General features: G+C 71.7%; 188 protein-coding genes, 3 tRNA genes and 1 pseudogene (2 of these 192 only partly in view). 94 read left to right on the top strand and 98 right to left on the bottom strand.

What is annotated here, in order from left to right:
* The 4 genes from ACZ7L0_RS13570 to proB all read right to left on the bottom strand — a co-directional run.
* On the bottom strand, window positions 1–453 hold the 5' portion of the coding sequence (locus ACZ7L0_RS13570) for an SCO2584 family spore wall biosynthesis protein (protein ID WP_471242607.1). The gene continues 129 nt to the left of window position 1, outside the view; the window shows 453 of its 582 coding nt (coding positions 1–453); its start codon is at window positions 451–453; its stop codon lies beyond the left edge, outside the window.
* Window positions 454–559: 106 nt separating this feature from the next.
* Window positions 560–1,846 carry a glutamate-5-semialdehyde dehydrogenase gene (locus ACZ7L0_RS13565; RefSeq protein WP_471242606.1) on the bottom strand — a complete coding sequence of 429 codons (1,287 nt, stop codon included), beginning with the start codon at window positions 1,844–1,846 and terminating at the stop codon, window positions 560–562.
* 61 nt (window positions 1,847–1,907) lie between these two features.
* On the bottom strand, window positions 1,908–2,336 hold the full coding sequence (locus tag ACZ7L0_RS13560) for a hypothetical protein (RefSeq protein ID WP_471242605.1): 429 nt from the start codon (window positions 2,334–2,336) through the stop codon (window positions 1,908–1,910).
* Window positions 2,337–2,473: 137 nt separating this feature from the next.
* The gene (gene proB / locus ACZ7L0_RS13555) at window positions 2,474–3,580 is read right to left on the bottom strand and encodes a glutamate 5-kinase (protein ID WP_471242604.1); all 1,107 of its coding nucleotides are present in this window, start codon (window positions 3,578–3,580) and stop codon (window positions 2,474–2,476) included.
* Between the two features lie 246 nt (window positions 3,581–3,826).
* Between proB and ACZ7L0_RS13550 the strand changes: the two genes are divergently transcribed.
* Window positions 3,827–5,248 (top strand): polysaccharide pyruvyl transferase family protein, encoded by a 1,422-nt coding sequence (locus ACZ7L0_RS13550; protein WP_471242603.1) that lies wholly within the window; start codon window positions 3,827–3,829, stop codon window positions 5,246–5,248.
* Window positions 5,249–5,280: 32 nt separating this feature from the next.
* On the opposite strand, the gene ACZ7L0_RS13545 is transcribed toward ACZ7L0_RS13550, so the two are convergent.
* From ACZ7L0_RS13545 to ACZ7L0_RS13415, 27 genes are all read right to left on the bottom strand, one after another.
* Window positions 5,281–6,492, bottom strand: a complete 1,212-nt coding sequence (locus ACZ7L0_RS13545) for a glycosyltransferase family 2 protein (RefSeq protein WP_471242602.1) — start codon at window positions 6,490–6,492, stop codon at window positions 5,281–5,283.
* A gap of 276 nt (window positions 6,493–6,768) precedes the next feature.
* The gene (locus ACZ7L0_RS13540) at window positions 6,769–8,859 is read right to left on the bottom strand and encodes a hypothetical protein (RefSeq protein ID WP_471242753.1); all 2,091 of its coding nucleotides are present in this window, start codon (window positions 8,857–8,859) and stop codon (window positions 6,769–6,771) included.
* 188 nt (window positions 8,860–9,047) lie between these two features.
* Window positions 9,048–10,544: a D-ribitol-5-phosphate cytidylyltransferase gene (locus ACZ7L0_RS13535; protein WP_471242601.1), complete on the bottom strand. Its 1,497-nt coding sequence runs from the start codon at window positions 10,542–10,544 to the stop codon at window positions 9,048–9,050.
* Window positions 10,545–10,740: 196 nt separating this feature from the next.
* The gene (locus tag ACZ7L0_RS13530; protein ID WP_471242600.1) at window positions 10,741–11,910 is read right to left on the bottom strand and encodes a hypothetical protein; all 1,170 of its coding nucleotides are present in this window, start codon (window positions 11,908–11,910) and stop codon (window positions 10,741–10,743) included.
* 105 nt (window positions 11,911–12,015) lie between these two features.
* Window positions 12,016–13,563 (bottom strand): alkaline phosphatase D family protein, encoded by a 1,548-nt coding sequence (locus tag ACZ7L0_RS13525; RefSeq protein ID WP_471242599.1) that lies wholly within the window; start codon window positions 13,561–13,563, stop codon window positions 12,016–12,018.
* A 204-nt stretch (window positions 13,564–13,767) separates the two neighbouring features.
* A complete protein-coding gene (locus ACZ7L0_RS13520) occupies window positions 13,768–15,246 on the bottom strand; it encodes an FG-GAP-like repeat-containing protein (RefSeq protein ID WP_471242598.1) in 1,479 nt (492 codons plus the stop codon).
* Between the two features lie 89 nt (window positions 15,247–15,335).
* Window positions 15,336–16,814 carry a VCBS repeat-containing protein gene (locus tag ACZ7L0_RS13515; RefSeq protein ID WP_471242597.1) on the bottom strand — a complete coding sequence of 493 codons (1,479 nt, stop codon included), beginning with the start codon at window positions 16,812–16,814 and terminating at the stop codon, window positions 15,336–15,338.
* A 146-nt stretch (window positions 16,815–16,960) separates the two neighbouring features.
* Window positions 16,961–18,397 carry a GTPase ObgE gene (obgE, locus tag ACZ7L0_RS13510; RefSeq protein WP_471242596.1) on the bottom strand — a complete coding sequence of 479 codons (1,437 nt, stop codon included), beginning with the start codon at window positions 18,395–18,397 and terminating at the stop codon, window positions 16,961–16,963.
* 128 nt (window positions 18,398–18,525) lie between these two features.
* Window positions 18,526–18,780 (bottom strand): 50S ribosomal protein L27, encoded by a 255-nt coding sequence (rpmA, locus tag ACZ7L0_RS13505; protein WP_365884299.1) that lies wholly within the window; start codon window positions 18,778–18,780, stop codon window positions 18,526–18,528.
* A 14-nt stretch (window positions 18,781–18,794) separates the two neighbouring features.
* Entirely contained in the window at window positions 18,795–19,115 is a 321-nt protein-coding gene (rplU, locus tag ACZ7L0_RS13500; protein WP_099928855.1) for a 50S ribosomal protein L21, read from the bottom strand.
* Between the two features lie 243 nt (window positions 19,116–19,358).
* Window positions 19,359–23,507: an Rne/Rng family ribonuclease gene (locus tag ACZ7L0_RS13495; protein ID WP_471242595.1), complete on the bottom strand. Its 4,149-nt coding sequence runs from the start codon at window positions 23,505–23,507 to the stop codon at window positions 19,359–19,361.
* Window positions 23,508–23,762: 255 nt separating this feature from the next.
* Window positions 23,763–24,560 (bottom strand): TIGR03936 family radical SAM-associated protein, encoded by a 798-nt coding sequence (locus ACZ7L0_RS13490; RefSeq protein WP_471242594.1) that lies wholly within the window; start codon window positions 24,558–24,560, stop codon window positions 23,763–23,765.
* A gap of 46 nt (window positions 24,561–24,606) precedes the next feature.
* The gene (locus tag ACZ7L0_RS13485; RefSeq protein ID WP_471242593.1) at window positions 24,607–25,470 is read right to left on the bottom strand and encodes a hypothetical protein; all 864 of its coding nucleotides are present in this window, start codon (window positions 25,468–25,470) and stop codon (window positions 24,607–24,609) included.
* A gap of 11 nt (window positions 25,471–25,481) precedes the next feature.
* Complete coding sequence (locus ACZ7L0_RS13480; protein ID WP_471242592.1) at window positions 25,482–26,030, bottom strand: hypothetical protein; 549 nt, start codon at window positions 26,028–26,030, stop codon at window positions 25,482–25,484.
* Window positions 26,031–26,093: 63 nt separating this feature from the next.
* Window positions 26,094–28,658 carry an amino acid permease gene (locus ACZ7L0_RS13475; RefSeq protein WP_471242591.1) on the bottom strand — a complete coding sequence of 855 codons (2,565 nt, stop codon included), beginning with the start codon at window positions 28,656–28,658 and terminating at the stop codon, window positions 26,094–26,096.
* A 151-nt stretch (window positions 28,659–28,809) separates the two neighbouring features.
* Entirely contained in the window at window positions 28,810–30,429 is a 1,620-nt protein-coding gene (locus ACZ7L0_RS13470) for an alpha/beta hydrolase (RefSeq protein ID WP_471242590.1), read from the bottom strand.
* Window positions 30,430–30,549: 120 nt separating this feature from the next.
* Window positions 30,550–32,511, bottom strand: coding sequence for a TIGR03960 family B12-binding radical SAM protein (locus ACZ7L0_RS13465; protein WP_471242589.1), 1,962 nt, complete (start codon window positions 32,509–32,511; stop codon window positions 30,550–30,552).
* 65 nt (window positions 32,512–32,576) lie between these two features.
* The gene (locus ACZ7L0_RS13460) at window positions 32,577–34,076 is read right to left on the bottom strand and encodes a CYTH and CHAD domain-containing protein (RefSeq protein WP_471242588.1); all 1,500 of its coding nucleotides are present in this window, start codon (window positions 34,074–34,076) and stop codon (window positions 32,577–32,579) included.
* Window positions 34,077–34,114: 38 nt separating this feature from the next.
* Window positions 34,115–35,314 (bottom strand): rod shape-determining protein RodA, encoded by a 1,200-nt coding sequence (rodA, locus tag ACZ7L0_RS13455; RefSeq protein ID WP_471242587.1) that lies wholly within the window; start codon window positions 35,312–35,314, stop codon window positions 34,115–34,117.
* On the bottom strand, window positions 35,311–37,560 hold the full coding sequence (mrdA, locus tag ACZ7L0_RS13450) for a penicillin-binding protein 2 (protein ID WP_471242586.1): 2,250 nt from the start codon (window positions 37,558–37,560) through the stop codon (window positions 35,311–35,313). Before mrdA ends, rodA begins: the two co-directional genes overlap by 4 nt.
* 95 nt (window positions 37,561–37,655) lie before the next feature.
* On the bottom strand, window positions 37,656–38,333 hold the full coding sequence (gene mreD, locus ACZ7L0_RS13445; RefSeq protein ID WP_471242585.1) for a rod shape-determining protein MreD: 678 nt from the start codon (window positions 38,331–38,333) through the stop codon (window positions 37,656–37,658).
* A 12-nt stretch (window positions 38,334–38,345) separates the two neighbouring features.
* On the bottom strand, window positions 38,346–39,287 hold the full coding sequence (mreC, locus tag ACZ7L0_RS13440) for a rod shape-determining protein MreC (RefSeq protein WP_471242584.1): 942 nt from the start codon (window positions 39,285–39,287) through the stop codon (window positions 38,346–38,348).
* A 110-nt stretch (window positions 39,288–39,397) separates the two neighbouring features.
* Window positions 39,398–40,417 (bottom strand): rod shape-determining protein, encoded by a 1,020-nt coding sequence (locus ACZ7L0_RS13435; RefSeq protein WP_471242583.1) that lies wholly within the window; start codon window positions 40,415–40,417, stop codon window positions 39,398–39,400.
* 315 nt (window positions 40,418–40,732) lie between these two features.
* On the bottom strand, window positions 40,733–41,146 hold the full coding sequence (gene ndk, locus ACZ7L0_RS13430) for a nucleoside-diphosphate kinase (protein ID WP_030943193.1): 414 nt from the start codon (window positions 41,144–41,146) through the stop codon (window positions 40,733–40,735).
* 64 nt (window positions 41,147–41,210) lie between these two features.
* Window positions 41,211–41,570 carry a DUF4233 domain-containing protein gene (locus tag ACZ7L0_RS13425; RefSeq protein WP_471242582.1) on the bottom strand — a complete coding sequence of 120 codons (360 nt, stop codon included), beginning with the start codon at window positions 41,568–41,570 and terminating at the stop codon, window positions 41,211–41,213.
* A gap of 8 nt (window positions 41,571–41,578) precedes the next feature.
* Complete coding sequence (folC, locus tag ACZ7L0_RS13420) at window positions 41,579–43,093, bottom strand: bifunctional tetrahydrofolate synthase/dihydrofolate synthase (protein ID WP_471242581.1); 1,515 nt, start codon at window positions 43,091–43,093, stop codon at window positions 41,579–41,581.
* Window positions 43,094–43,181: 88 nt separating this feature from the next.
* Window positions 43,182–45,806, bottom strand: a complete 2,625-nt coding sequence (locus ACZ7L0_RS13415) for a valine--tRNA ligase (RefSeq protein ID WP_471242580.1) — start codon at window positions 45,804–45,806, stop codon at window positions 43,182–43,184.
* Window positions 45,807–45,942: 136 nt separating this feature from the next.
* Between ACZ7L0_RS13415 and ACZ7L0_RS13410 the strand changes: the two genes are divergently transcribed.
* Window positions 45,943–46,836 carry a hypothetical protein gene (locus tag ACZ7L0_RS13410; protein ID WP_471242579.1) on the top strand — a complete coding sequence of 298 codons (894 nt, stop codon included), beginning with the start codon at window positions 45,943–45,945 and terminating at the stop codon, window positions 46,834–46,836.
* Between the two features lie 84 nt (window positions 46,837–46,920).
* On the opposite strand, the gene clpX is transcribed toward ACZ7L0_RS13410, so the two are convergent.
* From clpX to ACZ7L0_RS13385, 5 genes are all read right to left on the bottom strand, one after another.
* Window positions 46,921–48,207, bottom strand: a complete 1,287-nt coding sequence (clpX, locus tag ACZ7L0_RS13405; RefSeq protein WP_471242578.1) for an ATP-dependent Clp protease ATP-binding subunit ClpX — start codon at window positions 48,205–48,207, stop codon at window positions 46,921–46,923.
* 183 nt (window positions 48,208–48,390) lie between these two features.
* Window positions 48,391–49,056 (bottom strand): ATP-dependent Clp protease proteolytic subunit, encoded by a 666-nt coding sequence (locus ACZ7L0_RS13400; protein WP_471242577.1) that lies wholly within the window; start codon window positions 49,054–49,056, stop codon window positions 48,391–48,393.
* A gap of 70 nt (window positions 49,057–49,126) precedes the next feature.
* Window positions 49,127–49,732: an ATP-dependent Clp protease proteolytic subunit gene (locus tag ACZ7L0_RS13395; RefSeq protein ID WP_471242752.1), complete on the bottom strand. Its 606-nt coding sequence runs from the start codon at window positions 49,730–49,732 to the stop codon at window positions 49,127–49,129.
* A gap of 263 nt (window positions 49,733–49,995) precedes the next feature.
* The gene (gene tig, locus ACZ7L0_RS13390; RefSeq protein ID WP_471242576.1) at window positions 49,996–51,390 is read right to left on the bottom strand and encodes a trigger factor; all 1,395 of its coding nucleotides are present in this window, start codon (window positions 51,388–51,390) and stop codon (window positions 49,996–49,998) included.
* A 179-nt stretch (window positions 51,391–51,569) separates the two neighbouring features.
* Window positions 51,570–51,646: transfer RNA gene (locus ACZ7L0_RS13385), tRNA-Pro, on the bottom strand.
* A 163-nt stretch (window positions 51,647–51,809) separates the two neighbouring features.
* On the opposite strand from ACZ7L0_RS13385, the gene ACZ7L0_RS13380 reads away from it, so the two are divergent.
* A tRNA-Gly gene (locus ACZ7L0_RS13380) sits at window positions 51,810–51,880 on the top strand.
* 68 nt (window positions 51,881–51,948) lie between these two features.
* On the opposite strand, the gene ACZ7L0_RS13375 is transcribed toward ACZ7L0_RS13380, so the two are convergent.
* Together ACZ7L0_RS13375 and ACZ7L0_RS13370 are read right to left on the bottom strand one after the other, a co-directional pair.
* The gene (locus ACZ7L0_RS13375) at window positions 51,949–52,668 is read right to left on the bottom strand and encodes a tyrosine-type recombinase/integrase (protein WP_471242575.1); all 720 of its coding nucleotides are present in this window, start codon (window positions 52,666–52,668) and stop codon (window positions 51,949–51,951) included.
* A 244-nt stretch (window positions 52,669–52,912) separates the two neighbouring features.
* Window positions 52,913–53,380, bottom strand: a complete 468-nt coding sequence (locus tag ACZ7L0_RS13370) for a hypothetical protein (protein ID WP_471242574.1) — start codon at window positions 53,378–53,380, stop codon at window positions 52,913–52,915.
* A 570-nt stretch (window positions 53,381–53,950) separates the two neighbouring features.
* Between ACZ7L0_RS13370 and ACZ7L0_RS13365 the strand changes: the two genes are divergently transcribed.
* Entirely contained in the window at window positions 53,951–54,436 is a 486-nt protein-coding gene (locus tag ACZ7L0_RS13365) for a hypothetical protein (protein WP_471242573.1), read from the top strand.
* Between the two features lie 92 nt (window positions 54,437–54,528).
* On the opposite strand, the gene ACZ7L0_RS13360 is transcribed toward ACZ7L0_RS13365, so the two are convergent.
* Complete coding sequence (locus ACZ7L0_RS13360) at window positions 54,529–56,688, bottom strand: protein kinase domain-containing protein (RefSeq protein WP_471242572.1); 2,160 nt, start codon at window positions 56,686–56,688, stop codon at window positions 54,529–54,531.
* Window positions 56,689–56,751: 63 nt separating this feature from the next.
* On the bottom strand, window positions 56,752–56,946 hold the full coding sequence (locus ACZ7L0_RS13355; RefSeq protein ID WP_471242571.1) for a hypothetical protein: 195 nt from the start codon (window positions 56,944–56,946) through the stop codon (window positions 56,752–56,754).
* 526 nt (window positions 56,947–57,472) lie between these two features.
* On the opposite strand from ACZ7L0_RS13355, the gene ACZ7L0_RS13350 reads away from it, so the two are divergent.
* Window positions 57,473–58,579, top strand: coding sequence for an acyltransferase family protein (locus ACZ7L0_RS13350; RefSeq protein WP_471242570.1), 1,107 nt, complete (start codon window positions 57,473–57,475; stop codon window positions 58,577–58,579).
* On the opposite strand, the gene ACZ7L0_RS13345 is transcribed toward ACZ7L0_RS13350, so the two are convergent.
* Both ACZ7L0_RS13345 and ACZ7L0_RS13340 read right to left on the bottom strand, forming a co-directional pair.
* On the bottom strand, window positions 58,576–59,034 hold the full coding sequence (locus tag ACZ7L0_RS13345) for an HD domain-containing protein (protein ID WP_471242751.1): 459 nt from the start codon (window positions 59,032–59,034) through the stop codon (window positions 58,576–58,578). The two genes, ACZ7L0_RS13350 and ACZ7L0_RS13345, sit on opposite strands and share 4 nt — an antisense overlap.
* Before the next feature lie 40 nt (window positions 59,035–59,074).
* On the bottom strand, window positions 59,075–60,247 hold the full coding sequence (locus tag ACZ7L0_RS13340; RefSeq protein ID WP_471242569.1) for a SpoIIE family protein phosphatase: 1,173 nt from the start codon (window positions 60,245–60,247) through the stop codon (window positions 59,075–59,077).
* Window positions 60,248–60,409: 162 nt separating this feature from the next.
* Here ACZ7L0_RS13340 and ACZ7L0_RS13335 point away from each other — a divergent pair, with 162 nt between their 5' ends.
* Entirely contained in the window at window positions 60,410–61,666 is a 1,257-nt protein-coding gene (locus ACZ7L0_RS13335; protein WP_471242568.1) for a GNAT family N-acetyltransferase, read from the top strand.
* A gap of 28 nt (window positions 61,667–61,694) precedes the next feature.
* On the opposite strand, the gene ACZ7L0_RS13330 is transcribed toward ACZ7L0_RS13335, so the two are convergent.
* On the bottom strand, window positions 61,695–62,510 hold the full coding sequence (locus tag ACZ7L0_RS13330; protein ID WP_471242567.1) for an Fpg/Nei family DNA glycosylase: 816 nt from the start codon (window positions 62,508–62,510) through the stop codon (window positions 61,695–61,697).
* A gap of 362 nt (window positions 62,511–62,872) precedes the next feature.
* The gene (locus ACZ7L0_RS13325) at window positions 62,873–63,361 is read right to left on the bottom strand and encodes a ribose-5-phosphate isomerase (protein ID WP_471242566.1); all 489 of its coding nucleotides are present in this window, start codon (window positions 63,359–63,361) and stop codon (window positions 62,873–62,875) included.
* 226 nt (window positions 63,362–63,587) lie between these two features.
* On the opposite strand from ACZ7L0_RS13325, the gene ACZ7L0_RS13320 reads away from it, so the two are divergent.
* On the top strand, window positions 63,588–65,012 hold the full coding sequence (locus ACZ7L0_RS13320; protein ID WP_471242565.1) for an amino acid permease: 1,425 nt from the start codon (window positions 63,588–63,590) through the stop codon (window positions 65,010–65,012).
* Window positions 65,013–65,067: 55 nt separating this feature from the next.
* On the opposite strand, the gene ACZ7L0_RS13315 is transcribed toward ACZ7L0_RS13320, so the two are convergent.
* Window positions 65,068–66,618, bottom strand: a complete 1,551-nt coding sequence (locus ACZ7L0_RS13315; protein WP_471242564.1) for a serine/threonine-protein kinase — start codon at window positions 66,616–66,618, stop codon at window positions 65,068–65,070.
* A 215-nt stretch (window positions 66,619–66,833) separates the two neighbouring features.
* Here ACZ7L0_RS13315 and ACZ7L0_RS13310 point away from each other — a divergent pair, with 215 nt between their 5' ends.
* A complete protein-coding gene (locus ACZ7L0_RS13310) occupies window positions 66,834–67,550 on the top strand; it encodes an LPXTG cell wall anchor domain-containing protein (RefSeq protein WP_471242750.1) in 717 nt (238 codons plus the stop codon).
* 79 nt (window positions 67,551–67,629) lie between these two features.
* Window positions 67,630–68,958, top strand: a complete 1,329-nt coding sequence (locus ACZ7L0_RS13305) for an FAD-binding oxidoreductase (RefSeq protein WP_471242563.1) — start codon at window positions 67,630–67,632, stop codon at window positions 68,956–68,958.
* On the opposite strand, the gene ACZ7L0_RS13300 is transcribed toward ACZ7L0_RS13305, so the two are convergent.
* Window positions 68,945–69,523: a biotin transporter BioY gene (locus tag ACZ7L0_RS13300; RefSeq protein ID WP_471242562.1), complete on the bottom strand. Its 579-nt coding sequence runs from the start codon at window positions 69,521–69,523 to the stop codon at window positions 68,945–68,947. The two genes, ACZ7L0_RS13305 and ACZ7L0_RS13300, sit on opposite strands and share 14 nt — an antisense overlap.
* Window positions 69,524–69,954: 431 nt before the next feature.
* On the opposite strand from ACZ7L0_RS13300, the gene ACZ7L0_RS13295 reads away from it, so the two are divergent.
* From ACZ7L0_RS13295 to ACZ7L0_RS13250, 10 genes are all read left to right on the top strand, one after another.
* Window positions 69,955–71,154 carry an ROK family protein gene (locus tag ACZ7L0_RS13295; protein WP_471242561.1) on the top strand — a complete coding sequence of 400 codons (1,200 nt, stop codon included), beginning with the start codon at window positions 69,955–69,957 and terminating at the stop codon, window positions 71,152–71,154.
* 204 nt (window positions 71,155–71,358) lie between these two features.
* Window positions 71,359–72,426: an ABC transporter substrate-binding protein gene (locus tag ACZ7L0_RS13290; protein ID WP_471242560.1), complete on the top strand. Its 1,068-nt coding sequence runs from the start codon at window positions 71,359–71,361 to the stop codon at window positions 72,424–72,426.
* Window positions 72,423–73,274 (top strand): ABC transporter permease, encoded by an 852-nt coding sequence (locus tag ACZ7L0_RS13285; protein ID WP_471242559.1) that lies wholly within the window; start codon window positions 72,423–72,425, stop codon window positions 73,272–73,274. The genes ACZ7L0_RS13290 and ACZ7L0_RS13285 overlap by 4 nt, the downstream gene beginning before the upstream one ends.
* Window positions 73,250–73,984: an ABC transporter ATP-binding protein gene (locus ACZ7L0_RS13280; RefSeq protein ID WP_471242558.1), complete on the top strand. Its 735-nt coding sequence runs from the start codon at window positions 73,250–73,252 to the stop codon at window positions 73,982–73,984. Before ACZ7L0_RS13285 ends, ACZ7L0_RS13280 begins: the two co-directional genes overlap by 25 nt.
* Before the next feature lie 130 nt (window positions 73,985–74,114).
* Window positions 74,115–75,479: an LLM class flavin-dependent oxidoreductase gene (locus ACZ7L0_RS13275; RefSeq protein ID WP_471242557.1), complete on the top strand. Its 1,365-nt coding sequence runs from the start codon at window positions 74,115–74,117 to the stop codon at window positions 75,477–75,479.
* A gap of 12 nt (window positions 75,480–75,491) precedes the next feature.
* Window positions 75,492–76,409 (top strand): TauD/TfdA dioxygenase family protein, encoded by a 918-nt coding sequence (locus ACZ7L0_RS13270; protein ID WP_471242556.1) that lies wholly within the window; start codon window positions 75,492–75,494, stop codon window positions 76,407–76,409.
* 121 nt (window positions 76,410–76,530) lie between these two features.
* Window positions 76,531–77,907, top strand: coding sequence for an amino acid permease (locus ACZ7L0_RS13265; RefSeq protein ID WP_471242555.1), 1,377 nt, complete (start codon window positions 76,531–76,533; stop codon window positions 77,905–77,907).
* Window positions 77,908–78,003: 96 nt separating this feature from the next.
* Entirely contained in the window at window positions 78,004–80,187 is a 2,184-nt protein-coding gene (locus ACZ7L0_RS13260) for an MMPL family transporter (RefSeq protein WP_471242554.1), read from the top strand.
* Window positions 80,188–80,192: 5 nt separating this feature from the next.
* Window positions 80,193–81,383 (top strand): sensor histidine kinase, encoded by a 1,191-nt coding sequence (locus tag ACZ7L0_RS13255; RefSeq protein WP_471242553.1) that lies wholly within the window; start codon window positions 80,193–80,195, stop codon window positions 81,381–81,383.
* Window positions 81,380–82,018, top strand: a complete 639-nt coding sequence (locus tag ACZ7L0_RS13250) for a response regulator (RefSeq protein WP_471242552.1) — start codon at window positions 81,380–81,382, stop codon at window positions 82,016–82,018. The genes ACZ7L0_RS13255 and ACZ7L0_RS13250 overlap by 4 nt, the downstream gene beginning before the upstream one ends.
* A 1-nt stretch (window position 82,019) precedes the next feature.
* Here the strand turns inward: ACZ7L0_RS13250 and ACZ7L0_RS13245 are convergent, their stop codons facing one another.
* Both ACZ7L0_RS13245 and ACZ7L0_RS13240 read right to left on the bottom strand, forming a co-directional pair.
* Window positions 82,020–82,631 (bottom strand): histidine phosphatase family protein, encoded by a 612-nt coding sequence (locus tag ACZ7L0_RS13245; protein WP_471242551.1) that lies wholly within the window; start codon window positions 82,629–82,631, stop codon window positions 82,020–82,022.
* The gene (locus ACZ7L0_RS13240) at window positions 82,628–84,076 is read right to left on the bottom strand and encodes an FGGY-family carbohydrate kinase (RefSeq protein ID WP_471242550.1); all 1,449 of its coding nucleotides are present in this window, start codon (window positions 84,074–84,076) and stop codon (window positions 82,628–82,630) included. The genes ACZ7L0_RS13245 and ACZ7L0_RS13240 overlap by 4 nt, the downstream gene beginning before the upstream one ends.
* Before the next feature lie 164 nt (window positions 84,077–84,240).
* On the opposite strand from ACZ7L0_RS13240, the gene ACZ7L0_RS13235 reads away from it, so the two are divergent.
* The 9 genes from ACZ7L0_RS13235 to ACZ7L0_RS13195 are packed head-to-tail and all read left to right on the top strand — an operon-like array spanning window position 84,241 to window position 93,082.
* Window positions 84,241–85,665, top strand: coding sequence for an ABC transporter substrate-binding protein (locus ACZ7L0_RS13235; RefSeq protein WP_471242549.1), 1,425 nt, complete (start codon window positions 84,241–84,243; stop codon window positions 85,663–85,665).
* A gap of 6 nt (window positions 85,666–85,671) precedes the next feature.
* Entirely contained in the window at window positions 85,672–86,559 is an 888-nt protein-coding gene (locus tag ACZ7L0_RS13230; protein WP_471242548.1) for a carbohydrate ABC transporter permease, read from the top strand.
* Window positions 86,556–87,386 (top strand): carbohydrate ABC transporter permease, encoded by an 831-nt coding sequence (locus ACZ7L0_RS13225; protein ID WP_471242547.1) that lies wholly within the window; start codon window positions 86,556–86,558, stop codon window positions 87,384–87,386. Before ACZ7L0_RS13230 ends, ACZ7L0_RS13225 begins: the two co-directional genes overlap by 4 nt.
* Window positions 87,383–88,480, top strand: coding sequence for an ABC transporter ATP-binding protein (locus tag ACZ7L0_RS13220; protein WP_471242546.1), 1,098 nt, complete (start codon window positions 87,383–87,385; stop codon window positions 88,478–88,480). Before ACZ7L0_RS13225 ends, ACZ7L0_RS13220 begins: the two co-directional genes overlap by 4 nt.
* Window positions 88,480–89,307, top strand: coding sequence for a DeoR/GlpR family DNA-binding transcription regulator (locus tag ACZ7L0_RS13215; protein ID WP_471242545.1), 828 nt, complete (start codon window positions 88,480–88,482; stop codon window positions 89,305–89,307). The genes ACZ7L0_RS13220 and ACZ7L0_RS13215 overlap by 1 nt, the downstream gene beginning before the upstream one ends.
* Window positions 89,285–90,355, top strand: coding sequence for an ABC transporter ATP-binding protein (locus tag ACZ7L0_RS13210; RefSeq protein ID WP_471242544.1), 1,071 nt, complete (start codon window positions 89,285–89,287; stop codon window positions 90,353–90,355). The genes ACZ7L0_RS13215 and ACZ7L0_RS13210 overlap by 23 nt, the downstream gene beginning before the upstream one ends.
* Complete coding sequence (locus ACZ7L0_RS13205) at window positions 90,352–91,383, top strand: 2-hydroxyacid dehydrogenase (RefSeq protein ID WP_471242543.1); 1,032 nt, start codon at window positions 90,352–90,354, stop codon at window positions 91,381–91,383. The genes ACZ7L0_RS13210 and ACZ7L0_RS13205 overlap by 4 nt, the downstream gene beginning before the upstream one ends.
* A gap of 29 nt (window positions 91,384–91,412) precedes the next feature.
* Window positions 91,413–92,840 (top strand): FGGY family carbohydrate kinase, encoded by a 1,428-nt coding sequence (locus ACZ7L0_RS13200; RefSeq protein WP_471242542.1) that lies wholly within the window; start codon window positions 91,413–91,415, stop codon window positions 92,838–92,840.
* Between the two features lie 35 nt (window positions 92,841–92,875).
* Complete coding sequence (locus tag ACZ7L0_RS13195; protein WP_471242541.1) at window positions 92,876–93,082, top strand: hypothetical protein; 207 nt, start codon at window positions 92,876–92,878, stop codon at window positions 93,080–93,082.
* Between the two features lie 3 nt (window positions 93,083–93,085).
* Here ACZ7L0_RS13195 and ACZ7L0_RS13190 read toward each other — a convergent pair whose 3' ends face one another.
* Window positions 93,086–93,748, bottom strand: a complete 663-nt coding sequence (locus tag ACZ7L0_RS13190; RefSeq protein WP_471242540.1) for a mycothiol-dependent nitroreductase Rv2466c family protein — start codon at window positions 93,746–93,748, stop codon at window positions 93,086–93,088.
* A gap of 137 nt (window positions 93,749–93,885) precedes the next feature.
* Here ACZ7L0_RS13190 and pepN (ACZ7L0_RS13185) point away from each other — a divergent pair, with 137 nt between their 5' ends.
* Complete coding sequence (gene pepN, locus ACZ7L0_RS13185; RefSeq protein ID WP_471242539.1) at window positions 93,886–96,465, top strand: aminopeptidase N; 2,580 nt, start codon at window positions 93,886–93,888, stop codon at window positions 96,463–96,465.
* A 231-nt stretch (window positions 96,466–96,696) separates the two neighbouring features.
* The gene (locus tag ACZ7L0_RS13180) at window positions 96,697–97,737 is read left to right on the top strand and encodes a hypothetical protein (RefSeq protein WP_471242538.1); all 1,041 of its coding nucleotides are present in this window, start codon (window positions 96,697–96,699) and stop codon (window positions 97,735–97,737) included.
* Between the two features lie 99 nt (window positions 97,738–97,836).
* Here the strand turns inward: ACZ7L0_RS13180 and ACZ7L0_RS13175 are convergent, their stop codons facing one another.
* Together ACZ7L0_RS13175 and ACZ7L0_RS13170 are read right to left on the bottom strand one after the other, a co-directional pair.
* Window positions 97,837–99,048: a glycosyltransferase gene (locus tag ACZ7L0_RS13175; protein ID WP_471242749.1), complete on the bottom strand. Its 1,212-nt coding sequence runs from the start codon at window positions 99,046–99,048 to the stop codon at window positions 97,837–97,839.
* Window positions 99,049–99,251: 203 nt separating this feature from the next.
* Window positions 99,252–100,073 carry an SDR family oxidoreductase gene (locus ACZ7L0_RS13170; RefSeq protein WP_471242537.1) on the bottom strand — a complete coding sequence of 274 codons (822 nt, stop codon included), beginning with the start codon at window positions 100,071–100,073 and terminating at the stop codon, window positions 99,252–99,254.
* Window positions 100,074–100,159: 86 nt separating this feature from the next.
* On the opposite strand from ACZ7L0_RS13170, the gene ACZ7L0_RS13165 reads away from it, so the two are divergent.
* Window positions 100,160–100,762 carry a TetR/AcrR family transcriptional regulator gene (locus tag ACZ7L0_RS13165; protein WP_471242536.1) on the top strand — a complete coding sequence of 201 codons (603 nt, stop codon included), beginning with the start codon at window positions 100,160–100,162 and terminating at the stop codon, window positions 100,760–100,762.
* Window positions 100,763–100,766: 4 nt separating this feature from the next.
* Here ACZ7L0_RS13165 and ACZ7L0_RS13160 read toward each other — a convergent pair whose 3' ends face one another.
* The 3 genes from ACZ7L0_RS13160 to ACZ7L0_RS13150 form a co-directional block, all read right to left on the bottom strand.
* A complete protein-coding gene (locus ACZ7L0_RS13160) occupies window positions 100,767–101,921 on the bottom strand; it encodes a serine hydrolase domain-containing protein (RefSeq protein ID WP_471242535.1) in 1,155 nt (384 codons plus the stop codon).
* Window positions 101,922–102,014: 93 nt separating this feature from the next.
* Entirely contained in the window at window positions 102,015–103,811 is a 1,797-nt protein-coding gene (locus tag ACZ7L0_RS13155; RefSeq protein ID WP_471242534.1) for a TIGR03767 family metallophosphoesterase, read from the bottom strand.
* Window positions 103,812–104,058: 247 nt separating this feature from the next.
* Window positions 104,059–104,523 carry an NUDIX hydrolase gene (locus tag ACZ7L0_RS13150; protein WP_471242533.1) on the bottom strand — a complete coding sequence of 155 codons (465 nt, stop codon included), beginning with the start codon at window positions 104,521–104,523 and terminating at the stop codon, window positions 104,059–104,061.
* Between the two features lie 308 nt (window positions 104,524–104,831).
* Here ACZ7L0_RS13150 and ACZ7L0_RS13145 point away from each other — a divergent pair, with 308 nt between their 5' ends.
* On the top strand, window positions 104,832–108,155 hold the full coding sequence (locus tag ACZ7L0_RS13145) for a S8 family serine peptidase (RefSeq protein ID WP_471242532.1): 3,324 nt from the start codon (window positions 104,832–104,834) through the stop codon (window positions 108,153–108,155).
* A 64-nt stretch (window positions 108,156–108,219) separates the two neighbouring features.
* Here the strand turns inward: ACZ7L0_RS13145 and ACZ7L0_RS13140 are convergent, their stop codons facing one another.
* Both ACZ7L0_RS13140 and ACZ7L0_RS13135 read right to left on the bottom strand, forming a co-directional pair.
* Complete coding sequence (locus ACZ7L0_RS13140) at window positions 108,220–108,963, bottom strand: hypothetical protein (protein ID WP_471242531.1); 744 nt, start codon at window positions 108,961–108,963, stop codon at window positions 108,220–108,222.
* A 1-nt stretch (window position 108,964) separates the two neighbouring features.
* On the bottom strand, window positions 108,965–109,498 hold the full coding sequence (locus ACZ7L0_RS13135) for an RNA polymerase sigma factor (protein ID WP_471242530.1): 534 nt from the start codon (window positions 109,496–109,498) through the stop codon (window positions 108,965–108,967).
* Between the two features lie 355 nt (window positions 109,499–109,853).
* On the opposite strand from ACZ7L0_RS13135, the gene ACZ7L0_RS13130 reads away from it, so the two are divergent.
* On the top strand, window positions 109,854–110,870 hold the full coding sequence (locus tag ACZ7L0_RS13130) for an aspartate-semialdehyde dehydrogenase (protein WP_471242529.1): 1,017 nt from the start codon (window positions 109,854–109,856) through the stop codon (window positions 110,868–110,870).
* 165 nt (window positions 110,871–111,035) lie between these two features.
* Complete coding sequence (gene pepN, locus ACZ7L0_RS13125; RefSeq protein ID WP_471242528.1) at window positions 111,036–113,612, top strand: aminopeptidase N; 2,577 nt, start codon at window positions 111,036–111,038, stop codon at window positions 113,610–113,612.
* On the opposite strand, the gene ACZ7L0_RS13120 is transcribed toward pepN (ACZ7L0_RS13125), so the two are convergent.
* A complete protein-coding gene (locus ACZ7L0_RS13120) occupies window positions 113,609–114,550 on the bottom strand; it encodes an EamA family transporter (RefSeq protein WP_471242527.1) in 942 nt (313 codons plus the stop codon). The genes pepN (ACZ7L0_RS13125) and ACZ7L0_RS13120 overlap by 4 nt on opposite strands.
* 130 nt (window positions 114,551–114,680) lie before the next feature.
* Here ACZ7L0_RS13120 and ACZ7L0_RS13115 point away from each other — a divergent pair, with 130 nt between their 5' ends.
* Window positions 114,681–115,190 carry a MarR family winged helix-turn-helix transcriptional regulator gene (locus ACZ7L0_RS13115; RefSeq protein WP_471242526.1) on the top strand — a complete coding sequence of 170 codons (510 nt, stop codon included), beginning with the start codon at window positions 114,681–114,683 and terminating at the stop codon, window positions 115,188–115,190.
* Window positions 115,191–115,246: 56 nt separating this feature from the next.
* On the top strand, window positions 115,247–115,816 hold the full coding sequence (locus ACZ7L0_RS13110; RefSeq protein WP_471242525.1) for a TetR/AcrR family transcriptional regulator: 570 nt from the start codon (window positions 115,247–115,249) through the stop codon (window positions 115,814–115,816).
* A 65-nt stretch (window positions 115,817–115,881) separates the two neighbouring features.
* Here the strand turns inward: ACZ7L0_RS13110 and ACZ7L0_RS13105 are convergent, their stop codons facing one another.
* From ACZ7L0_RS13105 to ACZ7L0_RS13095, 3 genes are read right to left on the bottom strand one after another with little or no spacing between them, the layout of a single operon-like run.
* On the bottom strand, window positions 115,882–116,157 hold the full coding sequence (locus tag ACZ7L0_RS13105; RefSeq protein WP_471242524.1) for a hypothetical protein: 276 nt from the start codon (window positions 116,155–116,157) through the stop codon (window positions 115,882–115,884).
* Between the two features lie 59 nt (window positions 116,158–116,216).
* Window positions 116,217–118,289, bottom strand: a complete 2,073-nt coding sequence (gene malQ / locus ACZ7L0_RS13100; protein ID WP_471242523.1) for a 4-alpha-glucanotransferase — start codon at window positions 118,287–118,289, stop codon at window positions 116,217–116,219.
* The gene (locus ACZ7L0_RS13095; protein WP_471242522.1) at window positions 118,290–118,535 is read right to left on the bottom strand and encodes a hypothetical protein; all 246 of its coding nucleotides are present in this window, start codon (window positions 118,533–118,535) and stop codon (window positions 118,290–118,292) included.
* Window positions 118,536–118,733: 198 nt separating this feature from the next.
* Between ACZ7L0_RS13095 and ACZ7L0_RS13090 the strand changes: the two genes are divergently transcribed.
* From ACZ7L0_RS13090 to ACZ7L0_RS13080, 3 genes are read left to right on the top strand one after another with little or no spacing between them, the layout of a single operon-like run.
* A complete protein-coding gene (locus ACZ7L0_RS13090) occupies window positions 118,734–119,267 on the top strand; it encodes a PadR family transcriptional regulator (protein ID WP_471242521.1) in 534 nt (177 codons plus the stop codon).
* On the top strand, window positions 119,264–119,962 hold the full coding sequence (locus tag ACZ7L0_RS13085) for an ABC transporter ATP-binding protein (protein ID WP_471242520.1): 699 nt from the start codon (window positions 119,264–119,266) through the stop codon (window positions 119,960–119,962). Before ACZ7L0_RS13090 ends, ACZ7L0_RS13085 begins: the two co-directional genes overlap by 4 nt.
* Window positions 119,959–121,350: an FtsX-like permease family protein gene (locus tag ACZ7L0_RS13080; protein ID WP_471242519.1), complete on the top strand. Its 1,392-nt coding sequence runs from the start codon at window positions 119,959–119,961 to the stop codon at window positions 121,348–121,350. Before ACZ7L0_RS13085 ends, ACZ7L0_RS13080 begins: the two co-directional genes overlap by 4 nt.
* 86 nt (window positions 121,351–121,436) lie before the next feature.
* Here ACZ7L0_RS13080 and ACZ7L0_RS13075 read toward each other — a convergent pair whose 3' ends face one another.
* Window positions 121,437–121,973 (bottom strand): HNH endonuclease, encoded by a 537-nt coding sequence (locus ACZ7L0_RS13075; protein WP_471242518.1) that lies wholly within the window; start codon window positions 121,971–121,973, stop codon window positions 121,437–121,439.
* 306 nt (window positions 121,974–122,279) lie between these two features.
* On the opposite strand from ACZ7L0_RS13075, the gene ACZ7L0_RS13070 reads away from it, so the two are divergent.
* Window positions 122,280–123,374 (top strand): mechanosensitive ion channel family protein, encoded by a 1,095-nt coding sequence (locus ACZ7L0_RS13070; protein ID WP_471242517.1) that lies wholly within the window; start codon window positions 122,280–122,282, stop codon window positions 123,372–123,374.
* Here the strand turns inward: ACZ7L0_RS13070 and ACZ7L0_RS13065 are convergent.
* Window positions 123,367–123,987 (bottom strand): hypothetical protein, encoded by a 621-nt coding sequence (locus ACZ7L0_RS13065; protein WP_471242516.1) that lies wholly within the window; start codon window positions 123,985–123,987, stop codon window positions 123,367–123,369. The two genes, ACZ7L0_RS13070 and ACZ7L0_RS13065, sit on opposite strands and share 8 nt — an antisense overlap.
* Before the next feature lie 367 nt (window positions 123,988–124,354).
* Between ACZ7L0_RS13065 and ACZ7L0_RS13060 the strand changes: the two genes are divergently transcribed.
* The 9 genes from ACZ7L0_RS13060 to ACZ7L0_RS13020 all read left to right on the top strand — a co-directional run bounded on the left by ACZ7L0_RS13060 (window position 124,355) and on the right by ACZ7L0_RS13020 (window position 135,131).
* On the top strand, window positions 124,355–125,566 hold the full coding sequence (locus ACZ7L0_RS13060) for an ROK family transcriptional regulator (RefSeq protein WP_471242515.1): 1,212 nt from the start codon (window positions 124,355–124,357) through the stop codon (window positions 125,564–125,566).
* A 91-nt stretch (window positions 125,567–125,657) separates the two neighbouring features.
* On the top strand, window positions 125,658–127,001 hold the full coding sequence (locus ACZ7L0_RS13055) for an ABC transporter substrate-binding protein (protein WP_471242514.1): 1,344 nt from the start codon (window positions 125,658–125,660) through the stop codon (window positions 126,999–127,001).
* A 2-nt stretch (window positions 127,002–127,003) separates the two neighbouring features.
* Window positions 127,004–127,945 carry a carbohydrate ABC transporter permease gene (locus tag ACZ7L0_RS13050; protein WP_471242513.1) on the top strand — a complete coding sequence of 314 codons (942 nt, stop codon included), beginning with the start codon at window positions 127,004–127,006 and terminating at the stop codon, window positions 127,943–127,945.
* 2 nt (window positions 127,946–127,947) lie between these two features.
* Window positions 127,948–128,841, top strand: coding sequence for a carbohydrate ABC transporter permease (locus ACZ7L0_RS13045; protein WP_471242512.1), 894 nt, complete (start codon window positions 127,948–127,950; stop codon window positions 128,839–128,841).
* Window positions 128,842–128,931: 90 nt separating this feature from the next.
* Window positions 128,932–130,197: a 6-phospho-beta-glucosidase gene (locus tag ACZ7L0_RS13040; RefSeq protein WP_471242511.1), complete on the top strand. Its 1,266-nt coding sequence runs from the start codon at window positions 128,932–128,934 to the stop codon at window positions 130,195–130,197.
* Window positions 130,188–131,165 (top strand): N-acetylglucosamine kinase, encoded by a 978-nt coding sequence (locus ACZ7L0_RS13035; protein WP_471242510.1) that lies wholly within the window; start codon window positions 130,188–130,190, stop codon window positions 131,163–131,165. The genes ACZ7L0_RS13040 and ACZ7L0_RS13035 overlap by 10 nt, the downstream gene beginning before the upstream one ends.
* A 129-nt stretch (window positions 131,166–131,294) precedes the next feature.
* On the top strand, window positions 131,295–132,707 hold the full coding sequence (locus ACZ7L0_RS13030) for a hypothetical protein (protein WP_471242509.1): 1,413 nt from the start codon (window positions 131,295–131,297) through the stop codon (window positions 132,705–132,707).
* Window positions 132,708–132,721: 14 nt separating this feature from the next.
* Window positions 132,722–133,750: a glutamate ABC transporter substrate-binding protein gene (locus tag ACZ7L0_RS13025; protein WP_471242508.1), complete on the top strand. Its 1,029-nt coding sequence runs from the start codon at window positions 132,722–132,724 to the stop codon at window positions 133,748–133,750.
* A gap of 73 nt (window positions 133,751–133,823) precedes the next feature.
* Complete coding sequence (locus tag ACZ7L0_RS13020; RefSeq protein ID WP_471242507.1) at window positions 133,824–135,131, top strand: hypothetical protein; 1,308 nt, start codon at window positions 133,824–133,826, stop codon at window positions 135,129–135,131.
* A gap of 43 nt (window positions 135,132–135,174) precedes the next feature.
* On the opposite strand, the gene ACZ7L0_RS13015 is transcribed toward ACZ7L0_RS13020, so the two are convergent.
* Window positions 135,175–135,492 carry a hypothetical protein gene (locus tag ACZ7L0_RS13015; protein WP_471242506.1) on the bottom strand — a complete coding sequence of 106 codons (318 nt, stop codon included), beginning with the start codon at window positions 135,490–135,492 and terminating at the stop codon, window positions 135,175–135,177.
* Between the two features lie 10 nt (window positions 135,493–135,502).
* Here ACZ7L0_RS13015 and ACZ7L0_RS13010 point away from each other — a divergent pair, with 10 nt between their 5' ends.
* The 4 genes from ACZ7L0_RS13010 (at window position 135,503) to ACZ7L0_RS12995 (ending at window position 142,004) form a co-directional block, all read left to right on the top strand.
* Window positions 135,503–137,629, top strand: coding sequence for a serine/threonine-protein kinase (locus ACZ7L0_RS13010; RefSeq protein WP_471242505.1), 2,127 nt, complete (start codon window positions 135,503–135,505; stop codon window positions 137,627–137,629).
* Window positions 137,630–137,632: 3 nt separating this feature from the next.
* On the top strand, window positions 137,633–138,994 hold the full coding sequence (locus tag ACZ7L0_RS13005; RefSeq protein WP_471242504.1) for a PP2C family serine/threonine-protein phosphatase: 1,362 nt from the start codon (window positions 137,633–137,635) through the stop codon (window positions 138,992–138,994).
* Between the two features lie 112 nt (window positions 138,995–139,106).
* Window positions 139,107–140,453, top strand: a complete 1,347-nt coding sequence (locus ACZ7L0_RS13000; RefSeq protein WP_471242503.1) for a vWA domain-containing protein — start codon at window positions 139,107–139,109, stop codon at window positions 140,451–140,453.
* Between the two features lie 69 nt (window positions 140,454–140,522).
* Window positions 140,523–142,004: an FHA domain-containing protein gene (locus ACZ7L0_RS12995; protein WP_471242502.1), complete on the top strand. Its 1,482-nt coding sequence runs from the start codon at window positions 140,523–140,525 to the stop codon at window positions 142,002–142,004.
* 10 nt (window positions 142,005–142,014) lie between these two features.
* Here the strand turns inward: ACZ7L0_RS12995 and ACZ7L0_RS12990 are convergent, their stop codons facing one another.
* On the bottom strand, window positions 142,015–143,004 hold the full coding sequence (locus ACZ7L0_RS12990; protein WP_471242501.1) for a methyltransferase domain-containing protein: 990 nt from the start codon (window positions 143,002–143,004) through the stop codon (window positions 142,015–142,017).
* Window positions 143,005–143,081: 77 nt separating this feature from the next.
* Here ACZ7L0_RS12990 and ACZ7L0_RS12985 point away from each other — a divergent pair, with 77 nt between their 5' ends.
* The 4 genes from ACZ7L0_RS12985 (at window position 143,082) to ACZ7L0_RS12970 (ending at window position 150,591) form a co-directional block, all read left to right on the top strand.
* Window positions 143,082–143,495, top strand: coding sequence for a globin (locus ACZ7L0_RS12985; RefSeq protein ID WP_471242500.1), 414 nt, complete (start codon window positions 143,082–143,084; stop codon window positions 143,493–143,495).
* A gap of 130 nt (window positions 143,496–143,625) precedes the next feature.
* Complete coding sequence (locus ACZ7L0_RS12980) at window positions 143,626–146,874, top strand: FtsX-like permease family protein (RefSeq protein ID WP_471242499.1); 3,249 nt, start codon at window positions 143,626–143,628, stop codon at window positions 146,872–146,874.
* Window positions 146,867–149,605: an FtsX-like permease family protein gene (locus tag ACZ7L0_RS12975; RefSeq protein ID WP_471242498.1), complete on the top strand. Its 2,739-nt coding sequence runs from the start codon at window positions 146,867–146,869 to the stop codon at window positions 149,603–149,605. Before ACZ7L0_RS12980 ends, ACZ7L0_RS12975 begins: the two co-directional genes overlap by 8 nt.
* Before the next feature lie 23 nt (window positions 149,606–149,628).
* Window positions 149,629–150,591: an ABC transporter ATP-binding protein gene (locus ACZ7L0_RS12970; RefSeq protein WP_471242497.1), complete on the top strand. Its 963-nt coding sequence runs from the start codon at window positions 149,629–149,631 to the stop codon at window positions 150,589–150,591.
* 13 nt (window positions 150,592–150,604) lie between these two features.
* On the opposite strand, the gene ACZ7L0_RS12965 is transcribed toward ACZ7L0_RS12970, so the two are convergent.
* The 3 genes from ACZ7L0_RS12965 to ettA are packed head-to-tail and all read right to left on the bottom strand — an operon-like array spanning window position 150,605 to window position 153,357.
* Complete coding sequence (locus ACZ7L0_RS12965; protein WP_471242496.1) at window positions 150,605–151,279, bottom strand: DUF8185 domain-containing protein; 675 nt, start codon at window positions 151,277–151,279, stop codon at window positions 150,605–150,607.
* Window positions 151,276–151,686 carry an acyl-CoA thioesterase gene (locus tag ACZ7L0_RS12960; protein WP_471242495.1) on the bottom strand — a complete coding sequence of 137 codons (411 nt, stop codon included), beginning with the start codon at window positions 151,684–151,686 and terminating at the stop codon, window positions 151,276–151,278. The genes ACZ7L0_RS12965 and ACZ7L0_RS12960 overlap by 4 nt, the downstream gene beginning before the upstream one ends.
* Window positions 151,687–151,692: 6 nt before the next feature.
* Window positions 151,693–153,357, bottom strand: a complete 1,665-nt coding sequence (ettA, locus tag ACZ7L0_RS12955) for an energy-dependent translational throttle protein EttA (RefSeq protein WP_471242494.1) — start codon at window positions 153,355–153,357, stop codon at window positions 151,693–151,695.
* Window positions 153,358–153,600: 243 nt separating this feature from the next.
* Here ettA and ACZ7L0_RS12950 point away from each other — a divergent pair, with 243 nt between their 5' ends.
* Window positions 153,601–154,041, top strand: a complete 441-nt coding sequence (locus tag ACZ7L0_RS12950; RefSeq protein WP_471242493.1) for a DUF6086 family protein — start codon at window positions 153,601–153,603, stop codon at window positions 154,039–154,041.
* Between the two features lie 31 nt (window positions 154,042–154,072).
* On the opposite strand, the gene ACZ7L0_RS12945 is transcribed toward ACZ7L0_RS12950, so the two are convergent.
* The 4 genes from ACZ7L0_RS12945 to ACZ7L0_RS12930 all read right to left on the bottom strand — a co-directional run bounded on the left by ACZ7L0_RS12945 (window position 154,073) and on the right by ACZ7L0_RS12930 (window position 160,140).
* Window positions 154,073–155,506: a Cys-Gln thioester bond-forming surface protein gene (locus tag ACZ7L0_RS12945; RefSeq protein ID WP_471242492.1), complete on the bottom strand. Its 1,434-nt coding sequence runs from the start codon at window positions 155,504–155,506 to the stop codon at window positions 154,073–154,075.
* Window positions 155,507–155,677: 171 nt separating this feature from the next.
* A complete protein-coding gene (locus tag ACZ7L0_RS12940) occupies window positions 155,678–156,142 on the bottom strand; it encodes a single-stranded DNA-binding protein (RefSeq protein WP_471242491.1) in 465 nt (154 codons plus the stop codon).
* 185 nt (window positions 156,143–156,327) lie between these two features.
* Entirely contained in the window at window positions 156,328–158,319 is a 1,992-nt protein-coding gene (locus tag ACZ7L0_RS12935; RefSeq protein WP_471242490.1) for a YfjP family GTPase, read from the bottom strand.
* A 213-nt stretch (window positions 158,320–158,532) separates the two neighbouring features.
* Window positions 158,533–160,140 carry a dynamin family protein gene (locus ACZ7L0_RS12930; RefSeq protein ID WP_471242489.1) on the bottom strand — a complete coding sequence of 536 codons (1,608 nt, stop codon included), beginning with the start codon at window positions 160,138–160,140 and terminating at the stop codon, window positions 158,533–158,535.
* 267 nt (window positions 160,141–160,407) lie between these two features.
* On the opposite strand from ACZ7L0_RS12930, the gene ACZ7L0_RS12925 reads away from it, so the two are divergent.
* From ACZ7L0_RS12925 to ACZ7L0_RS12900, 6 genes and pseudogenes are all read left to right on the top strand, one after another.
* Window positions 160,408–160,480: transfer RNA gene (locus tag ACZ7L0_RS12925), tRNA-Arg, on the top strand.
* 300 nt (window positions 160,481–160,780) lie between these two features.
* Window positions 160,781–160,855 (top strand): annotated as a pseudogene (locus ACZ7L0_RS12920) (GntR family transcriptional regulator); the annotation flags it as partial.
* Between the two features lie 21 nt (window positions 160,856–160,876).
* The gene (locus ACZ7L0_RS12915; protein WP_471242488.1) at window positions 160,877–161,023 is read left to right on the top strand and encodes a DUF7660 family protein; all 147 of its coding nucleotides are present in this window, start codon (window positions 160,877–160,879) and stop codon (window positions 161,021–161,023) included.
* Between the two features lie 132 nt (window positions 161,024–161,155).
* Complete coding sequence (locus ACZ7L0_RS12910) at window positions 161,156–161,473, top strand: hypothetical protein (RefSeq protein ID WP_471242487.1); 318 nt, start codon at window positions 161,156–161,158, stop codon at window positions 161,471–161,473.
* Window positions 161,452–161,796 (top strand): hypothetical protein, encoded by a 345-nt coding sequence (locus ACZ7L0_RS12905; RefSeq protein WP_471242486.1) that lies wholly within the window; start codon window positions 161,452–161,454, stop codon window positions 161,794–161,796. Before ACZ7L0_RS12910 ends, ACZ7L0_RS12905 begins: the two co-directional genes overlap by 22 nt.
* 198 nt (window positions 161,797–161,994) lie before the next feature.
* Entirely contained in the window at window positions 161,995–162,954 is a 960-nt protein-coding gene (locus ACZ7L0_RS12900) for a D-2-hydroxyacid dehydrogenase family protein (RefSeq protein ID WP_471242485.1), read from the top strand.
* A gap of 28 nt (window positions 162,955–162,982) precedes the next feature.
* On the opposite strand, the gene ACZ7L0_RS12895 is transcribed toward ACZ7L0_RS12900, so the two are convergent.
* The 4 genes from ACZ7L0_RS12895 to ACZ7L0_RS12880 all read right to left on the bottom strand — a co-directional run bounded on the left by ACZ7L0_RS12895 (window position 162,983) and on the right by ACZ7L0_RS12880 (window position 164,853).
* The gene (locus ACZ7L0_RS12895) at window positions 162,983–163,849 is read right to left on the bottom strand and encodes a tyrosinase family protein (RefSeq protein ID WP_471242484.1); all 867 of its coding nucleotides are present in this window, start codon (window positions 163,847–163,849) and stop codon (window positions 162,983–162,985) included.
* Complete coding sequence (locus tag ACZ7L0_RS12890; protein ID WP_471242483.1) at window positions 163,833–164,234, bottom strand: tyrosinase family oxidase copper chaperone; 402 nt, start codon at window positions 164,232–164,234, stop codon at window positions 163,833–163,835. The genes ACZ7L0_RS12895 and ACZ7L0_RS12890 overlap by 17 nt, the downstream gene beginning before the upstream one ends.
* Window positions 164,231–164,458 carry a hypothetical protein gene (locus ACZ7L0_RS12885; RefSeq protein ID WP_471242482.1) on the bottom strand — a complete coding sequence of 76 codons (228 nt, stop codon included), beginning with the start codon at window positions 164,456–164,458 and terminating at the stop codon, window positions 164,231–164,233. The genes ACZ7L0_RS12890 and ACZ7L0_RS12885 overlap by 4 nt, the downstream gene beginning before the upstream one ends.
* A gap of 116 nt (window positions 164,459–164,574) precedes the next feature.
* Window positions 164,575–164,853, bottom strand: a complete 279-nt coding sequence (locus tag ACZ7L0_RS12880) for a hypothetical protein (RefSeq protein ID WP_471242481.1) — start codon at window positions 164,851–164,853, stop codon at window positions 164,575–164,577.
* Window positions 164,854–165,200: 347 nt separating this feature from the next.
* Here ACZ7L0_RS12880 and ACZ7L0_RS12875 point away from each other — a divergent pair, with 347 nt between their 5' ends.
* From ACZ7L0_RS12875 to ACZ7L0_RS12835, 9 genes are read left to right on the top strand one after another with little or no spacing between them, the layout of a single operon-like run.
* Window positions 165,201–166,313 carry a DUF3344 domain-containing protein gene (locus tag ACZ7L0_RS12875; protein ID WP_471242480.1) on the top strand — a complete coding sequence of 371 codons (1,113 nt, stop codon included), beginning with the start codon at window positions 165,201–165,203 and terminating at the stop codon, window positions 166,311–166,313.
* Window positions 166,314–166,362: 49 nt separating this feature from the next.
* Window positions 166,363–167,544, top strand: coding sequence for a glycosyltransferase (locus ACZ7L0_RS12870; protein WP_471242479.1), 1,182 nt, complete (start codon window positions 166,363–166,365; stop codon window positions 167,542–167,544).
* Window positions 167,541–168,968, top strand: a complete 1,428-nt coding sequence (locus ACZ7L0_RS12865) for an exopolysaccharide biosynthesis polyprenyl glycosylphosphotransferase (protein ID WP_471242478.1) — start codon at window positions 167,541–167,543, stop codon at window positions 168,966–168,968. The genes ACZ7L0_RS12870 and ACZ7L0_RS12865 overlap by 4 nt, the downstream gene beginning before the upstream one ends.
* 5 nt (window positions 168,969–168,973) lie before the next feature.
* Window positions 168,974–170,329, top strand: coding sequence for an O-antigen ligase family protein (locus ACZ7L0_RS12860; protein ID WP_471242477.1), 1,356 nt, complete (start codon window positions 168,974–168,976; stop codon window positions 170,327–170,329).
* A complete protein-coding gene (murJ, locus tag ACZ7L0_RS12855; RefSeq protein ID WP_471242476.1) occupies window positions 170,326–172,017 on the top strand; it encodes a murein biosynthesis integral membrane protein MurJ in 1,692 nt (563 codons plus the stop codon). Before ACZ7L0_RS12860 ends, murJ begins: the two co-directional genes overlap by 4 nt.
* Window positions 172,001–172,765 (top strand): polysaccharide deacetylase family protein, encoded by a 765-nt coding sequence (locus ACZ7L0_RS12850; RefSeq protein WP_471242475.1) that lies wholly within the window; start codon window positions 172,001–172,003, stop codon window positions 172,763–172,765. Before murJ ends, ACZ7L0_RS12850 begins: the two co-directional genes overlap by 17 nt.
* 1 nt (window position 172,766) lies before the next feature.
* Window positions 172,767–173,915: a glycosyltransferase gene (locus tag ACZ7L0_RS12845; protein ID WP_471242474.1), complete on the top strand. Its 1,149-nt coding sequence runs from the start codon at window positions 172,767–172,769 to the stop codon at window positions 173,913–173,915.
* Window positions 173,912–174,571, top strand: a complete 660-nt coding sequence (locus ACZ7L0_RS12840) for a YveK family protein (protein WP_471242473.1) — start codon at window positions 173,912–173,914, stop codon at window positions 174,569–174,571. The genes ACZ7L0_RS12845 and ACZ7L0_RS12840 overlap by 4 nt, the downstream gene beginning before the upstream one ends.
* Window positions 174,568–175,680 (top strand): GNAT family N-acetyltransferase, encoded by a 1,113-nt coding sequence (locus ACZ7L0_RS12835; RefSeq protein WP_471242472.1) that lies wholly within the window; start codon window positions 174,568–174,570, stop codon window positions 175,678–175,680. The genes ACZ7L0_RS12840 and ACZ7L0_RS12835 overlap by 4 nt, the downstream gene beginning before the upstream one ends.
* 17 nt (window positions 175,681–175,697) lie before the next feature.
* Here the strand turns inward: ACZ7L0_RS12835 and ACZ7L0_RS12830 are convergent, their stop codons facing one another.
* Window positions 175,698–177,017 carry a glycoside hydrolase family 26 protein gene (locus ACZ7L0_RS12830; protein ID WP_471242471.1) on the bottom strand — a complete coding sequence of 440 codons (1,320 nt, stop codon included), beginning with the start codon at window positions 177,015–177,017 and terminating at the stop codon, window positions 175,698–175,700.
* A gap of 138 nt (window positions 177,018–177,155) precedes the next feature.
* On the opposite strand from ACZ7L0_RS12830, the gene ACZ7L0_RS12825 reads away from it, so the two are divergent.
* Both ACZ7L0_RS12825 and ACZ7L0_RS12820 read left to right on the top strand, forming a co-directional pair.
* Window positions 177,156–178,415 (top strand): carboxylate--amine ligase, encoded by a 1,260-nt coding sequence (locus tag ACZ7L0_RS12825; RefSeq protein ID WP_471242470.1) that lies wholly within the window; start codon window positions 177,156–177,158, stop codon window positions 178,413–178,415.
* Window positions 178,415–179,680, top strand: coding sequence for an FAD-dependent oxidoreductase (locus ACZ7L0_RS12820; protein WP_471242469.1), 1,266 nt, complete (start codon window positions 178,415–178,417; stop codon window positions 179,678–179,680). The genes ACZ7L0_RS12825 and ACZ7L0_RS12820 overlap by 1 nt, the downstream gene beginning before the upstream one ends.
* Before the next feature lie 57 nt (window positions 179,681–179,737).
* Here the strand turns inward: ACZ7L0_RS12820 and ACZ7L0_RS12815 are convergent, their stop codons facing one another.
* The 8 genes from ACZ7L0_RS12815 to ACZ7L0_RS12780 form a co-directional block, all read right to left on the bottom strand.
* Window positions 179,738–180,430, bottom strand: a complete 693-nt coding sequence (locus ACZ7L0_RS12815) for an LPXTG cell wall anchor domain-containing protein (RefSeq protein WP_471242468.1) — start codon at window positions 180,428–180,430, stop codon at window positions 179,738–179,740.
* A gap of 561 nt (window positions 180,431–180,991) precedes the next feature.
* Window positions 180,992–181,243, bottom strand: coding sequence for a hypothetical protein (locus ACZ7L0_RS12810; RefSeq protein ID WP_471242467.1), 252 nt, complete (start codon window positions 181,241–181,243; stop codon window positions 180,992–180,994).
* Between the two features lie 228 nt (window positions 181,244–181,471).
* Window positions 181,472–181,723, bottom strand: a complete 252-nt coding sequence (locus tag ACZ7L0_RS12805; RefSeq protein ID WP_471242466.1) for a hypothetical protein — start codon at window positions 181,721–181,723, stop codon at window positions 181,472–181,474.
* Between the two features lie 446 nt (window positions 181,724–182,169).
* A complete protein-coding gene (locus tag ACZ7L0_RS12800) occupies window positions 182,170–182,424 on the bottom strand; it encodes a hypothetical protein (protein WP_471242465.1) in 255 nt (84 codons plus the stop codon).
* A 126-nt stretch (window positions 182,425–182,550) separates the two neighbouring features.
* Complete coding sequence (locus ACZ7L0_RS12795; RefSeq protein ID WP_471242464.1) at window positions 182,551–182,916, bottom strand: hypothetical protein; 366 nt, start codon at window positions 182,914–182,916, stop codon at window positions 182,551–182,553.
* Window positions 182,917–183,166: 250 nt separating this feature from the next.
* The gene (locus ACZ7L0_RS12790; protein ID WP_471242463.1) at window positions 183,167–184,039 is read right to left on the bottom strand and encodes an ABC transporter permease; all 873 of its coding nucleotides are present in this window, start codon (window positions 184,037–184,039) and stop codon (window positions 183,167–183,169) included.
* Window positions 184,036–186,687 carry an alpha/beta fold hydrolase gene (locus ACZ7L0_RS12785; RefSeq protein WP_471242462.1) on the bottom strand — a complete coding sequence of 884 codons (2,652 nt, stop codon included), beginning with the start codon at window positions 186,685–186,687 and terminating at the stop codon, window positions 184,036–184,038. Before ACZ7L0_RS12785 ends, ACZ7L0_RS12790 begins: the two co-directional genes overlap by 4 nt.
* A gap of 117 nt (window positions 186,688–186,804) precedes the next feature.
* Window positions 186,805–188,202: an APC family permease gene (locus ACZ7L0_RS12780; RefSeq protein ID WP_471242461.1), complete on the bottom strand. Its 1,398-nt coding sequence runs from the start codon at window positions 188,200–188,202 to the stop codon at window positions 186,805–186,807.
* A 284-nt stretch (window positions 188,203–188,486) separates the two neighbouring features.
* On the opposite strand from ACZ7L0_RS12780, the gene ACZ7L0_RS12775 reads away from it, so the two are divergent.
* Entirely contained in the window at window positions 188,487–189,320 is an 834-nt protein-coding gene (locus ACZ7L0_RS12775) for an SCO4651 family lipoprotein (protein ID WP_471242460.1), read from the top strand.
* Window positions 189,321–189,372: 52 nt separating this feature from the next.
* On the opposite strand, the gene mmsA is transcribed toward ACZ7L0_RS12775, so the two are convergent.
* From mmsA to iolC, 5 genes are read right to left on the bottom strand one after another with little or no spacing between them, the layout of a single operon-like run.
* The gene (gene mmsA / locus ACZ7L0_RS12770; protein WP_471242459.1) at window positions 189,373–190,875 is read right to left on the bottom strand and encodes a CoA-acylating methylmalonate-semialdehyde dehydrogenase; all 1,503 of its coding nucleotides are present in this window, start codon (window positions 190,873–190,875) and stop codon (window positions 189,373–189,375) included.
* Between the two features lie 14 nt (window positions 190,876–190,889).
* A complete protein-coding gene (gene iolD, locus ACZ7L0_RS12765; protein WP_471242458.1) occupies window positions 190,890–192,782 on the bottom strand; it encodes a 3D-(3,5/4)-trihydroxycyclohexane-1,2-dione acylhydrolase (decyclizing) in 1,893 nt (630 codons plus the stop codon).
* Window positions 192,779–193,603 (bottom strand): 5-deoxy-glucuronate isomerase, encoded by an 825-nt coding sequence (gene iolB, locus ACZ7L0_RS12760; protein WP_471242457.1) that lies wholly within the window; start codon window positions 193,601–193,603, stop codon window positions 192,779–192,781. The genes iolD and iolB overlap by 4 nt, the downstream gene beginning before the upstream one ends.
* A 7-nt stretch (window positions 193,604–193,610) precedes the next feature.
* Window positions 193,611–194,510 carry a Cgl0159 family (beta/alpha)8-fold protein gene (locus ACZ7L0_RS12755; RefSeq protein WP_471242456.1) on the bottom strand — a complete coding sequence of 300 codons (900 nt, stop codon included), beginning with the start codon at window positions 194,508–194,510 and terminating at the stop codon, window positions 193,611–193,613.
* The gene (gene iolC, locus ACZ7L0_RS12750) at window positions 194,507–195,457 is read right to left on the bottom strand and encodes a 5-dehydro-2-deoxygluconokinase (RefSeq protein WP_471242748.1); all 951 of its coding nucleotides are present in this window, start codon (window positions 195,455–195,457) and stop codon (window positions 194,507–194,509) included. Before iolC ends, ACZ7L0_RS12755 begins: the two co-directional genes overlap by 4 nt.
* Before the next feature lie 126 nt (window positions 195,458–195,583).
* Between iolC and ACZ7L0_RS12745 the strand changes: the two genes are divergently transcribed.
* Together ACZ7L0_RS12745 and ACZ7L0_RS12740 are read left to right on the top strand one after the other, a co-directional pair.
* Entirely contained in the window at window positions 195,584–196,501 is a 918-nt protein-coding gene (locus tag ACZ7L0_RS12745; RefSeq protein WP_471242455.1) for a sugar phosphate isomerase/epimerase family protein, read from the top strand.
* Between the two features lie 588 nt (window positions 196,502–197,089).
* Window positions 197,090–197,290, top strand: a complete 201-nt coding sequence (locus tag ACZ7L0_RS12740) for a helix-turn-helix transcriptional regulator (RefSeq protein WP_471242454.1) — start codon at window positions 197,090–197,092, stop codon at window positions 197,288–197,290.
* Window positions 197,291–197,294: 4 nt separating this feature from the next.
* On the opposite strand, the gene ACZ7L0_RS12735 is transcribed toward ACZ7L0_RS12740, so the two are convergent.
* Window positions 197,295–198,338, bottom strand: coding sequence for a zinc-dependent alcohol dehydrogenase family protein (locus ACZ7L0_RS12735; protein ID WP_471242453.1), 1,044 nt, complete (start codon window positions 198,336–198,338; stop codon window positions 197,295–197,297).
* Window positions 198,339–198,551: 213 nt separating this feature from the next.
* On the opposite strand from ACZ7L0_RS12735, the gene ACZ7L0_RS12730 reads away from it, so the two are divergent.
* From ACZ7L0_RS12730 to ACZ7L0_RS12720, 3 genes are all read left to right on the top strand, one after another.
* The gene (locus ACZ7L0_RS12730) at window positions 198,552–199,502 is read left to right on the top strand and encodes a PrsW family glutamic-type intramembrane protease (protein ID WP_471242452.1); all 951 of its coding nucleotides are present in this window, start codon (window positions 198,552–198,554) and stop codon (window positions 199,500–199,502) included.
* Window positions 199,503–199,575: 73 nt separating this feature from the next.
* A complete protein-coding gene (locus ACZ7L0_RS12725; protein ID WP_471242451.1) occupies window positions 199,576–199,815 on the top strand; it encodes a heavy-metal-associated domain-containing protein in 240 nt (79 codons plus the stop codon).
* A gap of 82 nt (window positions 199,816–199,897) precedes the next feature.
* On the top strand, window positions 199,898–202,171 hold the full coding sequence (locus tag ACZ7L0_RS12720; RefSeq protein ID WP_471242450.1) for a heavy metal translocating P-type ATPase: 2,274 nt from the start codon (window positions 199,898–199,900) through the stop codon (window positions 202,169–202,171).
* Window positions 202,172–202,802: 631 nt separating this feature from the next.
* Here the strand turns inward: ACZ7L0_RS12720 and ACZ7L0_RS12715 are convergent.
* Window positions 202,803–204,092 carry a citrate synthase gene (locus ACZ7L0_RS12715; RefSeq protein ID WP_471242449.1) on the bottom strand — a complete coding sequence of 430 codons (1,290 nt, stop codon included), beginning with the start codon at window positions 204,090–204,092 and terminating at the stop codon, window positions 202,803–202,805.
* A gap of 223 nt (window positions 204,093–204,315) precedes the next feature.
* On the bottom strand, window positions 204,316–206,568 hold the full coding sequence (recD2, locus tag ACZ7L0_RS12710; RefSeq protein WP_471242448.1) for an SF1B family DNA helicase RecD2: 2,253 nt from the start codon (window positions 206,566–206,568) through the stop codon (window positions 204,316–204,318).
* A gap of 318 nt (window positions 206,569–206,886) precedes the next feature.
* Between recD2 and ACZ7L0_RS12705 the strand changes: the two genes are divergently transcribed.
* The 5 genes from ACZ7L0_RS12705 to rbsD all read left to right on the top strand — a co-directional run bounded on the left by ACZ7L0_RS12705 (window position 206,887) and on the right by rbsD (window position 212,745).
* Entirely contained in the window at window positions 206,887–207,906 is a 1,020-nt protein-coding gene (locus tag ACZ7L0_RS12705; protein WP_471242447.1) for a LacI family DNA-binding transcriptional regulator, read from the top strand.
* A complete protein-coding gene (locus ACZ7L0_RS12700; protein ID WP_471242446.1) occupies window positions 207,903–209,438 on the top strand; it encodes a sugar ABC transporter ATP-binding protein in 1,536 nt (511 codons plus the stop codon). Before ACZ7L0_RS12705 ends, ACZ7L0_RS12700 begins: the two co-directional genes overlap by 4 nt.
* Window positions 209,428–211,377 (top strand): ABC transporter permease/substrate-binding protein, encoded by a 1,950-nt coding sequence (locus ACZ7L0_RS12695; RefSeq protein ID WP_471242445.1) that lies wholly within the window; start codon window positions 209,428–209,430, stop codon window positions 211,375–211,377. Before ACZ7L0_RS12700 ends, ACZ7L0_RS12695 begins: the two co-directional genes overlap by 11 nt.
* Before the next feature lie 79 nt (window positions 211,378–211,456).
* Entirely contained in the window at window positions 211,457–212,359 is a 903-nt protein-coding gene (locus ACZ7L0_RS12690) for a ribokinase (protein ID WP_471242444.1), read from the top strand.
* Window positions 212,356–212,745 (top strand): D-ribose pyranase, encoded by a 390-nt coding sequence (gene rbsD / locus ACZ7L0_RS12685; RefSeq protein ID WP_471242443.1) that lies wholly within the window; start codon window positions 212,356–212,358, stop codon window positions 212,743–212,745. Before ACZ7L0_RS12690 ends, rbsD begins: the two co-directional genes overlap by 4 nt.
* A gap of 168 nt (window positions 212,746–212,913) precedes the next feature.
* Here rbsD and ACZ7L0_RS12680 read toward each other — a convergent pair whose 3' ends face one another.
* Window positions 212,914–213,993, bottom strand: coding sequence for a toll/interleukin-1 receptor domain-containing protein (locus tag ACZ7L0_RS12680; RefSeq protein WP_471242442.1), 1,080 nt, complete (start codon window positions 213,991–213,993; stop codon window positions 212,914–212,916).
* A gap of 229 nt (window positions 213,994–214,222) precedes the next feature.
* Here ACZ7L0_RS12680 and ACZ7L0_RS12675 point away from each other — a divergent pair, with 229 nt between their 5' ends.
* From ACZ7L0_RS12675 to ACZ7L0_RS12660, 4 genes are all read left to right on the top strand, one after another.
* Window positions 214,223–215,455, top strand: coding sequence for an FxsB family cyclophane-forming radical SAM/SPASM peptide maturase (locus ACZ7L0_RS12675; protein WP_471242441.1), 1,233 nt, complete (start codon window positions 214,223–214,225; stop codon window positions 215,453–215,455).
* Between the two features lie 267 nt (window positions 215,456–215,722).
* Entirely contained in the window at window positions 215,723–217,030 is a 1,308-nt protein-coding gene (gene fsxC, locus ACZ7L0_RS12670) for an FxsC protein (RefSeq protein WP_471242440.1), read from the top strand.
* A gap of 16 nt (window positions 217,031–217,046) precedes the next feature.
* A complete protein-coding gene (gene fxsT, locus ACZ7L0_RS12665) occupies window positions 217,047–220,970 on the top strand; it encodes an FxSxx-COOH system tetratricopeptide repeat protein (RefSeq protein WP_471242439.1) in 3,924 nt (1,307 codons plus the stop codon).
* 250 nt (window positions 220,971–221,220) lie between these two features.
* Entirely contained in the window at window positions 221,221–221,964 is a 744-nt protein-coding gene (locus ACZ7L0_RS12660) for a hypothetical protein (protein ID WP_471242438.1), read from the top strand.
* 42 nt (window positions 221,965–222,006) lie between these two features.
* Here ACZ7L0_RS12660 and ACZ7L0_RS12655 read toward each other — a convergent pair whose 3' ends face one another.
* From ACZ7L0_RS12655 to ACZ7L0_RS12645, 3 genes are read right to left on the bottom strand one after another with little or no spacing between them, the layout of a single operon-like run.
* On the bottom strand, window positions 222,007–222,807 hold the full coding sequence (locus ACZ7L0_RS12655) for a sugar phosphate isomerase/epimerase family protein (protein WP_471242747.1): 801 nt from the start codon (window positions 222,805–222,807) through the stop codon (window positions 222,007–222,009).
* Between the two features lie 35 nt (window positions 222,808–222,842).
* Window positions 222,843–223,997 carry a dihydrodipicolinate synthase family protein gene (locus tag ACZ7L0_RS12650; protein WP_471242437.1) on the bottom strand — a complete coding sequence of 385 codons (1,155 nt, stop codon included), beginning with the start codon at window positions 223,995–223,997 and terminating at the stop codon, window positions 222,843–222,845.
* A complete protein-coding gene (locus ACZ7L0_RS12645; RefSeq protein ID WP_471242436.1) occupies window positions 223,994–225,145 on the bottom strand; it encodes a Gfo/Idh/MocA family protein in 1,152 nt (383 codons plus the stop codon). Before ACZ7L0_RS12645 ends, ACZ7L0_RS12650 begins: the two co-directional genes overlap by 4 nt.
* A 244-nt stretch (window positions 225,146–225,389) precedes the next feature.
* On the opposite strand from ACZ7L0_RS12645, the gene ACZ7L0_RS12640 reads away from it, so the two are divergent.
* The 4 genes from ACZ7L0_RS12640 to ACZ7L0_RS12625 all read left to right on the top strand — a co-directional run bounded on the left by ACZ7L0_RS12640 (window position 225,390) and on the right by ACZ7L0_RS12625 (window position 229,838).
* Window positions 225,390–226,436, top strand: a complete 1,047-nt coding sequence (locus ACZ7L0_RS12640; protein ID WP_471242435.1) for a LacI family DNA-binding transcriptional regulator — start codon at window positions 225,390–225,392, stop codon at window positions 226,434–226,436.
* Between the two features lie 589 nt (window positions 226,437–227,025).
* Window positions 227,026–227,619 (top strand): dihydrofolate reductase family protein, encoded by a 594-nt coding sequence (locus ACZ7L0_RS12635; protein ID WP_471242434.1) that lies wholly within the window; start codon window positions 227,026–227,028, stop codon window positions 227,617–227,619.
* Window positions 227,620–227,688: 69 nt separating this feature from the next.
* Window positions 227,689–228,489: a sugar phosphate isomerase/epimerase family protein gene (locus tag ACZ7L0_RS12630; RefSeq protein WP_471242433.1), complete on the top strand. Its 801-nt coding sequence runs from the start codon at window positions 227,689–227,691 to the stop codon at window positions 228,487–228,489.
* A 110-nt stretch (window positions 228,490–228,599) separates the two neighbouring features.
* The gene (locus tag ACZ7L0_RS12625) at window positions 228,600–229,838 is read left to right on the top strand and encodes an MFS transporter (protein WP_471242432.1); all 1,239 of its coding nucleotides are present in this window, start codon (window positions 228,600–228,602) and stop codon (window positions 229,836–229,838) included.
* Here the strand turns inward: ACZ7L0_RS12625 and ACZ7L0_RS12620 are convergent.
* Window positions 229,744–230,463, bottom strand: coding sequence for a GNAT family N-acetyltransferase (locus ACZ7L0_RS12620; RefSeq protein WP_471242431.1), 720 nt, complete (start codon window positions 230,461–230,463; stop codon window positions 229,744–229,746). The two genes, ACZ7L0_RS12625 and ACZ7L0_RS12620, sit on opposite strands and share 95 nt — an antisense overlap.
* A gap of 116 nt (window positions 230,464–230,579) precedes the next feature.
* Window positions 230,580–230,686, bottom strand: partial view of a helix-turn-helix transcriptional regulator gene (locus ACZ7L0_RS12615; protein WP_471242430.1) — the 3' end only. 892 nt of this gene lie beyond the right edge of the window; only the last 107 of its 999 coding nucleotides appear in the window; its start codon lies beyond the right edge, outside the window; its stop codon occupies window positions 230,580–230,582.

The following is a 230,686-nucleotide window of genomic DNA, read 5'->3' as shown; positions in this document are numbered from 1 at the left end:
GCCGCCGCGGTAGACCGCGGCGAAGGCCAGCGCGACCATGCCGACGCCCATCACCAGGGCGAGCAGCCAGGCGACCGGGCGGTGCCAGCGGACCGGTTTGCCGTAGCTGTCGGGGGCGCCGTACCGGTGGGCCAGGACGTCGGGGTCGTCCAGGTCCTCCAGGTCGTCCAGGTCCGGATCATGGCTGAGATCGGTGCCCTCGGGGCTGTACCGCTCGTCGTACCGCTCGCCTCTGGCGCGGGCGCGGCGGGCTTCGGCCTCGGAGGCCTCGGCTCTGGCCTGCGCGGCTGCCAGGAGGCGTTCCACGGCGGTCGGCTCGTGCACCACGGCCGCCCGTATGAAGGCCTCGTCGAAGACCACGGAGGCGAACTCATCGTCCGACACCCCGTGGTCGTGGTCGTCGTCGGGCTCCCAGCCGTCAGGGAACGGCGTGCCCCCCACGTCCTCCGGCACGGATCCAGAGTAGACCTGGGGGGTCAATTTGGGCAGACGGTACGGAAATTCATCCGCCTGGTGAGACGCCTCTCACGCCCCCGTCCCACGCCCCGTCCCGCGCCCGTCAGCGCCGTACGTGCCCGTCTCCGGTCACGATGTACTTGGTGCTGGTCAGCTCGGGCAGACCCATCGGGCCGCGGGCGTGCAGCTTCTGCGTGGAGATGCCGATCTCGGCGCCGAAGCCGAACTGGCCGCCGTCGGTGAAGCGGGTGGAGGCGTTCACCGCGACCGTGGTCGAGTCGACCAGCTGGGTGAAGCGGCGGGCGGCCTGCTGGGAGGTGGTGACGATCGCCTCGGTGTGACCGGAGCTCCACAGCCGGATGTGCGACACGGCCCTGTCGAGGGAGTCGACGACGGCGGCGGCGATGTCGTACGAGAGGTACTCGGTGTCCCAGTCGTCCGGCGTGGCCTCCACCACGGTGGCCCGGGAGTCCTTGGCGTACGCCATCACGCGTTCGTCGGCGTGCACGGTGACCCCGGCCTCGGCGAGGGCGTCCAGGGCGCGGGGCAGGAACTCGGCGGCGATGTCCTGGTGGACCAGCAGGGTCTCGGCGGCGTTGCAGACGCTGACCCGATGCGCCTTGGAGTTGATCAGGATCTCGACCGCCATGTCGATGTCGGCCTGAGCGTCGACGTAGACGTGGCAGTTGCCGGTGCCGGTCTCGATGACGGGGACGGTGGACTCGGCGACCACGGTCTGGATCAGCGAGGCGCCGCCGCGCGGGATCAGCACGTCGACGAGGCCCCGGGCGCGCATCAGCTCGCGCACGCTCTCCCGGCTCTCCCCCGGCACGAGCTGCACGGCGTCCGCGGGCAGCCCGGCGCCGCCGACGGCGTCCCGGATCACCCGGACGAGGGCGGTGTTCGACTCGTAGGCGGAGGCGGAGCCGCGCAGCAGCACGGCGTTGCCGGACTTCAGGCAGAGGGCTGCGGCGTCGACGGTGACGTTCGGCCGGGCCTCGTAGATGATGCCGACCACGCCGAGCGGGACGCGGACCTGGCGCAGGTCGATGCCGTTGGGGAGGGTGGAGCCGCGGACGACCTCGCCCACGGGGTCGGGCAGCTTGGCCACGTCGCGCACGTCCGAGGCGATGGCGCGGATCCGCTCGGGGGTGAGGGTGAGCCGGTCGACGATGGCCTCGCTGGTGCCGTTCTCCCGGGCCTTGGCCACGTCCTTGGCGTTGGCCTCGACGATCTCGCTCGTCCGGACCTCCAGGGCGTCCGCGATGGCGAGCAGCGCGTCGTCCTTCACGGCACGCGGCAGCGGCGCGAGGTCGGCGGCGGCGGACTTGGCGCGGTAGGCGGCCTGGGTGACCGGGGACATCGAGTCGTACGGCGAGAGCGTGGTCATAGGGGAAGCGTAGTGCGCCCCGGAGGGCCGTTCACGGTGTGTTCCACACCCCGAGATGGGATCAAAAGGGGTGGACCCCTACGGGTGTGGCGGGCGGCGGGCCGTAGCCCTCGGCGACGCGCTGGTGGTAGGTCTCGCGGTCGATGACCTCCAGGCCGACGATCTCCCAGGGCGGGAGGCCGGCCGTCTGCCGGTGCTCGCCCCACAGGCGCAGGGCGACGGCGGCGGCGTCGTGCAGGTCGCGGGCCTCCTCCCAGTAGCGGATCTCGGCGTGGTCGCCCGCGTATCTGCTGGTCAGGAGGAAGGGGTGGTCGTGGGCGAGCTGTTCCAGGGCGCGCCGCAGGTCCGCCAGGGGGACTTCCTTCCCGGAGACGCTGAGGGTGACGTGCCACAGGCGGGGCAGGTCCTTGGGCTCCTCGTAGGTGTCCCCGGCCGCGACGCTCGTCAGAGCACCACGGGACGCCGCCGCCCCAGGGCGCACTCGTCTCACGACGGCCTCCTTCACGCAGTGCCCGTGGCGGGGCGTGCGCCTGAAACACGCCCCTGAGCAAAGTTGAGCAGGCCGCACGGCTTCGCGTGGCGGTTTTACGGAACGTCGCCCACCGGGGGCGGCCGTCACGACCCGTTTTACGAGTGCAGGATGACGAGGTCGTCCCTGTGTACGACCTCGCGTTCGTACTCCGGGCCGAGCTCGCGCGCCAGCTCCCGGGTCGAACGTCCGATCAGCCGGGGGATCTCCTTGGCGTCGAAGTTGACGAGCCCGCGGGCCACCGCGCGGCCGGTGCCGTCCCGCAGCTCGACCGGGTCGCCGGCGTTGAACTCGCCCTCGACGGCGGCGATTCCGGCGGGCAGCAGCGACGTACGGCGCTCCACGACCGCGCGCACGGCCCCGTCGTCCAGGGTCAGCGACCCCTGCGGCGTGGAGGCGTGCTGGAGCCACAGCAGCCGGTCGGCGGAGCGCCGGCCGGTGGGGTGGAAGTAGGTGCCCGTGTCACCGCCGCCCAGCGCGTCGGCCGCGTGGACGGCGCTGGTGAGCACCACGGGGATGCCCGCGGCGGCCGCGATCCGGGCGGCCTCGACCTTGGTGACCATGCCGCCGGTGCCGACGCCGGCCTTGCCCGCGCTGCCGATCTCGATGCCCGTGAGGTCGGCGGGCCCCCGCACCTCGGCTATCCGCGAGGTGCCGGGCCTGGTCGGGTCGCCGTCGTACACGCCGTCCACGTCGGACAGCAGCACCAGCAGGTCGGCGTGGACGAGGTGGGCGACGAGGGCGGCGAGGCGGTCGTTGTCGCCGAAGCGGATCTCGTCGGTGGCGACGGTGTCGTTCTCGTTCACGACCGGGAACGCGCCCATGGCCAGCAGCTTGTCGAGGGTGCGGGAGGCGTTGCGGTGGTGGGCGCGGCGGCTCATGTCGTCGGAGGTGAGCAGCACCTGGCCGACGCGGACGCCGTAGCGGGCGAAGGAGGCGGTGTAGCGGGCCACGAGCAGGCCCTGTCCGACGCTGGCGGCGGCCTGCTGGCGGGCGAGGTCCTTGGGGCGGCGGCGCAGCCCCAGCGGCGCGAGTCCGGCGGCGATGGCGCCGGAGGAGACGAGGACGATCTCCTTCTCCCCGCCGCTGCGGATCTTGGCGAGTACGTCGACGAGTGCGTCGACGCGGTCGGCGTCCAGGCCGCCCGAGGCGGTGGTCAGTGACGAGGAGCCCACCTTGACGACGATCCTGCGGGCCTCGCTCACAGCCTGCCTTGCCCTTGCCACCTTGGCCCCTGTCCCCTCGCGTCGGTGCGGGTCCCTGTCCGGGCAATCTACGCGAAGGAGATCGTCCGTCGCGCGTCGGTCCAGCCCCCGGACAGGCCCGTGGACAGGCGCGCCGTAACCGCGCGCTCACGTACCGCGTACGGCAAAAAGGTTGCACTGGTTGCTTATAGAAATTAAAGCTCGCACAAATTTAGTTTGAAGGTTGTGTCACCTAAAGTTCACCGCGTGAAGCGCATACTCCTCCGCTCGGGGAAGAGCCCCTACGACGTCGTCCCCGTCGAGGAGGCCCTCCACAGAGACGTCATCGCCACCAACTCGGGCAATCTGATCTTCAGTGATGCCGCGCACAAGATCCTTGAGACGCCGGGCACCGAGGTGGTCTCCAACGGGATCGGCACGGATGTGTCCGCGGCGGCCCGGATCAACGAGGAGTACGACGCCTTCGTCGTCCCGCTGGCCAACGCCTTCCGCCCGTCCTTCGAGGGCCGGCTGAGACGGATGACCAGGCTCATCGCCAAGCTGAAGATCCCCGTGGTGGTGCTCGGCGTCGGCGCGCAGACCGGGGTGGGCTACAACCCGGCCCGGCTGAAGCCGATGGAGCCGGCCGTGCGCGAGTTCTGTGCGGCGGTGCTCGACCGCAGCGCGTCGATCGGCGTGCGGGGCGAGTTCACCGAGCAGTACCTGAAGGACATGGGCTTCAGGGACGTCGAGGTCATCGGCTGTCCGTCGCTGTTCATGTACGGCCGTCAGCTCGATGTGCGCAAGCGGGCCCCGGAGCTGACGCCCGGCTCGCGGATCGCGATCAACGGCTCGCACAGCGCGGTGCAGAAGCAGGGCCTGGACCGGGTCATCGCCCGCGCCCACGAGCGCTATCCGCACCTGCGCTTCGTCGGCCAGAACCTCAGCGACGCGCAGCAGTTGCACTGGCGGGACCTGTCGGACCCGAACTCCCAGGTGACCGCGATGCCGACGCACCCGGACCACCCGATGTACCGGGAGGACAAGGTCCGCGTCTACATCGATCCCCTCACCTGGATCGACGATCTGCGCGACTTCGACTTCTCCTTCGGCTCCCGCATCCACGGCAACATCGCGGCGCTGCTCGCCGGTACGCCCGCGACCGTGCTGTGCGGGGACTCGCGGACGCTGGAGCTGTGCCGCTACTTCGACATCCCGCACCAGCGGCTCGACAAGGTGGCCAAGGACCCCGCGGCGGCGGACCCGGCGCGGCTGTACGAGCAGGCCGACTTCGGCGGGCTGGTCGGCGGTCACCCGGAGCGCTTCGAACGGTTCACCGCGTTCCTGGACAAGAACGGGCTGGAGAACACCTTCACCCACGGCGACGGCGGCGCGGCCTACGAGGAGCGGATGCGGTCGCTGTCGTTCCCGCCGGGCATCCGCCCCTGGAACGACACCGACATCACCTCGCTGACCACGCGGTTCGGCTGGCTGCAGAGCCGTATCACCGAACTGTCGCTGGACAACGCCCAACTCCGGCGGGACCTGGCACGCGCGGGAGCCAAGTCGGCCAGGACCCAGCCCAAGGCCAACGGCACCGCGGCCACCCCCGCCACCAGCGTCTACCGCCGCGCCCGCCGCGTGGTGGGCCGCCCCATCAAGCGGGCCCTGCAGGCGGGGCGGCAGTAGGCAGTGGGCACCGGACCGTAGGCACCGGTGTGTCAGGCCGCCGCCGCGAAGCCCCCCATGGGGAGGGAGCGGCGTACCTTGCGGAGGGCTCGGCGCAGGAAGGAGTTGGCGGCGGCCTCGCGGTAGCCCTCGAAGGCTCGGGCCTCGCGTGGTTCGGCGAGGTAGACCCAGTCGGGGATGCCGGCTTCCTGGGCGCGGAAGTGCGGGTAGACGAGGTAGACCCGGGTGGCCCGCTTCTCCAGGACGGCGGCGGCCTGCTTCTTGGACTTGACGAACTCCACGACGTCCGCCAGGAGTTCGGGGCGCTGCATGGCCACCAGGTGCAGCCGGAGCCGCTCGTGGACCTTCAGGCGGCGGGCGACACCGGGGGTCCAGTGGGCGTCCATCAGCGGCTTGGCCAGCTCCAGCTTGTGCCGCCGTACCTCTTCGGAATCCTTGAGGTACTTGGGCCCGAACTGCGGCAGCAGGGTGACGACGAGGGGCCGCACCATGAGCGCGTCGCGCTTGGGGCCCGCGGGGACCATCCGCGCGATCAGGTCCATCAGGGCCCGCGCGGAGTCGAAGCGCAGGGTGTAGCCGCCGGACTTGGTGACGTGCTTGCCGTCGTCCCGGCCCACCAGGTAGTAGCAGGTGTAGTCGGCGATCACCGAGACGCCGTCGGCCCGCAGATAGGCCTCCATCGTGAACAGCGCGTCCTCGCCGGTCCACAGGGACTCGTCGAACCGCATGCCGTGCTTCTCCAGCAGCTCGCGGCGGAACAGCTTCTGCGCGCTGAGCGTGAACTTGATGTTGGAGGAGAAGACGTCCGTACGGCCGAGGGTCTTGCCCCACATCGACTTGGGCGGTGTGCGGTTGATCCCCTCGACGCGGCCCAGGACCACGTCGGTGCCGTTCTCGTCGGCCATGGCGACCATGCGCTCCAGGGCCTCGGGGCCGAGCCGGTCGTCGGCGTCCAGGAAGAACACGTACCGCCCGGCCGCCTTGCCGAGACCGACGTTGCGCGGGCCGCTGGGCCCGCCGGAGTTCCGCTGCCGGATCACCGTGACCCCCATGGGCGCGCGGTCCGCGAACTCCTCCAGGTACTCCCCCGTCCCGTCCGTCGAGCCGTCGTCCACCGCGATGACCTCGATGCGTCTCGGGTCGATGGTCTGCGCCTCCACGGACGCCAGGCACTCGACCAGGTACGGCATCGCTTCGTACGCCCCGATGATCACAGTCACATCAGGCTGCGTCACGACGGTCACATTTCCCCCTTGTCATGTGTCCCCATAGTGAATGGAGCATTTCCCCCGAATCGGCTCATTCGCAATTTGTTAGACGGGTAGCCAGGTGAAGCGGTTGCCTCAACGCCGGGATTCAGTGGGATACGTCACACAGCTGCGCGACAGACACGGTTCGCGGCGGGCGGCACCGGACAGTACGCGGCACCGGTAGGGCCTGCTCAGCGGGCACGGTAAGAGCCGCACAAGAGAAACGGCCCCCGAGGAATGCTCCTCGGGGGCCGTAAAGGGCGCAGGGGCTCAGCCGGCGGTGACACCGTCCGCGTCACCCGTGGACGCCACCCGCTGACCCGGAACCGCGTTCGCCAGTTCGTCCGCCTCGGCGGGGTCGGCCGCGGTGCCGGTCACCCGGGACTCCTGGCCGGCGTTGCGGGCCTCGGCCTTGAGGGCGAGCCCGGCCACCGCGGTGTTGAACTGGTCGATGGACTTCGGCTCGTCCGGGCCCAGCAGGTACCGCTTGAGCTCGACCCGGTCGGCGGCCAGCGGGTCGGCGGCCGGATCGCGCACGGCGTCCAGCAGCCCGCCCAGCTCGGCCGCGTCGTTGGAGAGGATCACCGCGGCGCGCACCGCCGTGTTCTGCCGCTTGAACTCCTCCGCGCCCAGCTCGCCGGAGTCCGTCACCGCGTAGGGCTTGCCGCTGGCGATGAAGTCGGAGACCACGCTGGAGATGTCGGAGACCATCGCGTCGGAGACGTTGAAGCAGTCGTACAGGCGCGGCTCGGCACCCGTGATGACCCGGTGCTCCCACGCCGGGAAGGAACGCCAGTAGGCGTCGTTCCACTCGGCGCGCAGCCGGGCGATCTCCTCGTGCTTCTTGACGTCGACCAGGCCGTCGCGGGTGGCCTCGGCCTCGTCGCCCTTCTGGCCGCCCGAGAGGGACAGCTCGGCGAGACGGGCCTCGATCCGGGCCAGCTCGGCCTTGGCGCGGTCCTGGGCGGCGGAGTCGGCGGTGAAGCGCGGGTCGGCGGCACGCTGGGCGGCGGCCTTCTCGACCAGGGCGGTGATCCGCTGGTGCGCGGCCTTGGCCTCGGCGCTGACGGTGCCGGTGAAGGGGTGCGGCTTGTACAGGACGCGGACCGACGGGTCGGCCTCGACCAGCTTCTTCACGATGTTCTCGCCGGCCAGGACGATCGAGGTGTTGCCGGGGTTGCCGTCCCAGCCCTCCCAGGTGGGCGCGTACAGGACGGTGGGGATACGGCCCTCGGGCACGCCCTGCCAGGTCCGGATCGGAGCGAGCTGCGGGCGGCCCACCTCGACGATGTCGTCGTCGCGGACGCCGACGTCGGCGATGGCGTAGCGGTCGCGGCCGGCCCGGCCGGCGGTCCACACCTCGTCGTACACCTTGCTGTACGGGTTGACGCTGGCCAGCTTGTCGCTGTCGCCGTGGCCGATGAAGACGTGCTTCATGGTGGGCACGCGCAGCAGGTGGATGTTCTTGCCGACGTTCGCCGCGTAGAGCGCGACGCGCACCGTGGACAGGTCCATGTTCATCAGGTGCACCCCTCCGGGCACGCAGATGACGGGGACAGTGGTGGGCGCCATGTTGTTCAGGATGGCCCGCTCACGCAGGATGATCAGCGGCCGGGTGTCCAGCTGCTCCATCGTCTCCAGCCACATGTTGACCTGGTACGCGGAGTCCTTGGAGCCCGAGAAGTACAGCACCGTCTCCGGCTTGTAGACGGCCAGCCAGTCGTCGACGGCGGCCAGCACCCTCTCGGCGTTCGGCGGGGTCTTGCGGCCGCGCACGTACGGCATGAGCGCGAGCACGTACAGGACGCCCAGGCCGACGGTGAGCCCGATCCCGACGAACCCCGCCGCGGCCTTGTCCATGACGCCGGAGACCAGCAGACCGGCGACGGCCGCGAGATCGAGGTGGAGCATCTTCTCGGCGGAGCGGCGCAGCAGGCGGCGCGAGGGGGCGTCCGGGATGCGGATGCGGGACTTCAGGTCGACGTTGCGGGTGGCGACCGGCATCCGGCGGCGGTTGCGGATCAGGGTGACCAGCGCGCCGTGCGGGGCCTGCAGGCCGTAGAAGGCGATGAAGCAGGCGATCGCCCCGTAGAAGATCAGGTTGTCCGTCAGGGACAGCCGGGCCAGCAGCAGGACCAGCAGCAGCTGCCGGATCAGGAAGCGGATCGACAGGCCGGCCCGCACCTTGCTGAGGCGGTTGATCAGGTAGCTGCCCTTGCGGTGCAGATAGTGGTCCGCCAGGTACGTCACGGCGGCCGCGGCCGCGAAGGCGGGAACGCTCGGGACGAGCGCGGCCAGCATGAGCGCCGGGAAGCCCAGGATCATGAGGGCCGCCGCGGCCAGCTCGGCCGCGCTGCCCACCCGGGCGACGCGAATAGCGGTGGATATCACGGAGAAACCTGCTCTGAGAGGAAAAGTGCCGGTTTTGTAATGGAATGCCGCGGGTCTGCGGGTGATTCGCCAGGTGTACGGATTCAGGCCTCTGCGAACGTCCGGTGAACCGGCGACCGCAGAGGCCTGAATTCCGAAAAGCTAATTGCCGCTGATTATTACACGCCGTCCTGGCGGTCCAGAACCGAGGCCAGCGCCTGCTCGAAGCCGGAGGCCTTGGCGGCGCCCGCCGTCGGGTCCTGCTGGCGGACGTCGATGACGTGCCCGGTCAGCTCCGACAGCAGCACGTCGAGCGAGGTGCGGGCCACGGCCTCGGAGGAGAGCAGGCTGCCCGCGGGCTCCTGGCCGAAGGCCTTGGTGCGCATCGGGGTGGCGGTGCGCTCGGGGTTGATGCAGTTGACGCGGATGCCGTCGCCGGCCCACTCGTCGGACAGCGCCTGGGTGAGGTTCACCATGGCGGCCTTGGTGGAGGAGTACAGGCTGTACTCGGCACGGCCGCGGGTGTAGCTGCTGGAGGTGTACAGCAGCAGCTGGCCCTTGGTCTCCGACAGGTATTTGTAGGAGGACCGGGCGATCTGCACCGGGGCCAGGTAGTTGACCTTCAGCGCCTCCTCGATGGTGGCGTTGTCGGTCTCGGCGAGCTTGCCGATGCGCAGCACGCCCGCGGTGTTGACGACGTAGTCGATCCGGCCGGTCTCGGCGTACGCCTTGGACAGCGCGTCGTCGACCTCCTCCGGGTTCTCCACGTGGGTGCCGGTGGTGGAGCGGCCCAGCGCGTACACCTTGGCGCCGTAGGACTCGGCGAGTTCGGCGATGTCCTTGCCGATGCCGTACGAGCCACCGAAGATCACGATCGTCTTGTCGGTGAGCAGCCGGCGGTAGTCCTCCTCGCCGTTCTGCTCGGGCGCGGCGGTGGAGGCGAGCTGGAAGAGCTTGTCGGCGATGAAGACGTCGACCGGCTGCGTGACCTTCATGTTGTACTCGTCGCCCGCGACGACGTGGATCGGCACGTCCGGCAGGTACTTGAGCACGACGGAGCAGTCGTCGGTGGCCTGGAAGTTGGGGTCGCCGGCCGCGACCTCGTAGGCCCGGCGGATCGTGGACAGCTTGAAGGCCTGCGGGGTCTGGCCGCGGCGCAGCCGGGAGCGGTCCGGGATCTCGGTGATGAACTCGCCGTCCTGGCCGTGGGTGCGTGTGACGATGATGGTGTCCGCGGACGGGATGGCGACGTCCACGGCCTCGTAACGCTCCAGCGCGGCCACGCAGTCGTCGATGACGCGCTGCGACAGCAGGGGGCGGACGGCGTCGTGGAAGAGGACCTTGCGGTCCTCGCCCTCGGCCAGGCCCTCGCCCAGGGCGGAGATGGCGCGCTCGGTGGTCTCGTTCCGCGTCGAGCCACCCTCGATGATCTTCTTGACCTTGGTGAAACCGGCCTTGGCGACGATCTTCTCGATGTCGGGCACGTAGCCCGGCGCCATCAGCACGATGACGTCGTCGATCGAGTCGGCGTTCTCGAAGGTGGTCAGGGTGTGCTCGATGACTGCCTTGCCGGCGATCTTCAGCAGCTGCTTGGGGATCGACAGACCCACCCGCTGACCGGTGCCACCGGCCAGGATCACTGCGGTGGTACGGGGCTTGGCTATGTGCTGGGACACAGGTGACCTACCTTGGGGCGACAGGGAACGCGGAAATGGTCCCACTTCGGGTTACCGCAGTGCAAGGTGAGCGACCGTCGCCGCATATGTGCGCGCAACCTCTCATTCACCTTGCACCACTGGTGACGGGCGATGCCCTGTTTGTCAGTTCCGCGAAATTGCTGTGAGTAACTCCACAGGCTCCACGGGGATCGGTTCAGCGCCGGCGCAGCCGCTTCAGGCAGCGGTGTCCGAGCACGCGGACGAGTTCCTTCGACGGCGTCTGGTGAACGCTGCGCGCCTGCACGGGCCGTGCGGGCACCGAGGCGGCCGCCGCGAGGGCACCGTACAACGCCTGAGCGGCCACCTCGGGAGCGATACGGGCCGCCCCGGGCGCCGTTTCGGCCTGCTCCGGCACGGCGGAGAGCAGTGCCGGATCGCCGAGGACGCGGACGCCCATCGCCCCGATCCGCTCCGTGATTTCGGCACCGATCGCGGCGGCGGCCTCGACGGCCCAGCGGGGCGTGGCGATCCTCACGTCCCGCGGGGTGGGGATGCACGCGTTCTTCATATGCATGACCGCGCCGTTGCGGACGAGCTTGGAATACAGCTCGTCCGGCAGTCCATTGCCCCGGAATTCGACATTAAGATTGCGCAGCATTTCGGTCTCGGCGAGGGTAAGGGAGCGATTCGCCGTGTCCGGAACCGGCCGCAGGAGATCCGCGGGCAGGCCCAGCAGCGCCTCGAAGGTGCGCAGCAGACCGCCCCGGTCCCGGTCGTCGACCACCACGACGGTGACCCGCCCGGGCCCGGCCGTCCGGATCCAGCGCTCGACGAGCCGGTCGTGCCGGTGGCGGTGCCAGAAGCTGGGGTTGGGCTTCTCGTAGGGGGCCTTGCGGAGCATGTGCTCCAGCCAGTCCTCGTAGCCCATGCGCAGCCCGTTCTGCACGTACTGCTGCCACTGCGAGGGCATGATCTTCGCGAGCGGGCGCAGGGTGACCAGGATCCGCACCCGGTCGCCGCCGAGCTGCCCGACGATCCGCCCGATGGTCTCGTCGTCGGCGGCGTCGGCGAAGAACTCGCTGCTCACCACCGAGGTCCGCGCGCCGGTGGCGTGCACGTGCTCCAGCAGCCGGGTCCAGTGCCTGTCGGTGGGCACGGTGTCGCCCATCATCGCGGGCCGGGCGCAGGCGGCGAGCGCGGCCTCCATGGGGTGCCGGCTGTGCGCCGGGAACTCGACGCCGTACCGGGGCAGCGTCTCCTTCGCGGCGAACAGGGCGCCCTGGATGGCGGTGGTCCCGGTCTTGTGCGGGCCGATGTGCAGCAGGCGGGTGCCGGCCGGCAGGGCCGTGGCCGGTCCGGGCTCTCTCGTACAGTCCGTCTCCATGGTCAACGGAAGGTAAGAGGGTTGGCTGAGGTGGGGCTGAGAGGAACCTGGGACACAGATGAGTCCCAGGCCCCCGTCACACAGACTTCATACGCGGGACGCGGCTCACACCACCTGGACGCCCGGTTCGTCCGACTCCACCCGCAGCCTGGCCAGCGTGCTCGCGGTCGCATGCTGCTTGAGCACGGTGTCCACCACCCGGACCTGGGCGTCGATGCCGTGGCGGCGGATGTCGAAGAGGTGGTAGCCGCGGTGGGCGTCGATGACCTTCCAGTGCGGGTTGTCCGCCTTCAGCGGGTCCCACTGGGCGTGGAAGGCGGCCTGGTCCTGGTCGCCGTTGCTGGAGATGGAGGTGCCGACGAACTCGGCGCCGACCACGTCGGAGTCCGGGTCGGCGAAGTCCTCCTTGAGGTCGCTGATCATCGTCAGGTGCCGGTCGCCGCTGAACACGACCGGGTTGCGGACCTCCGTGAACTCCTCCAGCAGCGCGTTGCGTTCGGCCTGGTAGCCGTCCCAGGCGTCGTAGTACCAGAGCTTGCCCTCGCCGAGCAGCAGGTCGGTCTCGGCGAGCATGATCTGGGAGGCGACGAGGTTCCAGCGGGCCGGGGAGTCCCGCATCCCGTCGAGCAGCCACTCCTTCTGGTCCGCGCCGAGCATGGTCAGCGACGGGTCCTGGGCGCCCGCCTGGCTGGTGGCCTGGTCGCTGCGGAACTGCCGGGTGTCGAGCACGTTGAGCCGGGCGAGGCGGCCGAACTCCAGGCGGCGGTACATCTGGATGTGCGGGCCGTCGGGTACGGCGGTGGCGCGGACCGGCATGTGCTCGTAGTACGCCTGGTAGGCCGCGGCCAGCCGGGCCACGAACGCGTCGTGCGTCTGCTTGTCGGGGTCCTGCGGGATCTCCCCGGCGAAGTCGTTGTCCACCTCGTGGTCGTCGAAGGTGACCACCCAGGGCGCGTTGGCGTGCATCGCCGCGAGGTCGGGGTCGGTGCGGTACTGGGCGTAGCGGTTGCGGTACTGGACCAGGGTGTACGGCTCCCCCTTGCCCTCGTGCCTGCGCACGGCCGTCGCCGAGGGCGACGACTCGTAGATGTAGTCGCCGACGAAGAGCACGATGTCGGGGTCCTGGGCGAGCATGTCGGCGTACGGGGTGAAGTAGCCGTGCTGGTAGTTCTGGCAGGAGGCCAGCGCGACGCGCAGCGAGCCGCCCTTGCGGTGCCGGTGGGGTGCGGTGCGGGTGCGGCCGGTGCGCGAGATCTGGCCGCCGGCGCGGAAGCGGTACCAGTACGTGCGTTCCGGGCGCAGGCCTCGTACGTCCACGTGAACGCTGTGCCCGTACTCGGGCCGGGCCTGGGCGACGCCCCGGCGCACGGTCTTTCTGAACCGTTCGTCCTCGGCGAGTTCCCACTCCACCGGGACCGCCTCGTCCGGCATACCTCCGCCGTTGAGCGGGTCGGGGGCGAGCCGGGTCCACAGCACGATGCCGTCCGGCAGCGGGTCGCCGGAGGCGACGCCGAGGCTGAACACCCCGTCGGGCAGCGGGGTTTCGGCCGCTCGCGCGGCGGTCGGCAGCCAGAGCTGGGCGGAGGCCGCGGCGCCGAGGACGGCGGCACCGGCGGTCAGAAAGCGGCGTCGGTCGGGCGATGCTCCGGTCATTCGCTAACTCCCTTGCCACAGTGGCCTCTTGAACACTCGGAAGCTCCCACGGCCGGACGGTCCGCCCGATGGACAGGAGCCTTCGCGTGCATGACAAATAGGCAGACAACAGAAGACCCGTTGCGGCACGGAAACGACGCGAATGACGTGATCTTGCCGCAACGGGTCCTATGGAACGTCAGATGACATCCTGGTGCAGGGTGTTCAGTAGGAGAAGCCCGATCCCAGCCGTGCTCCGGGGGCCACCGTGCCCAGAGTGCCGCTGCCGAAGGTGAACGAACCGGTGGCGGTGATCCCGGATCCGGTGGACCTCAGGACCCACACCGACCCGGCGCCGGCGTTCTCCCCCGGCGCGCCGACGGCGAGGTCGGCCCGGCCGTCGTGATCGGCGTCCACCAGGTGCAGCGCCCCGCCGAAGCGGTCGCCCTTCTCCGCGGTGCCGGGCACACCGGCGGTGTTCTGGCTGAACACCATGGCGCCGCCGCCCGTCGGGCCGCCCGCGGTGCCGCGCAGGGTGACGACGCCGCCGGCGTCGGTCACCCCGCCGAGGTCCTCACCGGGCACGCCCGTGGCGATGTCGGCGTAGCCGTCGCCGTCGATGTCGGCGACCGAGACGTCGGTGCCGAAGGAGTCCCAGGACTCCGCGGTCCCCGGCACACCGGCGCTGTCCTGGTTGATGAACACCGCCTTCACCCCGTCGGGCCCGTCCGCGGTGCCCGGGATCCAGGAGATCCGGCCGCCCTTGGCCAGCGGGGTGTCCAGATCGCTGTCGTAGCCGTCCACGGCCCGGCCCACCACGATGTCGTCGTAGCCGTCGGCGTTGACGTCCCCGGTGTCCAGGTTCTCGCCGCCCTGGAGCCCGGCGCCGTCGATGTCGTACACCAGCGTGAACGGGGTGAGCCCGTCGTGGGTGCCCGTCCAGTACACGACCCGGCGGGCGTCCCACTCGTCGCCGTCGTTCTCGGTGGCGGCCACGTCGGTGAGGCCGTCGCCGTTGAAGTCGCCCGTGGCCAGGTCCAGGACGCGGCTGTCGTACCGGTCCTTGACCACCTGTCCGCCGTGCACGGTGGAGCCGTCCCGGGCGAAGGGCCCGCTCAGCACCCGCAGATCGTGGGCGTTCTCGACGGTGATCACGTCCGGTGCCCCGTCGTCGGCCACGTCACCGGTCGCCAGGTGTCCCTGGGCGCCCAGCCCGTCGTACGCCTTCCCCCCGGCCAGCGAGGCGGCGCCGGACAGCCCCCTGGACCCGCCCCAGATCACCTCGACCAGCCCGGCGTCGGTCCCGGCGGCCGTGTCCTCGCCGCCCGCCCCGACGACCAGGTCCGCGTACCCGTCCCCGTCCAGGTCGGCGGTGGTCAGCGCGCTGCCGAACCTGTCACCCGGCTCGGCGCTGCCCGGCACGCCCGCGCTGTTCTGGCTGAACACCTGCTTGGTCGAGGTCCTCAGCCCGCTCGCCGAGCCGTACACCACGGCGACATAGCCCGCGGTCTTCTTGCCGCCGACGGTCGCGGAGGGCGCCGCCACGGCGAGGTCGGAGTAGCCGTCCCCGTTGAAGTCGTCCTGGTGCCTCACGGTGCCGCTCCGCTGGTCCCCCGCCGCGTCCGCGGCGGGCAGGGCGACCGCCCCGGACACGGCGATCACGACCGCGAGCCCGGTGCGCCAGGCCGCTGTGCGCCTGTTCATGATGGTGCCTCCCCTGGTGGTGGGTGGTCGGTGCTGCCGCGGGCCGCCGAACCGGCGCCGGTCGCGGGCGGAGAAGTGACTGGTGGGGGTCAGCGCGTGAACTCGGCGCCGAGACGGGCCCATTCCGGGTCGGTGCCGAGGGCCTTGGCGCCGAAGGAGAGGGACCCGGTGGCGGTGACTCCCGAGGAGGTGGAGCGGAACGCCCACACCGAACCGGCGCTCGCGTTCTCACCGGGAGCACCGGCGACCAGGTCGGCGCGGCCGTCGTGGTCGGCGTCGAGGAGGGTGACCTCCTGCGCGAAGTGGTCCCCGCGCTCGGCGGTGCCGGGGACACCCGCCGTGTTCTGGCTGAACACCTTCGAGCCGGCGCCGGTCGGTCCAGACGGTCCGCCGGGGATCACGGCGACCGTGCCCGCGTCCGTCACACCGGAGAAGTCCTCCAGGGGGTTGCCGGCCGCGATGTCGGCGTAGCCGTCGCCGTTCACGTCACCGACCGCGACGTCCGTACCGAAGAGGTCGCCCGGCTCACCGACGCCCGGCACACCGGGAGTGTCCTGGTCGATCATGCGCGGATCCCCGGTCCGCGGGCCCTGCGCGGTGCCGAGGACGACGCCCACCCGTGAGCCGTACTCGCTCGGGTCGGCCGGGTCCTCACCCGAGTCGGCGGGCCGGGGGCGGCCGAAGACGATGTCGTCGCGGCCGTCGCCGTCGACGTCGCCGAGCGCGATGCTCTCGCCGCCCTCGATGGCCCGGCCCCGGCTGTCCCGCAGCGTGGTCAGTGGGGCGAGACCGTCCCGGGTGCCGCGCAGATAGTGCAGGTCGTGGCCGGCGTTGGCGTCCTCCGGGTCGTCCCAGTCGGACGGGCCGGTCAGCACGACGACATCGGAGATGCCGTCGCCGTCGACGTCCCCGGCCGCCACGTCCAGGATCATCAGGTCCGCGCCGGTGAAGGTGATGTCCTGACCGCGGGCGGGCACGCCGGCGCGGGTGAACGGGCCGGACTCCAGCGCCGAGGGCCCGGCCAGGTCGGCCTGGCCGTCACCGTCGAAGTCGCCCACGGCGGCACGCGCGAAGCCGTCCGCGACGACGTCCGGCAGGATCGTTCCGCCCGAAAGGCCTCCGGCACCGCCCCACAGCACGGTCGCACTGCCCCTGCGGTCCACCCCGCCCTGCTGCCAACGCTCCCCGGCCGCGGGGACCACCAGGTCGGTGTAACCGTCGCCGTCCAGATCCCCGGCGTCCAGGTGGGCACCGAAGTAGTCGTCCGCCTCGGGGGTACCGGGGACACCCGCGGTCGCCTGCGTGAAGACCTTCTTGGTCGCGAGGTCCAGCCCATGGGCCGAGCCGTACACGACGGCGACGTAACCGGCCGCCTTCTTCGCGCCGACGGTCGCGAACGGCGCGCCGGTGGCCAGATCCTCGTACCCGTCACCGTTGAAGTCCTGCCGCACGCTCTGCGCCGCCGCCGGCCGCGCGTGGGCGACCGGCGACACGGAGGCGGTCGCGGCCAGCACGGCGATCGCGACCGCCACGGCACGGCGGGTTCTGGCTACTACGGACTCGGGCACGTCGACTCCGGGAATCGGAAGGGCGGTTGACCGCGGAAAGGACCAAGACCCTCATCCGCGCTGCCCAGTACGACCAGCCGCGACGGCACTTGGTTGCCCTGCCGTGCGCCGCGGCATTCCCTGCCGTCAACCCGTCGTGCGCGGGATCAGAACGGCTCGAAGTCGTCGAACTCCCGCAGGGACTCGTCCCGCTCGGCCTGCCGGTCCCGGCGCCGCTGCACGGCCGGCCGCTGCTCCTCGAACCGGTGGTCCTCGCCACGCCGGCCGAGCATCTCCGCACCGGCCATGACCGTCGGCTCCCAGTCGAAGACGACCGCGTTGTCCTCGGGCCCGATGGCCACGCCGTCCCCGGAGCGGGCGCCCGCCTTCACCAACTCCTCCTCGACCCCGAGGCGGTTGAGCCGGTCGGCGAGGTAGCCGACGGCCTCGTCGTTGTTGAAGTCGGTCTGGCGCACCCAGCGTTCGGGCTTCTCGCCGCGCACCCGGAACAGCCCGTCGTCCTCGCGGGTCACCGTGAAGCCCGTGTCGTCGACGGCCTTCGGCCGGATCACGATCCGCGTCGCCTCCTCCTTCGGCTTCGCGGCCCGCGCCCGGCCCACCAGCTCGCCGAGCCCGTACGACAGCTCCTTCAGGCCGATGTGCGCCACCGCCGAGATCTCGAAGACGCGGTAACCGCGCGCCTCGAGCTCGGGCCGCACCATCTCGGCGAGGTCCTTGCCGTCGGGCACGTCGATCTTGTTCAGGACGACGATCCGGGGGCGGTTGTCCAGCCCGCCGTACTCCCGCAGCTCCGCCTCGATGACATCGAGGTCGGACAGCGGGTCGCGGTCGGACTCCAGCGTCGCCGTGTCCAGGACGTGCACCAGCACGCTGCACCGCTCCACGTGCCGCAGGAACTCCAGGCCCAGGCCCTTGCCCTGGCTGGCGCCCGGGATCAGTCCCGGCACGTCGGCGATGGTGTACACGGTGGAACCCGCCGTCACCACGCCCAGGTTGGGGACCAGGGTGGTGAACGGGTAGTCGGCGATCTTCGGCTTCGCCGCGCTCAGCACGGAGATCAGCGAGGACTTGCCCGCGCTCGGGTAGCCGACCAGCGCCACGTCGGCGACGGTCTTCAGCTCCAGGACGATGTCCTGGAGGTCCCCCGGCACGCCGAGCAGCGCGAAACCGGGCGCCTTGCGCCGGGCCGAGGCCAGCGCCGCGTTGCCGAGGCCGCCCCGGCCGCCCTGCGCGGCGATGTACGACGTACCGTGCCCGACCAGGTCGGCGAGGACGTTGCCCGCCTTGTCGAGGACGACCGTGCCGTCCGGCACCGGCAGGACCAGGTCCTGGCCGTCCTTGCCGGAGCGGTTGCCGCCCTCGCCGGGCTTGCCGTTGGTGGCCTTGCGGTGCGGGGAGTGGTGGTAGTCGAGCAGCGTGGTCACCGACTGGTCGACGGTGAGGATCACATCGCCGCCCCGGCCGCCGTTGCCGCCGTCCGGGCCGCCCAGCGGCTTGAACTTCTCACGGTGAACGGAGGCACAGCCGTGGCCTCCGTTACCCGCGGCGACGTGCAACTCGACGCGGTCCACGAAGGTGGTCATGGTGGGGTGCCTCCAGCACTTCGATTACGTACGGTCTTGTCTACTGCTGTAACACGCGAAAGGCGGACCCGCCTTCCCGAACGGGAAGTGAGGTCCGCCTCGCGAAAGCGTTCGGTCTGGGCCTGGACTCAGGCGACCGGAACGATGTTCACGACCTTGCGGCCACGGTGGCTGCCGAACTCCACCGCACCGGCCTGCAGCGCGAACAGCGTGTCGTCGCCGCCACGGCCGACGCCGGCGCCCGGGTGGAAGTGGGTGCCGCGCTGGCGGACCAGGATCTCACCCGCGCTGACGACCTGACCGCCGAAGCGCTTCACGCCGAGCCGCTGGGCATTGGAGTCGCGACCGTTCCGGGTGGACGATGCGCCCTTCTTGTGTGCCATCTGTTCTCAGTCCCTTACTTCGCAGCCGTGGGGATCTCAGTGACCTTGATCGCCGTGTACTGCTGGCGGTGGCCCTGACGACGGCGGTAGCCGGTCTTGTTCTTGTAGCGAAGGATGTCGATCTTGACGCCCTTGTGGTGGTCCACGACCTCGGCCTGGACCTTGATGCCGGCCAGCACCCACGGGTCGCTGGTCACAGCGTCGCCGTCGACAACGAGCAGGGTCGAGAGCTCGACCGTGTCGCCAACCTTGGCAGTGGAAATCTTGTCAACCTCAACGATGTCGCCGACAGCAACCTTGTGCTGGCGACCACCGCTGCGCACGATGGCGTACACGCGGATCTCACTCTCTCGCTCGGGGAACGGCACCCCCGCAGTCCAGCCGCCCGGCAGAGCGGACGGCCTCTCCCGGCCAGCTGGTGCCCGGGAGGAAAAGGTTTACGGGGATGTGGCGTGTCAGTGGACACGCCGACGGTCAAGGTTACGGGGCCACAGCCGAAGGGGTCAAACCGGGGCGGGCCCCACCGCTGTGCGGCCGGTCACGTGGACCGGCCGCACAGCGGGAGCGACCCTCGCGGATCAGCCCTCGTCGGTGGCGGCGGAGACCGAGGTCTTCTTCGCCACCGACTTGGCGGCGGCCGTCTTGGTGGTCTTCGCCGCCTTCTTGGCCGTCGTCTTCTTGGCGGCGGTCTTCTTGGCCGCCGTCTTCTTCGCCGTGGTCGCCTTGGTGGCGGCCTTCTTCGCCGTGGCCTTCTTGGCGGCCTTGCGGGCCGTCTTCTTGGCCGGGGCGGCCTCCTCGACCGCTTCCGGGGCCTCGGCGGGCGCCTCGGCCGACGGGACGACCACGACGGCCGCCTCCTCGGACGCGGTGGGCGCGGTGGCCTTGCGCACGGCACGGCGGCGCGGGCGGGCCGGGGCGGCGGCGCTCTCGGCGGGCGCCTCCTCGGCCGGCGTCACGGCCGCGGCCTCGGGCTCAGCCTCGGGCTGGACCGCCGGGGCCTCGGCGGCGGGCGCCGCCGACTCGGTGACCGTCACCACGGCCGCCTCCGCACCGGCGGGGGAACCGGCCGGCGCCGACACCTTGCGGGTCGCCCGACGGCGCGTACGGCCCTTGGGCGCGGCCTCCTCCGGTGCCTCGGCAGGCGCCTCGGCCGGGGCCTGCGCCTCGGCCGGGGCCGCGTGCAGGACCGGGTCCTCGACGGCCACGGGCTCGGTCCGCAGCTCGGCGGCCGTCTCGGCCAGCACCGGACGCTCGACCTCCGCCGCGACGGAGACGTCCTGAGCGGTCGGAGCGGCAGCGGCCTCGGGGGCCTCGGGGGCCTGCGCCTTCCGGCCCTCCGCCCGGGGCGCGCCCGCCGGAGCCGACGCCCGCCGGCTCGCCCGGCGCCGCGTACGGCCACGGGTGGCCGCGGCCTCCGCCTCGGCGACGCTGCTGTACAGCTCCTCGTCGGCGGCGAACGTGTCCGTCAGCGACTCCGCCGCGGGGGGTGCGGCCAGCGCCACCGGCTCCGCGACCTCGGCCAGGACCTCGGCCTCGGCCTCGTTCTCCGCCTCCTCCTCGGCGGTCACGGCGGCACCCGCGGCCACGGCCACGGTCTCCTGCTCGGTCACCTGACCGTCGCCACCGCGCCCGCGCTTCTTGCGCTTGCCGCCGCCCCCGGGAGAGGTCGGCTGCTCCATGTGCACGATGACACCGCGGCCGTTGCAGTGGACGCAGGTCTCGGAGAAGGACTCCAGCAGGCCCTGGCCGACCCGCTTGCGGGTCATCTGCACGAGTCCCAGCGAGGTCACCTCGGCCACCTGGTGCTTCGTACGGTCGCGGCCCAGGCACTCCAGCAGGCGGCGCAGCACCAGGTCCCGGTTGGACTCCAGCACCATGTCGATGAAGTCGATCACGATGATGCCGCCGAGGTCGCGCAGCCGGAGCTGGCGCACGATCTCCTCGGCCGCCTCCAGGTTGTTCCTGGTGACCGTCTCCTCCAGGTTGCCGCCCTGGCCGGTGAACTTGCCGGTGTTGACGTCGACCACGACCATCGCCTCGGTCCGGTCGATCACCAGCGAACCGCCGCTGGGCAGCCAGACCTTGCGGTCCAGCGCCTTGGCGAGCTGCTCGTCGATCCGGTAGGTGGCGAAGACGTCGACCTCGGAGGTCCACTTGGACAGCCGGTCGGCCAGGTCCGGGGCGACGTGCGAGACGTACCCGTGGATGGTCTCCCACGCGTCGTCGCCGCTGACGACGACCTTGGTGAAGTCCTCGTTGAAGATGTCGCGCACGACCCGGACGGTCATGTCCGGCTCGCCGTACAGCAGCGTCGGCGCGTTGCCGTTCTTGGCCTTCTTCCGGATGTCCTCCCACTGCGCCTGCAGCCGCTCGACGTCCCGGCGCAGCTCGTCCTCGCTCGCGCCCTCGGCGGCGGTGCGCACGATGACGCCCGCGTCGTCGGGGACGATCTTCTTGAGGATGCTCTTCAGCCGGGCCCGCTCGGTGTCGGGCAGCTTGCGGCTGATGCCGGTCATCGATCCCTCGGGGACGTACACGAGGTAGCGGCCCGGGAGGGAGACCTGGCTGGTCAGACGCGCGCCCTTGTGCCCGATCGGGTCCTTCGTCACCTGGACGAGGACCGACTGGCCGGACTTCAGGGCGGACTCGATACGACGCGGGCCGTTGGCCATGCCCAGCGCCTCGAAGTTGACCTCACCGGCGTACAGCACGGCGTTGCGGCCCTTGCCGACGTCGATGAAGGCGGCCTCCATCGACGGCAGCACGTTCTGGACCTTGCCCAGGTAGACGTTGCCGACGTACGAGGTCGACTGCTCCTTGTTGACGTAGTGCTCGACGAGCACGCCGTCCTCCAGGACGCCGATCTGGGTGCGCTCACCGCTCTGCCGGACCACCATCACGCGCTCGACGGCCTCGCGGCGGGCCAGGAACTCGGCCTCGGTGATGATCGGGACGCGGCGGCGCCCCTGCTCGCGGCCTTCCCGGCGGCGCTGCTTCTTGGCCTCCAGGCGGGTCGAGCCCTTGATGGACTGCACCTCGTCGGACGGCTCGGCGGGCTTGCGGGGCTCGCGGACCTTGACGACCGTGCGCTCCGGGTCGCCGTCACCGGGCTCGGTGTCGCCGGAGGTGTCACCGGCGCGACGACGGCGACGGCGGCGGCGACGGCTGCTGGAGCTGGAGCCGCCGGCCTCGTCGCGGGCGTCGTCGGCGTCCTCTTCCTCCTGCTCGGCGGTGTCCTCGGCGTCCTGCTCGGCCTGCTCGGCGGCGAGCTCGTCGGACTCGTCCGCGCCCTCACCGGCCTCGCCGTCGGCGGCGTCACCGCGACGGCGGCGCCGGCCACCGCGCCGGCGGCGGCGACGCGAACCGGTCTCCTCGGTCTCATCGGCCTCGTCGCCCTCGGCGGCGTCCTCGACGGACTCCTCCGGCTCCTCGGCCTCGTCGGCCTCCTCCGCCTCGTCGTCGACGGTGGTCTCGGCGGTCTGGGCCTCGGCCTCCTCGCCGTACCCGGCGCCCCGGCGGCGACGGCGGCGGCGCGAGCCGGTCTGCTCCTCGGGGAGCTCCTCGACCGTCTCGACCTCCTCGGCCTCGGCCGCCTCGGCGGCGGCTTCGGCGGCGGCCCGCTGCGGGGTCTGGAACTTCGGCTCGGTGAACACGGGCGCCTGGAACACGGCCACGGCGGGCCGGGCCGGCCGGCGCGGCGCCTCGGACTCCGAGGCCTGCGGCTGCGCGGGCGCGGCGAAGCCGCCCGCGGCCTGCCGCACCGCCCGGCGGCGGCCACGACGGGGGGCGGCCTCCTCGGCGGCGGGGGCCTCGGTCGCCTCGGCTGCGGGAGCGGCCGGGGGTGCCTCGACGGCCTGGGCGGACTCGGCGGCCACGGCTGCCTCTTCGGTCACGTCGGCCTCTTCGGTCACGGCGGTCACGGCGGCGTCGGCCGGGGCCGTCACGCGGCGCGTGGCACGGCGGCGGGTACGGCGCGGGGCCGTCTCCTCGGCGGCGGGGGCCTCGGCGGCAACCGGGACCTCGGGGGTCTCCGCGGGAGCCTCGGCGGCGGCCGGAGCGGCCTCGGGGGTCTCCTCGGCCGCGCTCGGCGCACCGGTGGGCGCGGACGCCCGGCGGGTGGCACGACGGCGCGAACGGCCGGGTGCGGGCTCCTCCACGGCGGCAGCGGCCTCGGCGGCGGGCGCCTCGGCGACCTCCGCCTCGACGGCGGGCGCGGCGGCCTCGGTCCCGGCCTCGGCGGCCTCCGCCGCGGGAGCGGCGGTCGGCGTGGCCACGCGGCGCGTGGCACGACGGCGGGTACGGCGCGGAGCGGCCTCCTCCGTGGAGCGGCCCTCCTCGGCCGGCTCGACGGCGGCGGGCGTCTCCTCGGCGGCGGCCGGGGCGACGGCCGGTACGACCGTCTCGGCGGCCTCCGCCGTCGCCGGCGCACCGACGGGCGCGGACGCCCGGCGGGTGGCACGGCGGCGCGTACGGCCGGGTGCGGGCTCCTCCACGGCGGCAGCGGCCTCGGCGGCGGGCGCCTCGGCGGCATCCGCCTCGACGGCCGGCTCCTCGATCTCGTCGACCTCGGCGGCCGGCACGACCGGCGCGGTGACCTCGGCGGGGGCCTCGGCCCCGGCGGGCGGTCCCGCGGGGCGGGAAGCGGCACGGCGCCGACGACGCGGCGGCAGGGTGTCGCTGGGAGTGTTCAGTTCGGAACCCTCAGTGGGTTCGGTCGGTTCGAGCATGCGGGCGTTTCTCCCGTCAGGCTCCCGGGCGCCGCGCCTGGTCCGGCGTCGATCTCGTCGACCGCCGTTGACGTCCGCGGCTCGCGCGATGCGCGGTGCCGCCGTCCGGGGCGCGGTCGCCGCACGGGAGCTCTCTGTGTCCTGTCTCGCCGGTTCCGTACGCCGAATGCGTACGGCCTGGCGAAAGTCTTCTGGTCGGTGCGCTGCCCGACCCAGGTGGCTCCCGAGTACGAGGGCGGCGCTACGACGTCCGTCCTACGCGGAACCTTCCGTCGCCGACGCCGTCGCGGCGGCAGCGGGAGCGGCCGTTGTGAGGGCCGCCGCTGCCTCGCGGTCGGGCGCGAGCGGGTCGGTCACCGTGCCGGTCTCTTCATCGAACAGCCCCTGCGCCAGCCTGGTCACCGCAGCGGGGACCGGCGGCGCCAGGTCGGCCACGGCGCGGAGTCCGGACAGGACGTCGTCGGGTCGTACGGCAGGCGTCACGTGCCGAACAACCAGCCGCAGTATCGCACAGGGCTGGTCCGTCGGCCTATCAGCCTGCGAATTCTGTGTTTCCGTGCTCGAGGAGCACTCCAGGCTCACAACGGCCGAACGGGCGTCGAAGGTGCGGACGCCGTTCTTGGTCATGCGCTGGACCTCGACGGTGTCGGCCTCGTTGAAGGCCGCCACCGCGCGCCGCACGTCGGCCGGGTCGACGCCGTCCAGCCGCAGCTCCCACACGGAAGCCGTGAGCCGGTCGGCGAGTCCCGACGTCCGCGCCTCGACCGCGTCGACGATGTCGAGCCCGGTGGGCAGCGACTCGTCGAGGAGGACGCGCAGCGTCTCCGGATCGCGGGTCGCGGCGAGCGCGATCTCCAGGTACTCCGCCTCACTGCCCGTGCCGGTGGGTGCGGCATTGGCGTACGACACCTTCGGGTGCGGTGTGAACCCCGCCGAGTACGCCATCGGCACCTCGGCGCGGCGCAGCGCACGCTCGAAGGCGCGCTGGAAGTCACGGTGGCTGGTGAACCGGAGGCGGCCGCGCTTGGTGTAGCGCAGTCGGATGCGCTGCACCGCGGGTGCGGGCGGCGGGCCTTCGGGCTGTCGCTTGCCCAGTGTCCTAGTCCTTCGTGAGAGCGGTCGTACTGCTACCAAGAGTACGTGTCTCGCGGCCCGTGGGTTCCCGGCGGTCCTCCGGCTCCGGCCGCCGGGGCTCGCCGAAGAGCATCCGCCGGACGTCGGCGCGCGTCTGCCGTACCGTCTCGCGGGCCGACGCCAGCGCCTGCCGGGTGGCCCGTCCCACCGCCCGTGCGACCTCGGCGACGGGCGTGACCAGCACGTCCCGTACGACGTGCCCGACCGGGGTGAGGACGGTGCGGTACACCCAGCGTGCGGGCTCCACGAGGATCCACCGGAAGAGGGTCCCGAGGAACCGCCCCACGGCGCGCGAGATGTGCCCGGCGATCCGCCAGGCGTGCCCGAGCGCCGCCCCGATCTCCCGTCCGACGACGGCGAGGACCCGGCCCACCGGAGCGAGCACCCACCGCCACAGGGCGAGCGCGGGCAGCACCAGCAGGACGCGGGCGATCCAGTACAGGGCGGTGCCGATGCCGGTGCCGAGCATCCGCAGCACCAGGGCCACGGCCTGCCCGACCGGTCTGAGCACCCACATGACCGCATGCCCGATCGGTGTCAGCACGCGCGCGTACACCCAGACCAGCGCGTGACCGAGGGGCGTAAGGAGGTACCGGTACAGCCACTTCAGGGGCACCACGAAGAGCGCGTACAGCAGCCAGGCGACCGCCCGGCCGACCGGCGCGAGCGCGTACCGCCACAGGAACCGCCCCACGGCCGCCAGCCCGTCCCACACCATCCGCACCGGCACGACCAGCACGAGCACGACGATCCGAACGGGAATCCGGAGGGCGACGACGAGACACCCCTCGGCGCGCTCGGGCGGGGGCGGCGGCTTCCGCGCCTCCATGCCGGCGGCCACTAGCCGACGACCCGCACGGTCGTTCCCTTGGTGGCGAAGTCCCACATCGCCTTACCGTCCGCCGCGCGTTCGCGTATGGCGCCGGTACGCAGGCTGGGGTTCGGCGACGGGGACGACCCGTCCACGGCGTTCGAGAAAGCGGAAGAAGTCCCGAAATAAACGGCGTTCTCTATCTGCACACCGTCACTACCGACGCCCGTCTCACGCCGGAACGTCACGGAGTACGGCCCCTTGGCCGGCGTGATCGTCCCCGGCCAGACGGCGAACGTACGCAGGGACTTGCCGTCGGCACCGACCAGCCACACCCGTTTCTGCCCCACGGAATACACCACCCGGCGCCCCGTACCGGAGTCGGTGGGCACCTTGTACTGCGGCGGCTTGGGCGCGGCCGGGTGGGAGGTCTTCGCGCTCGGCGTCGGAGACGCTCCGGCGGCCAGCTCGTCCGGAAGACCCTTCCGGGCCTGCAAGGACAGCACGAGCACAATGGCCAGCGCCCCCACCAACAGCCCGGTTATCCAGGCACCCGCGGGCACCTTACGCCTCGACACTGGACCAGTCTCCCCAAACGCCCCATATGGACCTCCCCGACGTCGGCCCTCCGTATCAGTAGATTATCCGTGCAGGTGCTGACCGGCGTCGATGTCCGTCGGCGTCAGGTCCTGCTCGGCCCAGATCGTCTTGCCGGTGGAGGTGTAGCGGGTGCCCCAGTGGTGGGTCATCTGGGCGATGATGAACAGGCCCCGGCCTCCCTCGTCGTCGCTCGCGGCGTACCGCAGATTGGGCGCGGTGTGGCCGGTGTCGGAGACTTCGCAGATCAGGGTGCGGTCGCGGATCAGGCGTACCTGGATCGGGCCGCCGACGTAGCGGATGCCGTTGGTGACCAGTTCGCTGACGATGAGCTCGCTGGTGAACGTCAGGTCGTCGAGCCCCCAGTCGCGCAGCTGCTTGCTGACGGCGGTGCGGATGGTGGCCACCGCCGCCGGGTCCGGGGGCAGTTCCCACTGGACGAACTGGTTCCGGTCGAGCAGGCGTGTGCGGGCCATGAGCAGCGTCGCGTCCTCGTCCACCGGACCGGGCAGCAGGGTGGCCACCGCCCGGGAGCACAGCTCCTCCAGGGACGTCCGGTCGTCGGCGAGGACCTGGGACAGTTGCGCGAGCCCGGCGTCACGGCCGTCGGCCGACTGGAGGAGGCCGCCCGTGAAGAGGGCGAGGAGACTGCCCGGCGGGAGCTCCAGTTCCGTGCTCTGGTAGGGCGGTCCGCCGATTCCCAGCGGCGGTCCGGGCGGCAGTTGGGGATAGTCGACGACACCCGTGTGCGGCTCGACGACCGCCAGCGCCGCCTCCCCGGCCCGCGCCAGGCTGCACTTGCCCGTGACGGGGTCGTACACCGCGTACAGACAGGTCACGCCCATGGCCTCGTCGGCCCGCGGCCTCCGGCGGCCCGGCCCGTGGTCGACCGCGCGCTCGTGCGCGGTCTGCTCGACCAGGTCGTCGAGGCGGGACAGGAGCTCGTCCGGGCTCAGGTCCAGCCGGGCCAGGACGCGGACGCCCGTGCGCAGGCGCCCCATGGTGGCCGCGGCGCGCAGGCCGTGACCGAGCACGTCCCCGACGACCAGGCCGGCCCGGGTGCCCGACAGGGGGATGACGTCGTACCAGTCGCCGCCCACCCCGGACCCGCTGTCGGCGGGCAGGTAGCGGCTCGCCGAGTCGAGGGCGGTGTGCGGCGGCAGATGGCACGGGAGCAGGCTCCGCTGGAGTTTGAGGGCCACGGAGTGGCCGCGGGTGACCACCGGCATCAGCAACAGCCCGAGCAGCAGGGCGCCCAGGCCCACGACGGTGACCCCTCCGGTCGGTCCGATCAGCGGCAGGTCGATGCTGGTCGCGCCGTACCCGGGGGCCGCGTAGACGAAGGTGGCGTAGAGGAACAGGCAGATCATGATCAGCCCGCCCAGCCCGGGCAACACCCCTTTGAAGAGCAGGTCCTTGGTGCTGCGGGTGAGGATCTCGCGGTGGTACCAGAGGCAGGCGAAGCCGGTCAGCCCGTACTGGAACGTGATCGCGAGGCCGACCGAATCGATCGAGTCGGCCAGCACGTTCCCGCTGAAGGAGGCGAGCAGGACGAGCAAGGCGATCGAGATCGCGCCCATGCCGACGGTCGACCAGGTCGGGGTGAGGAACCTGCGGTGGACCCGGGCGAACCGGGCGGGGACCGCCTTGTGCACCGCCATGGAGAAGACGGTCCGGGCCAGGGGAAGGATGGTGGTCTGGGTGGAGGCCAGCGCCGAGGTCAGCACCATCAGGATCAGCAGTGTCGACAGCAGAAGCCCTGCGGCATGGCTGCCGAAGACGGCCTCGCCCAGTCCGGAGAAAACGTCGTCCGAGTTGCCGGTGTTGCCCAGCCCGACGCCCGAGGAGCCGACTCCGGCGAAGGCCTGCGCCGAGGTGGACACCAGCGCGTACATGATCAGGAGCAGCACGGTGGACATGACCGCGGCGCGTCCGGGGATGCGTGTGCTGTCGACCGTTTCCTCGTTGATCGAGACCGCGGTGTCCCAGCCCCAGTAGATGAAGACTCCCGCCAGGAGGCCCGAGGTGAGGCCTTTCGCCGAGGACACCTCGAAGGGGTTGAACCAGGAGGCGGAGACATGGATCGCCGTCGGGGGAGGGTCGGTGTAGGCCCTGACCAGCGCGGCGACGGCGAAAAGGAGCAGCATCCCCACTTCCAGGCACAGCAGCCAGCGCTGGACGGCGGCCGAGAACTCGATGCCGACGTAGCAGACCGTGGTCATCACGGCGATCCAGACGACGCCCGCCACGGTGGTCCACAGCCGGTCCTCCGCCAGTCCGTCCAGGCCCACCAGCCGAAAGCTGTAGGTACCGGCGATCTCGGCGAGGCTCGCCATGACGATGACGTTGGCGACGATGATGACCCAGCCGCCCATCCAGCCGGTGCGTGGGCCGAAGGCGCGGGTCGCCCAGGTGAAGGTGGTTCCGCAGTCGGCGTTGCTCGCGTTGAGCTCCCGGAAGGCGTACGCGATCAGCAGCATCGGGACGAACGACAGCATGATGACGATCGGGGCCTGCGGGCCGACCGCCGCGACGATGAGGCCCAGCGTTGCGGCGAGGCTGTAGGCCGGAGCGGTGGAGGCCAGCCCGATGACCACCGAGGAGAACATGCCCAGGGCGTCGCTCCTGAGCCCTTTCCGGCCGGCCCCCGTCCCGGGAGCGGGGCGGCCTGGGGACACGGTGTCGCCGAAGTGCCTCACACTTGATTCCAACGCGGGGCCACCCCCTCCGCAACAGCGCGGGGGGTGGCCGGAGCCGGACTCAGGAGGCGAGGCCGGCCAGCGCTCCGCCGCCGGTGGCGACGCCGCCGCTCGGCTTGGGCGCGCGGAAGGGGGGCGTGTCCGGTCGGCACGTGGTTCCGGCCGGCGGGAGGGTGCCGTCGACGAAGTAGCGGCTCTCGTGCTCCTCGACGCAGCCGCTGGGGTTGAGCAGTGCGGTGTGCCCGTACCCGTTGTGGGTGAGCAGGCGGGCGTTGCCCAGTTCCCTGGCCATGGCCTGCGCGCCCGCGTAGGGAGTGGCGGGGTCGTAGGTGGTGCCGACCACCAGGACGGGGTGTGCCGTCGGCTTGTTCCACGGGCCGCGGTAACGGTTCACGGCCACGGCCGGCCAGGTGGCACACGGCTCCGCGGCCCAGGTCCAGAAGCGTCCGGCGTCGCCCGCTTCGAGGGCGGCGGCCTCCTCCAGAGCGTGGTAGACACCGGGGTCACGTGGATTGGGGCTGTCGGAACAGAGCACGGCACTGCCCTGTTCATCGCCCGTGTACGGATTGGGGACGGGCGGCCGGCGCGGGGGTGCGGGCGGCTTCGGGACGCGGCCCTGCCACAGGTCCTGCAGCCTGTCGGCGAGGTTCGTCCAGCCGGGGTGGACGATGTCGAGGGCGGTCACCGTTTCACCGAGCGTCAGGCCGTAGGTCCACGCGCCCACCGGATGCGTGCGAAGGCGCCGCATCAGCTCGTCGAACTTGTCCCGGGTCGCTTTCGGGTCGCCGGCCGAGAAGGCGCAGCCGGCGGTGGTGGTGGACCCGCACAGGCGGAGGAACTGGTCCAGGGTCGCCGCCGCGCCGCGGTCCCCGCCCATGCGGAGGAACACCGGCAGCCGGGGTTCCGTGCTGGAGGCGTGGTCCGTCCAGGCCTGCGGATCGATGTTGCTGTCGAGGGTCATGGCGCGGACCTTGCCGGGGAAGAGGTTGGCATAGGTGGCGCCGAGGAACGTGCCGTAGGAGATCCCGAGGTAGGTGAGCTGCGGGTCGCCCACCGCCTTGCGGAGCTGGTCGAGGTCGCGAGCGGTGTCGGCGGTCGACACATGGCGCAGGAGCTCGGGGTCACGCCGCTCACAGCGCCGGGCCAGCTCCCTGAACGCGGTGATCCAGGCCGTCCGCTGCCGCTCGCCCACCGGGAGGCCCGCCGGTTTGCCCGCGTTCCAGGCGTCGGCTTCCCCGGGACTCGCGAAACAGCTCACCGCGGTGCTGTTGCCGACTCCGCGTGGGTCCCAGCTGACGATGTCGAACCGCTCCCGTACCTCCCGGGGGAACGACTCGTAGTTCTGCGGCATCTGCACCGTTCCGGGCCCGCCGGGTCCGCCCGGGTTGAAGAACAGGGTTCCGATGCGCGGTCCGGGCCCGGTCGCCTTGCGCTTGACGACGGCCAGCTCGATGGTGCGACGGCCGGGGTCGCGGTAGTCCAGCGGTACCCGCGCGGTCGCGCAGTCGAACTCGGGGCCCTGGACGCAGGGTTTCCAGTCCAGCCGGGGGGCGGGCACCGAAGGCGACGGCTCACCGACCGCGGCGAGGCCCTGTCCGGTGAGCACCGTCGAACAGATCACAGCGGCGGCGACGGTCGCGACACGGCGCGGGTGGCCCGCTACGAATCCGGATATCGGCATGCGCCCACGACACCGCGATCCGGCGAGGCGCGCCAGCCCACCGCGGCCGAACGGGCCGAGGCGACCGGAGACCACTGAGCCCCTCCCGGTCACGGAAGGGGCTCAGCCGGGCACTTGGTGTCAGTGCGCGTGACCGGTCGCGGCGGGCGCCGGCGCGGCGTTCTTCACCGTCAGCGGCAGCAGCTTCTTGCCGGTCGGGCCGATCTGGATGGAGGTGTCCATCTGGGGGCAGACGCCGCAGTCGAAGCACGGCGTCCAGCGGCAGTCCTCCACCTCGGTCTCGTCGAGGGCGTCCTGCCAGTCCTCCCAGAGCCAGTCCTTGTCGAGACCGGAGTCGAGGTGGTCCCAGGGGAGCACCTCCTCGTAGGTGCGCTCGCGGGTGGTGTACCAGTCGACGTCGACGCCGTAGGGGGCCAGGGCCTTGCCGGCGCAGGCCATCCAGCGGTCGTAGGAGAAGTGCTCGCGCCAGCCGTCGAAGCGGCCGCCGTCGTCGTAGACGGCGCGGATGACGGCGCCGATGCGGCGGTCGCCGCGGGAGAGGAGGCCCTCGACGATGCCCGGCTTGCCGTCGTGGTAGCGGAAGCCGATCGAGCGGCCGTACTTCTTGTCGCCGCGGATCTTGTCGCGGAGCTTCTCCAGACGGGCGTCCGTCTCCTCGGCGGAGAGCTGCGGGGCCCACTGGAAGGGGGTGTGGGGCTTGGGGACGAAACCGCCGATGGAGACCGTGCAGCGGATGTCGTTGGAGCCGGAGACCTCGCGGCCCTTCTGGATGACGCGGGTGGCCATGTCGGCGATCTGGAGGACGTCGTCGTCGGTCTCCGTGGGCAGGCCGCACATGAAGTACAGCTTCACCTGGCGCCAGCCGTTGCCGTAGGCGGTGGCGACCGTACGGATCAGGTCCTCTTCGGAGACCATCTTGTTGATGACCTTGCGCATGCGCTCGGAGCCGCCCTCGGGGGCGAAGGTCAGGCCCGAGCGGCGGCCGTTGCGCGTGAGTTCGTTCGCCAGGTCCACGTTGAAGGCGTCGACGCGGGTGGAGGGGAGCGAGAGGCCGATCTTGTCGTCCTCGTAGCGGTCCGCCAGGCCCTTGGCGATGTCGCCGATCTCCGAGTGGTCCGCGGAGGACAGGGAGAGGAGGCCGACCTCCTCGAAGCCCGTCGCCTTCAGGCCCTTGTCGACCATCTCGCCGATGCCCGTGATGGAGCGCTCGCGGACCGGGCGGGTGATCATGCCCGCCTGGCAGAAGCGGCAGCCCCGCGTGCAGCCGCGGAAGATCTCGACCGACATGCGCTCGTGGACCGTCTCGGCCAGCGGGACCAGCGGCTGCTTGGGGTACGGCCACTCGTCGAGGTCCATGACCGTGTGCTTGGACACGCGCCACGGGACGCCCGACTTGTTGGGGACGACGCGGGCGATACGGCCGTCCGCGAGGTACTCGACGTCGTAGAAGGCCGGGATGTACACCCCGCCGGTCTTCGCCAGGCGGAAGAGGACCTCGTCGCGACCGCCGGGGCGGCCTTGAGCCTTCCACTCCTTGATGATCCGGGTCATGTCGAGCACGGCCTGCTCGCCGTCGCCGATGATCGCCGCGTCGATGAAGTCGGCGATCGGCTCGGGGTTGAAGGCCGCGTGGCCGCCCGCGAGGACGATCGGGTCGTCGATCGTGCGGTCCTTGGACTCCAGCGGGATACCCGCCAGGTCCAGCGCCGTGAGCATGTTCGTGTAGCCCAGCTCCGTGGAGAAGGACAGGCCGAACACGTCGAAGGCCTTCACCGGCCGGTGGCTGTCCACCGTGAACTGCGGGACGCCGTGCTCCCGCATCAGCGCCTCCAGGTCCGGCCACACGCTGTAGGTGCGCTCGGCGAGGACGCCCTCCTGCTCGTTGAGGACCTCGTAGAGGATCATGACGCCCTGGTTGGGCAGGCCGACCTCGTACGCGTCCGGGTACATGAGCGCCCAGCGGACGTCACTGCTGTCCCACGGCTTGACGGTGGAATTGAGCTCGCCGCCTACGTACTGGATCGGCTTCTGCACATGCGGGAGCAGGGCCTCTAGCTGTGGGAAGACCGACTCGACAGACATCGCGGGGGTTACCTTCGTGAGCTGACAGGGGTGACCATCAAGCCTAACCCGACCGGAGGCCCCCCTCAGACGGCCACTCGCGACCCGGCCTTCTTCCAGACCCCCGGCAGCTCCGCCTCCACCGCCGCCGCCTGCTGCTCCTCCCGGCCGTAGAGCAGTCCGTACGTGAACGTGTCCTCCCCCGCCGCGTGCGCCACGGCGGACAGCTCGCGCAGGGTCTGGCGGGCCATGACGCTGTCCTGGTGGTCGCCGAGCGGACGGGTCAGGGACTTCATGGCCTTGGCCAGGGCATCGGCGGGGTGGCCCAGGGCGGGGGCGGCGGCCTCGGCCGTGTAGCGGGTGCGCTTGGCCTTCTTGCGGGCCTCGTGCAGGGCGAGGTCGCGGTCGTGTCCCGGCGGGGTGTCGATCGCCTGTTCGATAAGACCGGAGACCCGGCGGAACTGCTTGCGTACGGCCTTGCCGATCACCTTGGACGGTTTCTTCGCGGCCGCCTTCCGCAGCGGCGGTCCGGCGAGCAGGGCGTCCAGGGTGTCGAGCAGCGCCAGGTACCGCTTGGAGTCGAGGACGCCGACGAGTTTGGCTCGCGCTCCGCCGTGCCGACCCTCCGACCAGGTGTGCAGCCGGTCGCCGACCGGCCCGCAGACCAGCGTGTCCGGGATCTCGTCGAAGGCCGTCGTCAGGCGCTCGGCCAGCACCTCCCGGTCGCGGTCCAGGCCCAGTTCGGCCGCCAGCCACTTCAGCTCCACGCCGATCGGGTCGGTGACGGCCCGGTCGAACAGCGCGCGGTACGCGCGCAGCGCGCTGCGGGCCCGGCGGGTGGCCACCCGCATCTGGTGGACGGAGTCCTCGACGTCCCTGCGGACGGCGGGGTCGAGCTCGACGATCACATCGCGCTGGGCGCGGAGGTAGGCGAGGACGTGGTCGCCGGCGGTGCCGGGCTCGGCGGGCTTCTGCCGCGCCTTCTTCTCCGGGGCGGTCGCCGCCAGCGCCCTGGCCAGCTTCGAGGGCGACTCGGACGGTCGTACGCCCGCCTTGCGCAACCGCTTCTCGACCTGGTCGAGGAAGGCCGGGTCCCCGTCGTCGGCGAGTTCCACCTCGATCTCGGTCCACTGGGCCAGACCGCCGTCCCCGGTGAGCCGCTGGGCCGTCACCGCGTCCACGCTGGCCTCGGCGAGCAACCGGCCGTCCGCGTCGACGAGATGGCGTACGTCGCGGGCGGAGCGCAGCCGGACCACCGGGAGCAGCTCGGCGTCGCGGACCCGGGAGCGGACCAGGGCGGCGAGTTCGTCCGGGACCGAGTCCGAGAGGGGCGCCCGGATCTCGTCGCGTACGCCCGGGCCGACCGGGAACTTCAGGTGCCAGCCCGCGTCGGAGCCGCCGGTGCGGCGGCGCAGGGTGACCCGGGAGGCGGCGAGGCGTTCGTCGGGGGTGTCGTAGTAGGTGGCGTCCAGCTCCACGACACCCTTGTCGAGGACGCCCGCCACCCCGCCGACGCCGGTCAGGTCCGGCAGGCCGCTCTCGTCGGACTCGTACTTGCGCTCGATCTCACGCTTCGTATCCGCCATGAACCGAATCTAGCCGCGTTTCGCCCGAGTAAGCACCTCTATGCGGACATCGGCCTTTGCACCCGGATCGACTGCAACAGCCCCACCGCCACCCACACCGCGAACATCGACGTACCGCCGTACGACACGAAGGGCAGCGGCAGGCCGGTGACCGGCATGATGCCCAGGGTCATGCCGATGTTCTCGAAGGCCTGGAAGGCGAACCAGGCCACGATCCCGGCGGCGACGATCGTGCCGTACAGCTCGGTCGTCTCGCGGGCGATACGGCAGGCGCGCCAGAGCACGACGCCCAGGAGGAGGATTATCAGGCCCGCGCCGACGAAGCCCAGCTCCTCCCCCGCGACCGTGAAGACGAAGTCCGTCTGCTGCTCGGGGACGAACTGGCCGGTGGTCTGCGAGCCGTGGAACAGCCCGGCGCCGGTCAGGCCGCCGGAGCCGATCGCGATGCGGGCCTGGTTGGTGTTGTAGCCGACACCGGCCGGGTCGAGGTCGGGGTTGGCGAAGGCCGCGAAGCGGTTGATCTGGTAGTCGTCCAGGATGTGCAGCTGCCACACGGCGATCGCGCCGATGGCGCCCGTGGCGATGAGGCCGAAGACCCAGCGGTTGGAGGCGCCGGAGGCGAGCAGCACGCCCAGGATGATGATCACCATGACCATGACCGACCCGAGGTCGGGCATGAGCAGCACGATCAGGATCGGTACGGCGGCCAGGCCCAGGGACTGCACGACCGTGCGGTGATCGGGGTACTTCCGGTCGCCCGCGTCGACCCGGGTCGCGAGCAGCATCGCCATGCCCAGGATGATCGTGATCTTCACGAACTCCGAGGGCTGGAGCGAGAAGCCGCCGCCGAGCACGATCCAGGAGTGCGCGCCGTTGACGGTCGAGCCGAGCGGGGTGAGCACCAGCAGGATGCCGAGGACCGAGAGGCCGTACAGGATGGGCACGACGTTGCGCAGGGTCCGGTGGCCGAGCCAGATCGTGGCGATCATCAGGGCGAGCCCGATGCCGGTGTTCATCACGTGCCGGATCAGGAAGTAGTACGGGTCGCCCTGGTTGATCTCGGTGCGGTTGCGGGTCGCGGAGTAGACCAGCAGCGAGCCGATCATCGACAGGGCGAGGGCCGCCAGCAGTATCGGCCAGTCCAGCCGGCGGGCCATCGAGTCCCGGGCGAAGAGCCGGGTCCAGCCGGCCCGCTCGGGGCCGTACCCGGAGACGGAGAAGCTGTTCGCGCCCGTCATGTGAGCATCCTCCGGCTTCCCCTCTTCCGGGCCCGCCGGCGGGTGTCGCGGTTTCCGGTCTCGGGCGAGGCGGTGGTCGCCGCGGGCTGCGTGCCGTCCGGGGAGGGCGAGCCCGAGGGGGTGGCCTCGATGTCCTTGACCGGGTCGCGGGAGACCTTGGGGGACTTGATCGTGCCGTCCGTACGGACCTTCGGCAGGTCCTTCTGCGGGGAGGGCAGCAGCGCCTTCTTCTTGTCGATCGCGCCGTCCGCCTGGACGCCGTACATCGCGCTGTAGATGTTGCGCACGGCCTCACCGGAGGCGCCGGAACCCGTACCGGCCTGGGCGATGGTCATGATGACCGTGTAGTCCTTGCTGTAGGTGGCCAGCCAGGACGTGGTCTGCTTGCCGTAGACCTCGGCGGTGCCGGTCTTGGCGTGCAGCGCGATCTTGTCCTGCGGCCAGCCGCCGAACTTCCAGGCGGCGGTACCGCGGGTGATGACGCCGGCGAAGGCGGCGTTCATGCCCTTGATGGTGGCCTTGTCGACCGGCAGCCTGCCGGTCTTCTTCGGCTTGATCTCCTGCACGGACTTGCCGTCGGGGCTGATGACCGCCTTGCCGATGGTCGGCTGGTACATGGTGCCGCCGTTGGCGACGGCTCCGTAGATCACGGCCTCCTGGATCGGCGTGACGAGCGTGTCGCCCTGGCCGATGGAGTAGTTGATCTCGTCACCCTCGCGCATCTTGTTGCCTTCGAGGCAGTTCTCGTACGCGATCTTCTCGACGTAGGAGCCGTCCTTCTTGCCGGTCTTGCACCAGGCGTCCTTGTTGGCCTTCCAGTAGTTCAGCTTCCACTGGCGGTCGGGGACGCGGCCGGTGACCTCGTTGGGCAGGTCGATGCCGGTCTCCTTGCCGAGGCCGAACTGGTGGGCGGTCTTGAAGAAGTAGTCCTTCGGCTGCCCCTTCTTGGGGTTGATGCCGCCGTCCTTCTTCCACTCCCGGTCGGCGAGGCCGTAGAAGACGGTGTCGCAGGAGACCTCCAGCGCCCGGCCGAGCGAGATCGGGCCGAAGCTCTCCCCCTCGAAGTTCTTGAAGACCTGGCCGCCGACGGAGTACGAACTGGTGCAAGGGTAGCCGCCGTCCCAGGCGTACCCGGCCTGGACCGCGGCGGCCGTGGAGACCACCTTGAAGGTCGAACCGGGCGCGGCCTGACCCTGTATGGCCCGGTTGAGCAGCGGGTAGTCGGAGTTCTTCCCGGTGAGCTTCTTGTAGTCCTTGGCGGAGATGCCGCCGACCCAGGCGTTCGGGTCGTAGGTCGGGGCGGACGCCATGGCGACGATCCGGCCGGTCTTGGCCTCCATCACGACGACCGCGCCGGAGTCCGCCTTGTAGTTCTCGCCGGTGATCTTGTCGAACTGCTGGCGGGCCTTCTTCATCGCCACGTTCAGCTCGTACTCGGCGACCCGCTGGACCCGGGAGTCGATGCTGGTGACGAGGTTGGCGCCGGGCTCGGCGGCGTCCGCCTCGGCCTTGCCGATGACCCGGCCGAGGTTGTCGACCTCGTACCGGGTGACCCCGGCCTTGCCGCGCAGCTCCTTGTCGTACTGGCGCTCCAGGCCGTTGCGGCCGACCATGTCGGAGCGCAGATAGGGCGAGTCGGTGTCCTTGGCCTGCTGGATCTCGTTGTCGGTGACCGGCGAGAGGTAACCGAGGACCTGGGCGGTGTTGGCCTTGCCGGGGGCCGGGTAGCGGCGCACGGCCTCCGGCTCGGCGGTGATGCCGGGGAAGTCCTCGGCGCGCTCGCGGATCTGCAGGGCCTGCTTGGCGGTGGCCTCGTCGGTGATCGGGATCGGCTGGTACGGGGAGCCGTTCCAGCAGGGCTGCGGGGTCTTGGCGTCGCACAGCCGGACCTTCTGCATGACCTCCTCGGGGTCCATGCCGAGGACCCCGGCCAGCTTGGTGAGGACCGCCTTGCCGTCGTCCTTCTGCTTCAGCAGGTCGGTGCGGGAGGCGGAGACCACCAGCCGGGTCTCGTTGTCGGCGAGCGCCACGCCTCGCGCGTCCAGGATCGAGCCGCGTACGGCGGGCTCGACGACCTGCTGCACATGGTTGCCGGAGGCTTCCTTCTGGTACTCGGCGCCCTCGCGGATCTGCAGGTACCACAGCCGGCCGCCGAGGGTGCCGAGCAGGGAGAGGACGAGGATCTGGATCACTACGAGCCGGGTCTGGACCCGTGGGGTCCGTCCGGTCTCGGGAATGTTGGTCACTGCGGCTGCCTCCCCCTCTCAGTGTGTGTGCGCGTCATATGTGGATGTGTCATATACGACGAAGCTGTGAGCGCCCGCGTCGAACTCCCGTGCGCTCACAGCCGCTTGACCCCCTTGATGCGGCCGACGCGCGCGGTGCGGGTGCGGGTCTTGGCCTTCAGGCCGCCGAGGCCGCCGCGCTGGCCGCCGATCCGCAGACCGGTGCCGGAGGAGAGCCAGCCGGAGGAGATGTCGGTGGCCTTGGTCGCGGAGGTGGTCTCCGCGAGCGGGTCGTTCTCCGCGCGGCGGGCCAGGGCGATGACGCCGGGTACGACGAACGGCGCGAGCAGCAGGTCGTACACGGCGGCCGTGGACAGCAGGCTGACCAGGCCCACATGGCGGGCGGCGGTGTCGCCGACCAGGGCGCCGACCCCGGCGTACAGCAGCGTCGAGCCGATCGCGGCGGCGACCACGACGGCCATCGGGCCGGTGGCCGACTTCAGGCGGCCGTTCTCCGGCTTGATGAGTCCGGCGAGGTAGCCGATGACGCACAGCACCAGCGCGTAGCGGCCGGCGGCGTGGTCGGCGGGCGGGGCGAGGTCGGCGAGGAACCCCGCGCCGAACCCGACCAGGGCGCCACCGACATGGCCGTAGACCATCGCCAGGCCCAGCACGGTGAGCAGCAGCAGGTCGGGCACGGCACCCGGGAGATGGAGCCGGGCGAGGACGCTGACCTGGATCACCAGGGCGACGACGACCAGCGTGATGGAGAGCAGGATCCGGTTGAGGCGCATGAAACTTCGCTCCTACTGCTGCTGCTGGTCGTCGGCGTTCGCGCCGGCGGACGGGGTCACCGTGACGGTCACCGTCGGGGTGGGGGTCGGCTTGGGCTTGGCCGGGAGCACGGTGTCGCGCGGGTCCTTCTTCGGGGCCTCGACGACGACGCCGACGATGTCGAGTTGGGTGAAGCCGACGAACGGCGTGACGTAGAGGGTGCGGGTCAGGCCGCCGCCGGAGGGGTCGATGCGGGAGACGACGCCCACGGGCACGCCGGGCACGAACGGCTTGTCGGCCTGGGAGCCGAAGGTGACCAGCCGGTCGCCCTTCTTCACCTCCGCCTTGCCGTTGAGGAGTTCGACGCGCAGCGGGCGGTCGCCCTGCCCGGAGGCGAAGCCGAGTTCGTCGGTGCCCTCCATCCGGGTGCCGACGGTGAAGTCGGGGTCGTTGGCGAGCAGCACGGTGGCGGTGTTCGGGCCGACGGTGGTGACACGCCCGACCAGGCCGTCACCGTTGAGCACGGTCATGTCCCGCTTGATGCCGTCGTCGGCGCCGACGTCGATGGTGACGGTCCAGGAGAAGCCCTGGGCCGAACCTATGCCGATGACCTCGGCGCCCTTGATGCCGTACTGCCCCTCGCCCGCGATCTTCAGCATCTTGTCGAGCTGCTTCAGACGGCTGCGGTTGCGGTCGGCGCTGCCGAGCCTCGCCTTGAGGGCCGCGTTCTCCTTCTCCAGCCGGGCCAGCCGGTCGTGCCGCTCACCGGAGTCACGGACCGCGGAGACGGCGTTGCCGACCGGATCGACCGCCGACGACACCCCGTTCTCGATCGGGCCGAAGACCGTGGCCGCGGCCTGCCGGGCGCCGTCGACCGGGGAGTTCTCGCCACCGCGGATGTCCACCGTGATCAGCGCGAACGCGATGGCGATCAGCAGCACCAGGAGCAGCCGGCTCTCTTTCGTGTCCCTCACGTGCGGCGGCCGTGCCTTTCCTCATAGGAATTGTGCGAGCTTATGCCTCTATATCAACGATCCGCCGTACGAGAGAAGATCATCTCGTACGGCGGAATCGAAGAGTTACGTCATCTGCGCGGCTGCGCGTCCAGCACCTGCTGGAGCGCCTCGAACTCCTCGACGCACTTGCCGGAACCGAGCGCGACGCTGTCCAGCGGGTCCTCGGCGATGTGGATCGGCATACCGGTCTCCCGGCGCAGCCGCTCGTCGAGGCCGCGCAGCAGCGCACCGCCGCCGGTCAGCACGATGCCCCGGTCCATGATGTCGCCGGACAGCTCCGGCGGGCACTTGTCCAGGGTCGTCTTGACGGCGTCCACGATCGCGTTGACGGGCTCCTCGATCGCCTTGCGGACTTCGGCGGCGGAGATGACGACGGTCTTCGGCAGTCCGGAGACGAGGTCCCGGCCGCGGATCTCGGTGTGCTCGTCGGTCTCGAGTTCGTACGCGGAACCGATCGTGATCTTGATCTGTTCGGCGGTCCGCTCACCGAGAAGGAGGCTGTACTCCTTCTTGATGTGCTGGATGATCGCGTTGTCCAGCTCGTCGCCCGCGACCCGGATGGACTGGGCGGTGACGATGCCGCCGAGCGAGATGACCGCGACCTCCGTGGTGCCGCCGCCGATGTCCACCACCATGTTGCCGGTGGCCTCGTGGACCGGCAGACCGGAGCCGATGGCGGCGGCCATGGGCTCCTCGATGATGTGCACCTGGCGGGCACCGGCCTGGGACGAGGCCTCGATGACGGCGCGGCGCTCGACTCCCGTGATGCCGGAGGGCACGCAGACGACGACGCGCGGCCTCGCGAGGTACCTCCGCTTGTGGATCTTCAGGATGAAGTAGCGAAGCATCCGTTCGGTGATCTCGAAGTCGGCGATGACCCCGTCCTTCAGCGGACGCACCGCGACGATGTTGCCCGGGGTCCGGCCGATCATCTTCTTCGCTTCGGACCCGACCGCGAGGATGCCACCGGTGTTCGTGTTGATCGCGACGACGGACGGCTCGTTGAGTACGATCCCGCGACCCCTGACGTACACCAGCGTGTTGGCGGTCCCGAGGTCGACAGCCATGTCACGGCCGATGAACGACATTGAGTTCCCCATCAGGATTCGTCTGGCCTTCCCATGAGCTTTTGAGGGCTTTTCAGGTCGGCGAGGTGGGTGCTGTGACGTGCAGGCTTACATCGTAAACGCGCCTGCGCGAACACTGCGCGAGGGTCTTCGCCATTGTCAGCAGATGGCCGACCCCCTCGCTCCTGGAGACGGCCCAACGGGGGCACTCGTTCCCCCGATCGGCACGCATATGCCAAGCGGCGGCCGAAAAGGTACGGCCGCCGCAGCTCAGGGGGCGCACAAAGGTGATGCTCCCTCAGAAAAAACCTCGAAAAATCCCCGGGGGGTGGCGGGTCAGGCGCGACCCGGGAAGAAGATCTTCACCTCGCGCTCCGCCGACTCCTCGGAGTCGGAGGCGTGGATCAGGTTCTCGCGGACGATGACGCCGTAGTCGCCGCGGATGGAGCCGGGGGCCGCCGCGATCGGGTCGGTGGGACCGGCCAGGGCGCGCAGACCCTCGATGACACGCTCACCCTCGACGATCAGCGCGACCACCGGACCGGAGGCCATGAACTCCACGAGCGGCTCGTAGAAGGGCTTGCCCTTGTGCTCGCCGTAGTGCTGCTCCAGCGTCTCCTGGTCCAGCGTGCGCAGCTCCAGCGCGGTGATCTGCCAGCCGGCCTTGCGCTCGATCCGGCTGATGATCTCGCCGGTCAGGCCGCGACGGACGGCGTCGGGCTTGAGCAGGACGAGGGTGCGCTGAGTCACGTGAGGGCTCCTTCTGGCAGACGTGTGCGGTGGGACGAGGTTACAAGGTCGGGCTCAGCCCTCGTTACGCAGCGTCAGGTGTAGTGGGTGACTCCGCCTGCGCCGCGAACCGCGCCTTCGCCTCGTCCACCTTCCGCCCGAAATGCACCGACGCCCACCACAGGGCCCCGAAGATCACTCCCAGGAAGAACATCATCGGGACGAAGAACCCGGACGCGACGAGCGCGATCTGCAGGGCCCAGCCGAGGGCCACGCCGCCCGGCCGGGTCACCATGCCGCACAGCACCACGCTCAGGAACATGGCGACACCGCAGACCGTCCACACCGTCGACGTCGACAGGTCCTGGTCCTTCATCGCCACCAGCCCCGCGAAGCCGATGACGAAGAACTCGCCGATCAGGGTCGAAGAACAGAGCGTACGCATGGGAATCCTCAGCCCTTCCCCAGAAGCAGCCGGGCCTCGCCGACCGTGATGACGGAACCGGTGACGAGTACGCCGCCGCCGGCGAACTCGCCCTCCTCCTCGGCCAGCGTGATGGCCGCCTCCAGCGCGTCCGGCAGCCGCGGCTCCACCTGCACCCGGTCCTCGCCGAACACCTCGACCGCGATCGCGGCCAGCTCGTCGGCGTCCATGGCGCGGTGACTGGAGTTCTGGGTGACGACCACCTCGGCGAAGATCGGCTCGAAGGCCTCCAGGAGCCCGCGGACGTTCTTGTCGCCGCTGGCCCCGACCACCCCGATCAGCCGGCTGAAGTCGAAGGCCTCCCCCACCGCCTCCGCCGTCGCCCGCGCCCCCGCGGGGTTGTGCGCGGCGTCCAGCACGACGGTGGGAGAGCGCCGTACGACCTCCAGCCGGCCCGGCGAGGAGACGGCCGCGAAGGCCTTGCGGACGGTGTCGATGTCCAGCGGCTGCGCCCGCTGCGCGCCCACGCCGAAGAACGCCTCGACGGCGGCCAGCGCCACGGCCGCGTTGTGCGCCTGGTAGGGACCGTGCAGGGGGAGGTAGACCTCCTCGTACTCGCCGCCCAGCCCACGAAGGGTCATCAGCTGCCCGCCGACCGCGACCTGCCGCGCGACGACCCCGAACTCCAGGCCCTCCCGTGCCACGGTCGCGTCCACCTCGACCGCCTTCTTCAGCAGCACCTGCGCCGCGTCCACCGGCTGCTGCGCCAGGATGACCGTCGCGTCCTGCTTGATGATGCCGGCTTTCTCCGTGGCGATCTCGGCGGCGGTCTCGCCCAGCCGGTCGGTGTGGTCGAGGTCGATGGGGGTGACCACGGCCACGTCCCCGTCGATGACGTTGGTGGCGTCCCAGGAGCCGCCCATGCCCACTTCCACGACGGCCACGTCCACGGGCGCGTCCGCGAAGGCCGCGTACGCCATGCCGGTGAGCACCTCGAAGAAGGAGAGCCGGAACTCCTGCTGGGCGTCGACCATCTCCACGTACGGCTTGATGTCCCGGTACGTCTCGATGAACCGCTCGGCGGAGATCGGGGCGCCGTCCAGGCTGATCCGCTCGGTGACCGACTGCACGTGCGGGCTGGTGTACCGCCCGGTGCGCAGCTCGAAGGCGCCGAGCAGCGCCTCGATCATGCGGGCCGTGGAGGTCTTGCCGTTCGTCCCCGTGATGTGGATCGAGGGGTACGACCGCTGCGGCTCGCCCAGGACGTCCATCAGCGCGGAGATACGGCTGACGGAGGGCTCCAGCTTGGTCTCGCCCCAGCGCGTGGCCAGGTCCGCCTCGACCTCGCGCAGCGCCTTGTCGACCTCGGGGTCCTCGGGCCGGGTAGGGACGTCCGCCTCGGGCGGCCCGCCCTGTGTGCGCAGGGTGCGGCTGCCGGCCTCGATCACCGCGAGGTCGGGGTCGCGGTCCGTCTCCGCCGCGATGATCTCCTCGAAGGAGTCGAGGGGCTCGGGCTGGTCGCTGTTGCCGGGGAGGTCACTCACGGGGCCAGTCTACGGAGCGCCGCCGACACACGTGGGCGAAGGCCCCCGGAGCACGGAGTTCCGGGGGCCTTCGCCTGTGTACGTATGCCTACGCCTGCGGCAGCCGGTCCAGCTGCGCGGCGATCCGGGCGATGTCCTCCTCGGCCTTCGCCAGTCGCGTGCGGATCTTCTCCACCACCTGATCCGGCGCCTTGGCGAGGAACGCCTCGTTGCCGAGCTTGGCCGTGGCCTGGGCCTTCTCCTTCTCGGCGGCGGCGAGATCCTTGGCCAGGCGCTTGCGCTCCGCCGCCACGTCGATCGTGCCGGAGAGGTCCAGCGCGACCTCCGTGCCCGCCACCGGCAGGGTCGCCGTGGCCGTGAAGGCCTCGCCCTCCGGCTGCAGGCGCAGCAGCTGGCGGATGGCGGCCTCGTGCGGGGCGAGCGCCGTGCCGTCCAGGGTGAGGCGGGCCGGGACCCGCTGGCCCGGCTGGAGGCCCTGGTCGGCGCGGAAGCGGCGGACCTCGGTGATCACGGACTGGAGGGTCTCGATCTCCCGCTCGGCGGCGGCGTCGCGGAAGCCGCTGTCCGTGGGCCACTCGGCGATGACGAGCGACTCGCCGCCCGTGAGGGTGGTCCACAGCGTCTCCGTGACGAACGGGACGACCGGGTGCAGCAGCTTCAGCGTGACGTCGAGGACCTCGCCGAGGACCCGCTTCGAGACCTCGGCCGGCTCGCCGCCCGCCTGGAAGGTGGTCTTGGACAGCTCGACGTACCAGTCGAAGACCTCGTCCCACGCGAAGTGGAACAGCGCGTCGGAGAGCTTCGCGAACTGGTAGTCCTCGTAGAACGCGTCGACCTCGGCGACCACGGAGTTGAGGCGGGAGAGGATCCAGCGGTCCGTGGCCGACATCGCCGACGGCTCCGGCAGCGGGCCGTCCACCGTCGCGCCGTTCATCAGCGCGAAGCGGGTGGCGTTCCAGATCTTGTTGGCGAAGTTGCGGGACCCCTGGACCCAGTCCTCGCCGATCGGGACGTCGACACCGGGGTTGGCGCCGCGGGCGAGCGTGAACCGCAGGGCGTCGGAGCCGTACTTGTCCATCCAGTCCAGCGGGTTGACCGCGTTGCCGAAGGACTTCGACATCTTCTTGCCGAACTGGTCGCGGACCATGCCGTGCAGGGCGATGGTGTGGAACGGCGGGGTGCCGTCCATCGCGTAGAGGCCGAACATCATCATCCGGGCGACCCAGAAGAAGAGGATGTCGTAGCCGGTGACGAGGACGGAGTTCGGGTAGAACTTCGCGAGGCTCTCGGTCTGTTCGGGCCAGCCGAGGGTGGAGAACGGCCACAGGCCGGAGGAGAACCAGGTGTCGAGGACGTCGGTGTCCTGACGCCAGCCCTCGCCGCTCGGCGGCTCCTCGTCGGGGCCCACGCAGACGACCTCGCCGTCCGGGCCGTACCAGACGGGGATCCGGTGGCCCCACCACAACTGCCGTGAGATGCACCAGTCGTGGAGGTTGTCGACCCAGTCGAAGTACCGCTTCTCCATCTCCTGCGGATGGATCTTGACGCGTCCGTCGCGGACGGCGTCACCGGCCGCCTTCGCCAGCGGGCCGACCTTGACCCACCACTGCATGGACAGCCGCGGCTCGATGGTGGTCTTGCAGCGCGAGCAGTGGCCGACGGAGTGGACGTACGGCCGCTTCTCGGCGACGATCCGGCCCTCGGCGCGCAGCGCGGCGACGATGGCGGAGCGGGCTTCCAGGCGGTCCAGGCCCTGGAAGGGGCCGTGGGCGGTGATGACGGCGTGCTCGTCCATGATCGTGATGGACGGCAGGTCGTGCCGCTGGCCGATCTCGAAGTCGTTCGGGTCGTGGGCCGGGGTGACCTTGACGGCGCCCGTGCCGAACTCGGGGTCGACGTGCTCGTCGGCGACGACCGGGATGGAACGGTCGGTCAGCGGCAGCTTGATGAGCTTGCCGACCAGGTGCCTGTACCGCTCGTCCTCGGGGTGAACGGCGACGGCCGTGTCACCGAGCATGGTCTCGGCGCGCGTGGTGGCGACGACGATGGTCTCGTCCCCCTCGCCGTACTTCATGGAGACGAGCTCGCCGTCGTCGTCCTGGTACTCCACCTCGATGTCCGAGATGGCGGTCAGGCAGCGCGGACACCAGTTGATGATGCGCTCGGCGCGGTAGATCAGCTCGTCGTCGTAGAGCCGCTTGAAGATGGTCTGGACGGCCTGGGACAGCCCCTCGTCCATGGTGAAGCGCTCACGCGACCACGCGACGCCGTCACCCAGCCGCCGCATCTGCCCGCTGATCTGCCCGCCGGACTCGGCCTTCCACTGCCAGACACGCTCGACGAAGGCCTCACGGCCCAGGTCGTGCCGGGACTTGCCCTCCTTGCCCAGCTCCCGCTCGACGACGTTCTGCGTGGCGATGCCGGCGTGGTCCATGCCCGGCTGCCACAGCGTCTCGAAGCCCTGCATCCGCTTCCGTCGCGTGAGGGCGTCGATGAGGGTGTGCTCGAAGGCGTGCCCGAGGTGCAGGCTGCCGGTGACGTTCGGCGGCGGGATGACGACGGTGTACGGAGGCTTGTCGCTCTTCGCGTCGGCCTCGAAGTAACCCCGCTCTACCCAGCGCTCGTACAGCGGCCCCTCTACATCGGCCGGCGCGTACTGGGTCGGCAGTTCGGTGTCGGGCGCTGGTGGCTGCTGCTGAGCGTTCTCGGTCACGGGCTCAGTTTAGGGGTGTTACGGGGCAGTCCCGAAACGCCTTTGTTCTGTAACGGTGCGGCCCCCGGTGCGGTGCGCCCCTCACGCCTGGGTGAGGATGTCAGGGACACATAAGCATCTGAGGGGGAACCCAGTCATGAGCAGCAACCAGCCGGGCCCGTACGGCGGGCAGCCCCAGCAGCCCGGACCGTACGGCCAGCCGGGCCCCTACGGCCAGCAGCCGCAGGCCCCCCAGCCCGGCTACGGCTACCCCCAGCAAACGCCGCCCCAGCCGCAGCCCGCGTACGGCTACCCCCAGCAGGGCGTCCCCCCGCAGCCGAACCCGTACGGCCAGCAGCCCTACGGCGCCGTCCCCCCGCCGCCCGCGCCGGAGGGCGGCAAGAAGAAGACGGGCCTGATCATCGGAGCGGTGGCGGTCGTGGCCGCCGTCGCCGTGGGCGCGTACTTCGTGATCGGCGGGGGCAGCGGCGGTTCGGACATCGCCGACGACGGCGCGCACAAGCTGACCGCTCCGGCGACGGTGGTCGACGGGACCTACAAGAAGTCCGCCGACGAGTCTCCCGACGGCTTCAGCGACGACGACCTCAAGGACGCCGAGTCCTGGGGCATCAAGGACCCCAAGGACCTCAGCGCGGGGTACTCCTCGGGGTCGAGCGCCTCGCAGAAGTTCCTCGGGTTCTCCGGGGTGTACGGCACCATCGACGACCCGGAGAAGGTCGTCGACGCGATGTTCGCGAAGATGAAGACGGAGTCGGAGAAGGAAAAGGACTCGGAGGCCAAGCTCGTCGGCAGCCCCGAGAAGGTCACGCCCTCGGGCTTCTCCAACGGCGTCATGAAGTGCCAGTACGTCGAGAGCGCCGACTCCGGCAAGACCACGAAGATGCCCGTCTGCATCTGGGGTGACCACAGCACGGTGGTCTACGTGCTGTCGTACGACGTCGCCGCGCTGATGACCGGCAAGAGCAGCACGATCGCCGATGCGGCCGAGCTGACCGCCAAGCTGCGCAACGACGTGCGGGTCAAGGCCTGACGCCGTACGGCCGGCTCAACGGCGAAGGGGCCCCGGTCGGTTGACCGGGGCCCCTTCGGTGTCCTCGTTTCTCGCCGCGGGCGGCTACGCCGTCTTCTGCTCGCCCGAGCCCCGCCCGCGGGCGTCTCGCGGGATCAGGGTCGGGTTGACGTTGGAGTGGACGACGTCGGCGGTGATGACGACTCGGGCCACGTCCTTGCGGGACGGGACCTCGTACATCACGGACATCAGGACTTCCTCCATGATGGCGCGCAGGCCGCGGGCACCGGTCTGGCGGAGGATGGCCTGGTCGGCGATGGCTTCGAGGGCCTCGCGCTCGAAGTCGAGTTCCACGCCGTCGAGTTCGAAGAGGCGCTGGTACTGCTTGACCAGGGCGTTACGGGGCTCGACCAGGATCTGCAGCAGGGCCTCGCGGTCGAGGTTGTGGACCGAGGTGATGACCGGGAGGCGGCCGATGAACTCGGGGATCATGCCGAACTTGACCAGGTCCTCCGGCATGACGTCCTCGAAGACGTCCTTGGCCTCCAGCTCGCGCTTGGAGAGGATCGTCGCGCCGAAGCCGATGCCCTTCGCGCCGGCCCGGGCCTCGATGATCTTCTCCAGGCCGGAGAAGGCACCGCCCACGATGAACAGGACGTTCGTCGTGTCGATCTGGATGAACTCCTGGTGGGGGTGCTTGCGGCCGCCCTGCGGCGGGACCGAGGCCGTGGTGCCCTCGAGGATCTTGAGCAGGGCCTGCTGTACACCCTCGCCCGAGACATCACGGGTGATCGACGGGTTTTCGCTCTTTCGGGCCACCTTGTCGATCTCGTCGATGTAGATGATCCCGGTCTCGGCCTTCTTGACGTCGTAGTCCGCCGCCTGGATCAGCTTCAGCAGGATGTTCTCGACGTCCTCGCCGACATAGCCCGCCTCCGTGAGCGCCGTCGCGTCGGCGATGGCGAACGGGACGTTCAGCATGCGGGCCAGGGTCTGGGCGAGGAGCGTCTTGCCCGAGCCCGTGGGGCCCAGCAGGAGGATGTTGGACTTGGCCAGCTCGATGGCGTCGTCACGGCCCTGCGCGCCGCCGTTCTCGCCGGCCTGGACCCGCTTGTAGTGGTTGTACACCGCGACGGAGAGCGCCTTCTTGGCGGCCTCCTGCCCGACCACATAGCCCTCGAGGAACTCGTAGATCTCGCGGGGCTTCGGGAGCTCCTCCCAGCGCACCTCGCTGGTCTCCGCGAGCTCTTCCTCGATGATCTCGTTGCAGAGATCGATGCACTCGTCGCAGATGTACACACCGGGCCCTGCGATGAGCTTCTTGACCTGCTTCTGGCTCTTGCCGCAGAACGAGCACTTGAGCAGATCGCCGCCGTCACCGATGCGTGCCACGGTGTGCTTCCCCTTCGCCTGGGAGACGCCTAGATCCAGCGGCTCCTGGTGCTGCCTTATTCCGACGGTACCTTGCCGGGCCCCCCGTTCGGGCCCCCCTTGGCACGGTTCACTTTGACGTGCACCTTTCCGTGCACCGGGTCAAACCATGCCAAGGGTGGCAGACGACAACATCACCCCGCTTCAGCGGACGCTTTCGTTGTTCATCTTCCGGGTCGAGATGATCTGGTCGACGAGGCCGTACTGCAGCGCCTCCTCGGCCGTGAGGATCTTGTCGCGCTCGATGTCCTCGCGGACCTGCTCGATCGGCCGGTTGGAGTGCTTGGACAGCATCTCCTCCAGCTGCGTCCGCATCCGGGCGAACTCGTTGGCGATGATCTCCAGGTCGGAGAGCTGCCCGCGGCCGGTGGAGCCGGCCGGCTGGTGGATGAGCACCCGGGAGTTCGGCAGCGCCATGCGCTTGCCCGGCGTACCGGCGGCGAGCAGGATGGCCGCGGCGGAGGCCGCCTGGCCCATGCACACCGTCTGGATGTCCGGCTTCACGAACTGCATGGTGTCGTAGATCGCCGTGAGGGCGGTCATGTCACCACCGGGGCTGTTGATGTAGATCGAGATGTCCCGGTCGGGGTCCATCGACTCCAGGCACAGCAGCTGCGCCATGACGTCGTTGGCGGAGGCGTCGTCGATCTGGACGCCGAGGAAGATCACGCGCTCCTCGAAGAGCTTCGCGTACGGGTCGTACTCGCGGATGCCCTGGGAGGTGCGCTCGACAAAGCGCGGGATGACATAGCGGCTCTCGGGCCGGGGCCCTTCGTACTGGCCGCTGGCGGCGCCGGGGTAGTTGCTCATGTGCGTGTTCACCGTCCTGGTGGCGTTCTGGGGAGTGGAGTCTCGGCGGTACGTGGCGAAGCCGGGCCGGTCAGGCACCGGTGCCGCCGCCTCCCGGAACACCGGAGGCATGCGTGATGATCTCGTCGATGAGACCGTACTCCTTGGCCTCTTCCGGCGTGAACCAGCGGTCGCGGTCACCGTCGCGGATGATCGCCTCCACCGTCTGGCCGGAGTGCAACGCGGTCAGCTCGGACATGCGCTTCTTGGTGCGCAGCAGGTACTCGGCCTGGATCTTGATGTCCGAGACCGTACCGCCGAGGCCCGCGGAGCCCTGGTGCATCATGATGTCGGCGTGGGGCAGCGCGAAGCGCTTGCCCGCGGTGCCGCCCGTGAGCAGGAACTGGCCCATCGAGGCGGCCATGCCCATGGCGATGGTGACCACGTCGTTCGGGATGTACTGCATGGTGTCGTAGATCGCCATGCCGGCCGTCACCGAGCCGCCGGGGCTGTTGATGTAGAGGTAGATGTCCTTGTCCGGGTCGGCGGCAAGGAGCAGCAGCTGTGCAGTGATCTTGTTGGCGATGTCATCGTCCACCTGCTGGCCGAGGAAGATGATCCGCTCGCCGAGCAGCCGGTTGTAGACCTGGTCGCCGAGGCCACCACCGATGGAAGGCTCGCCGGCGGCTGAGGGCATCAGATTCGTCACGTATCCACCTGCTCGTCTTACGACGGCGCCGGGCCGTCTCACGTTTCCCTGCGGGGTCCTGCCGGGGGGCTTCAGGAGACTCCCTTGCCCCCGTATTCATGGACCCTAACGCGCGGGTCCCTTCGGGGAATCCCGTGGAAGGGGGTGTTCGCCGGGGGCGTAGCGGCGTTGTGCTTCCGGTCACGGCAACGGGCCCCGGGCCGCAATGGCGCCCGGGGCCCGTCATACGCGCGTCAGAGGGACGCGAGGGGTCAGCCCTCGGTCTTCTCCTCGGAGGCCTCGGCGTCGGCCTGGACGGTCTCCTCGGCGGAGCCCTCCGCGGCCTCGGTCTCCTCCTCGTCGTCGAGGTCGACGACCTCGCCGTTGGTGTCCTTCACCGTGGCGGCCTCGACCACGACGGCCAGAGCCTTGCCGCGGGCGACCTCGCCGACGAGGAGGGGCACCTGGCCGCCCTCGACGACGGCCTGGGCGAACTGGTCGGGGGACATGCCGGAGGAAGCGGCACGCCGCATGAGGTGCTCGGTGAGCTCCTCCTGGTTGACGTTGAGCTTCTCCTGCTTGACCAGCTCGTCGAGCACGAACTGGGTCTTGATGCCCTTGACCGCGGCCTCGCGGGTCTCGGTCTCGAACTCCTCGGCGGTCTTGCCCTGGAGCTCCAGGTACTTGTCGAGGGTGAGGCCCATCTGGCCGAGCTGGTGGTGCTCGAGGTTGTGCTTACGGGTGTTGATCTCGTCCTCGAGCAGCTTCTCGGGGACGGGCACCTCGACGAGCTCCAGCAGCTTGTCCAGGACGCGCTCCTGGGCCTGCGTGGCCTGGTCGTACTGCTTCATGTCGGCCAGACGCTTGCGGCTGTCGGCCCTGAGCTCCTCGAGCGTGTCGAACTCGGAGGCGAGCTGCGCGAACTCGTCGTCCAGCTCGGGCAGTTCGCGGGCGGCGACCTGGCTGACCTTGACGGTGACCTCGGCCTCCTTGCCCGCGGCGGAGCCGCCCTTCAGCTCGGAGGTGAAGGTGGCCTCCTCGCCGGCGGACAGGCCCTTCACGGCGTCGTCGATGCCGTCGAGCAGCTCGCCGGAGCCGATGGTGTAGGAGACGCCCTCGGCGACGCCGTCCTCGAGGACCTCGCCGTCGACCTTGGCCTGCAGGTCCACGGTCACGACGTCGCCGTCCTCGGCGGCACGCTCGACCGGGGAGGTGGAGGCGAAGCGCTCGCGCAGCTGCTCGACCGACTTGTCGACGTCCTCGTCGCTGACCTCGACGGCGTCGACCTCGACCTCGATGCCGGAGTAGTCCGGGATCTCGAGGACCGGGCGGATGTCGACCTCGGCGGTGAAGTTCAGCGTCTCGCCGTCCTTCAGCTCCGTGATGTCGACCTCGGGCTGGCCCAGCGGGCTGAGCTCGGCCTCGTTGACCGCCTCGGTGTAGAACTTCGGCAGCGCGTCGTTGACGGCCTCCTCCAGCACCGCACCGCGGCCGAACCGCTGGTCGATGACGCGGGCCGGGATCTTGCCCTTGCGGAAGCCCTTCACCGTGACCTGCTGGTTGATCTTCTTGTACGCCGCGTCGAGGCTGTCCTTGAGCTCCTCGAAGGGCACCTCGACAGTGAGCCGAACCCGGGTCGGGTTCAGGGTCTCCACGGCGCTCTTCACGGTTCGGTCTCCTTGTGGCTGACTTCTTGGGTTCTGCCGGAGCCAGACAGCCCCGGCGGATTTCGCCGCCCGGAGGAGTTCGTAGGCCGAGTGGGCCGGGACACACGGGCGCGCAGCTTGCATAGTAACCGCAGCCGCTCAGCGCCCCAAAAGGCGATCACGACGGTGACGTGAGTCGGTGGTCGGGGTGGCGGGATTTGAACCCACGGCCTTCCGCTCCCAAAGCGGACGCGCTACCAAGCTGCGCCACACCCCGTGCTGGTGCGACACGTAGGGTACATGCCCGGACCCGATGCGTCGGCCGCTTACCGCACGGCCCTCTCCGAGGCATCCCGGCAGACCAACTCGTTGGCCTACGCGGCGTGCGACCCGCTACGATGCCTTCTGTGCCGCGGTCCGCCGACCTGCGGCGCGCGTGTGCGGGCGTAGCTCAATGGTAGAGCACTAGTCTTCCAAACTAGCTACGCGGGTTCGATTCCCGTCGCCCGCTCTGGACGCCGAAGGCCCAGGTGAGAGGTTGTTTCCTCTCCCTGGGCCTTCAGCCGTTCCCGGGGCGGTTCAGTCCGCCGTGCCCCTCCCGTGCCCCTTCGAGCGCGGGTGCCGCTTCAGAGCATCCACGATCACGGCGTCCACCCCGTCCGCGATCTCCCGCTCACGCCGCTCCGAAGTGTGCTGGTAGATCAGAGCGGCACGGGTCGAACTCTGGCCGAGTCGCGTCATCAGCTCGCGCGTGCTGGCGTTGGTCTGGGACGCCAGGGTGTTCCCCGTGTGCCGTAGATCATGGAACCGGAGCCCCTTGATCCCGACTTCCGCGCAGGCCTTGTGCCACAGCCCGTTGAAGTGGTTCCGGCGGGGCGTGGCACCCTTCGCACCGACGAAGACCCGGCCGTCAGCTCCCGGCTCAGCGAACTGCTCCATGTGGGTGACGACCATCGGCATGACCGACGGCGGGATGGCCACGGACCGCTTGCCCGCCTCACTCTTGGGCGCCTTATAGATCCGCTTCCCGCTGTTCAGCTCCGAGACCGAGCCACGCACGCGGATCATGCCCGCGTCCAGGTCGACATCCCGGCGCCGCAAAGCGACCAGTTCGCCCCACCGCAACGCGCAGAACGCACCGAGCAGCACCAAGACGCGGTAGCGCGGTTGCGAGGCCTTCACGATCTCGAAGACGTCCAGGACGGATGCGGTGGGCCGCTCCGGGGTGTTCACCGTGCCGCCGTTCTCGATCTGGCACGGGTTGCGGCGAATCAGCCCGTCCTCAACGGCCGTGCCCATGATCGTGCGGAGCAGGGAGTAAGCCTTCGCGACCGTGGTCGGGCCGACGCCCGCACGGCGGAAGTTTGGCGACCGAGGCCGCTCCGGGGGCCTGACGCGGCCCATGGCGTCCAGGTCGTTCGTACAGTGGCGCGCTCCACCTGGACGCCATGAACCACGCCTGCTCCACGGTGTGTGGGTCGACGGCGGACGGGATGGGAGCTGGGGGAAGCGGTGGGTTAAGGGGGTGCGCATCGAGACCGTGTTATCCGAGGACCGACGCGAGGCCGCCGACAAGGAAGCATGCGAGGGATGTGACGGGCCCCAGCCACTCCGGGAGCCCGAGCGTGCTGCGCCTTTCGAAGCCATGTCCGGCTCTTGGGACGGCGGCGGCGCGGCGGCGCAGCAGCTCCTGCGCGACGGTGTCCCGCTTGGCCTTGCCCGTCAGAGGAGCGGCGTCGAGTGCAGCCACCGGCAGGCGGCCGTATCCAGACACGACAAGGGTGAGGGCGGTCCGCCCCTCCAGTGCCGTGATCAGGTGGTAGGGAACAAGGTAGTACGTGAAAATGTTGTTCACCCGAAGGCGGTCCTGCCCGAACGATACGTAAGGGTTCAGGAACAGCCGCCAGACCATGTACATGCCGATCAGCATGGGGGCCAGCGGGATCAGGCGCGTCAGCCACGAGCCGGTCACGGCCGCGTCCTCCTGGAGCACCACCTGCAAGGCCGCCATCGCTGCCTGTCCTGCGACGGCCAGCACTACCTTGGGGGTTCTTCTGATCCTCGCCACTGAGCCGGTTCCTTCGTCGTGTCCATTCGGAAAGCCCCCTCGGATCGGGCGGACGGAAACCTACTAGATCCGTCAGGCGGGTCATCCTCGCAGCCTCCGCGCGGGGCCCCTCTGACCCCGCCCGTAGCCTCACGTGCCCCCTGCGTGCCCGATTCGGTAGTACCAGCCGGGGAACAGCGGGGAGTCAAGGTGACTGGTCCAGGAACACCCAGGTCAGCTTCCTGACAGGTCAGCCGTGATCCGCATACGCGATCTTCCAAACTAGCTACGCGGGTTCAATTCCCGTCGCCCGCTCCATATGGACGAAGACCCAGGTGAGACAGCGAATGTCCCACTTGGGTCTTTGTCGTTCACCGGGCACGTTCACCGGGCGATTGTCGGACCATCCCACTGGTCCGATTTGCTGATATTGGAGCGTGTTGCAGCCGAGATGCCGAGTGATGCGAGGCGTGCGGGTCAAGCTCGCATGCGGATGCAGGAGTCATCCGAAACGCTCGGATCAAGGAGCACTACATGAGTCCTGAGTGCAGGACAGCGTCACCCCTCGGACCGCAGGCACGAAGCAGGTTCAAGAAGATCGCCGGGGTCGCCTCGGCCGCGCTGGTAATGGCGATCGGACTGGTCACTCCTGCCGCAGCCGGTGCACACGGCGGCGAGAAGCCCAAGCCGCCGACGCCGCCGACGCCGCCACGCGGATGCTTCGACATCGACTCGACGGTCCAGGATCCGGACAAGTTCATCTCGGTGGTGTGCAACGGGCAGGTGTACGTCCTGACGGTCAGGGAGACACCGCCCTCCGGCCCCCCGACGCCCATCGTCCCCCCCGGCTGGCAGCCTGTGGGAGGCCCGGCCAACGTTGTCGACGCCACACTGTCGTCACGCGCCGACGTGGTCTACATCAGCGTGCTGACGACGAGCGGCGCGGTGTACCAGGGCATCTGCGGCGCGGCAGAGCCGCTCGGGCCGTGCACCTTCTACCAGTTGCCCACGCCTCCGTGATGGGGCAGTGATCGCAGAGGCTGCCGAAGGCCCAGGTGAGAGGTTGTTTTCCTCTTCCTGGGCCTTCTGTCGTCCCGGTCCCTCTCCCGGTCTCACAGGTCATGGACGTCGACCGTGTAGACGGCGCGGACGCCGTACGGGATGTAGAGGGCGTCGCCGACGAGGACCAGGGGGGCGCTGGCCGGGCCGCCCGTCGAGCCCGTGGTGCCGCCGTCGTCGCGGCCGGGGAGGGTGGACCCGACCTTGCCGGTGCGCGGGTCGAGGGCGGCCAGCCGGCCGGTCGGAGAGGCCAGGTAGACGCGGGTCGACGTGGCGGTCGGCGGGCCGGGCTGCTCGACGGTGGAGTTGCTCCGCCAGAGCAGGCGGCCGGTGCGCGGCGAGAACGCGTGGACGCTGCCGCTGGTGAAGGTGCAGTAGACGGTGCCGCGCTCCAGGTAGACGCCGCTCATCGCGGTCTCGGGGCGGGACAGCCGCACGGCCGTGACCACGTGCGAGGAGATGTCGATCAGGGTGAGGGTGCGGAGCGTGCCCGTGGAGTCGGCCAGCACGAGACGGTCCCCGTCCTGGCCGAGGACGCTCAGCGCGCCCTTGGCCGAAACCGTCCACCGGGGCCGGCCGGTGGCCGGGTCGAGCTGAGTGATGCTCGTACGGCTGATGCTGTAGTCCTTGCCGAAGGCCCCGCACAGCATGTACACGCGCCCCTTGACCCCGCTGAGCTGGCAGGCGCCCTTCTCGTCCGCGTTCGAGTACCGCAGGGGGCGCTTCCAGCGGACCTTGCCGTCGGCCGCGCCGAGCAGGGCGTACGACTCGCCCTTGTCGCCGTAGACGGCGATCACGCCCCCGGCCGTGGGGGCGGCGTAGCCCTCGTCGCCGCCGTAGGCCATGTCGCCGTCACCGGTGACCCGCCGCCACACCGGCTTGCCGGTGTCGGCCCGTACGGCCTGGATCGAGTAGCTGGTCCGGGACGTGTCCGGGTGCTTCTCGTCCGTCCGGTCGTCGGCACCCCAGACGTACACGCTGCCGTCGTGGGTGCCGATGACCGTGCCGGCGCTGACGTTCCTCTCCTCGCCGGGCGTCGGGTCCATGGGGAGGGCCCAGGTGTTGCGGCCGTCGGCCAGGGCGAACCGGGTCGCCATGACGCCGTCGCCGGCGCACACCAGCGACGCGCGGACGGCGGCGCAGCGGCTGAAGGCGTTGGTGGCGACCGCGGTGTCCGGGTCGCCGGCGGTCGGATCCTTCGACTGCCGGTGCCAGGGCTGCCAGTCGGCCGGAAGGCGGTGCCGGGGGCCGTCGCCGCCGAGCGTGACGGCGACCGTCGTACCGGCGACGGCGGCCAGGGCGGCGGCGACCGCCCCGGCGACCAGCCACCACCGGCGGCCGCGCCCGCGCCGCCGGGCCGGGTCGGCCGCCCGCTCCCGGGGTTCCGGCGCGGGCTCGGGCAGCCGGCCGTCGCGCAGCAGGCGCAGGAGTTCGTCCGGGGTGGGGCGGGACTTGGGGTGCTTTTCCAGACAGAGGCGGATGAAGGGGAGCAACTCCTCGGGCACGCCGTCGAGTTCCGGGGCGCCCTCGACCACCCGGGTCGCCGTCTCCCAGGGGCTCGGACTGTCGAACGGGCCGCGCCGGGTGGCGGCGTACACCAGGACCGCGCCGAGGGAGAAGATGTCCGCGGCCGGGCCGACGTCGTGCGGGGCGGAGAACTGCTCGGGGGACATGAAGGGCGGGGTCCCCATGACGCGGCCGGTCTGGGTGAGGACGTCGGCGGCGGCGAACTCGGCGGCGCGGGAGATGCCGAAGTCGATGACGCGGGGGCCGTCCTCGGCGAGCATCACGTTGGCCGGTTTCAGATCGCGGTGGACCACGCCCGCGCGGTGGATGTCGCGCAGCGCCTCGGCGAGGCCGGCGGCGAGTTCGCGCAGCCGGGGCAGCGGCAGCGGGCCGTGGCGGCGCACATGGGTGCCGAGGTCCTCGCCGGGGATGTAGAGCGTGGCCATCCAGGGGCGCGAGGCGTCCGCGTCGGCGTCCACCACGGGGGCCGTGAAGGCGCCGCTGACCTGGCGGGCGGCTGCCACCTCGCGGCTGAACCGGGTACGGAACTCCTCGTCGTCGGCGTACTGGCCGTGGACGACCTTGACGGCGAGGCGGCGGCCGGAGGCGGAGCGGGCGAGGTAGACCACGCCCATGCCGCCGCTGCCGAGGCGGTCCTCGATCCGGTAGCCGCCCACCTCTGCCGGGTCCGAGTCGCGCAGCGCCATCCCCGTACGTTCCCCCGTTGTTCCGTTGTCCGTCGCGTACCGCCCTGTACCGCCGGCCGCAGGTCAGAAGCTGATGGAGTTGATCGTGTCCGCCAGCTCGTTCAGGAACCGGTTGATGGACGGAGCCATCCCGGTCGAGGCCAGGAAGAAGCCGAAGAGCACCGCGACGATGGCGGGCCCGGCCTTGAGGTTCCCCCCTCGGATCAGCACCACAAGGATGATCGCCAACAGCAGCACCACAGACAGTGAAATGGCCACAACTGATCACACCCTCGTTCGGTCCACTCTCCCGAACCCATCGTGCCACCAACCGGGCCGCCCTATGCGGCGCGTGACGTAACGTCGACCGGACACCCGGCCAAGTCCGTCCGGGCGCAAGGAAATTCGAGGGTGCACCCGCATCGGGATCCACTGGCGATCCACAGGAAATTCCATGGCATCGTTTCCCTGTCCACACATCCCGTGCGCAGGTAATTCGAATTGTTGGCGCAGAGACAGCCTTATGCACCAATTAGTCGGGATGAATCGGGACATCAAGGGTACGTAGCGGCCCTTCGCCGCCCCTTGATGTGCTCACCATCACGGGGACGGGCACGTCAACTTCCGTGAATCCGGGGTATCCGCAGCCCGGTAACCAGGAATGACGCTGGGAGTTTTACGAAATCCCACAGCCGACGCTAGGGTGCCTGAGATGTTCGACGCCGCCTCGTCCCCCGGCCAGCACCGAAGGCCACTCCCCCCGGCACAGTCGCCGGTGGACGGAGTGCCCAGTCCGCGTACCCCGATGAGTGCGGGGCAGACGAAGCAGCAGCCGACATCGGCGGACAGACCGGGCAAACAGCGCGACTCGTTCTTCGACAACGCCAAGTATCTGGCCATCGTGCTGGTCGCCATGGGCCACGCGTGGGAGCCGCTCAAGGGCGACAGCCGCATCCTGGAGGGCCTGTACACGGTCGTGTACACCTTCCACATGCCGGCGTTCATCATCATCTCCGGCTTCTTCTCGCGCAGTTTCGACATGCGCCCCGACCGGCTGAAGCGGCTGATCACCGGCGTCGCCGTGCCGTACATCGTGTTCGAGACCGCCTACCCGCTCTTCGAGCGGCTCGTCGACCACGCCTCCGACCAGGAGATCAGCCTCCTCGACCCCTGGTACCTGACCTGGTTCCTGTGCGCCCTGTTCATCTGGCGGCTGACCACCCCGATCTGGAAGCTGGTCCGCCGGCCGCTCCCGGTCGCCCTCGGCATCGCCATGCTGGCCTCCGCCGCCCCGAGCATCGGCGACGACCTGGACCTGCAGCGCGTGCTGCAGTTCCTGCCGTACTTCGTGCTGGGCCTGTGCATGAAGCCCGAGCACTTCCAGCTGGTGCGCCGCCGCTGGGTGCGGATCGCCGCGGTGCCGGTGTTCGCCGCCGCGCTGGTGGTCGGCTGGTGGGCCGTGCCCCGGATGAACACCGCCTGGTTCTACCACCGGGACTCGGCGCAGGAGCTGGGCGGACCCTGGTGGTCCGGCCCGGTCATGGTGATCGCCATGTTCGGCTGCTCACTGCTGCTGACCGCCTGCTTCTTCGCCTGGGTGCCGCGCCGCAAGATGTGGTTCACCGCCCTGGGCGCCGGCACGCTGTACGGCTACCTGCTGCACGGCTTCCTGGTCAAGCTCGGTGACTACGAGGGCTGGTTCGACCACGCCGCCCTGCGCCACCCGCTCGGCGAGATCCTGGTGACCGTCCTCGCCGCCGCCGTCGTCACGCTGCTGTGCACCGGCCCCGTACAGCGGGTGTTCCGCTTCGCCATGGAGCCGAAGATGGCGTGGGCGTTCAAGCAGGACGCCGCGGAACTCGCCCGCGAACGCCAGCAGAAGGAACGCGAGCGCGAGAAGGCCGGCGTCTAACCGCCGTCGCTGCCCAGACCGAGAAGTGCGCGCATCCGCGTGTACTTCTCGGTCAGTCGTTTCCGGGTAGCGTCGTCCAGCACGGCCAGCCGGTCCGGGTCCGCGTTGTGGGCGAGGTCGGCCTCCTTCACCAGCAGCGCGCCGGGCGTGGCGAGGACGCGCCGCGCGTACGCCTCGGGGCCCTCCCCCGCCCGCTTGGTGACCGCGAGCACGATGTCCTTCGTACGACGGCTCAGCGCGGCCCCCGCCAGCCACTCGGCCGGGAGGGCGTCGTCCTCCACCGCGTCGTGCAGCCAGCCCGCCGCGATCTGCGCCTCGTCGCCGCCACGGGCGCGCACGCCCTCCGCGACGGCCCGCAGATGTTCCGCGTACGGCCGGCCCGCCTTGTCCGTCTGCCCCTCGTGGGCGGCACGCGCGACGGCCTCGACCTCGGCCAGGGTGAGCAGGGGCTGGATCTCGGTCACCCGTCCAGTGTGCCCCGGCGCCGATGCCCTGTCAGTGCGCCGTCGGCGCCGCCTGCCGGCAGATCAGCAGCAGCGCCCGGTCGTCGTTGACGTCCTTCGCCACCGCCTCGATGAGATGCCAGGCGGCACCGTGGAAGCCGCCGGCGACATAGCGGTCGGCCTCACCGGTGAGGCGGTCGATGCCCTCGACGATGTCGCGGTCGGAGGTCTCCACCAGACCGTCCGTGAACAGCATCAGCACGTCCCCCGGCCGCAGCGAGCCCTTCACGGGGTCGAACTGGGCGCCGTCGTACACACCGAGGAGCGGCCCCTCGGCCGCCTTCTCCTCCCAGCGCCCGCTGCCCGCGCTGAGCTGCAGCCCCGGCGGATGGCCCGCCGAGTACAGCTCGTAGTCCCCCGAGTCGAGGTCGAGCACCAGGTGGATCGAGGTCGCGAACCCCTCGTCCCAGTCCTGGCGGAGGAGATAGCCGTTCGCCGCCGGGAGGAAGGCGTGCGGCGGCAGCGAACCCAACAGCCCCCCGAACGCCCCCGACAGCAGCAGCGCGCGCGACCCCGCGTCCATGCCCTTGCCCGACACGTCCGTGAGCACGGCCTCCAGCGTGCGCCCGCCGTTCGTACGGGCCGCCACCACGAAGTCACCCGAGAAGGACTGCCCGCCCGCGGGCCGCAGCGCCATCTCCCGGTGCCAGCCCTGCGGCAGCTTCGGCAGCTTGCTCTGCACCCGGATCCGCTCACGCAGGTCGAACAGCATCGTGCCGCCGCGCCGCCACGGCACGCCCACCCGGCTGCGGAACTGCGCGGTGAGCAGCCCGAAGAACCCACAGGCGGCGACGACGAGGACGATCCCCGGGGTGACCCGCGAGGGCCCCTCCGTGTACGGCCCCAGCCGCACCGACTCCACGATCAGCGCCGTGGCCGCCACCGCGTACAGCCCGAGCAGACTCGCCGGACGCAGCAGCAGACCGCCCGCCACGATCGGCAGCACCAGCGTGGCCGGTGAGAACCACACCGAGTTGGCGAGCGTCATCGCCGCGAGCACCGGGACGGTCAGCAGCAGTCCGGCCAGCGCGATCCAGTCCGAGCCGTCGCCGCGGAAGTAGTCCACCGCGCTTCTGCGCATGCCGACGCGGACCCGGTGCCACTGCATCTTCCACCGCGCCGTGAACGTCTCGGCCTTCGCGCGCCGCTCTCGTCCTGCTGCCATTAGTTCGGGACCCTATCCATCGGACCAGGTGCTTGGCACGGGAGGTCCCACTTGTCCCCCGTCCGAGGCTCAACTTCACAGTCAACTTCACCGAACGCCGTCGTGCCGCGGCCCGGCCGAAATTCGTTCGCTCGCCCCGCAATGCCCTGGTACGCATGGTTCATGGCGACAGACCTTGCGAGTGGTGGCCGCGCGACCGAGCTGCGGGTGCTGCGGCCCGACGAGTGGGAGCGGTGGTACGACAGTCTGCTCCGGGCCTTCGGCGGGGTCGCGGAGGCGGCGGAGGAGCGGGAGCTGTGGCGCGCGCTGACCGAGACCGAGCGGTCCATCGGGGCCTGGGACGGTGACGCGGTCGTCGGTACGGCGGGGGCCTTCAGCTTCCGGCTGACGGTGCCCGGTGGCGCGGCGGTGCCGGCGGCGGGCGTCACGATGGTGAGCGTGGCGGCCACGCACCGGCGGCGCGGGGTGCTGACCTCGATGATGCGGCGGCAACTGGACGACGTACGGTCCTGGGGCTGGCCGCTGGCGGTGCTGACGGCGTCCGAACCGGCCATCTACGGGCGGTTCGGGTACGGCGCGGCGACGTACAACGTGAACGCGGAGATCGACACGACCCGGGTACGGCTGACCGTGCCGCCCGGCACCGATGACGTACGGCTGCGGTACGCGGCGCCGGCCGACGTACTCGACGCGTGCGAGGAGGTGTACACCCGGCAGGTGCCGCTGCGGCCCGGGATGCTGGAGCGGCTGCCCGGCTGGGAGCGGCTCGGGCTGCTCGACCCGGAGGGTGAGCGGGACGGTGCGTCGCCGCTGCAGTGCGTGGTGGGGGAACGGGACGGGCGGGTCGTCGGGTTCGCCCGGTTCCGGGTGAAGCCGAGCTGGGAGCCCGCCGGTCCCCGGGGGACGGTCGTGCTGGACGACATGGCGGCGCTGGACGCGGTCGCGCACGCGGCGGTGTGGCGGTTCCTGTTCGGCATCGACCTGACCTCGACGATCGATGTGCGGCGGCGGCCGGTGGACGAGCCGTGGCAGTACATGGTGTCCGACATCCGGCGGTGCGGGCTGCTGGTGCGGGACTCGCTGCACGTGCGGCTGGTGGACGTGGGCGCGGCGCTTCAGGCGCGGACGTATCTGGCACCGGTGGACGTCGTGTTCGAGGTCGAGGATTCCTTCTGCCCGTGGAACGCCGGGCGTTGGCGGCTGACCGGGGACGCGAAGGGGGCGTCGTGCGGGCGGACCGAGGACGCGGCCGATCTCGCCCTGTCCGTACGGGAGTTGGGGGCCGCCTATCTGGGCGGCGTCTCGTTGGTGTCGCTGGCGGCGGCCGGGCGGGTGCGGGAGCTGCGGCAGGGGGCGCTGGCGGAGGCGTCGGTGGGGCTGGGGTCGACGGTGGCGCCGTGGCTGCCGCACGGCTTCTAGGGCGGCGGCTCCGGTCTTTCGGGGCCGGTCAGTTCTGGTCGCTCTGGCAGGTCGGGCACCAGAAGAGGTTGCGGGCGGCGAGGTCGGCGGTGCGGATGCCGTCGCCGCAGATGTGGCAGGGCAGGGTGGCCCGGCGGTAGACGTACACCTCGCCGCCGTGGTCGTCGACGCGGGGCGGGCGGCCCATCGCCTCCGGGGTGTGCTCGGGGCGGACGGTGTCGATGCGGTTGTTGCGGACGCCCTCGTGCATGAGCTCTACGAGGTCGGTCCAGATCGCGTCCCACTCGGTGGGGGTGATGTCCCGGCCCGGGCGGTACGGGTCGATGTTGTGCCGGAAGAGGACCTCGGCGCGGTAGACGTTGCCTACGCCCGCGACGACCTTCTGGTCCATGAGGAGGGCGGCGATCGTCGTACGGCTGCGGGCGATTCTCCTGTACGCGGATTTCGGGTCGGCGTCCGGGCGGAGGGGGTCGGGGCCGAGGCGCTCGTGTATCGCCTGCTTCTCGGTGTCCGTGATCAGGGCGCAGGTGGTGGGGCCGCGGAGGTCGACGTACGAGGTGGCGCCCGCGAGGCGGAGGCGGACGGTGTCGGTGGGCGGGGGTGCGGGGGTGTCGCCGAAGGTGACCTTGCCGAAGAGGCCGAGGTGGATGTGGATCCAGTCGGCGTCCCGGAAGCGGAGGAAGAGGTGTTTGCCGTGGGCCTCCGTGCGGGTGAGCTCCGCTCCGGTGAGGAGGTCGGCGGCGGCGGTGAACTTGCCCTGGGGGCTGGTGATGTGGGGGGTCGTGCCGGAGAAGTGGGCGGCGTAGTCGTGCGCCAGCCGGTGGATCGTGTGCCCTTCTGGCACGGTGACCGTCCCTTTCCCTGGGGGGTTGCCCCAGACCCCGCCAAGGGCTGCGCCCCTGGGCCCGCCTTGCCCACCCACCCGCCCGACTCGGTCGGCCGAGAGGTTGCCCCGCCCTGGGGCTCCGCCCCAGACCCCGCCAGGGGCTCCGCCCCTGGGCCCCGCTTGCCCACCCACCCACCCGACTCGGTAGGCCAAGAGGTGACCCCGACCTGGGGCTCCGCCCCAGACCCCGGCGGGGACTGCGTCCCCTGCACCCCTCGCGGGGCTCCGCCCCTGCACCCCGACGGGATCGGTCCCACACCGCCTCTCAGCCCCGGCCGGCACCATCCAGCCCGTCCGGCGCTCGAGGGCGCGGCGGTGGGTCAGTCCTGGTGGGGGTGGTGGGGCGGGATGGGGGGCAGCGTGCCCTGCGTCTCGTACTCGGAGAGCATGTCGATGCGGCGGATGTGGCGCTCGTCGCCGGAGAAGGGGGTGGCGAGGAAGGTCTCGACGAACTTGGTCGCCTCGTCCTGGGTGTGCATGCGCGCGCCGACGGCGACGACGTTGGCGTTGTTGTGCTGGCGGCCGAGGGAGGCCGTCTCCTCGCTCCAGGCGAGGGCCGCGCGGACGCCCTTGACCTTGTTGGCGGCGATCTGCTCGCCGTTGCCGGAGCCGCCGATCACGATGCCGAGGGAGTCGGGGTCGGCGGCCGTGCGCTCGGCGGCGCGGAGGCAGAAGGGGGGGTAGTCGTCCTGGGCGTCGTAGATGTGGGGGCCGCAGTCGACGGGGTCGTGGCCCGCCTCCTTGAGCCATTCGACGAGGTGGTTCTTGAGTTCGAAGCCCGCATGGTCGGAGCCGAGATAGACGCGCATGGGACGAGTGTGACACGGCTGTTTCGGGGCAGCAGCCTCGGGTGGCTCGAAGGAAAGATGTGAGTAAAACCATAGAAGCTCAAGGAAACCTCAAGTAACAATCCGGAATCAGAGGTTCCCCAATTCCTTCGCCTCGGATTCACTGGACCGACTCGTACAAGGCCGCACAACGGCGCGTCCCCCCGCGTACGGGAAACCGCTCAACAGGCGCAAAGGAATTCCGTCCATGACCCCTGGTTCCGGACTTCAGGCAGGACTCAAGAACCGGCATCTGTCGATGATCGCCATCGGCGGTGTGATCGGTGCGGGACTGTTCGTCGGCTCCAGCACCGGTATCGCCACCGCAGGACCCGGCATTCTCCTCTCGTACGCCCTCGTCGGCACGCTCGTGGTGCTGGTGATGCGGATGCTGGGCGAGATGTCGGCCGCCAACCCCACCTCCGGCTCGTTCTCCGCGCACGCCGACCGCGCGCTCGGCCGCTGGGCCGGGTTCTCCATCGGCTGGCTGTACTGGTTCTTCTGGGTGGTGGTGCTGGCCGTGGAGGCCACCGCCGGTGCCAAGATCCTGGAGGGATGGGTTCCCGCCGTCCCGCAGTGGGGCTGGGCCCTGATCGTGATGATCGTGCTCACCGCCACCAACCTGGTCTCCGTCGGCTCCTACGGCGAGTTCGAGTTCTGGTTCGCCGGGATCAAGGTCGTGGCGATCGCCGCCTTCATCGTCGTCGGCGGGCTGGCCGTCTTCGGCGTGCTGCCGGGCGCGCACAGCGACAAGGCCGGCCTCGGCAACCTCACCGCCCACGGCGGCTTCCTGCCCCACGGGCCGGGCGCCATCCTCACCGGCGTACTGCTCGTCGTCTTCTCCTTCATGGGCAGCGAGATCGCCACGCTGGCGGCCGGTGAGTCGGAGAACCCGCAGCAGGCGGTCACCAAGTCCACCAACAGCATCATCTGGCGGATCGGCGTCTTCTACCTCGGCTCGATCCTCGTGGTCGTCTCCCTGCTGCCGTGGAACGACCCGTCCATCAAGAAGGACGGCTCGTACGTCGCCGCCCTGGACTCCCTCGGTATCGCGCACGCCGGTCAGATCATGAACGTCATCGTGCTGACCTCGGTGCTGTCCTGCCTCAACTCCGGCCTCTACACCGCCTCCCGGATGGCCTTCTCGCTCGGCGAGCGCGGTGACGCGCCGAAGGCGTTCGCCCGCACCACCTCGCGCGGTGTGCCGCTGGCGGCGATCGTCGCCTCCGTGGTGTTCGGCTTCGTCGCCGTCTTCTTCAACTACAAGTACCCGGACACGATCTTCAACTTCCTGGTCAACTCCAGTGGTGCGGTCGCCCTGTTCGTCTGGCTGGTCATCTGCTTCTCGCAGCTGCGCATGCGCAGGATCATCCAGGCCGAGGCGCCGGAGAAGCTGGTCGTGAAGATGTGGCTGTACCCGTACCTGACCTGGGCGACGGCCGGGCTGATCGTGTTCGTCCTCGGCTACATGCTGACCGACACCGCGGGCCCGAACAGCGGGCGGACCACCGTGCTGCTCTCGCTGCTGGTCGCGGCGCTCGTGGTCGTGGTCGCCGTGGTGAAGGAGAAGGTGCTCGCGGGCCGTCGGGCTCAGGGGGCCGTCGACGCCCCGGCGGACAAGGTGTCCGTCTGATCCGTTCGGTTGCATGAGGGGAGGGAGCCTGCCGGGCTCCCTCCCCTTCGCTTGTTCACAGGACGGTGAAGCTGTCCTTGACCCTGTCGTACGTCTTCAGCGCCTGGGGCTCGATCTCCGGCTGGTACCAGGTGTTGACCTGGTACGACTTCCCGTTCGCGTCGAAGCCGAGCAGCAGGGCGTGCCAGGCGACGCCCTTGAGCGTGAAGGTGTACTCCCAGACCACCGCGGGGTGGCCGCGGAAGGTCGTCTCCTCCAGGCGGATCTTCGCGTAGTCCCGGCCCTGCCGGGCGTTGCGCTCCGAGCCGCGCCAGGTGTCCAGCAGGCCGCCGCGGGCCAGGGAGGACTTGGCGACCAGTTCCTGGCGGCCGTCGGGAGAGGTGTAGTGCACCTCCGCGCCGGTCTTCACGTCCCGCCGCCAGCCGTCCGGCGTCCGCCAGGCGAACCCGCCCGCCTCCCGGTGCGCGCCCGGCGGAAGGCTCTGCGGGCGGGAGGTGCCCTGGACGGTGGGTGAAGGGCTGGTGGGCCCGGCGGAGGTGGTGGTCGAGGGTCCCCCCTGTGTGTCGTCCCCCGGCCGGCCGGCCGACGTGGCGAGCAGGATCGCGGCCACGGCGGCGGCCAGGACTCCGAAGGCGGCGAGCAGCGCGGTGCGGCGGTGGCCGTGACCGGGGGCGGCGGGAGCGGGAGCCACCCTGATCCCTGCCTCGACCTCGGCCTCGGGGGGCGTGGCGGGGCCGGGGGTAGCTGCCGTCTCGGCGATGGGATCCGGCTCCGTCTCGCGATCCGGCACCCGGAGGGCCGGTGCGGGCGGCACGGATGCCAGTGGGCGCAGGGCCGCCTCCACCTCCGTCAGGTCCGGGCGGGTCGACGGGTCCTTTTCCAGGAGAGCGGCCAGGAGGTGGCGCAACGGGCCTGTGGTGGGCGGAAGTTGCGGTTCCTCGTAGAGGACGGCGTGGAGGGTGGCGAGGGTGGTGTCGCGGGAGAAGGGGGAGCGTCCGGCCAGGGCCGCGCAGAGGGTGGCGCCGAGGGACCAGAGGTCGGAGGGCGGGCCCTGGGGGCGGCCGGAGATGCGTTCGGGTGCCATGTAGTCGGGGGAGCCGACCAGCATGCCTGCCATGGTGAGCGCCTTGGTGTCCTGGATGGCGGCGATGCCGAAGTCGGTGAGGACGACCCGGTCGCCGGCCGGCTCGACCAGGACGTTGCCCGGTTTGATGTCCCGGTGCAGCACGCCCCCGGCGTGCACCTGGCGCAGGGCCGCCACCAGCCCCAGCCCGATCCGCGCCGCCTCGCGCGGGGCCAGCGGCCCCTGCGTCGCCATGATCTGGTCCAGGGAGCGTCCGGCGACCAGCTCCATGACGATCCACAGGCGTTCGCCCTCGTCGACGACGTCGTAGACGCGTACGACGTTGGGGTGGTCGATCCGGGCCGTGGCCCGTGCCTCGCGCAGCGTGCGTTCGCGCCGGGTGCGCGCGTCCTCCGCGTCGAGTCCGTCTATGCGCATCTCCTTGACCGCGACCTGACGGCCCAGCATGTCGTCGACCGCACGCCACACCCGCCCCATTCCCCCCTGGCCGATACTCTCGGCCAGCCGGTAGCGCCCGGCCACCAGTAACCCTGGAAAACCGCCGCTCCTCGTGTTTCCCGTGTATCCCGCACTTCCCGAATTCCCCGACAATCCGCCGCACCCCCCTCAACGACCGCCCCAGCCGAAACACAATGGTCACACTTCATGCCGTACCAGCATAGTGCGGAGAAATCTTGTGGTACCTCTTCAAGTACTGCGAATTCAGGCGCAGTCCAGGGGGTTCAAGGGGGACGAACATGAGTTCTCGTCGGATGGCGGCCATCACGGGATCGCTGCTCACGGCATCTTTCGCGGCCTTGATGATCTTGCCGTGCACGGCCGTCGCGGACGACCAAGGACCGGCAAGTGGTAAGGGGGGAAAGGCAGTTGACGAGGCGCCGGCGGGTGTGAAACTGAGCACCACGCTGCCGTCGAGCATCTCGGTCGACAACAGCTCACAAAAGACGGCGATTACCGCCACGGTGAAGAACGACGGAAGCAAGGACAGTGGGGATGTCAGGCTTTTGGTGGTCGGTTTCGACGGTCTGAAGGTCAACGACGTCAAGGGCTGCTCGGCGCTCGCGAAAAAGGACCTGCCGGAGGGTTCGAACAGCGGTTTCAACTGCCCGGTCGGCTCGCTCGCCGCGGGCAAGTCCAAGTCGTACGCGGTCGACGCCACGTACGACCTGGGCAAGGCCGGGAAGATCTGCCTGCCAGTTCAGACCACCGACGGGAAGAAGACCTTCTGGCAGCAGGGACCGGTGCCGTTCGGGACGACCAACCCGTCGCCGAACGCCCCGGCCACCCCGCTGCTGCTCGGCACCGACAACAAGCCGGTGGGGCCGGGCGGCGACCAGCTGCCCAGGACCGGCGCGGGCCGTGACGTACTGCCGCTGGGCGCGGCCGGGGCCGCGCTGATCACGGCCGGCGCGGCCGGACTGTGGTGGTCGCGGCGGCGGTTGCGGCAGGACTGAGTCGACCGCGTCACCCGGGCGCGCCGACCGGCCGCATTACCTGACGGCAGGTGTCAGGTAATGCGGCCATCCTCGTGTCATGAGCTTCGTGGACAACACCGCAGACCCGCGCACCCTCCGCCCCGGCGACTCCGGCTACGACGAGGAGGTCGCCGGCTTCCAGACCGGCTTCGTCCAGCGTCCCGCCGTGGTCTTCGCCGCCGCCTCGGCGGACGACGTGATCGCCGCCGTGCGGTACGCCGCCGCCGAGGGCCTGCCGATCGGTGTCCAGGCCACCGGGCACGGGCTGCCCGGCGCGTCGGAGGGCGGGGTGCTCGTCACGACCCGGCGCATGGACCGGGTGACCGTCGATCCCGAGGCCCGGACCGTCCGGGTTCAGGCGGGCGTGCGCTGGGGGCAGGTGGTCGCGGCGGCCGAGCCGTACGGGCTGGCGCCGTTGAACGGCTCCGCGCCGGGTGTGGGCGCCGTGTCGTACACACTGAGCGGCGGACTGGGCATCCTGGCACGGGAGTTCGGGTACGCGGCCGACCATGTGCGTTCGCTGGACGTGGTCACGGCGGACGGGGAGCCGCGCCATGTGACCCGGGAGTCCGACCCCGACCTGTACTGGGCGCTGCTGGGCGGCGGGCACAACCTCGGCGTCGTCACGGAGCTGGAGATCGACCTCGTACCGGTGCGCACCCTGTACGGCGGTTCGCTCGCCTTCGACGGGCGGGAGATCGACCCGGCGGTGGTGCTGCGGGCGTACGAGGAGTGGACGCGGACCGTGCCGGACGGGCTGACCTCGTCCTTCGCCGCCGTACCGTACCCGGACGTCCCCGCGCTGCCGCCGCATCTGCGGGGGCGGTACGTCGTCTCGGTGCGGGTCGCGTACACGGGAACCGATGGGGACGAACTCGTCGCCCCGCTGCGGGAGCTCGGGCCGGTGCTCGGCGACTCGCTGCGGGAGATGCCGTACGCCGAGAGCCACACCATCCACAGCGATCCGGACTTCCCGCACGCCTACTACGGCGACAGCGCGGTGCTGCGCGAGCTGGACGTCGCGGCGGTCGGTGAGCTGCTGGAGCGCACCGGGCCGGGCGCCGCGGCCATGTGCGTGGTGCAGATCAACCATCTGGGCGGGGCGCTCGCCGTGCCCGCGCCGAACTCGGTGCCGTACCGCGAGGGGCGGTTCCTGGTGCGGCTGCTGGCCGGGGGTGAACGGGAGAAGGCGCGGGCGGTGCTGGACCCGGCGTTCGCGCTGCTGGCGGACGCGCGCCTGGGCCGGGCGCTCAACTTCGCCTTCGGGGCCGGGGACCGGGCCGAGGGACTGTACGACGACGGGACGCGCAAGAGGCTCGCCGGGCTGAAGGAGCGGTACGACCCGGCGAACCTCTTCCGCAGGAACTACGGGATCAGCGCTCGGTGAGCTTCCAGGCGGTGGGCAGCAGACCCATCGCCAGGGCGGCCTTCAGGGCGTCGCCGATCAGGAACGGGGTGAGTCCGGCCGCGATCGCGGCGGACGCGGAGATGTCGGCGGCGTAGGCCAGGTAGGGGACACCGACGGCGTAGATGATCGCCTCGCCCAGGATCATCGTGCCCGCCATGCGCCAGACGCCCCGGTCGGCGCCGCGGCGGGCCAGCGCGCCGACGACGGCGGAGGCGAGCAGCATGCCGAGGATGTAACCGAAGGACACGGCGCCGGAGCCGGAGGTGCCACCCGCGAACCACGGCACCCCGGCGACGCCCGCGAGCGCGTACAGGGCGAGGGAGAGGAAGCCGCGGCGCGCGCCGAGGGTCGTACCGACCAGCAGCGCGGCGAAGGTCTGGCCGGTCACCGGCACCGGGGAGCCCGGCACCGGGACGGAGAGCTGGGCCGCGAGACCGGTGAGCGCGGCGCCGCCCAGCACGAGCGCGACGTCGCGGACGCGCGACGCGGGCAGGAGGTCGGCGAGGACTTCACCGGGGCGAGCGGTGGCGGTGGCGGTGCTCATGGGGACTCCGCGAGAGATGTGGGCAGGTGGGAACACGGTGACGCTATACCGGCGGCCTCGAGCCGATCACCGTCAGCGCTCGACAAAGGCTGGAACGCGTGCTTGGTGGGCTCCGGACAAAGGATGGGGGTTACACCGGGTACGGCGTGACAACGGTCACTGAGGCAGGGATGTTCGGCTCACCTCGCGGGCCGTTGACGGACTGTGGGATCCCACCAAATGAACCCTAGTGGTCTGGTCGGATTCACCCTTCCTGCCCTACCCTTCCAGCCATGGTTGCCCAGGCCCGGAACTTCACGTCGCGTCGCTATGTCGACCTGCGACGCCAGGGCACGGCCACCTGTCGCCGCCCGGTCTGAGGCGCGCGGAGCGGTTTCGGCACGCCTCGACCTTCCGAGACATGTCGGCCCCGTTCCCGAGGACGGTCTCCCATGCCCCGTACCGCGGCCCCCCTGCTCACCTCTCCCGTCCCCCGCGCCGCCGACGGCGACCGGCGCCGGACCAGCGCCAGCGTCGTGCTGCGGTCCGTGCTGGAGCACGGGCCGGTGGCCCGCAGCACCATCGCCCGGCTGACCGGGCTGTCCCCGGCGTCGGTGACCGACTACTGCGCCCGCTTCACCGAACTCGGGCTGATCCGCGAGTCCGCCGCGCCCCGGCGGTCGAACGGGGTGGGGCGGCCCCATGTGCCCGTCGACCTGGACGACTCCCGGTTCGTGGTGGGCGGGGTGCATGTCGCCGTGCCGTACACGACGGTCGCGCTCCTTGACCTGCGCGGGCGGGTGCTGGCCCGGCGGGAGCTGAAGCACGAGCGCACCGACCCGGGATGGGTGCTGGCGCGGGCCGCCGACGGGCTGGCGGCGCTGCTCGCCGAGGCCGGGAGCGTCAGACCGCTGGGTGTCGGGGTGGCGGCCGGGGGCTGGGTGGACCGGGACTCCGGGACCATCGTCGAGCACGCGCTGCTGGGCTGGCGGGACGTGCCGGTGCGCGAGGTGCTCGGCGTGCGCACCGGGCTGCCCGTCCATGTCGACGGGCACGCGCGGGCGTTGGTCAACGGCGAGCGGCTGTTCGGGCGGGTGCGGGGCAGCGGGAGCGTGCTGCACCTGTTCGTCGGCAACGTGGTCGACGCGGCCTTCGCCACCCATGACGCGGTGCACTACGGGCCGCGTTCCCAGGCGGGCGCCATCGCCCATCTGCCGGTGCCGGGCGGCACCGAGCCCTGCGACTGCGGGCGCACCGGCTGCCTCCAGGCCGAGTTGAGCGAGCGGACCCTGTGCCGGCGGGCCCGGGAGGCCGGGATCGTCGACGGGGTGAACCCGATACACGTGGTCGGCGCGGCGGCGGCCGGGGACGCGGTGGCGGTACGGCTGCTGGTGGAGCGGGCCACGATGATCGGGCGGGCGGCGCGGCTGCTGCTGGACGTGCTCAACCCGGAGACGCTGGTGGTGACCGAGGTGGGGATCATTCATCGCGAGGACTGCCTGAGCGCGTTGCGGGAGGCGGTCGGCGAGGACCGTTCCGGGGATGTTCTCCCGACGAGTTTTCCGGACTCCGTGCTGGCGGTGGCGGGTGGTTCGGTGGTGCTGGACGTGCTCTACCGGGATCCGCTGGCCACCTCACCTGATGCTATTTAATTCAGAAACTCTGAATGTTGACAGGGCCTGCTCATGGCCGGGAACATCCTGGTCATGACCTGTCGCACCCTTTGTTGCTGACGTGTTGACGCGCCGCGAAGCGCGTATCTCCCCTGCGTGAATTCCCCTTCCCCGGCCTTCTGCTGCCCGGAATTCCGCACGCATTCCCACCTGCCTGCACATAACAACTCAGGGAGCACTCCCATGTCTTCTCCGCCTGTTTCCGGCTTTGACCGCCGCCTGTTTCTCACCTCACTGCTGGGCGCCACCGCGGCGGCGGCCGGCCTGAGCGGCTGCGCGGGCGGCAGTGCCGCCGCGGACACCGAGAGCGTCTCCACCGAGCCGCTCGCCGACAAGGTCCCCGCGGGCACCAGCCTGAAGATCGCCTCCTATCTGAACCAGCAGCAGCTGCAGTTCAGGCTGGCGAAGCTGCCCAAGCTGCCGTTCACGGTGTCGAGCTGGGTGAACATCGGGGCCGGTCCGGACGTCATCAACGCCTTCCGCGCGAAGTCCCTGGACCTCTCCAACAACGCGGGCATCCCGCCGATCCAGGCGCACTACCAGGGCTTCGACGCGAAGATCGTGGCGATCGACATCACCCGCAAGCCCAACTACCTGTTCGCCACCAAGCCCGGCAGCGACATCCGCACGGTCGAGGACTTCAAGGGCAGGAAGCTCGCCTTCTCGCAGGGGCAGGCCCAGGGTGTGGTGCTGCTGCGGGCGCTGAAGCAGGCGGGCCTGAAGTACGACGACGTGAAGCTGGTCCCGCTCACCAGCAACCAGTTCCTCACCGCCCTGCAGTCCGGGCAGGTGGACATCGCCCCGCTCGCCATCAGCCAGGCCCCGGCGTACCTGAAGCAGTACGAGTCGAAGGGCGCACGCCTCATCAAGACCGACGTCGTCGACCTGCTCAACCTGCTGTGGGCGCCGCAGTCCGTGCTGAACGACTCCGCGAAGGCCGCCGCGGTCGCCGCGTACATCCCGCAGTGGGCCAAGGGCCAGGTGTGGCAGTACGAGCACCCGGACGTCTGGAACGAGGAGTTCTACGTCAAGACCCAGAACCTGACCCTCGCCCAGGCCAAGTCGATCAGCGACCTCGCCAACAAGCCCTTGTTCCCGCCCAGTTGGGACGAGGCGATCAAGTGGGAGCAGGAGACCGCCGATCTGCTCGCCGAGGGCGGCTTCGTGAAGAAGTTCGACGTCTCCTCCCTCTTCGACCACCGCTTCGAGTCCATCGCCGCCAAGGCCGTACCGGCGGAGTACCGGAGGTGAGCGCCCTGACCACCACCGTGAGCACGACCGCCGCCATCGCCGCCGAGGACGAGGCCCACCGGGTCCGCCGGCGCCGCCGCCTCTCCCCCGGCCGGCAGCTGCCCGCCGCCCGGCTGATCGGCCCCGCCGTGCTGGCCGCCCTGTGGGCGGTCGCCTCCGCCGCCGGGGCCCTCGATCCCGGCGCGATCCCGGCCCCCTGGACGGTCCTGAGGACCACCGGCCATCTGTGGACGGACGGCACCCTCCCCACCGACGTGCTGACCTCGCTGCGACGGGCCGCGTACGGCTTCGCGATCGGCCTGACCGCCGGCGTCGCCCTCGCGCTCGCGTCGGGGCTCAGCCGGGTCGGGGAGGCGCTGATCGACGGGACCGTGCAGCTCAACCGGGCGATCCCGACCCTCGGTCTGATCCCGCTGTTCATCCTCTGGCTGGGCATCGGCGAGACCTTCAAGATCGCCATCATCGCGATCGTCGTCTACATCCCGATCTACCTCAACACCCACGCCGCGCTGTCCGGCATCGACAGCCGGTACGTCGAACTCGCCGAGGTGCAGGGACTGTCGAGGCTCGCGTTCATCCGGCAGGTCGTCATCCCCGGGGCGCTGCCCGGATTCTTCGTGGGACTCCGGCTCGGCGTCACCGGGTCCTGGCTCGGTCTGGTGGTGCTGGAGCAGATCAACGCCACCAGCGGCCTCGGCTACATGATGTTCCAGGCCCAGAACTACGGCCAGACCGACGTGATCCTCGTCGGCCTGCTGATCTACGGCGTCTTCGGCCTGATCTCCGACAGCGTGGTCCGTCTCATCGAACGGAGGGTGCTGTCGTGGCGCCGCACACTGAGCAGCTGACCCGCCCGGCCGTCCGGCTCCGGGGCCTGACCCGGTCCTTCGCGGGCCGTACGGTCCTCGACAACATCGACCTCGACCTGCCCGCCGGGCAGTTCACCGCCCTGCTCGGCCACAGCGGCTCGGGCAAGTCGACGCTGCTGCGGGCGGTGGCGGGCCTGGACCACGGTGTCGAGGGCAGTGGGCAGCTCACCGCGCCCGAACGGGTGTCCGTGGTCTTCCAGGATTCGCGGCTGCTGCCCTGGCGCCGTGTCCTGCCCAACGTACTCCTCGGCACCGAGGGCAAGGACGCCGAGGAGCGCGGCCGGGCCGCACTGGAGGAGGTGGGCCTGAAGGGCCGCGAGCGGGCCTGGCCCGGCGAGCTGTCCGGTGGTGAGGCCCAGCGCGCGGCCCTGGCCCGCTCCCTCGTCCGCGAGCCCGAACTCCTGCTGGCCGACGAGCCGTTCGGCGCGCTGGACGCGCTGACCCGGATCAGGATGCACAACCTGCTCAGGACGCTGTGGGAGCGGCACCGGCCCTCGGTGCTGCTCGTCACCCACGACGTGGACGAGGCGATCGTGCTCGCCGACCGCGTCCTCGTCCTCGACTCCGGCCGCATCGGCCTCGACCTGACCATCGACCGCCCGCACCCGCGCTCCTACCGGGAGCCGGTCCTGGGCGAGTACCGGGAGCGGCTGCTGGCCGCGCTGGGCGTGACCGAAGACGCCGGGTGATCGTCGGCTGTGGTGACCGTCCCTGGGGGGGGCTGCCGCCCCCGGACCCCCGCTTCGGCCCTGAACGGGCCTCGTCCTCAAACGCCGGACGGCTGATTCTCCCCCGGCACTCGTCAGCAAAGGACACCGAATGACCCGCCGACTCCACCTCAACGCGTTCCTGATGAACACCGGCCACCACGAGGCGTCCTGGCGGCTCCCGGAGAGCGACCCGTACGCCCACGTGGAGCTGAGCCACTACGTCGGCCTGGCCCGGATCGCCGAACGCGGCACCTTCGACTCGCTGTTCCTCGCCGACGGCCCCCAGCTGTGGGGCAACATCGCGCAGCGCCCGGCCGGGGCGCTGGAACCGCTCACCCTGCTCACCGCGCTGGCGACGGCCACCGAGCACATCGGCCTGATCGCCACCGCCTCCACCTCCTACAACTCCCCCTACAACCTGGCCCGCAAGTTCGCCTCCCTGGACATCATCAGCGGCGGCCGGGCGGGCTGGAACATCGTCACCACCGCCGGTGCCGAGGCCGCCCGCAACTTCGGCCTCGACGCCGAGCCCGCGCACGCCGAGCGGTACGCCCGCGCCGCCGAGTTCCTCGACGTGGCCCTCAAGCTCTGGGACAGCTGGGAGGACGACGCGATCGTCGCCGACAAGGCGTCCGGCGTCTGGGGCGACGACGCCAAGATCCACCCGCCCAGGCACCAGGGCAGGTACTTCAGCGTCGAGGGCGCCCTCAACGTGCCCCGCTCCCCGCAGGGTTACCCCCTGCTGGTGCAGGCCGGCTCCTCGGAGGACGGCAAGGCCTTCGCCGCCCGCTACGCGGAGGCCGTGTTCACCGCCCAGCAGACGATCGAGGACGCGCAAGCCTTCTACGCCGACCTCAAGTCCCGTACCGCGCGGGCCGGAAGGGACCCCGGGCACATCAAGGTGCTGCCCGGCATCGTCCCCGTACTCGGCTCGACGCGGGCCGAGGCGCGGGCGGCCGAGCAGGTCCTGGAGGACCACATCGTGTACACGCACGGAGTGGGCCGCCTGGAGAGCCTGCTGCAGCTGGAGCCCGGAACCCTGGAGCTGGACGCCCGGCTGCCCGCCGACCTTCCCCCGGAGAGCGCCGTCGAGGGCGCCAAGAGCCGCTACACGCTCGTCGTCGAACTGGCCCGGCGCGAGCGGCTCACCGTCCGGCAGCTGATCGGGCGGCTCGGCGGCGGGCGCGGGCACCTCACCTTCGCCGGGACGCCCGAGCAGGTCGCCGACGAGATCGAGCGGTGGTTCACCCAGGGCGCCGCCGACGGCTTCAACATCATGCCCGCCGTGCTGCCCTCCGGTCTGGAGGCCTTCGTCGAGCACGTCGTCCCGATCCTGCGCGCCAGAGGCCTGCTCCGCACCGAATACGGCCCCCGCCAGACCCTGCGGGAGCGCTACGGCCTTCCCCGCCCCGCCAACCAGCACCTCTCCGACTCGTCCGGTCCCGCTCCCGCCCCCGCTCCCGCCCTCGTCTGAAAGGACACTCCCATGACCGACATCAAGATCACCAAGGTCACCGCCAACATCGGCGCCCAGGTCTCCGGCGTCGACATCTCCAAGCCGCTCGGCCAGGAGGCCGTGGCCGCGATCCGCGAGGCGCTGGGCCTGCACAAGGCCCTGGTCTTCGACGACGTCGACCTCGACGACGAGGGCCAGCAGGCCTTCGCCCGCCACTTCGGCGACCTGACCACCGCCCACCCGACGGTCGGCGCGGTCGACGGCGCCCCGAACGTGCTGCCCGTGGACAGCGAGCGGGGCCGCGCCAACCACTGGCACACCGATGTCACCTTCGTCCTCAACCCGCCGCAGGCCAGCACCCTGCGCTCCCTCACGATCCCGCCGTACGGCGGCGAGACCCTGATCGCCAGCTCGGCCGCCGCCTACCGCGACCTGCCCGAGCCGCTGCGCCGCCTGGCCGACACCCTGTGGGCCGAGCACACCAACGACTACGACTACGCGGTGCCGGACGAGGAGATCGACGCGGAGAGGGCCGCCCAGCGCGCCCAGTTCACGTCCATCAAGTACCGCACCGCCCACCCGGTGGTCCGCGTCCACCCGCTGACCGGCGAGCGCGGGCTGTTCATCGGCGGCTTCGCGCAGCGGATCGTCGGGCTGTCGGCGGGTGAGTCCCGCAAGATCCTCGACCTGTTCCAGTCGTACGTCACCCGCCCGGAGAACGTCCTGCGCTGGCGCTGGTCGGAGAACCAGCTGGTCCTCTTCGACAACCGCATCACCCAGCACTACGCCATCGACAACTACGACGGACAGCCGCGCCGCCTCCACCGGGTGACCGTCGCCGGAGACGTCCCCGTCGGCATCGACGGCAAGGAGAGCTACTCCATCGAGGGCGACGCCTCGCACTACACGCCCGTGCACACGCCCGCGCGCCAGCCGGTGGCCGCGTAACCGCCCGCTCACCGTCCGTACGGCGGACGTCCGGATAGTGGTCGGCCCCTCCGCGTGAGCGGAGGGGCCGACCACACTGTGGGCGTTTTTGCCCATCTATCGCACTGGACGAGCCGCGCCCATGCCCAGCACCACCGTCAAGGCCCCACCGGAGTCCGACGCCCCCCTGTCCCACGGCCTCAAGCAGCGCCACCTGTCGATGATCGCCCTCGGCGGCGTGATCGGCGCGGGCCTGTTCGTCGGCTCCGGCGCGGGCATCGCCGCCGCCGGGCCGTCGATCGTCGTCGCCTACACCCTCTCCGGCCTCCTGGTGATGCTGGTGATGCGGATGCTGGGCGAGATGTCGGCCGCGTACCCGTCGTCGGGCTCCTTCTCCGCGCACGCCGAGCGGGCGATCGGCCCCTGGGCGGGCTTCGCAGCGGGCTGGTCCTTCTGGGTGCTGCTGTGCACGGCGGTCGGCCTGGAGGGCATCGGCGCCGCGCACATCGTCACCGGCTGGCTGCCGGGCACCCCCGAGTGGGCCTGGGTGGCGCTGTTCATGGTGGTGTTCTGCGGCACGAACCTGGCCGCCGTGAAGAACTTCGGCGAGTTCGAGTTCTGGTTCGCCGCGCTGAAGGTGGGCGCGATCAGCCTCTTCCTGGTCCTGGGCGTGCTGGCCATCGCCGGCGTCCTGCCCGGCACCGACTCCCCCGGCGCCGCCAACCTCACCGACTTCCTGCCGCACGGCAGCGAGGGCCTGGTCATCGGCCTGCTCGCCTCGGTCTTCGCGTACGGCGGCCTGGAGACCGTCACCATCGCGGCGGCCGAGTCGGAGGACCCGGTGCGGGGCGTGGCGAGCGCCGTCCGTACGGCGATGTGGCGCATCGCGCTGTTCTACATCGGCTCCATGGCGGTGGTCGTCACCCTCGTCCCGTGGGACTCCGAGGCGGTCGTGGAGAAGGGCCCGTACGTCGCCGCGCTCCAGCACCTCGGCATCGACGGCGCCGACCAGGTCATGAACGTGGTCATCCTGGCCGCCCTGCTGTCCGCCATGAACGCCAACATCTACGGCTCCTCGCGCATCGCCTACTCCCTCGTCCGACGCGGCCAGGGCCCGAAGGCGCTGGCGAGGGTCTCCGGCGGGGTGCCGCGCGTCGCCGTCCTCACCTCCTGTGTCTTCGGCTTCGTCTGCGTGCTGCTCAGCTACTGGCGGCCGGACGACGTCTTCCCCTGGCTGCTGAACATGATCGGCGCGGTGATCCTGGTCGTCTGGATCTTCATCGCCGTCTCCCAGCTGCTGCTGCGCCGCCGCGTGGAGCGAGAGGCGCCCGAGAAGCTGGTCGTGCGGATGTGGGCGTTCCCGGTGCTGACCTGGGTGGCGCTGGCGGGCATGGTGGCGATCTTCGCCCTGATGGCGAGGGAGCCGGACACCCGCGTGCAGCTGTACTCGACCGGCGGGATGACGCTGTTCCTGGCGGCGGTCGGGTACGCCTGGCAGCGGGCGCGCGCTAAGTCCTGATCCTCGGGGGCGAGCCCGGGTCCACCGATCGGTGGACCCGGAGTTCAACCGGGTGCCCGTGTCCCCCAACTGCCTTGCGCAGCAAGGCTGTAGGGCATGAAATCACTGACTGTACGCATCGCGTGCTGGAGTGCGCGGCACCCCTGGAAGGCGGTCGTCGGCTGGCTGCTGTTCGTCGCGTTGTGCCTGGGTGCCGGCAGCGCCGTCGGAATCGACAGCGCCAGGACGGCCGACTACCGGGTCGGCGAGGCGGGCCACGCCGAGGCCATGGCGGCCGAGGGGCATCTGGAGCGCCTGTCCACCGAGCAGGTGCTGATCTCGGCGCGCTCGGGCGCCCTGGACGACCGGGCCGCCGCCTCCGCCGCGCGGGACCTGAGCGCCCGTATGAAGCGGCTGCCCGAGGTCGCGGGCGTGGCCGCGCCGGTACGGTCCTCCGACGGCCGCGTCCTCATGGTCGAGGTGTCCGTCAAGGGTGAGGAACGGGACGCCAAGGACAAGGTGGACGCGCTTCTCGCGCAGACCACCGCCGTCCAGGAGGACCACCCCGGGCTGCTGCTCCAGGAGACCGGGTCCCCCTCCATCAGCAAGGGGGTCGACCAGCAGCGCGGCGACGACCTGGCCCTCTCCGAGAAGATCACGCTGCCGGTCACCCTGGTCACGCTGCTGGTCGTCTTCGGCTCGGTCACCATGGCCGCGGTACCGCTGCTGCTCGCGCTGTCGTCGATCGCGGCGGCCGTCGGACTGTCGATGGTCGCCTCGCACCTGACTCCGGACGCCGGGGTCGGCACGAACGTGATCCTGATGATCGGGCTCGCGGTCGGCGTCGACTACACGCTGTTCCACCTCAAGCGGGAGCGGGAGGAGCGGGCCCGCTTTGGTGGCCGGCTCGGCTCCGAGGCGCTGGTGGAGCTGGCCGCGGCCACCTCCGGGCGGGCCGTGGTCGTCTCCGGGCTCGCGGTCGTCGCCTCCACCGCCACCCTGTACCTGGCCTCCGACGTCATCTTCTCCTCGCTCGCCACCGGCACGGTCGTGGTCGTCCTGGTCGCGGTGGCCAGCTCGCTGACCGCCCTGCCCGCCCTGCTGACCCTGCTGGGCAGGCGGGCCGAGCGGGCGGCGCGACGGCGGGCGGCACGCGGGAAGCCCGCCCGGCGGATCCGGAGCGAGGACGGCGGCCGGTTCTGGCCGGCGCTGCTGCGGCCCGCCGCCCGGCACCCGCTCGCCACGCTCTGCTGCTCGCTCATCGCCCTGCTCGCCCTCGTCCTCCCGCTCACCGGCCTGAAGATCACCGAGATGAGCCGGGACACGCACTCCCGCGCGATCCCCGCGATGCGGGTGTACGACCGGCTGAACGAGGCGTTCCCCGAGCATCGGGTCACCCACCAGATCGTCGTACGGGCCGACGCCGCGCAGGCCGCCGAGGTCGGCACCCGACTGCGCGCACTGGCCCGGCGGGCCGCCGCCGACCCGCTGTTCACCGACGCCTCCCGGATCCGGGTCTCCGCCGACCACCGGATCGCCACCCTGGAGCTGAGGGTGCCCCACCTCGGCAACTCCCGGCAGGCGTACACCTCCCTGGACCACCTCCGGGACGACTACCTGCCCGCCACGGTCGGCGAGATCCCGGGCGCCGAGTACGGCGTGACCGGCGACGTCGCCCGCTACACCGACTATCCGGCCCACCAGAACGGCAAACTGCCCCTCGTACTCGGGGCGTTGCTCCTGGTGACGTTCCTGATGACGCTGTACGCGTTCCGCTCCGTCGTCCTCGGCCTGATCGGCGTCGTCCTGAACCTGCTGTCGGCGGCGGCCGCGCTCGGACTGCTGGTCCTGGTCTTCCAGCACACCTGGGCCGAGGGACTGCTGGACTTCCGCTCCACCGGATCGGTCGGCTCGCGCGTGCCGCTGTTCCTGTTCGTGATCCTCTTCGGGCTGTCGATGGACTACCAGGTGTTCGTGGTCAGCCGGATCAGGGAGGCGGTCGTCGCCGGTACGCCCACCCGGCAGGCGGTGCTCGACGGCATCCGCAGGTCCGCGAGCGTGGTGACCAGTGCCGCGGTCGTCATGACCACCGTCTTCGTCAGCTTCGTCTTCCTGCACATCATCGAGATGAAGCAGATCGGCTTCGTCCTCGCGGCGGCCGTGCTGCTCGACGCCTTCGTGGTACGTGTCCTGATCCTGCCCTCGGCGCTGCTGCTGCTCGGCGAGCGGAGCTGGTGGCCGGTGAAGGCGGGACGAACCGCCGAACTCCCCGCCGACCACGCGCTGGCCGACGTACGTTGACCGTCATGACCGCTCTCGCCGGGCCCGCCTCCGACGCCCTCTGGGCCACCGCACTGCGCAGATGGAACGCCGTGTGCTGGGTGCTGTTCGCCGCGATGGCCGTGGGTATCACCGCGCTGGGCGACGGCGGGAGCAGGTACGCGGCACTCGCGCTGCTCGGCGCCGTCACGGTGAGCTTCGCCGTCCTGCACCGCTTCCCGGACAACTCCGTCGTACGGCCGCACGGATACCTCATGGTGCTGGCACTGGCGCTCGGCGGCCTGGCGTATCTGCGCACCAGCTACGCGGCGCTGTTCATGGTGACGTTGCCGCACTACTGGATGTTCGGGCGGACCCCGAGGATCTCGCTGGGATTCCTCGGGCTTGCCACCGCGACCACGCTGACCTGCAGCTGGATGCGGCAGGGCTGGTCGGGGGAGTTCTTCGGCGAGACCGTCGTGGGCACGCTGATCGTGGTGGCGGTGGGGGTGCTGATCGGGCTGTGGGCGCGCGCGGTGGTCGAGCAGAGCACCGAACGCGCCCGGCTCATCGTCGAGTTGGAGCACACACAGGCGGAGCTGACCGAGGCGCACCTGCGGCAGGGCGCGGCCGACGAGCGGGAGCGGATGGCACGGGAGATCCACGACACCCTCGCGCAGGGCTTCGCGTCCATCGTGGTCCTCGCCGAGGCCGCCCGGGCGGGGCTCGCCACCGATCCCGCCCGGACGTCCCGGCAGCTGCGGTCCATCGAGTCCACCGCGCGGGAGAACCTCGCCGAGGCCCGGGAGCTGGTCGGCTCCGGCCGGCAGCCGGGAGGGGCGGCGGCCGGTTCCGTGGCCGACACCCTGCGCCGGATCCTGGACCGGTTCGCGGAGGACACCGGGCTCACCGTGGAGGCCGAGCTGGCCGACCTCGACTGCGACCAGCCGACCCGGATCGCGGTGCTGCGCTGCACCCAGGAGTCCCTGGCCAACGTGCGCAAGCACGCCCGCGCCTCCACGGTCGGCGTGGTGCTGGCCCGGCGCCCGTACGGGGTGGAACTGGAGGTCACCGACGACGGCACCGGGTTCGTGGTGGAGACCTCGACGGGGTTCGGGCTGGACGGTATGCGCAAACGGCTGGCGGAGCTGGGCGGCCGGCTGACGGTGACCAGTTCGGTCGGGGACGGGACACGGATCCTGGCGGTGCTGCCGTCGGGCGGGGAGGGGGCGGTATGAGCGGGGACAGGCTGCGGGTCGTCGTGGTGGACGACCACACCGTGATGCGGGCCGGGGTGGTCGCCCTGCTCGACGGCGAGGAGGGTATCGAGATCGTCGGCGAGGCGGGTGACGGCCGCGCGGCCCTCGACCTCGTGGCCCGGCACGCCCCCGACGTGGCCCTGGTCGACCTGCGGATGCCGAAGCTGGACGGTGTCACCACGACAACGGAGATCGTCGCCCGCCACCCGCGCACCCGGGTACTGATCCTGACGACCTACGACACCGACGCCGACATCGAACGGTGCGTCGAGGCCGGCGCCATCGGCTACCTGCTGAAGGACACCACCCGCGAGCAGCTCGCCGACGCGATCCGGGCGGCGGCGCGCGGGGAGACCGTCCTGGCGCCCCGGGTGGCGGAGAAACTGGTCGCCCGTATGCGGCGCCCGGCGCAGGAGCCGCTGACCGCCCGCGAGACCGATGTCCTCGGCGCGGTCGCCGACGGGCTGACCAACGCCGAGATCGGCCGCCGCCTGGTCATCTCGGAGGCCACCGTCAAGACACATCTGCTCCGGCTGTTCGCCAAGCTGGACGTGAACGACCGGACGCGGGCGGTGGTGGTGGCGATGGAACGGGGGCTGCTGCCACGGCCCTGAACTACGGCTCGCAGGGCACGTTCAGCGACAGCAGCGAAGCGGTGTCCCCGTCGATACGGACCTCGCTCACCGCCCCGTTCCGCAGCCGCGGGAACACCCGGCGGTACTCGGCGGGCGGGATGGACAGCAGCGAGCACAGCACCAGCCGCAGCAGGGTGTTGTGGGCGACGACGAGGACGCGTTGCCCGGGGTGGGCGGCGGCGATGCCGCGCAGGGCGGCCGTGCCCCGGGCGGCGGCGGCGCGGGGGTCCTCGGCGCCGGGGAAGGGGTGGGCGACCGGGTCGGCGCGGAAGGCGTCCGCGGCGGCCGGGTCCTCGGCGGCGAACTCGGCGAGCGTACGGCCCTCCACCACCCCGAAGTCGCATTCCCGCAGGCCCGGTTCGCGGTGCGGGGTGAGCCCGAGGGCGCGGCAGGCGGGCTCGGCGGTGGCGACCGCCCGGGAGAGCGGGGAGGTCCAGATCGCGTCGAGCGGGTGCGCGGCGACCCACCGCCCGAGTGCCTCGGCCTGCTCCCGGCCGGTGTCGGTGAGCGCGATGTCGCTCACCCCGGCGTAGCGGTTCTCGGCGTGCCAGACGGTCTGCCCGTGCCGGGCCAGCAGGAGTGCGGTGCTCATGAGTCGGCAGTATTCCGGTCGAGGCGGGCGCGTGCGTGCGCGGCGACCGGTCCGGGCAGCCAGCCCCGCGCCTCCAGCCCGTCGAGGAGGCGGGCGTACGGCTCGGTGAAGCGGGCGGGGCGGCCCGGGCGGGGCTCGACGACCGTGCGGACGCGGACCATGCGGTCGGCGGCGTCGGCGAGGGTGGGTGCGGCGCCCGTGCCGTAGGCGGCCAGCGCGGCCATACCGAGGGCGGGTTCGGTCTGTTCGGGCACCCGGGCGGGGCGGCCCAGGATGTCGGCGCGGAGCTGGTTCCAGTAGGCGCTGCGGGCGGCTCCGCCGGTGAAGGTGAGGGGGCCGTCGAGGGGGGCGCCGAGGTGGTGGAGGTAGTCCAGGCAGAGGCGTTCCACGAGGCCCACGCCCTGGAGGAGGGCGGCCCAGAGGTCGGCGTCCGACACCGGGTCGCCGAGGAGGAGGGCGGTGGCTGCCGGGGAGCGGAACGGGAAGCGTTCGCCCGGGGAGACCAGCGGGTAGGCGACGGCGTTCGAGGGCTCGAAGGCGGCGGCGCGGGCGTCCAGCGCGGCCGGGTCGGCGCCCGGAAAGCGCGCGGTCAGCACCCCGGCGCCGACGCTGGAGGCGCCGCCCGGCAGCCAGCTCCCGTCCGGCGCGCGGTGGTTGTAGACCACGCCGGTCTCGTCGCGCACCGGGACCGGGGAGGCCCCCTTCAGCACCAGCGTCGTCCCGAGCACCGAGTTCCAGGCCCCCGCGCGCAGCGCCCCGGAGGCGATCTGCGCCGCGCATCCGTCGGTCATGCCCGCGATGACGGGCGTGCCGGCGGGGATGCCGGTGGCCTCGGCGGCGGCCGGGCAGACCTCGCCGAGGCGGGTGCCGGGGCGGACGACGCCGGGGAGGAGGCCGGCCGGAACCCCGGGGACCTCGGGCCAGGCGTCGCGGCGAAGGTCGTACGCCGTCTTCAGGGCGTGGCTGGAATCGGTGGGGACCGGGTGACCGACGAGGCGGGCGTTGATCAGGTCGGGCTGGTGGGCCACCTTTCCGGAGTCACCGCTGCCCAGCAGCCACAGCACCTTCGGCAGCGCCCAGGTGTCCTGCACCGCGAGCCCCGCCGCCCGCAGGCGCGCCGCCTGCGCCGCCGCCCGTCCGTCGTCGTACATCAGCGCGGGCCCGAGCGGCAGCCCGGCCGGGTCCGTCAGCAGCACGGTCCCGGAGGTCCCGCACACCGCCAGCCCGCCGACCGGGCACCGTACGGGCAGCGCCTGCCGGGCGGCGGCGCACACCGCCTCCCACCACTCCCCCGGCTCCTGTTCGTGCCGCACCCCCTGCCGCCGTCCGTGCCGCAGCGGGGCCGAGCCGCTGCCGAGTACGCGGCCGTCACCCGTCACGAGCAGCGCGCGAACGCCCTGCGTCCCGAGGTCGATTCCCAGCCACGCCCCGTCCCCGGATTCCATCCGGACCTCCCACACTTCGCGAGCGGATCTGTGAACTTCCCACTCTGCACTGGGATTTCCCCCTGCACGAGGGATTGACGGCCTTCTTCCGCCGTTACACCCTCTGTTATCGACTCGACTCGACGTGTTAACCCCGACCGGCCCCGACCCTCCGGAGGTCACGGATGGACAGGCACGCGCACGACCGCCGACGCTTCCTCGCCCTCACCGCCGCCACCGCCGCGGCCCCGCTGCTGACGGCGTGCGGCGCGGGGTTCGGCGGCGACGACGGCGACAAGGGCGGCGGCTCGGCCGCGGACGACGTCACCGGCTCCTTCGACTGGAAGCGGGAGAAGGGCAGGACGGTCAAGGCGCTGCTGAACAAGCACCCGTACACGGACGCCCTCGTCGCCGACCTGAAGTCGTTCACCGCGAAGACCGGCATCAAGGTCGAGTACGACGTCTTCCCCGAGGACAACTACTTCGACAAGCTCACCGTGGACCTCTCCAGCGGGCGCGCCTCGTACGACGTCTTCATGCTCGGCGCGTACATGGTGTGGCAGTACGGGCCGCCGGGATGGCTGGAGGACCTGGGCCCGTGGATGCGCAACTCCTCCGCCACCGGCGAGGAATGGGACCGGGCCGACTTCTTCCCCAACCTCCTCCAGGCCGACCAGTGGTCGCTGAAGGCGGGGGCGCCGCTCGGGCAGGGCGGGCAGTACGCGCTGCCGTGGGGGTGGGAGACGAACGTCGTCGCCTACAACACCGAGGTGTTCGGCAAGCTGGGCCTGAAGCCCGCCGAGTCCTTCGACGAGCTGCGCGAGCTCGCCGGGGTGATCAAGAGGAAGGCGCCCGGCGCCGGCTACGACGGGATGTACGGGATCGCCGTACGCGGCTCGCGCAGCTGGGCGACCATCCACCCCGGCTTCATGACCATGTACGCCCGCAACGGGCTGCACGACTTCACCGTCGAGGGCGGCAAGCTCACCCCGGCCATGAACTCCCCGGAGGCCATCGCCTTCACCCAGGACTGGGCGGGCATGGTCAAGCAGGGCGGGCCGCCCTCGTGGACCTCGTACACCTGGTACCAGTGCTCCAGCGACCTCGGCGCGAAGAAGGCGGGCATGCTCTTCGACGCGGACACGGCCGCCTACTTCCAGGCGGTGAAGGGCGCGAGCCCCGCCTCCGGGAAGATCGCCTTCCACCCCGGCCCGAAGGGACCGGACGGGTCGCTCGCCACCAACATGTGGATCTGGTCGCTCGGCATGAACGCCAAGAGCAAGAAGAAGAGCGCCAGTTGGCTCTTCCTCCAGTGGGCCACCGGCAAGGAGCACCTGCGCAGGGCCGCCGTCACCCATAACCACATCGACCCGGTGCGGAAGTCGGTCAGCCAGGACGCCGCCTACAAGGACAAGATGAAGCACCTCCCCGGCTTCATCGAGACCTTCGAGACGGTCGTCGACCAGACGAAGATCCAGTTCACCCCGCAGGCCCAGTTCTTCGACGCCACCACCAGCTGGGCGGCGGCTCTCCAGGAGATCTACGGCGGCAAGAGCGCGAGGTCGGTGCTGAACGGGCTGGCGAGCGACCTCGCCCCGAAGGTGGGCTGAGCGCGGATGGGCACGGGCTGGCGGCTCACCCTGCGTCCTTACGTCCTGATCGTCCCGGCACTGCTCCTGACCTGCGGGATCCTCTACCCCTTCGGGCTCGGCCTCTACTACACGCTGTTCGACTTCTCGGCGAGCAAACCGCAGCCGGACATGGTCCGCCTCCACAACTACGAGACCGTCTTCACACAGGACGCCTTCTGGAACTCGGCCTGGGTCACGGTGCTGTACGCGGTCGGCGCCGCCGCCGTGGAGACGGTCCTCGGGGTCGCGGTCGCCCTGCTGCTGCACCGGTCGTCGCTGGTCGGCCGGATCCTGGAGAAGATCCTGATCCTGCCCCTGATGATCGCCCCGGTGATCGCGGCGATCATCTGGAAGCTGATGCTCCAGCCGTCGGTGGGGGTGGTCAACCATGTGCTGAGGCCCTTCGGCCTCGGCGGGGTCCAGTGGACCGACACCCCGACGGGGGCGCTGCTGTCGTCCATCGCCGTGGACGTGTGGGTCTACACCCCGTTCGTGGCGATCCTCGCCCTGGCCGGGCTGCGCTCCCTGCCCGCCTCCCCCTTCGAGGCGGCTGCCGTCGACGGCGCCCGCTGGTGGTACACCTTCCGGCGGCTGACCCTGCCGATGCTGTGGCCCTATGTGCTGGTCGCGGTGATCTTCCGGTTCATGGACTCGCTGAAGGTGTTCGACATCATCTACGCCCTGACGGAGGGCGGGCCCGGCGACTCCACGGTGGTGCTGCAGATCCGGGCGTATCTGGAGGCGATCCGCTTCCAGCGCTACTCCTTCGGGATCAGCTACACGATCGTGCTGTGGGCCGTGGTGTATCTGGCCGCGATGGTCCTCGTCCGGCATCTGGGGCGGATCCAGCGGAAGGCGGCCGAGGTCAAGTGAGGTACAAGAAGCGCCTGCTGGGCTGGCTCGCCGACGCCGCCCTCATCCTCTACTTCGTCTTCGCGCTGTTCCCGATCGCCTGGATGGTGATCCTCTCCCTGAAACCCGCCGACCAGCTCTTCAGCACCTACTTCTCCTTCACCCCGACCCTCGGCGCCTACCGGACCGTCCTCGGCGACAGCGAGGGCATCCCCTTCGTGCGGTTCTTCGTCAACAGCCTGGTGGTGTCGGTGGGCGCGGTCGCGCTCTCCCTGGTGGTCGGCCTTCCGGCGGCGTACGCCTCGGCACGCTGGCGGTTCAGGGGCTCGGAGAACCTGATGTTCGCACTGCTGTCGTTCCGGTTCGCGCCCGAACTCACCGTGATCATCCCGCTGTTCGTGCTGTACCAGAACCTCGGGCTGTTCGACACGTACGTCGGCATGGTGTGGGTGCTGCAACTGGTCACCCTGCCGCTGATCGTGTGGATCATGCGGTCCTACTTCGCCGACCTGACCCCGGAGCTGGAACAGGCGGCCCTGCTGGACGGGTACACCCGCAAGCAGGCGTTCTTCAAGGTCGCCCTGCCGCTGGTGAAGCCCGGCATCGCGGCCGTGTCGCTGCTGGCGTTCATCTTCGCCTGGAACAACTTCGTCTTCCCGCTCATCCTCACCTCCAACGAGGCCCAGACGGTGACCGTGGGCGCGCTGTCCTTCCTGGGCGGCGACCGGCCCAAGTACAACCTCACGGCCGCCGCCGCGCTGGTGTCCGTGGTCCCGCCGCTGCTGCTGGCGCTGACCATCCAGCGGTATCTGGTGCGGGGGCTGTCGTTCGGGGCGGTGAAGTCGTGAGCACGGCGATCGCACTGCGGGGCGTCCGCAAGGCCTACGGGCGGACCACCGCCCTCGACGGCCTCGAACTGGACGTCCGGGAGGGGGAGTTCTTCTGCCTCCTCGGCCCCTCCGGTGCCGGCAAGACCACCACCCTGAAGACGGTCGCCGGTCTCGAACAGCCCGACTCGGGCACGGTCGAGATCGACGGCCGGGACATGCGCGGGGTGGAGCCGTACGACCGGGGGGTGGCCATGTGCTTCGAGAGTTACGCCCTCTACCCGCACCGCTCGGTGTACGACAACCTCGCCTCCCCGCTCCGCTCCCCCCGGCACCGGCTGCCCGCCGCCGAAGCCCGTGACCGGGTCGGCGCCATCGCCGAACTCCTCGGCATCGGCGCCCTGCTGGACCGCCAGGTCGGGCAGCTGTCCAACGGGCAGCGGCAGCGCGTCGCCCTCGGCCGGGTCCTGGTCCGCCCCGCCCGCGCCTTCCTCCTCGACGAGCCCCTCTCCCACCTCGACGCCAAGCTGCGCCAGCAGATGCGGGCCGAGCTGAAGGCGATCGGCGCGGTGCGGCGCACGACCACCCTGTACGTCACCCACGACTCGGTGGAGGCCCTGGCCCTCGGGGACCGGATCGGGGTCATCCGCGACGGGTCGATCGTGCAGACGGGGACCCGGGAGGACATCTGGTACCGGCCGTACGACACCGAGGTCGCGCGGGCCTTCGGGCGGCCCCGGATCAACCTGCTGCCCGGCACGGTGACCGCCGACGGCGGCTTCCGGTCGGCGGACGGGAAGGTCGAACTGCCGCTCCCGGTAAGGGCGTCCACGGGCGGCGAGGTGCTCGTGGGCGTACGCCCCCGGGACATCGCCCTGGGCGGCGACGGCCATGAACTCACCGGCACGGTCTACGTCACCGAGGTGCTGGGCCGCTCGGTCGAGGTCACCGTGCGGCTCGGCGAGCAGCATGTGTCGCTCGTCGTGCCCCGGGCCGCCGCGGCCGGACTGCGTCCCGACGATCCCGTCCGTCTGGCCGTCCGGCCTGAGAACCTGCTGGTGTTCGAGGCCGACCGGCCACAGCGCCCAGGACGACGGATCGGGAAGAGCACGTGATGAGCAGCAGTGGAGCACAGCAGGGCCCCGCGGCCCGCCAGGCCGCCATGGCCGAACGCGTACTGGCCGACGGCTCGGCCACCGCGGCCGAACTCGCCGAACGCTTCGGGGTGAGCCTGATGACCATCCACCGCGACCTCGACGAGCTCGAACGGCAGGGGATCGTGAGGAAGTTCAGGGGCGGGGTGACCGCGCAGCCGTCCGGGGTGTTCGAGTCGAACGTGCAGTACCGGCTGAAGACCATGCGGGCGCAGAAGGCCGCGATCGCCGATCACGCGCTGCGCTCGATAGAGCCCGGCATGGCCATCCTCCTCGACGACTCCACCTCAACCCTGGAGATAGCGCGCAGGCTCCGGCTCGGCGAGATCACCCCGCTCACGGTCGTCACCAACTTCCTGGAGGCGATCAACCTGTTGTCGGACCAGCGGGGCATCCACCTGATGGCGCTCGGCGGCGACTACGACCCGCTGCACTCCTCCTTCCTCGGGGTGTCCTGCGTGGAGGCCGTGCAGCAGCTGCGGGTGGACGTGTGCTTCGCCTCGACGTCGGCCGTGCGCGGCGGCTACGCCTACCACCAGGAGCAGCACATCGTCTCGGTGAAGCGGGCGATGCTCGACTCGGCCGCCCGCAATGTCCTGCTGGTCGACCACACCAAGCTGGGCCGGGTCGCCCTGCACCGGGTCGCCCCGCTCTCCCGTTTCGACCTGCTGCTGGTGGACGACGGGGCCTCCGAGGAGGCGCTGCGCGACCTGGACGAACACAAGGTGCCCTACGAGGTGTGCGCCGCCGCGAAGAAGGAGGGCGATGACCGCGCTGGAGTTACGTGAGCTGCGCAAGACCTACCGGTCGCGGAGCCGCCCGGCGGTGGACGCGGTGCGCGGACTGGACCTGAGACTGGAGTCGGGGGAACTGCTCGGGCTGCTCGGCCCGTCCGGCTGCGGCAAGTCCACCACCCTGCGGATGATCGCGGGCCTGGAGGCGGTGACCGGCGGGGACATCCTGGTCGGCGGGGCCTCGGTGGTGGGGCGGCCCGCGCAGGAGCGGAACATCGGGGTGGCGTTCGAGAACTACGCGCTGTACCCGCCGCTGACGGTGGCGGAGAACCTGGCGTTCGGGCTGAAGGCGCGCAGAGGTAAGGCCAGGAAGGACGTGGCCCGCAAGGTCGCCGAGATCGCCGAGCGGGTCGACCTCACCGGCATCCTCGACGCCCGCCCGGCCGGCCTGTCCAGCGGCCAGAAGCAGCGGGTGTCCCTGGCCCGCGCCCTGATCCGCGAGCCGGACGTGCTCCTCCTCGACGAGCCGCTGTCCCATCTGGACGCCGCCCAGCGCGACGCCACCCGCCGCGAACTCAAGCGGATCCAGCGGGACCTGGGCCACACCACCATCCTGGTCACGCACGACCAGGAGGAGGCCCTCTCCCTCGCCGACCGGATCGCGGTGATGAGGGACGGCGTGATCCAGCAGCTGGGCACGCCGTACGAGATCTACGACAGCCCCGCCAACACCTTCGTCGCGGACTTCGTCGGCGAGCCCGCCGTCAACCTGCTGCCCGGTATCGCCACGGACGACGGCCACGCCCGCCTCTCCGGCACCGTCCGCGTCCCGCTCCCGGTCCCGGTGGCCGCCGGCCGCGCGGTGGTGGTCGGGATCCGCCCGGAGGACCTCGAGCTGACGGGTGCGGACGGCATCCCCGCCCGGGTGGTGGCCCACGAGCCGCTGCTGGAGTCGGGCATCGCCACCCTCGCCCTCGACGGGGTGGAGCGCCCCCTCGTCGTCCTCACCGAACCCGAGGTGCGCCTCGCGCACGACGAGCGGGTCCGGGTGACGCCCGGGCTCACCCATGTCTTCGACGCCGAGACGGGAGACTCCCTTTGACGACCTCCGCCAGCAGCGTGCGTGTCGTGGCCGCCGGTGACCACTTCGTCCTGCCGTCGCTCATCACGCAGGCGCTCGCCGACGAAGCGCCCTGCGATGTCGAGGAGGTGACTCTCGGCTGGCCCCTGGAGCCCTTCGGCCCGGTCGCCGAGGTGAACGAGGCCAGCGACGCCGAGGAGCAGCTGATCGACGCGCTCGCGGACGCGGAGGTGCTGGTGACCCAGATGGGCCCGGTGACCGAACGCGTCCTCGCCGCCTGCCCCCGCCTGCGGCTGGTCGTGGTCTGCCGGGGCGGCCCGGTGAACGTCAACCTGGACGCGGCCGGGCGGCACGACGTCCGGGTCTGCTTCGCGCCCGGCCGCAACGCCGCCGCCACCGCCGAGTTCACCGTCGGCCTGCTCCTGGCCGCGCTGCGCCGCATCCCCCAGGCCCACGAACTCCTCGCCCGGCAGGGCAGTTGGGCCGGGGCGACCTACTACACCTACGAGCACAGCGGCCTGGAGCTGGAGGACCTGCCGGTCGGCCTGGTCGGGTACGGGGCGGTGGGCAGCCGGGTCGCACGGGTGCTGTGCGCCTTCGGGGCGCGGGTGATGGTGTACGACCCGTATGTGCGCGGGGAGGTGCACGGTCTGCGCCTGGCCTCCCTGGACGAGCTGCTGCGCCGCTCCCGGGTGGTCACCCTGCACGCCCGGCTCACCGACGAGACGCGCGGGCTGATCGGCGCCCGCGAACTGGCGCTGCTGCCGCCGGGCGCGGTGGTGGTGAACGCGGCGCGCGGTCCGCTCCTGGACGAGGACGCGCTGTGCGACGCGCTGGAGAGCGGGCGGCTGTCGGCGGCGGCCCTGGACACCTACGCGCGCGAGCCGCTCCCCGCGGACTCCCGGCTGACGGGGCTGGCCGAGCGCGTCGTACTGACGCCCCATCTCGGCGGGGCAAGCCGGGCGGTGGCGGAGAAGGCGGCGCGGATCGCCGCCGCGGAGGTGGGGCGCTGGGTGCGCGGGGAGCCGCTCGCGCACTGTCTGACCTGAACGGCCGGCAATCGACCTCGGGAGGTGACATGTACGTCGGAATCGATGTGGGCACGTCCATGGTGAAGGCCGCCGCGTACGACGAGACGGGCCGCCAGCTGGCCGTCGAGGCGCGCCCGGTGGGCCTCGCCCTGCACGGCGGGCACGTCGAGCAGGACATGGCGGAGGTGTACGAGGCGGTCGTCGCCGTACTCGCCGCGCTGACCGAGCGGGTGCCGGAGCCGGTGGAGCTCGCCGGACTGACCGGGCAGGGCGACGGGGTGTGGCTGGTGGACGCAGAGGGCCGCCCGGTGCGGCCGGCGGCCTCCTGGATGGACGGCCGGGCGCACGAGCTGCTCGACCGGTGGCTGGCGGACGGCACCTTCGAGACGGTGTTCCGGCGCACCGGCAGCGCCATGTTCCCGGGCTGCCCCGGCCCCCTGCTGGCCTGGCTCGACCGCCACGAGCCGAAGTCCCTGGACGCGGCGGCCTCGGCCGTCTACTGCAAGGACATGGTCTTCCAGCGTCTGACGGGCGCGGCGCGGGCCGTCACGGACGTGTCGGACGCGTCGATGCCGTTCCTCGACCCGCGCACCCGGTCGTACGACAACGGGGTCGTCGAGCTGCTCGGCCTGACCCATCGCAGGCGGCTGCTCGCCCCCGTCAGCGACCCGGTGGCTACCGGCGAGGCGAGCTCCGAGGGCCTGCCGCCGGGCACCCGGCTCGCGAACGGACCGTACGACCTCCCCGCCTGCGCGCTCGGCGCCGGAGTGACGCGGCCCGGCGACGGTCTGCTGATCGTCGGCACCTGCCTGGCGAGCCTGGTCGCCACCACCGACCTGGACCTGACCGGGGAACCGGCCGGCCTGTACATCTCCACCGACCGCCCCGGCCACTGGCTGCGCGCGATGCCCGCGATGGTCGGCACGGCCGCCCTGGACTGGGTGCTGTCCACGACGGGAGTGCACCACGACGAGGTGGACGCCCTGCTGGCGGACACCCCGCCCGGCGCCCACGGCGTCCGCGTCCTGCCCTACTTCGCGCCCTCCGGCGAGCGCGCCCCGTTCGTCGAACCCCGGCTGCGCGCCGAACTCACCGGCGTCTGCCTGGAGTCGACCCCAGCCGACCTGATCCGCGCGACCTGCGAGGGCATCGGCTACGCGGCCCGGCACTGTCTGGCCGCCGCCGGTCTGACCGGCACCCTCGCGGTGTGCGGCGGCGGCACCCGCAGCCCCGCCTGGATGCGGCTGCTGGCGGACGTGCTGGGCCGGCCCCTGCGCGTGGTCGAGGGCGAGGTCGGCGCCCGCGGCGCGGTGCTGGCGGCCGCCGAGCGGTACGGCATCCCGCTGGACGCGGCCTCCTGGACCCGGCCCACGGCGGTCGTGGAGCCGGACGCGGACCGGGCGGCGTACTACGCCAAGGGCTACGAGGAGCATCTGGAGCGACTGGCACAAGCGAGGAACCGCGCGCGGCGGTGACCGCGTCGTGGCCCGAACGTGACGAGAGGCGGCACATGGAGTTCAAGCGATGCCCGAGCTGCGGCGGCCCGCTGCAGGCGTTCCGCGGGCTCACCGACGAGGAGAAGGAGTACGTCCGCAAGGAGAAGCCGCGCCACGCGCCCGAGGCCTACGTCCGCTGCACCCGGGAGGGGTGCCGCCGGTACCAGCGCAGCTGGAACTGGACCGACGGCGGCTGGTTCCCCCCTCCCGAGGAGACATGACGGTCAGAGGTTGCTGAAGTCCGGCCCCTTGGTCCGGGTCCGCTTGATCTCGTAGAAGCCCGGGACGGAGGCGACCGCCAGGGTGCCGTCCCAGAGGCGGGCCGCCTCCTCGCCCTTCGGGGCGGGGGTGACGACCGGACCGAAGAAGGCGATCTGCTCGCCGTCGGGGCCCGGCACCGCGATCACCGGGGTGCCGACGTCCTGGCCGACCTTCTCGATGCCCTCCTTGTGGGAGGCGCGCAGCTCGGCGTCGAACTCGAAGTCCTCCTGCTCGGCGTAGTCGATCAGGTCGGCGGGCAGGCCGGCGTCCGCGAGGGCGCCCGCGATGGCCTCCAGGGTCGGGCCCTCGCCGTTGTTGTGGAAGCGGGTGCCGAGCGCGGTGTAAAGGGGGCCGAGGACGTCGGCGCCGTGCTTCTGCCAGGCCGCGGTCACCACGCGCACCGGCTTCCACGCCTTGGTGGCGAGCCACTCGCGGTACTCCTCCGGCAGCTCGTCCAGCCGGTTCTCGTTCAGCACCGCGAGGCTCATGATGTGCCAGCGGACCTCGATGTCCCGGACCTTCTCCACTTCCAGCACCCACCGGGAGGTCATCCAGGCCCAGGGGCACGACGGGTCGAACCAGAAGTCGACAGGGGTCTTGCCGGAGGCGGTCGTGGACTCGGACATGGCTCTCCTCGAAAAGCGGGTCGTTTCCTGCGGCAACACCACGGTCGCCGACGCCATTCCCGCTGTCCGCCGTCAGGGCCACATGGCAGGATCGGTGCTGTTCAGCCGTACACCCGACGATGAGGGAGTTGCCGCCCGTGCCCGGTGAGAATCTGTCCCGCGACGAGGCCCGGGAGCGGGCCGCCCTGCTGTCCGTCGACGGATACGAGGTGTCCCTGGACCTGCGGTCGGCCGTCGGCGACGGGGACGGCGAGCCGCGCACCTTCCGCTCGGTCACCACGATCCGCTTCCGCTGCAACGAGCCCGGCGCGAGCAGCTTCGCGGACCTGATCGCGCCGAGCGTGACCGCCGTCTCCCTCAACGGCAGGGACCTCGACCCCGGCGAGGTCTTCGACGGCACCCGGATCGCCCTGGAGGACCTGGCCGCCGAGAACGAGCTGGTCGTGGACGCCCGCTGCGCCTACTCCCGCACCGGCGAGGGGCTGCACCGCTTCGTCGACCCCGAGGACGGAGAGGTCTACCTCTACACCCAGTACGAGCCGGCCGACTCCCGCCGCGTCTTCGCGAACTTCGAGCAGCCGGACCTCAAGGCCCCCTTCCGCTTCGAGGTGCGGGCGCCGGAGGGCTGGACGGTCTGGAGCAACGGCGAGGGCGAACGCACCGACGGCGTCTGGCGTTTCGCGGAGACGAAGCCGATCTCGACGTACATCACCTGTGTGGTGGCGGGCCCGTACCACTACGTGACCGACTCGTACGAGCGGGTGTTCGAGGACGGGACGAAGCTGGAGATCCCGCTCGGCGCCATGTGCCGCAAGGGCCTGGCCCCCTACTTCGAGGCCGACGACGTCTTCCTGATCACCAAGCAGGGCCTGGACTTCTTCCACGACCACTTCGACTACCCGTACCCCTTCGGGAAGTACGACCAGGCGTTCGTGCCCGAGTACAACCTCGGCGCGATGGAGAACCCCGGTCTGGTGACCTTCCGCGAGGAGTACATCTTCCGCGGGAAGGTGACGCAGGCGTCGTACGAGAGCCGGGCCAACGTCATCCTGCACGAGATGGCGCACATGTGGTTCGGCGACCTGGTCACCATGGAGTGGTGGGACGACCTGTGGCTCAAGGAGTCCTTCGCGGACTTCATGGGCGCCTTCGCGACGGTCGGCGCGACCCGCTTCAAGACCGGCTGGATCACCTTCGCCAACCGCCGCAAGGCCTGGGCCTACCGCGCCGACCAGCTGCCCTCCACCCACCCCGTCACCGCCGACATCCGCGATCTGCAGGACGCCAAGCTCAACTTCGACGGCATCACCTACGCCAAGGGCGCCTCGGTGCTCAAGCAGCTGGTGGCGTACGTCGGCCAGGACGCCTTCCTGGAGGGCGCCCGCCGCTACTTCAAGCGCAACGCGTACGGCAACACGCGCCTCGGCGACCTGCTGTCGGTCCTCGAGGAGACCAGCGGCCGGGACATGGCCGTCTGGGCGCGCTCCTGGCTCCAGACCGCCGGGGTCAACTCGCTGACCCCGCAGGTGCTGCTGGACGAGGAGGGCCGGATCGACGAGCTGGCCGTGCTCCAGGAGGCCCCGGAGTCGCACCCGGAGCTGCGCCCGCACCGGGTGGCGGTGGGCCTGTACCGCCGTACGCCCTCGGGCTCGGTGGAGCGGTACGCGCGCGTGGAGACGGATGTCGCGGGCCCGCGCACGGTGGTGACGGAGCTGGCGGGCGCCGAAGCCCCGGAGCTCGTACTCGTCAACGACGACGACCTCACCTACTGCAAGATCCGCTTCGACGAGACCTCGCTGGCCACGCTCCGGCAGCACCTGGGCGCGGTGACCGACCCGCTGGCCCGCGCCCTGTGCTGGTCGGCCCTGTGGAACATGACCCGGGACGCGCTGCTGCCGGCCCGGGACTTCATCGACCTGGTGCTGCGCTTCGCGGGCCGTGAGTCGGAGATCGGCGTGCTGCAGATGCTGCACGCGTGGGCCGGCTCGGCGGTGGTCCACTACGCGGCCCCGGACTGGCGGCCGGCCGGCGAGCGGCTGCTCGCCGAGGGCGCGCTGCGCGAGCTCCGCGCGGCCGAACCGGGCAGCGAACACCAGCTGGCCTGGGCGCGCTTCTTCGCGGCGGTGGCCGAGGGCGAGGACGACCTGCTCCTGCTGAAGGGCCTGCTGGACGGCACCGCCGAGATCGACGGACTCGACGTGGACCAGGAGCTGCGCTGGGCGTTCCTGGAGCCGCTGGCCTCCCACGGTGTCGCGGACGAGGCCGTGCTGGCGGCCGAACTGGCCCGCGACGACACGGCCTCCGGCAAGCGCCACCAGGTCCGCTGCCTCGCGGCCCGCCCCTCGGCGGCGGTGAAGGCGCAGGCGTGGGCGCAGGTGGTGGAGTCGGACGCGCTCTCGAACGCCCTGGTGGAGGCCACCATCGCGGGCTTCACCCAGCCCTCGCAGCGAGAGCTGACGGCACCGTACGCCCAGAAGTACTTCGCGGCGATCGAGCGGGTCTGGACCGAGCGGTCGATCCAGATCGGTATGGACGTGGTCCGGGGCCTGTTCCCTTCCTACCAGGACTCGCCTCAGACGCTGGCGGCGACGGACGCCTGGCTGACGGCCCATCAGGACGCGGCCCCGGCCCTGCGCCGGCTGGTACTGGAGGCCCGGGACGACCTGGCGCGGGGGCTGCGGGGGCAGGCCTGCGACGCGGAGGCGGCTCCTGCCTGAGGTCCGCCCCCGGCCCGACCTCGACCTTTGGCCTGAGATTGGTCGGTCGGTGACCGTTACGGAATTCAGGCAATAAGAACCGTAACCCCTGGTCCGCACCTGAACGGACCAGGGGTTTTCCCTGCCTACTCGGCACCCGAACATCCGTCCTTTAGTGCTGCCTTGTCCGTATTTGTCGACGAGCATGTAACAGCGGTTAAGGGTGGGATCAGGCGAGGGAATCGGAAGGTCATGACGCACAACACCCCGCTCTCCCCCCGCCCCCTCCGCCACCTCTCCCAGGTGCACCGCCGCGTGATGACCACGGCCCAGCTCCGCTCCCACGGCGTGACGACCGCCGAACTGAACGAGCAGTGCCGCACCGGCGGCCCCTGGCAGCAGCTCCTCCCCGGAGTCACCCTGCTCCACCCCGGCCCGCCGACCAGCGAGGAGCGCCTGCACGCGGCGCTGATCTACGCGGCGCGGGAGTCCGGCCCGGCCGGCGTCCCCACCCAGCCCGACGCGGACACCCCCCACCCCCAGGCCTACCCGGAGGTGATGATCACGGGCCTCGCCGCCCTCGCCCTGTACGGCTTCACCTCCACCCCGCCCCTGCTGTCCCTGGAGCACATCGACGTCCTGGTCCCCCGCCTGCGCCGCCTGCGCTCCACCGGCTACGTCCACATCATCCGCACGCCCGGCCTTCCGGCCCCCCGCCAGGTGACGGGCCTGCCGGTGGCGCCGGTGCCGCGCGCCCTGGCGGACGCGGTGGCCGGACTGTCGGACGCGGGCGTGGTGCGCGGCCTGCTCACGGAGGCGGTACGCGCGGGACACTGCGAACCCGCCTCCGTGGTGCGGGAGTTGACCCAGGCGAAGCTGCTCTCCCGCTCACACGTGGTGGACGCGGTGGACTCGCTGCTGGCGGAGGGCCGCGCGGTGGCGGAGAACCGCCTGTACCGGATGGTGCGCGAGTACGGCCTCCCGGACCCGATCTGGAACGTGGACCTCCGCCTCCCCGGCGGCCCGCTCCTCGGCGGCCTCGACGCGTACTGGCCAGACCAGGCGGTGGCCCTCGAACTCGACACGCGGGCACCCCGGCAGGAGGAGGACGCCATGTGGTCCGAGTACGCCCGCAAGCGCGAGCACCTCGAACGCCTCGGCATCACGGTCGTCCACATCACCCCGAAAAAGCTCCGGGACTCGATGGAACAGCAGGCGACCATCATCCGCACCGCCCTGATGGCCTCGACGGACCGCGATCCCGCCGCGTACGTCATGGTCCTGCCCCGCTAGTGCCGGACCGGGGCGCAACCAGGAGGGGAGAAGAGGGGCCACCGGGATGAGGATCATCCCGGTGGCCCCTCCTCGTGCGCGCGTGGGCACGGTCGCCGGTCAGCCTCCCGAGCCCGGACGGAGTCCCTCGCGTACCTCGCCCGTATGCGAGGCGTGTACCGCGTCGAGCAGGGCGGCGTAGGCCGCGATCATGCGGGTGCGGCTGAATCGCTCGCGGCTGCGGGTCAGGGCAGGGGCGAGGTCCGCGCGGCCGGTGATCGCACCGGCCCAGGCGAGAGCGATGGCCCCCGGGTCCGGCGGGGTGACGAAACCGAGCCCGGCCACGATGGCGGCGCTGTCGCCGACGTCGGTCGTGACGGGGACGGCACCGCACATCATGCCCTCGATCAGGCAGAGCGGGGCCGCCTCGCCGGAGGACGAGGTGAGGGCGACGACGTCGGAACCGGCGTAGACGGCCTCCATGTCCCGCCGCACCCCGAGCAGGTGCACGCGCTCGCGCAGCGCCCGCTCCTCGTCGCCGAACGCGACGGCGATGTCCGCCCACAGGGCCGGATTGCCGTCGGTCATCCCGGCACCGCACATCACCACGTGCCCGCCGCCCTCGCGCGCCAGCCAGGTGCGAGCGGCGCGCAGGAAGAGGGTGACGTTCTTCATGGCGGCGTATCGGGCGGCGAAGACGACGACCGGTGCGGTGGCCGGGATGCCGAGCGAGGCCCGGAACGCGACCCGCGCCCTCGCGTCGGGCCGGAACCGCAGAAGATCCACGCCGTTGGGGATGACGTGCAGCAGCTCACCGGGGATCCCGGCGGCCTCGTACGCGTCCCGGGTCGACTCGGCGCAGCAGACGCAGGCGGCCACCGTGCCGTCGGCGATGGCGGCCTTCAGTTCGGCCAGTGCCGGGCCCTGGTTCTCGGGGTCGGAGCGGTGGAGGCAGACCACTACGGGGCGGCGGGGCAGGCCGGCCTGGTTGAGGAGGGCGAGCGGCTGTTCCTTCAGGGAGAGGATCACGTCCGCCTCTGCCATGGCCCGGGCCGTTTCGGCCAGTTCCGGGCCGCTGAAAACCGCCGCCGCGAGGGACCCGTCGACCAGCCCGGCGGTGCGGTCCAGCGAGGTGACCTCGACGCCGCCGGCCGTGAGCGCCCGGTAGCAGGTGTCGTCCTCCATGCGCTGCCGGGTGGCCTCCCGGTGCACCTCACCATGGATGCTCAGCACCCGGTGCCGTTGCCGGCCGCCTTCGACCAGCCCCAGCACCGCGTCACTGTGGACGATCCGGGCTCCGCCGGAGAAGAAGCCCTCGTAGACCGAGAGCACACGCAGTCCGTGCCTCGCGCGCACACGACCACCCGCCTTGCATAGAAATCGCGCCAAACCCGTGAACAGCGGGCTAGCCGATATGAGGCGGTACGGACGTTTCGTACGGATGAACACGGCGTCTCGTATCGGAGTCCGATGCGTGACGCGAGGCCGGGCCCGTCACAGCGTGGCCGATCACTCCGCCAAGGCTTTCCCGCCGCTCACCGGAAGGCCGCCGCATTGCGCTGCGCCCACGCCGCGAAGGAGCCCGGCGCCCGCCCCAGAACCCGCTCCACGTCCGGGCTGACGCGCCGCTCCTCGGGGGTGGGCTCGCCCAGGACCGCCAGCGTGCCCTCGACCACCGGCGGCGGCATGAAGGCGGACATCTGCGCCTGGGCCTCCCCCCGCGTCTGCTCCACGAAGCGGACCGGCTCCCCCAGCGCCGCCGCGAGCGCCGCCGCCCGTTCGCGCGGGGTCGTGGGCGCGGGGCCGGTCAGGGTGTAGGTCGCCCCGGCGTGGGCGGCGCCCTCGGCCCGCAGGACCACCGCGCCGACCGCCGCCACGTCGTCGGGGTCGACGAAGGGCAGGCCCACGTCGCCGAAGGGGGCGGCGGCGGTGCGGTGGAGGCGTACGGGCTCGGCCCAGGCGAAGGCGTTGGATGCCAGGCCGCCGGAGCGCAGGATCGTCCACTCCAGGCCCGATTCCCGTACGGCCGCCTCGAAGCGGGCGGCGTGCGCGTACGTCTGCGGGCGGGTGCCGGCGCCCAGGCTGGAGAGGAGGACCAGTCTTTGCACCCCCGCCGCCTTGGCGGCGCCCACGATGCCCTGCGGGTCCTCCCCGGCCACCAGCAGGAACACGGCTCGGGCGCCCTCCAGGGGCAGAGCGCCCGCCTCGCCCAGGTCGGCGGCGACCGCTCGCGCGCCCGGTGGGACGTCGGCCCCGGTGATGCGCCGGGCCACGCCGGTCACCCGCTCCCCCGCCTCCGTCAGCAGCCGTACCAGTGTCCGGCCGACGTTGCCCGTGGCGCCCGTCACGACGATCATGGCAATCCCCCTGCTAGTGAGTTAGTTGACTGACTAAGTAGCCGTCGGGACGACCGTAGCACAAGGAGCCGCCTATAGTCAGTCGGGTGACTGACTCACAGAACGCGAGGTTGAAGGCCGCCGGGGCCAAGCGACGCCGGCTGATGGCCGCCGCGGCCGAGGTGGTGCACCGGCAGGGCGTGGAGCGGACCACCATCGCCGACATCGCGCGCGCCGCCGACGTGCCGACGGGCAACGTCTACTACTACTTCAAGACCAAGGACGACCTCGTAGCGGCGGCCCTCGCCGAGCACTCCCGGCAACTCGATGCCGTCACCGCCGAGTTGGCACGGCTCCCCGACCCTCGCGAGCGCCTCAAGGCGCTGGTGCGGGGCTGGGTGGAGCAGCGCGACCTCGCCGCCCGCTTCGGCTGCCCCACCGGGACGCTGGCCGCGGAACTGGACAAGCGGGAGGAGGGCGGGCTGGACGCCGAGGCCGGCCAGGTGGTGCGGCGGCTGCTCGACTGGGTGGAGGGGCAGTTCCGCGAGCTGGGGCTGCCCGGCCCGGACGGGCTCGCGCTGACGCTGGTGGGCGCGTACCAGGGCATGTCGCTGCTGACCAACGCCCTGCGCGATCCGGAGATCATGACGAAGGAGGGAGCCCGGCTGATCGACTGGCTGGACTCCCTCCAGGTCAAAGGAGATGGCTAGCGGCTCACTTGCCGCAGTACTCCCCCTCGACCACCGCGTCGCTGTCCCCCGTCCAGTCCCCGTTGAAGTTGAACGCCAGGGCGTGGCGGCCGTCCGCCGTCGTGGTCGCCGAGGACGAGGAGCCGTGGATGCCGCCGTCGTGGCCCCAGACGTGCACGCCGCAGCCGAGCTCGCGGTCGATGAGGCCGAGGCCGTAGCGGGCGCCGGGAATGGCGTCGACCTTCACCGTGGTCTTCATTTCCTTCAGCTGCCGCGGCGGGAGGAGCCTGCCGCGCAGGAGGGCGCTGTAGAAGCGGGTGAGGTCGGCGGAGTCGGAGATCATCTCCCCCGCCGAGGAGGCGAGGGAGGGGTTGAGCCGGGTCACGTCGTACGTGGGACCGGTCGCCGTCTCGGCCAGCTTGCTGTAGGCGCGACTGCTCGGGCTCGGGACCGTGACCCGCGTACCGGGGGCCGAGGTGGCCGTCAGCTTCAGCGGGCCGATGATGCGGTGGGTGATCTCCTGGGCGTAGGAGTGGCCCGTCACACTCTTGATCACCATGCCGGCCAGGACGTAGTTGGTGTTGGAGTAGTTCCAGGAGGTGCCCGGCGCGAAGTCCGGCTTGTGGCGCATGGCGACGGCCACCAGCTGCTTCGGGGTGCGGGTGTCGTAGCGGTGCTCGAAGAACCCGTCCTTCAGGAAGTAGGTGCGGGCGAAGTCGTCGTCCGCGGTGTAGTTGAAGATGCCGCTGGTGTGGTTCAGGAGCTGGCGGACGGTGATGTCGCGGCCGTCGTGGCCGTGGCCGTGCACCACGCCCGGCAGCCACTTCTCCACCGTGTCGTCCAGGGACAGGCGGCCCTCCGCCTCCAGCTGGAGCAGGACGGTCGCCACGAAGGTCTTGGTGATGCTGCCGACGCGGTAGCGGTCGTCCGCCGAACGCGGGGCGCCGGTGCGGGTGTTGCCGACGCCGGCCGTGGTGGACCAGGAGCCCCGCGCGTCCTTGGCGGTGGCGGTCGCTCCGGGGACGCCGGATCTGACGGCCGCCTCGACGGCCCGGCGGGTGGCGGAGTGTTCGGCGGCAGAGTGGTGGGCGGCGGGAGCGGCTGCCAGGGCCGGTCCCGCCAGGGTCACCGACAGGGCCAGGGCGGCCGTGACTCCCACCAGCGGCGTGCGTACGTGCATGTCTTCCCCCAGCTGGGCTGTTGAGCTCGGTCGCCGGGAGGGACCCTATCCCGCACGCGAAGGTTGCCTCGCTGTGGGCCGGTTGGGTTGCTTTCAGCCCTTCTTGAGCACCAGTTCCGTGTTCCGGTCGGCCGCGTTGCCCGCGAGGGCCTTGTTGGCGCCGGGGGCGTTGTAGGAGAGCTCGCGGTAGAGGGCGGCGAGGCCCGTCTGGGAGAGGTCGGTGTAGTCCGTGCGGTGCGGGGCGGCGGACTCGACGAGGGTGGTGAAGACGGAGAGGGTGCCGTCCTTGTTGTCGACCAGCTCGATGACGCGGGCGAGCTGGGGGAAGTCGACGTGGGAGGCGGTGGAGATCTCCCAGAAGGAGCGGTTGCCGGAGGCGGCGTGCGGGGTGATGACGTTCTTGTGGATGTGGCCGTTCACCCAGGCCAGGACGTTGGCGTGGCGGGCGAGGAGGGAGACCACCTCGGCGCCGTTGTGGCGGCGCTCGGACGGGCGGGCCGGGTCGGGGCGGGTGTTGGTCATCGTCTTGCTGGTGTGGTGGCTGAAGACGACGGCGTAGGAGTCCTTGTTCTGGGTGAGGGTCCTGTCCAGCCAGTTCAGCTGGGCGGTGCCGAGGGAGCCCTCGTAGTGGCCGCCGGGGTCGGTGGTGTCCAGGCTGATGCCGATCACGTCGTCGGAGATGCGGAAGGCGTAGTACTGCGTGCCCGCGTCCACGTTGGCGGAGGAGTAACCGTGGCCGACCGGGCCGAGGCCCTGGTTCGCCGGGTCCAGGTGGGCCTTGAGGTAGTCGGCCGGGGTGTAGGGGGCGCGCTTCTCGTCCGGGGTGACCGAGCGCATGGAGCGGGTGTGGGCCTTGAGGAAGTCGCGGTACTGGACACCCTTCGGGTCCTTGGCGTTCTTGATGGCGTCCTGGAGCTTCTTGGCCTCGGCGGCGGAGACGCTCAGCAGCTTCTTGCCGCCGATGGCCGCCTGGGCGAGGTAGGTGTCGCCGTGCGAGCCGTAGCAGCCCAGCGGCAGCGAGTCGTGGTTGCCGACCGTGGAGTACCAGGGCAGGTTGAGGCCGGGGCTGCGGGCCTCCCGGATCGCGGCGGCCAGGTAGCCCTTGAGGTGCGGGAAGCCGAGCGTCTTGTCACCGTCGCGGAGGGTGGAGTCGGGCTGCCAGTACAGCTTCAGGCCGCTGTTCTGCACGCCCTCGTAGTGCTTGGGGTCACCGGAGTTGGCGGTGATCCGGCCGCCGCTCATCACCTTCATGAACCACTCCAGCTCGGAGTGGGCGTTGTTGTCGGTGTTGTCGCCGGTGGTCATGACGAAGTGGAGCGGGGCACCGGTGACGGGGGCGCCACGCAGCGCGTTGACCCGCTCGACGAGCGAGATGGCGCCCTGCACGGTCAGCGCCTCGTGCGGGCGCCAGGCGTGCGGGTCGGTGGAGCGCAGGAACTCCAGGCGCAGGGGGTGCTGGACGTCCATCAGGTGCAGGTCGGTGAACTGCACGAAGGCGGCGAGGGCGGTACGGCGGTCCGCGCGGCCGGACTTGGGGGCGGCCAGGTCGCTTCTGACGACGCGCTTCCAGCCGGGGCCGTCGCCGAGCCGGCGGTAGCCGGAGCTGTTGCGGGGTGCGGCGACGCTCGCGACGGTCGTGCCCTTGGTGTAGGGGGCGAGGGGCGGGGCCGGGGCCATGGGGGTCCCCCCGGTCGAGCGAAGTCGAGACTGGGGGAGGGAGTTGGCGACCGGCGCCTGGTGGGTCGTCGTGGTGTGGGTGGCGGCCTGGCTTTCGGTCGGGCGCAGGGCGTACCCCACGCCTCCGGAGAGCGAGAGCGCCCCGGCGGTGGCCAGGACGGTACGGCGGTTGACCCCCAGGGCGGAGGCGGCGACAGAGCGTATGCGCGACATGGCGCGATCTCCCCGAGTGCGAACTGCGTCGGCAGTGGTCGCGGGCGGTCGCTGTCGCGAACATCCCGCTCGCTCTGGATCGTTGGCACCGGGGATGACCTGCGCGTGAACGAGACGGCAACGGGCAGCGCCGATCACCGTACGTGGATCTCGGCGTACCGGGGGTGGCCATGGAGCGGTCCGCGGGTGGCCGGGACGTGGTTACTCCTCGTTCATCTGACGGGGTAGGGGAGGGGTCCCGGCCCCGCTACTCGGCCTCGCCCAGCACCCGTCCGGCCGCCGGGCGTTCGCGCCACAGGCGCAGGGCGATGTCCACCAGACGGACCCGGGTGAGGCCGGGTACCGCGGACAGGTCCTGCCATGCGGCCAGGTCGGTGGAGCCGTTCACCTCGTTGCGGAGTTCGCCGCCCGTGACGCGGCCCTCGTAGATGATCCGCACGCCGTGGTGGTCGGTCGGGGGCCGGCCGAGGCCCCGGCGGCCGAAGACGTGGCGGGAGGAGTCCACGCCGAGGAGACCGGTGACCTCGATTTGGTAGCCGGTCTCCTCGGTCAGCTCCCGGCGGACGGTGTCGTACGGGTCCTCGCCGTGCTCCATGCCACCGCCGGGGAGCACCCACTCCGGCGTGCCGTCGGGGGCCGGTGAGCGGGCGAGCAGGATCTGTCCGTCGCGGACACACACGGCGTAGGCCGCCACCCTCAACTTCTGTCGCATGCCGGGACGTTAGCCTGCCCGGTCCGGATCGGCCGGTGAGTATTCCGGCGGCGACCGTGCGAAGGCGTCCCGCCACTATCCGCGTTCACTCACCCGGAATACTTGGTGAACACGCAACGAAAGACGGGCATTTAGCACCCTAAATCCCCCATGGCGTGTGGCGGAAGTACGCCATGGGTCCATCCCCGCGGAGTCAACACTCCCCAAACATCTTCCCCTTGGGCAAAGCTGTGCGCTCGTCCGGCACCGAATCCGCTGCCGCGACCAACGATCCGTGAGCACCGTTCCTTTACCTACAAGGGATGCAGATGACCCTCACCCCCCAGCGCGAACCCATACCCGGCGTCAGACGCCTGGCCCGCCTGGCCGTGGCCGTCGGCGTGGTGGCCGCGCTCTCCGCGGCCGGGCCGATACCCCTGGCCCTCGCCGCGCACCACTCCCCCGCCACGGCGGACCCCGGCGCCAAGCCGGCCCACGACAAGCTCGGGGCGGACGACGCCGGCCTGCTGGCCGACGCCAAGGCGGCCGGCGCCAAGGCGGCCGGCGCCAAGAACGTCACGATGATGATCGCGACCGCTCCTGGCCGGACCGAGCAGGTGGCCGAGGAGCTGGACGCGGTCAAGGGCGGCTCGGTGGGCCGTACGTACGACAGGCTCGGCTATGTCCGGGCGACCGTCCCGACCGGCAGGGCGGACTCGGCCATCGCCGCCGCCGCGAAGCTGTCCTCGGTGCACGCCATCGACCTGCGGCAGGAGATCCAGCTCGACGACCCGACGCCGAGCGCGGACACCGCGAAGGGCGCCGGCTCGGCCGCGGGGAAGACGGCCTACTCCGCGCCGAACAAGAACACCCCGGCGGAGAACCCGTACAACCCCTCCTTCGAGACGGGCGCGGTCGACTTCGTCCAGGACCACCCGAAGGCGGACGGCCGGGGCGTCACCATCGGCATCCTCGACTCCGGTGTGGACCTCGGGCACCCGGCGCTGCGGAAGACCACCACCGGCGAGCGGAAGATCGTCGACTGGGTGACCGCGACCGACCCGATCGTCGACAGCGACCAGACCTGGCGCCCGATGGTGACGGCCGTGTCCGGCCCCAGCTTCGGCTACGGCGGGAAGACCTGGACGGCGCCCTCCGGCTCGTACCAGGTGAGCACGTTCAAGGAGTCGTACACCACCGGCGGCGACGCGGCGGGTGACGCGAACCGGGACGGCGACACGACCGACTCCTGGGGCGTGCTGTACGACGCGGCGAACGGCACCGTCCGCGTCGACCTGGACAACGACTACGACTTCGGCGACGACACGCCGATGAAGCCGTACAAGGACGGCTACCAGGTCGGCTACTTCGGGACGGACGACCCGGCCACCGACGTCGTCGAGCGGCAGCCGTTCGTCGTGCAGATCCGCAAGGACGTGCCGATGGACCCCTACGGCGGGTCCTGGGTCGGCAAGAAGGCCGACTTCGTCAACATCGGCGTGATCGAGTCCGAGCACGGCACCCACGTCGCCGGCATCACCGCCGCCAACGGCCTGTTCGGCGGGAAGATGAACGGCGCGGCTCCCGGCGCGAAGATCGTCTCCTCCCGGGCCTGCACCTGGAGCGGCGGCTGCACCAACGTCGCGCTCACCGAGGGCATGATCGACCTGGTCGCGGGCCGGGGCGTCGACATCGTGAACATGTCGATCGGCGGTCTCCCGGCGCTGAACGACGGCAACAACGCGCGCGCCGAGCTGTACACACGGCTGATCGACACCTACGGCGTGCAACTGGTGATCTCGGCCGGCAACTCCGGTCCGGGCGCCAACACGATCGGCGACCCGGGCCTCGCCGACAAGGTCATCTCGGTCGGCGCGGGCATCTCCAAGGCCACCTGGGCCGCCAACTACGGCTCGCAGGTGGAGAAGAAGTACGCGCTGCTGCCCTTCTCCTCGCGCGGACCGCGTGAGGACGGCGGCTTCACGCCGACCCTCGTCGCACCCGGCGCGGCGATCAACACCACCCAGACCTGGCTGCCGGGTGCCCCGGTCGCCGAGGCGGGCTACTCGCTCCCGGCCGGCTACTCGATGCTCCAGGGCACCTCGATGGCGTCCCCGCAGGCGGCGGGCGCGAGCGCGCTGCTGCTGAGCGCGGCCAAGCAGAAGCACATCGAGCTGACGCCCGCCGCGCTGCGCACGGCGCTGACCTCGACCGCCGACCACATCAAGGGTGTGCAGGCGTACGAGGAGGGCGCGGGCCGGATCGACATCGTGGACGCGTGGGAGGCCGTCAAGGACGAGGCCGGCGCGCACGAGTACGCCGTGAAGGCCCCGGTCGACACCGCGATCGACGACGCGCTGAAGACACCGGGCTACGGCACGGGCCTGTACGACCGCGAGGGCGGGCTGAAGGCCGGTGCGAAGAAGACGTACGACGTCACGATCACCCGTACCTCCGGCCCCGACCGGGCGGTCCGGCACGAGCTGCACTTCGAGAACAACGCCGGTGGCACCTTCCGGATCGTCGGCGACGACGTGGTGCGGCTGCCGCTGAACGAGCCGGTGACCGTCAAGGTGCGGGCGGCGCCGAGGTCGGCGGGCATCAAGAGCGCGATCCTGGAGCTCGACGACCCGAAGACGGAGGGCGTCGACCGGCAGATCCTCACCACGGTCGTGGTGTCGACCCCGGCGAAGTACACCTTCTCCGCGTCGGCTTCCGTGCAGCGCAACAGCTCGCGGTCGTACTTCGTGACCGTGCCCGAGGGCGCCAGGTCGCTGGAGGTCGCGATCGGCGGGCTGAAGGGCAAGAGCCAGACGCGGTTCATCGCGATCCACCCCTACGGCACGCCGGTGGACACCACCTCGACGCCGTACTGCTACAACAACTACCTCGACGGCAACGGCTGCAAGCCCGACGTACGGTCGTACGCCGACCCGCAGGCCGGTGTCTGGGAGATCGAGGTCGAGTCGCGCCGCACCTCGCCGCTGCTCGACAACCCGTACAAGCTGGACCTCACCGTCCTGGGCGCGGCCTTCGACCCGGCGACCGTGACCGTCCCCGAGGCCAAGGTCGGCACCCCGGCCGCCGCCTCCTGGAAGGTGACCAACAAGTACGCCGCCCTGGAAGGCAAGCCGGTCGGCGGTCCGCTCGGCTCCTCCAAGACGGCCCGGCCCGCCGTCAAGGAGGGCGAGACCCAGACCACCACGGTCACCGTCCCCGAGGGCGCCAAGTCGCTGGACGTGGCCATCGGCGACGTCTCCGACGCCGCCGCCGACCTCGACCTGACGGTGTACGACGCGAACGGCACGCAGGTCGCGCAGTCCGCGGACGGCGACTCGGAGGAGGCGGTCTCCGTCGCCTCGCCCGCCGCCGGCACCTACACCATCCAGGTCGTGGGCTACTCGGTCCCGTCGGGCTCCACCGACTACGACTACCGGGACGTGTTCTTCTCCTCCGCGCTCGGCACCGTCACGGTCGACGGCTCGGCCCCGGTGAAGCTCGGCACGGGTGACTCGGCCACGGTGACCGGGCAGGTCACGGCCGCCGCCGAGGCCCCCGCGGGACGTGAGTTCTTCGGGCAGGTCCAGCTGGTCAACGCACGCGGCACGGTCGCGGGCGTGGGCAGCGTGAAGATCGAGAAGGTCACGCCGTAGCGGTTCGTACGGCTGTGGGGGCGGGCGTCCTGGCGGGCGCCCGCCCCTTTCTCATTCGCATTCCTCATTCGCAGGTCCCGGGCTGAAGCTCGGAGAGCTCCTCGGTGAGGGCGGCGCGTTCGCTGGTGATCTCGGTGCTGTCGGTGAGCCAGATGTCGGGGTTCGTGGCGCCCTTCCGGATGCCGGCGAGGACATGCTGGCCGGGCCGGGCGTCGGGCACGATCTCCCGTGCCACCAGGAAGGTCACCTCGTCCTTGCCCTTCTCGGGGATGTACGAGCGGGTCACGCGCAGGGTGACGCGGTCCTCTCCGGTGCCGGAGACCCGCCGCACCTTCGTGATGTCGCCCTCGACCAGGAGGCGGGCGCAGGCGAGGCGGCCGTCCTCCGCGGCGCGGCTGTCGGTGTTCGCCGACTTGTCACTGGCGCCGCTGCCGCTGTCGTCCAGGCCGTTGTTCGACGCGACGAGCCAGCCCATGCCCAGCACGGCGGAGGCCACGGCGGCCGTGATCAGCGTGCCGAGGGACACGGCCCGTACACCGGGGTGGCGGAGCCAGCGCTCCCGGGGGCGGACGGGTCGCGGCGCGGGACGGGGCCGGGGGGCAGGGTCCGCGGCCAGCGCGTCGCCGATGATCCCCAGGTGCTCGCGCAGCAGCGCCACATCCGCCGAGGCCGCCCGGTGTTCCGCCATGAAACCGGCGTCGGCGCGGGCCTCGTCGGTGGGCGGCTCGCCGGTGAGGACGGCCATCAGCGCGTCCAGGTCGCCGTCGGCGTCGCGGGCCTCGTCGTAGCCGTCGTGTTCGGCGGTCACGTCACACCACCTCGTCCTCGTGCAGGCGGACGCGCAGCGCCCGTACCGCCGTGTGCAGCCGGCTCTTGACGGTGCCCTCGGGGATGCCGAGTTCCTCGGCGATCGCGCGCACCGGCAGGTCGGCGTAGAAGCGCAGGACGAGGATCTGGCGCTGGCCGTCGGGCAGGTCGTCCAAGCCCCGGGCGACGGCGAGGGAGAGCAGGCTGGTGTCCTCGCCCGAGGGGTGTTCCGCCTGCCGGAACGAGGCCAGGCGCTCCCCGAGCCGTTCCTGGCGGCGCTTGGCGCGGTGCCAGTCCATGGCGAGGTTGGAGGCGACGACCGCCGCCCACGCGGACACGTCGCGCGGTGCCTCCTGGCCGTTCGCGGCCCGCTCCAGCAGCCGCAGGCGGACCTGCTGCACCCCGTCCGGCAGGTCCGCCTGCGGTACCCCGCCCAGCGCGAGCACCGCCCGCACCCGGCGTTCCTGTGCCGCGTCCAGCGGGTCGTCCCCAGCGTGGTCCGCCCCCTGGCCGCGGCGGGCCTTTCTGCGCAGCACAGCCGCTCCTCCCCTCGCCGCGTTTCTCCTAGGACGCCGGGGGGAGGTGAAACGTTCGGCGGGTGCGGTCCTCTTTTTCCGGGGGCGGGCAGAGGCGTACGTCACACCGCTGTGTGGGCGACGCGGCGATGGGCAGGGGCGGGGCAGCACAGCTTGCGGCGGGGAGCGCCCGGCGGGGAAGTTCCTCCAGCTCAGCGCGGTGCGGACGGCAGGACCGCAACCGGCCGCACGATGATCGCGTCCCATCCCTCGGGCACGCGCGGCAAAGAATTGGACACGCGGGCCAGGGGCGACCGCATGATGGAAAGGCCCCCGTCACGCAGGGGGCACCCGAAAGTCACACGAAGGAGTCGCAGTGAGGGTCGGAATCGTCGGAGCCACCGGTCAGGTCGGCACGGTCATGCGCAGGATCCTCGCGGAGCGTGACTTCCCCGTCACCGAGCTGCGGCTGTTCGCTTCGGCCCGTTCGGCCGGGTCGGTGCTGGACGGGGTGACGGTGGAGGACGCGGCGACCGCCGACTACACCGGTCTCGACATCGTCCTGTTCTCCGCGGGCGGCGCGACCTCCAAGGCGCTGGCCGAGAAGGTCGCCTCCCAGGGTGCCGTGGTGATCGACAACTCCTCGGCGTGGCGCAAGGACCCCGAGGTGCCGCTGGTGGTGTCCGAGGTGAACCCGCACGCGGCGGTGAACCGGCCCAAGGGGATCATCGCCAACCCGAACTGCACGACGATGGCCGCCATGCCGGTCCTGAAGCCGCTGCACGAGGAGGCGGGCCTGGAAGCGCTGGTCGTCGCCACCTACCAGGCGGTGTCCGGCTCCGGTGTGGCGGGCGTGGCGGAGCTGCACGGGCAGGCGCAGAAGGTGGTCGCCGACGCGGACAAGCTGACCCACAGCGGGGAGGCGCTCGACTTTCCCGAGCCGCAGGTCTACAAGCGCCCCATCGCCTTCAACGTGCTGCCGCTGGCGGGTTCGATCGTCGACGACGGTCTGAACGAGACCGACGAGGAGCAGAAGCTCCGCAACGAGTCCCGCAAGATCCTGGAGATCCCCGGGCTGAAGGTCTCCGGCACCTGTGTCCGCGTCCCGGTCTTCTCCGGGCACTCCTTGCAGGTCAACGCCCGCTTCGCCCGTCCGATCAGTGTGGAGCGCGCGACCGAGCTGCTGGGCGGTGCGCCGGGGGTCGCCCTCTCCGACATCCCGACCCCCCTCGAGGCGGCCGGCAAGGACGCCTCCTACGTGGGCCGTATCCGCCGCGACGAGACGGTGGACCACGGTCTCGCCCTGTTCATCTCCAACGACAACCTCCGCAAGGGCGCGGCGCTGAACGCCGTCCAGATCGCGGAGCTGGTGGCGGCGGAACTCAAGCGCTGACGCCCGTAGCGTCCGAAGGGCGGTCACTTACTTGGTGGCCGCCCTTTCGCATGCCCGAAAGCGGGCTTCGGACCCGCCAGGGGGCGGAGCCCCTGGTAGTCGTCGCCCCGTGTGGTGGTCCCATGGAAGGATGGCGCAACCGACACATAACGAGGAGATGACCGCGTGCCTGGCACAAACCTGACTCGCGAAGAGGCGCAGCAGCGGGCGAAGCTGCTCACCGTTGACTCGTACGAGATCGATCTCGACCTCTCCGGCGCGCAGGAGGGCGGTACCTACCGGTCCGTGACCACGGTGCGCTTCGACGTGGCGGAGAACGGCGCCGACTCCTTCATCGACCTGGTGGCGCCGACCGTCCACGAGGTGACCCTGAACGGCGACCCGCTGGAGCCGGCCGAGGTCTTCAAGGACTCGCGGATCGCCCTGCCGGGGCTGCTGGAAGGGCGCAACATCCTGCGGGTGGCCGCGGACTGCGCGTACACCAACACCGGCGAGGGCCTGCACCGCTTCGTGGACCCGGTGGACGACCAGGCCTATCTCTACACCCAGTTCGAGGTGCCGGACGCCCGCCGGGTCTTCGCCTCCTTCGAGCAGCCGGACCTGAAGGCCACCTTCCAGTTCACCGTGAAGGCGCCGACGGGCTGGACCGTCATTTCCAACTCGCCGACGCCCGAGCCCAAGGACGACGTCTGGGTCTTCGAGCCGACGCCGCGGATCTCGACGTACATCACCGCGCTGATCGTCGGGCCGTACCATTCCGTGCACAGCGTGTACGAGAAGGACGGGCAGTCCGTGCCGCTGGGCATCTACTGCCGGCCCTCCCTCGCGGAGTTCCTCGACTCGGACGCGCTGTTCGAGGTGACCCGGCAGGGCTTCGACTGGTTCCAGGAGAAGTTCGACTACGCGTACCCGTTCGAGAAGTACGACCAGCTCTTCGTACCGGAGTTCAACGCGGGCGCGATGGAGAACGCGGGTGCCGTCACCATCCGCGACCAGTACGTCTTCCGGTCCAAGGTGACGGACGCGGCGTACGAGGTGCGCGCGGAGACCGTGCTGCACGAGCTGGCCCACATGTGGTTCGGCGACCTGGTCACCATGGAGTGGTGGAACGACCTGTGGCTGAACGAGTCGTTCGCCACGTACACCTCCATCGCCTGCCAGGCCTCCGCGCCGGGCTCGCGCTGGCCGCACGCGTGGACCACCTTCGCCAACTCCATGAAGACGTGGGCCTACCGGCAGGACCAGCTGCCCTCCACGCACCCGATCATGGCGGAGATCAACGACCTGGACGACGTCCTCGTCAACTTCGACGGCATCACGTACGCCAAGGGCGCCTCGGTGCTGAAGCAGTTGGTCGCGTACGTCGGTGAGGACGAGTTCTTCCGGGGCGTGCAGGCCTACTTCAAGCGGCACGCGTTCGGCAACACGCGCCTGTCCGACCTGCTCGGCGCCCTGGAGGAGACCTCCGGGCGGGATCTGAAGACCTGGTCGAAGAAGTGGCTGGAGACCGCGGGGATCAACGTCCTGCGGCCGGAGGTCGAGACGGACGCCGAGGGTGTCATCACCTCCTTCGCGATCCGGCAGGAGGCCCCGGCGCTGCCCGCCGGCGCGAAGGGCGAGCCGACGCTGCGCCCGCACCGGATCGCGGTCGGCCTGTACGACCTGGACGGGGCGAGCGGCAAGCTGGTGCGCGGTGAGCGCGTGGAGCTGGACGTGGACGGCGAGCTGACGGCCGTACCGCAGCTGGTCGGCAAGCGCCGTCCGGCGGTGGTGCTGCTCAACGACGACGACCTGTCGTACGCCAAGGTGCGTCTGGACGAGCAGTCCCTGGCCTTCGTCACCGAGCACCTCGGCGACTTCGAGGCCTCGCTGCCGCGTGCCCTGTGCTGGGCGTCGGCGTGGGACATGACGAGGGACGGGGAGCTGGCGACCCGCGACTACCTGTCGCTGGTGCTGTCGGGTATCGCCAAGGAGTCGGACATCGGTGTCGTGCAGTCGCTGCACCGGCAGGTGAAGCTGGCGATCGAGCTGTACGCGGACCCGGCCGCCCGCGACGCCCTGCTCACCCGCTGGACGGACGCCACGCTGGCCCATCTGCGGGCGGCCGAGCCGGGCAGCGACCACCAGCTGGCGTGGGCGCGGGCCTTCGCGGCGACCGCCCGTACGCCGGAGCAGGTGGACCTGCTCGGCGCCCTGCTGGACGGTACGACGACGATCGAGGGCCTGGTCGTCGACACCGAGCTGCGCTGGGCGTTCGTGGAGCGGCTGACGGCCGTCGGGCACTACGACGAGGCCGATGTCGCGGGCGAGTACGAGCGGGACCGGACGGCGGCCGGTGAGCGGCACGCGGCGACCGCGCGGGCGGCGCGGCCGACGGAGGAGGCCAAGGCGGAGGCCTGGGCGTCGGTCATCGAGTCGGACAAGCTGCCGAACGCCGTGCAGGAGGCCGTCATCGGCGGCTTCGTCCAGACCGACCAGCGGGAGCTGCTGGCGTCCTACACGGACCGGTACTTCGAGGTCCTGAAGGACATCTGGGACTCGCGTTCGCACGAGATCGCCCAGCAGATCGTGATCGGCCTCTACCCCTCGCTCCAGGTCTCGCAGGACACCCTGGACAAGACGGACGCCTGGCTGGCCTCCGCCGAGCCCGCCCCGGCCCTGCGCCGGCTGGTCTCGGAGTCCCGGGCGGGCGTCGAGCGCGCCCTGAAGGCCCAGGCGGCGGACGCGGCGGCGGCCGTCTAGTCCTTCGCGCGTACGCCTGTGGGGCGCCCGGCAGCACGCCGGGCGCCCCTTTCCGTCGTTCGGGGGGCGGGCGGCGGGACGGGGCGCGCCCCCAGCTGCCCGGCCACCGTCGCCCCGAAGGCCAGCGCCATGCCCGCCAACTGGACCGGGGTCAGTGTCTGGCCGAGGGCCGCCCAGCCGAGGACGGCCGCCGTGAGGGGGGAGAGCGGGCCGAGGAAGGTGACCTGGGTGGCGGAGAGGCGGCCGATGCCGCGGAACCACAGCCAGTAGGCGACCGCGGTGTTCGCCAGGGCCAGGTACAGGTAGCCGCCGATCGCCCGGCCGTCGAGGGCGGGCGGCGCGCCCTCGGCGAGGAGGGCGACGGGGGCGATGAGCAGACCGCCCGCGGTGAGCTGCCAGCCGGTCAGCGCGAGCGGGCCGACGCCCTCGGGGCGGCCCCAGCGCTTGGTCAGCACGGTGCCGGTGGACATCGAGGCGGTGGAGGCGAGGGCGGCGAGCACGCCCACGGGGTCGAGGGCGCCCGCCGCCCTGAGCACGACCAGGCTCACTCCGAAGGCCGCCGCGACCCCGGTGAGCAGCGTGCGCGCGGTGGGCCGCTGCCCGAGCAGGGGCGCCGAGAGGCCGACGACGAACAGCGGGCCGACCGAGCCGACGACGGCGGCCATGCCGCCGGGCAGCCGGTACGCGGACAGGAACAGCAGCGGGAAGAAGGCACCGATGTTCAGCGCGCCGAGGACGGCGGCCTTCCACCACCAGGCGCCGCGCGGCAGGGCGCGGGAGAGCGCCAGCAGGAGCAGTCCGGCGGGCAGGGCGCGCATCAGGCCGGTGAACAGGGGGCGGTCGGCCGGGAGGAGCTCGGTGGTGACGGCGTAGGTGGTGCCCCAGGAGACGGGGGCGAGCGCGGTGAGGGCGATGAGCGCCGGGCGGCTTGCGGCCATGGAAGGGCCCCTTAGGGAACGCGGCGGCGGATGGGAAGGTAATGACTCAGTGATAAGTAGCTTAGCGCTAAGTGACTTAGCGTCAAGCCAGTTTCTTGCGAGCGACCGGAACCCGGCGGATACTCCCCGCATGAGCGCTGAGCAGAGGGACGCCGTCGACGCGATCATCGACCAGTGGGCGGCCGTGCGGCCCGACCTCGACACCGCCGCGATGGAGGTCTTCGGCCGGATCTTCCGGCTCTCGCGCGCGATGGGCGACCGGATGGAGAAGACGTACGAGCCCTACGGCATCTCGCGCGGCGAGTTCGACGTGCTGGCCACCCTGCGCCGCTCCGGCGAGCCCTACGCCCTCTCCCCCCGCCAGCTGTCGGCCACGCTCATGCTCACCACCGGCGGCATGACCGGCCGCCTCGACAAGCTGGAGCGGGCGGGACTGCTGCGCCGCTCCCCCGACCCGCACGACCGGCGCGGGCTGCGGGTGACCCTGACCGACGAGGGGCTGCGGCTGATCGACGAGGCGGTCGGGGCGGGCCTGGCGGAGCAGACGGCCGCCCTGTCCGTGCTGGCCGGGGAACAGGCCGGCCAACTGGCCGACCTGCTGCGGGAGCTGCTCGCGGGGGCGACGGAGAGCCGCTCGTAGCCCAGGAGGCCGAGCCGACGCCGACTGGTCAACGCTTGTTGGCCTACGCTCGTCGCATGAACGCCAGTACTCCCCGCCGCTCCGACGCCACCCGCAACGCGATCCTCACCGCCGCCCGCGAGCACTTCGCCACCGACGGATACGAGCGGGCCACCATCCGCGCCATCGCCAGGGACGCGCACATCGACCCGTCGATGGTGATGCGGTACTTCGGCAACAAGGAGGGCCTGTTCGCGGCGGCCGTGGCGCTCGACCTGCGGCTGCCGGAGCTGGGCGCGCTGCCGCGCGAGGAGGTCGGGAGGGCGCTGGTGACCCACTTCCTGGCCCTGTGGGAGGAGAACGAGGAGCTCACGGCCGTGCTCCGGGTCGGCGCCACCAACCGGGCCGGGGCCGAGCGCATGCAGGGCATCTTCCGGGACCAGCTGCTGCCCGTGGCCCGGCAGGCCTGTCCCGACCCCGAGCAGGCCCCGCTGCGGGCCGCGCTGTGCGCCTCGCAGCTGCTGGGGCTGGCGCTCACCCGCTATGTGCTGCGCCTGGAGCCGGCCGTGGCCCTGCGCCCCGAGGAGATCGTGGCGTGGCTCGCGCCGACCGTGCAGCGGTATCTGACGGCGTCCGGCCCCGCCTGAGCCGGAGCGCCCGCGCACACGCCGAGGGCGCCGGTCGCACCGGCGCCCTCGGCGGGAGGCATGGGTCAGGCCTTGGCCTGGGCCTTGACGTCGATGTTGGAGCTGGTGTCGTCCTTCTTGGCGTGGGACTTGTCCAGCACCATGACCAGGCCCGTGATGACCGCGAAGATGACGAGGGGCGCGACGACATAGAGGCCCAGCGTCTCCGCGACGTTGAGTCCCTTGCCGGGGTCGTCGCCGTCGTCGCGGGTCAGCGCGAGCGCGGGGGACGACATGAGCAGCATCATCAGCGTCGTACCGGCGGCCAGGGCGCCGGCGCGCAGGGCGTTCTTCTTGTCCACACCGCAAAACTAGCGAACGCCGCAACGGGCCGCGCGTCCGGGGTGCCGTATCGCGCGGCTCAGCCCTCCCTCAGCACCCGCAGCAGCGCCCGCATCCTCGGCGAGGCCGTCAGCTCCTCCAGGGTCACCGGGCGGCCCTCCGCGTCGGCGACGGGCAGCCGCCAGTTCGGGTACTGGTCCCAGGTGCCGGGGAGGTTCTGCGGGCGGCGGTCGCCGATGCCGTCGGGGAGCCAGACGCCGATCATGCGGGCGGGGGTGCGCAGCAGGAAGCGGTGGACGGCCTGGATCCGCGCCTCCTCGTCCGCGCCGCCGCCGTCGCCCGCCGCCGCGCCGTCGAGCAGGCCGAGCCGGGTGAGCTGCGTCAGCCACTCCCGTGCGTCGGCGCCCGCCTCCGCCCGTTCTTCCGCCACCGGGCGGGTCAGCAGGCCGAGGCGGTCGCGCAGGTCGACGTGCTCGCCGGTGAGGCGGGCGGCGGTGGGTGGCAGGTCGTGGGTGGTGGCGGTGGCCAGGCAGTCGGCGCGCCAGCTCTCGGGCGCCAGCGGACGGCCGTCGCCCTCCCAGTCGCGTTCGAACCACAGCACGGACGTCCCGAGCACCCCGCGCCGCTGGAGCGTCTCGCGCACGCCCGGCTCCACGGTGCCCAGGTCCTCGCCGATCACCACCGCCCCGGCCCGGGAGGCCTCCAGCGCGAGCAGGGCGAGCATGGCCTCGGCGTCGTAGCGGACGTACGTGCCCTCGGTCGGCGGCTGTCCCTGCGGCACCCACCACAGCCGGAACAGGCCCATGACGTGGTCGATGCGCAGCGCGCCGGCGTAGCGGAAGAGGGCGCGCAGCAGGCGGCGGTAGGGGGCGTGGCCGGAGGCGGCCAGGCGGTCGGGGCGCCAGGGCGGCAGGCCCCAGTCCTGGCCGCGCGCGTTGAAGGCGTCCGGCGGGGCGCCGACCGACATCCCGGCGGCGAAGTACTCCTGCTGCGCCCAGGCGTCGGCGCCGCCGGGGTGTACGCCGACCGCGAGGTCGTGGACGACCCCGACCGGCATGCCCGCCTCGCGGGCGGCCCGCTGGGCGGCGGTGAGCTGCTCGTCGGTGAGCCAGGCGAGCCAGGAGTGGAAGCCGACGCGGTCGGCCAGTTCGGCGCGGGCCCGGGCGGTCTCGGGCGAGCGGGGGTCGCGCAGCCCGGCGGGCCAGCGCTGCCAGTCGGAGCCGTGCGCCTCGGCGAGGGCGTACCAGGTGGCGTGGTCCTCCAGGGCCTGGCCCTGCTCGGCGCGGAAGCGGTCGTACGCGGCCTGTCTGCCCGGCCCCGGCGGGACCTCGCGCACGCGCTCCAGTGCCTCCCGCTTCAGTTCCCACACCGCGTCCCGGTCGATCAGCGCGCCCTTGTCGAGCACCGAGGAGCGCAGCCGCGCGGCCCGGTCGAGGAGCGCGCGCAGGGGCTCACGGTCCTCGGCGTACGCGTACTCGGGGACGTTCTCCACCCGCAGGTGCACCGGGTCGGGGAAGCGGCGGGAGGAGGGACGGTACGGGGAGGGGTCGGTGGGGGCGCCTGGTACGGCCGCGTGCAGCGGGTTGACCTGCACGAACCCGGCGCCGGCCGTGCGTCCGGCCCAGGCGGCGAGCTCGGCGAGGTCCCCGAGGTCGCCCATGCCCCAGGAGCGGGCGGAGAGCAGGGAGTAGAGCTGGACGAGGAGCCCGTAGGAGCGTCCGGTGGGGGTGGGCAGCCGGGGCGGGGCCACGATCAGGTGGGTGTCGGCCGTGCGCCCGTCGGGGGCGGTGGCGGTGACGCGGTGGACGCCGGGCGGGAGGTGTCCGGCGGCGGCCCGGGTCTCGCCCTGCTCGGTCTCGATCCGCAGCCGGGTGCCGGCGGGCAGGGCCGCGAGGGCGGCGGGGGCGGCGGCCGTGTCCGTCCAGTGGACCAGGGTCGGCGGCAGCAGCCGCTCGCGCAGCTCCCGTTCCCGGTCGGCGAGGGCGGCGCGGGTGGCCGCGGGGGTGGCGGCGTCGACGCCCAGGGCGGCCAGGGCGGCGGCGACGGCGCCGGCGGAGGCCGCGACCGTGCGGTCGGGGGACGGGCTGTAGGAGGTGGCGACTCCGTGCAGCTCCGCGAGCCGGGACAGCTCCTCGTCGAGGGGTCCGGCCATCTACAGCCCCGGGCCGTAGGAGTCCGGGGTCGGGTCGGACTCGCTGGTCAGCGGGGCGGCGTCGGCGATCGGCGGTTCACTTGTCAGCGGTTCGGCGTCGGGCAGGGGGGGTTCACTCGTCAGCGGCGCCTCGGCGCAGCTGCCCTCCGCGCTGAAGACGCAGGCGTACAGCTCCTGGGTGTCGGCGGACGGCTCCGCCGAGGGTTTGGAGAGGGCCGGGAGCAGGGTGTGTGCCGGTGCGGCCACGGGGGCCTCCTTAGTCGGTACGTCGGTCGGTACGGCCATGTGGCGGGATACCGCAGCCCTACCCAGTGGACGCGATGACAGACGTACGGGAAAGAACAACGTGACGCATACGTCATCCCGGCTGTCATGCGGGCCGGCGCTTCTCGCACTGCGAGGGACTATTCACTCAGTACATGTAGCGCGTATATAGTGATCGACATGAGCACCCGGCACATCCTTCTGGGGCTGCTCGCGGCGGGGTCGAGCCATGGCTACGACCTCAAGCGACGCCACGACGAACGCTTTCCGCAGGCCCGTCCGCTGGCCTACGGGCAGGTCTACACGACCCTGCAACGCCTGGTCCGCGACGGTCTCGCGGAGGTCGACGGCACCGACGCGGACGGGGGCCCGGAGCGGACCCTGTACCGCTCCACGGACACCGGCGCGCACGAGCTGGCCCACTGGGCGGGTGAGATCGCCCCGCCCGCGCCCTTCGTGACGAACGAGATCTTCGCCAAGGTCGTCGTGTCGATCCTCGCGGGCGGCGACCCGGCCGCCTATCTCCGGGCCCAGCGCGCCGCGCACATGGAGCGGATGCGGGAACTCACAGCGGTCAAGACCGCCCGGGACGCGGACCTCGCGACCGTGCTCTCGGCGGACTTCGCCCTCAACCACCTCGACGCCGACCTCCGCTGGATGCACACCACGGCGGCCCGGCTGACCACTCTGACCGCGGAGGTCGACGCAGCATGAGCAACAAGGGGGACGCCTCGGTGCCGCTTCTGGCGGGCCGGGACCTCGTCAAGGCACACGGCAGGACGCGGGCGCTGCGCGGCGCCTCGGTGGAGCTGCGCGCCGGCGAGATCCTCGCCGTGACGGGGGCCAGCGGCAGCGGCAAGTCGACGCTGCTGCACTGCCTGGCCGGGATCGTCCGCCCGGACGAGGGCTCGGTGGCCTACGCCGGGCAGCGGCTCGACCAGCTGCCGGAGAAGCGGCTGAGCGAGCTGCGCCGCACCGACTTCGGCGTGGTCTTCCAGTTCGGGCAGCTGATCCCCGAGCTGACGGCCGCGGACAACGTGGCGCTGCCGCTGATGCTGGCCGGAACCGACCGCGCCGAGGCCCGGGGGCGGGCCGGCGAGTGGCTGGAGCGGTTCGGGGTGCGCGGGCAGGAGGCACTGCGGCCGGGCGAGATGAGCGGCGGCCAGGCCCAGCGGGTCGCCCTGGCCCGGGCGCTTGTGACCGGCCCGAAGGTGGTCTTCGCCGACGAGCCGACCGGGGCGCTGGACTCGCTGGCGACCGAGCAGGTGATGACGGCCCTGGTGCACACCGCCCGCGAGTCGGGCACCGCGGTACTGCTGATCACGCACGACGCCCAGGTGGCGGCGTACGCGGACCGCGAGGTGCGGCTGAGCGACGGCGTCGCGGTGCCGGCGGAGGTGGCGGCGTGACGACGGACGTACGCAGCGACGCCCGGGGTGCCGTGTCGGCCGACGTCCGGCTCGCCTGGCAGCTCACCCGGGGCTCGGACCGGCAGGAGTGGTGGCGGGCCGGGCTGACGGCGGCCGGGGCCGCGCTGGCCACGGGGTTCGCCCTCACGGCCGTGGCGCTGGGCTCGCTCCGCGGGCATCACGAGGTGCCCTTCGCCAGCGGCCTGCTGGACGACCCGGGCGAGCGCTCGGGGGTGATCGTCAGCCTGCTGCTCCTGCTGGTGCCGGTGCTGGGGTTCCTCGGGCAGTGCGCCCGGATCGGCGCCGTGCACCGCGACCGGCGGCTGGCCGGGCTGCGGCTGGCGGGCGCCACCCCGGCCCAGGTGCGCCGGATCGCCGCCCTGGAGACGGGGCTGTCCTGTCTGCTGGGCGCGGTCCTCGCCACGGCCGTCGCGGTCCCGGTCCTGCTGGGCCTGTGGGACAGCCCGACCGTCTGGACCTGGGCCGGGATCGCGATGGTCCTGGTGGGTGTGCCGGTGCTGGGTGCGGCCGCGAGCGCGCTGGCGCTGCGCCGGGTGGTGGCCTCGCCGCTCGGGTGGGTGCGCCGGGTGCGGCCGAGCAGCGGGCGGGGGCCGGGGGTGCTGTTCGCGGGCGGTGTGGTGGTCGTACTGCTCCTGGCTCTCTGGGCGGCCGGGAACACCTCCGGCAGCGACCGCGGCCGGCTGCCGCTGACGGTGTTCGCACTGGTCCTCGTGGTCGGCGCGGGCACGGTGTGGCTGGCCGGGGGCACGGCCAAGGCGGTCGGGCGGCTGCTGGCGGGCCGGGCCCGTTCCGCGGCGACGCTGATCGCGGCGGAACGGCTGCGCGACGACCCCTGGGCCGCGGCCCGTACGCACGCCGCGGTGCTGCTGGTCACGATCGTCGGCACGGGCTTCGTCGGGGTCCGGCAGGTGCTCCTGGCCGACCTGCACGGCGCGGCGCGCGAGGGCCACCTGGGCATGCGCATGTCCTTCTACACGACGGGCATCGACCTGACCGCCGCCGCGATCCTCGTCGGCCTCGCGATCACCCTCTCCGGGCTCGCCGTCGGCACCGCCGAGTCGCTGGCGAACCGCCGTCGCGGCCTGGCCGCGCAGGTCGCCGCGGGAGTGCCGCGGGCGGTGCTCGGCCGGGCGCTGCTCCTGGAGACCGCGCTGCCGCTGGCCCCCGCGGTCGCGCTGGCGGGCGGCGGCGGCATGGCGATCGGCATCTGGTACGCCTCGCTGCAGCAGGAGTACGCCACCCAGAGCGTGCCGTACGCCGCGCTGCTGGTCCCGCTGGGCGTGTACGCGTGCTGCCTGCTGGCGGCGGCCACCTCGCTGCCCCTGCTGCGCCGCTCGGTGCACCCGGCGGAGCTGCGCTACTCGTGATGCTCCGGCTCCGGGGGCACGGGGGACCCTCGGAGCCGGTCACCGCCGGCTCAGGCAGCCGCGACGCAATACGAAGACCCGGATCGTCAGGCGGAAATGCCGTCGATCCGGGCCAGGGCGTCGTCCGCGCCGAACGGCTGCAAGTACGGCATCCAGCGCGGGTCCCTGTGGCCGGTCCCGATGATGCGCCAGGCCAGACCGGTGGGCGGGGCGGGTTTGTGGCGCAGCCGCCAGCCGATCTCGACGAGATGGCGGTCGGCCTTCACGTGGTTGCAGCGGCGGCAGGACGCCACCACGTTGTCCCAGACGTGCTTGCCCCCGCGGCTGCGCGGGATGACGTGGTCGACGCTGGTTGCGACGCCACCGCAGTACATGCACCGGCCCCCGTCGCGCGCGAAGAGCGCTCGGCGGGTAAGAGGAACGGGCCCCCGGTAGGGAACCCGTACGAATCGCTTGAGCCGGACCACGCTGGGTGCGGGGACTGTGACGGTCGCGCTGTGCATGTAGGCGCCGGATTCCTCGAGGGAGACGGCCTTGTTCTCCAGGACGAGGACGAGCGCGCGGCGGAGCGGTACGACGCCGAGCGGCTCGTACGACGCGTTGAGGACCAGGACGTGCGGCACGGGTGCCTCCTTGGGCGTCGGCGGCGCGTGGCTCGCGCCGGGACGAACTGCAGTCAGTCTCCCCTCCGGGCTGGTGGAAGCGCCACCATCTCCCGGTAACGGGCTGGGAGTGTTTTCGACCACACCTGATTCATCCCCCCGAGCATGGCCTGTTCAAGCCCGGGTGAGTCCGGTCTCTCCTGTGCGGATCGGCGCGGAGCACACACAATGCCCCGTTAGTGTGTTTGTCCTGTCCGACCGGTGACCTTTTCGTGACCTTGACCGCCCCACCGGAGCGGACCGCGCCGCACCGTGGAGGTACCTGCCGTGTCCTTGCCCGTCGTCCTAATGGCCGCCGGCGCGACGCCGTCGCCGTCCCCCTCGGGGTCGACGGCGCCGGCCGTGCCGTCGCTCCAGGACGCCCAGGAGAGCGCGACGAACGCGGCGAGCTGGGTGGAGCAGAACTGGTCGACCTGGCTCGCGATGGGTCTGCAGATCCTGCTGGTCGTGGTGGTGGCGGTCGCGCTCAGAGCGGCGGTGCGGCGGGCGATCACCCAGCTGATAGACCGGATGACCCGGAGCGTGCAGGCGGTGGACGGCTCCGCGCTGGGCGGGCTGCTGGTCAACGCCGAGCGGCGCCGGCAGCGCGCCGCGGCGATCGGCTCGGTGCTGCGCTCGGTGGCCAGCTTCCTGATCCTCGGCACGGCCGCGCTGATGGTGCTGTCCACCTTCAAGATCAACCTGGCCCCGCTGCTGGCGTCTGCCGGTGTCGCCGGTGTCGCCATCGGTTTCGGTGCCCGCAACCTGGTCACGGACTTCCTCTCCGGCGTCTTCATGATCCTCGAGGACCAGTACGGCGTCGGCGACACGATCGACGCGGGGGTGGCCTCGGGCGAGGTGGTCGAGGTCGGCCTGCGCGTGACCAAGCTGCGCGGCGACAACGGCGAGATCTGGTACGTCCGCAACGGCGAGGTCAAGCGCATCGGCAACCTCTCGCAGGGCTGGGCCACGGCGGGTGTCGACGTCACCGTGAAGGCGAACGAGGACCTGGACCGGGTGAAGGCCACCCTCGACGAGGTCGCCGAGAAGATGAGCAAGGAGGAGCCCTGGAACGAGCTCCTGTGGGGCCCCATCGAGGTCCTCGGCCTGGACAGCGTGCTCATCGACTCGATGGTCGTCCGCGTCTCCGCCAAGACCATGCCGGGCAAGTCGGTGACGGTGGAGCGCGAGCTGCGCTGGCGCATCAAGCGGGCCTTCGACGCGGCGAGCATCCGCATCGTGGGCGGCGCGACGGCCGTCCCGGAGGACGAGGCCCCCGACCCCACGGCCACGGTGGCCGCGCCCTCGGTCTACTCCAACGCGGACTCCCCGCAGACGGCGGCCGCGACCCCGATCAGCCCGCAGCGGGCGGCCCCTAAGTAGTCCGTCGGCCGCAGGTCAGCCGGTACGCCTCGCGGACCCAGGGCTCCTTACCGGGGCTGACGCCGCACTCCAGCAGGGCGCTGCTGTTGCCGTACCAGGTCGTGGCACTGCCGTACACGGGCGTGTCGCGGCCGGGGCAGTCGACGGTGAAGCTCGCCTCGACGACCTTGACGCCGTCGGCCTGGACGAAGCGGCCGGAGTCCGTGAAGGGACCGATCAGGATCTTGCTCTTCGTCCGCCCGGCGGTCGACTCCCCAGGGCCCGCCAGCATCGTGGAGTCGAGGCTCAGGTGGCCGGCGAGGGACCGGATGACCTGACGGCCCGAAACACCCGGCGCGCTCGTCTCGAAGCGGGCCGTCACACCGCGTACCCGGACTTTGGGGAAGCGGGTCTTTCCGGCACCCTTGCCGATCCGCAGCACCGGCGAGACCTCGGTCAGCCGCGTCTCCGCCTCCGAGGCGGCCCACCGCAACGAACCGGACGCACAGGCCGAGACGGAGGGCGACGCTGAGGGCGACGGCGAGGTTGCGGTACGGGTCGCCCGGGTCTGCGGCGTGCACGCGCTGACCACCGTGCACAACAGCAGGGCCACCGCCAGGTGATACCGCCTCATGAGATCTCCCCGGCACGCTCGGCGCCCGTCGCGAAGCAACGAATCAGGCACTGCACCGCCATGAGGGGCGCGATCGACTCCAGCGCGGTCAGCCAGGGCTTCCGCAGCGGTACTTCATGGGGCACGAAGTGGATCAAAGAGCAGGAAGCTGTGCAGGAAAACCCTTCGACCTGCGAAGACGAAGATCGTGACGCAGTCGTGATTCAAAGACTGCGTCACCTCGGGCCGGTGTCTATTGACGTCCTCTTCGTCCTGGGCTTACTTTCCTCCCACCCGATAGGAAACTTTCCTAACAGTGGTCGACGAGTGGACGTGATCCCCCGGTCGCTGGGAAGCTGGGCAGCTGGAAAGGCAGGTGTCGACCCACATGGCAGGATCCGCCGGTACGCCGGGCACCCCACGCGTCCTGCGCGCCATGAACGACCGCGCCGCCCTCGATCTCCTCCTGGAGCACGGGCCGCTGTCCCGCACGCGGATCGGCAAGCTCACCGGCCTGTCCAAGCCGACCGCCTCCCAGCTGCTGGCCCGCCTGGAGGCGGCGGGCCTGGTCCTGGCCACCGGCACCAGCGAGGGCCGACCGGGCCCCAACGCGCAGCTGTACGCGGTCAACCCCGCCGCCGCCCACGCCGCCGGGCTCGACGTCACTCCCGGCCGCATCCGCGCCGCCGTCGCCGACATCACCGGCCGCACGGTGGGCGAGTACGAACTGCCCACCCCCGGCAGGCACCCGGAACAGCCCGTGGTCCGGCAGGTCACCGACGCCCTCGACGGCGCGGTGAAGGCCGCTGGACTGGCCCGGGACGACGTCCACCGGCTGGTCATCGGCACCCCGGGCGCCTTCGATCCGGGCACCGGCCGCCTGCGTTACGCCTCCCACCTGCCCGGCTGGCACTCCCCCGCGCTGCTCGACGAACTCGCCGCCGCGCTGCCGATGCCGGTCGAGTACGAGAACGACGTCAACCTCGTCGCGATAGCGGAGCAGCGGCTCGGCGCTGCCCGGGGCCACGGGGACTTCGTCCTGCTGTGGAACCAGGAGGGCCTCGGCGCCGCCCTGGTCCTCGGCGGGCGACTGCACCGCGGCTGGACCGGCGGCGCCGGCGAGGTCGGCTTCCTGCCGGTGCCGGGCACCCCGCTGGTCCGCCAGGTGACCAAGGCCAACAGCGGCGGTTACCAGGAGCTGGCCGGTTCACAGGCCATCCCCCGGCTGGCCCGGGAGCTGGGCGTCGAGGACGTACCCACGGGCCCGTACGCCGAGGCCGCCGCCGAACTGGTGGCCCGTGCCGCCGACCACGCGGGCGGACCGCACCGGCAACTGCTGCAGACCTACGCCACCCGGCTCGCCACCGGTCTCGCCTCCCTCGTCTCCGTCCTCGACCCCGAACTCGTCGTCCTCAGCGGCGCCTCCCTCACCGCCGGCGGCGAGGTGCTGCGCGCGCTCGTCCAGGCCGAGCTGGAGGAACTGGCGGCACCGCGCCCGCGCCTGGTCGTGGGCGACGTCCGTGAACATCCCGTCCTGCGCGGCGCGCTGGAGAGCGCGCTCGCCACCACCCGCGACGAGGTCTTCGACACCTCGCGCTGAGTCCTCCCGCACGTCCCGCACGGTTCTTTCCCGCACGGCTCTCTTCCCGCACGACCCTTCCCTCATCGCCCCGCCCCAGGGAGACCCCGTCATGCCCGAAGCCATACCCGAAGTGGTCCGAAAGACGGCTTTTGCCCTTACCGCCTCGCTGGCGCTGCTCACCACCGCCTGTACCGGCCAGTCCCCGTCCGCCGCCTCCGACGACGCCTCGAAGGACACCACCATCAACTTCTGGCACGCCTGGAGCGCGCCGAACGAGGTGAAGGCGGTCGAGTCCCTGGTCGCCGGGTTCGAGAAGGCGCACCCCAACATCCATGTGAACGTCGTCGGCAACATGACCGACGACAAGATCAACCAGGCGCTGCGGACGGGTGGCGAGAAGGCCCCGGACGTCATCTCCTCCTTCACCACCAACAACGTGGGCAAGTTCTGCTCCTCGGGCGCCCTGGTCGACCTGAACCCCTTCTTCAAGAAGTCGGACATCGACCCGCAGACGACGTTCCCGAAGGCGATGAACGAGTACACCCAGTTCGACGGGAACCGCTGCGCGGTGCCGCTGCTGGGCGACGCGTACGGGCTGTACTACAACAAGACGGCGTTCAAGAAGGCGGGCATCAAGAGTCCGCCGAAGACCTGGTCCGCATTCGAGGCCGACGCGAAGAAGCTGACCATCACTCAGGGCGACAGCTACAAGCAGCTCGGATTCATGCCGGACTACCACGGCTGGGAATCCACGACCGAGCACTACTTCGGGCAGTTCTCACCGACGTACTTCGACTCCAGCGGCAAGTCGAACATCGCCAAGGACCCCGCTTTCCGGGCCGGTTTCACCCTCCAGAAAAAGCTCGTCGACGAACTCGGCGGATTCCAGAAGCTGGAGAAGTTCCGCTCCACGCTCGGCGACGAATGGGGCGCCAAGCACCCCTTCCACACCGGCCAGGTCGCCATGCAGCTCGACGGCGAATGGCGGCTCGGCATGGCACTCGCCGCCAAGCCCAAGTTCGAGATCGGCGTGGCCCCGCTGCCCGTCCCCGACGACCAGGCCGACCAGTACGGCAAGGGCTACATCACCGGCACCATCGCCGGTATCGCCGCCACCAGCCACAAGCAGAACGCGGCCTGGGAGCTGGTGAAGTACATGACCACGAACACGGACGCGGTGGTGGACTTCTCCAACGCCATCCACAACGTGCCCTCCACGCTCGCCGCGCTGAAGTCGCCGAAGCTGAAGTACGACCCGCGGTTCAAGACGTTCCTGGACATCGCGGCGAACCCGAACTCGACCACGAGCCCCGCCTCGATCAACGGCGGCGTGTACCTGGTGACGATCCAGCAGTTCGGGTACGACTACGAGAGCGGCAAGGTCAAGGACCTGGAGGCGGGGCTGAAGAAGACCGCCGCGCAGATCGACACGGACATCGCGCAGGCCAAGTAGCGATGAGCACCATCACCCTCGCGTCGAAGCGCCGCCGGGCGGCGCTTCGGACGGCCGCCTTCATGTCGCCCTGGCTGATCGGTTTCGCGGTGTTCTTCGCGTATCCGCTCCTCTCGACGGTGTACTTCTCGTTCATGCACTACGACGGCTTCCGGCCGCCGACCTGGAGCGGAACGAAGAACTGGACGTACGTCTTCGAGCACTACCCGCTCTTCTGGCCCGCGCTGCGCAACACCCTGTGGCTGGTGCTGGTGATGGTGACGCTCCGGGTCGTCTTCGGGCTCGGTGTCGGCATGCTGATCACCAAGATCAAGACGGGTACGGGCGTCTTCCGCACCCTCTTCTACCTGCCCTACCTCGCCCCGCCGGTCGCGGCGACCATGGCTTTCGCCTTCCTCCTCAACCCCGGTACCGGCCCGGTCAACTCGCTCCTGGAGAAGATCGGCGTCCCGGCCCCGGGCTGGTTCAACGACCCGGCCTGGTCCAAGCCGGCCCTGACCCTGCTGGCCCTGTGGGGTGTCGGCGACCTGATGGTCATCTTCATGGCCGCGCTGCTCGACGTACCGACGGAGCAGTACGAGGCGGCGGAGCTGGACGGGGCGTCGGCCTGGCAGCGGTTCCGGTACGTGACGCTGCCGAACATCTCCCCGATCGTGATGTTCGCCGTCGTCACCGGCGTGATCCAGACCATGCAGTACTACACGCAGCCACTCATCGCCGGGAAGGTCGCCTCGGGCGTGATCCAGGGCGCGGGCACCCAGTTCGAGCCCGGGTATCCGGAGAAGTCCACGCTCACCCTCCCCCAGCTGGTCTACAACCTCGGCTTCCAGCGCTTCGACTACGGCTCCGCGTGCGTCGTCGCCCTGGTCCTCTTCGCCCTGTCGATGGTGTTCACCGCGTTCCTGATGCGGCGCCGGGGCGGTCTCATCCAGGCAGGTGAATGACGATGACCCAAGTGCTGGAAAAGCCGGTCGAGCTGACGGCCCCCGCCTCACCCGCCGAGCGCACCGCCCGTCGCCGGGCGGTCCTGGAGTGGGTCGCGATCCACTCCCTCGGCCTCGCGGTCGCCCTCTTCTTCACGCTGCCCTTCGTCTTCGTCTTCCTCACCTCGCTCATGAGCGACACCCAGGCGCTCAGCCGCGATTTGATCCCGCACACCTGGGAGTGGGGCAACTACCGCAAGGTGTTCGACACTCCGGGCTTCCTGACCTGGTGGAAGAACACCCTGATCTACGCCGGCCTGGGCACCGTCCTGACCGTGGTGTCCTCGATCCCCGTGGCGTACGCGCTGGCCAAGTTCCGCTTCCGGGGCCGCAATCTGTCCCTCATGCTGGTCATCTCGATGATGATGCTGCCACCGCAGGTGGTCATCATCCCGATGTACCTGTTCTGGGCGAAGCAACTGGACCTGTCGGGCACGCTGTGGCCGCTGATCATCCCGATGGCGTTCGGGGACGCGTTCTCCATCTTCCTGCTGCGGCAGTTCCTGATGACGATCCCGAACGAGTACCTGGACGCGGCCAAGGTGGACGGCTGCGGCGACCTGCGGACCCTGCTGAAGGTCGTCCTGCCGATGGCGAGGCCCGGCATCGCGGCCGTCGCGCTCTTCCAGTTCTTCTACGCCTGGAACGACTACTTCGGCCCCCAGATCTACGCCTCCGAAAATCCGGGCGCCTGGACCCTCTCGTACGGCCTGGAGTCCTTCAAGGGCGCGCACCACACCGACTGGAACCTCACCATGGCCGCCACCGTCCTGGTCATGGCCCCCGTGATCCTCGTGTTCTTCTTCGCCCAGAAGGCGTTCGTCGAGGGCGTCACGCTCACCGGAGTGAAGGGTTGATCCACGCATGCTGCATCTCCCCGGGGGACAACCCCCGGACCCCCGGCCGATGATCGTCCTCTCCCGCACCCGGAAGCGAGGCACCCTCCAGTGAAACTCACCGTGGTCGGCGGAGGCTCGACCTACACACCCGAACTCGTCGATGGCTTCGCACGCCTCAGGGACACCCTGCCCGTCGAGGAACTGGTGCTGGTCGACCCGGCGGCGGACCGGCTGGAGCTGGTCGGCGGCCTCGCCCGCCGCATCTTCGCCAGGCAGGGCCACGGCGGCCGGGTCGTCACCACCGCCGACCTGGACGCGGCCGTCGAGGGCGCGGACGCGGTGCTGCTCCAGCTGCGCGTCGGCGGACAGGCGGCCCGCGAGCAGGACGAGACCTGGCCGCTGGAGTGCGGCTGCATCGGCCAGGAGACGACCGGCGCGGGCGGCCTGGCCAAGGCGCTGCGCACGGTCCCGGTGGTCCTGGACATCGCCGAGCGGGTCCGCCGTGCCAACCCGCGCGCGTGGATCATCGACTTCACCAACCCGGTCGGCATCGTCACCCGCGCCCTGCTCCAGGAGGGGCACCGGGCGGTCGGACTGTGCAACGTGGCGATCGGCTTCCAGCGGAAGTTCGCCAACCTGCTCGGGGTGACGCCCGCGGACGTCCACCTCGACCATGTCGGCCTCAACCACCTCACCTGGGAGACGGGTGTCCGCCTCGGCGGCCCCGAGGGCGAGAACGTCCTGCCCAAGCTGCTGGCCGAACACGGCGAGACGATCGCCGACGACCTGCGGCTGCCCCGCCCGCTCCTGGACCGTCTGGGCGTGGTCCCGTCGTACTACCTGCGCTACTACTACGCGCACGACGCGGTGGTGCGGGAGCTGCGCACCAAGCCCTCCCGCGCGGCGGAAGTGGCCGCCATGGAAGGGGAGTTGCTGACGATGTACGCCGACCCGGCGCTGGACGAGAAGCCGGAGCTGCTGGCCAGGCGCGGCGGCGCCTACTACTCGGAGGCGGCGGTGGACCTGGCGGCGGCCCTGCTGGGCGGCGCGGGCAGCCCGTACCAGGTGGTGAACACCGTCAACCGGGGCACCCTGCCCTTCCTGCCCGACGACGCGGTGATCGAGGTGCAGGCGGCGGTCGGGCCGACGGGCGCCGTCCCGCTGCCCGTGCCGGAAGTCGACCCGCTGTACGCGGGGCTGGTGGCGAACGTGACGGCGTACGAGGAACTGGCGCTGGAGGCGGCGCTGCGCGGGGGCCGGGAGCGGGTGTTCCGGGCCCTGCTGGCCCACCCCCTGATCGGCCAGTACGAGTACGCCGAGACCCTCACCGACCAGTTGATCGCGCACAACCGGGAGCACCTCGCGTGGGCCTGACCGCAAGTGTCCTCGCCATCGACGCGGGCAACAGCAAGACCGACGTCGCGATCCTGGCGGCGGACGGCAGCGTCCTGGCCACCGCTCGCGGCGGCGGGTTCCGCCCGCCGACGGTGGGCGTGCCGGCGGCGGTGGACGAGCTGGCGCGGACGGTCGCCCGGGCCTGTGCCGCGGCCGGGGTGGACTCCGTCGCGCATGTCTCGGCGTGCCTGGCCAACGCCGATCTGCCGGTGGAGGAGGAACAGTTGGCGGCGGCGCTGCACGCGCGTGCGTGGGGCACGACGGTGGAGGTCCGCAACGACACCTTCGCCATCCTGCGCGCGGGCGTGGCCGAGCCCCGGGGCGTCGCGGTGGTCTGCGGCGCGGGCATCAACTGCGTCGGCATGCGCCCCGACGGGCGCTCCGCCCGCTTCCCGGCGCTGGGCCGCATCTCCGGTGACTGGGGCGGCGGCTGGGGCCTGGCGGAGGAGGCGCTGTGGTTCGCGGCGCGGGCGGAGGACGGCCGGGGGGAGCCGACCGAGCTGGCGCGCACGCTCCCGGCCCACTTCGGGCTGGACTCCATGTACGCCCTCATCGAGGCCCTGCACCTGGAACGGGTCGAGCCCGTCCGGCGCCACGAGCTGACGCCGGTGCTGTTCGCCACGGCGGCCGGCGGCGACGCCGTGGCCCGCGCGGTCGTGGACCGGCTGGCGGAGGAGGTGGTGACCATGGCGACGGTGGCGTTGTCGCGGCTGGACCTCCTGGACGAGGAGACGCCGGTCCTGCTGGGCGGCGGTGTCCTCACCGCCGGGCACGCCCGGCTCGACGACGGCATCCGGGAGCTGCTGGCCGCGCGGGCGCCGAAGGCGGTGCCCCGGGTGGTGACGGCGAGCCCGGTGCTGGGCGCCGCGCTGCTCGGGCTGGACCGGCTGGGAGCGGGGTCCCGGGCGGGCGAACGGGCGCGGAGCCACTGGGAGGACGGTGCCTGATCCGGGCGGTGGCCAGGGGGAACCGAACAGAATCCCGGCGCGTGTTCAAGGGCACGGGGAGGTGACAAAGCTGCCCCCCGCTGCCCAATGTCACCCCTGGCGGTGATACTGGTCGGCGAGCAGATGACCATGGGGGAGGTCAAAGTGACACACCCGCCGACGAGCAGCGCGGCGCCACCCGTGCCGGCACCGCCGCCGGCCCCGGCACCACCGCCCGCACCCGTGCCCCGCCGCACCGCGTTCGCGGAGGGCGTCGACCGGCTGCGGGCCGCCGCGACCACGGAACCGGGGCGGCTGCGCATCATCGGCGCCGTACTGGCCCTGCTGGTCGTCGCGTTCGGCGCGGTCACCGCCTGGCAGACGACCGAGCGCGCGACCGCCGCCGACGACGTGCTGCACAGCAGCCAGCCGCTCAGCTCCGGCGCGGCAGACATCTACCGCTCCCTCGCGGACGCCAACACGGCCGCGTCCAGCGGGTTCCTGGCCGGCGGCCAGGAGAGCGCCGCCTCCCGCGACCGGTACGAGAAGGACATCCGTACCGCCGCCGCGGGGCTCGTCACGGCCGCCGCCGCCTCCGAGCCGGGCTCCTCCTCGGAGGCGACCGTCACCAAGATCAACAAACTGCTCCCGGTGTACAAGGGCCTGATCGAGCGCGCCCGCACCTACAACCGGCAGGGCTACCCGGTGGGCGGCGCGTACCTGCGCTACGCCAACGACAAGATGCAGAACGAGATGCTCCCGGCCGCCGAGGAGCTCTACGAGAAGGAGAACCAGCGGCTCGGCGCGGACTACGCGGACGCCACGCCCTATCCCTGGGCGGCGATCGCGCTCGGCGTCCTCGCCCTGGCCGCGCTCGCCTGGGCCCAGCAGCGGGAGTACCGGCGCACCAACCGCGTCCTGAACCACGGACTGGTCGCCGCCACGGCCACCGCCACGGTGGTGCTGCTCTGGCTGGTGATCGGCCACAGCGTCGCCCGGGCCGGCCTCAACAGCTCCTACGACCACGGCGTCCGCTCGCTGAACGTGCTGCACGACGCCCGCAGCGCCTCCCTCAAGGCACGCGGCAACGAGAACCTCAGCCTGGTGGCGCGCGGCGCCCAGACCACCAAGGTCGGCGACGAGACGTACGACACCTACTACTACGACTTCGACAAGGACATGAACGCCCTCGGCAAGGGCCTGGCCGAGGCGGCGAAGCTCGCCGACGACCAGGCGGGCGGCAAGCCGGTCCAGGCGGCCGAGGGCAACATGACGGAGTGGAAGAAGCGCCACACGGCGGCCCGTTCCGAGGACGAGAACGGCAACTACCAGCAGGCCCTCGACCTGGTGATAGGCGCCAAGGGCGCGACCGGCGAGTGCTTCGACGCCGTCGACCTCAACCTGCAGCACGCCCTCGCCCACGAACAGGCCGAGTTCCAGCGGTCGGCGGGCAACGGCCGCGACGCCATGACGGGCCTTTCCGCCGGCGCCGCCGTCCTCGCCGTCCTCGGCGCGGCGGGCGCCCTCCTCGGTATCGGCCGCAGGCTTTCGGAGTACCGGTGACAGGGGGCGCGAACATGAACGCACGACGGGTGCGGGCCGCTCTGCGGGGCTGGGGCGGCGTGGGCGCGATGGCGGCGGTGTGCGCGCTGGCGCTCGCCTTCGTGCTGCTGCTGCCGCTGAGCCAGCCGGACGGCGGCCACGGCGCGGGAGTCGGGGGGCAGGGCGTCGCCAGTGTCCGCCAGGTGCGGGCCAAGGCCTGCACGGATCCCGAGAAGCAGACGCTGTCCCCGTCGGGCGCGGACGGTCCGACGATCGACGCGATCAAGGCCCGCAAGGGCGACAAGCGCAAGATCGTCGTGGGCGTGGACCAGAACAGCTACCGCTGGGGCTACCGCAACCCGAACAACAAGGACGCGGAGCTGGAGGGCTTCGACATCGACCTCGTCCACCGGATCGCCCAGGACATCCTCGGCGACCCGAAGGCCGTCCAGTTCAAGGCCATCCCCACCAGCCAGCGCACCGAGGCGGTCAAGAGCGGCCGGGTCGACATGGTGGTCCGCACGATGACCATCACCTGCGAACGCCTGGACGAAGTCGCCTTCTCGGCACCGTACTTCAAGACCGGCCAGCAGGTGCTCGCGCCCAAGTCGTCCCCGATCAAGGGGTACGGCTCCACGCTGGCGCACAAGAGGATCTGCACGGCCGCCGGTTCGACCGCCTACGCCCGGCTGGACGAGGACAAGAGGACCGGCAAGCTGGCCGCCTCCGCCGACATCTCCCGCACCGTCCCCAACCAGCTCGACTGCCTGGTACGACTGCAGCTCGGCGAGGCCGACGCGGTCGTCACCGACGCCGCGCTCGCCGCCAGCCAGGCCGCCCAGGACCCGACGGTCGAACTGAAGGGCGCCGCCTTCACCACCGACTACTACGGCGTGGCGATGAGGAAGGACGCCACCGATCTGGTACGCCGGGTCAATCAGATCCTGGTGGAGTACCGCGCGAGCGGCTGGCAGGCGTCGTACGACACATGGCTGTCGGCGACACTGGGGAAGAACGCGAGCCCGTCGAAGCCACCCGCCCCGGAGTATCTGCGGGGGAGCTGACCGGGGCGTCGAGCAGGCGATCTTCGGGCATGAACTCCAGCAGACTTGAGGCGACGAGAGCGAGAGGTGATCGATGGGCGTCACGGACCCCGCCGGGCCGGTGATGGACCGGGACGAGGTGGACCGTGCGCTGGCGCGGCTCGGCGCGGAGCACGAGGCGATCGAGACCTCGCTCCTCGCCCTGCAGGACCACGCGGGCCGCAGACTCCTCGAAGGCGCCGAGCTCACCGGCATCACGCACGAGCGCTGGGCGGCCACCGAGGCGTCGATCACGCTGCTGTGGGCGTACTTCGACGCGTACTCGGCCGCGCTGCGCACCGCGCGGGAGGTCCGCGCCCGGCGCCGCTGGTCCAGCCGCGAGGACCTGGTGGAGCTGACCGAGCTGCTGCGCGGCGAGTCCGTCACGGTCGCGGGCGGCGCGCTGCCGTCCACCGCGGGCCGGCTCAGCGAGCGGTTCTCACTGGCCTCGCTGGTGGACCGGATGAACGAGCTGTACGCCCGCTCGCTGGACATGGTCGTCACCGCCGACGCCGTCTGGTCCGCGCTGCCCGCCAGGATCGATTTACTGGCCGCCGAACTCCAGCGCACCCGCAGGCTGGCGCACTCGGTGGGCGTGCGCCCGGGCGAGCATCCGGCGGGCGACGACCTGGAGCGCATCACGCGCACCCTGACGAAGCTGCGCGAGCAGGTGGTCACCGACCCGCTCGCCTTCTGGGTACCCACCGAGGGCAGTTCGGCACCGGGCGGCGGCCGGCCGGACACCACGGTGTACGACCGTGAGGCGCGCGCCCTGGAGGACGTACGGCGGGAGATCGACGCGGTACTGACGGTCCGCCAGGACGCCGAACAGCGGCTGGTCCGGCTGCGGGACGTGCTCTCCCGCGCGGACCGCACCCTCGCCGAGGCACGCACCGCGCGCGGCGAGGTGCTGGCGAAGATCGCCGCGACGGAGGTGCCGGTGGTCAGCGGCCCGCCGACCGTGCTGCAGGAGCAGCTGGCGACGGCCGCCGAGTACCGCCGACAGGCGCAGTGGCACCGTCTCTCGCCGCTCCTGGAGTCGCTGGAGCAGAAGGCGGAGGACGAACTGCTGCGGGCCCGCGAGTCGTTGACCGCGGTCACCGCGCCGCTGGCGGTGCGTGCCGAACTGCGCGGCCGGCTCGACGCGTACAAGGCGAAGGTCGCCCGGCACGGGCTCGCCGAGGACCCGTTCCTCATCGAGCGCTACGACGCGGCGCGCCGCATGCTGTGGAGCGCGCCCTGCGATCTGCGCGTCGCCGAACAGGCCGTACTGCGCTACCAGCAGGCGGCGGCCGAACTGCTCGGCGCGCCGCGCGTGCCGCAGCAGGGCGGACCAGAGGACCGTAGGGGGGAACAGGCGTGAGTCAGGCACAGCGGACGTGTCAGCGGCCGGGCTGCGAGGGCAGTTACGAGGACATGGGCGGCGGCGAGCTGTACTGCGACACGTGCGGTCTCGCCCCGGTGGTCAGCGCGAACGGCATGGTGGGCTCGCCGCCAACCGGCGTCACCGGCGGTGGCCGGGGCTCCTCGGGCAGTTCCAGCGCGCGCTCCAGCAGCCGCAGTTCGCGGACGTCGTCGCATTCGTCGAAGTCCCGCCGGTCGGTGTCGGGGCGGCTGTCCCGCTCCCTGTCGGGCAAGTCGACGGGCCGCTCGGTGTCGGTGCGCAGCTCCGGCTCCAGCACCGGGTCGTCGGGGCGCAGCAGGCTGGGCGCGGGGCTGGTCACGGTGCCGCAGGTGCCGCGGCCCGACCCGCGCGCGATGGTGCTGGAGAACCCGGAGGTGCCCGAGCGCAAGCGGTTCTGCTCGCGCTCGGACTGCGGGGCGCCGGTCGGGCGGGCGCGCGGGGAGCGCCCCGGGCGCACGGAGGGCTTCTGCACCAAGTGCGGCAACCCGTACTCCTTCGTGCCGAAGCTGAAGTCCGGGGACGTGGTGCACGGCCAGTACGAGGTCGTGGGCTGTCTGGCGCACGGCGGCCTGGGCTGGATCTACCTCGCGGTGGACCGCGCGGTCTCCGACCGGTGGGTGGTGCTCAAGGGCCTGCTGGACACCGGCGACCAGGACGCGATGGCCGCCGCGATCTCCGAGCGGCGCTTCCTCGCGGAGATCGAGCACGCCAACATCGTGCGGATCTACAACTTCGTGGAGCACCTCGACCAGCGCACCGGCTCCCTCGACGGCTACATCGTCATGGAGTACGTGGGCGGCAAGTCGCTGAAGGAGATCGCCAACGCCCGCCGCACGGCGGACGGCAGGCGTGACCCGCTGCCGGTGGAACAGGCCTGCGCGTACGGCATCGAGGCCCTGGAGGCGCTCGGCCATCTGCACAGCCGCAACCTGCTGTACTGCGACTTCAAGGTCGACAACGCCATCCAGACCGAGGACCAGCTCAAGCTGATCGACATGGGCGCGGTGCGCCGCATGGACGACGAGGAGTCGGCGATCTACGGCACGGTGGGCTACCAGGCCCCGGAGGTCGCCGAGGCCGGTCCGTCGGTGGCGTCCGACCTGTACACGGTGGGCCGTACGCTCGCGGTCCTCACCTTCGACTTCCAGGGGTACACCAACGTCTTCGTGGACTCCCTGCCCGACCCGGACAACATCGAGGTCTTCCGGCAGTACGAGTCCTTCTACCGCCTGCTGGTCCGCGCCACCGACCCCGACCCGGCCCGCCGGTTCGCCTCCGCGCAGGAGATGGCCGAGCAGCTCACGGGCGTGCTGCGGGAGGTCGTGTCCCTGCAGACGGGACGGCCCCGGCCCGCGCTGTCGACGCTGTTCGGGCCCGAGGTGAAGGTCACCGACACGGAGTTGTTCCCGAAGCCGGCCGGGGACGTGTCGCTGCTCGGGGCGAGAGCGCCGCGGGTGAAGGGCGGCGCCGCCGGCTCCCCCGCGGTCAACGGCTCCACGGGCGCCGTCCCCGGCATCGTCAAGACCGTCCACACACCCGCCGCCGCCCTCGCGCTGCCGGTGCCGCACGTCGACCCGACCGACCCCAACGCCGGTTTCCTGGCGGGCCTGATGGCCTCCGCGCCGGGCGAGCTGATCGGCGCGCTGGCTGCGGCGCCGCAGCAGACCGTGGAGACGCGGCTGATGCAGATCCGCGCGCGGCTGGAGCACGGCGACTACGACACCGCGCTGATGTCCCTGGCGAAGCTGGAGGAGGAGCGGCCCGACGACTGGCGGGTGGTCTGGTACCGGGGCGTGGCCGCGCTGGCCACCGGGGACTTCGAGGGCGCCGCGCTCTCCTTCGACGCGATCTACGACGCCTTCCCCGGCGAGAGCGCGCCCAAGCTGGCGCTCGGCCTGTGCGCGGAGGTGCTCGGCCAGCTCGACAACGCCGCCGAGTACTACCGCCTGGTGTGGTCGACCGACCCGAGCCATGTCAGCGCCGCGTTCGGCCTGGCCCGCGTCCAGCTGGCGGCCGGGGACCGGCGGGGGGCGGTCCGCACGCTGGAGTCGGTGCCGGAGTCCTCCATCCACTACACGGCCGCGCGGGTGGCCGCCGTTCGGGCCCGGCTCCGGCAGCGCGCGGCGACCGCGTCCGACGTACCGTTCCTGGAGGACCTGACGGCCGCCGCGGCCCAGGTGGAGGCGCTTCAGGCGTACGGTCTGGACCCGGCACGGCGCGAGCAGTTGTCGGCGGAAGTGCTCGGCAGCGCGCTCGACTGGATACTCTCCCAAGGTCAGGGCGCCCAGCCCGCCACGGGCGGCCGGGTGCTGCTCGGCAGCGGTCTGGACGAGCGGGGACTCCGTTTCGGCCTGGAACGCGCGTACCGCACGCTGGCCCGGCTCGCGCCCGGCGGCGAGGAGAGGATCGACCTGGTGGAACGGGCCAACCGTTACCGCCCCCGGACGTGGGTGTAGTTGATGTCGCAGATGCCCCAGCAGGCCGCACTGTCGCAGTGCCCCAACTGCGCGGAGCCGCTCGAGTCGGACGACCGTTTCTGCGGTGTGTGCGGGTACGACCTGTCGGTGGTGCCCGCGCCGCCGCAGGACCACCCGACGCTCACCATGAACGGCTCGGGCGCGCCCGGCCCGAACGCGGCCTGGCCCGTCGCACAGCCCCCGGACGGCTCCGCCACTCCGCCGGCGGCGCACCTGCCGACGGACCTCCCGGGCACCGACTCGGGCGGCTCCGCGCTGCCGCCGGGCACGCCCGCGCCACCGGCGGTCCCCCCGCCCCCGGCCGCCCCGCCCGCTCCCCCTGCCCCGGCCTCCGGTGTGCGGTTCGACCGGCCGCCGCAGCCCGAGGACTACCCGTTGCAGGCGCCGGACCCCCGGGTGGCGGCCGACGCCGCGGGCCCGGCCGAGGAGGCCAAGGTGTGTGTCGCCTGCCGGGCGGGCCGCGTGGACAGCGACGGCTACTGCGAGAACTGCGGGCATGCCCAGCCCCGCGAACGCGACCACATGGAGCAGGAGTCCGGCCCGGTCGCCGCCGTCAGCGACCGCGGACTGCGCCACCATCGCAACGAGGACGCCTTCACCGTCGGCCACACGGCGCTGCCCGACGGCTCGCCCGCGATGCTGGCGATCGTATGCGACGGCGTCTCCTCGGCGACCCGCCCCGACGACGCCTCGCTGGCCGCGTCCCGGGCGGCGGGCGAGACGCTGCTGGCCGCCCTGCCGCACGGCACGCACCCGCAGCAGGCCATGCACGACGCGATCGTCGCCGCCTCGCAGGCGGTCAACGCCCTCGCCGAGGAGCCCGTCGCGGCCCGCGAGCACGCCGTGCACCAGAACGCCCCCGCCTGCACGATCGTCGGCGCGGTGGTCACCTCCGGCCTGCTGGTCGTCGGCTGGGTCGGCGACAGCCGCGCCTACTGGGTGCCGCTGGACCGCGCCGCACCCTCGGCCCGGCTCACCGAGGACGACTCCTGGGCCGCGCAGATGGTCGCCGCGGGCCTGATGAGCGAGGCGGAGGCGTACGCCGACGAGCGCGCCCACGCCATCACCGGCTGGCTCGGCGCGGACGCCTACGAACTGGAGCCGCACACCGCTTCCTTCAAGCCGGACCGGCCCGGTGTGGTGGTGGTGTGCACGGACGGCCTGTGGAACTACGCGGAGACGGCCGAGGAGATGTCCGAGGTCGTCCCCCTCGACGCCGCCGCGCGCCCGCTGCACAGCGCCCGGGTGCTGGTCGGCCACGCCCTGGACGGCGGGGGCCACGACAACGTAACAGTGGCGGTCCTGCCGTTCCCGGCCCCGTCGCAGGGGGCAGGATCCGCCTGAGGCGGCGGGCCGGGAGGCCGCGCGAGCAGGCAGCCTCAGCGGGCCGGAGGGGACCGGTCCGCATACAGTCTTCGCCCACGGATCGTGGGTTCAGAGGGGGATCAGAGCAGTCATGGCCAATTTCTCGAAGCCGAACGTGCCCCAGTTCTCGGTGGACGTGTACCAGAACGAGTACCTGCCGGAGGGCGGCCGCGAGGTCAACGCGATCGTCACGGTGACCGCGACCGGCGGCGGGACCATCGGCGCCGCGGTGGCGGCACCCCACCTGTACGGCCCCGGCCAGGGCCCGTCCGCCGGCGTGGCGATCATGGTCGACTGTTCGGGGTCGATGGACTACCCGCCGACCAAGATGCGCAACGCCCGCGACGCCACGGCCGCCGCGATCGACACCCTGCGCGACGGCACGCACTTCGCGGTGGTCGGCGGCACGCACGTGGCCAAGGAGGTCTACCCGGGTGGCGGCCGGCTCGCGGTGGCCGACGCCACCACCCGGGAGCAGGCCAAGCAGGCGCTGCGCAGGCTGAGCGCGGGCGGCGGTACGGCCATCGGCACCTGGCTGCGGCTCGCCGACCGCCTGCTGTCCTCGGCGGACGTCGCGATCCGGCACGGCATCCTGCTCACCGACGGCCGCAACGAGCACGAGTCGCCGGAGGACCTCAAGGCCGCCCTCGACGAGTGCGCGGGCCGGTACACCTGTGACGCGCGCGGCGTGGGCACCGACTGGGAAGTGAAAGAAGTCACAGCGATCGCCTCCGCGCTGCTCGGCACCGCCGACATCGTCGCCGACCCGGCCGCTCTCGCCGCCGACTTCACGCGGATGATGGAGACGGCGATGGGCAAGGAGGTCGCGGACGTCGCCCTCAGACTGTGGACGCCGGTCGGCACCACCATCAAGTTCGTCAAGCAAGTCGCGCCCACGGTCGAGGAGTTGACCGACCGCCGCACCGAGGCGGGCCCGCGCGCCGGGGACTACCCCACCGGCTCCTGGGGAGACGAGTCACGTGACTACCACGTGTGCGTCGAGGTCCCGGCCGCGAGCATCGGCCAGGAGATGCTGGCCGCCCGGGTCTCGCTGGTCGTTCCGCAGCCCGACGGATCGGTGCAGAACCTCGGCGCACCGGGCCTCGTACGGGCCGTGTGGACCGACGACATGACCGCCTCCACCTCGATCAACCCGCAGGTCGCGCACTACACCGGGCAGGCCGAACTGGCACAGGTCATCCAGCAGGGGCTCGATCTGCGCAAAGCGGGCGATTCCGATGGAGCAACGGCCAAACTGGGGCGGGCCGTTCAGCTCGCCAGTGCCTCCGGGAACGCGGATACTGCGAAACTGCTTGCGAAGGTGGTGGACGTGGTCGACGCCGCGACAGGTACTGTGCGACTGAAGGCGAAGGTCGCGGAGGCCGACGAGATGACTCTCGAGACACGGTCCACAAAGACTGTTCGTGTAAAGAAGTGACATAGAACGAGTCGGAAACGACTCAGAACCGACTCAGCAGGACCCTGCGAGAGAGGGGGAAGCGCCGACATGCCGACCTGCCCGAACGGACACCAGTCGGGTTCCGACGACTGGTGCGAGGTCTGCGGTCACCGCATGGCCGGTGCCGTACCTCCGCCCCCTCCGCCGCCGCCCCCGACCGGCGGCGGCTACGGGTTCCCGCCGCCGCCTCCCGGTCAGGGCGGCCGGCCCGGCGGGCGCCCGCTGTCCTCCGTGCCGAACCACGAGCCGGAGCTCTGCCCGCAGTGCCGCACGCCCCGCGAGGGCGGTGCGCCGTTCTGCGAGGAGTGCCGCTGGAACTTCCTGACCAACACGGCGACCTCGTACACCCCGGCCGCCCCGCGCCCGACCGCGCCCGGCCCGTCCGCCCCCCGCTACCAGCAGCCCGGCCCGTCCTACGGCGGCGGCGACTCGTACGAGTACCAGGGCTCGCGCCCGTCCCAGATGAACCGTCCCGCCGAGCCGATCCCGCCGAACCCCTTCGGCAGCGAGCCGTCGGGACCGACGCCGTTCGGCGGTGAGCGCGGCCCGGGTGGCCCCCGGCAGGGGCCCGGGCAGGGCCCCGGTCCCTCGGGTTTCGGTGGCGACCGCGGTCCCGGCGGCCCCGGCCAGGGTGGTCCGGGCGGTCCCGGCCCGTCCGGTTTCGGCGGCCAGAATCCCGGCGGCCCCCCGCCCTTCGGCCGTGACCCGTCCGGCCCCGGCGGCCCCGGCCCCGGCCACCCCGGTGGTCCCCGCCCCGGTGGCCCCAGTGGTCCTGGCGGCCCCGGTGGTCCTGGCGGCTTCGGCGGCCCTGGCGGCCCCGGCGGCTTCGGCGGCGATCCGTCACGGCCCGCCGCGCCGCCGCCCGGCCCGCCCGCCGGGCCCGGTGGCACGGCCGGTGGTCCCCCGCCCGGGTTCCAGCAGGCCGCTCCGCCCGCCCCGCCCGCCTTCCCGCAGGAGACCCGCCGGCCCCCGGCGGGCAATCCGTCCTTCGGCGGCGGTGACGACGACTGGGTCATCTCCCCGCCGTCGGGCTCCAGCCCGGGCGGCGGCTACGGCTATCCGCAGCCCGGCGCCACCCAGGCCCCGTCCGGCTACCCGCAGGCGCCGCAGGCCCCGCAGGGACCGGCCACCTGGACGGCGACCATCGGCCCGGACCGCGAGTACTTCATGGCGATGATGCAGCGCTCCGGCCCCGAGGCCACGGGCCTGAACCTGCCCGCGTACTCGCCCGAGCAGCAGCGCACGCTCAGCGGCAACCAGGTCACCATCGGCCGCCGCCGGCACTCCACCGGCGACACCCCCGACATCGACCTGTCGGTGCCGCCGGAGGACCCGGGCGTCTCGCACCAGCACGCGGTGCTGGTGCAGCAGCCGGACGGCAGCTGGGCGGTCGTCGACCAGAACTCGACCAACGGCACCACGGTCAACGGCTCCGAGGAACCGATCCAGCCCTACGTGCCGGTGCCGCTGCAGGACGGCGACCGGGTGCACGTGGGCGCCTGGACGACGATCACCATCCGGCGCGGATAAGCGCGGACGCTCAGGGGAGGGGCCAGGTGTACGGCCCCTCCGGGTCGTCCAGCCAGGCCCACTCGCGGTCGCCGACGACCGTGATCCCGTACCGCTCGCGCCGCGGCATGCCCTCGCGTTCCCACAGCGCGTACGCCTCCTGGGGATCGAGGTCGCCCCGGCTCAGCGCCAGCAGGAAGCGGAAGAGCTCCTGCCGACGGGCCCGGCCCGGCAGCCCCTCCAGGGACTCCGGCCCCGGCTCGGGCCGGTGCCCGCCGCGCAGCGGGACGAAGAAGGCGGGCGTGGCCAGGAAGTTGCCCTCGGCATGCCCGGCGTCCCGTACGGTCAGCGCGACCAGTCCGGTGGCGACCGGCGTCAGGATCCGCGCGCCGGGGCGGCACTGGGCGAGCCAGGCGCGCGGCACCGACGGCAGGGCGCAGGTGGCGATGATCCGGTCGAACGGAGCGCGTTCGGGGACTCCGCGCGCCCCGTCACCGGTCACCACGACCGGGTGGTAGCCGGCGGCGTCCAGGTGCCTGCGGGCCGACTCGGTGATCTCCGGCTCCAGGTCGACGGTGGTGACCGGTTCGCCGTCGCCGAGCCGGTGGGCGAGCAGGGCCGCGTTGTAGCCGGTGCCCGCGCCGATCTCCAGCACGCGGTCGCCCTCCGCCACCCGCAGTTCGACGAGCATCTGCGCCATCAGCGAGGGCTGGCTGCTGGAGGAGACCAGCTCGCCGTCGCGCAGCCGGGTGGCCAGCGGGGTGTCGGCGTAGGCCCCGCGCAGCCACCGCTCCCGCGCCTCGGGGTCCGGGCTCTCACCCCATCTGCGCTCGTAGCCGCCGACGACACCGACGTAGTAGTACGGCACGAAGAGGTGCCGCGGCACCGCCGCGAACGCCTCCCGCCACACCGGGTCGTCGTCCCAGACCCGGCTCGCGTCGATCTCCCGCACCAGCGCGGCCCGCGCGGCGGCGGCGAGTTCGGCGAGGTTCCCCTCGTCATCGAGAGCGTACGAGCTCATGCGTCCACTGTGCTGCGCCGGGCGGCCGGAGGCGAGTGGTCCTAAGCCTTGAGTCCTCGGCCGGGGTGTCTGAGACCATGGGGGACGTGAAAGAGATTCGGCGCGGCACGCTTCAGGAGAAGACCTTCTACGAGCAGGTCGGCGGGGAGGAGACCTTCCGCCGGCTGGTCCACCGTTTCTACCAGGGAGTCGCCGGGGATCCGCTGCTCAAGCCGATGTACCCGGAGGAGGACCTGGGCCCGGCCGAGGAGCGGCTCACCCTCTTCCTCATCCAGTACTGGGGCGGCCCGACGACGTACAGCGACAACCGCGGCCACCCCCGCCTGCGGATGCGCCACGCCCCCTTCACCGTCGACCGGGCGGCGCACGACGCCTGGCTGCGGCACATGCGCGAGGCGGTCGACGAGCTGGGCCTGTCCGAGGAGCACGAGCACCAGCTGTGGAACTACCTGACGTACGCCGCCGCCTCGATGATCAACACGTCTGACTGACCCGGCCGGCCGGGGCCCACCCGGGTGCCCCCGGCGGTCACAATCCGGTCAAGTCCGCCCCACAACCGCTTACCCCCGGTCCGTCCCCTCTGACAACATCGCCCGGAGGTCTGGACAACGGGGGGACCGGATGAGGGGGTTGGTCGTCCTGCGCGCGCGGGCGCACCGTCTGCTGCTCGCCGCCGCGCTGCTCACCGTCCTGCTGACCACGGCGGTGCTGGCGACACTCACGGCGTACTCGGGCGCGATCGGCGACGCGGCGCTGCGCCACTCCCTGGCCGACCCGGGCAACGCCGCCGACACCGCCCTGATCGTCAAGGCGGACGTGCCCGCGGACCGGCGCACGGCCGCGGACACCGCCGTACGCCGAGGCGCCCGGCGGACCTTCGACGGGCTGCCGGTGACCGTACGGACGCTGGTGCGCTCCGGCCCGTACGCGCTGCCCCGCTCGCTCCAGCCCCCCGCCGAACGCTCCGGGGACCCCGACCTCACCTACTTCGCCGCGCTCGACCGCACACAGCTGCGGCTGGTCGCCGGACGGTTACCGCACGGGCCGGGAGAGGTGGCTCTGCCCCGGAGCGCCGCCCAGCGGCTCGGGCTGGCGCCCGGCGCCCGGCTCACCCTGGCCGACCGGCTGGACGGCCCGCCGGTGCGGGTCCGGGTGACGGGGCTGTACCGGCCGGTCTCGGCGACCGCGCCGTACTGGCAGCTGGACGACCTGCTGGGCCGCGGGATCAAGAAGTCCGGTTTCACCACGTACGGCCCCCTGCTCGCCGACCCTTCCGTCCTCACCGGCGGGAAGGTGAGCGCGGGGCAGTCGGCGTGGCTGGCGTCGGCCGACTTCGCCGCGGTGACGACCGGACGGATCGGCGCGCTGCGCACCACGGCCCGCACGGGGAGCGCCGCGCTGCGGCAGCCCGCCGCGCTGAGCGGGGTCACCGCCGCGACCACCTCGCTGCCCGACGTCCTGGACCGCGTCGACCGCGCGCTGCTCGTCTCCCGCTCCACCCTCCTCGTCGTCGCGCTCCAGCTGGCCCTGCTCGCCGGATACGCCCTGCTGCTCGTGGCCCGGCTGCTGAGCACGGAACGGGCGGGCGAGACACGGCTGCTGCGGGCGCGCGGAGCTTCCCGGGCGCGGATCGCGGGCCTGGCCGCCGGGGAGGCGCTGCTGCTCGCGCTGCCCGCCGCGCTCTGCGCCCCGCTGCTCGCCGGCCCGCTGACCGGGCTGCTGGCCGGGCGGGGCGCACTGGCCCGCATCGGCCTCCACCTGGACACGGCGGCCACCGGGCGCACCGGGGTGTGGCTGGTGGCGGCGGGCGTGGCCCTGGGGTGCGCGGTGGCGGTGGCGGCGCCGGCGCTGTCGTACGGCGAAGGGGGTCTGCGACCGGGCCGGTCCCGGGCGCTGCCCGCTCCCCTGCGCGCCGGTGCCGACATCGGGCTCCTGCTGGTGGCCGGGGTGGCGTACTGGCAGCTGGAACGGCAGACGACCGGTGCCGTCGGCGCCGACCGGACCGGCGCCCTGGGCATCGATCCGCTGCTGGTCGCGGCGCCCGCGCTGGCGCTGCTCGCGGGGACGGTGCTGACGCTGCGGCTGCTGCCGCCGGTGGCGCGGCTCGCCGAGCGGCGGGCGGCGGCCGGGCGGGGGCTGTCGGCGGCGCTGGCGGGCTGGCAGTTCAGCCGCCGTCCGAGGCAGGGCGCGGGGCCGGTACTGCTGCTGGTGCTGGCCGTGGCGCTCGGCATGCTGGCGATCGGGCAGGGCGCCTCCTGGAACCGTTCGCAGGACGACCAGGCCGACTTCCGGGCGGGCGCGCCGGTGCGTGTGCTCGGCGCCGGGGACGGCGGACTCGGCCGCACCGAGGTCTACGCCGCCCTGCCTCACGTACGCGACGCAGCCCCCGCCGTCCGCTCCGCGCAGCCGCTGTCCGGCGACCGCACGGCCACCGTGCTGGCGCTGGACACGGCGCACGCGGCGGACGAGGTGCTGATGCGCCGGGACCTGGCGGACGATCCGGTACGGCCGCTGCTGGCCGGGCTGACGACGAAGGGCTCCCCGGCCGGAGCCCGGGTCCCGGCCGGCACCGCGCGGCTGCGGCTGACGGCGGGGGTGCGCAGTTCGACGGGCCCGGGGACAACGGTGGACGTCACGGCCACCCTGGAGGACGGCCACGGGGTGCCGTACGAGCTGCCGTTCGGGCAGCTGACCGCCGACGGCCGCCCGCACACCCTGACCCTCGACCTGACCTCCTCCCCCGGCCCGGCCACGCTCACCGGGCTGCGTCTCGACATGACCCAGCCCGCGGAACGCGCCGAACACCACCGCCTCACCGTCTCGGAGCTGACCGCCACCGGCACCGACGGCACGGTGCGGCGGCTGGACCTCCCGGCCGCCTGGACCGGGTCCGCGCAGACCGGCGGAGCGGCGATCAAGAACCCGAAGACCGGCCCGACCCGGCCGCGCGTGGTCTCCGCCCGGCCGCTGACCGTCGAGTACGGCACCGGGTACCTCCCGGGCAAGAACATCTGGACGATCGCCACGGTGTCCGTGCTGCTGGGGGTGGAACAGCCTGCCGCGCCCGAGGTCACGGCCCTCGCCACCGACCGCTTCCTGAGCTCCGCGGGCGCCCGCGCCGGGCAGCGCGTCGAGCTCACCCTCGGCGGCCAGAACCTGCCGGTGCGGATCGTCCGGTCCGTCCGCGCCCTGCCCACCACCGCCGACCCGGCGAACTCCGGCGAACGCGACGGCGGGGCCGTCCTGATCGACCTGCGGTCCGTGAACCGGGCGCTGCAGGCGCGCTACGGCACGAGCGTCACGCCCACCGAGTGGTGGCTCGGCACCGCGCCGGGCGACGCGGCCGGGGTGGCCGCCGCCGTGCGCGCGCTGGCGGACGTCGATCCCGGGCAGGTGATGGTGCGGGACGAGATCGCGGCCGAACTGCGCGACGACCCCTTCGGCGCGGGCCCCGAGGCCGCGTTCGCCGCGGCGGCCGTGGTGGCGGCGGCGCTGGCCGCGGTCGGCTTCGCGGTGAGCGCGACCGGGTCGCTGCGGGAGCGCACCGCCGAGTTCGCCGTCCTGCGCGCCCTGGGCGCCCCACGCCGCCGGCTCGCCCGGACCGTCGCCGCCGAGCAGGGCGTCCTGGTGGGCCTAGCCCTGCTGGTGGGCGTCGCCCTGGGCACCGTACTGACCCGGGCCGTGCTCCCGCTGATCGTCCTGACCGCCGAGGCCACCCACCCCGTACCGAAGCTGCTGGTCCAGCTGCCGCCCGGCCAGGTGGCGGTGCTGCTCGCGGCCGTCGCGGCCACGCCGCTGGCGGTGACGGCGGTACTGGCGCTGCGCCGGGCGGATCCGGCGACCGGTCTGCGCAACCAAGGAGGTGAGTGAGGTGAGCCTGCCCGTGATCGCCCCGTGGATCCGTACCCGGCTGCGGGCCGCGCCGCTCGCCGCGGTCGCGCTCGCGCTGCTGGTGGCGGTGACCGCGTGTCTGGCCGGGGCGTTCCCGCGTGCCCTCGACCGGTACGAGGACGCGGGGCTGCTGCGCGCCGCACGGCAGGCGCGGCCCGACCGGACGACCGTGCGGGTCTCCGCCCCGCAGCCGGACATCGGCATGCCGCCGCAGGAACGCGCGGCGGCCATGCGCCCGGCGGCGTTGCGCGCGCAGCACGCGAAGCTGCTCACCGCCGTCGAGCGGCCCCTGGTGGTGGACCGCGGCCAGTCGGCGTACGGCGTGGCCACCACCGAGCATCCCGCCGTGCCCGAGCCATGGATACCCCGCCCGACCGGTCTGCCCGGCCATGTCGCGCTCTTCGCGCAGAGCGGGCTCGCCGACCACGCGGCCGTGCGCGAGGGCCGGCTGCCGCGCGCGCCCGGCACGGCGGACGAGAAGGCCACCGAGGTGGAGGCCGCCGTCACCGCCGCCACCGCCAAAAGCCTGCACATCAAGAACGGTGCCGTCATCCACGTCCCCGGCGTGGCCCGCGGCCCGCTCACCGTCCGCGTCACCGGCATCCTCACCCCGCGCGACCCGGCCGGCGCCTACTGGTCGGCCCAGCCCCTGCTGCGCGACCCGACCCTGGTCAGCGTGCCCACACCCGGCCCGGACCCGCAGCAGTACTGGCTCGGCGCCCTGCTGCTGCACCCGGAGGCGGCCCCCGTGATGCTGGGCGCGGCGGGCGACCCGGAGCGCTACTGGCACCTCGCCCCTCGCCTGGACCGGCTGCACGCCCGCGACCTGGGCGGCCTCAGGTCCGCCGTCGCCGCCCTGGAGTCCGGCCCCGGCCTGCAGCGCGCCCGCGCCGTCACCGGCTACGGCGGCGAAGTCGGCACCGGCCTGGACGACGTCCTCACCTCCTTCTCCCGGCTCCGCTCGGGCATCGGCCCGCTGGTCGCCGTGGCCGCGTTCGGCACCGGCACGGTCGCCGCCGTCGTCCTGCTCATGGCGGGCGGCCTCACCGCCGACCGCCGCCGCGCCGAACTCGCCCTGCTCCGCGCCCGCGGCGCGTCCCTGCCCGGCCTCACCGGCCGGCTGTGCGCCGAGACGGCCGTGGTCGCCGTGCCCGCGGGCGCGCTCGGCCTCACGGCCGCGCTGCTCGCCGTGCCCGAGGGCCGCCCCGGGTACGCCGTCGCCGCCGCCCTCGCCGTGACCGTGACCGCCTGCGCCGCGCTTCCGCTGCGAGCCGCCCTCACCCACCGGTCCGTACGCGTCACCGGCCCCCGCGAGGACGTGGCGTCCGTACGACCGTCCCGGCGCCGTACGGTCGCCGAGCTCACGCTGCTCGTGCTGGCGGCGGCGGCCGTGGAGGCGCTGCGCAGGCGGGGTGCTTCGGGGTCCGCCGGGGACCAACTGGTGGCGCTGGCGCCCGTGCTGGTGGGGATGATCGCGGCGCTGGTGCTGGTCCGCCTGTACCCGCTGGTGCTGCGCCGGCTGGCCCGCCCGGCCGGACGGCTGCGCGGGGCGGTCGGCCACCTGTCCCTGGCCCGCGCGGCCCGCTCCTCGGTCTCCGCCGTGCTGCCCCTGCTGGCGCTGCTGACCGCGCTCACCACCGCCGCGTTCGGCGGCTCGGTCCTGGCGGGCGTGGACGAGGCCCGCGACCGGGCGGCGCTGCTCACCGTCGGCGCGGACGCCCGCGTCGACTCCGACGCCCCGCTGCCGGCCGGCCTCGCCGCCCGGGCCCGCGACGTGTCCGGCGTGCGCGGGGTGGCGGCGGTGAGCATCGCCTACCAGGCGAAGCCGGAGGACGGGCAGGACTCGGTGCCGCTGGTGGGCGTGGATCCGGGGACGTACGGGAAGCTGGTGACCGGGACGGGGATCGGGGCCTTCGGCGAAGGGCGGCTGCAGCGCCCGGCGGCGAAGACGGCCCCGCTTCCCGCCCTGGCGTCCCCCTCGGTCGCGAAGACATACGGCACCCGTCCTTTCCCGGTCCGGCTGGAGGACGGCAGCGCGGTCACCGTCCGGATCACCGTCGTCCGGGACCGAACCCCGGCCCTGCCCGGCGCCGACTTCCTGGTCGTGGACCGCGCCGGGCTCGGCTCCGGCGCCGCCCCGCCGACCGCGCTGCTGCTGACGGGCGACCACGTGGACGCCCGCGCGCTGCGGCGTGCCGCGGGCGGCTCGACCACCGTGCATCTGCGGTCCGAGGAACGGGCCCGGTACGCCGACTCGCCGCTCCAGTCCGGCGCCGAGCGGGTGTACACGGCGGCGGTGGCGGCGGGCGCCGGGTACGCCGTCCTCGCCCTGCTCCTCGCGCTGCTGCGCGCCGCCCCCGAACGCGCCGCGCTTCTCGCCCGGCTGCGCACCATGGGCCTGACCCGTTCCCAGGGCCGCCGCCTCCTCGTCCTGGAGTCCCTCCCGCAGGCCCTGCTCGCCGCGACCGGCGGCGCCCTCACGGGCTGGGCCGCCACCCGCCTCCTCTCCCCCGGCATCGACCTCACCACCATCGCCCTCGCCTCGTCCCAGACCCCGGTCGGCACGGCCGAACTGCGGACCGACCCGCTGTCGCTGACGCTTCCGGCGGTGGCGGTCGTGCTGGTGACGGTGGGGGTCGCGGGGGCGCAGGCCTGGTGGACGGGGCGGCGGGGGGCGGTGGGTGAGCTGAGGGCGGGGGATGCGCGATGACCGCCCACCGTTCAGGAGACCCGATGACGACGAACCCCACCCTCACCGACCTGACCACCCGGGCCACCGCACACCGCGACCGCCCCGCCTATGGCCACGACGCCCTGATCACCTGCGACCGTCTCGTCCGTATCTTCACCACGGACGGCGTCGAGGTGCAGGCCCTCCAGGGCCTCGACCTGCTGGTCCGCAAGGGCGAGCTCATGGCCCTGGTCGGCGCCTCCGGCAGCGGCAAGTCCACGCTGATGAACATCCTGGCCGGGCTCGACACCCCCACCGCGGGAGCCGCCCGGGTGGCCGGCCGCGACCTGCTCACCATGACCGCCAAGGACCGCCTCGCCTACCGCCGCGAGGTCGTCGGCTTCGTCTGGCAGCAGACCTCGCGCAACCTCCTGCCGTACCTGACCGCCGCCCAGAACGTGGCCCTGCCGATGCGGCTGGCCGGCGCCCGCCGTCGCGGAAGCCGCCGCGCCCACGCCGAACGCGCCCTGGAACTGCTGGAGTTGCTGGAGGTCGCCGACTGCCGTGACCGCCGCCCCCAGGAGATGTCCGGCGGCCAGCAGCAGCGCGCCGCCATCGCGGTCGCCCTCGCGGGCGCCCCGGAGGTCCTGCTCGCCGACGAACCCACCGGTGAACTCGACTCCCGCACGGCGGCGCAGATCTTCGACGCCTTCCGCACGGCGAACGAACACCTCGGCACCACCATCGTCATCGTCACCCACGACCAGGCGGTGGCCGGCGAGGTCCGCCGCACGGTCGCCATCCGCGACGGCCGCACCTCCACGGAGGTCCTGCGCCGCAGCGAGGTCGACGCCGCCACCGGCCACGAGACGGTGGTCGCCCGCGAGTACGCCATGCTGGACCGCGCCGGGCGCCTCCAGCTCCCCGCCGACTACACCGAGGCCCTCGGGATGCGCGACCGCGTCGCCCTGGAGCTGGAACCGGACCACATCGGCATCTGGCCGGACGACAGCGAACGGGACTGACGGCCGGCCGGGCTCAGCGCACGCTGATGCCGAGGCCCCCGAGCCCGCTCCGCCGTACCGCGATCGATCCGTACGGCGTACGCAGCCGCAGCCAGGCCCCCGAAGAGAACAGCCCGACCTCACCGGCCCCGGCGGCCCGCAGGAATCCCAGCGACTGGGCCGCGTGCACGGCCCGCACCGGCAACGGGGTCTCCCCGACCGTCCGGGACCAGATGTCCCGCCCGATCGTGTCGAGCTCCGTCCGCGTCCGGCGCTCCGCCGCCAGGTCCTGGGTACGGGCCCGGAACTCGGCGACGGCCGCGGCGACCATCGCGCGCAGGGAGTCCACCGCGGGCAGCCCCGGCTCCGGCCGCCAGCCGCCGCGCGGCGGCAGCACACCGGCCCACGGCGGGCCGGTCACCGCGGCCGGCACGGCGGCCGTGGCCGCCTGCTCGTGCACGGACTCCAGCAGCTCACCGGCGGACACGGTCACGTCGAGGGTGACGTCCAGACCGTTCTCGTACGGCTTGGCGAGCCGCACCGCGCGGATCGCCAGCACCTCGAAGGACGGCGGTCGCCCGAACACGGCGAGCGCGGTGCCCGCCGCCTGGAGGCGCACCGCGGCGGAACGGTCGTAGTGGAGCAGCCGGGAGAGGAAGGCGGCGAGGTCCGCCGCCTCCCCGTCGTCGGCGAGATGGAGCACCGTCATGCGGCGACGGCCTTCTCCTCGTCGTCCATGTACTCCTGGAGGAACTCGCGCTCCTCCGCGGTGATCCGGCGCGGCCGCTCGGCCTCGAAGTCGAACGGCACGACCACCGTGGAGGCACGCACATAGACCAGGTCGTCGTCCTTCACCTCGTAGGTGATGGTGAAGGACGCGGCCCTGATCTCGGTGACCCACAGCTCGACGTCCACCGGGTGGTGCCGGTGGACGAGCTGCCGCTTGTAGTCGATCTCGTGGCGCGCCACGACGGACCCCTGCTTGAACTCCTTTTCCGGGCGGAACAAGAAGTCGATGCGGGCTTCCTCCAGGTAGCGGATGAAGACCGCGTTGTTGACGTGGCCGTACGCGTCCATGTCCGACCAGCGCAGCGGGCAGCGGTAGATGTGACGCAAGATCGATCAGCCCCGGGTCAGCTTCTTGTAGGTGGCACGGTGCGGACGCGCGGCGTCCGGTCCGAGCCGCTCGATCTTGTTCTTCTCGTACGACTCGAAGTTGCCCTCGAACCAGAACCACTTGGAGTCACCCTCGTAGGCGAGGATGTGCGTGGCGACGCGGTCCAGGAACCACCGGTCGTGGGAGACGACCACGGCGCAGCCCGGGAACTCCAGCAGCGCGTTCTCGAGGCTGGACAGGGTCTCGACGTCCAGGTCGTTGGTCGGCTCGTCGAGGAGCAGCAGGTTGCCGCCCTGCTTGAGGGTGAGCGCGAGGTTGAGCCGGTTGCGCTCACCGCCGGAGAGGACCCCGGCCGGCTTCTGCTGGTCCGGGCCCTTGAAGCCGAAGGCGGAGACGTACGCCCGCGAGGGCATCTCGACCTGCCCGACATTGATGTAGTCGAGCTCGTCGGAGACAACGGCCCAGAGCGTCTTCTTCGGGTCGATGTTCTCGCGGCTCTGGTCGACGTACGAGATCTTGACGGTCTCGCCGACCTTGATGCTGCCGGCGTCGGGCGTCTCCAGCCCCTGGATCATCTTGAAGAGCGTGGTCTTGCCGGCGCCGTTCGGACCGATGACCCCGACGATGCCGTTGCGCGGCAGCGTGAAGGACAGGTCCTCGATCAGCACCTTCTCCCCGAAGGCCTTGTTGAGCTTGTCCACCTCGACGACGACGTTGCCGAGCCGCGGCCCCGGCGGGATCTGGATCTCCTCGAAGTCCAGCTTCCGCATCTTGTCGGCCTCGGCGGCCATCTCCTCGTACCGGGCCAGACGCGCCTTGGACTTGGCCTGCCGTCCCTTGGCGTTGGACCGCACCCACTCCAGCTCTTCCTTGAGCCGCTTGGCGCGCTTGGCGTCCTTCTGGCCCTCGACCTTGAGGCGGGTCTGCTTGGTCTCCAGGTACGTGGAGTAGTTGCCCTCGTACGGGTAGGCACGGCCCCGGTCGAGTTCGAGGATCCACTCGGCGACGTTGTCGAGGAAGTACCGGTCGTGGGTGATGGCCACGACCGTTCCCGCGTACTTGGCGAGGTGCTGCTCCAGCCAGTTCACGGACTCGGCGTCGAGATGGTTGGTGGGCTCGTCGAGGAGCAGCAGGTCGGGCGCCTCGAGGAGCAGCTTGCACAGCGCGACGCGGCGCTTCTCACCACCGGAGAGGGTGGTGACGGGCCAGTCCCCGGGCGGGCAGCCCAGCGCGTCCATGGCCTGCTCGAGCTGCGCGTCGAGGTCCCATGCGTTCGCATGGTCGAGGTCCTCCTGCAGCTTGCCCATCTCGTCGAGCAGGGCGTCGGAGTAGTCCGTGGCCATCAGCTCGGCGATCTCGTTGAACCGGTCGAGCTTGCCCTTGATCCCGGCGACACCGTCCTGGACGTTCTCCAGTACGGTCTTCGCCTCGTCGAGCTTGGGCTCCTGCATCAGGATGCCGACGCTGTAACCGGGCGAGATGAAGGCATCGCCGTTCGACGGCTGCTCCAGCCCGGCCATGATCTTCAGCACGGTCGACTTACCGGCACCGTTCGGACCGACGACGCCGATCTTCGCCCCCGGCAGGAAGTTCAGGGTGACGTCGTCGAGGATCACCTTGTCGCCGTGCGCTTTGCGCGCCTTGCGCATGGTGTAAATGAACTCAGCCAAGAGAAACCGTCCGGCAGCTTGAAATCTGGCAGTGGGCAGATACACCCCATCTTGCCGTACCGCCACCCCTGCGCGGAAACGCGTAAGGCTCGATCCCCCTGACCTGCGCTTTCCCTGCCGACGACTACTGCCCGACCGTCCCCGCCGACCGCCGCCGCCGCCGGACAGCCCAGGGACGGCGTCGGCGCTGGCGATGATCCGGCTGGATACGCTCCTTGTCATGATCAGCTGAAGGGTGCCGTGATGAGCCAGTACTTCGACATGGGCGACGAGACCCTGTGGAACCCCTCCAATGGAGCTTCCCGTCTGTTCCTGCGCCAGGTGACGGTCTTCGAGGCGGAGCTGGAAGTCTCGTCGGGTATCGGGCCGATGGAGAACGACGAGTGCCAGATCGACCCGGCGACCTTCGAGATCTTCGTCCACGCCCTGCTGGCGCGGCATCGAAGAGCGAGCCATGCCATAGTGCTCGCGCTCTCCGAAGGGTTCACCACCACCGTGCTGGTCCTCGCGGAGCGCGCCGGGATCAGGGTGGACTGGGCACAGCTCGGAGCTGCCCCGGATGGCGCACTCGGCGATGTGCAGATTTCCGCGACCACGGGGATGTCCGCTCCGCCCGAGGACCGAGCCTGGGCGGCGGGACTGCGCGGGAAGGCACGAGAACTCGGAGCACGCATGCCTCGCTGACCAGGGCACCCACGTGTGGCGGGCGCGCCCGTCAGCGGTTCGTCGGTGTTTCCCGGTGGCGGAGGATCAGCAGTACGCCGCCGCCGATGACCACCAGGCCTATGGCCACGCCCGCGATCAGGGGGGTCATGGAGGAGCCGCCGGTCGCGGCGAGGTTGGTGTCGGCGGCTGTGCCTCCCACCGACGCCGGGCTCGGCTCGCTGAGGGTCTGGACCGCGTCACCGGTCTCGGCGGACTGGGTCTTGCAGTCCAGGACGCCGGTGAAGCGCTGCTGGAAGCCGCCCGGGCCGGTGATGGTGAAGTCGTAGGCCTGGTCTTCCTGGAGGGGGATGGCCACCGTGCGGGAGGCGCCCGCGGCGATGGTGTACTCGGTCTCCATCAGTTCGAAGGTGAACGGCTTGTCGCCGGTGTTGGCCGCGGTGATGTCCAGGGTGCCCTTGGCGCAGTTCTCGGCGGCCGACAGGGCCGGTATCGCGCCCTTCGCCGCCCAGCCGGCGCTCGCGGTGGCGGAGACCGTCGACTCGCTGGAGCCGGCCAGGATCTGGGTCTGGCTGCGGCTGTCGGAGGTGAAGGCGCGGCCGACCGGGACGGTGGTCGACGCCTGGACGGTCAGCTCGGCGGAGCCGTCCGCGGCGTCCTCGGGGACGTCGAAGAAGAGCTGGCTGCCGTCCGAGGCCGAGGTGACCGGCTTGCCGGTCTTGTCGACGATGCGCACGCCGGTGATCGCCGCGTCCGCCGGCGGTGTCACCGTCACACCGCGCGCGTTGGTGTGCACCGTCACCGGGCCGAGCAGCCCACCGGGGCGGCCGGAGACCGCGGGCGGGTCGAGGGTGAGGGAGGCCTTGGGCTCCGCCACGTAACGGGCGCTCTTCTCCAGGTAGTCCGCGAGCTTCTCGGCCTGCGGGTCGACGGCGTCGACGTCCGCGCCGTCGGAGTAGCGCCAGATGGCGACCTGCGTGCCGGCCGCGGCGTCCTGCTCGGTGAGGCCGCGGGCGCCCGCCCGGTCGGCGAGCGCCGCGAGGTCGTTCACCTGGGGATAGGAGTTCTGCAGGATCCAACGGATGTCGCCGGACCGCTTGTTGGTGCCGAGCGAGGTGCCGCTCCAGGGCGTCTCCTGGTACTTGGCGTCCTTCTGCGTGGGGTTGTGCAGGTCGACGCAGTACGTCTGCAGGGTGCCGCCGCCCTCGACGGACATCTCGAACAGGCCCGCGGACACCCGCTGGTCGCCGCCGTCCTCGTGGATCACGGCCTCGCCGTACGTCTTCAGGCCGCCGATGGTGGCGGTCGCCCCGCCCTGGTGCTGCGGCGCCCCGTCGGCGGCGGCCGCACCGGCCCCGGCGAGCACACCGGTGGCCGCCAGCCCGGAGACCAGGGCGGCGGCGGCCAGTCGGGCCGGCCCGCGTCCACGCGCTGACCGCGTAGACGCAGTGGCGAACCCCGAGGACCCAGAGAACGCAGAAAGCACAGAATTCCCTTCGAGCAGGACCCGTTGACGTGGGGGGAACGGTCCCACCAGCAGAATCAGCAGCCCCGAGAGCTACGCCCGGTATCCTATGGATCAAGCGCACCGCGCTCGGCTGTCATATCGTCCGATGACCGATCCGACTCGGAATCGTTATCGCGGCTGTGGCTGACGTCACGTCACCGCAGCGGGCTCCGGCTGCTGTTGGGCGGGTGCGTCGGAGCCGTCCGCGGGCGGTGTCTCCCAGGTGGGTTCCGGTCGTCGCGGGATAGCCGCCTCCGGCTTGGCCGCGCGCCGGAAGGCCGAGGTGCCGCGGGCCATGTCGTGGCCGATCGCCACGGCGTCGAGGTCCGCGGAGGACCACTTCTGCCCGTCGCGGGTCTCCTCGCGGACCTTCAGCCTGCCCTGGACCACGACGGGGTCTCCCAGGTTCAGCGAGGCCGCCGCGTTGACCGCGAGCTGCCGGTTGGCCCACACCGTGAAGAAGTTGGTGTGGCCGTCCGTCCAGGCGTTCTTCTCCCGGTCCCAGTAGCGCGAGGTCACCGCCAGCCGGAACCGCACCGACGGGCCCGAGGCCAGCTCCCGGTACACCAGCTGCGTCGCCACGTTGCCCACCGCGCATACCATCGTCTCGTTCATCGCGAATCCCTCCCTCGCCCGGTCGCTTCCGCCGGGCAGATACGCGTACGGGCCCGTCCCGTACGGCCGCGTCTGCGAAACAGACTGCAGCCGTCGGGCCGGGCCCGCAGAGCGCTGTGGACCACCGGCCGGCTGTGGAAAAGTCCGTCACCCGGACGAGCGATCCACACCCTTGGGGACAGGGCTCACCCCACCGTGGCGCCCTCCCTGGTGACCCGCACGTACTGCTCGCGCACCTCCCGGTAGCGCAGCAGCTCCGCGGCCACCGGATCGAGCACCTGGGCCCGGCCGCAGCCCGCGGCGGCCTCCCTCAGCCGGCGCTCCGCGTCCTGGCCGTACCGCCGTGCCGGGCCGCGCGCCGCGATCCGGCAGCTCCACTCGACGAGCGGGCCGCCGACGATGCCGGACACCATCAGCAGCACCGGCACGCCCAGGTTGGGCGCCATGACGCCGACGATCTGGCACACCAGCCACAGACCGCCCACGATCTGCAGCAGGGTCATGGCCGCCTGGACCATCACGGCCACCGGCCACCAGCCCGGCCGCGGCGGACGCCCGGACGGCAGCCCCGCCTGCGACGCCAGCCCGTCCAGCGCCTCGGACAGTCCCTGCGACCCTCGTACGGCCGCCTCCCGCACCGCCTGCGCCCACGGCCCGGGCAACCCCGCCGAGGCCCGGTCGGCCACCGTGCGCACCGCCTGCTCGACCCGCTGGCGCGCCGTGGCCTCCTCGTCCGTCGGCGGGCGCACCGCGAGCCGTCCCGTGGAGGGTTCGCGGCGGCCCTGGGACCACCGCCACAGCCGCAGCCAGGGGGTGCCGCAGGCCCGGTTGGCGTTGCGCAGCCAGACACGTTCGGCGGCCTCTCCGGCGGCGGTGGCGCCCACGGCGTCCGCGAGCCGGGCGGCGAACTCCTCGCGCGCCTCCTCGCTCAGCCCGGCGCGCCGCCCGGTGGCGTACACGGGCCGCAGCCGGTCCGCGGCGGCGTCCACGTCGGCCGCGATACGGCGGGCAGCCGCCCCGCGCTCGGTGACGAACTCCCCGAGCGCCTCGCGCAGGTCGGCCACGCCGTCCCCGGTGAGCGCGGACAGGGCGAGCACGTTCGCGCCCGGTTCGCCGTACTCCCCCAGGGCGACACCGTCGTCGTCGAGCAGCCGCCGCAGGTCGTCGAGGACCTGGTCGGCGGCCTCCCCGGGGAGCCGGTCGACCTGGTTGAGGACGACGAACATGACCTCCGCGTGGCCCGCCATGGGCCGCAGATAGCGCTCGTGGAGCACCGCGTCGGCGTACTTCTCGGGGTCGACGACCCAGATGACCGCGTCGACGAGCCGCAGGATGCGGTCCACCTGCTCGCGGTGCTCCACGGCCGCGGAGTCGTGGTCGGGCAGGTCGATCAGGACCAGCCCGCGCAGCTGCGCCTCCGTCTCCGGGCTGTGCATCGGACGCCGGCGCAGCCGTCCGGGAATCCCGAGCCGGTCGATGAGGGTCGCCGCGCCGTCGCTCCAGCTGCACGCGATGGGCGCGGCGGTGGTCGGCCGCCGTACGCCGGTCTCCGAGATGGTCACCCCGGCGAGGGCGTTGAACAGCGTCGACTTGCCGCTGCCGGTGGCGCCGGCGATGGCGACGACGGTGTGCTGACCGGAGAGCTTGCGGCGCGCCACCGCCTCGTCGAGGACCCGGCCCGCCTCGGCGAGCGTCTTGCTGTCGAGCCGGGTACGGGAGAGCCCGACCAGTTCGCGCAGGGCGTCGAGCCGCGAGCGCAGCGGGCCGTCGTACGCGAGGGGCGTCACCCGCTGGGCGCCGGGCATCCTGGTCTCGAAGCCGGGGACCTGGTCGGCGGCGGTGGAGCCCTCGGTCACCCGCCGGGCGATGAGGCCGTCGTCCCAGACGTCCCCGCCGTCCGCCGCCGGTTCGGGGCCGTCGTCGTCCCGCTGCCCGCTCTTCGTCCGCCCCGCCGCCCGCCCGACCTTGCCCTCGCCGTCGTCCCCGTCCTCGTCCGGGGCCGGGGCATGGGCCGGGGCCTGGGGCTGGTCCTTCCCGGCAGGCTCTGCGCCGTCTCCGGGGAGACCTTTGCCGTGGTCCTCGGGGGTGGGCGCCGCGTCCCTGAGGGCCGGTTCGTCAGCGGGAGCCATGGGGTCGTCCACGCGGTCGAGGTGATCGTTGCGATCCGTGCGATCCATGCGATCTGCGCGATCCGTACCCTGATCCACTCCGCGTTCCGGTCCGCCATCCCCGCTGCGATCCATGGGGTCCGTGGGGCCCATGGGGTCCATGAGGTCCATTCGGTCCACGTGGCTCATGTGGTGCACCTGGTCCCTGTGATCCATGTGATCCGTACGGCCCATGTGGTCCATGTGGTCCGTGTGGTCGTGGTCAGTGACGGCGGTCACCGGTCACCTCTCCTTCTGCAGTACGGACAGCGCGGCGATGAGTTCGGCCTGGGGATCGGGATGGATCTCCAGCGCGTCGAGCGGGGCGAGGCGGCGTTCGCGTTCGCCGTGCATGACCCGGTCCACGTAGTCGGTGAGCAGCCGCCCGGCACGGTCGCGCAGCCGCAGCGCGCCGTGGGCGCCGATCCGCTCGCCGAGGCCCTCGCCCGCGGAACGCGCCCGGCGCCCGCCCAGCAGGGCGGTGGCGACCAGGGCGGCGATCAGCTCGGGGTCGGGGGCGACGCTGCGGTCGAGCTCGCGCACCTCGTCCTCGGCGTACTCCTCGAGTTCGCGCCGCCACCTCCGTACGGCGATACCGATACGGTGCTCGGCGCTCTCCAGGTAGGGATCCCGGTCGGTGAGTTCCGGGGCGCCCGCGGCGGGCTCGCGCCGCCAGGCGTCGTCGACGCGTTCGTCGGCGGCGGTGACGGAGCACAGCAGCAGCGCGGCCAGGCTCTCCGCCAGGGCGTCGAGGAGTTCCCCGGCGGCGCAGTCGAGCGGGAAGGCGCGCCAGCGCTTCAGCGCGTCCCCGGCGAGTACGGCCCCGCCCTGCAGCCGTGCCCTTACGCGCGCGTGCTCGGTGTCGTACGCGGTGTCGACGGCGGCCGTGAGCCGCAGGGCGGCCGCGTACTGGGCGGCGGCGGCGCTCGCCAGCTCGGGCAGGCGCGCCTTGAGGGATTCGAGGACGCCGTGTGCCGTACGGGTCATCACGCGCTGGCGGTACCCGGAGTCCTGCGCCTGCTGCAGGAGCCAGGCCCGCAGCGGCGCGACGGCGGTGCCGGGCAGCAGACCCCCGCCCCAGGCCGACTCGGGCAGTTCGGGCACGGTGAAGCGGGGTACCTCGCCGAGCCCGGCCTTGGCGAGCAGCGCCCCGTACTGCCGCGAGACCTCGGAGACCACCTGGTGGGGCACCCGGTCGAGGACGGTCACCAGTGCGGCGTCGTACTCCTTGGCGGTCCGCAGCAGATGCCAGGGCACCGCGTCGGCGTACCGGGCGGCCGTCGTGACCATGATCCAGATGTCGGCCGCGCAGATCAGTTCGGCGGCGAGGACGCGGTTGTCCGCGACCAGGGAGTCGATGTCGGGGGCGTCGAGCAGGGCGAGGCCGCGCGGGAGGCTGTCGGCGGTCTCGATCCGCAGCACGCGCGCGGGATCCTCCCCCGGGACCGCGAGGTCGTCCCCCGTGTCCTGCTGGGGCACCCACACGCGGGTGAGGTCGGGCAGCACCCGCATTCCGCTGAACCAGTGATGGTCCTCCGGGTTGCACACCAGTACCGGCGTCCGGGTCGTCGGCCGCAGCACGCCGGCCTCGCTGACCCGTCGCCCCACGAGGGAGTTGACCAGCGTCGACTTGCCTGCCCCGGTCGAGCCCCCGACGACCGCCAGCAACGGCGCTTCGGGCTCCCGCAACCGGGGCACCAAGTAGTCGTCGAGCTGCGCGAGTAGCTCGTCGCGGTTGGCACGCGCGCGCGGGGCACCCGCCAGGGGCAGCGGGAAGCGTGCGGCGGCGACGCGGTCGCGCAGGGTGGAGAGTGCGTCGAGCAGCTGAGGCCGTACGTCCAAGGTCACCACATGCGAAGAATGCCCAATTTTAGGGGAATTCTGAAGCATATAGACATGTCTGCGCGCCGACGGGACACAACGGACGGAAGGGACGACTGGGACACGGGCACAGTCCAGGCATAACGAGTGCACAACACCCGCTGGTATCGGACGCCAAAAGCGGTGCACGATTCGTACCTGCCTGCGATTATCAGGACCGCTTCACCGAACCTCCACATCGAGCCACGGAGGCGAAGCAACAGGGACGAGGACCCGGGAGCCCTATCCTTGTCCCCGGCCCCCGTAGCTCAGTGGATAGAGCAGGCGCCTTCTAAGCGCTTGGCCGCAGGTTCGAGTCCTGCCGGGGGCGCCCACGTTCCGCCCTCCTTCGGGAGGGCGTTTTTGCTGGTCAGAGCGGGTGATGCGCAACGCGGGTTCGCCCCGGACGCCCTCCTGATGATCAAGGGTGGACTCCGAGCTCGTCCTGCTGTCACCGGGGTTTCGCGGGGCTGTGCCGAATGCCCGTCGGAGTTCTCGACCCGGGGAAGATCAGCCAACGCCCGGCGGATGACGGAGCCGGCGAGGATGTCACCGGATCAGCGGAACCGTTGGTCACCGGACTGGCGAGTCGGGCCGGGCTCGAGAGCTGCTGAATTCGCAGGGTGTGTTGGCAGTCCTGGGCATCCAGAAGGCCGCGCTCGTCACGCACATCCGGCGGACGTACTACAGCGACCAGGGGCGTCCCGAAGGAAGCTGATGGGAGAGCGTGGACCTTCCGAGCTTCTTGGAGGCCTTGGCCGCCTGGATCGACGATGCGGACGGTTGGTACGGCAACACCGGCCGGGAGTTGCCGCCCGGCGGTGACTGGACGTTCTTCGCCCGAGCTCTGCAAGCGGCGACCCTGTACGAGTAGGCCGAGCCGTGTCGAATGCGTGTCGAAGGCCAGTCGATGACGCGCTCGGCACGGAAGAGAAGCAGGGCGCGGAGGCGCCGGTTTCCTGTGCCGGCAGTGGTCACGGGTCTCCAGGGTGGCCATGATCTGTTCATGGACGAATACGCGTGGCCTGCGGGCCCCAGAGTGCCGGCGCCGGATGTGGTTCTGCGGAGCTGGGCGGCGACCGTCGCGGCTCTGCCTGTCGGGGCCCGAGTCACCGGAGAGGTCATCGGGCGCCAGCGCTTCGGGGTCTTCGTCCTCCTCGACGGTGTCCCGAACACCGTGGCGCTGGCCGAGGTCAGTGCGATGCCGCACAGCATGGAGCTGCCCGCCCTCGGGGTCCGCGTCGAGGGCGAGGTCCTCTGGCATGCCGAGCACAACTACCAGGTGAAGATCAGACTCGATGAGTGGACGACGTCTGCCGAGTGATCGTGCGGCGTGGCCGGGAGCTGGTGCGGGAGATGTTCGAGGAGTGGGACGTCACCTCCTGGCTGGTCGGGCTGCACACGCTCGCCGGCTGTCTGGCGACGGTGGGGCGCCCGGCGGACGGCGCCGTGCTGCTGGGCACGGTGGCGGCGATCGGCGGCCGGATCGGGTTCTTCCCCGAGCGGATGGACCCGCTGGACGGACCCCGCAACGTCGAGACCGTACGGGCGGCGCTCCGCGCGGACGAGTTCGACCTGCGGTTCGCCGAGGGACGCGGGCTGTCGCGCACCGAGGCGACGGCGTACGTGCGGGACCTGCTGGGCTGATCCCGCGCGTCCGACGCCGCCGCCCGCGACCACGTCGTGGCGGCGACGTCGTTCCGGTCGGGCTGTTCCACCGGGACGGACCGCTGCCCTCGGGCATGCCCCGGCGGACTCCTCCCATCGGAAAGCACCGGCCCAGGACCGTCCGGGTCCGGCCGGTACAGTCACCGGCGGATCACCGGCCGAGGAGGGGGAGAAGACGTGCGGCTTCGCTGTGCGGTACTGGACGACTTCCAGGGGGTGGCGGCCGGATTCGCCGACTGGTCGGTGATCGAGGACGAGGTGGAGGTCGTCGCGCTGCGCGAGCATTTCGCCGACGAGGACGCCCTGGCCGCGGCGCTGGCGGGCTTCGACATCGTGGTCACCCTGCGCGAGCGCGTGCCGTTCCCCGGTTCGCTTCTCGCCCGGCTGCCCCGGCTACGGCTGCTGGTCGCCACGGGCATGCGCAACAGCGTCATCGACTACGCCGCCGCCGAGGCGAACGGCGTCACCGTGTGCGGTACGGCGAGTTCGTCCACCCCGCCGGTCGAACTGACCTGGGCCCTGCTGCTCGGCCTCGCCCGCGGCATCGTCGAGGAGGCCAACTCCCTGCGTTCCGGCGGCCCCTGGCAGTCCACGGTCGGTGCCGACCTGCACGGCCGCCGGCTGGGCCTGCTGGGGCTCGGGAAGATCGGCAGCCGGGTGGCGCGGGTCGGGCTCGCCTTCGGCATGCGGGTCAGCGCCTGGAGCCAGAACCTCACCAAGGAGCGCGCCGACGAGGTGGGCGTCGACCTCGCCCCCTCCAAGGAGGAACTCCTCGGGACCGCCGACTTCGTCTCCGTCCACCTGGCTCTCGGCGACCGCACCCGCGGCCTGCTCGGCCCGGCCGAACTAGCCCTGATGAAACCGACCGCGTACCTGGTCAACACCTCCCGCGCGGCCATCGTCGACCAGGACGCCCTGCTGTCCGCCCTGCACGAGGGCCGCATCGCGGGCGCCGCCGTGGACGTCTTCGACACCGAGCCGCTCCCGGCCGGCCACCCGCTGCGCACCGCCCCCCGCCTCCTGGCCACCCCGCACCTCGGATACGTCTCCCGGGACAACTACACGACGTACTACGGCCAGGCGGTGGAGGACATCCGGGCGTACCTCTCGGGTTCCCCGGTACGACGGCTGCCCTGAGCACGAGGGACCGCTCGCCCGTCGCCCCCTACGCGTACCGGTACAACCGGCTGTGGTCCTCCAGCTCCTCCGGGGTCACGTCCCACGGCGGCATCCGCTCGCCCCGCGCGACGACCCGTCCGTGCTGGGCGTCCCGTCGGGTGAGCGGCTTCGCCGGGAGGTAGTGGGCGCCCGGGTGGCGCCGCTGCCAGCGGGACCAGAGGAGGTCGACGAAGGCGTGGTGCAGCCAGAAGACGGGGTCGTTGACGGAGGCGCCGCCCACCATGTGGCCGCCGACCCAGCGGTGCACCCGGTTGTGGTTGAGCCAGGAGGCGGCACCCTTGCCCGGCCCCCACCCCTCCAGCCTGTTGCGGAACCCCTTGGCCGAGGTGGAGTCCCAGGGAGCCGTGTCGTAGACGCGGTCGGCGAGGGCCCGCTCCAGGTCCCTGGCCGTCGGCAGTGCGATCCGGTCGGCGGCGCGGCCCAGGTCGCGCTGGAGGTACTCGGTGTCGGTGACCCCCACCCTGATGGTCCATCTGCCGCGTCGGTGGGCGAAGGGGCCCGTCATGACCTGCCGGTCGGACCTCCGCCCGGTGCCGCCGAGCAGGTCCTCGGTCCACGGCACGGCCGTCGCGCTGCGCTCGCGCGTCCAGTCCCAGTACGGGACGGTCACCGAGTCGTCCACTCGGCGCAGCGCCCGCTCCAGGTCCAGCAGGAACTTGCGGTGCCAGGGCAGGAAGGAGGGCGCCATGTGGGCGGCGCGCAGGCCCTTCTCGCCGTCGGGCTTGTAGTACTCGATGTGCGTGCGCACGAACTCGTCGTACTCACCGCTGCGTTTGACCTCCAGCAGCGCGCTGACGAGCCGGCGCCGTTCGGACCGGGTGAGCGTGCTGACGTCCTTACGCGTGTACACCACTGCGCTGCTCCCCCTCGGTCTCCCCGCAGACGCCGCCGTCCGGCGCGCCCGGCCGCTCGCCGGGACCGAGTTCGTCGACGGCCGCGCGCGCGGCATCGAGCGGGGTCGGGTACGACTGGTAGTGGTCGATCATGCTCATCCAGGTGCCGTCCGCCCGGCGCATCAGATGCAGCGGCCGGCCGTCCACGGTGACCCGCCAGGCGCCGTCGCCGCCGGACCGCCCGGCGTCGTGCCGGGCGCCGACGATGCGGCGCCGGCGATACGTCTCGTCGAACCCCGTCTGTTCGGGCCCTGCCGACCCCGAGGACGCGAGGACCGGGGTGAGGGCCACCCCGGCCCCCGCCCCGAAGAGCCCCCGCAGTACCCGCCTGCGGCCCGCCGTCATCGGCCGTTCCACCGCTGGTGGAAGGAGAACGTCGTGTCCTCGGCGTCCGAGTCGGCGGCGTGCCGCAGCGACGGCAGGGAGAACGAGCCCCCGGGGAGCCGTTCCGCCACCTGGATGTGGTTGGCGGTCTTGCCCTCCCCGTCGCCCTCGGCGGCGGCGGGCGTGGCGGCACCGGCCACGACCAGGCACCCGGCGGCGACGGCGGCGGCCTTCAGAGACTTCATCGTGTGTTCCTTTCGGCGGAATCCAACAAGTCACCGGAATTGCTTCATCAAGCCCTCGGGCAATCGGAAGGCCGACTCCGCAAGGCGCGGAATCGGCCTCTTCGGAGCGGAATTGCTCAGCGCAGCGGAACACCGCCGAGCAGCTGCTTGCCGCCGGCCAGGGCGTTGGCCGAGCCCTGCACCGTGTTCACCACCGAGTCCTTCTTCTTGGTGTCGAGCGCGCCCAGCTGCTGCTGCAGCGGCTTCGACTGGACGGGACCCTTGGTGAGCGTGCTCACCGCGCCGTTGAGGCTGGTGTGCGTCGCGTCGGTGGCGCTGTGGGCGAACGCGGGCGCGGCGGAACCGGCGAGGGCCACGGCCCCGGCGACGACAACGGCAGCCTTCAGAGACTTCATCGTGTTCCTTTCTTCGGCCACGTGGCGCGGCCGGAGGAATTTCTGACGCCATGTCCAACGATCCCCGACCGGTCCGGTAACCCCGCGCACGGAAGATTGCCGAGTCCTCATATGAGATTTCCGAGCGGCGACGGACGGTGACCGGCGCGGGCGGCACGGCGGCCGGTGCGGCGGGGGCGCGGCGGTGCGATCGGCTTCACGGTTCCGACACACTTGTCCGGTTTCGTCAGATTTGTTCCGAAATCGACTAGAGTTGCACACCTCCCGACGCATGCCTTCGGCACGCACATCGCCTGCGTGCCGTCCCCCCTGACATCGCAACCTTTTCCGAAAGGGCAACGCCGGTCATGCGCAATCCCAAGGTCCCTCTGCTGCGCCGCGCGACGGTGGGCGCCCTCGCCCTCGCCGGGAGCTGGGTCCCCGTCTGTGCCCTGGCGGCCACGCCCGCCGCGGAGCCGTCCCCGGAGGCGAACCGCGTCCCGTTCGCCGAGCGGTACCACGCGCTCCAGCACGGCGGCATCGTCCGCGCCGCCAACTCCTCCATCAGCTGCCGTCCGACGGCGCGCTCCTGCACCGCCGCGCGAGGCGGCAAGGCCGGGGTGAACGGCCACTTCGACACGGCCTACATCGATGTCGACAAGGACCCCAACACCTACAACTCCTCCCGCGCCGAGGTCCGTCTGCCCAAGGGCTCCCGGGTCAGCTACGCACGGCTGTACTGGGGCGGCAACCTGCGCGTCGGCGAGCAGAAGCCGCCGGAGGACAACGGCCACGTGCTGATCGCCGAACCCGGCGGGCAGTACAAGGAGATCTTCGCGGACACGGTCGTCGGCCACCGCGTGGCGAACGGCGCGGACGCCTTCCAGGCCTCGGCGGACATCACCCGCCTGGTACGCGACAGCAAGCAGGGCCTGTACACCGTGGCCCAGGTCAACGTGGCAGGAGGGAAGTCGGCGGCCGGCGCCTGGGGCGGCTGGACGCTGGTGGTGGCGTACGCGAACCCGAAGGAACCGCTGCGGCACCTGTCCCTCTGGGACGGCTTCGACGCGCTGAAGTCCGGCGCCGGACAGCAGATCCGGCTGCGCGGCGTGCGCTTCGCCGCCGGCGCGGGCGGCCGCGCGGGCCTGGTGGCGTACGACGGCGACCGCGGCATCACCGGTGACACCCTCACCCTCACGACCAGCCGGGCGAACACCCGCCAACCCCGCCGCCTGGTCACCGCGCTCAGCGGTCCCGGCAACCCCCGCGCCGACATCCTGAACTCCTCGATCGGCCAGCCCGGGAAGAGCGCGCCGAAACGCGTGCCGGCGTACGTCAACACCCTCGGCTACGACTCCGACGTGTTCGATCTCAAGAAGGGTCTGCGAGGCGGCGGCGACCAGCTGGCCTTCCGGCTCGTCGCGCGGCGGGACGTGGCATGGGCCGGCGCGCTCTTCGTAGCCGTCGACGCCAAGAAGTGACGCGCGTTCCCTCCCCTCCCGAGCGCCACCCCGAGCGAGGACCTCGCGCATGCATCAGTCAGTAACCGACCCTCGGCCGCGCATCCTTCACCTCACCCAGCCCGTCGACGGCGGGGTCGCCCGCGTGGTGACGGACCTGGTACGGGCGCAGGTCGCGGGCGGTCTGGCCGTCACCGCGGCCTGCCCCGACGGCACGCTCACCACGGCACTGCGGGAACTGGGCGCGGACGTACGGCACTGGCACGCGACCCGGTCGCCGGGGCCCTCGCTCGCCCGGGAGGTGCGCCGTCTCGCCCGGGTGATCGACGAGGTCCGCCCCGACCTGGTGCACGCGCACAGCGCGAAGGCCGGGCTCGCCGGACGGCTCGCCGTGCGCGGACGGATCCCCACCGTGTTCCAGCCGCACGCCTGGTCGTTCGAGGCCGTCGGCGGGGTCACCTCCGCGCTCGCGCTGAGATGGGAGCGGTGGGGAGCGCGTTGGGCCTCGCGCGTGGTGTGCGTCAGCGAGGCGGAACGCGTGACCGGCGAGCGCGCCGGGATCGGCGGGCGGTGGAGCGTCATCCCCAACGGCATCGACCCGCAGCGCTTCCAGCCCGCCCAGGCCGGCCCCGTACGGGCCGGCCTGGAGCCGTTGCGCGAGGTCGGTCCCGCCGCGCCGGTCGTCGTCTGTGTGGGGCGGCTGTGCCGGCAGAAGGGACAGGACGTCCTGCTGACGGCGTGGAGTGACGTCGTCCGCAGGGTGCCCGCCGCACGTCTCGTCCTGGTCGGCGACGGCCCGGACCACGACCGGCTGCGGGCGTGCGCGCCGGAGTCGGTGCTGTTCACGGGCGCCGTCCCCGACGCCCTCCCCTGGTACCAGGCCGCGGATCTCGTCGTACTGCCGTCCCGCTGGGAGGGCATGGCGCTGGCTCCGCTGGAGGCGATGGCCTGCGAACGGCCGGTGGTCGTCACGGACGTCGACGGCGCCCGCGAGAGCCTGCCGTCCTCCCTCGCCGCCCGGTGCCTGGTACCCCCCGAGAACCCGGCAGTGCTGGCCGCAACCGTCACCGAACTGCTGCTCGACCCGCCGCTGCGCGAGTCGCTCGGCCACCGGGGGCGACGGCACGTGCTGTCCGGACACGACGTACGGCACACCGCCGAGGCGGTCGCGGACGTCTACCGCGACCTGCTCGGCGCATGGCCCGCAGGGCGTGTCGTGCCCACCGAGCACAGGGAGTCCATTCAGTCGTGACCGCGGAAAGTACTGTCCCCTCCCCCGGCCCAGAGCCCCCGGACCACGGATTCTCGTCCGTCTCGGTCCTCCCCCCGCCGGGCACCGCCCCCAGTTTCCGATTCCCCGCCCACCGGCCGCCCGTGCGGCCGGCCTCACCCGTGCCGCTGCTCGTCGCGGACGGTGCGGCCGCGCTGCTGGGCGCCCTGACCCTGACCGGAACCCAGTTCCGCCCGTTTCCCGCGGCCGTGCTGCTGGCCGCGTCATTGCTGCTGCGCCCGAACCGCGCGCGCCCCCCGGTGCCGGGGATCCTGCACGAACTGCCCGCGCTGTGCGGCCGGACCGCGGTGGCCTGGCTGGCGCTCGCGGCACTCATGGCGGCCCACCGCCCCGACCACGCGCTCTCCGCGGGCACCCTGCTGGCCGGCTTCGCCCTGCATGCGGCGGCGAACTGCGCCCTGCGCGGCGCCCTGTACGGGAGGTGGCGCACCGCGTTGCTGCGCCGCCCGCACACCGCCCTCGTCGTCGGTGAGGCGGCGACCGCGCAGCGCGTGGCCGCCGCCGTGCTGCGGCATCCGGGGTGCGGGGTGCGGCCCGTGGGGGTCGTGGCGGAGCACCAGGACGGCACCGAGGGCCTGCCCGTGCTGACGACCGACGAGGAGGTCGAGCGGGCGGCCATCCAGAACGGGGTGCGGATGGTGCTGGCCGTCCACCCCTCCGTACGGACCCGGCGGGGACCGCTGCTGCGCACGCTGGCCGAGTCGGGCTGCGAGGTGTGGGAGGTCGACGCGGACTCCCCGTCCTACGCGACGAAGGAACGGCTGGCCGGGTTCTCCTGCCGGCGCCTGGAGATGTGCGGGGAGCGCCCCGGCAGCGCGGGCAAGCGGACCCTCGACATCCTCGTCTCGGGAACGCTGCTGCTGCTGGCCGCTCCCCTGCTGCTGGCCTGCGCCGCGACGCTGCGGCTCAGTGACGGGCCGGGCGTGGTGTTCCGGCAGCAGCGCATCGGCAAGGACGGAAAACCGTTCACGCTGCTGAAGTTCCGCACGCACCGCCCGGCCGACGAGCACGAGTCGGCGACCCGGTGGAGCGTGGCGAACGAGAACGAGATGCGCGGGTTCTGCCGCATGCTGCGGCGCACCTCGCTCGACGAGCTGCTCCAGCTGTGGAACGTGCTCCGGGGCGACATGAGCCTGGTCGGGCCGCGTCCTGAACGCCCGTACTTCGTGGGTCAGTTCAGCCAGACCTACCCGGGTTACGCGGCCCGCCACCGGATGCGCACCGGCATCACCGGGCTCGCCCAGGTCCACGGGCTGCGCGGTGACACCTCGATCGAGGACCGCTGCCGGTTCGACAACGCCTACATCGACGACTGGTCGCTGTGGCAGGACGTCTGCATCCTGCTGCGCACGGCGGCCCTCGTCGTACGGCCGACCGGGAGCTGAGCGCCGTGAGCGTCGCACTGACCCTGCTCCCGCGCCGGCGCACCGCCGTGCCCGCGGTCCTGCCCGTGGTGGCCGTGCTCGCCCTGCTGGCGCTGCCGCTCACCCCGAGCGGCGAGGGCGGCCCGGGTCCCGCCGACGCGGTGTCCGGGCTGGTGGTGCTGTACTGCGCGGTCCGCCTGGTACGGGACCGGCGGCGCCCCCTGTCCCGTACGGCCGCCGTGGTGCTGGGCCTGCCGGTGGTCGGGCTCGCCCTGGCCACCGTCGGGGCGCCCTCGCCCGAGGCCGGGCTCACCGGCATGTGCCGCTATCTGCAGCTCTTCGTGCTCGTCCCGGCGGCGGTCCTGCTGCTGATCCGCCACCGGGGCGACTTCCGGCTGCTGGCCTGGTCGTTCGTGGGCCTCGGCCTGTGGCAGGGAGCGGTCGGGGTGCACCAGTACGTCACCCGGACCGGCGCCTCCTACCAGGGCGAGGACATCCGGGCCGTCGGCACCTTCGGGCCGCAGGACGTGATGGGCATGGCGACGGTGGTCGCCATCGGCCTGGTGTGCGCGCTCGGTCTCGCGTTCGGGCGGACGTCCGCCCGGCAGCGGGCGGCCGCCGTCGGGTGCGCCCTGGCGCTGCTGCCGCCGCTCGCGCTGTCCTTCAGCCGGGGCGCGTGGATCGCCACGGCCGTGGCCTGCGCGGTGCAGCTGGTACTGGCCGGGCTGCGGCGCGCGCTCAAGGTGGGCGCGGCCGTCGCCGCCGCGAGCGTCGTCCTGGTGGGCGGCCTCGGTGTCGGCACGGTGATGCTGCAGGAACGGCTCAGCAGCATCACCCAGGTCACCGACGCTCCCGACCAGTCGGTCGTCGACCGGTACGCGCTGTGGGCCGCCGCGACCGGCATGTGGCGCGAACACCCGGTGAGCGGCGTCGGGTTGAAGGGCTTCCCGGAGTACCGCGACGGGTACGCCTCGGCGGCGCTGTCCTCGGGCAGCGACACCGAGGGCGCGGGGGTCGCGTACCGCAGGCAGCCGCTGCTGTCACCGCACAACATGTACCTGCTGGTGCTGAGCGAGCAGGGCCTGACCGGGCTGCTGGCGCTCGCCGGGAGCTGGCTGGCGCTGCTGGTGTGCGCGGTGCGGGGCCTGTTCAGGGCGCGGCGGGCACGGGCGCACGACCTGGACTGCGCGCTCGTCGCCTGCGGGCTGCTGGTCTGGCAGCTGACCGACTTCGTGTACGCGGACATCGGCGGCCCCTCCACCGTGCTGACCGGAGTGTGCTTCGGGCTGGCGGCCTGGTGGGCGCTGGCCGACCGCGGCGCGGCGGCTGCCGTGCCGCCGGTCGCGGTGCGCGCGAGCGTCGAGGGGACCGTGGCGCGATGACGGTGACGCCGCCCCAGAGTCCACGGCCCGCGCGGGCTCCCGCTTCCGGGACCGACGGGGCGGCGCTGCCCGCGGCCCGGGCCGCGGACGCCACCGACCTCACCGCGGTCACCGGGAAGTTCCTGGCCAAGGCCACCCTGATCACGGCTTCGCTGTCGGTCGCCGGGGCGCTGCTCGGCCTGGTGCGCGACCAGGCGCTGGCCCGGCTGTTCGGGGCGGGCAGCGAGACGGACGCCTTTCTGGTCGCGTGGACCGTGCCGGAGTTCGCCTCCACACTGCTCATCGAGGACGGGCTGGCCTTCCTGCTGATCCCGGCGTTCAGCATGGCCCTGGCCCGACGCGCCCAGGGTGCCCCCGGCGACCCGGTCCGCTCCCTGGTCGCCGGCACCCTGCCCCGCCTGTGCCTCGGTTTCGTCGCCGTGTCCGCGCTGGTCGCGGGCGCGGCCCCCTACCTGGTCGGGGCTCTGGCACCCGGCCTGCCCGACCCCCGGCTCGCGGCCGACTGCACCCGGCTGACGGCGACCTGCGTACTGACCTTCGGGCTCGCCGGGTACTGCAGCGCGGCCCTGCGGGCGCACCGCCGCTTCCTGGCGCCCGCGACGATCTACGTCGCGTACAACATCGGCATCATCGCCGCGATGGTCCTGCTCAGCGGGCGCTGGGGGGTGCGGTCGGCGGCGGTCGGGGTCGCGGCCGGCGGCTGCCTGATGGTGACGGTGCAGCTGCCCTCCCTGTGGCGGCAGTTGAAGGACCGCAAGGCCGCTTCCGGCGGCGCCGAGGCCGTCGAGGCCCGCCCGATGAACCTCGCCCTGCTCAGCACCGTTCTCCTCTTCGCTCTGTGCCGCCAGTCCCAGGTCCTGATCGAACGTTTCCTCGCCTCCGCCCTTCCCGCCGGGGCCATCTCGCACCTGAACTACGCGCAGAAGGTGGCGCAGGTCCCGATGACGCTCTCGATCATGCTGTGCACCGTCACCTTCCCGGTGGTGGCACGGGCGCTCGCGGACGGCGACACCGAACGCGCCCGCGCCCGGGTGGAACGGGACCTGGCGCTGGCCTCCTGCCTGGTGCTCCTCGGCGCGGCCACGGTGATCGCCTGCGCCCCGCAGATCACCGAACTCCTCTTCCAGCGAGGCGCCTTCACCGCGCGGGACACGGTGGCGACGGCGGGCGTCCTGCGTGTGTACGCCCTCGGGCTGCTCGGTCAGACCCTGGTGGGCGTCCTGATCCGCTCGTACTTCTCGGCGGGGCGGCCCGCCTGGTACCCGGTCGGTGCCATGGCGGCGGGCATCGCCGTGACCTCCTGGATCGGGACGGTGACCGTGGGCCCCTGGGGCGTGCCGGGGATCGCCGCCGCCAACGCCACCGGCATCACCGTCACGGCCGCGCTGCTGCTCGCCGGTCTCGCGGGTGACCCGAAGGGGCGCGGCCCGCGCGCGGTCCCGATCCGTATCCGGCAGGTGCTGGCCGAGCTGACCAAGCCCCTGCGGGCCGCGACGGTGGCGACGGTGGCGGGGGTGTTCGCAGCCGGCCGGCCGGAGTCCCCGGTCGCCGGTCTCGCCGTCGGCTGCGTGACCGTGGCAGTCGTCTTCCTCCTGCTCAGCCGGGCGCTGGACGCCCAGGGCAGCGCATCCGCACTCCAGTCCGTACGCACCGTCACCCGGAGGCTGACGCATGGCCGCTCCCGTTGAGTCCTTCGGCACCGGCACCCGGCTAGCGACACGCCCCGGCCCGGCCCCCTGGGTGGCGATGTACCACTCCGTGGGCGACCGCTCGGACGACCCGTACCGCATCACGGTCACCCCCGAGCGGCTGGATCGTCAGCTGGCCTGGCTGCGCCGGCGGGGGCTGCGCGGTGTGTCCCTGCGCGAGTTGTTCGCCGCCCGAGCCCGGGGGCAGGGAGGGTGCCTGGTCGGTATCACCTTCGACGACGGATACGCCGACTTCCTCCTCCACGCCCTTCCGGCGCTGCGCCGCTGGAGCTGCGGCGCCACCCTCTTCGTCCTGCCGGGACGGCTCGGTGGCGTCAACTCCTGGGACCCGCTCGGCCCGCGCAAGCCGCTGCTGACCCCGGACGACGTCCGGCTCGCGGCCGGCGAGGGCGTGGAGATCGGCTCGCACGGGCTGACCCACGTCGACCTCACCCGGACCGACGATCTCACCCTGAAGGCCGAGGTCACCGAGAGCAGGGCCCTGCTGGCGGAGCTGACCGGCGCCCCGGTCGATGCCTTCTGCTATCCCTACGGCGCGGTCGACCGGCGCACCGTCGCCGCCGTGCGGGAAGCCGGATACGCCTACGCCTGCGCCATCGCGCCCGGCCCCCTGACCGGCCCGCACGCCCTCCCCCGGGTGCACGTCGGCCAGAACGACACGGCCTGGCGGCTCCACCTCAAGCACAAACTGCACCGGCTGCGCCGGCGTCCCGTGGCGGGTGTGTGACATGAAGGCTCTGCACATCATCACCGGACTCGGCGTCGGCGGCGCCGAACAGCAGCTGCGTCTGCTGCTGCGTCACCTCCCCGTGGACTGCGAGGTGGCGGCCCTCACCAACCCGGGCGCCGTCGCCGACGGCCTGGCCGCCGACGGCGTCCGGGTGCACCACCTCGGCATGAGCGGCAACCGCGACCTGTCCGCGCTCCCCCGCCTGGTCCGGCTGATCCGCACGGGCGGCTACGACCTGGTGCACACCCACCTCTACCGCGCCTGCGTCTACGGCAGGCTCGCCGCCCGGCTCGCGGGCGTCAGGGCCGTGGTCGCCACCGAACACTCCCTCGGCGAGTCGCAGATGGAGGGCCGGCAGCTGACCGCGGGCGTCCGCGCGCTCTACCTCGCCAGTGAGCGCCTCGGCTCGGCCACGGTCGCCGTCTCCCCCACGGTCGCCGACCGCCTGGAGCGCTGGGGCGTGCCGGCCCCGCGCATCGAGGTCGTCCCCAACGGCATCGACCTGGCCCGTTTCCGTTTCGACGGATCGCGGCGCCAGAGCACCCGCCGTCGCCTCGGCCTGCCGCAGGACGCCTACGTCGTCGGCGGGATCGGCCGGCTCACCGCGGGCAAGGGCTTCGACGTCCTCATCCGGGCGATCGCCCTGCTTCCCGCCGACCACTGGCTGCTGCTGGTCGGGGGCGGGCCGGAGGAGAGCGTGCTGCGTCGCACGGCCCACGAGGCGGGCCTGACCGACCGCGTCCTGTTCACCGGTGAACGCCCCTACGTCCCCGACGGCTCCCCCGGGCCCGACCTGCCCTCGCTCACCTCCGCGATGGACCTGCTCGCCTCGCCGTCCCAGGAGGAGTCCTTCGGGCTGGCCGTCGTGGAGGCCCTGGCGTCCGGCCTGCCCGTGCTCTACGCCTCTTGTCCGGCGATCGAGGACCTGCCCGCGCGGGCCGCCGCCGGGGCCCGGCGGGTGCGCGGCGGCCCCGAGGCGTACGCGCGCGCGGTCGCCGAGGTCCGCGCGGCCGGCCCCCGGCCCCGTACGGTCCCGGACGCCGTCCACCGCTACAGCATCACCCGAAGCGCCGCCCGGCTCATGGACGTGTACGCCGCGGCGGTGTCCAGTTCGTCCCCCTCATCCCCGGGAGCCAGTTCGTCATGACCGACAACCCCACCCTCCAGCACCTGCCGTCCGGCCGCCCGGGCCGCGCCAGGACCCTGCTGCCCTGGTCGCTGGTGGCGGCCGGCGCGCTTCTCGGCGGCCTGGCCGGCGGCGCCTACGGCGTGCTCAGAACCCCGTCGTTCACGGCCACCAGCTACGTCGTCGCCGTACCCACCGAGAAGTCCGACCCGGCCTCCGCGCTCGGGTTCGCACAGGCGTACGGTCGGGCCGCCACGCAGCTCGCGGTGCTCGGGGACGCGCAGGTGTCGGCGGGCGTGCCGGTCCGGACGCTGCAGCGCAGCGTACGGACGTCGACCTCTCCGGACGCGCCGATGGTCGCCGTCTCGGCCACCTCCCGGCGCCCCGCCACCGCCACCCGCATGGCCAACGCCGTCTCCCGGGCACTGACCCGGCACGCGAGCGACACCCAGCGCAGCACCCACATCCAGCTCGTCCAGTTCTCCCGGGCGGTACGGCCGACCGAGCCGTCGTCCACCTCGCCGACGGTGGCCGGTCTGGTCGGCGCGAGCGGGGGCGGTCTGCTCGGCGGCCTGGCGCTGCTCGTCCGGCCGAGGCGGACCGCGGACGACGACACCGCCCACCCCGCCTCGGTGCCCGGCCCGGCCGTCGCCGCCGAGGTCCACGGGCAGCTGTGACAACGACGTACACGACGGAGATCGTCACCGACGAGCGGACCTTCGCCGAACTGGCGCCGCAGTGGCGGCGGCTGTACGGGCGGTGCGGGGCGGCGACCCCGTTCCAGAACCACGCCTGGCTGCACTCGTGGTGGCTGTCGTACGGCAGGCCCGGCCGGCTGCGGCTGGTGCTGGTGCGGGAGGGCGCCGAACTCGTCGCCGCCGCGCCGCTGATGCTCCGGCGCGGCCCGGTGCCCACGCTCGTACCGCTCGGCGGGGTGATCTCCGACTACGGGGACGTGCTCATCGACGACGAGCGGGCGGACCGGGCGGCCGGGGCGCTCGCCGAGGCACTGTCGGCCGCCGCCCGCACCGCGCTGATCGACTTCCGCGAGGTGCGGCCGGGCGGTGCGGCCGAGCGCGTCTACGAACGCTGGACGGGCCCGCGCCGCCGGGTGCGGGACTCGCTGTGCCTGGAGCTGCCCGCCGTGCCCATGGACGAGCTGGTCTCCCGGCTGCCGTCCGGCAAGGCCCAGCGGGTGCGCGCCAAGCTGCGCAAGCTGAGGTCGCTCGGGGTGCAGCGGCATGTCGTACGGCCGGACGAGGTGAACGCGGCGCTGCGCCGGCTGCTGGAGCTGCACCGGCTGCAGTGGCAGGGACGGAAGGTGACGTCGGAGCATCTGCGCAACCGCTTCTGCGAGCACCTGGTGCGTTCCGTGGGACCGATGGTGCGCTCCGGCGACGCGGTGGTCACCGAGTTCCGGCTCGACGACGACGTGGTGGCGGTCGATCTGACGCTGCTGTCACCGCGGCTCGCGGGCGGCTATCTGTACGGCGCCCACCCCCGTCTGCGGGAACGCAAGGCGGACGTGGCGGTGATGCTGCTCGACGCGTGCGCCCAGCACACGGGTACCGGCGGCCTGAACGCGCTGAGCCTGCTGCGCGGCGACGAGCCCTACAAGTACCACTGGCGCCCCCTGCCGGTCGTCAACCAGCGGCTGCTGCTGGCCCGCCCGCACACGGCCCCGCTGCTGTCGGCGGTGGTCTGGGGCGCGCTCACGCGCCGGCGCGGCAAGGAGTTACTGCGCCGCTTCCGCAAGCGCGGCAGTGGCGGCGGGCCCCCCTCATGAGCCGCCGCCGACGGCCTTCACCGGGTCCGCGGCCACCCGTCGGCGCGCACGCACACCTTCCCGCCGATCCAGTACTCGATCCAGTCCCCGAGGTCCAGCGGCATGCAGGCCGCGGGGAGCGGCGCGGCCAGTGTGGTGAGCGGGGTCAGCATGGGCTGCGCGGGCGTGACCGGTTCGTCGGCCCGGCCGAAGAGGACGGCCCGGTAGATCCGGGACGAGCTGGGGTTGGCCGGGCACTGCCAGACACCGTGCGGACAGTAGTCGGTCAGCGTGTTGTACAGCGGCTTGTGCATATCCATCCAGGCGAGCATTCCTCGCATGTAATCGGCGTTGTCACCGTTACGGAAGAGCCCCCATTCGGGATAGGAGATGGGCTTGTTGTGGGATTTCGCGAAATCCACGTGCGCCTGAAGTCCGTAGGGCTCTCTCACCTGCTCGGCGAACGTAAGACCCTGCGGCTGGTCGTACGCGTCCATTCCGATGATGTCGACCGTGGCGTCCCCCGGGTAGCACTGCGTCCAGGGCACGGCGTCCCGGCCGCGGCTCGGCGCGAAGTCGAACCGGAATTTCTGGCCCGGTACCGCACGCATGATGGTGACGATCCTGTTCCAGTACGTCTTCCAGGCCTGCGGATCCGGCCCGCAGCGATGGGCGTACGTCGTGCCGTTCATCTCCCAGCCGAGCACCAGGACCGTGTCCGGCACCTGCAGCGCCACCAGTCGCTCGGCGAGGGCGCGGAAGTGCTGGTCGAAGCGCCCGGCCGCGCCCTCCCGCAGCAGCTGCCGGACCTGGGCGTCGGATACACCCTCCTCGTTGTGCTCCTGGAGCGGCACGTTGAGGACGAGCATCCGGTCGGCCTTCTCCCTGCGCCAGCTCGCCCACGCGTCGAGGAAGGCGGGGGCGCCCTCGATGTTGCCCCAGCGGTCGCCGGGCAGGTAGGTGTGGCCGACGCGCAGGTCGGCGCCGCCCAGCCAGCTGCTGAGCTGCGCCATACGGGCCACGCCGCCGGCTCCGGAGTCGAGGAAGGCGCCGAAGGCGGGGCTCTCCTTCGGGGGCGCCGGGGCCGTCGGCGCGGGGACGGGCGGAGTCGGCGGGGCCGGCTTCGGCGACTGGAGGACGGGCGGGGCCGCGGGGACCGCGGGTGTCTGCCGTACGGGCTGCCTGGTCACGGCGGGCGCCGTCGGCACCGTGGTCACCGGCGTCGGAGCGGGAGGGCCGGCGGGGGGCACCGGCACCGCCGCGAAACCGGGGCCGGTGGCCAGCGCGGCCGAGACGGCGACCGTCGCCGCGACGACCGCCAGCCGTCCGGTCCGGGCGCGGCACTGCTGATGGGCCATGCCTGCTCCTCTCTCGCGAATTACTGACGCACAATCACATGAAGTCAGTCACATGAAATGAAATGACGCCAGTGCCCATACGGCTTTCGAGTGCCACGCTCGCCCAAGCGGGTGAGCCGACTCAAAGGAAATCAATACGTGTCGCTGCTCGATACCCGCGTCCCCGCCGTTCTGCTGCGGATCGACCGGAATCCCTTTCACCACGGAACGCTCGGGGCGGTGCGCTCTCTGGGCCGAGCGGGGGTGGAGGTGCATGTGGTCGCCGACGCCACGGGAAGTCCCGTACCGGTGTCGCGTTTCGTACGGCAGATGCATCCACCGCCGCCGCCCGGGGCCACCCCCGTCGAGATCGCCGCCGCCCTGCACCGGGTGGCCGCCCTGATCGCGCGCCCCGCCGTCCTGGTCCCGATGGACGACGCGAGCGCGATCGCCGTGGGCCGCCTGCGCGAGGAACTCGCGCCCTCCTATCTGCTGCCCGCAGGCCCCGGCGAACTGTCCGAGCGCGTCGCCGACAAGGCCGAACTGGCCGCCGTGTGCGCCTCCGTGGGCATTCCGCACCCCGAGACACTGGTGCCGGACAGCCCGGCGCAGGCCGCCGACGCCGTCTGGCGGCTGGGCCTTCCGGTGGTGGCGAAGTGGAGCCGCCCCTGGCTGGTGCCGGCCGGCAGCGGGCTGCGCAGCACGGTGCTGGTGGACACGGCGCGGCAGGCCCGGGAGCTGTACCGGCGCAGCCCGGAGGCCGGCAGCCCGCTGCTGCTCCAGGCCTATCTGCCACCGGGCCCGGACCGCGACTGGTTCTTCCACGGCTACGCCGACCGCTCCTGCACCGTGCGCGCGGGCGGGCCGGGCCGCAAGCTGGTCGCCTGGCCGCGCGGCGCGGGCCTGACCGCGGTCGGCCGCTGGACGGACAATCCCCGGCTGCGGGCGCTCACCGAACGGCTCACCGACGAGCTGGGCTACCGCGGCATCTTCGACCTCGACTTCCGCCGCTGCGGCACGACCGGCCGCTATCACCTGCTCGACTTCAACCCGCGCCCCGGCGCCCAGTTCCGGCTCTTCACCGACTCCGCCGGACTGGACGTCGTACGCGCCCTCCACCTCGACCTGACGCACCGCCCGCTGCCGGCCGGTGCGCCGCTGCTCGGGCGGGCGTTCGTGGTGGAGAACTACGCGCCGCTCGCCGTGCTGCGGCCCGCGCCCCGCGGGCGCGAGCTGGCCTGGCACGCCCCGGACGACCCGGCTCCCGGCCGGGCGATGTGGGCCCTGTGGTGCCGCCATGTGTCCCGCCGACTGCGGGAGCGGCTGCACCCGGCCGCGACGGCACCCGAACCGACGCGCGTGGTCCGCCAAACGACCGCGCCGTCCCCGACCGACGACGAGAAAGCGAGCAGTTGCTGATGTACGACTTGCTGGTGGTGGGCGCCGGCCCGTACGGCCTGTCCATCGCATCCCACGCCGCGGCCGCCGGGCTGAGCCTGCGCGTCTTCGGGCGGCCCATGGCCTCCTGGCGGGATCACATGCCGCCCGGCATGTTCCTGAAGTCGGAGCCGTGGGCCTCCAACCTCGCCGACCCGGAGGGCCACTGGCGCCTGGACGCCTACTGCGCCACCCAGGGCATGACCGCGCGTCACGCGGAGCCCATCCCGGTGGAGATGTTCGCCGCGTACGGCCAGTGGTTCGCGCAGCACGCGGTCCCCCATGTGGACGAGCGCATGGTGAGCCGGCTCACGGCCCTTCCGGTCGGCTTCGAGGCCGTCACCGAGGACGGTGAGGTGCTGCACGCCCGGACGGTGGCGCTGGCGGTGGGCGTCATTCCCTTCGTCGAGGTACCGGCGCCCCTGCGCGGTCTGCACCCCGCGCTCGTCACGCACAGCAGCCACCACAGCGACCTCGGCCGCTTCCGCGACAGGGACGTCACGGTGATCGGCGGCGGTCAGGCGGCCCTGGAGACGGCGGCGCTCCTCGCCGAACAAGGCACACGTGTACGAGTGCTGGCACGGGCGGACCGGCTGTGCTGGAACGATGTGCCGCCCCCCCTGCGGCGCCCCTGGTGGCGGTCGGCGCGCTCCCCGCACAGCGGACTCGGCTGCGGCTGGCGCAACTGGTTCTACGCCGAGCGCCCGAATCTCTTCCGGCACCTTCCCGAGCCGAGGCGGGCCCGCATCGTGTCCACCGCACTGGGCCCGGCGGGCGCCTGGTGGGTACGGGACCGGGTGGAGCGGGCGGTGGAAGTGGTGCTCGGCCATGAGGTCGCCGCGGCCCGTGCGGTGCCGGGCGGCGTACGGCTGGAGACGGTGAACGGGACCGGTGAGCCGCGCTCCCTGGAGACCGAGCACGTGATCGCGGCCACGGGGTTCCGGGCGGCCCGGGACCGGCTCGGCCTGCTCTCCGCCGAGCTGCGCGGGCACCTGGCGACCGCGGCCGACGGGTCCCCGGTGGTCGGGCGGGACTTCGAGTCCTCGCACCCCGGGCTGTTCCTGGCGGGTCTGCTCACCACCTCCAGCTTCGGCCCGGCCATGCGTTTCGTGCACGGCGCGACCTTCACGGCGCCGACGCTCGTGGCGGGGGTGCGCCGCAGACTGCGCACCACCCCGCCCGCCGGAACGATCCCCGCGGCGGTGGACCGGGGGCACGCGGCGGCACCTGCGCAGGCACACCGCTGACGGACGGGAGTGGTGCCGGGTGCCGGACGCGGTGCGTCCGGCACCCGGAGCGGAGCACTACCGGCGGGACGCGGCGCGGCCTCGTCGGTACAGGATGACGCCGCCCGACATCAGCAGCGCGGCGGCACCGGCGGCCGTCAGCTGCTCTCCGCCGCCGGTGTTGGGGAGGGACGGCTGGGCCAGGGCCGGGGTGGCCGGGGGCTTCTTCGCCAGTGGAACGGTGGCGGGCGGAGTCGCCGGCGTCACCTCGGTCGGCTTCGCGGGCGGCTTCTCCTCGTCGACGCCGTAGCCGCTGTCATCGCCGTCACCGATCACGTGGGCGCCGCCACCGAGGTCGGCGTCTTCGAGGATGTCGCCGATGTCGCCGCCATTGGCGTCGTCGAGGATGTCGTCGACGCCGCCGCCGAGCACGCCGCCGCCGCCGTCACCGTATCCGTCGCCGTAGCCGTAGCCGTCGGTGTCGGCCTTGGCGTTGGCCTTGGGCTTCGCCTTGGCCGCCCTGGTGTTGGCCTTGGCGCCGGATTTGGCGGTGGCCTTGGCTGCGGGCTGGCCCTTTGCGGGGCCGTGGCCGGCGGGCTTCTGCGGGGCGCTGGCGCCGGAGAGGGCGTCGGTCGTGCCCAACAGGGCACCGAGCGTTCCTCCCAGGGCCCCTTCGGACTGTGCGTCCGCGAACGCCGGAATAGCGCAGAGGGACAGGATGCCGGTCGCCGCAGCGGCCATGACCATGCCCTTGCTCAGGTTCTGTCGCAATCTCGTCGTCTTCCTGATAGAAGCAGTTGGAAAAGCCGGCCCTCGGAACCGTCAGCTCCTGCCCCGCTTCCTGCCGTTACGCCGGGAAGCGGCTTCACGCCTGCCATAGTTTCGTTGCCACTTGATTTTCTGGCTGGTCCAGTGATGAGATCCGGTGAAGTGCCAGTACCGACAATCCGAGCATCGGTAGATGCGGTCCGGAATTCTCTCCAATAGCGGCTGCTTGATCAGCCAGATCCTCGCCTCGGATTCAGTACGGAACGACGCTTTTCCCGTTTCCGGACAACGCGGAAAGATGATCGCATCACTCATATTTCCCTCGAGTCGCGGTTCCGCTCATTCATCTTCAGCAGAAGGGTGGCACCGATGTTGCACCAGAAGGAGATCCCCTATCAAGCGGGGGGCACTCGCACGGAGGACCAGTCAGGGAGTTTCATCCACACGGCCCAAAAAAATGCTTACTGATGTGAATTTCGCCGGTCGGATGATATGCGGGGTAAAAAAAGAATCAGCGGCCATCGCGAAGATGGCCGCTGCCGGAATTCTATTGTTACTACCTGATCAGTGGCCGGGGCCGACCAACGTGCAGAAGTTTCCGACGTTCGTGACACTGTCACCCAGGAGCGTGATCGGCACGTTGAGCGTGACCAGGCCGCCGTCGAAGTCCTGGTCGCAGTCCAGGGACTGCGCGTTGTTGACGGTGGCGCGGGGCGGCTCACCGTCACACTCGGCGGCCTGGGCGATTCCGGCACCCGTCAGACCGATGCCACCGATGACGGTGGTCATCATCATGACCCTCTTGAACCTGCGCACGCGTATCTCCATGTATTGCTCGCGGCCGCTATGAACATTGCGGCCTCAGTCGACACAGCAAAGGGGATGCCGAGCCGGCTGACTCGACATCCCCTGTACCGCGCATTGCTGACCCTCTTCCTGCGGCCCCGAGCCGACAGATTGATCAGGGCATCCCACACGGCAAGGGTTGAGGAACGGGTCCCGCACTGGATCGCACGAGACCCGAGTGTTCCCGGCGTACTGGAATCAGTCGCCGATGGAACCGATGACCGTGCAGAAGTTGCCGACGTGCGTCTCGCTGTCGCCACCGACACTGCCGGGGAGGAGGGCGCCGGTGCCCCCGTCGAAGGACTGGTCGCAGTCCACGACCTGCACGTTGTCGATCTGGAACGGGTCGTCGTAGTCGTGGCCGCCGTTGGCGCTGGCAACCCCGCCTCCGACGAGGCCGAGGCCGCCGACCATCGCCGCCACGGCCGCGACCTTCTTGAGCTTGTGCATCGCATCTCCGATTCTTCACGCACACGGCCCTCCTTACGGACCGTGTCCGACTCGTCACAGACGATAACACACGCCCCCTTAGCGCTACATTCCCGACACACCCGATTGGATGCCGCTAATGAAGTTATGCACCTTTTACGACGAGTCTGAGTAGCGCCAATCGGGCACCCCAAGCCCAAGGGAGGCCGCGAAAACCCCACCCGAGGGACGGGCTGGGCGCCGGCACCGCGATGGGCGCCGTCGGCCGTCGTTCGCGAAGCTCCGGCGCATCCGATCGACCTCGGAAAAACCAAAGCGCCTCCGACAGGCACGGAAACAAGGACGTGGATATCCCTGTCCGCACCAGCCGAAGGCACTTTTGTTCACAGCTGAAGTTGGCGCCCTTTGGTCAGGACACAGTCATCCTCGGACCGTCACACGGTCCATGGGGCACCGGCGCCCCGGAATCAGCGGATGTGCCCGATCACCGTGCAGAAGTTGCCGAGCTTCGACTGGTCGTCGCCCAGGACCGAGCCGGGGTCGATGGCACCGGTACCACCCTCGTAGTCCTGCTCGCAGTTCACCTTCTGCAGGTTGCCGACGGAGAACGAGAACGGGTCGTCGTAGTCGTGGCCGCCGTTGGCGCTGGCAACCCCGCCGCCGACGAGGCCGAGGCCGCCGACCATCGCCGCTACGGCCGCGGCCTTCTTGAGCTTCTGCATGGCATCTCCGATTCTTCACGCACACGACCCTCCTTACGGACCGTGCCCGACTCGTCACAGAAGATAACACGCGCCTCCCTTAGCACCACATTCCCGACACACCCGAACGAGTCGGATCTAATCGGGTTATGCGCCTTCCACGAAAGCCGGATTCGGTGGTCCGGGGGCGCAGAGTGCGGTGCTCTCACCGCCGGCCTGCAGGACGGCGCAGACCTGCTGGACCCTGGGCACGGCGACGGTGACCGATTGCTGGACGTCAGCCTGAACGGCCTGCTCCTGGTTGAGGAGTTCGGTGCGACCGGCGGTGATCCGTACGCCGACGACCTGCGCCTGATGGCACCGGATGTTGACGCTGACCGTACTTGTCACGCCCCTGTCGATCTTCTGGAGGCCGACGGAACAGGGGAAGTCCTGACCCACGGCGGCCTGCGCCGGCGCGGCGGCGAGGAGCGGTGCGGATGCCAGCAGCACGGTGGCCGCCGAACGGAGCATGCGGTGTGGCATTGATCCTCCCGGTCACGGCACCCGCATACCCATGGGGTGCCTTTTCGGGAAGATGCGATCATGTGATTACAAACTGCGCAAAGGGGACGCGCCGCTCAGTCGCGGTACAGCGCCTCGATCTCCTTCGCGTACGCCGCCACCGCTGCGGGGGCACTCGACCTTCAGGGACGGCTGGTCGGCGTAGTCCACCCGGAAGACGGCCGGGGGACACGTTCTCGCGGCCGGAGGTGACCGGGTCCTACGACACGACGTCCTTCCCCGAGAACCCCCGGAAGGCCAGCGCGAACAGCACGAGCGCGTAGGTGACGGAGATCGCCGTGCCCTGGATCATTCCGGACCACTCGGGACGCGGCTGTACGGCGTCGGCCCAGGCGAACTGCCAGTGCGCCGGGAGGAAGTCGCGCCAGTGGCCGAGGGCGGTGACCGCGTCCAGGACGTTGCCCACGATGGTCAGCCCTACCGCGCCGCCGACCGCGCCCAGCGGGGCGTCTGTCTTCGTCGACAGCCAGAACGCCAGCCCGGCGGTGACCAGTTGGGAGACGAAGATGTACGCCACGACCACCACGAGGCGCTGGGCGGCGGTCCCCGCGTCCAGCGCACCTCCGGTGGGGATCTCCAGCGGGCCCCAGCCGTAGGCGGCCGTGCCGACGGCGACCGCCACGAGGGGCAGCAGCACCATCGCGGCCAGGCTGAGCCCGAGCCCGACGACGAGCTTGGACCACAGCAGGCGGGCCCTCGGGACGGGGGCGGCGAGCAGATAGCGCAGGGAGGACCAGCTCGCCTCCGAGGCCACCGTGTCCCCGCAGAACAGGGCGACCGGGATCACGAGCAGGAAGCCCGCGGAGACGAACAGGTTCACCGCGGCGAAGTTGGCGCCGGACGCGGTGGCCGTGTCCATCAGGGTGACCTGGTTGTTGCGGCCGCCCGGCTCGCCGCCGATCGCGAAGGCGATGAGCAGCACGAACGGCAGGGCGGCGAGGATCCCGCCCATGACCAGCGTGCGGCGCCGCTTCAGCTGGCGGACCAGCTCGACCCTCAGGGGCAGTGTGCGGCCGGCCCGGTAGCCGGAGGCGGTCTCGACGGGGTCCGTGCGCTCGGCGAGGGTGCTCATGCCGTGCCTCCGATCAGGGTGAGGAAGGCGTCCTCCAGACGGCGGTGCGGGCCGACGGACTCGACGGGGATGTCGAGCCGGACGAGTTCGGCGATCAGACGCGACGCGCTGCCGCCCGGATCGAGGCGGACGAGGATCCCGTCCGCGGTGCGGACGGCCGAGGCGACGCCCGGCAGCGCGGCCACCTTCTCGACGACCGGTTCCTCCACCGGCTCGGCGGTGCCCACCAGCAGGGTGTCGCCGGAGCCGACGATCTCCGCCACCGGCCCGGCCTGGACCAGCCGTCCCCGGTCCATCACCACGAGGTGGGTGCAGGACTGCTCGACCTCCGCCAGCAGGTGGCTGGAGACGATCACCGTGCGGCCGGCGGCCGCGTAGCGGATCATCACCTCGCGCATCTCGCGGATCTGGGGCGGGTCCAGCCCGTTGGTGGGTTCGTCCAGGATGAGCAGGTCGGGCAGGCCGAGCATGGCCTGGGCGATGGCGAGGCGCTGGCGCATGCCCTGGGAGTAGGTGCGTACCGCGCGTTCCAGCGCGTCGCCCAGGCCCGCGATCTCCAGGGCCTCGGCGAGGTGCGCGTCCTCGGCCGGGCGGCCGGTGGCCCGCCAGTACAGCTCCAGGTTCTCCCGGCCGGACAGGTGCGGCAGGAAGCCCGCGCCCTCCACGAAGGCGCCGACCCGGGACAGTACCGGCGCGCCCGGCCGGATGGCGTGGCCGAAGACGCGGATCTCGCCGCCGTCGGGCCGGATCAGGCCCATCAGCATGCGCAGGGTCGTCGTCTTGCCCGCGCCGTTCGGCCCGAGCAGGCCCAGTACCTGGCCCTTCTCCACGCGGAACGACAGGTCCCGGACCGCGTACCGGTCCGCCGACTTCGCGTACCGCTTGCTCAGATCCGTTATCCGCAGCGGGACTTCGGCCAGTTCGGGGTCGGGCGCGGGGGTCGCCGTGCGGCGGCGGCCGGTGGCCGGCAGGGCCAGCGCGAGCGCGGCGCCCGCCGCGGGCAGCCACCACACCCACGAGGGCAGCGGTGCCGCCGCGGTGTTCACGCCGGGGGCCGTGGGCACGCTCAGGTCGCCCTTGAGGGAGACGGTGTACGTGGCCGGGGCCGCCGGGGAGGCGTAGCCGAGGTCGGTGGAGGCGAGGACCAGGCGGAGCCGGTGGCCCTTGCGTACCTCGTGGTCGACGGCCGGGAGCGTGATGGTGACGTCCTTGCCGTGCTGGGCGCCCTCGACCCGCAGGGGGGCGACCAGCTGGGAGGGCAGCACCTGCTGCTTTCCGCCGGGCGAGACGTCGTACACCTTCCCGAACAGGACGGCGTCCTCGCTCGTCGAGGTGACGTGGACGGTCACCGTCGGGGATCCGGTGATCTGCAGGTCACCGCGGACCGGCGCCGAGTCGAATTTCGCGTACTGGCCGGGGAAGTCGAGGGAGACGCCGACGCCGAGGGCGGAGAGCTGGGCGAGGCCGCCGGTGCCGCCGAGGCCCGGTACGGCGGAGATGCCGGGCGGGCTGGCTCCGGCCGGGTTGGCGAAGCGCTGCTCGCCGCCGGTAAGCGCGATCCTCCGCCGGCCGTTCTCCAGTCCGGGGTAGGTGTCCGCGCTCGCGCCCCGCAACCGGGCGGCGCCGTCGGTGGAGTCGACCCCTCCGGTGCGGGTGATCCGGAAGGCGGGGCCGGTGTCCACGGCCCTGTCGCCCTTGAGGTAGCGGTCGAACCAGGCCGTCACCCGCGCCTGGACACGGCCGGTCTCCATGTCTCCGCCGTCGTGCCCGCCCGCGATCCAGTCGACGTCGACCGGGGCGCCGTTCGCGTGGATCGCCTTCTGGGCCGCGTCGGACTGGGCGAGCGTGAAGAGGGAGTCGGTCTGGCCCTGGGTCAGGAGCGTGGGCACCTTGATGCGGCCGGCCACGGCGGACGGCGAGCGCTCCTGAAGCAGTTCGCGGGCCGCCGCGTCCGGTGTTCCCGACTCGCCGACCCGGTCGTACATCCGGCACAGGGCGGTCTCGAACCTCGCGCAGCCGCCGCCGGTGCTGAAGAAGTAGCCGGTCCACAGTTTCTTGAGCACCCCGTTCGGAAACAGGGCGTCGGCGAGGTTCCAGTACGTGATCGACGGGGCGATGGCGTCCACCCGCCGGTCGTACCCGGCGGCGAGCAGGGAGATCGCGCCGCCGTACGAACCGCCGGCCACGCCCACGCGCGGGTCGCCCATCTTGTCGAGCCGGACCTGGGGCTGCCCGGCCAGCCAGTCGATGAGCCGGGAGACGTCGGCGACCTCGCCCTTGGGGTCGTTCAGCCCGATCTTCCCGGTCGACTTCCCGAAACCGCGCGCCGACCAGGTCAGCACCGCGTACCCGTCTCTGGCGAGGTCCTCGGCCTGCTGCCGCATGTCGTCCTTGCTGCCGCCGAAGCCGTGCGCCAGCAGGACGGCCGGACGGCGGCCGGCGGAACCCGCGGTGAAGTACGAGGTGTCGACGCGCACCCCCTCGCCCATGCTCATCACCCGGTCGGCGCGGTGCACCGGGGGCGCGTCGTCGGAGGCGACCGCCGTCCATGTACCGGCACCGGCCAGCACCGCGACGGCGGCCGCGGCGGCGAACAGCCGTCGCGGCCGCCGAAGCGGTCCCCGCCATCCGGGCACTCGAAGATCCATGCGTCCACGGTACGGGCCGCCACCGGCAACCGATGCAACCCGGGGACTGAACCCCCGGCCCTCCTCCAGGAGTACGACGTGGCCGCCGCGTACGCCGGCCGTGGTACGAGGCCGGGGCTAGACCCGCGCGTCCCCCGGGATCGACACCAGCCAGCGGGTGCCGCGGCGCGGGCGGAGGTAGAGGGCCCAGTAAAGGGTGGCGACGGCGGTGATACCGCCGGTCCACAGGAGGTAGCCGGTCTCCTGCTGGCTGAGGACGTAGGCGAGGACGGCGATCAGCAGCACGGGCATGGCGGGCCACAGCGGCATGCGCCAGGCCGGCGTGTGCCGGTGGGCGCCGCGGCGGGCGAGCAGGGCGGCGACCGCGACGAGCAGGTACATGCCGGTCACGGAGACGCCGGTGACGCCGTAGAGGGTGTCCAGGTCGACGAAGCAGAGAGTCGCGCCGGGGACGCCGACCGCGAGGGTGGCGACCCAGGGGGAGCCGAAGCGGCCGAGCCTGGCGAGGACGGCGTTGACCGGCTCGGGCCAGGCCTTGTCGCGGGCGGAGGCGAACAGCACTCGGGAGTTCTGGATGACCATGACGATGCCCGCGTTGATGATCGCGAGGGCCACGCAGAGGCTGACGAAGGTGCCGACGGCGGAGTTGGACCAGGCGGTGACCATGGAGCTGATGTCGCCGCCGGTCAGCTCCGCCAGGTCGGAGGCGCCCAGGGTGATGGCGACGACCGGGACCAGGATGATCACGGTCGAGATCGCCAGGGTGGCCAGCACCGTGCGGGCGACGTTGCGGCGCGGGTGCTCCATCTCCTCGGAGAGGTAGACGGCGGTGGAGAAGCCCTGGGTGACGAAGAGGGCGATGGCGAGGCCCGAGACGACCAGCACGGCCGTGACGGTGTCGGCGTGGCCGTCCGTGCCCGCGACCCGCATCGAGGTGAGGCTGCCGAGGCCGCGGTGCCCGTGGGTGAAGCCCAGCAGGGCGACGACCCCGGCGGCGATGACCTCCAGGACCAGGAAGACACCGGTGATCCAGGCGTTGGCGCGCAGGTCCAGCAGGCCGGCGAGGGTGGCCAGCAGCATGACGCCGGCGCCGGTCAGGGACGGGTCGAGGTGGACGACCGGCGCGAGGTAGTCGGCCGTGCCCATGGCGATCACCGGCGGCACGATCATGACGACCAGCAGGGAGAGCACGAAGACCAGCCAGCCTGCCAGCCGCCCGGCCATCGTCGACACCATGGCGTACTCGCCGCCCGCGCTGGGGATGAGGGTGCCCAGCTCCGAGTAGCAGAACGCCACGGCGACACAGAGGAGGGAGCCGATGGCGATCGTCAGGGCGGTGGCGGTGCCGAGCGAGCCGAAGAGGTCGGGCACCACCACGAAGAGCGTGGAGGCGGGCGTCACGCAGGACAGCGTGAGGAGGGTGCCGCCGACCACCCCGATGGAGCGCTTGAGCTGGTGGGGGCTGTCCGTCGCCTCTGGGGCGGCGTTCTCGACAGGGCGGAGCGTGTCGGTCATGCGGCGGTTCCGATCGACTGGTGCGGATGCCTCCGGCGGCTGAAGTGTGCTGCATCGAACCCCGACGAAAAGCATCACGTCAATAGACTCTTATCTACGGAATTCGTAGATCAAGACAGCTTGCGCGCGCGTAAACAGCAGTTTCCATAGGCGTTTCCCCGTCTTTCGCCCGTACGGGAACCGCAGCGGCGGTGGCGAAAAAAAGTGCGGCGCCGATGTCGGTACGGCCAGCTAGAGTCCTCACCGGTCACAGACGACACACAGCCAAACAGGGGTGGGGACACATGAAGCTGCGGCACACCGCGGCCTGGGTGGGGTGCACGGCGGCGGCGCTGCTGGCGACCTCCGCGTGCGGGACCGAGGGGGCGAAGACGGCGGCCAAGGCGGTCGACAGCGCCGACAAGGCGATGGCGGCGCTGGCCCGGGCCACGGACCGGACGGAGGCCCTGGGATCGGCCGAGGTCAAGACGACGACCGACCTGGGCAACGGCACCCCGATCACCATGGAGGGCACGTTCTCCTGGGGCCGCGGGTACGCGTACGACGTCCAGATGGACACCAAGGCCGCGCACATGGAGACCTTGCAGGACTCCTCGAAGATCCACTGCCTGCTGGTCGACGGCGCCTACTACTACAACGTCGACCCGCAGCCCTCCGGCCCGCTCAAGGGCAAGGAGTGGATGAAGATAGACGCGTCCGCCGTGCTCGGCGAGAAGGGTGCCCAGTCCCTCAGCGGCGCCGCCGGCAGCCCGACGGCGTCCATGAAGGGCCTCAAGTACGCCAACGACGTCCACGACCTCGGCACCCAGACGGTGAACGGGCAGCGCACCACCCACTACCGGGCCGTGATCGACCAGGCGCACATGGGCAAGTACAAGTACGCCTACGGCGACAAGGACAGCGTCCTCGGCTCGATGACCGGCCGCGCGACCTCCATCACCATGGACATCTGGGTCGGCGCCAAGGATCTCCCGGTCCGGATGCGGCAGGAGGTGGGAGCCGTGAACATCACCATGGACTTCGAGAAGTTCGGCCGGACGGCCACCGTGAAGGCACCGCCCGCCGCGCAGACCGGCGACCTCACCGACACGCTGAAGAACGCCTCGAAGACGAGCTGAACGCACCGGTGCCCCGCCCTCTCCCGCGGAGAGGACGGGGCACCGTACGGCGTCAGTGGTTGCGCGGGAAGCCCAGGTCGACGCCGGCCGGGGCGTCGGCCGGGTCGGGCCAGCGCGTGGTGACGACCTTGCCGCGGGTGTAGAAGTGCGTGCCGTCGTTGCCGTAGATGTGGTGGTCGCCGAAGAGCGAGTCCTTCCAGCCGCCGAAGGAGTGGTAGCCCACGGGGACCGGGATCGGCACGTTCACGCCGACCATGCCCGCCTCGATCTCCAGCTGGAAGCGGCGGGCCGCGCCGCCGTCCCGGGTGAAGATCGCGGTGCCGTTGCCGAACGGCGAGCTGTTGATGAGGGCGACGCCGTCCTCGTACGTGTCGACACGCAGCACGCACAGCACCGGGCCGAAGATCTCGTCCTGGTACGCCTTCGCCGACGTGGGCACCTTGTCCAGCAGCGAGATGCCGATCCAGTGGCCGCCCTCGAAGCCGTCGACCGTGTAGCCGGTGCCGTCCAGCACCACCTCGGCGCCCTCGGCCGCCGCGCCCTCGACGTAGGAGGCCACCTTGTCGCGGTGGACCTTGGTGATCAGCGGGCCCATCTCGGAGGCCGGGTCGTTGCCGGGACCGATCTTGATCTTCTCGGCGCGCTCGCGGATCTTCTCCACCAGCTCGTCGCCGATCGCTCCGACCGCGACGACCGCGGAGATCGCCATGCAGCGCTCGCCCGCGGAGCCGTAGGCCGCCGAGACCGCGGCGTCGGCCGCCGCGTCCAGGTCGGCGTCCGGCAGGACCAGCATGTGGTTCTTGGCGCCGCCCAGGGCCTGCACGCGCTTGTGGTTGGCGGAGGCGGTGGTGTGGATGTAGCGGGCGATCGGGGTCGAGCCGACGAAGGAGACGGCCTTGACGTCCGGGTGCTCCAGCAGCCGGTCGACGGCCACCTTGTCACCGTGGACGACGTTGAAGACGCCGTCCGGCAGGCCCGCCTCGGCGAGCAGCTCGGCGATCTTGATGGAGGCCGACGGGTCCTTCTCGGACGGCTTCAGCACGAAGGTGTTGCCGCACGCGATGGCGATGGGGAACATCCACATCGGCACCATCGCCGGGAAGTTGAACGGCGTGATGCCCGCGACGACACCCAGCGGCTGCCGGATCGACGACACGTCCACGCGGCTCGCGACCTGCGTGGACAGCTCGCCCTTCAGCTGCACGCTGATGCCGCAGGCCAGGTCCACGATCTCCAGGCCGCGCGCCACCTCGCCCAGGGCGTCGGAGTGCACCTTGCCGTGCTCGGCGGTGATCAGCTCGGCGATCTCGTCGCGGTGCGCGTCCAGCAGCGCGCGGAACTTGAACAGGATCGAGGTCCGCTGGGCCAGCGAGGACTGGCCCCAGGTCAGATAGGCGTCCTTGGCCGCCGCTACGGCAGCGTCCACCTCCTCGACCGACGCGAACGCGACCTTCGTGGTGACGGCGCCGGTCGCCGGGTCCGTGACCGGCCCGTACGTACCCGAGGCGCCTTCGACGGTCTTGCCGCCGATCCAGTGGTTGACGATCTTCGTCATGACCGAGTGCTCCTTCACAGATGGCGGCGTCGGGTCGAGACGTGCCGTTCGTACAGCTCACGTGCCTTGACCGCGGACGATCGGGTCGCGGTCTCGGCCACAGGAACATCCCACCAGGCCTGCGCCGGAGGCGCGCCCGACACTGTGTCTGCGGTTTCCGTCTCCACATAGACACATGTGGGAGTGTCGGCGGCCCGCGCCTCGGCGAGCGCCGCGCGCAGGTCCCGTACGGTCTTCGCGCGCAGCACCCGCATACCGAGGCTGGCCGCGTTGGCGGCGAGGTCCACGGGCAGCGGGGCGCCGGTGAACGTGCCGTCGTCCGAGGTGAAACGGTACGCGGTGCCGAACCGCTCGCCGCCGACCGACTCGGACAGGCCGCCGATCGAGGCGTACCCGTGGTTCTGCACCAGGAGGATCTTGATCGCGATCCCCTCCTGCACCGCCGTGACGATCTCCGTCGGCATCATCAGGTACGTCCCGTCACCGACCAGCGCCCAGACCGGCCGGTCGGGGGCCGCCATCCTCACCCCGATCGCGGCCGGGATCTCGTAGCCCATGCAGGAGTAGCCGTACTCCAGGTGGTACTGGTCGCGGGACCGGGTGCGCCACAGCTTGTGCAGGTCGCCGGGGAGGGAGCCGGCCGCGTTGATGATCACGTCCGTCTCGTCGACGATCGCGTCCAGCGCGCCCAGCACCTGGGGCTGCGTCGGCCGTACGTCCGGCTCGTCGGCCTCGTAGCAGGCGTCGACGCGCTGCTCCCAGCGCTCCTTGTCCTCCATGTACTCGGTGGCGTAGGAGTCGGCGACCCGGTGGCCGTGCATCTGGAGTGCCTGGGTCAGCTCCTGCAGGCCGCTGCGGGCGTCCGCGACCAGGGGCATGCCGGCGAGCTTGTGGCCGTCGAAGGGCGCGATGTTGAGGTTGAGGAAGCGGACGTCCGGGTTCTCGAAGAGGGTGCCGGAGGCGGTGGTGAAGTCGGTGTACCGGGTGCCCACGCCGATCACCAGGTCGGCGGTGCGGGCGAGTTCGTCGGCGGTCGCGGTGCCGGTGTGGCCGATGCCGCCGACGTCCTGGGGGTGGTCGAAGCGCAGGGAGCCCTTGCCGGCCTGGGTGGACGCGACCGGTATGCGGGTCGCCTGCGCGAACTCGGCGAGGGCCTCCTCCGCCCGGCTGTGGTGGACCCCGCCGCCCGCGATCACCAGGGGGCGGCGGGCACCGAGGATCGCCTGTACGGCCTCGGCCTGTTCGGTCGGGTCGGCGCCCGGACGGCGTACCACCCAGACACGCTCGGCGAAGAACTCCTCCGGCCAGTCGTACGCCTCGGCCTGCACGTCCTGCGGCAGCGCGAGGGTGACCGCGCCCGTCTCGACCGGGTCGGTGAGCACTCGCATGGCGTTCAGGGCCGACGGGATCAGGGCTTCCGGCCGGTTGATCCGGTCGAAGTAGCGCGACACCGGGCGCAGGCAGTCGTTGACCGACACGTCCCCCGCGTACGGCACCTCCAGCTGCTGGAGCACCGGGTCCGCCGGGCGGGTCGCGAAGACGTCGCCGGGCAGCAGCAGGACCGGGAGGTGGTTGACGGTCGCGAGGGCGGCGCCGGTGACCAGGTTGGTGGCACCGGGGCCGATGGAGGTCGTCACCGCGTGCGCGGACAGGCGGTTGGACTGACGCGCGTAGCCGACCGCCGCGTGCACCATGGACTGCTCGTTGCGGCCCTGGTGGTACGGCATGTCGTCGGCGTACTCGACCAGCGCCTGCCCGAGCCCGGCGACGTTCCCGTGGCCGAAGATGCCCCAGGTCGCGCCGATCAGCCGCTGCCGTGTGCCGTCCCGCTCCGTGTACTGGGCGGACAGGAAGCGGACGAGCGCCTGCGCGACCGTGAGCCTCGTCGTTGAGGTCTGCACCGTCATCGGTAACCCCCTGTGCTTTCAACGTGGGCCGGGTGGAAGCAGATCCGCCACTCCCGCGTCTCGCCCGGACCGGCCATGACGTTCAGGTAGTACATGGCGTGGCCGGGCTGGGCGATGGACGGGCCGTGCCATCCGTCGGGGACGAGGACGGCGTCGCCGGAGCGGACCTCCGCGAGGACGTCCGATCCGCCCTCACGGGAGGGGAATACGCGCTGATAGCCGAAACCGTTCGGGCCCTCGATCTCGAAGTAGTAGATCTCCTCCAGCTCGGCTTCCTCACCGGGCCGGTGCTCGTCGTGCTTGTGCGGCGGGTACGAGGACCAGTGCCCGCCGGGGGTGATCACCTCGACGGCGATCAGCCGGTCGCAGTCGAACGAGTCCGCGGAGGCGAAGTTGCGCACCTGGCGGGCGCAGGTGCCGCTGCCGCGGTCTTCGACGGGGACCTCCGGCGCGGGGCCGTAGCGGGCGGGGAGTCGTCGCTCGCACTTCGCTCCTGCCAGGGCGAAGCGGCCTCCCGCGCCGGAGGCGATCTGGACCCGGGCGTCGCGGGGCGCGTACACGAAGTCGGAGACCCCGCTGAACACGCTCTCCCTGCCCAGGATTTGGAACTGTTCGTCCTCTATGTGCACCGTACAACCGCCGTTGAGCGGAAGGACGATCCACTCGCTGTCGCCAGTGGTGAACGTGTGTGTCCCGCCCGGCTCCAGCTCGACCACGCGCAGACCGCTGTACGTCCAGCCGGCCCGCTCGGGGCCGATGTCGAGCGCGTACGGGGCGCTCGCGGTCGCGCCCTTCGCGAGGTGCAGGTCGTTGCTGGTCATGCGGCCCTCACAGCAGTCCTACGGCGGTGTCCACGGCGGCGGCCACATCGCCGTCCGCCGGGTACAGCAGCGAGCGGCCGACCACCAGGCCGCGCACGGTGGGGAGTTGCAGCGCGCCGCGCCACTTCTCGTACGCGGCGTCCTGGTCCTCGGGAGAGTCGCCGATGTCACCGCCCAGCAGCACGGCGGGCAGGGTCGAGGTCTCCATGACCTGGGCCATGTCGTCGGGGTTGTCGGTGACCGGCACCTTCAGCCAGGTGTAGGCCGAACTGCCGCCCAGGCCCGAGGCGATGGCGATGGACTTGGTGACCGCGTCGGCGGACAGGTCGTTCCTGACCTTGCCCTCGGGGGTGCGGCCGCTGATGAACGGCTCGACGAAGACGGGGAGCCGCCGGGCGGCCATGTCGTCGATGGCGCGGGCCGTGGACTCCAGGGTGGTCAGGGAGCCCGGGTCGTCGTAGTCGATGCGCAGCAGCAGCTTGCCCGCGTCGAAGCCGAGGCGCTGTATGTCCTCGGGGCGGTGGCCGGTGAAGCGGTCGTCGAGTTCGAAGGAGGCGCCCTGGAGGCCGCCGCGGTTCATCGAGCCCATGACGACCTTGTGGTCGAGGGCGCCGAGCAGCAGCAGGTCGTCGAGGACGTCGGCGGTGGCGAGGACGCCGTCGACGCCGGGCCGGGACAGCGCCAGGCAGAGGCGTTCCAGCAGATCGGCGCGGTTGGCCATGGCCATCCTGCGGTCGCCGACCCCGAGGGCGCCGCGGGCCGGATGGTCGGCGGCGACGATCATCAGGCGGCCGTTCTCGTTCAGCAGCGGCCTGCGAGCGCGGCGGGTGGCGGCCTCGGCGATGGCCTCGGGGTGGCGGGTGCGGGTGTGGACCAGTGCGGAGACGTCCACCCGGGGGGTCCTCACAGCACCGCTCCCGCCTCTAGAGCGGCGGCCACCTCGTCGGGGGTGGGCATCGCGGAGGAGCACTCCAGGCGGGAGGCGACGATGGCGCCGGCCGCGTTGGCGTGCCGCATGACCGTCTCCAGGTCCCAGCCTTCGAGCAGGCCGTGGCAGAGCGAGCCGCCGAAGGCGTCTCCGGCGCCGAGCCCGTTGAGGACGGTGACCGGGAGTGGCGGTACCTCGGCGGTCTCGCCCGCGCGGCTGACCGCGAGGACGCCCTTGGGCCCCTGCTTCACGACCGCGAGCTCCACACCGGCGTCGAGGAGTGCGCGGGCGGCGGCGTGCGGCTCGCGGACTCCGGTGGCGACCTCCACCTCGTCGAGGTTGCCGACGGCGACGGTGGTGTGGCGCAGTGCCTCGGTGTAGAAGGGGCGGGCCGCGTCCGGGTCCGTCCAGAACATGGGGCGCCAGTCGAGGTCGAAGACCGTCGTACCGGACTTGGCCCGGTGGGCGAGGGCCGCGAGGGTCGCCGTGCGGCTGGGCTCCTCGCTCAGGCCCGTGCCGGTGACCCAGAAGACGCGCGAATCGTGGATCGCGTCGAGGTCGAGCTCGTGGGCGTCGATCTCCAGGTCGGGGGCCTTGGGCTGCCGGTAGAAGTACAGCGGGAAGTCGTCCGGCGGGAAGACCTCGCAGAAGGTGACCGGCGTGGGCAGCCCGGGGACCGGGGTGACCCAGCGGTCGTCGACGCCGAAGCCGCGCAGGGCCTCGTGCAGGTAGGCGCCGAAGGCGTCGTCGCCGGTGCGGGTGATCACGGCGGTGCTCCGGCCCAGGCGCGCCGCGGCGACCGCGACGTTCGTCGCCGACCCGCCGAGGAACTTGCCGAAGGACGACACCTGGGCGAGCGGGACGCCCGTTTGGAGCGGGTAGAGGTCCACTCCGATCCGCCCCATGGTGATCAGGTCGTACGCCATCCGGCTTCCCTTCGTCACGGCTCTCCCCCGGTTTGTAGCCCCGCACCCCGGAGCCTGTCAATGTTTTGTCCAGACATTCGGACGAGAGCTTGACACCCGCTTTCCATGCGCCGCACGCTGACGGCCATGACGTCGTTGTCACCTCAAGCCTCACTGTCCCGCATCAGGATCGGATCGGCGCCCGACTCCTGGGGTGTCTGGTTCCCGGACGATCCCGCGCAGGTGCCCTGGAAGCGCTTTCTCGACGAGGTCGCCGCCTGTGGCTACGAGTGGATCGAGCTGGGCCCCTACGGCTATCTGCCGACCAACCCGGCCGTGCTGGCCGAGGAGACGGCACGGCGCGGCCTGAAGGTGTCGGCCGGCACGGTCTTCACGGGCCTGCACCACGGCGCGGCGGTGTGGGACAGGACCTGGGCGCATGTCGCGGACAACGCGGCCCTCGCCCAGGCGATGGGCGCCCGCCACCTCGTCGTCATCCCCTCCTTCTGGCGGGACGACAAGACCGGCGAGGTCCTGGAGCCGGACACGCTCACGCCCGAGCAGTGGCGCAACCTCACCTCGCTGACCGAACGGCTGGGCCGGGAGGTGCGGGAGCGTTACGGCCTGTCGATCGTCGTCCACCCGCACGCCGACACCCACATCGACAGCGAGGAGAACGTCACCCGCTTCCTCGACGGCACCGACTCCTCGCTGGTCTCGCTGTGCCTGGACACCGGGCACTACGCCTACTGCGGCGGCGACAGCGTCAAGCTGATCGAGACCTACGGCGAGCGGATCGGCTACCTCCACCTCAAGCAGGTGGACCCCGGGATCCTCGCGGAGGTCCGGGCGAACGGCGTCCCCTTCGGCCCGGCGGTCGCCAAGGGCGTGATGTGCGAGCCCCCGTCCGGGGTGCCCGCGCTCGGCCCCGTCCTGGAAGCCGCCGGGAAACTGGGCGTCGACCTGTTCGCCATCGTCGAGCAGGACATGTACCCCTGCCCCCCGGACAAGCCCCTGCCGATCGCCCGCCGCACACGGGCGTTCCTGCGATCCTGCGGGGCGTAGGCCTCCGGCGGTTGGCGGGTGTCTCGTTCAGGGGGTGTGTACGGACAGGGCGGCGTCCGGCGTTCAGGAGAGGCTCGGGCGTCCGGTGGCCTACGGCGGCGCGGACGACCGGCGTCCGAGCGAGGCGTCGGCGCAGTGGACGGGCGACGGCGGTCCACCGGTCGGCGGTGGGCGTAGGTGGTTTGCGGCGGCCCGGCGATCGTCGGCGGGGTCCCCCGTGGCCGACCGGATGACCGGGGAGGCGACGAGCATCGCGCTGCCGCAGGGGCGGAGTTCGTCTGCGCCCAGAACCGGCCGGGGCCGGATCCGGCGTAGCGGGTCCGGCCCGCTTTCACTGTCCGACTCCTGCTGTCAAGGCGCCTCGCCAGTGCACCGACGTACGCCTTTGCGTCACTTCTGTCACGAAGTCCTCGGTCCCGTCACACATGTCCCGTGTACGCGACTCCGTAGTCACACTCGGTCAACAGGGGCTTGCCCGCTGTCACGTCATGTCGTTCACCGGGCACAGGCTTGGTGACGCCAGCGCAGCGCCCGGCTCCCCCTGCGGCCGCCCCCGGCCGCCTCGGCGCGCGCGGGGAGGTGCAACCCATGACCGACCGAAGGCTCTGGTCCTACAAGGAGATCGCGGCACACATCCGGGTGCAGCCGGACACCGTACGGTCCTATCGCAAGCACGGCCTGCTGCCTCCGCCCGACCATGTCGAGGGCGGCAAGCCCTACTGGTACGCGGACACCGTGCGCGCCTGGGTCGCCGCCAGGCCCGGAAACCGGGGCCGAAGAGAGACCTGAGCCGTCAGCTCCACGGTTCGACGACGGTGACTCCCGCGCCGGGTGCCGAGCCCATCGCGGCGAGCGCGGCCGGGGCCGCGTCCAGCGGGATCGTCGACGTCACGAGCAGGTCGGGGCGCAGCACACCCGCGCGGACGAGTTCCAGCATGCCCGGGTAGGCGTGCGCGGCCATGCCGTGGCTGCCTAGGAGTTCGAGCTCCAGGGCGATGGCGCGGGCCATGGGGACGGGGGTCGTACCGTCCGGCGAGGGCAGCAGGCCGACCTGGACGTGACGGCCGCGGCGGCGCAGGCAGCCGACGGAGGCCGCGCAGGTGGCGGGGGAGCCGAGGGCGTCGAGGGAGAGGTGGGCGCCGCCGCCGGTCAGGGCGAGGATCTCCGCCGCCGTGCCGGGCGTACGGGTCGCGTCCACGCACTCGGCCGCGCCGAACCGCCGCGCCAGGTCGAGCGCCCGGGGTGATACGTCGACGGCGACCACCCGGGCCCCGCAGGCCGCCGCGATCATCACCGCCGACAGGCCCACTCCCCCGCAGCCGTGCACCGCGACCCACTCCCCCGCCGCCACCCGGCCCTGCCCCACCACCGCGCGGAACGCCGTGGCGAAGCGGCAGCCCAGGGCGGCGGCGGTGGCGAAGGACAGGCCGTCCGGAACCGCGACCAGGTTCACGTCGGCATGGTCGAGCGCCACGAACTCGGCGAACGAGCCCCAGTGGTGGAACCCCGGCTGGGTCTGCCGCTCGCACACCTGCTGGTCGCCCGCCGCGCAGGCGGGGCAGCTGCCGCAGGCGCAGACGAAGGGCACGGTGACCCGGTCGCCGGGGCGCCAGCCGGTGACCCGGTCGCCGACGGCCTCGACGGTCCCGGCGAGTTCGTGGCCGGGCACGTGCGGCAGGGTGATGTCCGGGTCGTGACCCATCCAGCCGTGCCAGTCGCTGCGGCACAGGCCGGTGGCCTCCACGCGCACCACGACGCCGTGCTCCGCGGGCACCGGGTCCGGCACCTCCCGTACCTCGGCCGGCTCCCCGTACCGCTCGAACACCACAGCGCGCATGTGCCTTCGCCCTCGCCTTTCGTACGGCCGTCCGCAGATCACCGCGAACGCTAGGGCCTGCACGCCCGCCTTGTCCGCCCCCTGCCCTCGTCGCCTGCCCGCCCGACGCTCCCCGGGCACCGACCGCACTGGCCTCCCCCGGACTGCGACAAAGGGCACATCTGCATAGGGTGCGGGTAAATCGCCCCAGCAGGAGCACGAGGGGGACCAGCCGTGACCCACTCCCCGCCGCCCGGTGCGCCCCGGGCCCGCATTCCGGGCCCGCAGCAGCCCCCGCCGCCGTTCCCGCGGATCCGCGCGGGTCTGTGGCGGCGCTTCCTGGTCGGCGGCCTCGCCCTGTGGGCGCTGACCGCACTGGCCGCGTACGTGACGCGGGACACCGCGCTGCTGCCCGCCCTGTTCCTGCTCGGCGGCTTCCTGGTCCCGGTCGGCTTCGTGCTGTGGGCGTACGAGCGGCACAGCCGCGACCTGGGGGTCAGCGCGATCCTCGGCTGCTTCCTGGCCGGCGGCGCGCTCGGGGTGCTGGGCGCGCCGGCGATGGAGTACCGCCTGCTGCACCCGTCGCCGCGGATGTTCGTCGGCATGGCGCTGGCGGAGGAGGCGGTGAAGCTCGTCGCGCTGATGTTCGTACTGCGCGGGCTGACCGGGATACGCGGCATGCGCGCCGGGCTGGTGCTGGGCGCGACCGTCGGCGTCGGCTTCGCGGCCGTGGAGACCCTCGGCCACACCTTCGGCACGGCCGTGTCCACGAGCGGCGCCGACCCGTGGGCGCTGCTGGCGACCGGGCTTCCGCACGCCATGGCGGCGCCCTTCGGGCACGGCCTGTGGACGGCGGTCGTGGGCGGGGCCCTGCTCGCCCACCGCCACCCGAACGGCCGCTTCCGCCTCGGCGGCCCGGTCCTCTGGGCCTGCCTGGGCGCCTGTCTGCTGCACACGCTGTGGGACACCACTCCCCGCCTCGCCTTCTGGCTGGCGGCCCTGCTGGCCGGCCCGGGCCTGGACCGGCGGCTCTTCGCCGGCGGGTACCTGCCCCTGCCGACGGCCGAACAGGACCGCATGTTCACGGTGTTCTCGGTCGGCGGGCTGGTACTCGTCTCCCTGCTGGGCATCGCCTGGGTCCGCTCGCTGGCGCGCCGGGACCCCCCTTGGAGAAATACCCCCTAGGGGTATAGTGTCAGCAGAGCGGGCCCCACCGTGGGCCTCGCCGGCCCCACCCGCCTCGACGAGGAGTAACGACATGACCGCCCCGACCGACACCCCGGGCTCCGTCACCACCGTCTACAAGGTGAGCGGGATGAGCTGCGGACACTGCGAGGGCTCCGTCTCCGGTGAGCTCTCCGAAATCCCCGGCGTCACCTCGGTGAAGGCCGTCGCGTCGACCGGCGAGGTCACCGTCGTATCCGCCGCCCCGCTCGACGAGGAGGCCGTCCGCGCCGCCGTCGACGAGGCCGGCTTCGAGCTCGTGGGCAAGGCCTGATCTCCGTTCACTCTCCGACCGGGCCGTGCCGACCAGCTGATACTGGATCCGTACGGTCCGGTCCGTCGTCTGGAGCCCGGACATGACCAGCACCACCGCAGACACAGCGATAGGCACGGCCTCGGAGACGAGGTCGGACACGACTTTCGAGGTCGAGCTGCTCATCGGCGGGATGACCTGCGCCTCCTGCGCCGCCCGCGTCGAGAGGAAGCTCAACCGCATGGACGGCGTCACCGCCACGGTGAACCTCGCCACGGAGAAGGCGAAGGTCACCTACCCCGAGGGGGTCCGGGTCGCCGATCTGATCGCCACCGTGGTGAGGACGGGATACACCGCCGAGGAGCCCCCGCCCCCGGCGCCGCCCCTGGAGGAAGCGCCCGCCGAAGCAGGACGGGATCCCGAACTCACCGCCCTGCGCCAACGGTTCGTCATGTCAGCCGCGCTGGCCCTGCCCGTCGTCCTGCTCGCCATGGTCCCCGCGCTCCAGTTCGACAACTGGCAGTGGCTGTCGCTCACCCTCGCCGCGCCCGTGGTGCTCTGGGGCGGCTTGCCCTTCCACCGGGCGGCCTGGACCAACGCCCGGCACGGCGCCGCCACCATGGACACCCTCGTCTCGGTCGGCACGCTGGCCGCGTTCGGCTGGTCGCTGTGGGCGCTGTTCTTCGGCGACGCGGGCATGCCGGGCATGCACGACGAGTTCCGGCTGACCGTCTCGCGTATGGACGGCTCGTCCACCATCTACCTGGAGGTGGCCGCCGGAGTCGTCGCCCTGATACTCCTCGGGCGTCATCTGGAGGCCCGCTCCAAGCGGCGCGCGGGCGCCGCCCTGCGGGCGCTGATGGAGCTGGGCGCGAAGGACGTCGCCGTCCTGCGGGACGGGCGTGAGACACGGGTGCCGGTGGCCTCCCTGGCCGTCGGCGACCGGTTCGTGGTCCGCCCCGGCGAGAAGATCGCCACCGACGGCACGGTGGTCGAGGGAGTCTCCGCGGTCGACGCCGCCATGCTCACCGGCGAGTCGGTGCCGGTGGACGTGGGTCCCGGGTCCGCCGTCACCGGTGCGACGGTGAACGCCGGGGGCCGGCTGGTCGTGGCCGCCACCCGGGTCGGCGCCGACACCCAGCTCGCCCGCATGGCGAAGCTGGTGGAGGACGCGCAGAACGGCAAGGCCGAGGTGCAGCGGCTGGCCGACCGGATCTCCGCCGTGTTCGTGCCCGTGGTCATCCTCCTCGCGCTCGGCACCTTCGCGGGGTGGCTGGCCGTCACCGGCGACGCCGTGGCCGCCTTCACGGCCGCCGTCGCCGTACTGATCATCGCCTGCCCGTGCGCGCTAGGGCTCGCCACCCCGACCGCGCTGATGGTCGGCACCGGGCGCGGTGCCCAGCTCGGCATCCTCATCAAGGGCCCCGAGGTACTGGAGTCCACCCGCCGCGTCGACACGGTCGTCCTGGACAAGACCGGCACGGTCACCACCGGCCGCATGACCCTCCAGGAGGTGTTCGCGGCCGAGGGCACCGACGAGAAGGAGGTGCTGCGGCTCGCGGGCGCCCTGGAACACGCCTCCGAGCACCCCGTGGCCCGGGCGATCGCGGCCGGCGCCGAGGAGCGGGTCGGTCCGCTGCCGCCGGCCGAGCACTTCGAGAACGTCCCCGGGCGGGGCGTACGCGGGCGCGTGGCGGGCCGCGAGGTGGCCGTGGGGCGACTCGCCGAGCACGGCGACCACCTGCCGCGGGAGTTGGCCGACGCCCGCTCCCGGGCCGAGCGGGAGGGCCGTACGGCCGTCGTGGTCGGCTGGGACGGGGTGGCACGCGGTGTCCTCGCCGTCGCCGACGCGGTCAAGGAGACCAGCGCCGAGGCGGTGCGCGAGCTGCGCGCGCTGGGTCTGGAGCCGGTGCTGCTGACCGGGGACAACCGGACGGTGGCCGAGGCGGTGGCGCGGGCCGTGGGCATCGAGGAGGTCGTCGCCGAGGTGCTGCCCGAGGACAAGGTGGACGTCGTACGACGCCTCCAGGGCGAAGGGCGGACCGTCGCCATGGTCGGCGACGGGGTCAACGACGCCGCCGCGCTCGCCGCCGCCGACCTGGGCCTCGCGATGGGCACGGGCACGGACGCGGCGATCGAGGCGGGCGACCTGACGCTGGTGCGCGGGGACCTGCGGGTGGCGGCGGACGCCATCCGGCTGGCACGGCGGACGCTGACCACCATCAAGGGAAACCTGGTGTGGGCCTTCGGCTACAACGTGGCCGCCCTGCCGCTGGCCGCCGCGGGGCTGCTCAACCCGATGATCGCGGGAGCCGCCATGGCCTTCTCGTCGGTGTTCGTGGTGACCAACAGCCTGCGGCTGCGCACGTTCCGCTGAGGACGGCAGAAGTTACCCCGGGGTTCGACGAAGTCGAGTGGATCCAAGAGTCCCCCTGGAGTCCGGCGCACACCTCACATAAGCTCTTCACGAGGCTCTCGCATCATCCTTACGCTTGGACTCCGATCGTCGTATCGGGGCTCTTGCGCATCTAACGGACATATGCAAGAGACACAGATCACAGTGATGTGAACGTAACCATCGAAGGGCTTCGAAGGTCTAAGTTGGCGATGTCAGACCAGCGTCTTGGGGGGCGCTGACTGGCATCTGGGGATGTCTTGGGGGACTTCCTCAGAGATGCGTTGCCGGGGCACGTACACCGGGGAGCTTTGAGCGGCCCTCCCAGCGTGCGTTGTCCCGGCAGATCGCACCGCATCACTGGAGCACGGCGGGTTTTGCTCGTTGTGCTCGAAACAGCGATTCAGGCGCTGTCCTCACCAAGCGCCCGGCCGGATCCCGTGGGGGGAATCCGCACCGGGACATGGGAAGGCGCCCTGGTCGTCGGCCCGTGGGGGGACCGGCGCTCCAGGGCGCCTTCTGCTATGCGTATACGTCTGTGCGTACGAGCCGTCAGGTGTCGGCCGTCAGGTGCCCGAGAGGCTCGCGCCGTCCCGGACACCCCGAAAGAGACTCAGCGCTCCTCGACCGGAACGAAGTCGCGCTCGACCACGCCCGTGTAGATCTGGCGCGGGCGGCCGATACGGGAGCCCGGCTCCTTGATCATCTCGTGCCACTGGGCGATCCAGCCCGGCAGGCGGCCGAGGGCGAACAGGACCGTGAACATCTCGGTCGGGAAGCCCATGGCCCGGTAGATCAGACCGGTGTAGAAGTCGACGTTCGGGTAGAGGCTGCGCGAGACGAAGTAGTCGTCGGAGAGCGCGTGCTCCTCCAGCTTCAGCGCGATGTCCAGCAGCTCGTCGGACTTGCCGAGAGCGGACAGCACGTCGTGCGCGGCGGCCTTGATGATCTTGGCGCGCGGGTCGAAGTTCTTGTAGACCCGGTGGCCGAAGCCCATCAGACGGACGCCGTCCTCCTTGTTCTTCACCTTGCGGATGAAGGAGTCGACGTCGCCGCCGGAGTCCCGGATGCCCTCGAGCATCTCCAGGACGGACTGGTTGGCACCGCCGTGCAGCGGGCCCCACAGGGCGTTGATGCCGGCGGAGATGGAGGCGAACATGTTCGCCTGGGACGAGCCCACCAGACGGACCGTCGAGGTCGAACAGTTCTGCTCGTGGTCCGCGTGCAGGATCAGCAGCTTGTCCAGGGCGGAGACCACGACCGGGTCGAGCTCGTACTCGTCCGCCGGGACCGAGAAGGTCATACGGAGGAAGTTCTCGACGTAGCCGAGGTCGTTGCGCGGGTAGACGAACGGGTGGCCGATCGACTTCTTGTACGCGTACGCCGCGATCGTCGGGAGCTTGGCGAGCAGACGGATCGTGGAGAGGTTGCGCTGCTTCTCGTCGAACGGGTTGTGGCTGTCCTGGTAGAACGTGGACAGCGCCGAGACGACCGAGGACAGCATGGCCATCGGGTGGGCGTCGCGCGGGAAGCCGCGGTAGAAGTTCTTGACGTCCTCGTGCAGCAGGGTGTGCCGCGTGATCTCGTTCTTGAACGCGGAGAGCTCGTCGACGGTCGGCAGCTCACCGTTGATGAGCAGGTACGCCACCTCGAGGAAGGTGGAGCGCTCGGCCAGCTGCTCGATCGGGTAGCCGCGGTACCGGAGGATGCCCGCCTCGCCGTCGAGGTACGTAATGGCGGATTTGTAGGCGGCCGTGTTGCCGTAGCCGCTGTCCAGGGTCACCAGACCGGTCTGGGCGCGGAGCTTCCCGATGTCGAAGCCCTTGTCACCGACGGTGCTGTCGATCACCGGGTAGGTGTACTCGCCGTCGCCGTACCGCAGTACTACAGAGTTGTCGCTCACGTCATCCCTCACCGACGTTGTGCCTCTTCTTCGAGGTTGCCCTGACTGTCTCTACCATCCCCCATTTGGCGCAGGAGAGTGCACTCGGGGTCGACCATTGGGCTTATCGGCGGCACTCAGTGCCGCCAACCTGCTCATCCTGCCCCCTCCACCCCGGCATCTGGAAGTGCTCTGTGACCTTCGCGACTCATTTGATCGATCATTTTTCGCGATGTCAGGTGCGTCAGCTCCGGTCGAGCCTGAAGTCGAGTGCTGTACACCGCCGTCCGGCCGACACCGTGCGCACCGCCTGACCGATGGCCTTGCGTGAACCGACGAGGACGACCAGCTTCTTGGCGCGGGTGACCGCCGTGTAGAGCAGGTTGCGCTGCAGCATCATCCAGGCGCCGGTGGTGACCGGGATGACCACGGCCGGATACTCACTGCCCTGCGAGCGGTGGATGGTCACCGCGTACGCGTGCGCCAGCTCGTCCAGCTCGTCGAATTCGTACGGAACCTCCTCGTCCTCGTCCGTCAGCACCGTGAGGCGCTGGTCGACCGGGTCGAGCGAGGTGACCACGCCCACGGTGCCGTTGAAGACACCGTTCTTTCCCTTCTCGTAATTGTTGCGGATCTGGGTGACCTTGTCGCCGACCCGGAAGACCCGGCCGCCGAACCGCTTCTCGGCCAGGTCGGGGCGGCCCGGGGTGATGGCCTGCTGGAGCAGGCCGTTGAGGGTGCCGGCGCCCGCCGGACCGCGGTGCATGGGCGCGAGGACCTGCACGTCCCGGCGCGGGTCGAGGCCGAACTTCGCCGGAATGCGGCGGGCGGCGACATCCACGGTGAGCCGGCCGGCCGCCTCCGTGTCGTCCTCGACGAAGAGGAAGAAGTCCTTCATGCCGTCCGTGACCGGGTGCTGCCCGGAGTTGATGCGGTGCGCGTTCGTCACCACCCCCGACTGCTGGGCCTGGCGGAAGACCCGGGTGAGGCGGACCGCGGGGACCGGGCCGCCGTCGGCCAGCAGGTCGCGCAGCACCTCCCCCGCACCGACGCTGGGCAGCTGGTCGACGTCACCGACGAAGAGCAGATGGGCGCCCGGGGGCACCGCCTTGACCAGCTTGTTGGCGAGCAGCAGGTCCAGCATCGAGGCCTCGTCCACCACCACCAGGTCGGCGTCGAGCGGGCGGTCCCTGTCGTAGGCCGCGTCACCGCCCGGCTTCAGCTCCAGCAGGCGGTGGACGGTGGAGGCCTCGGCGCCGGTCAGCTCGGCCAGGCGCTTGGCGGCGCGGCCGGTGGGGGCGGCCAGCACGACCTTCGCCCGCTTCGCCCGGGCCAGCTCCACGACCGAGCGGACGGTGAAGGACTTGCCGCAGCCGGGGCCACCGGTCAGCACGGCCACCTTCTCGGTGAGCGCCAGCTTCACGGCGGCCTCCTGCTCGGGCGCGAGCTCCGCCCCCGTGCGTCCCTTGAGCCAGCTCAGCGCCTTGTCCCAGGCGACGTCCCGGAAGCCGGGCATCCGGTCCTCGTCCGTGCGCAGCAGGCGCAACAGCTGGGCGGAGAGGGAGAGTTCGGCCCGGTGGAACGGGACGAGGTAGACGGCGGTGACGGGCTCGCCGCCGTCCGGCCCCGGCACCTTCTCCCGTACGACCCCGGGGTCCTCGCCCTCCTCCTCGGGCTCCGCCAGCTCGGCCAGGCACTCGATGACCAGCCCGGTGTCCACCTGGAGCAGCTTCACCGCGTCCGCGATCAGCCGCTCCTCGGGCAGGTAGCAGTGGCCCTGGTCGGTGGACTGCGACAGCGCGTACTGCAGGCCGGCCTTCACCCGCTCCGGGCTGTCGTGCGGGATGCCCACGGACTGGGCGATCTTGTCGGCGGTGAGGAAGCCGATGCCCCAGACGTCGGCGGCCAGCCGGTAGGGCTGGTTCTTGACGACCGAGATCGAGGCGTCCCCGTACTTCTTGTAGATCCGCACGGCGATGGACGTGGACACCTCGACGGTCTGCAGGAAGAGCATGACCTCCTTGATCGCCTTCTGCTCCTCCCAGGCGTCGGCGATCTTCTTCGTCCGCTTCGGTCCGAGCCCGGGGACCTCGATCAGCCGCTTCGGCTCCTCCTCGATGATCCGCAGGGTGTCCAGCCCGAAGTGCTGGGTGATCCGGTCGGCGAAGACCGGGCCGATGCCCTTGACCAGGCCGGATCCGAGATAGCGGCGGATGCCCTGGACGGTGGCGGGCAGCACGGTCGTGTAGTTCTCCACCGTGAACTGCTTGCCGTACTGGGGGTGGGAGCCCCAGCGCCCCTCCATGCGCAGCGACTCGCCGACCTGGGCGCCCAGCAGCGCACCCACGACCGTGAGGAGATCGCCACCGCCGCGGCCGGTGTCGACCCGGGCGACCGTGTAGCCGTTCTCCTCGTTGGCGTACGTGATCCGCTCCAGCACGCCTTCGAGCACGGCCAGTCGCCGTTCCCCCGTGGCAGTCCCCGCGTCTTGAGCCATGATCCGACGGTACCGGCCCGCTCTGACAGCGGCGGAAACCCAGCGGCGGGCAACGCCCGAGCCGGTCACAGCCGATCGGTGACTGGCAGGAACGGGCCTGGGAATGGGCCACGGCGACCGGTCGAACCGCAGGTCACGAGCCTCGGGCGTGGGCCCATGCCTTCCATTGCCTTCCATCCGCGCCCGCCCGAGGCCGGCCCCCCGGCGGTCACGATTGGGTTTCGGCCACTCGCTTCCCTCTTGCCCTCAAGCCGTGTAATCGATTCCAATCCTCCGTGAACGTCGATGTAATCGTTTCCACAAGGAGGTGGGCCGGCGATGGCGAGCATCAAGGACGTCGCCGCGGAGGCGGGGGTTTCCGTCGCCACGGTCTCGCGGGTGCTGAACGACCACCCTTCGGTCAGCGCCGACGCACGCACCCGCGTGCTGGCCGCCGTCGAGACGCTGGGCTACCGCCCGAACGCCGTCGCCCGGTCGCTGCGCACCGACCAGACCCACACCCTCGGCCTGGTCATCAGTGACGTGATGAACCCGTACTTCACCGAGCTGGCCCGCGCGGTCGAGGAGGAGGCCCGCGCGCTCGGTTACAGCGTCATCATCGGCAACGCCGACGAGCGGCCCGATCTGCAGGACCACCATGTACGGACCCTGCTGGACCGCCGTATCGACGGCCTCCTCGTCTCCCCCACCGACGGCGGCTCGCCGCTGATGCTGGACGCCGCGCGCGCGGGGACGCCGATGGTCTTCGTGGACCGGTGGATCCCGGGTGTGGACGTGCCCGTCGTACGGGCCGACGGACAGGACGCCATCCGGGATCTCGTGGCGCATCTGCACGGGCTGGGCCACCGGCGCCTGGCGATCATCGCGGGCCCCGCGGCCACCACCACCGGCAGCGAGCGCGTCGAGGCCTTCCGGGCGGCCATGGCGGAGTACGGGATCCCCCTCCCGGACGCCTACACGGGCCAGGGCGACTTCCAGGCCGAGAGCGGCCGGCGGGTCACCGAGGGCTTCCTCGACCTGCCCGAGCCGCCCGAGGTGGTCTTCGCCGCGGACAACCTGATGGCCCTGGGCGCGCTGGACGCGATCCGCGCGCGCGGGCTGCGGGTGCCGGACGACATCGCGCTGGCCGCGTTCGACGACATCCCGTGGTTCGTGCACACCGATCCGCCCATCACGGCGATCGCCCAGCCGACGGGCGAGCTGGGCCGGGCCGCCGTAAGGGCCCTGGTCGACCGCATCGAGGGACGGCCCCCCGCGTCCGCCACCTTCTCCGCCCGTCTCGTCGTACGCCGCTCGTGCGGCGAGTCCCCCTCCCCAGTACGAAGGAGCATGTCGTGAGCAACGCGGACGAGTTGCTGCGCATCGAGGGCATACGCAAGGCCTTCCCGGGCGTGGTCGCGCTGGACGGCGTCGACTTCGACCTGCGCCGGGGCGAGGTGCACGTGCTGCTCGGTGAGAACGGCGCGGGCAAGAGCACCCTCATCAAGATGCTCTCCGGCGCCTACACGCCCGACGCCGGCCGGATCCTGGTCGGCGGCGAGGAGGTGCGCATCCACGGTGCGCAGGACTCCGAGCGCCTCGGGATCGCCACCATCTACCAGGAGTTCAACCTCGTTCCCGATCTGACGGTCGCCGAGAACATCTTCCTGGGGCGGCAGCCGCGCCGCTTCGGGATGATCGACCGCAAGAGGATGGAGGCGGACGCCGAAGTCCTCCTGGAGCGCGTCGGCGTGCGCGTGTCCCCCCGCGCGCGTGTGCGTGAACTCGGCATCGCGCGCCTGCAGATGGTGGAGATCGCCAAGGCGCTGAGCCTGAACGCGCGCGTGCTCATCATGGACGAGCCGACCGCCGTGCTCACCTCCGAGGAGGTGGAGAGGCTCTTCGCCATCGTGCGCAGGCTGCGCGAGGACGGCGTCGGGATCGTGTTCATCACCCACCACCTGGAGGAGATCGCCGCCCTGGGCGACCGGGTCACGGTCATCCGGGACGGCACATCCGTCGGCCAGGTGGCCGCGAGCACGCCCGAGGACGAGCTCGTACGGCTCATGGTGGGCCGCTCGATCGAGCAGCAGTACCCGCGCGAACGCGCCGACACCGGTGCCGCGCTGCTCACCGTCGAGGGGCTGACCCGGGACGGCGTCTTCCACGACGTGAGCTTCGAGGTGCGCGCCGGTGAGGTCGTCGGCATCGCGGGACTGGTCGGCGCGGGTCGTACGGAGGTCGTGCGGGCGGTGTTCGGCGCCGATCCGTACGACAAGGGGACCGTGAAGGTCGGCGACGTGGGCCTCAGACGCCATGACGTGAACGCCGCCATGGCCGCCGGGATCGGCCTCGTGCCCGAGGACCGCAAGGGCCAGGGGCTGGTCCTCGACGCCTCCGTCGAGGAGAACCTCGGCCTGGTGACGATGCGCGCGGCGACCCGGGCCGGCCTGGTGGACCGCAAGGCGCAGCACACGGCGGCCGAGCGGATCGCCGGGCAGCTGGGCGTGCGCATGGCGGGCCTCGGGCAGCATGTGCGCACCCTGTCCGGCGGCAACCAGCAGAAGGTCGTCATCGGCAAGTGGCTGCTCGCCGACACCCGCGTGCTGATCCTCGACGAGCCGACGCGCGGCATCGACGTCGGCGCCAAGGTCGAGATCTACCAGCTCATCAACGAACTGACCGCCCAGGGTGCCGCGGTCCTGATGATCTCCAGCGATCTTCCCGAGGTCCTCGGCATGAGCGACCGCGTGCTGGTGATGGCCCAGGGCCGCATCGCGGGCGAGCTCGACGCCGACGAGGCCACCCAGGACGCCGTGATGGCGCTGGCCGTCGGCACCCCCAGCACTTCCACCAGCGAGACCGGAACGGAGGCCCCCCGTGGCCACTGACACGCTCAAGAGAACGACGGGCGCGAGTGGCGCCCCGGGCGGCCTGCGCCGTCTCCTCCTCGACAACGGCGCGCTCACCGCGCTGATCGTCCTCGTCGTCGCGCTGTCGGTGCTGTCCGGCGACTTCCTGACGACGGACAACCTGCTCAACATCGGCGTCCAGGCGGCCGTGACGGCGATCCTCGCCTTCGGTGTCACCTTCGTGATCGTCTCGGCGGGCATCGACCTGTCGGTCGGCTCGGTCGCCGCGCTGTCGGCCACCGTGCTGGCCTGGAGCGCGACCCAGCACGGCGTGCCGGTCGCCCTCGCGGTGGTCCTCGCCATAGCCACCGGCATCGCGGCGGGCCTGGTCAACGGCTTCCTGATCGCCTACGGCAAGCTGCCGCCGTTCATCGCCACGCTGGCCATGCTGTCGGTGGGCCGCGGCCTCGCCCTGGTCATCTCGCAGGGCTCCCCGATCGCCTTCCCCGGTTCCGTCTCGCACCTCGGCGACACGCTGGGCGGCTGGCTGCCGGTGCCGGTGCTGGTGATGGTCGTGATGGGGCTGGTAGCCGCCTTGGTGCTCGGCCGGACCTACATCGGCCGGTCCATGTACGCCATCGGCGGCAACGAGGAGGCCGCGCGCCTGTCCGGCCTGCGCGTGAAGCAGCAGAAGCTCGCGATCTACGCCCTGTCCGGGGTGTTCGCCGCCGCCGCGGGCGTGGTGCTCGCCGCCCGGCTGTCCTCCGCCCAGCCGCAGGCCGCCGACGGCTACGAGCTGGACGCGATCGCCGCGGTCGTCATCGGCGGCGCCTCGCTGGCGGGCGGCACCGGCAAGGCGTCCGGGACGCTGATCGGCGCGCTGATCCTGGCGGTGCTGCGCAACGGCCTGAACCTGCTGTCCGTCTCCGCGTTCTGGCAGCAGGTCGTGATCGGTGTCGTCATCGCGCTGGCGGTGCTGCTCGACACGGTCCGGCGCAAGGCGGGCGCGACCCCGCCGGCCGCCGGGACGGGTGGCGACAAGGGCAAGCAGGCGGCGACGTACGCGCTCGCGGCCGTGGTCACGGTGGCGATCGTGGGCGCCACCTCCTTCCTGCACAACGGCTCCTCGGCCACCGGCACCCCGAAGATGGGCCTGTCCCTCTCCACCCTCAACAACCCCTTCTTCGTGCAGATCCGGGCGGGTGCCCAGGCCGAGGCGAAGAAGCTGGGCGTGGACCTGACCGTCACGGACGCCCAGAACGACGCCTCCCAGCAGGCCAACCAGCTGCAGAACTTCACCAGTTCGGGCCTCGGCGCGATCATCGTCAACCCGGTGGACTCGGACGCGGCGGGCAACTCGGTGAAGGCCGCGGACAAGGCGAAGATCCCCGTGATCGCGGTCGACCGGGGCGTCAACAAGGCCTCGGTGGACGCCCTGGTGGCCTCCGACAACGTCGCCGGCGGTGAGCTGGCCGCCAAGACGGTCGCCGAGAAGCTCGGCGGCAAGGGCAAGATCGTGATCCTGCAGGGCCAGGCGGGCACCTCCGCCGCCCGTGAGCGCGCCGAGGGCTTCGCCAAGGGCCTCAAGGCCTACCCGGGCATCCAGGTGCTGGCCCAGCAGCCCGCCGACTTCGACCGCACCAAGGGCCTCGACGTGATGTCGAACCTGCTCCAGGCGCACCCCGACGTCCAGGGCGTCATCGCCGCCAACGACGAGATGGCCCTCGGCGCGATCAAGGCGCTGGGCTCCAAGGCCGGCAAGTCGGTCCAGGTCGTCGGCTTCGACGGCACCCCGGACGGCCTGACGGCTGTGAAGAACGGCACGCTGTACGCGTCCGTGGCACAGCAGCCCACCCAGTTGGGGAGGATCGCGGTGGACAACGCGCTCAAGGCGATCCAGGGCAAGAAGGTGGAGACGACGGTGAAGGTGCCGGTGAAGGTGGTCACGAAGGCAAACGTGGCCGGATTCAGCGGCTGACGGTCCTCGGCGGCCGGGCGGCTCCACCCCGACGGGAGCCGCCCGGCCGCTTCAACTCACCCCACAGGGAGTTCTTCTCATGTACGACTACGACCTTCTGGTCGTGGGATCGGCCAACGCCGACCTGGTGATCGGCGTCGAGCGGCGTCCGGCCGCCGGCGAGACGGTGCTCGGCTCCGACCTGGCCGTCCACCCGGGCGGCAAGGGCGCCAACCAGGCGGTCGCGGCCGCCCGGCTCGGGGCCCGTACGGCACTGCTGGCCCGGGTCGGCGACGACGCGCACGGCCGGCTGCTGCTCGACTCGCAGCGGGCGGCCGGGGTCGACACGGTGGGCGTGCTGGTGGGCGGCGCGCCGACCGGGGTCGCGCTGATCACGGTGGACCCCGCCGGCGACAACAGCATCGTGGTGTCACCGGGCGCCAACGGCCGTCTGGCGCCTCAGGACGTCCGCGCCGCGTGCAGCCTCTTCCACGCCTCCCGGGTGGTCTCGGCGCAGCTGGAGATCCCGCTGGAGACGGTCGTTGAGGTCGTACGGAACCTGCCCCCGGACAGCCGGTTCGTCCTGAACCCCTCGCCCCCGCGCCCGCTCCCCTCGGAGGTGCTGGCGGCCTGCGACCCGCTGATCGTCAACGAGCACGAGGCGAAGGTGATCCTGGGCGAGGCCTGTGTGAGCGAGGAGCCGGCCGACTGGGCGCGGCTGCTGCTGGCGAAGGGCCCCCGGTCGGTGGTGGTCACGCTGGGCGCGGAGGGTGCGCTGGTGTGCGACGCCGGCGGTGTGACGCGGGTGCCGTCGGTGAAGGTGGACGCCGTGGACACCACGGGCGCCGGTGACGCCTTCACGGCGGCGCTTGCCTGGCGGCTGGGGTCCGGCTCCTCCCTCGTCGAGGCGGCGGCCTACGCGGCCCGGGTCGGCGCGGCGGCCGTGACCGAGCGGGGTGCGCAGGAGTCCTTCCCGACCGCCGCGGAGGTCGACGCCCTGTGAAGAAGGCGGGCATCCTCAACCGTCATCTCTCCGGCGCGCTGGCCGAGCTGGGCCACGGGCACGGCGTCCTGGTCTGCGACGCGGGCATGCCGATACCCGACGGCCCCCGGCTCGTGGACCTCGCCTTCCGCGCGGGCGTGCCGTCCTTCGCCGAGGTCCTGGACGGCCTCCTGGCCGAACTGGTCGTCGAGGGCGCGACGGCGGCCACGGAGATCCGGGGCGCCAATCCGGCGGCGGCGTCCCTGCTGGACGGCCGCTTCCCCGACCTGACCCTGGTGCCGCACGAGGAGCTGAAGGAGCTGTCGGCGGGGGCGCGGCTGGTCGTGCGTACGGGGGAGGCGCGGCCGTACGCGAATGTGCTGCTGCGGTGCGGGGTGTTCTTCTGACGGACCCCTGAAACGCCCCTGGAACGTTTCGAGGGGGCCCGGTCCGTCGACCGGGCCCCCTCGGCTTTTCCCCTCCGTGTCAGAACCCCCGCGATCCCCCCGGATCCCCCTCCAGAAGTTCTGATGCCAGGTACGACCCGCGAGGTGGGGGAAGGGTTGCACGGGGGTTCAGGACTTTTTCCGGGAAGCCACCCTCTTGATGTGCTTGACGAGCTCCGGCAGATCGCCGTCCCCCTTCTCGGGGTCGAGCTTGTAGCCGGTCGGCCCCTCCAGGAAGCCGGGCACGTCCGCCATGCTGTGCTCGGGGAAGATCACCACCAGGTCGCGTTTGTACCAGTCGCGGTGCTTCAGCCGGCGGTTGAGGATGAGGTCCGCCTCGAACGCCACCCCGTCGCCCTTGCCCTCGATTTCCTTGTGCTCGGCCCGGAGCTTGTAGGTCGGTGAGACGACCACGAGCACGGAGTCGGCCTTCTCGTACTGCTCGCTCATCCACCGGGCCCAGTACTGAGGGCCCTGGCGGTGGGCGGCCGTGTCCATGTGCGCGTCGATCCCCTCGGCGTGCAGCCGGTCGTACAGGGCCTCGACCCTGCCCTTGTGGAAGTCGCCGTCCTCCTCATGGGCGTACGAGATGAACACGCGCGGTCTCTTCGGGGCGTCCTCCTCCGGTTCCCGCGGCGGCGGCACCTTGATGTCCGGCGTGCGCGGGAACGGAAGTGCGAGCTCGGGGAGTTCGGCGAGGGCCACCTCGGGCGGGCTGCTCTCGTACCCGTCGCAGACGGCGGCGGCTATCCGGTCGACCGCCTGGTCGTAGGCCTCGCCGAAGCCTTCGGCGGAGATGATGATGCCGTAGAGGCCTATGCAGGCGTAGCTGTCCGTGGCCTCGCCGCTCAGGATGGGCACGAAGGGCAGGCCGGAGGGCGGAGCGGCGGGCTGCCAGCGCACCAGGACGCGGGCCGGCGGGTCAGGGGGGCGGAGCTGGCGGGCCACGAGGTTGAGGCGGTGTTCGAAGACCGCCCAGTCGGCGCCGCAGTCCTGGTCCTTGTAGTAGGCCTCCGAGCACAGCGCGACCAGGACATGGGCCTTGGCCACCAGCGGGCGGTTGGTCTTGCCCTGTCCACCGGGGCACATGGCCGCCTGGACCGCGTGTCCCCTGCGCCGTGCCACCGCCACGGCCAGGTCCTGGTGGAATCGCGCCGTATAGGCGCTGTGCTCGACGGCGGCGAAACTCGTGATGAAGTCGTAGGACATGCGCAACCCCTTCACTCCCTTTGCCCTGCCGTAGCCGTGGTCACGCCGAAAAGGGGGCTGACGTTGGCCAGTTGGCTTCTCATCGGGCACCGGTCGTTCCTCGTACGCTGAGCGGGGGGACACACATCGCCACGCCGCCTGCCAGCTTCGGCGTGGCACCGAGCCGACCCCCGGGCGACGAACGGGGGGCCGGATGCAGGGAACTTCGCCGAGCCTTGACACTACGTCATTGGCGGTCGTTGCGAACAGACGTCAGGGCCCCACGTGGGACGACAGCACCCCGCCCCCGAATCATTGGCCAGAACCTCGGATATCCGTCACCAAAGACGGCCGGACAACACTGCGGGCATTCGACCAATTCATCGTCAAGTTGTGCAGCCGGTGCAATCTTTCCTGCGACTACTGCTACGTATATGAATTGCGCGACTCGGGATGGCGGGAACGCCCCCGGATCATGCCCGCGCCGGTACGCGAACGGCTCGTCTCACGCATCACGGAGCACGTGCGACGGCACCGCCTGGACCGCGTCCGAGTGCTCCTGCACGGCGGGGAGCCGCTGCTCGCGGGGCCCCGGGTGATCGCCGACTTCACCACGGCGGTCCGCCGGGCCGTGCTCGCGGCCGGAGCCGGGGTGGACTTCGCCCTGCAGACCAACGGCGTCCTGCTCACCGAGGCGTTCCTGGACCTGCTGCTGGATCTGGACATCCAGGTGGGGATCAGCCTGGACGGCTACGCGGAGGCGCACGACCGGCATCGGCGCGGACCGGGGTCGCGGTCGCGGCCGGGCCCGGGCAGTCACGCCCGGGTGACCGCCGCGCTCGGTCTGCTGGGCACTGCGCGCTACCGGCCGCTGTTCGGCGGTCTGCTGTGCACGATCGACCCGGCGAGCGATCCGGTGCGCGTCTTCGACGCCCTCGCCGCCCACCGTCCGCCCGCCGCCGACTTCCTTCTTCCGCACGGGACTTGGGACCATCCGCCGGCCGGAGCGGGCGGCGGCGGAACGCCGTACGGGGCGTGGCTGTGTGCCGTCCACGACCGGTGGCGGGAGACCGGGCGGCCGATGCGGATACGGCTCTTCGAGTCGGTCGACTCACTGTCCCGGCACGACGGCGGAAGCAGCAGCGAGATGCTGGGCACCGTGCCGGCGGCGGCCGTGGCGATCGAGACGGACGGCACGGTGGCGTGGACGGAGTCGCTGAACGCCGTCGCGGAGGGGGCGGCCAGCACGGGCGGCACGATATTCAGCCACTCGTTCGACGCCCTGCTGGGTCTCGCCTGTGCGCCGGAGTACGGCGTGGGGTCCCTGTGCCGGGCATGCCGGGAGTGCCCTCTGGTGCGCGTCTGCGGCGGTGGACTGCGGGCCCACCGCTTCGGGCATGGCCGGGGCTTCGCCAACCCCTCCGTCTACTGCAAGGACATCTCCGCCCTCATCCGGCACATCGGGCCCCGGCTGGATCAATGACGTGGTTTTCCGGAACACCCCGCCGAAAGACGGCGGCTACCAGCGCAAATGTACGACGCCACACGCCCTTTCGAGCGAGAGATTAGCCAATGTCGGGTTTTCGGGGGCGCCTGGAGGGCAAAACCCCATAGCATAGAGGCCAATTGGCGTGGGGGCGACGCACAACGGAAACCTGCCTGTGCACTCCACGTCGATGTGGGTCCATGGGCAAAGACCAAGCCGTGGTTGCAACAGGAGGCAGGCCCTTGGGGGGATGCGATGGGGCCGTTGTTCTTTACCAGCTACGCCAGCTCGACCGGCGACAGAGGGCCGGTCCAACGGTTCCACATCGATGTCCAGAACGAGATCTACAGCGTGCTCGGTCGCACGCCCTCCGCCGAGGGCCGGCTGAAGCACCCTGAGCCCGCTCCGGGCCCCGATCCCGCCGTTCTGAACTGCCGCGCCCTCCTGGTCCTGTACTCGGCGGAGTACGTCGACGACGTTCAGTGCGCCAACGAGTGGTCCGTCTTCACGGAGCGCATGGACCGCCGTATGCGACGCACCGGCGAACGACCCGACTCGCTCGTCGGTGTCGTGTGGCGCACCGAGGCACTGGCGCTGCCCCGTCCCGTCACCGCCCTACGGCACATCGTCGACGAGGAGTACCAGGGGCCCGGCGTCCTGGGCCTCCAGCAGGATCGGCGCAGCCGGAACCGCTACCACGGGATCGTGCGTCGCGTCGCCGCGCTGCTGATGCGGGCCGCCGAGTCACCGCCGCCGGTCATGTCCGAGGCGGAGAGCCGCGGCGTGGTCCCGCGGTTCGGCCCGAGCCGGGCGGCGGCCCGCAGACAGGGGGCCGTTCCGGAGCCGGAGCCCGCGAGGGCAGCCGCGTCGGGGCCGGCTTCCGACCGGGCCGGCCGGCACGCGATGCTCTTGCTGGTGGCGGGCACCGGCGAGCGGATGCGGCACCTGCGCGAACAGGTCGACTGCTACGGGCGGTCCGCCGAGGAGTGGCGGCCCTTTCACCCGTACAGCGAGGAGACCGTGACGTCCACCGTCGGCTGGGCGGCACGGGCCTGCGGGATCGACCGGCTGGCCGTCGCCGCGCCCGGCCCGGACGACTCCTTCCCGGAGGACGTCGACGAGTCGGCGACGGTCCTGATCGTGGTCGATCCCTGGCTGACGGGGGATCCGGCGTTCCCCGCGCTGTGGGAGCGGATCGCGCGGTCACGGGCGCGCGTAGCCGCCGTCGTCGTCGTACTCGCCCGCACGGACGAGGAGAGCACGGCCCATGCGACCCGGCTGCGCGAGGCGGTCTCCCGGACACCGGCGCGGATGCTCGGCGCGGCACACCACGAGGCGGGCAGCCGGGACGCGCTGGCGCACATCGTGGCGGCCGTGATGGCCGACGCGGTCACGCGCCCCGAGGACGACACGGGCGGCGCACGCGCCAGAACGGGGGACCTGTCCATCGAGAGTCCGGCGGAACGACGCGTCCGCAAACATCGGGAGCGCGTCGGTTGGCTCAGGCACGGGGCGAACCCGTGGCCTTCGATACTGAGCAGAACGCCCGGCGAGTCGCTGGGCCCGGGCTGAGCGCATGGGGCGGGGGATGAGTACCACAGGTTCGGCAGGTTCGGCGAAGATCATTTCCTTCTACTCGTTCAAGGGCGGAGCCGGCCGCACCATGGCCCTGGCGAACGCCGCCTGGATCATCGCCAGTCAGGGGAAGTCGGTGCTGGTCATCGACTGGGACCTGGAGGCGCCCGACCTCCACCTCTACTACGGCACCTTCCTCCCGCTCTCGGACCTCACCTTCGCCGACGGCGTGCTGGACATGTTCTCCGCCTTCGCGGGGGCCGCAGCCGGCATGGGCGGGGCGGAGGACCTGCGCGCCCTGCACCCCCAGCACACCGACGTCGAGCGCTACCAGGTCCGCCTCGAACACGAGTTCCCGAACGGCGGCCGGCTCCACTACATGGGCCCCGGACGCATGGGCGACGACTACGCCAACCGCCTGGCCGAGTTCGACTGGACGGGGTTCCACACCAGCGACGACGGCAAGGAGTTCCTGGCGGCGCTGCGCGCGCGGCTGCTCGACAGCGACTACGACTACGTCCTCATCGACAGCCGTACCGGCTTCTCCGACGGCGCCGGCATCTGCACCCTCACCCTGCCCGACACGGTCGTCCTCGCGCTCACCATGAACCGGCAGGCCATCCAGGGCGCCCGCAAGATCGCCGAACGCATCAGCCTGTCTCCCCGGCCCATCGGGCTGCACGTCGTGCCCACGCGGGTCGACCGGGACGAGCAGGAGCGTATGTACCGGCGCCGCGACGAAGCACGCCGGTCCCTCGACCCGTATCTCGGCATCACCGACGAGGACACGCTCGCCACCTACTGGGGCCAGGTGAAGGTGCCGTACGTGCCCTACTACACGTACGGCGAGGAGCTCGCGGTGATGCGGGACGACCCCCGCGACACCGACAGCCTCCTCGCGGCGTACGTCAGGCTCGTCGACCGGATCACCGACGGTGCCGTACGGGAGTTCCAGCCGGTGCCGAGCGCCAAGTCCCGCGCCTACCGGCAGCAACTCGCCCAGCGGGAGCGGCTCCAGGCCGAGCAGGAGGCCGAGCCCTGCACGGTCACCATCCTGCACGCGCCCAACGACCAGCTGTGGGCCGACTGGATCGGCGAGCTGCTGGCCCCGACCCGGATCCAGATCGTCCAGCCCGGCGAGAAGCCCGCCGACTCCCTGCCCGACAGCACCTACGTCCTCGCCCTGCTCTCCCCGCACCTCGCGGGCACCCAGGCCGGTGAGACCGTCGCGCGGCTCACCACGGGCGCGCCCGTCGGCAGCGGGCCCGGCGACCAGCAGGTCATCGGCGTGCGGGTGAGCACCGCACGGCTCGCGCCGCACTTCGAGTTCGACTGGCACAACACCATCACCCTGGACGGCCAGAGCGAGGACGTGGCCCGCCAGGAGCTGCTCGGCCACTTCGGGCTGTCGGCGGGCGCCGGGGAACCGGCGCCCGCCTGGGGCGGTCCCCGCTTCCCCGGACGGCAGCCCGAGGTGTGGAACCTGCCCATGCGCAACGCCGAGTTCATCGGGCGGGTGGAGCAACTCAACGCGCTGCGCGAGGGGTTCGACTGCTTCGGCGGGGGCTACTCGCCGCCCCAGGTGCTGTGCGGCCTGGACGGCGTCGGCAAGCGGCAGATCGCCCTGGAGTACGCCCACCGGTTCGCCTCGCAGTACGACGTGGTGTGGTGGGTGCCGGCCGCGGAGAGCGTCCAGGACTCCCTCACCAGGCTGGCCCGCGCGGTCAACGCCTCCGGCGGCCCGCGCGCCGGCGAGGACCGGCAGGCACTGCTGGAGCACCTGCGGCGGGAGCGGCGCCGGTGGTTGCTGGTCTTCGACGGAGTGGAGGACAAGGAGGCGGTCGAGGACCTCATACCGACCGGCGGCTCGGGCCACGTCCTGATCACGTCGGGCAGCATGGAGTGGGCGTCCGAGTACACGAAACACGCCGTCGGCCCCTTCACCCCCGAGGAGAGCGTGGCCCTGCTCAGTCGCAGGCTGCCCGGGGCGTCCGACGAGGAACTGCTGCGGCTCGCCGAGCGGCTCGGGCACCTGCCGATCTGGGAGGAGGCCTCGGCCGGTGTGCTGCGGGCCTGCCCCCAGGACATCGACCTCTTCATCGAGGAACTCGACAGCCGCGGCACGGCCTCCCAGGAGGAGGTCTCGCCGGAGTACCGGGACTTCACCGAGGTCTGCAAGCTGGCCTACGAGGACCTGCGGTCGCAGTCCCCGGCCGCGGCCCGGCTGCTGGACCTGTGCGCCTTCCTGTCGCCGGACGGCGTGGGCATGAACGTCGTCACGTCGGACCGGATGCTGGAGCTGCTGAAGCGGTCCGACCCCGAGCTGAACGACGCCGACTTCATTCTGCACCGCCACCTCAAGCTCCTGGGCGACCAGGCGCTCGCCGTCCAGGACCCCCGCCTGCGCACCCTCAAGGTGCCCCGCGTGGTGCAGGACCTGGTCCGCGGCTGGATGTCCGAGGAGGAACGCGACAGCACCCGCGCCGAGGTGCTGGGCGTCCTCGCCGCCATGGTGCCGAACGACCTGGAACGGCACGAGCCGGAGCACGAGAAGACCTTCGCCGAGCTCGACCGGCACGTCATGGTCTCCGGGGCCGTGGACAGCACCGAGACGGCCGTGCACCGCTGGCTGGTGAGCCAGGTGTACCACCGCTGGATGTCGGGCGACTGGAAGCGCGCCCGTGAGCTGGGCGAACTCGTCCTGGAACGCTGGCGGCAGGCGCTGGGCGCGGAACACCTCATGGTGCTGCGCATGGAGTCCCAGCTCGGCGCGGCCTGCCGGCTCCTCGGCGACTACCGTACGGCGCTCGAACTCACCACCCACGCGGCGGCCACCCTGCGCGCGAAGCGCAGCAACGAGGCCGACATCCTGCTGGCCCGTCGCGGCTACGCGGCCGACCTGCGCGCCGTGGGCAGGTTCCGGGAGGCGTTCGCCGAGGACCAGGGGACCTTCTCGGGGCTGAAGAGGGCCATCGGCGAGGACGCCAACGGAACACTGGCCGCCTCCCACAACCTCGCCCTGTCGAAGTTCTACTTCGAGTCGGTCCCGGCCGCCATCCTCCAGGAGCAGCAGGCGCACGGGTGGCGCGAGCAGATCGCGACCGAGAAGGACCCCAAGCCGTGGGTGTCGTACGCGCACCTCGGCACGTACCACCGGGAGATGGGCGACCTGGTCACCTCGGAGCGGTATCTGACCGAGGCCCGCACCAAGCTGCACAGCCTGCTGGGCTCCGGCTCCCACCAGACGCTGGGCGCGGTCGCCAGCCTGGGCATGACCATGGTGCGCCTGGGCGATGTGCAGTACGGCCTGCCGCTGGTCAAGGACGCGTACGTCGCCTACCGCGACACCTGGGGCGAGGAGCACCCCCGCACGATGTCCTGCCGGCTGTCCCTCGCCATCGGCCTGCACGCCCAGGGCAGGACCCTCGACGCCGTGGCCTACACCCGGGACGTGCTGGGCCACTACGTCGACGTGTTCGGCGACGACCACCCCTTCACCGGCATCTGCCGCAGCAACCTCGCGCTGTACCTGCTGGGCTGCGGGCAGGCGAATGAGGCGAACGAGCACGCCGGCAAGGCGATGCTCCAGCTGAAGGACGCGTTCGGCCGCAGGCACCGCTACACGCTGGTCGCCCGGATGAACCTGAACAACTGCATGGCCGCGCTCGACAGTCTGCCCGCCGGGGAGCTGGCCCGCGAGGACCAGGACATCTACGACAGCTGCAGGGAGCGGTCCGCATGGGGCGAGAGCCACCCGGTCACGCTGACCGCCCTGGCGAACCTGCTCGCCTCCCGTCCCCCGGCCGACGGAGAACTCGCGGCAAGCCTGGAGCGCAAGGTCGCCGAACATTTCCAGAAGGACCACGAGCTCGCCAGGGCGCTGCTGGCCGAGCCGTATCAGAGGATCGGCGCCGATCTGGAGGTGCAGGGTGTCTGACCCTTCCGCGACACCGGCGTACGCCCCGGCGCACAGACTGGACGGAGTGAACCAGAAGATGAGCGAACTCGATTTACATCTCCGTCAGTTGCTGCAGTCATGCGATCTCCCACATCTCGCGTTCTACGATCGGGACCGGGCGAAAATGTTCGCCGCCGAAACTGTGAGGCCACCGGAGGAATTCCCGGGGGAACCGGCATCAGGCCGTCTTGAACGCGCCGGGCGACAACTTTTCTACATCCTCGAGGAATTGGCGCCAGATTTCGCGGAACTGCGCACCGGCGCGCTCATACGCACGGTGGTGCGCGTTCCGAGCGGAGCGCTTCTGTTCCATTCGGTCGAGGCCGGATTCCACCTCTGCTGCGCCACGCCCCGGGACCGGGTCACCGAGCTGATCGCCCGCATGACCGAGGGAATCGACGGCCTCAGGCCGGCCGTCCGCTACAGCCTGCGCTCCCGCCGCTCGTATCCGAGCAGGTACGCGGCCGCGGCTGCCGCTTCGGTGAAGCCGCCCACCGCCGAGCGTGTCACCGAGGCCGACGACGTCACCGAAGGCAGCCCCTACACGGTGGACACCGCCGCCGACGAGGCCACCGGGATCACCGACCTGCTGCGCGCGGCCCTGGGCGTTCGTGGCCTGCACTACGTGGCGTACTACGCCGCCGGTGTCCCCACCTGCACGGCCGACATCTTCCGCCACCCCGCTCTGCGGAGCCACTTCGGCGCCTCCACACCGCAGCAGCGGCGGGACAAGTACGGCCTGCTGGGACAGCTGCTCCCCGGCGTCGCAGGCCGTATGAACACCTCCCTGCACGCGCTGCTCGAAGGGGAGATCCAGCAGATCGTCCTGAACGTGGAGCAGGGAGCCGTGTACTTCCAGCAGCTCTACGAGCGCCACTACTTGCTGGGCGTGTCCCTGAACCAGTCACAACTGGCCGAGGCGGACGAGCACATCGAGCGGCTGGGCAGGGAACTGGCGGGTGAGGCGGGGTAGTCACCGGAGCGGACCCGGTGACCGCTTATGTCACCCACACCCTCATCGGATCACGTGTTCGACGAACCGTGCGGCGGTCTCGGCGAGGACCTCGCGCCCGTCCCGAGCCCACAACTCCTCGTTGAACAGCTCCACTTCGATGGGACCGGTGTAGCCGGCCGCCTCCACGTACCCCTTCCACTCGCGCATGTCGATCGCGCCGTCCCCGATCTGGCCGCGCCCGTTGAGGACGCCCTCGGGCAAGGGGGTGGTCCAGTCGGCGAGCTGGAAGGAGTGGATACGGCCGCCCGCGCCCGCCCGGGCGATCTGCTCGGGGGCGGTGTCGTCCCACCAGATGTGGTACGTGTCCACGGTGACGCCGACCTGGTGGGCGGGGAAGCGTTCCGCGAGGTCCAGGGCCTGGGCGAGGGTGGAGACCACGCAGCGGTCGGAGGCGTACATGGGGTGCAGGGCCTCGATGGCGAGACGGACGCCCTGGGACTCGGCGTAGGGGCCGAGCTCAGCGAGGGCGTCGGCGATCCGCTCCCTGGCGCCGTGCAGGTCCCTGGAGGCGGCAGGGAGACCGCCGCAGACCAGGACCAGGGTGTCGGTGCCGAGGACGGCGGCCTCGTCGACCGCGCGGCGGTTGTCGGACAGGGCCGCCGCGCGGGCCGCCGGGTCGATGGCGGTGAGGAAGCCGCCGCGGCACAGGGTCGTCACCGTCAGGCCGGCGTCGCGGACCAGCTTGGCCGCCGTCTCGACGCCGTACGCCTGGACGGGCTCGCGCCACAGGCCCACCTGGGAGACACCCGACTCCGCGCAGGCGGCGGCGAGTTCGGGCAGGGACAGCTGCTTCACGGTCATCTGGTTGATCGAGAAGCGTTCGAGGCCGGGCTTGCTCACTGGTTCACCCCGTACAGCGACAGCAGGTTCTTCATCCGCTCCTGAGCGAGCTTGGGGTCCGGGAACAGGCCCAGTCCGTCGGCGAGTTCGTAGGCGCGGGCGAAGTGCGGGAGGGAGCGGGCCGACTGCAGGCCGCCGACCATCGTGAAGTGTGCCTGATGGCCCGCGAGCCAGGCCAGGAACACCACGCCCGTCTTGTAGAAGCGGGTGGGGGGCTGGAAGAGGTGGCGGGACAGTTCGACGGTGGGGTCGAGCAGGGCGCGGAAGCCGGCCGTGTCGCCCGTGTCGAGGACCCGTACCGCCTCGGCCGCCAGCGGGCCCAGCGGGTCGAAGATGCCGAGCAGGGCGTGGCTGAAGCCCCGCTCGTCGCCCGCGATCAGCTCGGGGTAGTTGAAGTCGTCGCCGGTGTAGCAGCGCACGCCCTGCGGGAGGCGGCGGCGCAGGTCGATCTCGCGCTGGGCGTCCAGCAGGGAGATCTTCACGCCCTCGACCTTGTCGGGGTGGGCGGCGATGACCTCCAGGAAGGTGCCGGTGGCCGTGTCGAGGTCGGAGGAGCCCCAGTAGCCCTCCAGCGCCGGGTCGAACATCGGGCCGAGCCAGTGCAGGATCACCGGTTCGGTGGCCTGGCGCAGGAGGTGGCCGTAGACCTCCAGGTAGTCCTCGGGGGACTTCGCCGTGGCCGCCAGGGCCCGCGACGCCATCAGGATCGCCTGCGCGCCGGAGGCCTCGACCAGGGCGAGCTGCTCCTCGTACGCCGCGCGGATCTCGGTGAGCGAGCCGCCGCCCGTGAGCTGGTCGGTGCCGACCCCGCAGGCGATCCGCCCGCCCACGCCGCGGGCCTCGGCCGCCGACCGGCGGATCAGCTCGGCGGCGCCCGCCCAGTCCAGGCCCATCCCGCGCTGGGCGGTGTCCATCGCCTCGGCGACCCCGAGCCCGTGGGACCACAGGTGGCGGCGGAAGGCGAGGGTGGCGTCCCAGTCGACGGCGGCGGGCGAGTCGGGGGACACGTCGGCGTACGGGTCGGCGACGACGTGCGCCGCCGAGAAGACCGTACGGGAGGTGAGGGGCGTGCCGGGGCTGGGGGCGAGCGGCTCGGTGCGCGGCTCGTAGGTCCTCAGGCCCCCGTTGCCGTCGGGCAGTCGGATGGTCACAGCGCGATCTCCGGTACGTCGATGCGGCGGCCCTCGGCCGACGACTTCAGGCCCAGCTCGGCGAGCTGGACGCCACGGGCGCCGGCCAGCAGGTCCCAGTGGTAGGGAGCATCGGCGTAGACGTGCTTGAGGAACAGCTCCCACTGGGCCTTGAAGCCGTTCTCGAACTCATCGTTGTCGGGGACCTCCTGCCACTGGTCGCGGAAGGCCTCGGTGGCGGGGATGTCGGGGTTCCAGACGGGCTTGGGGGTGGCGGAGCGGTGCTGGACGCGGCAGTTGCGCAGGCCCGCGACGGCCGATCCTTCCGTCCCGTCCACCTGGAACTCCACCAGCTCGTCGCGGCCCACGCGGACCGCCCAGGAGGAGTTGATCTGGGCGATCGCACCGCCGTCGAGCTCGAAGACGCCGTACGCGGCGTCGTCGGCGGTGGCGTCGTAGGGCTTGCCGTTCTCGTCCCAGCGCTGCGGGATGTGGGTGGTGGCGAGGGCCTGGACGGACTTCACACGGCCGAACAGCTCGTGCAGGACGTACTCCCAGTGCGGGAACATGTCGACGACGATGCCGCCGCCGTCCTCGGCGCGGTAGTTCCAGGAGGGGCGCTGGGCGGGCTGCCAGTCGCCCTCGAAGACCCAGTAGCCGAACTCGCCGCGGATGGAGAGGATCCGGCCGAAGAAGCCGCCGTCGATGAGCCGCTTCAGCTTGAGCAGGCCGGGGAGGAAGATCTTGTCCTGGACGACGCCGTGCTTGATGCCGGCGGCGTGTGCGAGCCGGGCGAGTCCGAGGGCGCCGTCGAGGCCGGTGGCGGTGGGCTTCTCGGTGTAGACGTGCTTGCCCGCGGCGATCGCCTTCCTGATCGACTCCTCGCGGGCGGAGGTGACCTGGGAGTCGAAGTAGATGTCGGTCTCCGGGTCGGCGAGGACCGCGTCCACGTCCGTGGAGACGTGCTCCAGGCCGTGCCGTTCGGCGATCTCCCTCAGGGCGTGTTCACGGCGGCCGATCAGGACCGGCTCCGGCCACAGCACGGTGCCGTCGCCGAGGTCGAGTCCGCCCTGGTCGCGCAGGGCGAGGATCGACCGGACGAGGTGCTGGCGGTAGCCCATGCGTCCGGTGACGCCGTTCATGGCGATACGCACCGTCTTGCGTGTCACGTCAGTCCCCTTCGTGGGCGTCGCGCGCCCCAGTGCAGCAAGCGCTTTCTATCTGATGAGAAGCTAGCCTCTGACCGGGGGTCCGGACAAGGCCTAGTCCACTTCGAATTGTTCGAGGGGTCGAACAACTGGGGTGATTGGCCTTAAGGTCTGCACGACACCGCACGGAACCGTGGCCGGGGCTTGCCTGTCTACGAGGACGTACGAGGACGTACGACAAGATGCGCGACCGGAGGACGACGACATGACGGTGACCCTTGCGGACGTGGCGGCCCGCGCCCAGGTCTCGCCCGCGACGGTGTCGCGCGTACTGAACGGCAACTACCCCGTGGCCGCCTCCACCCGGGAGCGGGTGCTGCGGGCGGTGGACGAGCTCGACTACGTCCTCAACGGCCCCGCGAGCGCCCTGGCGGCGGCCACCTCCGACCTCGTGGGCATCCTCGTCAACGACATCGCCGACCCCTTCTTCGGCATCATGGCCGGTGCCATCCAGGGCGAGATCGGCGGCCCCGGCGGACGGGCCGGCGGCGAACGGCTGGCCGTCGTCTGCAACACCGGCGGCTCACCGGAGCGCGAACTGACCTACCTCACCCTGCTCCAGCGGCAGCGGGCCGCGGCCGTGGTGCTCACCGGCGGCGCCGTGGAGGTGGAGCCGCACGCGTCGGCGGTGGCGGCGAAGCTGCGCAAGCTCGCGGAGGCCGGCACCCGGGTGGTGCTGTGCGGGCGGCCGCCGGCCCCCGACACCCAGGCCATCGCGCTCACCTTCGACAACCGCGGGGGCGCACGGCAGCTGACCGAACACCTGATCGGCCTCGGTCACCGGCGCCTCGGCTACATCGCGGGCCCCGAGGAACGGACCACCACCCGGCACCGGCTGGAGGGCCACCGCGAGGCGCTGGCCGCGGCCGGTATCGAGGAGGACCCGCGCTGGACGGTGCACGGCCGCTACGACCGGCGCTCCGGTTACGAGGCGACGCTGGAACTGCTGCGCCGGGACCCTTCGCTGACCGCCGTCGTCGCCGCGAACGACTCCGTCGCCCTCGGCGCCTGCGCCGCCCTGCGCGACTCCGGACTGCGGATTCCGGCCGACGTGTCGGTCGCCGGGTTCGACGATCTGCCGTTCAGCATCGACGCGGTGCCCTCCCTCACGACGGTCCGGCTGCCGCTGGCCGAGGCGGGGGCGCGGGCCGGACGCATCGCCATGGGGCGCGAGGAGCCGCCGCCCGGGGGCATCGCGACGGTTCGGGGGGAGCTGATGGTCCGGGGGTCGTCCGGGGTGCCACGCGGTTGATACGTCGGCAGTTCGCACGTGCCGCCGCATGAGCCCGCACCCTGCGCGGATGCGGGGCGCCTGGCCGGGGGGTGTCCCCAGCCCCCGCTCTGGGCCTGACCGGCCTCGCCCCGAATCGCCGGAACCGCGACGGCGGGGCGGCCGTGTGCGGCGGGGGGGTTGCCGGGGCCGGTGCGGGCGCCTGCTGAGGGGCTGCCGCCCCCGGACCCCGCTCCCAGCCTGACCGGCCTCGCCCCGAATCGCCGGAACCGCGGCGCGGGTTGGCCGTGTGCGGCGGGGAGTTGCCGGGGCCGGTGATGGGCCCCCGGCCAGACGGCGGGAGTTCGCACGTGCCGCCGCCTGGCCCGCACCCGGCGCGGATGCGGGCCGCCTGGCCGGGGGCACCCCCAGCCCCCGCTCTCAGCCTGAACGGCCTCGTCCTCGAGCGCCGGGTGGGCTGGATGGTGTGGTCCGGCGTCGTCATGATGTGGACCGACGTTGAAGGCCGCGGACACGGGCCCGCGAGCGATGAGTTTCGCTCGCCGCCGTGGTCTTCTCTGCCGTGATCGCCCGAACAGGCGACGGCATCCAAGACGAGGGAGTGGTTCCGATGCGCATCGTGGTCACCGAGTTCATCAGTCTCGACGGCGTCGTGCAGGCGCCCGGCGGGCCCGAGGAGGACACCGACGGGGGGTTCGCGCACGGCGGGTGGTCGCATCCGTTCTTCGACCCGGAGGTGGTGGGCGGGGCCTTCGCCGCGGGGCTGGAGAAGGCTGAGGCGCTGCTGTACGGGCGGCGGACGTGGCAGTCGATGGCGGCGGCGTGGCCGGAGCGGGCCGGGGATCCGTTCGCCGACCGGTTGAACTCGATGCGGAAGTACGTCGTCTCGGACACCCTCGAGGACGACGAGCTGACCTGGGAGAACACCGTCCGGATTCCCGGCGGTGAGGCCCTCGCCCGGATCCGTGAGCTGCGGGCGGCCGACGGCGGCGACCTCGCGATGATGGGGAGCCCGACGCTGGTGCGGGCGCTGCTCGGGGAAGGACTGGTGGACGAGCTGCAGCTCGTCGTGATGCCGGTGATCCTCGGCGGCGGTAAGTCGATCTTCCCCGCGGACGGGGGGAAGCGGACCCTGGAGCTGGTCTCCACGGTCAGCGGGAAGACGGGCGTGCTGGTGAACGTCTACCGGCCCGTCGGCGGATAGCGACGGGCCCGGCGGCTCGATCTGCGCGGATCGGGTGAGTGACGGGCCGTGCGGGGTAGTGTCCGCCCCATGAAGCTCGCGTTCTCCACCCTCGGTGTCCCCGGCCTGCCCGTACCGGAGGTACTGGCGCTCGCGGCCGAACACGGCTACCACGGCATCGAGCTGCGCGCCCATCCGGAGGAACCGGTGCACCCGGGCCTCGGCCCCGCCGAACGGGCCGACGTGGCCGCCGCGTTCAAGTCGACCGGGATCGAGCTCCTGGGGCTCGCCGGGTACGCGCGGGTCGCCGCGCCGGGTGATGACGGGCCCGTACTCGACGAGATCCGTCAGCTCCTGGAACTCGCCCATGACTTGGGGGCACCCTTCGTACGGGTGTTCCCGGGCGCCGCCCCCGACCAGTCCCCGGCGGAGGCCGACGCGACGGCGGCCCGGCGGCTGGGCACCGCCGCCGAGGACGCCGCGGCCCTCGGCGTCCGCATCCTGCTGGAGACCCACGACTCGCACCGCACCGGCGCCGACGTGATCCGCATCCTCGGCCCCGTGGGCCACCGGCAGGTCGGCGCGCTGTGGGACGTGATGCACACCTGGCTGGGCGGCGAGCAGCCCGCGGAGACGTACGCGGCGCTCTCCCCGCACCTCGGATACGTCCAGGTCAAGGACATCACCTCGGCCGAGGACACCACCCCGCTGCCGCTCGGCACCGGTGTGCTGCCGCTCACCGAGTGCGTGGAGGTGCTCTCCCGGCACGGCTGGGACGGCTGGCTGTGCTGGGAGTACGAGAAGCGGTGGTACGAGGCGGCCACCCCGCTCCCCGAACTGCTGGGCGCGGGCCGGGAACACCTCGTACGGCTGCTGAGCGACTCGGCGTAGGAGGCGGGGCAGGGGCGCCCGCTAATTGAGTGGCCCGGCCGGCGGGCGCCCGGTTAACCTCCGCCGGTGATTCAGCAGCCCGCCCCGCCGCGCAGTCCCGCACCGCTCTCATGAGCCTGACGCGGACCCTCCTCGACACCACCCCTCTTCGCGTCTCCCCCGTCTTCCGGCGACTGCTGATCGGCCGGACCGTGTCGCTGCTGGGCGGGTCCATGACCATGGTCACGGTCATGTACCAGGTGTGGGGCCTGACCCACAGCACGGCCTGGACCGGCGCGGTGGGGCTGGCGCAGGCGCTGCCGCTGGTCACCTTCGGCCTGTTCGCCGGGGCCTGGGTGGACCGGGCCGACCGGCGGCGGGTCTATCTGATCGCCGTCGTCGGCCAGGCGCTCTGCTCGGCCCTGCTCGCCGTGCAGGGCTTCACCGGACATGTCCCGGTGGCCGCCGTTCTCGCCCTGGTGGCCGTCCAGTCCACCTTCGGCGCGCTCGGCTCACCCGCGCAGGGCGTCTTCGTACCGCGCCTGCTGCCCAAGGAGCAGGTGGCCGCCGGACTGGCCCTGAACCAGGTCACCGGCCAGGCGATGCTGCTCCTCGGCCCCGCCCTGGCCGGCGTGCTGCTGGGCGGGCTGGGCATCGGCGTCTGCTACCTGCTGGACGCCCTGTCCTTCGGCGTCGGCTTCTACGGCGCCTTCGGCCTCCCGGCGCTCCCGCCCGAGGGCGAGCCGTCGCGGGCCGGACTGCAGGGCGTGCTGGACGGCCTGCGTTTCCTGGCCGGGCACCGGGCGGTCCGCGGCGCGCTGATCACCGACCTCGCCGCGACTGTGCTCTCCTTCCCCGTCAGCCTCTTCCCGCTGGTCAACGCCGAGCGCTTCGGCGACGACCCGCGCACGCTGGGCCTGTTCCTGTCGGCCCTGGCGGTCGGCGGGGTCGCCGCGGCGGCCCTGTCCGGCCCGGTCACCCGGTGGGGACGGCCCGGCCTGGTGATGCTGTGCGGCGCGGCCACCTGGGGCGGGGCACTCGTCCTCTTCGGCCTGTCCGCCGACCCGTGGGCCGGCCTCGGCCTCCTGGTCGTGGCCGGTGCCGCCGACGCCACCTCCGTCGTCTCCCGGACCACCATCGTCCAGACCCGCACCCCGGACGCCCTCCTCGGCCGTGTCACCGCGGCCGAGGCGATCGTGGGCCAGGCGGGCCCGAGCCTCGGCAACGTCCGCGGCGGCCTCCTGGCCGGCTGGACCTCCGGCACCACCGCCCTGATCACGGGCGGCCTGATGTGCCTCCTGGCGGTGGCGGCGGTGGCCACGACGACACCGGAACTCCGCGACGGGGCCGGCCCGGCCACGGTTCAGTGAGCGCAGGCAGGAACCCCGCCACCCGCTTCTCCAGCCGCGCCCGGCACTGCGGCCACTCCGCCGCCGTGATCGAGAAGATCGCGGAGTCCCGGAGCCGCCCGTCCTCGCCCGCCGCCCAGGAGCGGGACCAGTTCCTCAGCACGCCCTCGAAGCGCGCCCCCGTACTCGCGATGGCCGCGCGGGAGCGGCTGTTGCGGGCGTCCGTCTTCAGGTCCACCCGCGAGACGCCCCAGTGCTCGAACGCGTACCGGAAGAGGAGGAGCTTGGCCTCGGCGTTCACGCCCGTGCCCTGCGCCGACGCGCCGAGCCAGGTGAAGCCGACCTCCACGGCGTCCAGCTGATCGTCGGTCAGCCGGCAGCGCGGATCCCAGTACCCCGTGGCGCCGACCGCCCGGCCCGTGGCCGTCGATATCTGGGCGTACGGTGCCAGGCGCCCCGTCGCGGCCCGGGCCAGCTGGGCGTCGACGTAGGCGCCGACCTCGTCGGCCCGGGGCACCCAAGTGAACGCGTAGGTGTCCCGGTTCTCCTCGGCCGCCCTCGCCAGGTCGGCCGTATGGCGGTGGTCCAGCGTTTCGAGGCGCACCAGCGCACCTTCCAGAACCGGTCCCTCCAGCCTGAAGCTCACGTCGCAGGCCCCCTGCCTCGTCACCACCCCGTCCGCGGCCGCGCGAACGCCTCGTGGAAGTCCGGGAAAGTCTCGCGGACGCACCCGGGATCGTCGAACGAAATACCCCGCGGACATCACTGCTGCAGCGCCGCCAGGCCGTAGCGGTGGGCCAGTGCGGCCACGGCCTCCGTCATCGCCTCCCGCAGCCCGGGCGGGTCGAGCACCTCCGCCTCCGGGCCGA

The sequence above is a fragment of the Streptomyces sp. NPDC039424 genome (genome assembly GCF_055639495.1).
Note: the sequence above shows the minus strand (reverse complement) of the source record. Positions and strands in the feature narration are given on the sequence as shown.

Excerpts from the sequence above, each read along its gene's own strand:
- ACZ7L0_RS13565 (WP_471242606.1), bottom strand. The coding sequence starts at position 1,846 with ATGACCACGCTCTCGCCGTACGACTCGATGTCCCCGGTCACCCAGGCC.
- ACZ7L0_RS13530 (WP_471242600.1), bottom strand. The coding sequence starts at position 11,910 with ATGGAGACGGACTGTACGAGAGAGCCCGGACCGGCCACGGCCCTGCCG.
- ACZ7L0_RS13525 (WP_471242599.1), bottom strand. The coding sequence starts at position 13,563 with ATGACCGGAGCATCGCCCGACCGACGCCGCTTTCTGACCGCCGGTGCC.
- ACZ7L0_RS13520 (WP_471242598.1), bottom strand. The coding sequence starts at position 15,246 with ATGAACAGGCGCACAGCGGCCTGGCGCACCGGGCTCGCGGTCGTGATC.
- obgE (WP_471242596.1), bottom strand. The coding sequence starts at position 18,397 with ATGACCACCTTCGTGGACCGCGTCGAGTTGCACGTCGCCGCGGGTAAC.
- rpmA (WP_365884299.1), bottom strand. The coding sequence starts at position 18,780 with ATGGCACACAAGAAGGGCGCATCGTCCACCCGGAACGGTCGCGACTCC.
- ACZ7L0_RS13495 (WP_471242595.1), bottom strand. The coding sequence starts at position 23,507 with ATGCTCGAACCGACCGAACCCACTGAGGGTTCCGAACTGAACACTCCC.
- ACZ7L0_RS13485 (WP_471242593.1), bottom strand. The coding sequence starts at position 25,470 with ATGGAGGCGCGGAAGCCGCCGCCCCCGCCCGAGCGCGCCGAGGGGTGT.
- ACZ7L0_RS13475 (WP_471242591.1), bottom strand. The coding sequence starts at position 28,658 with ATGTTCTCCTCGGTGGTCATCGGGCTGGCCTCCACCGCTCCGGCCTAC.
- ACZ7L0_RS13470 (WP_471242590.1), bottom strand. The coding sequence starts at position 30,429 with ATGCCGATATCCGGATTCGTAGCGGGCCACCCGCGCCGTGTCGCGACC.
- ACZ7L0_RS13465 (WP_471242589.1), bottom strand. The coding sequence starts at position 32,511 with ATGTCTGTCGAGTCGGTCTTCCCACAGCTAGAGGCCCTGCTCCCGCAT.
- ACZ7L0_RS13460 (WP_471242588.1), bottom strand. The coding sequence starts at position 34,076 with ATGGCGGATACGAAGCGTGAGATCGAGCGCAAGTACGAGTCCGACGAG.
- rodA (WP_471242587.1), bottom strand. The coding sequence starts at position 35,314 with ATGACGGGCGCGAACAGCTTCTCCGTCTCCGGGTACGGCCCCGAGCGG.
- mreD (WP_471242585.1), bottom strand. The coding sequence starts at position 38,333 with ATGCGCCTCAACCGGATCCTGCTCTCCATCACGCTGGTCGTCGTCGCC.
- ACZ7L0_RS13435 (WP_471242583.1), bottom strand. The coding sequence starts at position 40,417 with ATGTCGTTCATCGGCCGTGACATGGCTGTCGACCTCGGGACCGCCAAC.
- ACZ7L0_RS13425 (WP_471242582.1), bottom strand. The coding sequence starts at position 41,570 with ATGCGTACGCTCTGTTCTTCGACCCTGATCGGCGAGTTCTTCGTCATC.
- ACZ7L0_RS13410 (WP_471242579.1), top strand. The coding sequence starts at position 45,943 with ATGAGCAGCAACCAGCCGGGCCCGTACGGCGGGCAGCCCCAGCAGCCC.
- ACZ7L0_RS13400 (WP_471242577.1), bottom strand. The coding sequence starts at position 49,056 with ATGAGCAACTACCCCGGCGCCGCCAGCGGCCAGTACGAAGGGCCCCGG.
- ACZ7L0_RS13395 (WP_471242752.1), bottom strand. The coding sequence starts at position 49,732 with ATGCCCTCAGCCGCCGGCGAGCCTTCCATCGGTGGTGGCCTCGGCGAC.
- ACZ7L0_RS13375 (WP_471242575.1), bottom strand. The coding sequence starts at position 52,668 with ATGGGCACGGCCGTTGAGGACGGGCTGATTCGCCGCAACCCGTGCCAG.
- ACZ7L0_RS13370 (WP_471242574.1), bottom strand. The coding sequence starts at position 53,380 with ATGGCGGCCTTGCAGGTGGTGCTCCAGGAGGACGCGGCCGTGACCGGC.
- ACZ7L0_RS13365 (WP_471242573.1), top strand. The coding sequence starts at position 53,951 with ATGAGTCCTGAGTGCAGGACAGCGTCACCCCTCGGACCGCAGGCACGA.
- ACZ7L0_RS13360 (WP_471242572.1), bottom strand. The coding sequence starts at position 56,688 with ATGGCGCTGCGCGACTCGGACCCGGCAGAGGTGGGCGGCTACCGGATC.
- ACZ7L0_RS13350 (WP_471242570.1), top strand. The coding sequence starts at position 57,473 with ATGAGTGCGGGGCAGACGAAGCAGCAGCCGACATCGGCGGACAGACCG.
- ACZ7L0_RS13340 (WP_471242569.1), bottom strand. The coding sequence starts at position 60,247 with ATGGCAGCAGGACGAGAGCGGCGCGCGAAGGCCGAGACGTTCACGGCG.
- ACZ7L0_RS13335 (WP_471242568.1), top strand. The coding sequence starts at position 60,410 with ATGGCGACAGACCTTGCGAGTGGTGGCCGCGCGACCGAGCTGCGGGTG.
- ACZ7L0_RS13325 (WP_471242566.1), bottom strand. The coding sequence starts at position 63,361 with ATGCGCGTCTATCTCGGCTCCGACCATGCGGGCTTCGAACTCAAGAAC.
- ACZ7L0_RS13320 (WP_471242565.1), top strand. The coding sequence starts at position 63,588 with ATGACCCCTGGTTCCGGACTTCAGGCAGGACTCAAGAACCGGCATCTG.
- ACZ7L0_RS13310 (WP_471242750.1), top strand. The coding sequence starts at position 66,834 with ATGAGTTCTCGTCGGATGGCGGCCATCACGGGATCGCTGCTCACGGCA.
- ACZ7L0_RS13305 (WP_471242563.1), top strand. The coding sequence starts at position 67,630 with ATGAGCTTCGTGGACAACACCGCAGACCCGCGCACCCTCCGCCCCGGC.
- ACZ7L0_RS13300 (WP_471242562.1), bottom strand. The coding sequence starts at position 69,523 with ATGAGCACCGCCACCGCCACCGCTCGCCCCGGTGAAGTCCTCGCCGAC.
- ACZ7L0_RS13295 (WP_471242561.1), top strand. The coding sequence starts at position 69,955 with ATGCCCCGTACCGCGGCCCCCCTGCTCACCTCTCCCGTCCCCCGCGCC.
- ACZ7L0_RS13290 (WP_471242560.1), top strand. The coding sequence starts at position 71,359 with ATGTCTTCTCCGCCTGTTTCCGGCTTTGACCGCCGCCTGTTTCTCACC.
- ACZ7L0_RS13275 (WP_471242557.1), top strand. The coding sequence starts at position 74,115 with ATGACCCGCCGACTCCACCTCAACGCGTTCCTGATGAACACCGGCCAC.
- ACZ7L0_RS13270 (WP_471242556.1), top strand. The coding sequence starts at position 75,492 with ATGACCGACATCAAGATCACCAAGGTCACCGCCAACATCGGCGCCCAG.
- ACZ7L0_RS13265 (WP_471242555.1), top strand. The coding sequence starts at position 76,531 with ATGCCCAGCACCACCGTCAAGGCCCCACCGGAGTCCGACGCCCCCCTG.
- ACZ7L0_RS13260 (WP_471242554.1), top strand. The coding sequence starts at position 78,004 with ATGAAATCACTGACTGTACGCATCGCGTGCTGGAGTGCGCGGCACCCC.
- ACZ7L0_RS13255 (WP_471242553.1), top strand. The coding sequence starts at position 80,193 with ATGACCGCTCTCGCCGGGCCCGCCTCCGACGCCCTCTGGGCCACCGCA.
- ACZ7L0_RS13250 (WP_471242552.1), top strand. The coding sequence starts at position 81,380 with ATGAGCGGGGACAGGCTGCGGGTCGTCGTGGTGGACGACCACACCGTG.
- ACZ7L0_RS13245 (WP_471242551.1), bottom strand. The coding sequence starts at position 82,631 with ATGAGCACCGCACTCCTGCTGGCCCGGCACGGGCAGACCGTCTGGCAC.
- ACZ7L0_RS13240 (WP_471242550.1), bottom strand. The coding sequence starts at position 84,076 with ATGGAATCCGGGGACGGGGCGTGGCTGGGAATCGACCTCGGGACGCAG.
- ACZ7L0_RS13235 (WP_471242549.1), top strand. The coding sequence starts at position 84,241 with ATGGACAGGCACGCGCACGACCGCCGACGCTTCCTCGCCCTCACCGCC.
- ACZ7L0_RS13230 (WP_471242548.1), top strand. The coding sequence starts at position 85,672 with ATGGGCACGGGCTGGCGGCTCACCCTGCGTCCTTACGTCCTGATCGTC.
- ACZ7L0_RS13215 (WP_471242545.1), top strand. The coding sequence starts at position 88,480 with ATGAGCAGCAGTGGAGCACAGCAGGGCCCCGCGGCCCGCCAGGCCGCC.
- ACZ7L0_RS13210 (WP_471242544.1), top strand. The coding sequence starts at position 89,285 with ATGACCGCGCTGGAGTTACGTGAGCTGCGCAAGACCTACCGGTCGCGG.
- ACZ7L0_RS13200 (WP_471242542.1), top strand. The coding sequence starts at position 91,413 with ATGTACGTCGGAATCGATGTGGGCACGTCCATGGTGAAGGCCGCCGCG.
- ACZ7L0_RS13195 (WP_471242541.1), top strand. The coding sequence starts at position 92,876 with ATGGAGTTCAAGCGATGCCCGAGCTGCGGCGGCCCGCTGCAGGCGTTC.
- ACZ7L0_RS13190 (WP_471242540.1), bottom strand. The coding sequence starts at position 93,748 with ATGTCCGAGTCCACGACCGCCTCCGGCAAGACCCCTGTCGACTTCTGG.
- ACZ7L0_RS13180 (WP_471242538.1), top strand. The coding sequence starts at position 96,697 with ATGACGCACAACACCCCGCTCTCCCCCCGCCCCCTCCGCCACCTCTCC.
- ACZ7L0_RS13170 (WP_471242537.1), bottom strand. The coding sequence starts at position 100,073 with ATGATCGTCGTGACGGGCGCCACGGGCAACGTCGGCCGGACACTGGTA.
- ACZ7L0_RS13160 (WP_471242535.1), bottom strand. The coding sequence starts at position 101,921 with ATGCACGTACGCACGCCGCTGGTGGGAGTCACGGCCGCCCTGGCCCTG.
- ACZ7L0_RS13155 (WP_471242534.1), bottom strand. The coding sequence starts at position 103,811 with ATGTCGCGCATACGCTCTGTCGCCGCCTCCGCCCTGGGGGTCAACCGC.
- ACZ7L0_RS13150 (WP_471242533.1), bottom strand. The coding sequence starts at position 104,523 with ATGCGACAGAAGTTGAGGGTGGCGGCCTACGCCGTGTGTGTCCGCGAC.
- ACZ7L0_RS13145 (WP_471242532.1), top strand. The coding sequence starts at position 104,832 with ATGACCCTCACCCCCCAGCGCGAACCCATACCCGGCGTCAGACGCCTG.
- ACZ7L0_RS13120 (WP_471242527.1), bottom strand. The coding sequence starts at position 114,550 with ATGGCCGCAAGCCGCCCGGCGCTCATCGCCCTCACCGCGCTCGCCCCC.
- ACZ7L0_RS13115 (WP_471242526.1), top strand. The coding sequence starts at position 114,681 with ATGAGCGCTGAGCAGAGGGACGCCGTCGACGCGATCATCGACCAGTGG.
- ACZ7L0_RS13110 (WP_471242525.1), top strand. The coding sequence starts at position 115,247 with ATGAACGCCAGTACTCCCCGCCGCTCCGACGCCACCCGCAACGCGATC.
- malQ (WP_471242523.1), bottom strand. The coding sequence starts at position 118,289 with ATGGCCGGACCCCTCGACGAGGAGCTGTCCCGGCTCGCGGAGCTGCAC.
- ACZ7L0_RS13090 (WP_471242521.1), top strand. The coding sequence starts at position 118,734 with ATGAGCACCCGGCACATCCTTCTGGGGCTGCTCGCGGCGGGGTCGAGC.
- ACZ7L0_RS13085 (WP_471242520.1), top strand. The coding sequence starts at position 119,264 with ATGAGCAACAAGGGGGACGCCTCGGTGCCGCTTCTGGCGGGCCGGGAC.
- ACZ7L0_RS13065 (WP_471242516.1), bottom strand. The coding sequence starts at position 123,987 with ATGAGGCGGTATCACCTGGCGGTGGCCCTGCTGTTGTGCACGGTGGTC.
- ACZ7L0_RS13060 (WP_471242515.1), top strand. The coding sequence starts at position 124,355 with ATGGCAGGATCCGCCGGTACGCCGGGCACCCCACGCGTCCTGCGCGCC.
- ACZ7L0_RS13055 (WP_471242514.1), top strand. The coding sequence starts at position 125,658 with ATGCCCGAAGCCATACCCGAAGTGGTCCGAAAGACGGCTTTTGCCCTT.
- ACZ7L0_RS13050 (WP_471242513.1), top strand. The coding sequence starts at position 127,004 with ATGAGCACCATCACCCTCGCGTCGAAGCGCCGCCGGGCGGCGCTTCGG.
- ACZ7L0_RS13045 (WP_471242512.1), top strand. The coding sequence starts at position 127,948 with ATGACCCAAGTGCTGGAAAAGCCGGTCGAGCTGACGGCCCCCGCCTCA.
- ACZ7L0_RS13030 (WP_471242509.1), top strand. The coding sequence starts at position 131,295 with ATGGGGGAGGTCAAAGTGACACACCCGCCGACGAGCAGCGCGGCGCCA.
- ACZ7L0_RS13025 (WP_471242508.1), top strand. The coding sequence starts at position 132,722 with ATGAACGCACGACGGGTGCGGGCCGCTCTGCGGGGCTGGGGCGGCGTG.
- ACZ7L0_RS13020 (WP_471242507.1), top strand. The coding sequence starts at position 133,824 with ATGGGCGTCACGGACCCCGCCGGGCCGGTGATGGACCGGGACGAGGTG.
- ACZ7L0_RS13005 (WP_471242504.1), top strand. The coding sequence starts at position 137,633 with ATGTCGCAGATGCCCCAGCAGGCCGCACTGTCGCAGTGCCCCAACTGC.
- ACZ7L0_RS13000 (WP_471242503.1), top strand. The coding sequence starts at position 139,107 with ATGGCCAATTTCTCGAAGCCGAACGTGCCCCAGTTCTCGGTGGACGTG.
- ACZ7L0_RS12995 (WP_471242502.1), top strand. The coding sequence starts at position 140,523 with ATGCCGACCTGCCCGAACGGACACCAGTCGGGTTCCGACGACTGGTGC.
- ACZ7L0_RS12990 (WP_471242501.1), bottom strand. The coding sequence starts at position 143,004 with ATGAGCTCGTACGCTCTCGATGACGAGGGGAACCTCGCCGAACTCGCC.
- ACZ7L0_RS12985 (WP_471242500.1), top strand. The coding sequence starts at position 143,082 with ATGGGGGACGTGAAAGAGATTCGGCGCGGCACGCTTCAGGAGAAGACC.
- ACZ7L0_RS12980 (WP_471242499.1), top strand. The coding sequence starts at position 143,626 with ATGAGGGGGTTGGTCGTCCTGCGCGCGCGGGCGCACCGTCTGCTGCTC.
- ACZ7L0_RS12970 (WP_471242497.1), top strand. The coding sequence starts at position 149,629 with ATGACGACGAACCCCACCCTCACCGACCTGACCACCCGGGCCACCGCA.
- ACZ7L0_RS12965 (WP_471242496.1), bottom strand. The coding sequence starts at position 151,279 with ATGACGGTGCTCCATCTCGCCGACGACGGGGAGGCGGCGGACCTCGCC.
- ACZ7L0_RS12950 (WP_471242493.1), top strand. The coding sequence starts at position 153,601 with ATGAGCCAGTACTTCGACATGGGCGACGAGACCCTGTGGAACCCCTCC.
- ACZ7L0_RS12940 (WP_471242491.1), bottom strand. The coding sequence starts at position 156,142 with ATGAACGAGACGATGGTATGCGCGGTGGGCAACGTGGCGACGCAGCTG.
- ACZ7L0_RS12935 (WP_471242490.1), bottom strand. The coding sequence starts at position 158,319 with ATGGATCGCACGGATCGCAACGATCACCTCGACCGCGTGGACGACCCC.
- ACZ7L0_RS12910 (WP_471242487.1), top strand. The coding sequence starts at position 161,156 with ATGGACGAATACGCGTGGCCTGCGGGCCCCAGAGTGCCGGCGCCGGAT.
- ACZ7L0_RS12890 (WP_471242483.1), bottom strand. The coding sequence starts at position 164,234 with ATGACGGCGGGCCGCAGGCGGGTACTGCGGGGGCTCTTCGGGGCGGGG.
- ACZ7L0_RS12885 (WP_471242482.1), bottom strand. The coding sequence starts at position 164,458 with ATGAAGTCTCTGAAGGCCGCCGCCGTCGCCGCCGGGTGCCTGGTCGTG.
- ACZ7L0_RS12880 (WP_471242481.1), bottom strand. The coding sequence starts at position 164,853 with ATGAAGTCTCTGAAGGCTGCCGTTGTCGTCGCCGGGGCCGTGGCCCTC.
- ACZ7L0_RS12875 (WP_471242480.1), top strand. The coding sequence starts at position 165,201 with ATGCGCAATCCCAAGGTCCCTCTGCTGCGCCGCGCGACGGTGGGCGCC.
- ACZ7L0_RS12870 (WP_471242479.1), top strand. The coding sequence starts at position 166,363 with ATGCATCAGTCAGTAACCGACCCTCGGCCGCGCATCCTTCACCTCACC.
- murJ (WP_471242476.1), top strand. The coding sequence starts at position 170,326 with ATGACGGTGACGCCGCCCCAGAGTCCACGGCCCGCGCGGGCTCCCGCT.
- ACZ7L0_RS12850 (WP_471242475.1), top strand. The coding sequence starts at position 172,001 with ATGGCCGCTCCCGTTGAGTCCTTCGGCACCGGCACCCGGCTAGCGACA.
- ACZ7L0_RS12845 (WP_471242474.1), top strand. The coding sequence starts at position 172,767 with ATGAAGGCTCTGCACATCATCACCGGACTCGGCGTCGGCGGCGCCGAA.
- ACZ7L0_RS12840 (WP_471242473.1), top strand. The coding sequence starts at position 173,912 with ATGACCGACAACCCCACCCTCCAGCACCTGCCGTCCGGCCGCCCGGGC.
- ACZ7L0_RS12830 (WP_471242471.1), bottom strand. The coding sequence starts at position 177,017 with ATGGCCCATCAGCAGTGCCGCGCCCGGACCGGACGGCTGGCGGTCGTC.
- ACZ7L0_RS12820 (WP_471242469.1), top strand. The coding sequence starts at position 178,415 with ATGTACGACTTGCTGGTGGTGGGCGCCGGCCCGTACGGCCTGTCCATC.
- ACZ7L0_RS12805 (WP_471242466.1), bottom strand. The coding sequence starts at position 181,723 with ATGCACAAGCTCAAGAAGGTCGCGGCCGTGGCGGCGATGGTCGGCGGC.
- ACZ7L0_RS12800 (WP_471242465.1), bottom strand. The coding sequence starts at position 182,424 with ATGCAGAAGCTCAAGAAGGCCGCGGCCGTAGCGGCGATGGTCGGCGGC.
- ACZ7L0_RS12795 (WP_471242464.1), bottom strand. The coding sequence starts at position 182,916 with ATGCTCCGTTCGGCGGCCACCGTGCTGCTGGCATCCGCACCGCTCCTC.
- ACZ7L0_RS12790 (WP_471242463.1), bottom strand. The coding sequence starts at position 184,039 with ATGAGCACCCTCGCCGAGCGCACGGACCCCGTCGAGACCGCCTCCGGC.
- ACZ7L0_RS12785 (WP_471242462.1), bottom strand. The coding sequence starts at position 186,687 with ATGGATCTTCGAGTGCCCGGATGGCGGGGACCGCTTCGGCGGCCGCGA.
- ACZ7L0_RS12780 (WP_471242461.1), bottom strand. The coding sequence starts at position 188,202 with ATGACCGACACGCTCCGCCCTGTCGAGAACGCCGCCCCAGAGGCGACG.
- ACZ7L0_RS12775 (WP_471242460.1), top strand. The coding sequence starts at position 188,487 with ATGAAGCTGCGGCACACCGCGGCCTGGGTGGGGTGCACGGCGGCGGCG.
- mmsA (WP_471242459.1), bottom strand. The coding sequence starts at position 190,875 with ATGACGAAGATCGTCAACCACTGGATCGGCGGCAAGACCGTCGAAGGC.
- iolD (WP_471242458.1), bottom strand. The coding sequence starts at position 192,782 with ATGACGGTGCAGACCTCAACGACGAGGCTCACGGTCGCGCAGGCGCTC.
- iolB (WP_471242457.1), bottom strand. The coding sequence starts at position 193,603 with ATGACCAGCAACGACCTGCACCTCGCGAAGGGCGCGACCGCGAGCGCC.
- iolC (WP_471242748.1), bottom strand. The coding sequence starts at position 195,457 with ATGGCGTACGACCTGATCACCATGGGGCGGATCGGAGTGGACCTCTAC.
- ACZ7L0_RS12745 (WP_471242455.1), top strand. The coding sequence starts at position 195,584 with ATGACGTCGTTGTCACCTCAAGCCTCACTGTCCCGCATCAGGATCGGA.
- ACZ7L0_RS12740 (WP_471242454.1), top strand. The coding sequence starts at position 197,090 with ATGACCGACCGAAGGCTCTGGTCCTACAAGGAGATCGCGGCACACATC.
- ACZ7L0_RS12735 (WP_471242453.1), bottom strand. The coding sequence starts at position 198,338 with ATGCGCGCTGTGGTGTTCGAGCGGTACGGGGAGCCGGCCGAGGTACGG.
- ACZ7L0_RS12725 (WP_471242451.1), top strand. The coding sequence starts at position 199,576 with ATGACCGCCCCGACCGACACCCCGGGCTCCGTCACCACCGTCTACAAG.
- ACZ7L0_RS12720 (WP_471242450.1), top strand. The coding sequence starts at position 199,898 with ATGACCAGCACCACCGCAGACACAGCGATAGGCACGGCCTCGGAGACG.
- recD2 (WP_471242448.1), bottom strand. The coding sequence starts at position 206,568 with ATGGCTCAAGACGCGGGGACTGCCACGGGGGAACGGCGACTGGCCGTG.
- ACZ7L0_RS12705 (WP_471242447.1), top strand. The coding sequence starts at position 206,887 with ATGGCGAGCATCAAGGACGTCGCCGCGGAGGCGGGGGTTTCCGTCGCC.
- ACZ7L0_RS12690 (WP_471242444.1), top strand. The coding sequence starts at position 211,457 with ATGTACGACTACGACCTTCTGGTCGTGGGATCGGCCAACGCCGACCTG.
- ACZ7L0_RS12680 (WP_471242442.1), bottom strand. The coding sequence starts at position 213,993 with ATGTCCTACGACTTCATCACGAGTTTCGCCGCCGTCGAGCACAGCGCC.
- fxsT (WP_471242439.1), top strand. The coding sequence starts at position 217,047 with ATGAGTACCACAGGTTCGGCAGGTTCGGCGAAGATCATTTCCTTCTAC.
- ACZ7L0_RS12655 (WP_471242747.1), bottom strand. The coding sequence starts at position 222,807 with ATGACCGTGAAGCAGCTGTCCCTGCCCGAACTCGCCGCCGCCTGCGCG.
- ACZ7L0_RS12640 (WP_471242435.1), top strand. The coding sequence starts at position 225,390 with ATGACGGTGACCCTTGCGGACGTGGCGGCCCGCGCCCAGGTCTCGCCC.
- ACZ7L0_RS12635 (WP_471242434.1), top strand. The coding sequence starts at position 227,026 with ATGCGCATCGTGGTCACCGAGTTCATCAGTCTCGACGGCGTCGTGCAG.
- ACZ7L0_RS12630 (WP_471242433.1), top strand. The coding sequence starts at position 227,689 with ATGAAGCTCGCGTTCTCCACCCTCGGTGTCCCCGGCCTGCCCGTACCG.
- ACZ7L0_RS12625 (WP_471242432.1), top strand. The coding sequence starts at position 228,600 with ATGAGCCTGACGCGGACCCTCCTCGACACCACCCCTCTTCGCGTCTCC.